This window comes from Mesorhizobium sp. WSM4840 (genome assembly GCF_055811755.1).
The window spans coordinates 255,351-483,680 of sequence record NZ_JBVVQD010000002.1 but is presented as its reverse complement, the minus strand read 5'-3'; the positions used below and the strand labels follow the sequence as shown (position 1 = coordinate 483,680).

The window sequence follows — 228,330 nt, the reverse complement described above, 5'->3', positions numbered from 1 at the left end:
GGCGACCGGCAATTCCGCGTGCTGCATCTGCCTGGCCATTCGTCCGATTCGATCGCACTGTTCGATGAGGCCGACGGCCTGCTCTTCGCCGGCGACGCCATCTACGACGCGATGCTGATCGACGACCTGCCGGACTCCGACAGGGCGCTTACCGCCGCACCATGCAGCGGCTGCTCGACCTGCCGATCCGCATCGGCCATGGCGGCCATGGCCCAAGCTTCGACGCCAAACGGATGCGCGAAATCGCCAGCGGCTATCTCAGGCGGACAGACGGGATCGGCGCATAGGAGGCTTCGATGACCGGCAGGATAGAGGCGGGAAGATATGCGAGCTCGTGATCCCTGTCAGCAATTTTGTTCTTGCTTTGTGCTGGCAGCTATGTTATCAATTTCCGCATGGTGCTTGATCGCGCCAACCCGCAAGGTGGGTTTTTTTTCAGGTCGTGCGCTACCTCCCTTCATCAGGGTTCGACTCCAGCCACGCATCAGGCGAGCGGGCGACACGGACCCGTTAGATTAAATCTTCGTAATATCATCTAGAAACCGCGATCTCCGCCCTGGATGCGGGGCTGTCGATCCGGTCGGCTGCCTGCCAGGCGAGGCAATGGAGACGAAGTGCAGACGGCATCGGTGGGCGACTCAGACACACCGTCCGCACAGCAGGGCCTTCGTGCTCCTGCGATCGGCCTCGGCCCGACGGACGTCACTCCTAATGTCCGACAAGCGATGAATCTGACGCACAACCAGCGCGGCGCGCTGGTCGAGAGCGTCAATCCTGACAAGACGGCCTCGGCTTCCGGTATGCAGCCCGGCGACATCATCGTCGCCGTCAATCAGGCGCCGCAGGCGGACCAGGCGATTGCGCTGGTCGGGAAATTCGGAAAGAAGTCCGTGCTCCTGCTCGTCGAACGCGGCGACGCGCAGATGTTCGTCGCCGTGCCCTTCGCCAGTGGCTGAAGCGGCGCATTGCCGCGAGGTTGCAGCCAAAATTATGGTTGCCCACCAGAGCATCTTCGAGAAGACTGGGGAAGGCTGGCAGACGGCCTGATTTAAACGGATTTCCCGATGGTCACCCGCGGCTTCTTTTCAGGACGAAAGCCCCCGACGGATACGGATGCGCGTATCCCGCCGGGGCAGTATCTCGAGCAAGGGTTTCCGGTGCTGTCGGCCGGGCCGACGCCGCGCGTGAGCACCGAGGACTGGTCGTTCACGCTCAAGCACGGACCGCGGCCGATCAAGAAGTGGAACTGGACAGAGTTCAACGCGCTGCCTTTGACCAAGATGACCCGCGACATCCATTGCGTGACCGCATGGACCAAGTTCGACACGGCGTGGCAGGGTGTGCTGGTCGACGATATTCTGGCGGATGCCGGCATCGAGCCACCAACGGCCTTCACGCTGGCGCTGTCCTTCGACGGCTACACCACCAACGTGCCGACGAAGGATCTCACCGCCGGCAAGGCGATGGTGGCACTGATTTACGAAGGCAAGCCGATCACGCCGGACCACGGCGGCCCGGCGCGGCTGCTGGTTCCGCATCTCTATTTCTGGAAGTCGGCCAAATGGCTGAATGGGCTGCAGTTTACCGAGCGCGACGAGCCCGGATTCTGGGAGTTGCGCGGTTATCACATCTATGGCGACCCGTGGCGCGAGCAGCGCTATACGGGCGATCCATGAGCGACGCGCCGGCGGCGCAGTCGCCTTGGCAGACGGTCACCATCAGCCGCATCGAAAAGCGCACGCCGCGCGTCACCAGCTTTTTCCTCGAGCCGTCGCGGCCGTTCGCCTATCGTGCCGGGCAGCATGTCGACGTCAGGCTGACGGCGCCGGACGGCTATCAGGCGCGCCGTTCCTACTCCATCGCCTCGGCGCCTGACGCCGGCGAGACGATCGAACTGGCGATCGAAAGGCTCGACGATGGCGAGATCTCGCCCTTCTTCCACGATATCGCGGCGGTCGGCGATGAGGTCGAGCTGCGCGGACCGCTCGGCGGCCACTTCGTCTGGTCCGACAGCGACGGCGGCCCGCTTCTGCTGGTCGGCGGTGGGTCCGGCGTGGTGCCGCTGATGGCGATGATCCGCCATCGTGCCGCGCGCAAATCGACGGTGCCCGCGGCGTTGGTGTTTTCCGCACGGATCTGGGACGAGGTGATCTTTCGCGACGAACTGATCGACTTCCATGATCGCCGGGACGGCTTCGATCTGGTGTTGGCGTTGACCCGCGAGCCGGCCCGGCGCCCGGCGGACTATTCGCGGCGGATCGACGTTGTGATGATAGAGCAATCGATGGTGCGGCTGCCCGCGCCGCCAAGGTTCGCCTTTGTCTGCGGCTCGAATGCCTTCGTGTCGGCCGCCGCCCAGGCGCTGATCGATGCCGGCGTTCCGGCAAGCCTCATCCGCACCGAACGCTACGGGGTTTAAGCGCCTCGCCGGTCAGGCCTCGATCTCGAGCGCCGTCAGTGGTTTCGAACAGCAGGCAAGGATGAAGCCATCATCGATCTCGTGATCGAGGATGCCGCCATTGTGGCTAATCTCGACTGTGCCCGAGACCTTTTTCACCTTGCAGGTTCCACACAGGCCGAACTCGCAGGCCGCCGGGATGCGCACGCCCGAAGCGCGCGCCGTCTGCAGCACGGTCTGGCCGGCAACGCATTCGGCGTCGATATCCGAAAGTGAAAAGCGGATCGGCGTTGCAGCCTCAGTAGGTATCTCGACCCCGCCCTCTGCCGGCCCACCCTCTGCCGGCGAACCGAACGGGGCCGGTATTTCCTCCACCCCTGGGGCCGCAAAGCTTTCCTGATGATAGTTGGCCATGTCGAAGCCGGCCGCCTCCAGCATCTGCCGCACGGCGCGCATGAACGGGTCGGGGCCGCAGCAGAAAATTTCGCGCTCGCGAAAATCGGGCGCCAGCAGCGGCAGCCGTATCGCGTCGATCCGGCCCATATGGCCGAACCAGCCCTCGCGGCTGGACCGCTCCTCGATCATGAAGCCGAGCGTCAGGCCCGGCATGCGGCTGCCGAGCAATTCGAGCTCCTTGCGGAAGATGATCTCCTCGGGCTTTCGCGCGCAGTTGACGAAGCCGACATCTGTCCAGGGCGCGCAATCGTTCAGCCAGCGCAGCATCGACATCATCGGAGTCACGCCGGAGCCGGCCGAAATGAACAGATATCTGGCCGCGGGATGGCTGTGCAGCGAAAAGTTGCCCGACGGCCCATAGGCCTTCACGTGAACACCGGGCTTCAGATTGTCGAACATCCAGCGTGTGCCGAGGCTGCCGGGCTGTGCTTTCACCGTCACCGCGATCGAGAACGGCCGCGACGGCGAGGACGACAGCGTATAGGTCCGCATCAACGGGCCCTCGGTGGTCGGCAGTTCCAGCGTCACGAACTGCCCCGGTCTGTAGCGGAACCAGGTCTGGTTGTCGGAGCGGAAGGTGAAGGTCTTCACGTCAGGCGCCTCGTCACTGACGCCGATGACTTCCAGCACCTGGAGCCTGTCGTTCCAGGGCGCCATCTCGTCGAGATGGCGGTAGAGGCCGAGGTCCGTCATCGTATTCATCCCCTTGGCCTCGCTCAGGCGACGCTGCGCAACGCCGGCCGCCCGCCCTCGGCAAGGCGCGGCCCGATGAAGGAGGCGTACCATTCGACGAACTGGATGACGCCGCCCTCATGCAGTTCCGAATAGGGGCCGGGCTCATAGGCCGGCGACAGGATGCCGAAGGCGTTTTCCTCAACGATGCGGCGGTCCTGGTCGTTGGTCTCGGTCCAGACATGGGTGAGATCGGCGAGGTCGTAGTCGACGCCTTCGACCGCGTCCTTGTGGACAAGCCATTTGGTGGTGACGGCCGTTTCCGTGGCACTGATCGGCAGCACGCGGAAGGTGACCGCATGATCGCCGAGGATATGGTTCCAGGTCGTCGGATAGTGATAGAGCAGCAGCGAGCCGATACCGTCGGTCGAAACGTCGTCGGAGAGGTTCTTCTTCACCGCACGTCTTCCCGTCATCGTGTAGCTGACGGCATCGCGCAGCAGCGGGGCGCGGGTGGCGCGATACTGCCCGGCCGGATCGATGCGGAACTTGCTCGGCAGGCCCGCCGCCTCGCATTTCGCCCAGTGCGCGAGCATCTCCGGATCGCTGTCGGCGCCCTGCACGCCGGTGACGGTCGGCGCTTCCGGGAATGTCTTGCACAGTTCCGGATGGTTGCCGGCGCAATGGTAGCACTCGCGGTTGTTCTCCCAGACGAGCTTCCAGTTGCCCTTCTCGACGATGGTCGATTCGAAGGCGATTTTTGCCTCGCGCAGCCGGTGCGGCAGGAGGTAAGGCTCGATCATGGCGCGCATCGGCGCGAAATCGGCGGGCTCCTTGGCCAGGCAGATGAAGATGTAGCCACTGATGCTTTCGCAAGCCACCGGCTTCAGGCTGAACTGGCTCTTGTCGAAGCCGTCCGCCATCTGCCTCGCGAACAAGAGCCTGCCGTCCAGCTCGTAGGTCCATTGGTGATAGGGGCAGACGAGCTTCGCCGCCGTACCCTTGTCGGCGTTGCAGACGCGGCTGCCGCGATGCCGGCAGGAATTGTGGAAGGCGTTGATCTTGCCTTGCTGGTCGCGGACCAGCACGACCGGATAGTCGCCGATCTGCGCGGTGATGTAGCTGCCCGGCTTCGGCAACTCGCAATCGTGGCCGATGAACAGCCAGTCGCGATACCAGATCAGCTCCATGTCGAGCTTGAAGAAATCGGGATCGGTGTAGAAGGGCTGCTCGAGCGAGTAGCCTTCCCTGCGGCCGTGCAAGAGCCTCAGCATGTCGTTGCGCGCATCCATGTCCTGTCCTCATAGCCGTCGCATCGGCCCGAAATCGGAATCGATTTCGGAAAGCACGATGCGCAATTCAAAGTCTTGGAGCGTACGTTGTGCGTCCAAATGGACGCATGTCGCTCCAAAGACTGAACTGGTGGTGATGGAGGGAGGATCGGCCGCAAGCCGGCGACAGGGCCGGGCATGCACTATCCACCTCTTGACCGCCCACCGCGATCAGTCGAGTCTAGAAATCTCGGGCTGGTTTCCGGGCTCTGGAGTGTCCTTGCGGACCATCGCGACACCTTCCCAGGCTTGGGCCCAGTGGTCTCCCGTTGCGACTTGAACTCCACCACCGTTGCGGGGGCAGCGCCGGGTTCTGACCGGCTTCCCAATTCTCCGCTTCGTCGTCACCAAGCGGCACCTGAGATGGCGTGATCTAATCATGACGGCCGGCTGACTGTCCGCATGAAAGCGACATCGTATCCATGCGGCGCGACACTGCCGGCGAAACCTGTGGGCCGGGATTTGAGGAAGGTGAAATTTGCGCCTGCTGCGAGCGCTGCCGGTCCTGAAAGCGTGCCGGATTGACCATTGCAGGGCGCCGAAATGGTTAACGATTCGACAACAACTCAGCACCGGCTTTTTAAGCCGCTTCTAAAATCGAACCGAACGGTTCGTTTCTGTTGACAATGCGTGCATGACGCTGTGAACGCAGGTCCGGCAATCCGTCAAATGGTCGATTAGCCTCTTTGTCCTAAACCTTTGAAAACAAAACAGAAAGCAATGACGATAGAAGCCCCTGGTACAATTTCAAGGTGTAGATTCTTGGTCCACACGGAACAACTTCGTGATTGGAATCTGCCGGATGGCCTTCCCACATCGGGGCTGTCCGGACGACGCGAATTCCTCCCAAGACACGCCGCTAGACGGACGGAAAACTAAAGATACTGGAGTTCCAAAAATGAAAAAGATTGCTCTTATTGCCGTCGCCGTTCTGGCCATCACCGGCAGCGCCTTTGCTGGCAGCGACCATTATGGGTCCAACGGCGCCAATCAGCCGACCGCCTCGGTCGACAGTTCGTATACGGCTTCCATTCAGAAGTCGGCTCACGCTGAAAAGCCCGTCGACCAGGGCGCCGACCGCAACCTTTTCGGCAACAATTAACAGCTGATCCCAGACCATGATCCCGAAGTGGAAACCGGTTTTCGTAAAAGATCATGGTCAAACAACAAGACAAAGCGGCCAGTCCGCCGCTCGGGATCTGAAAAATTCAGGAGTACTAGAAATGAAGAAGATCATTCTTGCCACCGCCGCCATCCTGGCTGTCTCCGGCAGCGCTTTTGCCGGCAGCGACAACTTTGGATCGAACGGCGCCAACCAGCCGGCCGCTGCGGTCGACAACGGCTCGTACACGGCTTCGATTCAGAATTCGGCTTCGGCGCAGAATCCGGTTCCGGCTGACGAGAAGCCCGTCAATGGCAGCGACCGTAACCTCTTCGGCAACAACTAATGTCGATCCCAACAGCAGCGGCGGCATTGTCTTTCACAAAGACCGCGGCCGCCGCGCTGATGGGATACGAGAATCCAGGATTACTGAAATGAAGAAGATCGTTCTCACCGCTGCGGCACTTTTGATTGCTGCCGGCAGCGCCTATGCCCGCAACGACAAAGTTGGCGGAACCGACATCAACAAGCAGGCGACCGTCAACGTCGACAACACGCAGACGTCTTCGGTAGGCAATACCGGCTCGCTGGTTTACAAGCTGATCAATTCCTCGGGCGACATACAGAAGTCCGCCCCGCAGGGCAGCGACCGGAACCTGTTCGGCCGCTAACAGCGACCTGAATGCAATGCACAAGAGCGGCGGGCCTTGCCCGCCGCTCTTGTTTTTGCCTTCGCCAAACTGCCTGATCCAGTAGTTAGGCTGCCTTTGCTTCCGCCATGTGGAGTGTGAAGGAATGTCCGTCGGCGTCGAAAATATGCAGGTCGCCGGGATCGGCATTCAACCGCAACGCAGCGCCGCGCTTGACTTCGACATTGCCTGGCAGCTTGGTCACCAGCGGCAGGTCGGCGCGGCCGATGTCGACATAGACGAGTTGGACCTCGCCGAGCTGCTCGACATAATCCACCGTTCCCTCGAAAAGATAATCGGCGCCGGTGGCGATCATCAGATCCTCCGGCCGCACGCCGAAGCTGACCGAAGCACCCTTCGCGGACGCCGGCGTGGCGATCGGCACCGTCGCCTTGCGCCCGCCGACATGACTGACGATGGTCGGGTCGCCTGATTTGTCGATCGTCGCCGGCAGGATGTTCATGGCCGGCGAGCCGATGAACTGGGCGACGAACAGATTGCCGGGTCTCTTGTAGAGCTCCATCGGCGTGCCGACCTGCTCGATGTGGCCCTCCTTGAGCACGACGATGCGGTCGGCCAGCGTCATCGCCTCGACCTGGTCGTGGGTGACGTAGATCATCGTCGTAGCAGGCATCGACTCCTTGAGCTTGGCGATCTCGATGCGGGTGGCAACCCGCAGTGCCGCGTCGAGGTTCGACAGCGGCTCGTCGAACAGGAAGACCTTAGGGTTACGCACGATGGCGCGGCCGATGGCGACGCGCTGGCGCTGGCCGCCCGACATCGCCTTGGGCAAGCGGTCGAGGTATTTGGTCAGCTGCAGGATTTCCGCCGCCTGGCGCACCCGCTTGTCGATCTCGGCCTTGCTCTCCTTGCCGATCTTCATCGAGAACGCCATGTTGTCGTAGACGGTCATGTGCGGATAGAGCGCATAGGACTGGAACACCATGGCGATGCCGCGCTTCGACGGTGGCACGTCGTTCACCACCTCGCCGTCGATCTTGAGCTCGCCGGAGGTGATTTCCTCAAGTCCGGCGATCGACCGCAGCAAGGTCGACTTGCCACAGCCCGAAGGGCCGACGAAGACGATGAACTCGCCCGACTTTATGTCGAGGTCGATGCCGTGGAGAATGTTGAGATTGCCGTATGATTTCTTCACTTGCCTTAGCGTGACATCGGCCATGATACCCTCCGGTGAATTGCAAACTCAGTCGATACGCCCGAACCAGGCGCTGTAGCCGCCGAGGCGGATAGAGCCGGCGGCAGTCTGTCCCGAAAACCCGTGCCCCGGCAAGGGCTGCAGCGAGCGTCGGCCAAGATCGATTTCGGCCGGTCGGCTGCCAAGATTGAAGGCGCAGACGATCTGCTCATTGCCCTCGCGGCGCGTGAAGGCGACCGTATCGCCCTCGCTTTCGATGAAGTCGATATCGCCCTTGGCCAGCGCCGGATGTAAACGGCGGAAGGCAAGAAAGCGCCGGTAATGTTCGAACAGCGAGCTGTCGTCGCCCTGCTGCACATCGACCGCTTGCGAAAGGTGCTTGGCGGGCACGGGCAGCCATGGCTTTGCCTTGGAGAAGCCGCCATTGCTGTCGGCGCCATTCCAGACCATCGGCGTGCGGCAGCCGTCGCGGCCCTTGAATTCCGGCCAGAAGCGGATGCCGTAGGGGTCCTGCAGATCCTCGAATTGCAATTCCGCTTCGCCAAGACCGAGTTCCTCGCCCTGGTAGATACAGACCGAGCCGCGCAGCGACATCAGCAGCGCCGAGATTACCTTGAGATAAGCCGTCTGGTCGGCCTCGCCGGCCGCCCAGCGCGAGGCAGTGCGCATCACGTCGTGGTTGGAAAAGGCCCAGCACGACCAGCCGTCGCTGGCGACCTTGCCAAAGGCTTCCAGCACCGAACGCACCTTTGCCGCGCTGATCTTTTCGGGCGCCAGGAAGTCGAACGAATAGCACATATGCACGCGCTTGCTGCCGGCGGTATAGGCCGCCACCACCTCCAGTCCGCGCTGCGAATCGCCGACTTCGCCGACCGCCGCCGTCGCCGGATATTCGTCGAGCAAGGCGCGGAAGCGCTCGAGGAAGCCGAGGTTTTCGGGGCGGCTCTTGTCGTAGAGATGGTCCTGGTAGTTGTAGGGGTTTACGGAAGGAGCAGTCTGGTCGTTGCGCTGTTCGGGCGGCAGCGGCGGATTGTCCTCCAGGCCCTGGCTGTGGAAGTAGAAATTGATGGTGTCGAGGCGGAAGCCGTCGACGCCGCGCTCCAGCCAGAAGCGGGTGACATCGAGCAGCGCATCCTGGACCGCGCGGCTGTGGAAGTTGAGATCGGGCTGCTCGGCCAGGAAATTATGCAGGTAATATTGCTGGCGGCTGGTGTCCCACTGCCAGGCCGAACCGCCGAAGATCGACAGCCAGTTGTTGGGTGGCGTGCCGTCGGGCTTGGCGTCGGCCCAGACATACCAGTCCGCCTTCGGGTTGGTGCGGCTCGAGCGGCTTTCCCTAAACCACGGATGGATGTCGGCAGTATGCGACAGCACCTCGTCGATCATCACCTTGAGCCCGAGCCTGTGCGCCTCGGCAGTCAAGGCATCGAAATCGGCCAGCGTGCCGAACATCGGATCGACGTCGCAATAGTCTGATACGTCGTAGCCGAAATCCTTCATCGGCGACCTGAAGAACGGCGAGATCCAGATGGCATCGACGCCGAGCGCCGCGATATAGGGCAGCCTGCGGATGATGCCCCTGAGGTCGCCGATGCCGTCGCCGTTGGAGTCCTGGTAGCTGCGCGGATAGATCTGGTAGATCACGGCACCTCGCCACCAGTCGCGGTCGACGGCGACGTCGGGGCTCAATGTCGCTTTCACAGCGGATTGCATAAGCTCAACCTCCTTTCACCGAGCCGGCGAGCAGCCCGCGGACGAAATAGCGCTGCAGCGAGAAGAACACGATCAGCGGCACGACAATGGTGATGAAAGCCGATGTCGTCAGGATCTCCCAGTCGCCGCCGCGCGAGCCGAGCAACGCGTTGAGCTTGGCAGTCAGCACGATCTGGTCGCCCTCGGTACCGAGGAAAACCATCGCGACCAGCAGGTCGTTCCACACCCAGAGGAACTGGAAGATGGCGAAGGAGGCCAGCACCGGGAATGACAGCGGCAGCACGATCTTGACGAAGATCTCGAAATCGCTGGCGCCGTCGATGCGCGCCGATTCCATGATTTCGCGCGGCAGGCCGGCAATGTAGCTTCTGAGGAGATAGATGGCGAAGGGCAGGCCGAAGCCGGTATGCGCCAGCCAGATGCCGAGATAGGTTTTCGACGGCACGCCGAAGAAGCTGCCGACGCCGTTGTAGAGCTTCAGCAGCGGGATCAGCGACATCTGCAGCGGCACGACCAAGAGCCCGATGATGACCGCTATGAGCAATGCGCGGCCGGGAAAGCGCATCCAGGCCAGCGCATAGGCCGCGAATGCCGCGATCAGGATCGGGATGACCGTCGCCGGAATGGTGACGGTCAGCGAATTCATGAAGGAGCGGCCGATGCCTTCCGAAAACAGCACCGTGTCGTAATTGTCGGTGGTGAATTTCGGCGGCGCCGACGAGGCGTAGTAGACGCGCTGGCCGCGCTCGCCCTCGAAGGCCTTCGTTGAGGTCATGACGAAACTGCCGTCGGCGTTGAGCTGCAAGGTCTCGCCGTCGCCGAGATCGGCTGTGGTGCCGGCGGGATATTGCGTCGGCGCCGACGACTTGACGCCGAAGGCGCTGATGTCGCGGGCCGGATCGTCGCCGAAGATGTTGCCCTCGAGGACGAACTTGCCGTCCTTCTCGACTTGCGCCGAGGCGGGTGGCAGCCGGCCCGCTTCCGTCTGGGTGGAACTGGCGAACGAGTTCCACCAGCCCGAGGCGATGATCTGATCCTTGTCGCGCAGCGACGAGACGAGAATGCCGAGCGTCGGGATAGTCCAGATCGCGACGAAGATGAAGACCGCGATATGGACGCCGAAACGGCTGGCAAAGGACTTTCCGGTCGCCGCGGCCATCTCAATGCCCTCCCGTCTCTTTGTTGGCCTGGCGGATGTTCCAGACCATGATCGGAATGACCGCGATCATGATGATGATGGCGATGGTGGCGCCGCGGCCGAAATCGCCGCCGCCGCGGAACATCCAGTCGAACATCAGATTGGCCAGAACCTGGCTGTTCCATTGGCCGTTGGTCATGGTCAGCACGATGTCGAAAACCTTCAGCACCAGGATGGTGATCGTGGTCCAGACGACGGCGATCGTGCCCCAGATCTGCGGCACCATGATCTTCCAGAAGATCTGGAACGGATTGGCGCCGTCGATGACGGCCGCCTCCAGCGTCTCTTCGGGAATACCCCGCAAGGCAGAGGACAGGATGACCATGGCAAAGCCGGTTTGGATCCAGATCAGGATGATCATCAGGAAGAAATTGTTCCAGAACGGCAGCGAGATCCAGACCTGAGGCTGGCCGCCGAAATACTGGATGATGGCGTTGAGCAGGCCGATCTGCGTCTGGCCCGCGCCGCGATACTCGTAGATGAATTTCCAGATGACGCTGGCGCCGACGAAGGAGATGGCCAGCGGCAGGAAAATCAGGCTCTTGGCGATGGTGCCCCACCAGATCTTGTCGGTGAGGACGGCGATGATCAGCCCGAGGAAGGTGCAGGCGGCAGGCACGACCGCCAGCCAGATGATGTTGTTGAAGATGGCGTTGCGGAACTCGCGGTCGCCGAACGCCCATTCATAATTGGCGAAGCCGACGAAATTGGCGCCACCGCGATCGAGCAACGACAGCCTCAGAGTCTCCACGACCGGGTAGATCAGGTAGATGGTGAGGATGATCATGGCCGGGCCGACGAACAGCCACGGCCGGATCATCCCCTGCCGGCGCAGATTGTCGATGGCCGCAGCACCTGCAACGCCGCGCGACGGGAAGATGATGTCCACCAGTTTGTTGGCGCCCCAGAAATAGGCGACGCAGCCGCCGACGCCGACGATGATGACTGTTATGGCCGAGAAAATCTGAGCCGCCACGGGTCCCTCCCTCTGCGCATGATCCGCCAGTCGAGAATGGCCTTGGCGACGGAATCATGGCCGATTCAGTTGTTTGGAATGCGACCGGATGCGAGGCGGGTTCTGCTCTTGCGGGTCGCGCGTCATGCCGGAATGTGCTCACAAACAAAGATTACTGCGCCGCGGGCCGCCGGTCGGATCCGGGCCACTGAGGCCCGGATCCATTCAGGATCGGCAGTCCGAACGTTCAGCCGGGCCGCCTACTTGATCGCGTCCCAGCTCTTCTGGATGTCGGTGGCGACATCCTGGGCGGACTTGCCGCCGACGAGATCGATCATGCCGGTCCAGAAGGCGCCGGCGCCGATCTTGCCCGGCATCAGATCGGACCCGTCGAAGCGGAACGTCGAGGCTTCGGCAAGGATTTCGCCCTGCTTCTTCAGCGCGTCGCTGGCATAGGCGTCCTTGTTGGCCGACTTGAACGGCGTCACGAAGCCGCCCTGCGCCATCCAGATCTCATGGGCGAGCGGCATCTTCAGGAATTCGATGAACGCGCGGGCACTCTTGCTATCCTTGGTGATCATGGCCAGCGTGCCGGCGCCGAGCACCGGGGTGCCGAGGTCGGGCTTGGAGGCGTAAGGTGGGAAGTAGAAGAAGTCGACGTCCTGGCCGACCTCAGTGCCTTCCGGGAAGAAGGTCGGGATGAACGAAGCCTGATGATGCAAGTAGCATTTAGGCGGCACCGAGAAGAGGCCTTTCGGGCTGTCGCGGAAGTCGGTCGCCGCCACCGCCTTGGCGCCGCCGTCGACCATCTTGTCGTCGGTCGCGATCTTGCCGAACATGTCGATGGCGTTGACCACCGCGGGGTCGTTGAACGGAATCTCGTTCTTCACCCATTTGTCGTAAGTCTCGGGCGTCTGGGTGCGCAGCATGATGTCCTCGACCCAGTCGGTCGCCGGCCAGCCGGTGGCGCCGCCCGAACCGAGCCCGATGCACCATGGCGTGCCGCCGTCGGCGATGATCTTCTTTTCAAGCTCGGCGAGCTCTTCCTGCGTCTTCGGCACCTCGTAGTCGGCTTCCTCGAAATTGTCCGGCGAGTACCAGACCAGCGATTTCACGTCGGCCTTGTACGGGAAGGCGAAGAAGCCCGGCTTGCCGTCCTTGTCGTTGAAGGTGCCGAGATCGACCCATGACTGGCCGGCGCCGTAATTGTCCTTGATCCAGTTGGCGGTGTCGTCGCCGAGCGGCGTCAGCAGGCCCTTGGACGCCAGATCCTGGATCAGGCCCGGCTGCGGCAGCACGGCGATGTTGGGCGGGCTGCCGGCCTGCGTGTCGATGACGATCTGCTGTTCGTAATTTTCCGACGAGGAGTATTTGATCTCGGCGCCGGTGGCCTCCGAGAAATAGTCGAGAACGGTGCGGATGAGGGCTTCGTCCTCGCCGCGCCATGGTCCGAAGATCGACAGCGTCTCGCCCTTGAGGTCGACCTTCTTGAGCTCTTCGTAGTTCGCCCAGTTGAAGCGGGGGTCTTCACCCGGCTTGAACTTCAGTTCGGCTTGCGCCGGCGCGCCTAGGGCGAGCGTGACAAACGCGGCGCCCAGCAGAAGCATTTTCTTCATCGGTATTCCTCCCAGTGGTCACAAGCACTCGGACGAAACCTCCATTCCGTCCGCCGACGCTGCAGGACTGTGACTCAGTCGGAAAGGAACCGCAACCTTTCGAAGAGTCTTCCAAAGCGCTTTGGTCGTTTCGATCACGCCACCGAATCGACCAGAAGTCAAGAGGACGGTAGCGTGATCGATTTAATCTCTCGACATAGATAGCGAACAAATGGCGCTGCAGCACGCTTTTCGGCGCTGCAACAGCAAATTTTGCTTCAAACCGGTTAAAAAGGGTGCTTATGGTCTTTGCATTCGGCAGCGCTGCCCGCGGCGGGGGCAGGCGATCCATAGTTAAAGCGCTTTGAGGCTTGGAGGCCTCCGGTGAACCTCAAACAGCTTTCCCACATGCTGGCGCTTTCGCAGACAACGGTAAGCCGTGCGCTGAACGGCTACCCGGAAGTCAACGAGGAAACGCGCCGGCGGGTGATCGACGCCGCCAAGCGCCACGGCTACCGCCCCAACCCGAGCGCGCGCCGGCTGGCTACCGGCAAGACCGGGATGATCGGTTATGTCTTGCCGACCGGGGCGGCCGTCGACATCGACCCGCATTTCGTCGAATTCCTGTCCGGTCTCGGCGACTACGCCCGTTCTCACGAACTCGACCTGGTGCTGTCCCCGGCCGATGCCGACGACCAGGAGACCACCTATCGGCGCATCGTCGCCAACCGGCAGGTCGACGCCGTCTACATCTCGTCGCCGAGGCCGGCCGACCGGCGGGTGGCGCTGGTCAACACGCTCGGCATCCCCTTCATCGTCCACGGCCGCAGCGAAGGCCTCGATTTCGACTATCCTTTCACCGATATCGACAATGAGGGCGCCTTCCATGAGGCGGCACGGCTGCTCGTCCAGCTCGGTCACCGGCGGCTGGCGCTGATCAACGGCGACGACCGCGAGACCTTCGCCATTCACCGCGAGCGTGGCGTGCGCCGGGCGCTGGCGGCGAGCGGTCTGGCGCTTGGCGAAGGCCATGTCTGTTCCCTCGCCATGACCGAGGAGAACGGCTACCGCGCCGCCAGGCGCCTACTTGAGCAAAGCGATGCGCCGACCGCGATCGCCTGCTCCAGCCTGATCATGGCGCTCGGCGTCGTGCGCGCGGTGCGCGATCTCGGCCTGACCATTCCGGGCGACCTTTCGCTGATCGCCCATGACGACGTCTTCCCCTGGCTCAAGCCGGAGAATTTTTCGGTGCCGTTGTCGACGACGCGTTCGTCGATCCGCTTGGCCGGCGCGCGCATTGCCGAGCGGCTGGCGGCGCGGATTTCCGGATTGGAAGAGGGCGCCCGCGGCGAAGTCTGGCCGGTCGATCTGGTGATCAGGGGATCGGTCGCCGGTGCGCAGGCCTAATGGTCAAACTCAACCACTCTGAGCGACCGAGTTCGATCCTTCTCGGCCTTTCGTTCGGAGAACTTCTACGGCAAGCCCTGACCCCAAAGCGGACATGCGGCCTTGAGTCAATGTTTACTAGCCACCTGTGCGCCGGGTGCTAAGCTACGACGATTGCGCATCCTTTATTCGAGGCAGAATATGTCTTCAACCTTCATTTCAAAAGGCGCTGATGGCTACGATCAATACATGGGCAGATGGAGCAGGCGTCTAGCCCCATTGTTTTTGGATTTCGCCGGCGCTGCGGATGGAGAGCGGATCATAGACGTTGGATGTGGAACGGGCAGCTTGACGTTCTTGATCCCAGCCCGAGCAAATATCTCAACCATCGAGGCTATAGATTACGAGGAACAATTCATTGAGGCCATTCGGCGAAAATCAATTCGATCGCGCTCTGTCTATGCTCGTTCTACATTTTGTGTCGGACCCGCATCTGGCGGTAAGTGAGATGCTTCGCGTGGTGCGACCCGGTGGCATCGTTGCTGCGACCGTTTGGGACACCTTTGGGGGAATGCCCAGCCAGCGCATTTTCTGGGATACCATCGCCGCAATCGAGCCTAGTACATTCGCCCGGCGTCGCCTCGCTTTAGTGAGACCCATGACGTTCCCCGGCGAGATGACGCGCGCATTCGTTGGTGCTGGCCTTCAACAAATCACAGAAGCGACGCTAACCATTCGAATGGAATTTGCGAAGTTTGACGACTATTGGCTTCCACTTATCAACGGCCAAGGCACGTTGGCAGCATTCTTGGCCACGCTGCCTGATGGCGTTCCGGAGAAAGTTCAAGCCAGTGTTAGACAAGCCTACCTATGTGATCAACCAGACGGCCCACGCAGTTTTGCGAGCGTAGCTTGGGCCGTCAAAGGAATAGTGCCAAGTCGAGCAGCATAGGGAACGCCGGCAGGGCTTACCCGCGACAATCGGGGACGTCTGCTGTTGGCGCTGCCTGCTCGTTCCGATTGGCGAGGCGGAGGGCAGAAAACCACTCATCTCGGGCATCTTCGGCAACGAGTTTTGAGCCTATCGCATGTCGCTTAAAAAGTGCTGCCGTTTGGGATAATGCACAAACAGAAGCTTGAAGCGCAAAACCTACTCCTTGGCTGCCTCGGCCGCTTTGATATCCAGCAGCCCATAGCCGAAATCATTGTCCCTGCCCTTGGGCCCGAGATCCCTTGCCGTGGCGGCCAGCGCTTTCTCGACCCAGTCGGCGGAACGGTCGGGCGCGGCATGAAAGAGATTGGCGATCGCGCCGGTCACGATGGCTGCGGCAAACGAGGTGCCGGTGACCACATCCGAACCGGCCCCGCTCGGCGCCACCATCTCGACGCCGGGAGCGGAGAGGAAGACGTAGGCGCCGCGATTGGCATGCTGCATCAGCCCGTCCTTGGCATCGGTAGCAGTCACCGCGATGACGCCGTCGAAGGCGGCCGGGTAGCCGTAGGGCGCCTTGGGTCCGTTGTTGCCGGCGGCGGCGACCAGCACGATGCCCAAGGCGCGAGCATTGCGGCAGGCGATGCCGAGCAGGTCGTTCTTCGGGCCGACGAAGCTCATATTGATGATGCGGACATCCTGCTCCGCCGCCCAGTCGAGCGCCGCCAGGATGACATCCATGGTCGACTTGCCGCCCTCGAAGGCGCGGGCGTGATAGATCTTGGCGCCCGGCGCCATGCCCTTAAGCGCGCCGACGCCGGCGATCAGGCCGTCGATCGAGGTGCCGTGATCGCGCGCCTCGATCGGCACGTCGGGCATGGCGTCGAACTGATCGGCGATGACGCCGGAGAGCGCCGGATTGGTATCGTCGATGGCGGTGTCGATGACGGCGACGCGTACATTCTCGCCGCTCGCCGCTCTCGAATCGAGCGCGATGCGCTCGAAGGCATAGTTGACGATGGTGGCTGCCTGCTGCAGCGAGTAGATATGGTTGGGCTCGCGCCGCAGGGTGCGGCCGTCGGCGGCAAGCTGCGCCAGCACGACACCGACCGGGCGGCCGTCGGGAATGCCGAAGCGCACCAGCGTGGTGCCGAGCAGCTGAGACTGGCGCTGCGAGCGCACCTCGAGGCCAAAGGAAGCGGCGATCTGCTGGACGGCGTCGCCATCCACCGTCACCAGCACCTCGTCGGGCACGAAATCACCGATGACGGCGCGCCGCGGCTCGGCCGCGATGAGATTGGTGGGCGAAACGATCGGACCGCCCGGCGCGGCGGTCTGTATCGCTGCCGCACCGGCAGGCGGGACCGGCGGCGGCAACGCACCGCTGGCCGGATCGCGGCGCGGATCGGGCGTCGGCAGCGGCGCCTGGCCGCCGCCGACCGGATTGGGGAACAGGTCGACGATCAGCGCGGGGAGAAAGACAGCACCTGTCGCGGCGGAACCTGTGCCGGGCCTTTCGCCGCTACCATCCTCTGTGTCGCCCTTGACGCAGTCGGCCGCCGCCGTCCCTCGGTTCAGGCAGTCGATTTCTGCCTGGGTGAGGTTCGGATCATTGGTCTGCGCCAAGGCAGGCGCGGCGGCGATCGTCATCGCCGCCACAACGAGCGCCGCAAATCGAATGACCGCTCTAGCCGCCATCGACCGGCTTCCTTCCCTCGACCACAGCCTCCGCGAAAGGCTGGGCGGCAATAAGCCCAAGCACTTTTTCATAGTCGGCGGCAGTCGTGGCCGGGATGCCAAGGCGGAAGACACCGTCGGCGGTCGGCCCGCCGGCAATCTTCAGCTGGTGTTCGCCAAGAAAAGCGACAATGTCGGCCATCTTCGCGTCCGGCTTGAACTTCACCAGCGCGAACGGCATTTTCGCCAGATCGCCTTGCTGGCCGGCAATTTCGAAATCGCTGTCCAAGCCGCCGGGCTGCTCAAACGACTGCACGACAACAAGCGCCAGCAGAGCCGCGGCCGCAGCCCAGGCGACGGCGGCGGGAACCGCCGTGAAGCGGCCCCACGCTTGTGCCAGCCAGGACGACGACGCCGGCGCGCGCACCGGGCCGGCCTCGGCGTCGAGCGCCCGGGCGAAGCGGCTGAGCGCATCGGCCGGCGGACGGATCGCCTCATTGGATGCAGCGGTGCTGGAGAATTCTGCTTCGGCCTCGCCGAGTGCGGCAAGCGCTGCCGGGTCAGTCGCCAGCCATTCCTCGACGGCTTCGAGCTCCGCACCTTCAAGCGAGCCGTTCAGATAGAACGGCAGCAGCGTTTCCATTTCATCGCGACGCGACATCTTTTCAGCGGCGCTCATGGCCACCCCCTGTCGTAACCGGCGGTCTTGAGGGCCTCGCCGAGTTTCTTGCGGGCGTAGAACATCCTGGTCTTGACGGTGGCAACCGGAATGCCGAGCACCTCGCCGATCTCGGTCACCGACTGTCCGTGGTAATAGGCAAGGTCGATCACCGTTCGGTGTTCTTCCGGCAAGGCATCGACGAAGCGCCGCAACGCGGCGCCCTTGTCTTCCTTCATGGTGACGACTTCCGGCGTATCGGCGCCGTCGGCGATCTGGGCCGCGTCATCGTCGTCGATCCAGTCTTCCTTTTTCTTGCGCAGCGACGACAGCGCCTTGAAGCGGGCGATGCCGAGCAGCCATGTCGAGACTTCCGAGCGGCCCTCGAAGCCGGGCGCCTGGCGCCAGAGTTCGAGAAACACCTCGTTGGCGATATCGTCGGCCATCATTTCCGATCCGGTCTGGCGCACCACGAAACGGTAGACCCGCGCGTGGTGGCGCATGAACAGGAGCCGCACGGCGGCGCGGTCGCCCTTCGCGACCCGGCCGACAAGCGCGCGATCGGTTTCCGTCGCTGCCGTCATGGCCGATCGAGCCGCCTGGCTCCTGTCTGCTCTGTCGCTGATCGGCCCAAAAAGGTTCACCGCTTTCCGCCCGGATTTTCGAAAGCTAACCGAAGAGCGGAGAGGTTGCCAGAGTATACCGTTCCCCCGTTCTTAGGGGTCCAGTCTCAGTCAGGGGCGCCAAGCAAAAGGCGGCCGTCAGGCTCGCAATGACGACGGCCACAAGGCGGCTCATGCGCGTCGGGCAAGGTGCAGTCCTTCAGCCTCGGACGGAGCGCCATTGGACGACACCGCCGCGCAGGATTCCCGACAGTTTTGTAACTCACCGGTCCGCTGCCGGGCGACTAAGGTCCCGATCGCAACCACTAACCCAGCTGAAGAAGCGAATGTCATGACCAACTACAGCTTTGCGGCCGCGACTCGCGGATCGATCGCCGATGCCGGTGTTGGATGCGCTCAATCGTCCATGCGACTGGTGGGGCGCATGAAGCCTTGCGCGGTCGGAAGGAGCTATCCATGAGACAGATTAGGCTGAAAGCGCCGGGAGGCTTGGAAAATCTCAAGCTGGTCGAGACGGATTGCCCGGAACCAGGGCCGGGTGAGTTGCTTGTCAGGATACGGGCGTGTTCGTTGAATTTCCACGACAGCATGGTGGCGCTGGGAAAGAAACCGTGCGCCGATGGCCGTATCCCGCTGTCCGATGGCGCTGGAGAAGTGGTTGCGGTCTCAGATGATGTCCAAGAATTCAAGGCCGGAGATGCCGTCGTCAGCACCTATTGGCCCCATTGGCTGGCCGGCGAACCGACGCCAGCCAATAAGACGGGCGAATTGGGAGATGATGTTGACGGCTATGCCCGCGAATATGTGTGCATGCCGTGGCACGCCTTCACAAGGGCACCGGCAGACTTCACGCATATGGAGGCGGCAACGCTTACCTGTGCCGGCGTTACCGCCTGGAAAGCCCTGATGGTGTGCGGGCAGGTAAAGCCCGGTGATACGGTGCTGGTCCTTGGCACGGGAAGTGTATCGCTGTTCGCGCTGCAATTCGCAAAAATTGCGGGCGCTCGCGTTATTGCAACCTCCTCATCGGAGGAGAAGCTGGAAAAGCTGAAGCGGTTTGGAGCCGACATTGTCGTCAATTACAAGGCAGTGCCGGATTGGGGCCAGAAGGTAAGGATTTTGACGGACGGACGCGGCGTCGATCATGTGATCGAGGTTGGCGGGCCCGGCACGTTGGAGCAGTCGATAACAGCTTGCAGGATGGGCGGCCACATCGCACTAATCGGTGTCTTGACTGGTTTTGCCGGACAAGTTTCGATCCCGGCCCTGTTTTCCAATCAGATTAGGGTAAGCGGAATCTCGATTGGCAGCAGGGCAGACCAAGAAGACATGATTCGTGCCATAGAGGCCAACCGTTTGAAGCCTGCTATCGACCGCGGTTTTCCGCTGCAGGAGATCGCCAATGCCTTCAAGCACTACGAGTCCCAAAAGCATTTTGGCAAGGTGTGTCTCGAACTTTGACTGCTGTATCTGGCCTCCATTTGGCGTTGCGCATTTCGGCCCCAGCTTCATGTTCTCCGTAAGCAAGCAGGCTAGGCACCCCACCCCATTCAGTCGAGAAACGACTTGGCCTTCATGGTGGCGGGCACCGGCACGCCGAGGCGCGCTAGCACAGTCGGCGCAAGCTGCAGCTGGTTGAGCAGTGTATCGGCCTCCGGACCCTTGCCCAGTCCGAAATAATACAGAGCAAAATCCTGCATCTCGTCGTCATGGCCGCCATGATGGCCGCGATCGGTCTGGCCGTGATCGGCGGTGACGATGACCTCGTAGCCGGCTTCCCGCCACCTCGGCAGGAAGGTGGCGAGCATGCCGTCCATCGCATAGACGGCATGGTCCATCTCGTGGCAGTCGTGGCCGAAGCGGTGGCCCATCGAATCCAGCGTGCAGGTGTGCAGGATGCCGTAGTCGATGCCGTGGCGTCTGGTCAGCATGGTCAGCGTCGCGAACAGGTCGACGTCGCTCGGCGTCATCTGGTTCCTGGCATTGTAGCCGGTCATGGTGTGGAACCGGCCATGGGTGATCGGCCCGCCCGGCTCGTCGAACTCCATGTCCTCGACCAGATCGAACGGAGAGGCCCGGAAGAATTCTGACCAGTAGGAATGGGTGACCGCGCCGGTCTTGCCGCCGGCCTTGCTGACTTCGGAGAAGATATCAGGTTGCTCGACGCGGAACCGGTTCTCGTTGGTCAAGATGCCATGCACCTGCGGCGCCACGCCGGTGTGGATCGAGGCATAGCAGCAGGCCGAAGTCGATGGCAGCACGGAGCGCATCTTCCAGATCCGCGCTTCGCCCGATTGCACCCAGCCTTCGAGATTGCCCATCAGCCGGCGCCAGTTGCGGTAAGGCACGCCGTCGAGGATGATCAGCAGAAGTTTTGTCGTCAGCGCCACCGGGATGTTTAATTCCCCGCGCTGGCCATGCGCCGTCCCTTGATCGCCTTTTCCAGCCAGCCAATCTCCATTTCAGGGACTGAGGACAAGAGAAGGTCGGTATAGGCATCGAAGGGCGGCGCCAGCACCTGGCTCTTGGCGCCGTAGCGCACCACCTCGCCGCGATACATCACCGCGATCGAATCGGCGATCGACTTCACCGTCGCGAGGTCGTGGGTGATGAACAGATAGGCGACGTTTTCCTCCTTCTGCAGCTCGAGCAGCAGCTTCAGGATGCCGTTGGCCACCAGCGGGTCGAGCGCCGAGGTCACCTCGTCGCAGATGATCAGCTTCGGCTTGGCCGCCAGCGAGCGGGCGATGCAGACGCGCTGCTTCTGGCCGCCGGAAAGCTCGGCCGGGTAGCGGTCGACGAAGCCCTTGCCCATCTCGATCTTGTCGAGCAGTTCGGCGACGCGGGCGTCACGTTGCCTTCCACGCAGACCGAAATAGAATTCGAGCGGCCGGCCGATGATGGTGCCGACGGTCTGGCGCGGATTCATCGCCACGTCGGCCATCTGGTAGATCATCTGCAACTGGCGCAGATCTTCCTTGGGCCGGTCGGCAAGTCGGTTGGCGAGCGGACGCCCGTCGAAGGTGACGGTGCCTTGTTCTGGTGGCAAGAGGCCGGTGATGGCGCGCGCCAGTGTCGACTTGCCCGACCCGGACTCGCCGACCACGGCCAGCGTCTGGCCCGGATAGATGTCGACCGAGACGTTCTTCAGCACCTTGATGTGGCTGCGGCCATAGGCGGCGGTGATGTTCTTGACCGACAGGAACGGCGTCGTGCCGGGCTTCTGCTCCTGGTGCTCGATCTCATGCACCGAGACCAGCGCATTGGTGTATTCCTGGCGCGGTTCCTTGATGATCTGGCGGGTGCCGCCCCATTCGACCAGCCGGCCATGGCGCAGCACCATGATCTCGTCCGAGACCTGGGCGACGACGGCAAGGTCATGAGTGATGTACAGCGCTGCGACATGGGTGTCGCGGATGGCGTCCTTGATCGCCGCCAGCACGTCGATCTGCGTCGTCACGTCGAGTGCAGTGGTTGGCTCGTCGAAGACGATCAGGTCGGGCTCGGAGCACAGCGCCATCGCCGTCATCACACGCTGCAGCTGGCCGCCGGACACCTGGTGCGGAAAGCGCTCACCGATGCTTTCGGGGTTCGGCAGGCTGAGCTTCTTGAACAGCGCGATGGCGCGTTTTTCGGCGGCGGCCCGTGTCGCCGTGCCATGCAGCAGCGTCGCCTCGACCACCTGGTCCATCAGTCTGTGCGCCGGGTTGAAGGCGGCGGCAGCCGATTGCGCGACATAGCAGACCTCGCGGCCGCGCAGCTTGCGAAAGCCTTCCTTGCCGCCCTTGAGGATGTCGCGGCCGTTCAGGATGACCTCACCGCCGGTGATGCGCACGCCGCCGCGGCCATAGCCCATCGACGCCAGGCCGATGGTCGACTTGCCGGCGCCGGACTCGCCGATCAGGCCGAGCACCTTGCCCTTCTCGAGTGTCAGCGAGACGTCGTGGACCAGCACGATGTTCTTCGGCGCCTCGCCCGGCGGGAACACGGTGGCCTCGATGCGCAGATTGCGGATGTCGAGCAGCAGGGATTTTGGTCGCTGGTCAGCCATTATCCGCGCCCTCCCTTCAGGCTTGTCGTGCGGTTGAGCACCCAGTCGGCGACAAGGTTGACGGAAATCGCCAGCATGGCGATCGCCGCAGCAGGGATGAGCGCTGCCGCGATGCCGAAGACGATACCGTCCTTGTTTTCCTTGACCATGCCGCCCCAGTCGGCGCTAGGCGGCTGCACGCCGAGGCCGAGGAAGGACAGCGTCGACAGGAACAGCACCGCATAGATGAAGCGCAGGCCGAGTTCCGAAACCAGCGGCGACAACGCGTTGGGCAGGATCTCGCGGAAGATGATCCACACGCTGCCTTCGCCGCGCAGCTTGGCCGCCTCGACGAAATCCATGACGTTGATGTCGACGGCGACCGCCCGCGACAGGCGGTAGACGCGGGTCGAGTCGAGAACGCCCATGACCAGGATCAGCGTCACCAGGTTGGTTGGCAGCACCGAGAGCACGACCAGGCCCATGATCAGCGTCGGGATCGACATCAGGAGATCGACGAGGCGCGACATAAGCGTATCGAACCATCCGCCGAAAACCGCCGCCGAGAAGCCAAGGATGGCGCCGAGCGAGAAGGACAGCGCGGTGGCCAGCACCGCGATGAACAGCGTGACGCGGGCGCCGTAGATCATGCGCGAAAGGAGGTCGCGGCCGAGATTGTCGGTGCCCAGCCAATGTGTCGCCGACATCGGTCCCCAGACATCGCCGACGATCTCGCCATTGCCATACGGCGCGATCCAGGGTGCGAAGATCGCCGCCAGCACGAACAGCGCAGTCAGCACCAGGCCGATCAGCGCAGGGACGGGGATGCGTTTTATGTCGAGCATGCTCGCTCCCCTTATTTCGGGTGTCTAAGACGCGGATTGGCGACGATCGCCGCTATGTCCGCAATGATGTTGAGGCTGATATAAACGGCGGCGAAGATCAGGCCGACCGCCTGCACCACCGGCACGTCGCGCTTGGTGACGTGGTCGACGAGATATTGCCCCATCCCCGGATAGACGAAGATCACCTCGACCACGACGACGCCGACGATGAGATAGGCGAGGTTGAGCATGACGACGTTGATGATCGGCGCAATCGCATTGGGAAAGGCATGCCGGCGGATGACGGCGAATGCCGAAAGCCCCTTGAGCTCGGCGGTTTCCACATAAGCGGATTGCATGACGTTGAGGATCGCGGCGCGCGTCATGCGCATCATGTGGGCGAGCACCACCAGCGTCAGCGCCGCCGCCGGCAGCATGATCGCCTGCATGCGTTCGCCAAAAGGCATTCCGTCATAGACCGTCGAGATGCCGGGGAAGATCTGGTATTTCACGGCAAAGAAATAGACGAGCACGTAGCCGATAAAAAATTCGGGAAACGACGTCGAGGCGAGCGCCAGTCCGGAGATCAGTTTGTCGACCCAGCCATTGCGGTAGCGCACCGCAATCAGGCCGAGGATGATCGCCAGCGGCACGGCCACGACTGCCGCCCAGAAGGCGAGGAACAGCGTATTCCACAACCGCCCCTTGATCGACGTCGCAATATCCTGCCCGCTCGACATGGCGGTGCCGAGATCGCCGGTCACGACGCCGCCGAGCCAGCGGAAATAGCGGATAAAGGCCGGATCGTTGAGGCCGAGCTGCTCGCGCAGATTGGCGAGCGATTCCGGTGTCGCCGACTGTCCGAGGATGGCTTGCGCGACATCGCCGGGCAGGATTTGGGTGCCGGCGAAGATCAGGACCGATACGGCCAACAGCAGGAGGATACCCAGCGCAATGCGCTGGGCCACCAGTTTCACGAGGGGTGAGGACATATCCGCAAAGCCGGGCTCAGGCTTCGAGCCAGCACTTTGCCAGAGCGTACCCGTTCATCAGCTCCTGATGCGGATCGTCGACCCAGCCGGCGACCTTGGCGCCCGTCGCGTCGATAAACTGGTTGAACATCGGCAGGATGAGACCGCCCTCGTCGCGAACGAGCATCGCCATGTCGCGATACATCGCCTTGCGCTTGGCCTCGTCGAGCTCGGCGCGGGCCGCCAACACCATCTTGTCGAAATCCGGACGCAGGAAACGCGTGTCGTTCCAGTCGGCGGTCGACAGATAAGCGGTCGAATACATCTGGTCCTGCGTCGAGCGGCCGCCCCAGTAGGAAGCGGAGAAGGGCTGCTTGTTCCAGACTTCCGACCAGTAGCCGTCGCCCGGTTCACGCTTGATTTCCAGCGTGATGCCGGCCTTGGCCGCGCTCTGCTGATAGAGCTGCGCGGCATCGACCGCGCCGGGGAAGGCGACATCCGACGTCCTGAGCAGGACGGCGCCGTCATGGCCTGACTTCTTGTAGTGGAATTTGGCCTTGTCGGGATCGAATTTGCGCTGCTCGATGTCGTCGGAGAACAATGGGTAGGACGCATTGATCGGAAAGTCGTTGCCGAGCGAGCCATAGCCCCTGAGGATCTTGTCGAGCATCTCCTCGCGGTCGATCGCCAGCTTCAGCGCCATGCGCAGATCGTTGTTGTCGAACGGCGCCGTGTTGCAATGCATGATGAAGACGTAGTGGCCGGGTCCCGAATGGTTGCGGATGGTGACGCCCGGCAGACGCTTGATCAGGTCGACGATCTTCGGCTCGACGCGGTTGATCATGTTGACCTGGCCGCCCTGCAAGGCCGCCGTGCGCGCCGTGGCGTCGTTGATGACGATGACCTCGATCTGGTCGGCATGGCCCATCTTGTCGCCCTGCCAGTAGTTGGCGAAGCGCTCGCCGCCATGGCGAACGCCGGGCTCGTTGGTGGTGATCTTGTAGGGGCCGGCCGAGATGCCGGCGTCGGGCTTGTCCTTGCCGCCATTGGGCTGGACGATGAGGTGATAGTCGCTGAGCAGATAGGGAAGGTCGGCATTGGCCTCCTTCAGCGTCAGCACGACTTCCTTACCGCTGGCCTTGATGCTCTCGATGCCCTTCATGTAGCCGAGCGCGCCCGACTTCGCCTTCTCGTCCGAATGGCGTTCGAGCGTGGCAGCCACGTCCTCGGCGGTCACCGTCTTGCCATTGTGGAATTCGACGCCGTCGCGAATCTTCAGGGTCCAGGTCTTGGCGTCGTCCGACGCGCCGATCTCCTCGGCGATGCGGTTCTCGAGAGTGCCTTCCGGAGACAACTCGACGATCAGTTCGCCCCACATCTTGCCGAAGGCGAACGGCACCTGGGTCATGAACAGGGCCGGATCGAGGCTGTTGGTGGACTCGCCGCCGACCAGGCCGGCCTTCAGCGTGCCGCCCTTGACCGGACCCGCGGCGCGCGCCGCACTTGAAAGCAGCGAGTTGGCGAAGGTCGCGGTGACGCCGAGCGCTGCCGCCCGGCCGAGAAAATCACGACGGCTCAGTTTGCCGGATGCGACGCGCCGGCTAAGGAATTCCAGTTCGTTCGACATGTTGAGTTCCTCACTCTGTTGGTTCGACCTTGTGGTCGTTTTTTATCATTTCTTGTGAGGAGAATAATGACCGCAAGGGAACGCCGTAAGCAAGACCGAATGCGACATGCCGTGGCGTAAATCGTACGTCGCAATTGGACCAATCCGCATAAGCGCTCAAAGCAGTGCGCGCGGGATTTTCTCTTCGAAATTGCGCTCGAAAACCAGATTTTCGCCTTCATAGGCTTCGATTCTGGCGCTAACCATGAAGCTTTGCGCGTCGGACCGCATTTCGGCGGATGTTTCGGTGCGCACCGACCATCCATTTCGCGACAGCGTTTGCGTCCAATGCGTCTTGCCCGACGCCGACAGCGGATTGTCGGGATGGATCGCCCATGTCTCTCGCGCGATGCTGCCATTGGCGAGGCCATGCTCCAGATCGCGCACCTCGCCGAAATCGTCGACGATGGAAAGCGTGACGATTCCGGTCTTTTCGTCGCGATCAACGTGACGTTCGGAATTGGTGGCGCGGATCGTTTCGGTTGCCCAGGGCGCGGCTGCCTCGGGTGAGGGGAAACCGACTTCGTCGCCTTGCGCCAGCGGGCGCAACGGCAGCATCAGCGTTGCCGCCGACAGGCCAAGCCGGACCCGCTCCGGCGATGGCCAGATCATCGGCCAGTAGGCGTTCGACACGGCAATACGCAGGCGGTGGCCTGATGGTACGCGATAGGCACATTGGTCGAGCACCACCCGGGCGCCGACAGTTTCGCCCGGCACCAGCGCTTGCGGGAATTCGTGCGAGTTGCGGTGCGTCAGGTTGAGCACGCCGTAGGAGATCAGCTCCGACGCGCCGTCGGGATGCACGTCGCAGAGCCGGATGGCGATGTTCGCCTGGCGCCGGTCCGACGAGACCCTGACCAGCACCTCCGGCGCGCCGACAATGTCGATCGCTTCGGTGAGCACCGGCTGGTCGAAACACACCGACAGCGCATCGTCGGGGCGCTGGTCACCAGGCAGTTCCGGGCCGAAAGTGAAGGGAAAATATTCGCCACCGGCAAGGCCGCAGCTTTGCGGCGAAGCGACGATGATCGGCTTGCGGCCTTCTGGGATCAACTCGATGTCCTGCGTTTTGATCTCAGGCGACGGCCACACCGGTTCCGCGACCCAGCGCCCCGGCCGCTCGGGATGCCAGCGCGCGGGGCTGACGCTATCCATGACATAGGCGCGGTAGGCAGGATCGGCCTCGACGCCGGTGTCGGTGCCCTTTAGCCAGCGGTCCCACCAGCGCAACGCCTCCTGCAGGAAACCGATGCGCGGTTCGGGCGCGGCATAATGCGGGTATTTGTGGATCCACGGGCCGACGATGCCTTTGACCGGCGCCTCGATATTGGCGGCGAGATGAGAAATGGTGTTGCGATAGCCGTCATGCCAGCCGCCGATCGACAGCACGGCGGCTTGGATTGCGGAATAGTCCTCGCAGATCGAGCCGCGCTTCCAGTAGGCATCGCGGTGCTGGTGCTGCAGCCACAGCGGCGCCAGGAAGGGCTGGTTCTCCAGCCGGGTCAGCCACTGGTCGCGCCAGCGGTTGTCGCCGGCCAGCAGCGGATCCGGCGGCCGCGAGGAATAGGACAGCATGGTCGAGGCCCAGCCGAAATTCTCGATCAGCAGGCAGCCGCCCTTGTAGTGGATGTCGTCGGCATAGCGGTCGACGGTCGAACAGAGACTGATCACCGCCTTCAGCGCCGGGGGCTGCTTGGCTGCCACCTGCAGGCAGTTGAAGCCGCCCCAGGAGATGCCCATCATGCCGACATTGCCGTTGCACCAGGGCTGGGCCGCCGCCCAGGCGATCACATTGCAAGCATCTTGCAATTCCTGCTCGGAATATTCGTCGTCCATAAGCCCTTCGGAATCGCCATTGCCGCGCATGTCGACGCGGATCGAGGCGTAGCCGTGGCCGGCGAAATAGGGATGCGTCAGCTGATCGCGAATGATCGTGCCGTCGCGCTTGCGGTAGGGCAGGTGCTCGAGGATCGCCGGCACCGGATCGTCGCCAGCGTCGACTGGCATCCACACCCGCGCCGACAGCCTGCAGCCATCCGGCATGACGATCCCCATATCCGGAAACTCGACGACCTTACGGGGAAATTCAGTGACGGTTTTCATGCGGCCACATGATGGAGCCGCTGCCGATGCGTCGTGGGCCAGCCAACGAAATCGGCTGGTCAATCCGCGTCAACTCAGCGGAATGTCGTTTTCGGCCTTGCTCGCCTGGTAGGCGTCGGAAAGTTCGTCGTAGCGTGCGGCGATCGTGCCGATCCGCGTTTCCAGCCGCCGGCGCTCGGCCTCGGGCAACGACCGCACCAGTCTGCGGATCGAAAAGCTCTTCCAATAGGCGTTCTCGGCATTGTAGCCACCTGGGTCGAGGGTGAAGACCTCCTTCAGGATCTTCAGATCGTGCGGGATGGCGAAGCTGTCGCGCGAATCCTCGTGCGAAAACAGATAGTAGAAATTGTCGAAGCCGGTCCAGGTGATTGCCGACAGGCAGAGCGAGCAAGGTTCGTGGGTGGCGAGGAAGATCGCGTCCTTGGTGTCGACGCGCTCGGCTCTCGGCATTTCGTAGAACCGCTTCAGGCAGTGCACTTCGCCATGCCAGAGCGGGTTCTCCGTCTCGTTGTTGGTTTCGGCGAGCACCAGCGAGCGGTCGTCCTTGCGCAGGATCGCCGCGCCGAACAGCTTGTTGCCATGCGCGACGCCTTCGGCCGTCTTCGGCACGATGTCATGCTCGATAACGTCGAGCAGGCGGTCGATCAGCGAGACGTCGGCCATCATGCGGTCCCGTCGGGAAGATGGATCTTGTAAGCGTGTGAGAAATGGCACTCCTCGAGATTGGAGCCGTCGCCGCCGCGATCGACAACGAGAAAATCCTGGACCTCGCCGATCGGCGTCAGCACGCCGTGCCACCGATTGCGCGGATAGTTGACGCCTTGCCCGGGCGCGGTGAGGAAGGCTTGCGGCTCGCCCGGACCTGTGTCGCCATCATGGCAGACGACGACCAGGAACGGGCGTGGCGACAGTGGTATGAAAGCTTGGCTGCCGAACGGGTGACGCTCGACCATCGTCAGCTTCAGCGGAAAATCGTAGGGCGTGCCACGCACTATGGAGATCAGAACGCGCGCATTCGGCCCCTGCGCTTCGACGATGGCGAGGTCGTGGTAGCGCTCGGCCTGGCCGCCATTGATCGGGTAGTGATTGTCGCCGCCCATATCGATGACGTCGCCGAACTCGGCAAAATTTTCGCGGGTCAGCGGCCGCGCGATGATGCGGGTCATGGCGCGCGTCTCGCGACGCCGGCGCCGCCAAGCTTGGCATGCCGGTTGACGTCCTTGTAGAGCAGATAGCGGAACTGGCCCGGACCGCCGGCATAGCAGGCCTGCGGGCAGAAGGCGCGCAGCCACATATAGTCGCCGGCCTCGACCTCGACCCAGTCCTGGTTGAGGCGATAGACCGCCTTGCCCTCCAGCACATAGAGGCCGTGCTCCATGACATGGGTCTCGGCGAAGGGAATGACCGCGCCCGGTTCGAGCGTGACGATGGTGACATGCATGTCGTGGCGCATGTCTTCAGGATCGACGAAGCGGGTCGTCGCCCACCGACCGTCGGTGCCGGGCATCGGGCTCGGTGCGACATCTTGCTCGTTGGTGAAGAAGGCCTGCGGCGGATCGATGCCTTCGACGGCGTCGTAGGCCTTGCGGATCCAGTGGAAGCGGACAGCAGCACCGCTCTCGTTGCGAACGGTCCATCCGCTGGCGGGCGGCAGGAAAGCAAAGCCACCCGGCTGCAGGACATGCGTCTTGCCGGCAAGCGAGACGCTTAGCTCGCCCTCGACCACGAACAAGGCGCCCTCGGCGCCGGCATCCGGTTCCGGCCGGTTGCTGCCGCCGCCGGGCGCCACCTCGACGATGTACTGCGAAAACGTCTCGGCAAAGCCGGACAGCGGCCGCGACAGCACCCAGACGCGGGTCTTGTCCCAGAACGGCAAGGCGCTGGTGACGATGTCCTGCATCACGCCCCTTGGAATGACGGCATAGGCCTCGGTGAAGACGGCGCGGCCGGTCAGCAGCTCACTCTGGCCGGGGTGGCCGCCATGCGGCGCGTAATAGGTTCGATCGGCCATTTTCATCGTATCCATCAGTTCAAAGCCTATTGCAGAACCCAAAGCTTATTACGAAAGCCAAAGCTTATTACGGAAGAATGTCCTTGAGGCGAAGCAGCGCGATGCACTCGACCTGTTTGCAGGCGGTTTCGAATTCGACGTCGTGGCCGTTGCCGATGCGCGCCTCGAACTCAGCCAGGATTTCCGCCTTGGTCTTGCCTTTCACCGCGATAATGAAGGGAAAGCCAAAGGAAGTGACGTAGGCGGCATTGAGTTTTGAGAACAGCTCGCGCTCCTTGTCGGTCAGCGCATCAAGCCCGACGGAGGCCTGTTCCCTCGCCGATTCCGCCGTCAGCCGCTTGGCACGCGCCAGTTTTCCGGCAAGGTCGGGATGGGCGTTGAGCACGGAGAGCCGCTCGGCCTCGCTGGCGCCGCGAAAGATACGGCACAGCGCATTATGGAGGCCGCCGGCGCTGTCATGCGCCGGGCCGAGTTCCAGTTCGTAGGCGCGCTCGGCGATCCACGGCGAATGCTCGAACACGCCGCCGAAAGCCTGGACGAAAGCCTCGAACTCCATCTTCGACGGGCGCAGCGCCGGCGGCCGGAACGGATGGGTTTCCTGCCAGTGCCTGGCGATGTCGATGCGCCGCGCCAGCCAGACCCTGTCGTGCGATTTGACGTAGTCGACGAAGCGCTTGAGCGCCGCGGCCCGACCCGGCCGCCCAACGAGACGGCAGTGCAGGCCGATGTTCATCATGCGCGGCCGTCCTGCCTTGCCCTCGGCATAGAGCGTCTCGAAACTGTCTCTGAGATAGGCGAAGAACTGGTCACCCGAGTTGAAGCCCTGCGGCGTGGCGAAGCGCATGTCGTTGGCGTCGAGCGTATAGGGGATGATGAGCTGCGGCTTCGCCGATCCGTCAGGCCCGTCATGCTCGAACCAGTAGGGCAACTCGTCGTCATAAGTGTCCGACACATAGTCGAAGCCACCTTCTTCCGCCGCCAGCCGCACGGTGTTGATCGAGGTGCGGCCGGTGTACCAGCCGGTCGGCCGTGCCCCGGTCACCTCGTAGTGCAGTTCGATCGCCTCTTCCATGTCGCGGCGCTCGTCCTCTGGCGCATGGTCGCGGTAGTCGATCCATTTCAGGCCGTGCGAGGCGATTTCCCAGCCGGCCTCCTGCATCGCCGCGACCTGATCGGGCGAACGCGCCAGCGCCGTGGCGACGCCGTAGCAGGTGACCGGCACCTCAGCCTCGGTGAACAGACGCAGCAATCGCCAGAAGCCGGCACGCGCGCCATATTCGTAGATCGATTCCATATTCCAGTGGCGCTGGCCGGGCCAGGGCGCGGCGCCGACGATCTCGGACAGGAAGGCCTCCGAAGCCTTGTCGCCGTGCAGGACGCAGTTCTCGCCGCCCTCTTCGTAATTAACGACGAACTGCACCGCTACATGCGCCCCGCCAGGCCATTTCGGATCCGGCGGATTTGCGCCGTAGCCACGCATGTCTCGTTCGTAACGCATTGTCACTCCTGCCGGATAGTGTGATCAGGATAGTCGAAAGGGCCGCTTGCGCATTCCCCCGAAAATTTTTGAAAGTGTTTTTGCAGCACTTCACTCGACCGGGACTTATGCATCGCCTTTAATTGGCGCACAATTCGTCAAGCACGTTTTGAGTGTACCGGAATGGGAGCAGCCAGTGGCGGAAACGTCGAAAGCCGAAGGCGGACGTCTGACGACCCATGTCCTCGACACCGCGACCGGCAGGCCGGCGGCAGGTTTGTCGATCGAGCTTTACCGCATCAACGACGACATGCGGACGCATCTGAAGACAGCGGTCACCAATGCCGACGGCCGCTGTGACGCGCCGCTGCTTGCCGATGCGGAATTCCGCACCGGCGAATACGAGCTGGTCTTCGCTGCCGGCGACTATCTGCGCCGGCAGGGGTTGAGACTGCCGGAACCAGCCTTCCTCGACAGCGTGCCGATCCGCTTCGGCATGGCCGAGCCGGTGCACTATCATGTGCCGCTGCTTATATCCCCCTACGGCTATTCGACCTATCGGGGGAGCTGAGACATGACGAGGCTCAAAACACGCAGCGAGATACGCTTCATCCTCAATGGCGAGAAGGTTGCGTTGACCAAGGTTGCGCCCGACGAGACCTTGCTCGACTGGCTGCGGCTCGAGCGCTCGCTGCGCGGCACCAAGGAAGGTTGCGCCGAGGGCGATTGCGGCGCCTGCACCGTTCTGGTCGGAAGGCTCTCTGCCGGCCGGCTGGTCTATGAAAGCGTCAATGCCTGCATCCGCTTCCTTGGCTCGCTCGATGGCACGCATGTCGTGACCGTCGAGCATCTGCGTGGCGACGGCGATAGGCTGCATCCGGTGCAGCAGGCGATGGTCGACTTTCACGGCTCGCAATGCGGTTTCTGCACGCCGGGCATCGTCATGTCGCTTTACGCTCTGTGGATGCGGTCGCCGGAGCCGTCGGATGCGGCCATCGAAAAGGCGCTGCAGGGCAATCTCTGCCGTTGCACCGGCTACGAAGCGATCATCCGCGCCGCGCGCGCCATCTCCAGCTACGGCAAGACGGCGAAAGACCCGCTGGCGGCGGAGCGCGAGGCCATCACGGCCAAGCTTGCGGCCGTGAAAGACGGGTCGCGTATCGAGATCGGCGCCGGCAAGCAGCGGCTGATCGTGCCGGCGAATACCGACGATCTCGCCGCTGTGCTCGATAAGGAGCCCGGCGCTACCATCGTTGCCGGTTCGACTGATGTCGGCCTATGGGTGACCAAACATATGCGCGAGATTTCGCCGGCGATCTTCATCGGCAATCTCGACGGGCTCTGCGCGGTTTCCGAGGACAAGGGCATCATCTCGATCGGCGCTGGTGTCACCTATACCGAAGCTTTCTCAATATTGGCGAAGCGCATACCCGCGCTCGGGCCGCTGTTCGATCGCATCGGCGGAGACCAGGTGCGCAATATGGGCACGATCGGCGGCAACATCGCCAATGGCTCGCCGATCGGCGACACGCCGCCGCCGCTGATCGCACTCGGCGCGCGGCTGACGCTGCGCCGGGGCAACAAGCGGCGGACGATCCCGCTCGAAGATTTCTTCATCGCCTATGGCAAGCAGGATCGGCAGCCGGGCGAGTTCGTCGAGGCCGTGCATGTCCCAGTGCCGGGCAGGGACACCAAATTCGCCGTCTACAAGATCACCAAGCGCCGTGACGAGGACATCACCGCAGCGCTTGGCGCATTCCTGCTGACCCTGGCCGGCGACGGCACGGTGGCGGATATCCGGATCGCCTATGGCGGCATGGCGGCAACGCCGAAGCGGGCGGCCGCAGTTGAAGAGGCGCTGCTTGGCAGGCCCTGGACGGAGGCGACGGTCGAGGCGGCCATGGCCGAGTACGCCAAAGACTTTACCCCGCTGACCGACATGCGAGCGAGCGCCGAATACCGGGCGCTGGCGGCGCGCAACCTGCTGTTGCGGTTCTTCGCCGAGACCAGCGGCACCAAGGCGCCGATCCAGATATCGCGCCACGAGGTGGCGTGATGAGCTTGTATATTACCTCAGGCAAACAGACAGCCGAACGATCACGAGTAGCGTCCTTTTCCCCGTTTACGGGGAGAGGATGCCGGCAGGCAGATGAGGGGCGGCGCCGTCCTCGATCGATATTCGCAAGCTCGTCAACGTCAACGCTGCCCCTCATTCGGCCCTTCGGGCCACCTTCTCCCCGTGGACGGGGAGAAGGGAGGAGAGGCGCGCCATGACCCGCCACGCTCCCAACCTCAGGGCACAGAAAATCGCTGGTGGCGTTGCCACCGACCAGCGCCATGATTCCGCCCACAAGCATGTCCGCGGCACCGCCGTCTACATCGACGACATGCCGGAACCATCAGGCACGCTGCATGGCTGCCTCGGGCTTTCGAGGGCCACGCACGCCACCATCACCAGCATGGACCTGTCGGCGGTGCGCGCAGCACCCGGTGTCGTCGACGTGCTGACGGCCAGTGACGTGCCGGGCGAAAACGACATTTCGCCGACCGGCCGTCACGACGAACCGGTGCTGGCCGACGGCAAGGTGCAGTTCTTCGGCCAGCCGATCTTCTGCGTTATCGCCGAAACCCGCGAGCAGGCGCGCCGTGCAACGAGGCTGGCCAAGGTCGAATACAAGGAATTGCCTTTCGTCACCGACATCGGCGTCCTCGATCCCAGGAAGGACAAGCTTGTCACGCCGCCGCTGACCCTGAGGCGCGGCGATGCCGCGGCTGCGATCAACGCGGCGCCGCGCCGGCTGAAGGGAAAAATGCGCATCGGGGGCCAGGACCATTTTTATCTCGAAGGCCAGATCGCCATGGCCATTCCGGGCGAGGATCAGGACGTCACGATTTATTCCTCGACCCAGCATCCGAGCGAAATCCAGCACATGGTCAGCCATGCGCTCGGCGTGCCGAGCCATGCCGTCACGGTCGAGATCCGCCGGATGGGCGGCGCTTTCGGCGGCAAGGAAACGCAGGGCAACCAGTTTGCAGTATTGGCCGCTATTGCCGCGAAGAAACATCATCGCGCCGTCAAAATCCGGCCCGACCGTGACGACGACATGATCGCCACCGGCAAGCGCCACGACTTTCTGGTCGACTACGAGGTCGGCTTCGACGACGAGGGCAATATTCTCGGTGTCGATTTCATGTTCGCGACGCGCTGCGGCTTCTCGGCGGACCTCTCAGGACCAGTGACCGACCGAGCGCTGTTCCACTGTGACAACACCTATTTCTGGCCGGCGGTGCACGCGCAATCGGCGCCGCTCTACACCAACACCGTGTCGAACACCGCCTTCCGCGGCTTCGGCGGTCCGCAAGGCATGGTCGGGGCCGAGCGCGTCATCGAAGAGGTCGCCTTTGCCGTCGGCAAGGACCCGCTCGAAATCCGCAAGAAGAACTTTTATGGCACCAGCGACCGCAATGTCACGCCCTATCACCAGACGATCGAGGACAACATCATCCACCGCATCGTCGCCGAACTGGAGGCGAGTTGCGACTATGCGAGGCGCCGCCGCACCATTGAAGCGTTCAACGCCAACAGCCGCTTCATCAAACGTGGATTGGCGCTGACGCCGGTCAAGTTCGGCATCTCGTTCACCGCCACCCACTACAACCAGGCCGGCGCGCTGGTGCATGTCTACACCGACGGTTCGGTGCATCTGAACCATGGCGGCACCGAGATGGGGCAGGGCCTCTACGTCAAGGTGGCGCAGGTGGTGGCGGAAGAATTCCAGATCGACCTCGACCAGGTCAAGATCACCGCGACGACGACCGGCAAGGTGCCGAACACCTCGGCGACCGCCGCATCGTCCGGTTCCGACCTCAATGGTATGGCGGCGCAGAACGCGGCCCGGCAGATCAAGGAGCGGTTGACCAACTTCGCAGCCGAAAAATACCAGGTGCCGCGCGATCAGGTATTGTTCCTGCCCAACCGGGTGCGTATCGGCAACCAGGAGATCGCCTTCGCCGATCTCGTCAGGCAGGCCTACATGGCGCGCATCCAGCTTTCGGCGGCGGGCTTCTACAAGACGCCGAAAATCCATTGGGATCGCGACAAGGGCGAGGGCCGCCCCTTCTATTATTTCGCCTATGGCGCCGCGTGCTCGGAAGTCTCGGTCGATACGCTGACAGGCGAATACATGGTCGAGCGCACAGACATCCTGCACGAGACCGGCCGCTCGCTGAACCGCGCCATAGACCTCGGCCAGGTCGAGGGCGGATTCATCCAGGGCATGGGCTGGCTGACGACGGAGGAACTGTGGTGGGACGACAAGGGCCGGCTACGCACCCATGCGCCGTCGACCTACAAGATTCCGCTCGCCTCGGACCGGCCGAAGATCTTCAATGTGACGCTGGCCGACTGGCCTGAGGCACACGAGCCGACGGTGCACCGCTCCAAGGCGGTCGGCGAGCCGCCGCTCCCGCTCGGCATGTCGGTGCTGCATGCCCTGTCGGATGCGGTGGCAAGCGTTGCCGACCACCGGATCTGCCCGCGCCTCGACCCACCGGCGACGCCGGAGCGGGTGCTGATGGCGATCGAACGGCTGAAGAGGGAAGCCAAGACCAGCACGTGAACCAGCCTTGGAATCCCAGAAAGCGTGCAATTCAGGCCGAAAAACTCTATATTTCCCGACAGGGAAAGCGAATGATGAACGCGAAAGTGCAAAGCCTAAAAGCCTTTCTTGCCGGCGCCGGCCGGGTCGCCCTGGTCGAAGTGGCCGGGACAAAGGGCTCGACCCCACGCGAGAAGGGCGCCTTTATGCTCGTCTCGGGCTCGGCGATTTTTGGCACGATCGGCGGCGGCCAACTCGAATACATGGCAATCGACAAGGCACGGCAGATGCTTTTCTCCCCCCTTGAGGGGGAGATGGCCGCGGAGCGGCCAGAGGGGGTCGTCTCAGAAGGCACCGCCAGAGCGTCGAGCACTGCCGCGGCGACCCCACCCGACGGCTTCGCCGCCACCCTCCCCTCGAGGGGGAGGGATATCCGCGCCACGCTCGACATCCCGCTCGGGCCGGAGATCGGGCAGTGCTGCGGCGGCAGGGTCGAGGTGCTGATCCGGCTGGTCGACGCGGCGCTGGCGCGAGAGCTGGTTGCTGCGGCGGAAGCCGAGGAAGCGCATCTGCCGCACGTCTACATCTTCGGCGGTGGCCATGTCGGCCATGCGCTGGCTTCGGCAGTGGCCTTGCTGCCGGTACGTGTCGTCGTTGTCGAGACGCGGGCCGAGGCACTGGAGGGCATGCCGGGCGCGGTCGAAACAGGGCTGACGCCAATGCCCGAGGCGATGGTGCGCAAGGCCCCGGCCGGGGCTGCCTTCGTCGTCCTCACCCACGACCACGCGTTGGATTTCCTGATCGTCGCCGAGGCGCTGAAACGCCGGGATGCCGCCTATGTCGGGATGATCGGCTCGAAAACCAAAAGGGCGACCTTCAGGAGCTGGTTCCTGAAGTCGGCGGATGGCAGCGAGGCGGAATTTGCCCGCCTCGTCTCGCCGATCGGCGGCGATGCGGTCAAGGACAAGCGCCCGCAGGTGATCGCGGCACTCGCCGCAGCCGAGATCATGACGGCGTTGGCCGCCCATGCCACGGCATCAGCCGCGCCGCGCCCAGCCTCTCACAGCAAGGCGATGGCCGGCTGACGGCTAATATCCCGCCGAGTTGCATTTTCGCGCAGGCGCGCTTCCGTAGCGTGCTGCTCACATCGGCCGCTTCAAACCCAGATGGTCGCGCAGCGTGGTGCCTTTATAGTCCTTGCGGAACAGGCCGCGCCGCTGCAGTTCCGGCACGACAAGCGTGGCAAAGGCATCGAACTCACCAGGGAAATAAGATGGCATGACGTTGAAGCCGTCAGCTGCGCCGCCCTCGAACCGTGCTTCGAGCTCGTCGGCGATCTGAGCCGGTGTGCCGACGACGCGCCAATGGCCGCGCGCGCCGGCGAAATGGCGCGCAAGCTGCCGAATGGACAGGTTATCGCGGCGTGACTGCTCGATGACCAGCGCCTGCCGGCTCTGCATGCCTTCGCTGGGCGGCAGCTCCGGCAAGGGCCCATCGATGGGATAGCGCGCGAGATCGGAGATACTGAGATAGCTGGACAGCAGCGCGACGCCGACATCGTCAGGGATCAGCTCCTGCAACTCCTCATGTTTTGCCCGGGCTTCCGCTTCAGTTGCCGCCACGATCGGCGCGACGCCCGGCATGATCTTGATGTCGTCCGGCTCGCGCCCATAAGCCGCCAGCCGTCCCTTGAGATCATCATAAAAGGCCTTTGCCTCCTCGAACGTTTGCGCCGCCGTGAACACTACGTCAGCGGTCCGGGCGGCGAGATCCCTGCCCTCGTCCGATGCTCCGGCCTGAACCATGACCGGCGCGCCTTGGGGCGAGCGTGGCAGGTCGAGTGGGTCGCGCACCGAAAAGCTTCTGCCGTCGTGACCAGGTCCGGAAACCCCGTCGAGCTTGCCTCGCCAGAGTGCGGTCACCACGCCAGCGAATTCACGCGCGCGCTCATAACGGTCGGCATGCGGGCGCAGGCCGGTCGAGCCGAAATTGGCGGCTTCGATGTGGCTGGCGGACGTGACGAGATTCCAGCCGGCACGGCCGCTGCTCAGATGGTCGAGCGACAAAAAAGTCCGCGCCAGCCCGTAAGGCTCGTTGTAGCTTGTTGACGCCGTGGAGACGAGACCGATGTGGCTGGTCTGGACCGCGAGAGTTGCAAGCAGGCTGATGGGTTCGAAGCCGATCGAGCGTGACGTCTGGCTGGCAATATTAACATTGGCCTCGCGCACGCCGGCGGCGTCCTCGCAGAACAACAGGTCGAATTTCGCCGCCTCCGCCGTCCGCGCCAGCTGGACGTAATGGTCGATGTCGACCCCCGCCGTCGCATGCGCCTGCGGATGGCGCCAGGCGGCAATGTGGTGGCCTGTTGCCCACAGGAAGGCGCCGAGCTTCATCTGACGGGCGGTCATTGTCCCTCCTCCCCGGCCAGTCCGAGATGGGAGCGCAGCGTCGCGCCGGGATAATCCGACCGGAGAAGGCCGCGGCGACGAAGCTCCGGCAGTACGAGGTCGACGAAATTGTCGAGCACAGACTCGAGCGGCGGCATGAGTATATTGAAACCGTCGCAGCTTTTCGACCGGAAGGACTCTTCGAGCCTGTCCGCGATAACGTCCGGCCTGGCGGCCATTTCAGCACCCGGCGCGACGTTCATCAGCACCTTTATCGCGCCGGGGCTACGCCCGAACGCAAGCGCGCGGCGCTTCAGATCGTGAGCCTTGGCGCCCGCGATCGATGGCTCGTCCAGCAGGATGACATCGGCGACGCGGGCACCGATGTCCATGTCGGGCTCCGACAGGCCTGACATGACGAGCACCGGCATATCCTGCGGCGAGCGTGCAACGTTCAGCGGCCCGCGCACAGAGAAAAACTCGCCCTTGTGGTCGAGCAGGTGCATCTTTTCGGGATCGAAGAAGCGGCCTTCGCTTTTGTCGAACAGCAGGGCATCCGCATCCCAGCCTCGCCACAAGCCTTGCACGATACCGATGAATTCCTCGGCGCGTCGGCGAAAATCGTCGCCGGAAAACCCTTCTGGCCGGCTGAAATTGGCCGCCTCGGTCGGATCCTGCATCATCGTCGCGTTCCAGCCGCCACGACCATGGCTGATGATGTCGAGCGATGCGAAACGGCGCGCCAGATTGTAGGGCTGGTGGGCGACCGTCGATGCCGCGGCGACGAGGCCGATCCTGCTGGTCACCGTCGCCAGCGCCGCCAGCAGGGTCGTCGCTTCGAAGGGCAGTTGCCGGTTCGGTGCGTCGCCGCCTGCAGCTGGCGCGGAATCGGCAAGAAGCACCATGTCCAGCCCGGCTGCTTCGGCTTTTTGCAAGAACTGCGCCAGAAGGCTGAAATCCGCGCCGCCGGCTGGCGGCTCGCTGGAAGGAGCATTTCCCGGCAACAAGGAAACGGCGAGATGCATTGTGGGGCCGTTGCCCATCGATAGTCCTTGCAAGGCGAAAGTTCTACCAGAACTATGTTCGCCACCTCCAGGGATGGCAACCGGTTGCGCTGGTCCAGCAAGCCGTCACTTGCCTGCCAGAATATCCTTGATCAGCCGTTGGCAGCGCTCGGCCATGAAGTCGAGCAGCAGCCGCACCTTCGGGTCCTGCAGCTTCTTGTGCGGGTAGACGGCGGCGAACTGCACCGGTGTCGGCGGGGTGTCTGGCAGGATCACCTTCAGCCGCCGATCGCGGATGAACGGCTCGACCTCGAAGCGCGGCTTGTTGATGATGCCGCGGCCGGACAGCGCCCAGCCGGTCAGCACGTCGCCATCGTCGGTGTCATAGGGCCCGTGCACTTCGAATTTCCGCGGGCCGTCGGCCATCTGCAGCGTCCACACATATTCGCGCGCGCCGGCGTAGCGCAGCATCAGGCAGTCGTGCTTCTTGCCGATCAGTTCCTGCGGTTCGTTCGGTTCGCCGCGCGCCTCCAGATATTTCGGTGCCGCCACCAGCACCCGTTCGCACTCCATGATGCCGCGCATCCTGAGGCTGGAATCCTCGATGATGCCGAGCCGGAAGGCAACGTCGATGCCTTCCTTCATGATGTCGACATTGTGGTCGGAAAGCCTCAACCGAACCTCGATGTCAGGATATTTGTCGTGGAAATCCGGGATGCCGGATGCCACCAGCCGGCGGCCGAGGCCGAGCGGCGCTGTCACCTTGATGGTGCCGCGCGGCTGGCCGGAAAGCGCCGAGACGGCGGCTTCGGCCTCGGTGATCGCCTCCAGTACCTGCTTGGCGCCGGAATAGAACACGGTGCCGTGCTCGGTCGGCATCAATTGCCGCGTCGTGCGATTGAACAGCCTGACACCAAGGTGCTTTTCGAGCTCCTTGATGCGGTTGGAGGCGACCGCCGGCGAGATGCGCATGTCGCGGCCCGCCGCCGACAGGTTGCCAAGCTCGACGACGCGGACGAAGACGGCGATGTTGTCGAGATAGGCCATGCGGCTTTAGGGCTCTCATGCGGCTGCGTAGGGATAACCCTAGTATTTTCCAATTTTTTTTGAAAGTCATCGTGCAGCTCGGCCCTTTCCGTTTGCGCTCCAGTCCGTAAAGTCACCCGATCGGCAGGGACGACTTTTCAATGATGGATTTCGCGATTTTCTGGGACTGGCTGAGTTTCGCCGTGCGCTGGCTGCATGTCGTCACCAGCATAGCCTGGATCGGCTCGTCCTTCTATTTCGTCGCGCTCGATCTTGGCTTGCGCCAGCGTCCGGGCATGCCTGTCGGCGCCTTCGGCGAGGAATGGCAGGTGCATGGCGGCGGCTTCTACCACATCCAGAAATATCTGGTGGCGCCGGCCGAAATGCCCGAGCACCTGACCTGGTTCAAATGGGAATCCTACGCCACCTGGCTGTCGGGCTTTGCCATGCTGTGCGTCGTCTACTATGCCGGGGCGGACCTCTTCCTGATCGATCCCAATGTGCTCGCCATGTCGGTGCCTACAGGCATCTTGCTGTCGCTGGCGACGATCGGCGTCGGCTGGGTGGTCTACGATCTCCTATGCCGTTCGCCGCTTGGCAACAGCGACACCGGCCTGATGCTGGTGCTCTATGGCGTGCTGGTGTTCATCGCCTGGGGTCTTACCCATCTGTTCACCGGCCGCGCCGCCTTCCTGCACCTTGGCGCCATCACCGCGACGATCATGTCGGCCAATGTCTTCATGGTCATCATTCCGAACCAGAAGATCGTTGTCGCCGACCTGATTGCCGGCCGCAAGCCCGACCCGAAATACGGCAAGATCGCCAAGCAGCGCTCGCTGCACAACAATTACCTGACGCTGCCCGTTCTGTTCCTCATGCTGTCGAACCACTACCCGCTGGCGTTCGGCACCGAGTTCAACTGGGTGATCGCCTCGCTGGTTTTCATCATCGGCGTGCTGATCCGGCACTATTTCAACACCATGCATGCGCGCAAAGGCAACCCGACCTGGACCTGGTTGGCGGCGGCCGTCCTGTTCGTCGTCATCATGTGGCTGTCAACGGTGCCGAAAGTGCTGACCGGCGAAGTCAAGGCGTCCTCGGCGGCACAGGTCTATTCCGCCTCGGCGCACTTTCCCGCAGTGCGCGACACGGTGCTTGGCCGCTGCTCGATGTGTCATGCGCAGGAGCCATCCTACGAGGGCATCTATCACGCACCGAAAGGTGTGATGCTCGACACGGACGCCGGTATCGCCGAGCAAGCCCGCGAGATCTACCTGCAGGCCGGCCGCAGCCACGCGATGCCGCCCGCCAACGTCACCCATATCACCGACAATGAGCGGGCGCTGCTGGTAGCGTGGTTCGAGGAGGCGGGGAAATAAGCATGACCAGCACGCTCCTGCGCGGCCGCACGCTGTCCTTCCTGCGCTGGCCAGAGACCGTCGACGACCATTCCGCCTGGCGTTACGAGGATGACGGCGGCCTGCTGCTCCGCGACGGCAGGATCGTTGCCGCGGGCGCCTATGCCGACGTCGAGAAAAAAGCTGATGAAGGCGTAAAAAAGTTCGACCACCGCCCACACCTGCTGCTGCCGGGCTTCATTGACGCGCATGCGCATTTTCCGCAGATGCAGGTTATCGCTTCCTACGGCGCCGAGCTGCTCGACTGGCTGAACACTTACACCTTTCCCGAGGAAACCAAATTCCAGAACGCCCAGCATGGCCGCCGCATCGCCAGGCTGTTCCTCGACGAGATGGTGCGCCACGGCACGACGACAGTCGCCGCCTATTGCTCGGTCCACAGGGAATCGGCCGAAGCGTTCTTCGCCGAGTCGCATGACCGCAACATGCTCAACATCGCCGGCAAGGTGATGATGGATCGCAACGCGCCGGAGGGCGTGCTCGACACGCCGCAATCGGCCTATGACGACAGCAAGGCGCTGATCGCCGAGTGGCACGGCAAGGGGCGCCAGCACTATGCCATCACACCGCGCTTCGCCATCACCTCCTCACCCGAGCAATTAGAGATGGCGGGTGCGCTCTGCCGCGAACATCCTGATCTGCACATGCAGACGCATCTGTCGGAAAACCACGCCGAGATTGCCTTTACGCTGCAACTCTACCCGCAGGCACACGACTATACCGATGTCTACGAGCAATACGGGCTGCTCGGGCGCAAAAGCCTGTTCGGCCACTGCATCCATCTGTCGGAACGCGAGGCGGATGCGATTTCGGACGCGGGCTCGGTGGCCGTGTTCTGCCCGACCTCGAACCTGTTCCTCGGTTCGGGCCTGTTCGATTATCAGCGCTACCGCACGCGTGACAAAGCTCTTCGGATCGCGGCCGCCACCGATGTCGGCGGCGGCACTAACTATTCGATGCTGCGCACCATGGACGAGGGCTACAAGGCGATCGCCCTGAACGGAGAAAAACTCAACCCGTTCCAGTCGTTCTGGCAGCTCACCCGCGGCAATGCCGAGGCGCTGTCAATCGTGGAAAGGATCGGCACGCTCGACCAAGGCAGCGATGCCGACATCGTCGTCCTCGATGCCCGCGCCACGCCGGCCATGCGGCTGCGGATGGAGACGGCGGACACGCTGGCGGAGGAGCTGTTTCTGCTGCAGACGCTGGGCGACGACCGCGCCGTGCGCGAGGTCTACGTCGCCGGGCGGGCTGCGAAGACCGATATGGCGGTTTAGCTATCCGACACGTCCCGGCTTGACCCGGCGGCAGCCATCGGTCAAAGCCTGCAGCGAAGTTGACAGGGGAACGACATGGCCGTTGCGGACGACATCGCTCTGATCAAGAAACAGGAAGCCGCGCTTGTCTTCCCCGTCTTCGACGAGGCTGTCGCCTTCAAGATCGGCTCGGCGATCCGCGACCGGGCGCTAGCCGAAGACCTGCCGATCATCGTCGACATCAGGACCTTCGACCGGCCGCTGTTCTATGCAGCGATGCCAGGCTCGAATGCCTCCAATCCGGACTGGGCGCGGCGCAAGACCAACGTCGTGCGGCGGTTTTTGAGAAGCACCTACCGCCTGGTGCTGGAGCAACAGCGCCCCGACCGCAGCTTCAAACCCGGTGAGGGGCTCGACATATCAGACTATGTGCTGGCCGGTGGTGGCTTTCCCATAACGGTCAAAGGTGCCGGCGTGATCGGTGTGATCGCGGTCTCGGGCCTGCCGGAGCGTGAGGATCACGGCATCGTCGTCGACGCGCTGTGCAGCCATCTCGGCGTCGACGGGCGTGAGCTGGCACTGCCGCCGGAATGACCGCGCTCGATCCCAGGCCCTTCCTCACCGCCATCTTCAATGCCGCCGTCGCCGCCGCCGATCCCCAGAGGACCATCAGGGATCATCTGCCGGCAACGCCGAAAGGGCGCACCATCGTCATTGGCGCAGGCAAGGGCTCGGCGCAAATGGCGGCGGCCTTCGAAAGGGTGTGGGACGGGCCGATAGAAGGGCTGGTCGTCACCCGTTACGGCTATGGCGCGACCTGCCAGCGCATCGAGATCATCGAGGCGGCGCATCCGGTGCCGGATGCCGCCGGTCTCGAAGCCTCGCGCCGGCTGCTCGAAAAGGTGCAGGGCCTGACCGCGGACGATCTGGTCGTGGCGCTCATCTCAGGCGGCGGCTCGTCGCTGCTGCCGTCGCCTGCCGAAAGTCTGACGCTGGCCGACGAGATCGCCGTCAACGAGGCGCTGCTTGCCTCCGGCGCACCGATCGCCGCCATGAACACCATCCGCAAGCATGTTTCCACGATCAAGGGCGGCAGGCTGGCGGCAGCTGCCTATCCGGCAAAGGTGGTGTCGCTGGTGGTCTCCGACATTCCCGGCGACAATCCGGCGCTGGTTGCTTCCGGTCCGACCGTTCCCAATTCCGGCGACCGCCAAGAGGCGCTGGCATCGATCGCCGCCTATGGCATGAAACTGCCGGCTGCGGTGATGGCGCATATCAATTCGCCGGCCGCAGATGCGCCGCGCGCCGCCGACCCGCGTTTTTCGCGCAACGAGGTGCATCTGATCGCCTCGGCCGGCGTGTCGCTGGAAGCGGCTGCGGCCGAAGCCAGGCGCCAAGGTATCGAGGCGGTCATCCTCTCCGATTCTATTGAGGGCGAGGCGCGCGAGGTCGGCGGTGTCCACGCCGCGATCGCGCGCGAGGTGGCGACGCGCAACCGGCCTTTCCCGAAGCCTGTGCTGATCCTGTCGGGCGGCGAGACGACCGTGACCTTGCGGTCAAAAGGCCGGGGCGGCCGTAACTCGGAATTCCTGCTCGCCTTCGCCATCGGCATCAGCGGCATGGAGGGCGTCCATGCACTGGCCGCTGACACCGATGGCATCGACGGTTCGGAGGACAATGCCGGCGCCTTTGCCGACGGTTCGACGGTTTCGCGGATGCGGGCGGCAGGCGTCGATGCCAAGGCGATGCTTGCCGGCAACAATGCCTGGACGGCATTCAATGCCATTGGCGATCTTTTCGTGCCCGGCCCGACCGGGACGAACGTCAATGATCTCCGGGCCATATTGATCAGATAGGCTCAGGCAGCCATCAGCGTCTTCACCGCCTTCATGTCCTTCAGGAACCGCTCGCGTTCGGCCTGTTTGTCCGCCGGCTCGCGGATGCGCAGGATAAAGGACGGGTGGATTGTGACGAAGACACGCAAGCCATCCTCGCGCTCCACGACCGCGCCGCGCATCTTCATGATCGGCACAACTTTGCCGAGCAGAGACTGCGCAGCCGTTGCGCCGAGCGCCACAGCCAGATTGGGCTTGATCAGATCGAGCTCCTTGTCGAGCCACCAGCGGCAGGCCTGCACCTCGCCGGCATTCGGCTTGGAGTGGATGCGCCGCTTGCCGCGCGGCTCGAATTTGAAATGCTTGACCGCATTGGTGACATAGACTTTCAGCCGATCGACGCCCGCGTCGTCCAGGATGGCGTCGAAGACCTTACCGGCCGGCCCGACGAAAGGTTTGCCCGCCAGATCCTCCTGGTCGCCGGGCTGTTCACCGACGAAGATCACCTTGGCTCTATCAGGCCCTTCGCCGAACACGGTCTGCGTCGCGTTGCGCCACAACGGACAGCGACGGCAGGCTTTCGCCACTTCGCTGAGTTCGGGAATGGTGCTTGCGCCATCGTCTTCCGCCGTCTCAGGCAATTCATGGTTGGGCCAGCGTCTTGCCTGCACCTTGGCGTGGTGCGGCGCGGGAGTTGTCTGCATCCTGGCAATCATGGCTGATGCGGCCTTGTGCTGCTGCGATCAGATGCGGAATGAGCGAAACCCCGGAAAGGTTCCTTCAAATAGCCCGGACCCCCAGGCTTTCGCTGGGAGAATGACCGGCGATGCGATCGCCTCACACCTCGTGCAGATAGAGGTGATAATCCAGTTCGCTGACCGTGCGCGCCACCCGCAGATATTCGGATTGCTTGATTGCCACGAATGTCCGGTGCAGGTCTTCCCCCAGTGCCCCTTTGAGGAATGTCGAGGCCCTTGCCGCCTCGATCGCCGCGCGCCAGTCCACCGGCATTGTCGTCCGTGTCACGGCTGATTCGTAGCCATTGCCGGTGGTTTCGGGGCCGGGATCGAGGCCTTCGTCGAGGCCCTTAGTGATGCCGGCCAGCACAGTTGCCGCCACCAGATAAGGGTTGGCGTCGACGCCCGACGGCCGGTGCTCGATGCGCCGGTTTTTGGCATCGCCTGCCGGCACACGCAATGCCACCGAGCGGTTGTTGACACCCCAGGTCGGCGCCACCGGCGCATAGGATTGCGAAACAAAACGCCGCCACGAATTGGCATGCGGTGCAAACACCAGCATCGATTCGGCCATGGTCTGGATGAGGCCACCCAATCCGCGCAGTAGCGGCAAGGACCAAGACTCGCCGCTGGCCTCAGTGAAGACGTTCTTGCCGGCCTTGTCCTGCAGCGAGACATGGAAATGCATGCCGGAGCCGGCATATTTCTCGATCGGCTTGGCCATGAAGCAAGCGGTGACGCCGTGGCGGCGCGCCTGTGCCCGCACCAGCCGCTTCAGCATGACAAGGTCGTCGGCCGCGCGGATCACATCCTGGCGATAATTCAGCGTCAGCTCGTACTGGCCGGGCGCATATTCGGAAATGACCGTCTCGGCTGGGATGCCTTGCACCTTGGCCGCGGCATAGATGTCGGAAAACAGTGGCTCCATACCGTGCAGATGGTCGACGGAATAGACCTCGGTCTTGGCCGAGCGTCGGCCGTCGAGCACCGCGTGCGCCGGTTGCACCTTGCCATCGGCGTCGCGCTCGTTGGCGAGCAGGAAGAATTCGAGTTCGAAGGCGCCGGCCGGACGCAGGCCCTTGGCCGCCAGTATCTCCACCTGACGGCCCAGCGCCAGGCGCGGGTCGGAGGACATGGGCTGACCGTCGAGATGGTACATCGCCATCAGCACCTGGCCGCGCGGCGGCTGTGTGCCGAACAGCGGTACCAGCGTACCGGGAATCGGCCATGCTGTGAGATCACCGTCGCCGGTCGTCCAGATCAGCCCGGTCTCGTGCACGTCCTCGCCGGTAATGTCGAGGCCGAGGATCGAGATCGGCATGTGCCGGCCGCCCTCGAAGATGCTCATCAGTTCGTGCCGGCGCACGATCTTGCCACGCCCGACGCCATTGGCGTCGGTCAGCACGATGTCGAACGCTTCGATCTCGGGATAGGCGTCGAGAAAGGTTTGCGCCTCGGCCGGCGTCGAACCCGAAGGGGAGGCGATGATGGCGTTCAAAGTTTGCTTGTGCGCTTCTCTCATGTGAAAGCTTGTCTCATGCCGCGAGCCTTGCCGCAACCGCGCCGAAGGCGGTGATCAGGCGGTTGACCTGGGTGGCGCTGGTCGCCGGCGAGATCAGCATCATGTTGTGGAACGGCGCGATCAGCACGCCGCGATTGACCAGCGCAACATGGATCGCCGCTTCGAGGTCGGGCGCGTGCGCAGTTTCCGCCTCGCCGCCATTCCTAAGCGGGCCGGGTGCGCAGATGAACTCGACGCGGGCGCCGACTCGGGCAACATGCCAAGGCAGGCAGTAACGGTCGATGACGGCGGTCAGCCCTGCGTCGAGCCGCCGCGCCAGATGGTCCATATGGGCATAATTCCCGTCGGTCATCACTTCTTCGAGCGTGGCGCGCATCACCGCGAACTGCAGCGGATTGGCCGACAGCGTCGTGCCCATGCCGGAATAGCCTGGTTCCTTGGTGCTGTTATAGGCGGCATAGCGGGTGGCGACGTCTTCGCTCATCCCCCATACACTGGCCGGCACACCGCCGGCGATCGGCTTGCCGAGCACGAACAGGTCCGGCTCCAAGCCGTGTTTCCTCGTATAGCCGCCCGGACCGGTCGAAATCGTGTGCGTCTCGTCGATCAGCAGCAGGGTGCCGGCCGCGCGGGTGAGACGCCGCAGCGCCTCGTGGAAGCCAGGGTCGGGTAGCACCATGCAGGAATTGGTCAGCACTGGCTCGGTGATGACGCAGGCGATATCCTTGTCCCGGAGCACGGCCTCGAGTGCCGGCACATCGTTGAACTCGATGATATCGGTCGTCCGGGTCAGGTCGCGGAATTCGCCGGCCAGTCCCGGCCGGTTGGCCGGTCTGCCGTCGACCAGCCGCACCATCGTCTCGTCGACCGAGCCGTGATAGCAGCCGTTGAAGATCAGGATCTTTTCCCGGCCGGTGATGGTGCGGGCGACGCGCAGCGCAAAGCGATTGGCATCGGTCGCCGTCGTCGCGATCTGCCAGAACGGCAGGCCGAAGCGCTGTTGCAGTAGCGGGCCGATGGCGCGCGCATCCTCGGAAGGCAGCATGTAAGTCAGGCCGCGCCCGGCCTGCCGGCGGATGGCGCGCGCGACCGGCGGCGGCGAATGGCCGAACATCGAGCCGGTGTCGCCGAGGCAGAAATCGTCGAGCCGGTTGCCGTCGATATCGGTGATGGTGGCGCCTCTGGCGCTGTCGACCAGGATCGGGAACGGCGTCGGCCAGTCGTTCATCCAGTGCATCGGCACGCCGCCGAAGAAGCCCGGCAGGCCGTTGCCGACCTTGGCTGCCGATTTCGGCCTTGCCTCGCGGAAGGCTTCGGCCTCGGTCTCGCGCAGATCGGCGATGCAGGCGGCGCTGATGCCGCCGATGGAAGTCTTTAAATGGTCGATTGTATGCATGAAGGTCCCTCTCATACGTCACTTTGCCAATCGGCGTCCGGAACCGCAATTGGCCGGACAGCTGCGCTGCATTGGTTCAGTGGCCAAGGTGAAGAGGACGGGCGCTTGACCTGAGGGCATCCTCCAGCATCTATGCGGATAAGGTTTGTGGCTGGGGGAAGAAAGATGCGGACGATCTTCTGTGCAACAACGCTGCTGTTATCGGCCGGCTCGGCCTTCGCCACCGGCGGCATCTGGTGCTCGGCCGAGGATGCAGCGGTGAGATTCCAGGTGGAAGCCGGCGTCACCAGAGGCATGGGCGGTCCAACGTTCAATTTCCGGGGCGATCTCGAAATTCTCGGCAGACCCGTCGGCGACGATTTGCGCAAGACAGTGTTCGAGAATTCCAACCTCACACAATACTGGCTCGACGGCAAGGAATTGCGGCTGCTCGTCTATCGCGAGCACGAGGTCGCAAACACCTACAGCTCTGTCGAACTGACGATCGTGACCAAGTCCAGTGAAGAAGGCACCTATGACGGGCGCTATTCGCTCGCCATCTATGAGGGCACGGCTGACACGGGTGGCGATGGCATGCCTGCCGCGTTGACCGGCAAAGTCTCCTGCGGGGCCGAGTAGAGAACTCCCGGTTATGCGGAAATATCGATGACGCCGCAGTCGCCGGCGGCACTGCCGAAGGCGACGCGGCGTTCCTCCCTATCCCACATCATCGAGGTGATCGCGCCCTTGCCCGGTCGGCGCAGAAGCACCTCTTTGGCGTCAGCGAAACGCACCGCCATCACCATGCCGTCGTCATAGCCGACGGCGACGACATCCTGGCTGGGATGGCAGGCGACCGAGGTCACCATGGCGTTGCCGCGCGTACCGAGCTCCAGCGGCGCCTTGCCCATCGGCCCGTCCTTGCCCGAAAAAGGCCAGACGATCGCCGCCGGCGCGCCGGAACTGGCCAGCCATTTTCCCTTGGCGCTCCACGACAGGCTTTTGACTTTGCCGGGATAGCCGCTCATGCGCATGTGCTTGCCGTCGGCCAGCTTCCAGCCATGCAGCGCGTTCTCCTGCATGGTGGTGACGAGGAAGGCGCCATCGGGCGAGAAGGTGATGCCGGTATGGGCGCCGGCCCACTCCAGCTCGACCGGTTTGCCGTTCGCCGCCGGGAAATGCAGCGTCGCGCCATTGTAGCGGGCGACACCAAAGCGCATGCCCTTGGGCGAGAACGCCAGCCCCTCGACCGAACGCGGATGCATGAATTCCTTAGTCTTGCCGTCGGCAAAGCGCACAAAAGCGAACTTGCCGGAGGCATAGGCGACGGCGCCTTGTGGTCCAGCCGCGACGCTGGTGATCCATTTTTTCCCGGCGCTTGCCAATTCTGCCGCATTGCCGCCAGCGGTGACGGAAAAAATCTTGCCGTCCTCGCCGCCGGTGATCAGCCGGTCGTTGGCCGCATCGTGGAAGGCGGCGAGCAGCCCGTCATTAGCCTGCGCCGTCTTGTGGCCATGGTCCAGCCGATGGATTGTGCCGTCGGCCAGTGCGAAATGCGGCGCGTCGCCAAGGAAGACGGCGGCAACGCAATGGCCATCGAGATCAAGCGGGGCGACTGTGGGCATGTGAGATTATTCCATTCGAGATTGGTGTGGTCGCCCTGCCGCTGCGGAGGAATCGTTAGCGCGGCCAGTTGCGACGCGACCTTCTCCCCTTGTGGGAGAAGGTGGATTGGCGCGCAGCGCCAAGACGGTTGAGGGATGTTGGACGAAGCGCGGTTGGCGCCAAGCTGGAACACCCCTCATCCGACCGAGCTTCGCTCGGCCACCTTCTCCCACAAGGGGAGAAGGAAAGAAGGTGCAGCGCTAGCGTTATAAGGCCTGGAAATCAAGCGGCCTGGCAGGCCTCAAAACTCATCTTCAGCCGCTCGGCGTCGAGCTCGCGGCCGATGAAGACCAGCCGGCTCTCGTGCTTCTCCCCGTCCTTCCAGGCGCGCTGGTGGTCGCCCTCGATGATCATGTGGACGCCCTGGATGACATAGCGCTCATCATCCCCCTTGAGGGCGATGATGCCCTTCAGCCGCAGGATGTTCGGGCCTTCCATCTGGGTGACCTTCTCGATCCACGGGAAGAATTTCTTCGGGTCCATCTCGCCGCCGCGCAGCGACACCGACTGCACCGTCACGTCATGGATATCGGAAGGGTGTGCGTGATGGTCGTGCCCGTCATGGTGATGATGCCCGTCATGATCGTGATGGTCGTGATGATGATGATCGTGGTCGTCATGCGCCTCGAGGAAATGCGGATCGTTCTCCAGCGCCCGCGAAAGATCGAAGGCGCCGCGGTCGAGCACCTCCGACAGCGCCAAGCCGGCGCGAGTGGTGCGATGGATCCTGGCCGCCGGGTTGATCGCGCGGATCGTCGCCTCGACCTTGCTCAGTTCCTCCGGCGTGACGAGGTCGGTCTTGTTGAGCACGACGACATCGGCAAAGGCGATCTGGTCCTCGGCTTCGCGGGAATCCTTCAGCCGCAATGGCAGGTGCTTGGCGTCGACCAGCACCACCACCGCGTCGAGCCTGGTCTTGGAGCGCACGTCTTCGTCCATGAAGAAGGTCTGCGCCACCGGCACCGGATCGGCGAGGCCGGTCGTCTCGACCACGATGGCGTCGAAGCGGCCTGGCCGGCGCATCAGGCCCTCGACGACGCGGATCAGGTCGCCGCGCACCGTGCAGCAGACGCAGCCATTGTTCATCTCATAGATTTCCTCGTCGGATTCCACGATCAGTTCGTTGTCGATGCCGATCTCGCCGAATTCATTGACGATGACGGCGTAGCGCTTGCCGTGGTTTTCCGAAAGGATGCGGTTGAGCAGTGTCGTCTTGCCGGCGCCGAGATAGCCGGTGAGAACGGTTACGGGGATCTGCGTCGTCTGTGCATCGCTCATGTTGGGCCTCGAAAAGGGATTGTTGGATCCATATAGGATGTGCGCCGTGCTTTTGCACGCGGCAAACCGATGGGCCAAACAGGTCGCCAACATTGCCGGACTTTCCCAACATCGCTGGACTTCATTGGCGCTGGCGGGTCTCACTGCCTAGATTAAGAACAAGGTCGCTTGCTCAGAAGAACCAGAAGAGGTGCCGGATGTCCGACAAACCGTCCTCCTTGCCTTTGAGCCGGCGTCAGGCGCTCGGCCTCATTGCCGTCAGCGCGGGCGGCGGCGTCTTTCTGCCGGGCATCGCGATGGCTCAGCAGGCCTCGCCCTATGCCGGGCTTGCCCTGTTCGATAGCGGTGCCGGCGTCTGCGCGATCACGCCGGAAGCGACCGAGGGGCCGTTCTATTTCGACCCGAAGCTCGAACGCGCCGATATCACCGAAGGCAAAGCGGGCATTGGCCTCAATGTGCGGCTGCAGGTCGTCGACGCGGCCTGCCGGCCGCTTGCCGGCGCGCGCGTCGACATCTGGCATTGCGACGCGCAAGGCCATTATTCGGGCTATCCGGGACAAGGCGACGGCCAGGATGTCGATACGTCAGGCCAGAGTTTTCTACGCGGCTGGCAGAAGGCGGATGACACCGGCATCGTCTCCTTCACCACCATCTATCCCGGCTGGTATCGCGGCCGCACCACCCACATCCACTTCAAGGTCTTTCCCGATGACAATTCGGTGATGACCGGCCAGCTGTTTTTCCCCGACAGCCTGAGCGAGCAGATATTCACCACTGTCGCGCCCTACACCGATCGGTCCGGCAGGCGGGATACGCCGAATGCCAGGGACGGTATCGCGCGGCGCGCCGGGCCGCTGTCGCAGGCGGCGCTGCGCGAGGTGGCGGACGCCTATCAGGCCCTGATTATCGTCGCAGTAAAGGCTGCATGAGTCCCGTTTCGCGTGTGCGTCGCTCCTGCGGAAAGCTTCCACCTGCACTGAAAAGTCGTTTGTCATCTAACTGAAATAAACTTCTGGCATTAGCCACGGCGGGCATCGCATTGCTTGCCGGCAAAGCTATTTTGCAAAGCCGGATCTGTTTGATCGTCGATTGCCAACCGGGCGGCTGCCGCTATGCTGTCCGCACCGGTTCGGCCCGAAGAGGGATGACCATGGCCAAGGCGGACAAGACTGCGACAATGAGCCGGCTGCATTCGGCGGCGCGGCTGGCGCGTACGGCACTCGCCGCGCGGCTTCTGACCCACGGCTTCTACGCCGGCCAGGACCAGATCATGCTGGCGCTCGACCGTGAGGACGGGCAGACGCCCGGCAATCTCGCCGGCCGCCTCGGTGTGCGCCCGCCGACCATCACCAAGACGATCAACCGGCTGCAGGCCCAGGGCTTTCTGGAAAAGCGCGCTTCTTCCGCCGATGCCCGACAGGCCCACATCTTCCTGACCGACACCGGCCGCGAAATCATCCACGCCATCGAGAAATCGGTGAAAAAGACCGAGAAGCAGGCGCTGAAGGGTCTCGATAAAAGGGACCAGAAGGCGTTGTTCAAGCTGCTCGCCCGCGTCGAGGCGAACCTCTCGAACGGCGAGATGGTTCTCGTCGATGATGAGATCGACGCCGACGAATGATCCGCGGCTGACGCCATCAGGCTGCGGCTGCCGACGATCCATGGACCAATGCCGACCAGCGGCCCGGCGTGACACCGAACGCCTTCTTGAAGTGCCTGTTAAAATGACTTTGGTCGCTGAAACCGGCCGCTATCGCGATCTGCGCCAATGGCTCGCTCGCCTCGATCATGCGGCGTGCTCGTTGAAGCCGGCGCATCAAGTGAAAGCGATGCGGGCTGGTGGAGAAGGCGGCACGGAAATGCCGCGATAGTGCATAGCGATCCAGCCCGGTAATCGCCTCCAGCTCTTCGGAACGGACGATACGGAAAACATTTTCTTCCAGATAGTCGCGTGCCAGGCTGGCAGCCCGCCATGCTGTCCTTGGGATCGGTTTCGCCTGCAGCCCTGCATGCCGTGCCAAGCTTTGCATCAATTGCGCAATGAAGTCGGCGACAAAGAGGTCGTCCAGCTTCTGGTCCAACGGCCCCAGCGCCGAAAGCAGCCTCGTGCGGAAAACAGGATCCGTCACCACGGCATTCCTGACGAAGGGCAGCGATGCGCCTATCGTATCGAGGCAGTCCAGCACGATGGACGGCTCCAGATAAAGCATCCTGTAACGCAAACCGTCTTCGGTGCCGGCGCCGCCGTCGTGCAATTCGTCGGGATGGAGCACGATAATCTGGCCGGGCAGGCTGTGATGCGTCGCGCCGCGATAACGGAAGGTCTGGACGCCATGCAGCGTCACGCCGATGGCGTAGGTATCATGACGATGGAGATCGAACGCGCTGCCGTGGAACCGGGCCTCGATACGCTCCATTCCGACGCAATCGGGGGCCGAGATGACACAGTTCTCAGCCGCGTCAACGCACAAACGTCCAAGACCCTGAAAGGCCTCGCCATCTAGACCGTGTGACATCGCTTCATTTCACAAACTTGAATGGTAAATGTCTCATGTTCGACACGAAATTTGCAATCGTGCTGCAGGACGACCTTCCCGTCTGGCAAAAGCTCAATGTCACCGCCTTCCTGACCAGCGGCATTGTCGCGCAGTATAGCGACATCATCGGCGAACCCTATCGCGACCGCGCCGGCAATATCTACAATCCGCTCTCGATCCAGCCGGTCATCGTGCTTTCGGCCGATCGCCCGACGCTCAGTGCGATCCATCGGCGGGCGCTGGAGCGCGGTGTGACGACCTCGCTCTACGTCGACGAGATGTTTTCGACCGGCCACGACGCGGCGAACCGCGCCGTCTTTGCCGAATTCGCACCCGACGACGCCAAGGTCGTCGGTATCGCGCTGCGCGCCGAAAAGAAGCTTGTCGACAAGATCACCAAGGGCGCCCGCATGCATCCCTAGTGCATGTCGCCCAAAAGTGCGTAGCGGTTTTGGGATGACGACATGCAGAAAGACCAAGCCTGTGGCGGCTGATTCATCCTTCTGATGCTTAGCGTGTTCGGCGCCGTCTGCCATTGGCACCTGGTGCGGGCTATCGTCTCGGTATTCGCAAATCATTGGGATGATCATTGCCGGCTGGATTGTCTTCAACCAGTTCCCGACCGCTGGACGCTCGTCGGCGCTGCCGTCATCGTCGCCAGCGGCCTTTATAACGTTCATCGCGAGCACCGGCTTCGTGTACAAAAAAACTTTGATTTGTTCCGGAAGGGTGGCATAAGGCCGCGTTTAAACTGTTTAGATCATGATCCCGAAAAGTGGGAATCCGGTTTTCGCTGGAGATCATGGATCGGCTCTAGATCGTCGGGGGAGCGCAAGGCGCTGGCACAGAAGATTAAGCTTTCGACGATCGCGGATGCGCTCGGCGTGTCCACGGCCACGGTCTCGCTGGCCCTGCGTGACAGTCCGCTGGTTGCCGGCGGCACCCGCGACCGCATCAAGGAACATGCCCGCGCCATCGGCTATATCTACAATCGCCGCGCCGCCAGCCTGCGCACCTCGCGTTCGGGCATCGTCGGCGTCGTCGTTCACGACATCATGAACCCGTTCTTCGCCGAGATACTGCGCTCGATCGAAAGCGAGCTCGATCGCAGCCGGCAGACCTTCATCCTGTCGAACCACTACGACCAGCTCGAAAAGCAGCGCACCTTCATCGACACGCTTTTGCAGCTCGGCGCCGACGGCGTCATCATGTCGCCGGCCATCGGCACGCCGCCCGAAGACATCTTGATGGCCGAGGAAAACGGCCTGCCGGCGGTGCTGATCGCACGCACCGTCGAAGGCGCCGACGTGCCGGTGTTTCGCGGCGACGATGCCTACGGCACCGGGCTTGCCACCAACCATCTGATCTCGCTCGGCCACAAGCGCATCGCCATGGTCGGCGGCACCGACCAGACCTCGACCGGCCGTGACCGCTACCAGGGCTATGTCAACGCGATGGAGGCGGCCGGGCTGGAGGTCAGGCCATCCTGGCGCATTGCCGGCCCGCGCACCAAACAGGCCGGTTTCGAAGCGGCGGGGCAGTTCTTGGCATTGAAGGACAAGCCGACCGCGGCCTGCTGCTGGAATGACCTCGTCGCCATCGGCCTGATGAACGGCATCGCGCGCGCCGGGCTGGTGCCGGGCATTGACATCTCCGTCACCGGCTATGACGATCTCGAGGAGGCGGCGATCGCAACGCCGGCGCTGACCACCGTGTGGAACGGCCAGCGTGAAGTCGGCCGCCGCGCCGCCAGCGCACTGCTCGACAAGCTCAACGGGCAGATGGTGCGGCCGTCGCAGGAACTGATCAAGCCGGAACTGCATGTGCGTCAGTCGACCGGCAAACCGGTGGAACGTGCATGACAAGAGCCGAACAGCAGCAAGCAGTCGCCATTCTGGTGCCGGGCCAATTCAACGACCATGCGGTCGGCCGCATCGACAGGACGTTCAATCGCGTGTGGATCGAACGGCCCGATGCGTCGCTGGTCACCGACGAGTTGCGCCGGTCGGTGCGCGGCATTGCCGCCTTTGGCGGGATCAATGCAGCTCTCATCGACGCACTGCCGAATCTCGAGATCATCGCCAATTTCGGCGTCGGCTATGATTCGGTCGACGCCCGTCACGCCGCACAGCGCGGTGTCATGGTCACCAACACGCCTGACGTGCTGACCGAGGAGGTCGCGGACACGGCTCTCGGCCTGCTGATCAACACCATCCGCGAGTTGCCGCGCGCCGAGACCTGGCTGCGCGACGGCAGTTGGGCGCGCGACGGCAACTATCGCTTGAGCCGGCTGACCTTGCGCGGCCGTCGTGTCGGTATTTTCGGCATGGGCCGCATCGGCCTTGCCATTGCGCGCCGGCTGGAGGCCTTCGGGCTGCCGATCGCCTATCACAACCGGCGCCAGGTCGAAGGCCTGTCCTATGAATACCACGGCACGCTGAAAGGCCTCGCCGAGGCGGTAGATACGCTGATCTCGGTGGCGCCCGGCGGCGCCTCGACGGAAAAGGCGGTCAATGCCGAGATACTGTCGGCGCTCGGCCCGAATGGCGTCTTCGTCAATATCGGCCGCGGCAGCACGGTGGACGAGGCAGCACTTGCGGCAGCTCTGGCCAATGGCACCATCGCCGCTGCCGGGCTCGACGTCTTCGCCGACGAGCCGAACGTGCCGCCAGCGCTGCTCGCCGCTCCCAACACATCGCTTTTGCCGCATGTCGGCTCGGCTTCGGAACATACCCGCCGCGCCATGGCCGATCTGTGCGTCGACAATCTGGTTTCCTGGTTTTCGGAAGGGAGGGCGCTGACGCCGGTGCCGGAAACGGAAAAGGTCAAGGCGCGCAGCTGAGCGGCAAGCTTTCCTATTTGTTAACGTCGGCTTAACGCTTTGAAATCATTTTTTATCTATCGCCAAACACGCGGAGAACGCAGATGAAAGCACTTGCTGCATTGATATCGGTGGCGGCGCTGTTCGGCAGCGTTCACCTGTTTCACGGCGGCAGCGGCGAAGGCCGCACAGCCGATCACTCAACGCAGTCGCCCGGCGATTACAGGCTGGTGGCCAATGGCGACGAAGCGTCCTGCGCGGTCAAGCGCGGCACTGAGGTTGCGCAAGGCCTGTCGCTGTTGACGGTCACTGCGAATTGCCGCCGGGTTTTGCCTGGCATCGAGCGCGCGAAATTCTGGCGTGAGCAGGATGACGGCACGGTCATCTTCAGCGTGAACGGCATCGACCCGATCGTCACGTTCGGCGTCGCCGACGGCGACGGTTATGAATCCTACGCACCAACTCTGCCGCTGCTGTCGCTGGCGGCCAGCAGCGATCGACGTTGACGCCCGACGGCTGAATTATTCCGCGGCAGTGCGCGCGCCGGATTTCGCCGTGGCGTGCAGGCGCACCGCGTCGCCGAAGGCGCGGAAGATCTTTGCCGAGACGCTGTCCGAATTGACCCAGTATTCGGGATGCCATTGGACGCCCACGGCGAAGGCACGGGCGTCCCGCACCGAAACCGCCTCGACCGTGCCGTCGGTGGCGACGGCCTCTATCTGCAACTTCGGGCCGAGCCGGTCGATCGCCTGGCGATGCACCGAGTTGACCATGATGTCGCCCGCCCCGAACACGCCGGCGAGGCAGCTTGCGGGCTTGATCGAAATGGTCTGGCGGATGGCGAAGCGTTCGTCCTGATTGTCGCTCGCCGGTGCGCGATGGTCCAGCGATCCCTCGCGCTCCTGGATTTCTGTGGCCAGCGTGCCGCCCAGCGCCACATTCATCTCCTGGATGCCGCGGCAGATGGCGAGCAGCGGCACGCCGCGCTCCACTGCCTTGCGGATCAGCGGCAGCGTCGTGGCGTCGCGGGCCGGATCGTAGGGGCCGTTGGCCTCGCTGGCATCGCCGCCATAGAGCGTGGGATGCACGTTGGACTTCGAGCCGGTGATCATGACGCCGTCGACCGATGACAGGAGTTCATCGAAATCGAGCCGGTCGCCGAAGGACGGCACCAGCACCGGGAACACGCCGGCGGCCGAAAGCGCCGCCTCCAGATATTGCTGCGGAGCGGCATGCCAGGTGTAGTTGTCGAACTGGCGGACATCGGTCGATATGGCGACTAGCGGCTGCTGCATTTTTGATCCGGGTCCATTCAGTGCAAGGATATGTTCTGCCTTTAAAATAGGCGATCCGACGGCGCTTTGCCATGACAAGTTCGGCATGTCGCATGGGCCACGGAAGGGGCGTTAGACTTAAGTTGCAGGGAGGTGCGTTCGCGCCGCGTTTTTCGCGAAAACGCCGCCGGCAAAACCGGCTCCCATGGCTAGACTCGACTTCTTGCCCGTGTATTGTTTGCCGCGAAGCCGATCCGGGGCACAGAGCATCTCCCGAACGTCGGTCTGTTGATCCAATAGGGAGGACTTCATGGATCGTCGATCATTCATCCGCAAGGCCGGTGTGACCGGTGTCGGCGCTGCGGCGGCTACGGCGGCGCTTGCCGCGCCGGCTATCGCCCAAACCAATCCGAAAGTGACATGGCGCCTGGCGTCGTCCTTCCCGAAATCCCTCGATACGATCTATGGTGGCGCCGAGGTCTTTTCCAAGATGCTTTCGGAGGCGACCGACGGCAACTTCCAGGTCCAGGTCTTCGCTGCCGGTGAACTGGTGCCCGGCCTGCAGGTCGCGGATGCCACCACCGCCGGCACCGTCGAGGCCTGCCATACGGTGGCATATTATTATTGGGGCAAGGACCCGACATGGGCTTTGGGTGCCGCGGTTCCGTTCTCGCTCAACGCGCGCGGCATCAATGCCTGGCATTACCACGGCGGCGGCATCGACCTGTTCAACGAGTTTCTGGCCACGCAGGGCCTTTTTGGCCTGCCCGGTGGCAATACCGGCGTGCAGATGGGCGGCTGGTTCCGCAAGGAAATCAACACCGTCGCCGACCTTTCGGGCCTCAAGATGCGCATCGGTGGCTTTGCCGGCAAAGTGGTGCAAAGGCTCGGCGTCGTGCCGCAGCAGATCGCCGGCGGCGATATCTATCCAGCGCTGGAAAAAGGCACCATCGACGCCGCCGAATGGGTCGGCCCTTATGACGATGAGAAGCTCGGCTTCTACAAGGTCGCGCCCAATTATTATTATCCTGGCTGGTGGGAAGGCGGGCCGACCGTCCATCTGATGTTCAACAAGGCAAAATACGAGGAGCTTTCGCCGGCCTACAAGGCGCTGGTGCGCACCGCGGCGCAGGCCGCCGACGCCAACATGCTGCAGAAATACGACTTTCTGAATCCGGCGGCCGTGAGGCGGCTGGTGTCCGCGGGCGCCAAATTGCGCCCGTTCAGCCCGGAAATCTTGGCAGCCTGCTCCGAAAAGGCGAACGAGGTCTATGCCGAGATGGAAGCTTCGAACGCGCCGTTCAAGAAGATATGGGACTCGATCAAGGCCTTCCGCAAGGAGCACTATCTCTGGGCGCAGGTGGCCGAGTACAATTACGACACCTTCATGATGGTCCAGCAGCGCACCGGCAAGCTCTGACAACAGTTACGGCGCCACGCGCTCTTCGGACACGTGGCGCCGTCACATTTCGATTTGCCTGATCAGCGCGGCACCACCAGCACCTTGACTTCGCCTGGCGCAGGCGGATTGGCGATCACCGCAGCCGCCTCCTCCAGCGTCACCTGCCGTGAGATGAGCTTGTCGATCTCGATCGCACCCGAGGCGATGAGATCGGCGGCCCGGCGATGCGTAAACGGATTGAGGAACGAGCCGAGCACCTTCAATTCCCGGAACAACAGGTTGAAAGGCTCGAACTCGGCCTTCATGCCTTGAGGTGTCACGCCGACGACGACCACCGTACCGCCGGCTTTGGCCAGCCGCATCGATTGTTCGACCGTCTCTCTTACGCCGGCACATTCGAACACCACATCGACGCCGCCCGGCATGAGGCCCGACGGACCGAAGACCGTGTCGATGATATCGCAAGCGCTGGGGTCGACCGTCACCGTTGCGCCCAATTCTCCTGCAAGGGCGCGCCGCGAGGCCTGGCGCGTCGACAGGATGATTGTCGTCGCGCCGGCAAGCCTCGCCAGTTGCACGGTGAGCAGGCCGATCACCCCGCCGCCAAGCACGGCGACCGAGGAGCCGGGTCTGATCTGCGCCAGGTCCACGCCATGCAGGCAGCAGCCAAGCGGCTCGCAGAACGCGCCATGCGTCGGCCTCAGGTCTTTCGGAAGGAGAATGGCCTGCTTCTGAGGCAGCACGACATATTCGGCGAAGCCGCCGTCGCGGCGGATGCCGATGGCAACTAGATTATGGCAGAGATTGATGCGACCCGCGTGGCAGTGCGGGCAGTGCCCGCAGGCGATGTTGGGATCGCCGGTAACGCGATCGCCGACCGAAAAGCCGGACACAGCGGTTCCAGTCGCCTCGACGATCCCGGAGAATTCATGTCCGAGCGTCACCGGCGGCGTACAGGGAAATTCGCCATGGAAAAGATGCCGGTCGGTGCCGCAGACGCCGCATGCCTCGATCCGCACCAGGAGATCGTCCGGTCCGGCGGACGGTTTGCCGACCTCGCGCAGGGCAATGCTGCCCACGCCCTCCAGCCGCACCGCTTTCATCTTTGTTACGCCTCCGGCATCAATTGAAACTCGGTGGTTGGGACAGATCGGTTGCTGGCGCTGCTGGCTTGGCAGGCGGCGTTTCGCCGAAATTCGGCGGTTGCGACAGGTCTGGTGCGGGCGCGGTCGGCGCCGTGCCGCCATCCGCCGGAGGTGCGCCGAGTGGCGACAGGCTCGGCGTTTCCGGCACCTGATAATCGATCGTGCCTGGGTCCACTCCCGTGCCCTTGTAGTGCATCACCATCTGCGGGAAGGCGATGGTCAGGCCGATCATGATGACCTGGATGCAAACGAAGGGAACCGCGCCCCAATAGATCTGGCCGGTGGTCACCGGCGCGATCTTCTTGCCGGTGAGGCGATCGAGATAGGGCACGCGGGCGGCGACCGAACGCAGATAGAACAGTGCGAAGCCGAAGGGTGGATGCATGAAGCTGGTCTGCATGTTGACGCCGAGCAGCACGCCGAACCAGATCAGGTCGATCCCGAGCTTGTCGGCGGCCGGCGCCAAAAGCGGCACGATGATGAAGGCGAGCTCGAAAAAATCGAGGAAGAAGGCGAGCAAGAAGACGAGGATGTTGACGCCGATCAGGAACCCGACTTCGCCGCCCGGCAACGATGTCAGGAGGTGTTCAACCCAGATATGGCCGTTGACGCCGTAGAAGGTGAGCGAGAACACCCGCGCCCCGATCAGGATGAACAGCACGAAGGACGACAGCCGCGTCGTCGACGCCAGTGCCTGCTTGATCACGTCCAGCGACAGCCGCCCCTTCATCGCCGCCATGATCAGCGCGCCGACAGCGCCCATGGCGCCGCCCTCGGTCGGTGTGGCGATGCCCAGGAAGATGGTGCCCAACACCAGGAAGATCAGCGCCAGCGGCGGGATCAGCACGATGATCACCTGCTGCGCCAGCCGCGACATCATGTTGATCTTCAGGCGCTGGTCGGCGATTGCCACGACGTAGATGAGGATCACGCCGATGGTGGCACCGAGAATGTCGGCGTTTTGGCCCTGCGATGGCGCAAGATAGCGATACGCCGCGTAGGAAACCACGACTGCCGCCAACACTGCGAACAGCAGCGACAGGACACCGTGGCCGAGCGTGCGGGCCTCCAGCGGCAGCGCCGGCATCGACTTCGGCCGGACGATCGACATGATCACGATGTACGTCGTGTAAAGGCCGGTCAGAACCAGCCCCGGGATCAGCGCGCCCGCATACATGTCGCCGACCGAGCGGCCGAGCTGGTCGGCCAGAACGATAAGCACCAGCGAGGGCGGAATGATCTGGGCGAGCGTGCCCGATGCGGCGATGACGCCGGACGCTACACGGCGGTCATAGCCGTAGCGCAGCATGATCGGCAGCGAGATCAGGCCCATGGCGATGACGGAGGCAGCCACCACCCCCGTGGTTGCGGCAAGCAGCGCGCCGACGAAGATCACAGCATAGGCGAGACCGCCGCGGATCGGCCCGAACAATTGGCCGATCGTGTCGAGCAGGTCTTCGGCCATGCCCGATCGCTCGAGCACGATGCCCATGAAGGTGAAGAACGGGATGGCCAGCAGCGTGTCGTTCGACATCACCCGGCTGCCGTAGAAATTGTCCGGCAGCGCGTGCAGCAGCGGCCAGGCGAGATTGATCGAGCCGCCCGAATAGGGTGACAGCACAACCCCGATGAAGAAGAACAGCAGGCCGTTGGCGGCGAGTGAGAAGGCGACCGGGTAGCCGATCAGCAGGAAGATGACCAGCGAGGCGAACATGATCGGCGCCATGTTCTGGGCGATGAACTCGATCACGAGCGCACCTCTTCGGCGAGCGCCTTCGCTTCGAGCTCGGCCTGCTCATGCACCGATATGAACGGCGTCGGATCGTCCATGTCGCCGCGCATGATGGCGATCTTCTTGATGATCTCGGAGATGCCCTGGAGCGCGAGCAGGAAAAAGCCGGCCAGCAGGATTGCCTTTGCAGGCCAGATGATCAGCCCACCGGAATTGTTCGACATTTCGCCACTGCGAAACGACAGCGACACATAGGGAACGAAATAGATCACCATCAGCGTCACGAACGGCATCAGGAAAAAAAGGTGACCGAGAAGGTCTATCCAGTGCTGCACGCGGCGCGAGAACATGCCGTAGACAATGTCGATACGGATATGGTCGTTCTGCTTCAGCGTGTAGGCGGCGGCCAGCATGAATGCGGCGCCGAACAGATACCACTGCAGTTCCAGCCAGGCGTTCGACGACATGTCGAACGTCTTGCGGATGACGGCATTGGCGGCGCTGACCAGGATTGCCAGCAGGATCAGCCACGACACCCATTTGCCGATGAATTCGTTCACCCGGTCAATGGTTCTGGATAGAGCGAGCAGCCCTGCCATGCATTCCTCCCTTTACGCATCGGCCCGAAAATCGGTGTCGATTTTCGGAAAGCACGATGCATGACTCAAAGTATCAGCGGCGCGCCGATTCCCGCTTGTTTTTCCGCCGCCTCGATGTGGCCCAACGGTATGCCGTGCGTGGCCCGGCGGGTCAACACAGGGCAGACCGACTAAAACAATCTTGTGAGGTGAGGAAGGGGCTTTTGAGATGAGGAAGGGAGCGAAACAGCCGGCTGACCCGGCGCATGACCCCGAAAATCGGAATCGATTTTCGCTGGGGATCATGCGCAAAATCAAAGTGCTACAACGCCTTTTCGCGTCCGAGAGGACGCGCGCGCTGTAGACGTCTTGCAACCAAAGTCTACCCAGGCTTGGTACAGTCAGGCGATCTTGCCCTGATCGCGCCCGGTGCCGATCAGCACCAGCATGGCGACGAGGAACAGATACATCCAGCCATCGCGCCATTCGAGCGGAAAATAGCCGGCCCACAGCGATTCGGCCATGCCGAAAGCGGCGGCGCCAAGTGCTGCCCGCAACGGCGAGAGATAGCCGCCCACCGCCGTCACAAACAGGATTTTCAGCCCGTAGACCAACCCTGTGCCGAAGCTGATGTTGCCGTAGTAGAAGGCGGCGAGCACGCCGGCCAGTGCCGCGCAAAGGCCGCCGAAAAGCACCGCACGCCGAAGCACCGCGCGAACATCGACGCCGCACATCGCTGCCGCCCTGGGATCGTCGGACACGGCGCGCCAGCGCCGACCGAAGCTTGATTGGGCGAACGCCCAGGCGGCGAGCCCGATAGTTGCCGCGACGACAGCGCAGTCGAGCAACTGGATGAGCGTCAGCGTGGCATTGAAATTGGCCCCCCGCGCAAAAATGATGGGCTGGGCCAGCATTGGCGGCAGCCACAGATCATGGGTTTCGGCGGCGATACGGCTGGCTTCCGACAGGGCCAGCAATATGCCGAGCGTCGTCACCACGATGGCGTTGGGCGAGCGGTCGGCCAACGGTTCGAAGATGCTTCGCGACAAGACACGGCTGAGCAGCGCCGCATAAAGGAACGCCGCAGCTACGCCGAGCGCGATGGATGCAAACAGCGTCAGCCACAGCGCCTGATAGCCGAACGCCGCGGTGAGGATCATCGTATGCCCGCAAAAGGCGAACAGCGCCCCATAGGCAAGATTGGTGCGGTGCAGGATGCCGTTGGTCAGCACGTAGCCGAACGCAAGCAATGCGTAGAGCGCGCCCGAATGCAGCCCGTTCAGAACCTGCTGGAAGAAATAGAGCATGCAATGTCCTCGATGCATGCCCCGCAATCGGGGCGCAGCGGTTTGGGACGAACGACATTCTCAAGACAAGGCAATGGCGATCGCCTCCGTGACGAGCGTTGCACCCGGAATCTAACTTGTCAAATGCGTTTTATCGGTTAGATTCGCCATATGGCAGTATCCTGGACTCCGCACCGCTTCACCGGTGGCATGCTTGCGCTCGACACGGCGAACACCGTCGTTTTGCGGAACGATCCGGAGAAAACCTTCGACCGGCTCAAAGATCCGGCCGAGATCGCCCGCTTTGCCGAAGCGGCGAGCGGCTTTCGCGCCGCCGAGCTCGGCGGCAGGCCGCTCGCAGCGCCGGCGCCTGGAAAGATCGCGCCGGTGGTGCTGTCGATCAGGGAGACGACCGATCGGCTGTTTCGCCGTGCGGTTTCGGAAGGTGCGATCTCCACCGGAGACATGCCTGAATTCCTTGCAGCCTGCGCCGACGGACTCGCCCAAAGCCGCACCGAAATCGGGAGGCCCGGAAAACCGTTCGGCAATCCGGCGACGCCGATTGCCTTCGAGGCGGCGCTTGCGGTCTCGGCGCTATCGCTGCTGCGCGGCGACACAATCGCCAGGCTGAGGATATGTCCGAACTGCAGCTGGCTGTTTGTCGACAAAAGCCGCAATTCCAGCCGCCTCTGGTGCGACATGGCGGTGTGCGGCAACCGACAGAAGGCAAACCGATACTATCGCCGCCGGACCGCGGCGAGGGAGGTCACCAATGTCTAAGAGATTCTCGCGCGCGATGATTGTCGTCGCGGCGTTGTTCGCGGCGGCCGCGCTCGGCGCCTGCCGTGACTCCGGCAAGGACCAGCTGTTCGCCATTTCCGGGAAGCTGTTCGAGTTCAACTACCGGCTGGGCATCGCCACCTATGTCATCACCCTCAATCCGCTGCGGCCGGTGGGTGAGGGACAGGTCGCCGTGGTCTCCTTCCAGAACCCGGCCGGTGGTGATCCGATCATCGTCACCCAGAGAATATGGCCGAAGCTGCCGCATGTGACCCTGACCAGCCCGCCGCTCACCTGCGTCGTCAAGGACAAGCCCTATGCGGTGTCGATCCGCATCGAGGATTCCAGCGGCAATTTGCTGCAGAGTTTCGAGACGACACTGACGTCCTCGCTCGACCAATCGCTCCTCCCCGACCGGCCTCTCGTGGTCGGGCCAGTCTACGAGCTCAACAAGGACCTGGCCGGCCATGTCGACGGCAAGCTGCCCGGCGAACCGAAGCCCAGTTGCCCAAAGGCTGCATGATGCGTCACCAGCGGCACTGACCGCCGCCGGAATTTTCGTGCTCGACCATCCTCACCGACAGGCGGTTCGTGGCGCCACACGGCCGCGCACGGATCATTTGTTGCGCGCCGTCTGGCACCTTCGATTTTGTTTGACCTCCCCGGCAAGGGAAGAAAGACTGTAGGCACTCGACTCCGACGTTGGCTGCGCTCGAACTGCGGCCTCCGCACAGGAAATGCCTGATGACGCTGCATGATGTCGCGCTCGACGACAAGTTCGACCTGGGAAAGGAGCGCATCTTCCTTTCCGGCGCGCAGGCGGTCATCCGCATGCTGCTGATGCAGCGCGAGCGCGACCGCCGGGCTGGCCTGAACACTGCCGGCTTCGTCTCCGGCTATCGCGGCTCGCCGCTCGGCGGCCTCGACATGCAGCTTTGGAAGGCCAGGAAGCAGCTCGCCCGGTCGGACATCGTCTTTCAGCCCGGCCTCAACGAAGAACTCGCGGCCACGGCATGCTGGGGGTCGCAGCAGGCCGAATTGCTGGGCGAGGGCACGCATGATGGCGTCTTTTCTGTCTGGTACGGCAAGGGACCGGGCGTCGATCGCTCCGGCGACGTGTTCCGCCATGCCAACCTCGCCGGCTCGTCCAGATATGGCGGCGTGCTTGCCCTGATGGGCGACGACCACATGGCCGAATCCTCGACCAACGCGCACGCGACCGAGTTCCTGTTCGTCGACACCATGGTGCCGATCCTCAATCCGGCCGGGGTCCAGGAGATCATCGACTATGGGCTTTACGGCTTTGCCATGTCGCGTTTCGCCGGCACGTGGGCGGCGATCAAATGCGTCAAGGACAACATCGAATCGACGGCTTCGGTCGATGCCGCGCTCGAACGGCTTGATATCGTCACCCCGGACTTCGAGATGCCGCCCGGTGGCCTCAACATCCGCAACGAGATCGACATGCTCGGCCAGGAGGAGCGGCTGCATGAATACAAGCGCGCCGCCGCTTCGGCCTTCATCCATGCCAACGGGCTGAACCGGATCGTTTATTCCGGTGGACGTGCCCCGAAGCTTGGCATCGTCACCATCGGCAAGAGCTATCTCGACGTCCGCCAGGCGCTGGAAGACATCGGCGTGGACGAAGCCGCCGCCAACCGCATCGGGATCAGGCTGTTCAAGGTCGGCTGCCCGTGGCCGCTCGACCTGCAGCACATAGCGGATTTCGCTCGCGGTCTCGACACCATCGTCGTCGTCGAGGAGAAACGCTCGCTGATCGAGGTGCAACTGCGCGAGAACCTTTACGGCACCGCCATGCAGCCGGTCATCGTCGGCAAGAAGGACGAGCGCGGCGACGGGCTGTTCCCGGCCAAGGGCGCGCTCGATCCCAACGATATCGCCATAGCGCTCGGCGAGAGAATCTTGCGGACAATCGGTCCGTCGGACGAAATCGCCGCGCGGGTGGCGAGTCTTCGCCAGTTCCAGGCGATGCTCGCCGACACGTCAGACATCGCCTCGCGCACCCCCTTCTTCTGCTCCGGCTGCCCGCACAATTCCTCGACCAAGGTGCCCGACGGCTCGCTCGCCGCCGCCGGCATCGGCTGCCATTTCATGGCGCTGTGGATGGATCGCAACACCGTTGGTTTCACCGCGATGGGCGGTGAGGGCGCGCAATGGGTCGGCCAGGCACCGTTCTCCAAGCGCGATCACATCTTCCAGAATCTCGGCGACGGCACCTATAACCACTCTGGTGCGCTGGCGATCCGCTTCGCGCTGTCGACCGACGCCAACATCACCTACAAGATCCTCTACAACGACGCCGTCGCCATGACCGGCGGCCAGCCGCACGAGGGTGGCCTGACCGTGGACATGATCGCCAGGCAGGTGCGGGCCGAGGGCGTCGAGCGGATCGCCATCGTCACCGACGAGCCGGACAAATATACCGGCAAGGTCGAATTCCCCGCCGGCGCCACCATCCATCACCGCGACGATCTCGACCTCGTCCAGCGCGAATTGCGCGAGGTCAGCGGCATATCCGTGCTGATCTACGACCAGACCTGCGCCGCCGAAAAGCGCCGCCGCCGCAAGCGCGGCACCTTCCCGGATCCCGACAAGCGCGTCTTCATTAACGAACTGGTCTGCGAAGGCTGCGGCGATTGCGGGGTGCAGTCGAATTGCGTGTCGATCCAGCCGGTCGAGACCGAGTTCGGCCGCAAGCGCAGGATCGACCAGTCGAGCTGCAACAAGGATTTCTCCTGCATCAACGGCTTCTGCCCGTCCTTCGTTACCGTGCATGGCGCCAAGATCAGGAAGGCCGAGGGTATTGCCGGCACGACCGATCCGCTCGACGGCGTGCCCGCGCCCGCTGAATTCCCGCTCGGCGAACAAGGCTGGGCGGCGATCATCGACGGCGTCGGCGGCACCGGCGTCGTCACCATCGGCGCGGTGCTCGGCATGGCGGCCCATCTCGAAGACAAGGGCTGCGGCATGATCGACATGGCCGGCCTTGCCCAGAAGGGCGGCTCGGTGTTCACCCATGTCCGCATCGCGCGCAGCCCGGACGATATCCATGCCATCCGCGTTTCGGCGGGCAAGGCAGACCTTGTGCTCGGCTGCGATCTCGTCGTATCGGGCGCCCAAAAGGTGCTCGCCGCGGTGCGCGAAGGCCACACGATCTTCCTCGCCAACACCGCCGAGATCATGCCCGGCGAGTTTACCCGGTCGGCGGATTTCTCGCTGCCTGTCGAGCGGCTGAAAAAGGCGATCCGCACTGCCGCAGGCGATAACAAGGCGCATTTCTTCGATGCCACCCGCACCGCCACCGCGCTGTTCGGCAGTTCGCTCGGCGCCAACATGTTCATGCTCGGCTTCGCCTTCCAGCATGACGGCTTGCCGCTGTCAGCCGAGGCAGTCGAAAAGGCGATCGAGCTCAACGGCCAGGCCGTGGCGATGAACGTCTCAGCCTTCCGCTGGGGCCGCCGCGCCGCCCACCAGCCGGAGTTCGTGCGCGGCCTCGTTGACCAGCCGGGAATGACTGCACAGAACGCCGCTGTCGCCGAGACGCTGGACGACATCATCGCCCGCCGCGTCGCCTTCCTCACCGGCTATCAGAACGCCGCCTATGCCAAGCGCTACGCCGACAGACTGGCCGCGCTGCGCAGGGCCGAAGCCCGTGCGGTGCCCGGTTCGACTGCTGTGACCGAGGCCGCCGCGAGGAACCTGTTCAAGCTGATGGCGATCAAGGACGAATACGAGGTGGCAAGGCTCTACACCGATGGCTCCTTCGCCGCCGAGCTGGGGAAGCAGTTCCAGAGCTACGACAAACTCGAATTCCATCTCGCGCCGCCGATCATGGGGCGCGGCAAGGACGGCAAACCGAGGAAGTCGAGTTTCGGTCCCTGGATGATGAAGGGATTCCGCCTGCTGGCAGCGATGAAAGGCTTGCGCGGCACGGTCTTCGACGTGTTCTGCTACAGCACCGAAAGGCGTATGGAACGGCAGCTTCTTGCGCAATACGAGGCCGACCTGGAGCTTGTCGCCGGCGCGCTGGCGCCGGGCAAGGTCGAGGCCGCGGCCGCCCTTGCCTCGGTGCCGGCGCTCATTCGCGGCTATGGTCACGTCAGGCAGGCCAGTGCCGAGAGGGCGGCTGGCGAGCGCCAGAGGTTGCTCGATCGCCTGGCGAAGGCGCCGGTGCGGCCGGAACTCCATGCCGCCGAATGATCGATGCGCCTTGTCTGAAGAAGCTCAACAGGCTTGACGCAGGCCCCGAGATGGCCCCTCTAAACCTTTCTTAAGGCGGTTATGACATGACTGCGGTTCGCGCGACACCCGCAAGGTCATGAACATAGATCGACCCGACGACATATCCGAGGACGTATACGTTGGCTTCGTTCGCTCGCTGTTTCGCGACGCAGGCATCTTGCTCGTTGGCGCCTTCACGCAAGGCGCTATGGGCCTGCTCGTGTATTGGAAAACGTCTGCGGCAATCTATCTCGCGCTCGCCATCCTGATGGTTGCCGCTAGTATCGGCCGTTATCTTGCGATCCGGAGGGTCAGTCCCGACACCATCGTCACCTACGAATCCGCGCTTTCCTGGGAACGCTACTACATTGTTGCCGGGACGATTCATGGGTCGGCGGTCGGACTTTTCGCGTTCGTATGCCTCTACGTGGTTCCGGACCTGTTTGGCGAGATTGCAGCGGTGTCGCTGGTGTTGGCAAGCACCATCACCATCGCCGGCCGCAATTTCGGCTCCCGCAGGATGGTCGCCATCCTGTCCGTGTCCGTGGTCGCGCCGATTGCGGTCGGCCTGATGCTGAAGGGCGACGTCTACAACGTCATTCTGGGCCTCTTTGTCATCCCGTTCATGTTCACCATCAACAAGATGGCGCATCTTGTGCGAAAGGTGCTGTTTACAGCAATCAGCGAAGAAAAGAAGGCGAACCGCATCGCCCAGCGCTTCAATCGCGCCCTGAACACCATGTCGCATGGCCTTGTCATGCTCGGCCCCGACGGCCGGGTAGCGGTGGCCAATGCCGAAGCCGCGCATCTGATGTCGCTCAAGTCGCCCGACGCGCTGCTCGGGCGATCGATCCACGGTCTGCTGATGCGCGGCGTTGCCGGCGGCATGCTGGCGCCGAAGGACTGCCGCTACATCGAAGCCCAGCTTACGCGCGCCCTGCGCGAGGGCCGCGATCGCAAGGTTCTCGTCTCGCTTGCGAACGGTCAGCACTATGAGTTCTCGGCGCGCGAAGGCAGCCAGGAACTGGGTGTCATCACCTTCGAGGATGTGACGGCCCGCGTCGAGGCGGAAGACAAGATCCGCTTCATGGCGCGTTATGACAGCCTCACCGGCCTGCCCAACCGCGCCTATTTCCAAGAGCTGATCGGAGAGGCGATGGCATCCGGCGACCTCGAGCGTCTCTGCGGGCTCGCCGTGCTCGACCTCGACGATTTCAAGAGCGTCAACGACACGCTTGGCCACCCGGTCGGCGATGGATTGATCTACGCCGTCGCTGAACGGCTGGCGGCGGTCGCCGTACCAGGCATCACCGTCAGCCGTTTCGGTGGCGACGAGTTCATGATCTTCTTCGACCGCGTCGAGGACGAGACCCATCTGATCAGCCAAATCGACGAGATTTTCATTGACCTGCAGGGCGAGGTCGACGTCGCCGGTCATGGACTGCGCATCCAGGCCAGCGGTGGCGCGGTGCTGTCGCGGGTCAGGGACACCGATGTCGCCGCCATGATCGTCAAGGCGGACCTCGCGCTATACAAGGCCAAGGAACTCGGCAAGAACACTTGGCGGTTATTCCAGGCATCGATGGATGCGGCATTTCGCGACCGTCAGCTGATGAAGGCGGATCTGCGCACTGCGGTGGAAAGCAAGGGGTTGCGGGTGGTCTATCAGCCGATCGTCGCGATGAGCACGATGCGGATCGCCAGTTGCGAGGCGCTGTGTCGTTGGGATCACCCCGATCTCGGACCGATCTCGCCCAGCATCTTCATTCCGCTGGCCGAAGAAATGGGCATCATTTCCGAGATCAGCACCTTTGTCCTGCAGGCGGCATGCGCCGAATGCGTCAAATGGCCCGACCCGACCAGCGTCTCGGTCAACCTTTCGGCCAAGGATTTCCGCAGCAGTGGCATCGTCCAGAAAGTCCGTGAGGCGCTCGCCGGTTCCGGCCTCGCCGCCGGCCGCCTGGAAATCGAAGTCACCGAGACCGCGCTTCTCGACGACAAATCGCTGACGCGTGAGTATATCGAGGAGTTGAAACGGCTTGGCGTGCGCATTGCGCTAGACGACTTCGGCACAGGCTATTCGAGCTTGAGCTATCTCCACAAGCTGCCGCTCGACAAGGTCAAGATTGACCGCTCGTTCCTGATGGACGTCACCCAGAACCCGAGTTCGCTCGCGCTGTTGAAGGGCGTGGTCGAACTGATCAGGGTTCTCGGTCTCAACGTAACTATCGAGGGCGTTGAGACTTACGAGCAGCTCAAGATTCTGACGCATTCTATCAAACCGGATATGGTCCAGGGCTTTTTGTTTGGTTCAGCGCTGACAGCGTCCGGCATCGGAACGATGGCTACCACGGTCTGGCCATTCGCCATCGATAAAAAGCCTGCGGGCAAACGTGCGCTTAGCTGATTCCGCGCTTCATTTTCGACCAACTCGACCAGACCTGCCGCGCGGCGGCAAGTTAAGGTTAATATTAGGTAAACGACGTCGATTGGATTTTCACCTTTTATGCCGCGACCGCACACGATAGGTTTGCAGTGAAGATGGCAGAAGGGAATTGTATTGTGGCGGTATCCGAAGGCGTTGTTCATGTGGATGACCGACCGACCGACCTCAGCGGGATGTCTTCCTTCTCGCGCAATGTTTCGACCCTTCTTGAGCGCGTGGAATACAGACGTTGCGAAAGCGGTGAAGACATGGAGGCGATTTACCGGCTTCGCTACAAGGCTTACCGGCTGAACGGCTTTCTGCCTGAATCCAGCGACCAGATGATGACGGATGCGCTCGACTACACGCCGAACTGTTATCGCTTTGGTGTCTTCGTCGACAATTCCCTTGTGTGTACGCTCCGTATTCATCATCTGACACCGAGCGAACCTTACGCGCCCGCAATGACCAGATTCGGCGATCTGCTTCATCCGCGCCTGCTTCGCGGCGAAACCTTCATCAATCCGACGCTTCTGGCAGCCGACCCGGACTTCATATCGATGCATCGTGCCCTGCCTTACGTTACGTTGCGGCTAGCACTTATTGCCAGCATCCGCTTCCACGTGACTGCCTGTCTCGGCGTGATCCGCAAGGAACACACGGCTTTCTACCAGCGGATTTTCGGTGCCGTGCAAGTGGGGCAACCGAGAGACTATCCTCCATTCACCGTTCCCGTGGTACTCTATGACGCGAACTACGAGATCAATTTGGAGCGGGTACTCCAGCGTTTCCCCTTCTTTCGGTCGACGCCGATGGAGCAACGCATGCTGTTTGAGACACCTAGTGCTGGTGAACTCGCGCCGCTGACCATCCTGCCGACCGCCAAATATTTTCGCGAAGCCGCCTGACATTGGCAATTGTGCATCGCGGCCTTGGAGCTTTCAGGTCGCTTCGGCGTTCTGGAAGACGCGCCGGTGGCGCGCGGACGACGTCAATCTGCATCGCTTCGGCGGCAATTTCTATCGAGAGGAACCTGACATGACCATTTCCACGCTCGCACTCACTCCGCTGATCTCGCTGATTGCCGGCGTGCTGATCCTGGTGATGCCGCGGCTCCTCAACTACATCGTCGCGCTCTATCTGATCGTCGTCGGCCTGCTTGGGCTGTTCCCGCAGCTCGCCGGCTGATGTGACAAGCCTCAGCCGCAAGGAAGCGCAAGGCGGCAGCCACGCTCGCCTCCGGAATATCCTCCTGCATCAGGCGGCTTCAACTTTCCTTTGAGGCTGTCGTTTCCGGCGATGCGGCAATAGCGCCATTGCCCTCGGCTCGGCTTTTCGCTATGTGCCTGAAAGATGTCTTCGAAGGGGTATTCCTATGGCTGATCACTCGCCGACCGGTCCTGTCGAACTGGGCGCGAAGATGGACTATGCCGAGCACGACCGCACCTATGCCGGATTCCTCAGGCTGGCGAAATACGGATCGCTCTTTTGCCTCGCCGTGCTTCTGGCAATGGCTTTCGGCTTCTTTGCGGGCGGCTTCTTCTCGGGATTTGTCCTGTTCGCACTGATCCTCGCCGTCGGCGCTTTCATTCTCCGGTAAATTCTTCAAAACCCCTTGCCCGTGACATCGCCGGAAATCCGGCCGGCGTCCTGCGCAGACAGGTTCCAGCCGAAAGGATCATGCGGTGGGACAGACGGTTTTCATCCCTCGTGAGCTCGATGCGAACGAGCCGCGCGTTGCTGCCTCGCCCGACACGGTGAAGCGGCTGGCGGGGCTGGGGTTCGCCGTGATCATCGAAAGCGGCGCTGGCACGGCATCGCGCATTCCCGACGAGGAGTTCGCCAAGACCGGCGCTGTGATCGGTAAGGTCGGCGATGTCGCCAAGGCCGATGTGGTGCTGAAGGTTCGCCGGCCTGATGAGGCGGAGCTGAAGGCCTATCGCCCGGGCACTGCCGTCATCGCCATCATGGATCCCTATGGCAACGATGCTGCCGTCGATGCTCTGGCAACGGCCGGCGTCACCGCCTTCTCGATGGAGTTCATGCCGCGCATCACGCGCGCCCAATCCATGGATGTCCTGTCCAGCCAGGCGAACCTCGCCGGCTATCAGGCAGTGATCGACGCGGCTGCCGAATATGACCGAGCGCTGCCGATGATGATGACGGCCGCGGGCACGGTGCCGGCGGCGAAAGCCTTCATCATGGGCGTCGGCGTCGCCGGCCTGCAGGCAATTGCGACGGCAAGACGTCTTGGCGCTGTAGTCACTGCCACCGATGTGCGCCCCGCTGCCAAGGAACAGGTTGCCTCGCTGGGCGCAAAGTTCCTGGCGGTCGAGGATGAGGAGTTCAAGGCGGCCGAGACGGCTGGCGGCTACGCCAAGGAAATGTCTAGGGAATACCAGGCCAAGCAAGCTGCTCTGACCGCCGAGCACATCGCCAAGCAGGACATTGTCATCACCACGGCGCTGATTCCTGGCCGTCCGGCGCCGAAGCTGGTTTCGGCCGCGATGGTCGCCTCGATGAAGCCGGGCTCGGTGATCGTCGATCTCGCGGTCGAACGCGGCGGCAATGTCGAAGGCGCTGTGCCCGGGCAGGTGGTGACCACGGCCAACGGGGTAAAAATCGTCGGCCATCTCAACGTGCCGGGCCGCGTCGCGGCCTCCGCCTCGCTGCTCTATGCCAGGAACCTCTTTGCGTTCCTCGAGACGCTGGTCGACAAGACCACGAAGACGCTGGCCATCAACCGCGATGACGATCTGGTCAAGGCGACGATGCTGACCGATGGCGGCCAGGTCGTGCATCCGGCCTTCGCCGGCAAGCCGGCGGTGATGATCGCCTCGGCTGAACTTGCGAAGCCCGTTGCCGCGAAGAAACCGACTGCGCCAAAGAAAGCTGCCGCACTCAAGAGACCTGCCGCTGCCAAGCCGAAAGGGATCGCGTGATGGACCAGACCTTGCAGAAAGCCCTCGACCAGCTCGACCAGGCGACCGCCGCCGTCCGGCTCGCGGTGCAGGATCTGGCCACCGCTCCAGGCGGCACCGATGCGGCAGCCGACGCCGCGCACGCGCTGTCCGGCGGGGCGATCGATCCGTTTGTCTTCCGCTTCGCTATTTTCGTCTTGGCGATCTTCGTTGGCTATTACGTCGTCTGGTCGGTGACGCCGGCGCTGCATACGCCGCTGATGGCCGTCACCAACGCCATTTCCTCGGTCATTGTCGTCGGCGCGCTGCTTGCCGTCGGCATCTCGGCGTCCGGCATCGCCACCGGCTTCGGTTTCGTCGCGCTGATGCTGGTCTCGGTCAATATCTTCGGCGGCTTTCTCGTCACCCAGCGCATGCTGGCCATGTACAAGAAGAAGGACAGGTAGAGCGACATGAACGCCAACTTCGCCTCCTTCCTCTATCTGGTCTCCGGCATCCTGTTCATCCTGGCGTTGCGCGGCCTGTCGCACCCGACCACCAGCCGCCAGGGCAACATGTACGGCATGATCGGCATGGGCATCGCCATTGTCACCACGCTGGCGCTGGCGACCCCTTCGGCGGGAGGCTTTGGCCTCATCGTGCTCGGTCTGCTGATCGGCGGCTCGGTGGGCGCGGTCACCGCACGGCGCATCGCCATGACCTCGATGCCGCAGCTGGTCGCCGCCTTCCACTCGCTCGTCGGCCTTGCCGCCGTCATGGTGGCGGCTGCCGCCGTCTATGCGCCGGAAAGTTTCGGCATCGGCACGGCAGCCGACATCCACGCCCAGGCGCTGATCGAGATGAGCCTCGGCGTCGCCATCGGCGCCATCACCTTCACCGGCTCGGTCGTCGCCTTCCTCAAGCTCGATGGCCGCATGTCGGGCAAGCCGATCATGATCGGCGGCCGTCACTTCATCAACGCGGCCCTCGGCATCGCGCTGATCGTGCTGATCGTGCTGCTGGTCACCACCGAGTCCAAGCTGGTGTTCTGGCTGATCGTTGCGGCATCGCTTGTCCTTGGCGTCCTGCTCATCATCCCGATCGGCGGGGCCGACATGCCGGTGGTCGTCTCGATGTTGAATTCCTATTCGGGTTGGGCGGCTGCGGCACTCGGCTTCACGCTCGGCAATCTGGCGTTGATCATCACCGGCGCGCTGGTCGGCTCGTCCGGCGCGATCCTGTCCTACATCATGTGCAAGGGCATGAACCGGTCATTCATCTCGGTCATCCTCGGCGGCTTCGGCGGCGAGACTTTCGCCACCGCCGACGACGGCATCGAGCGCACGGTCAAGCAGGGTTCGGCCGACGATGCCGCCTATCTGATGATGAACGCGCAGAAAGTCATCATCGTGCCAGGCTACGGCATGGCGGTCGCCCAGGCACAGCACGCGCTGCGCGAGATGGCCGACAAGCTCAAGGCCGCCGGCGTCGACGTCAAATACGCCATTCATCCGGTCGCCGGCCGCATGCCCGGCCACATGAACGTGCTCTTGGCCGAAGCCAACGTGCCTTACGACGAAGTGTTCGAGCTCGAGGACATCAACTCCGAATTCGCGCAGGCCGACGTCGCCTATGTCATCGGTGCCAACGACGTCACCAACCCGTCCGCGCGGGACGACAAGAGCTCCCCTATTTTCGGCATGCCGATCCTCGATGTCGACAAGGCCCGCACCTGCCTGTTCGTCAAGCGCTCGCTCGGCTCCGGCTATGCCGGCATCGACAACACGCTGTTCTACAAGGACGGTACCATGATGCTGCTCGGCGACGCCAAGAAGATGACCGAAGAGATCGTCAAAGCCTTGGACCACTGATCCGGGTTAGCGGCGCCGGTACACCGCCAGTTGCTCGAAACCAAAAGTCTGGCTCCGCGCCGGGCTTTTTCTTGGCCCTGAGCATCCGGCCTGGAGCGTCTTTGCTCTCACCCCGGGTTCAGAGCTACGATGGGCAAATTCTGTTCCGGGATTTGTCACCAACGGAGGCACTGGTGTCCGACCCTCATCCTGTTGCGTCGCCGGCCAGGACCAGTCCGCCGGCCTCCGGAAAGGCGCCGCGCAAGCTCAGCCAGGCCGTGGTGATCGTGCATGGCATGGGCGAACAGCGGCCCATGGGCACGCTGAGGGAATTTGTTCAGGCTGTCTGGAGTCATGATCCCGCCCGCGCGCCGTTTTATGCCCGTGTCACTGATCCGGCCGACCCCGACGGCGAGAAGATCAACCAGAGCTGGATCACGCCTGACAGCCGGACGAACTCGCACGAGCTTCGCCGGATCACCACCCCTTACGATATCGATGGCCGCCGCACCGACTTCTACGAGCTTTACTGGGCCGACATTACGCAGGGCACAACGCGGGGCCGGCTTGCGGCCTGGGTAACGAATCTGCTTTGGCGCAAGCCCGCCGACATCCCGCGCGATGCCCGGGGGCTTTATGTCGTCACGCTTCTGGCCGTCACAATAGTCTTGTGCGCAGCGCTCCTGCTCGCGACGTCGGCATGGCAAGGGTATATTTCCTGGACCACGGGTACGCTCGTCACGATCCTGGCCTCGTTCGTCATCTGGTCAGTGGACCGGTTTGGCCTGCCTTATTTCGGCGACGTGGCCGCCTATGTACGTGCTGAAGCGGCAACGGTCGAGAAGCGCGCGCTTGTCCGCGAGCGCGGCCTGACGCTGCTGAGGCGTCTCATGATGGATGATGGCTATGATCGGATCGTGCTGGTCTCACACAGCCTGGGATCAATCATCGCCTACGATCTGCTGCAGATATTGTGGGCCGATTTCAGGCCTCGAAAGCTGGAAGCCGTCCGCGACAAGGCGAGACTGAAAGCGATCCGCGCCGTCGACGAGGCCACGCTCCACGCCGATGGTTCTGCGTGGCCCGACGGCTTGGATGATTTTTCCGGATTCCGCCGCGCCCAATGGGAGCTCTATCGGCAGCTTCGCACCAGGGACGCCGATCATCCATTGCCATGGAAGATCAGCGATTTCGTCACGCTCGGCAGTCCGCTGACCCACAGCGAATTTCTGGTGACCTACAACCTCGCCGAATTCAGGCGCGGCATCGCTGAGCGGCTGTTCTCGGCATGTCCGCCGATTGCCGAGACGGCGGCCGGTGGAACCGTCCTCTATCAGGAAGGGCGCAGCCGTTCGGGCAAGCCACAGCGAGCGGTGCATCATGGTGCAGTGTTTGCCGCGACGCGTTGGACCAACATCTTCGACAGGGGCAATGGCTGGCTGACGGGCGACCCGATCTCCGGGCCGATGGCGGAAAATTTCGGCCCCGGCGTGGACAACATCCAGGTCGAGCTGCGCGGTTCGCTTGGCCGCATCTTCACGCACACGCTCTACTGGTCGCTGAAGACGACCGGCGTCGAGGTCGCCGCAGCCGCCGGCACGCCGCCGCGTTCGCATATTGGCGTGCTGCGCGACGCCGTCGACCTCGGTCGCAAACTGGAGTCAAGTCAGGCGGTGCCGACGATAGGCCGCACAGAAACTGCCTGAAGCATAAAAAACGCGCGCCGGGAGCACGCCAACACCTCAAATACCCTGATTGATTGGGCCTCAGATATCCAGATTGGCGACCGACAGCGCATTGTCCTGGATGAACTCGCGTCTAGGCTCAACTTCGTCGCCCATCAGCCGTGAGAATAGACTGTCCGCATCGGTGGCATCGGTGACCTTGACCTGCAGCAGCGAGCGCACATTCGGGTCGAGCGTGGTTTCCCAGAGCTGTTCGGCGTTCATCTCGCCGAGGCCCTTGTAGCGCTGCATGGTCAGGCCCTTGCGACCGGTGGCAAACACAGCGTTGAGCAGCGCCAGCGGTCCCGAGATGGTTTCCGACACATCCTTGCGGCGCAGCAGCGGCGGCTCGCCATAGACTTCCGCGAGGCGCGGCGCATAGCGGTCGAGCTGGCGGGCGTCGGCCGAATTGATCAGCGCGAGATCGAGATGCGCGAACTCCTTGACGCTGCGCACTGTGCGCTCGAACACATAGCCGCCGATGCCTTCGTTCGAGGTCGACATGCGGCCGGTCCAGCCGCGTTCGGTGTCCTCGGCAATGATGTCGAGGCGCCGGGCGACACGCTCAGCCATGGCGTTGGCCCGGCCGAGATCGGCGAACAACTCAGGGTTGAGTGCGCCGGCGATCGCCGCCTGCTCGACCACGCCCCGGTTATAGCGCGTGTGCAGCCCGTTGATGAGCTGGCGCACCGCCAGCGCATCGTCGATGGCGCTGCGCAGGTCCTGTCCGGCCCGCACCTCGCCGGTGCTGAGCGCAAGCGACGCCTCCTCCAGCCCCGAGCCGATCAGGAATTCCTCGAAGGCGCTTTCGTCCTTGAGGTATTGCGAACTCTTGCCGCGCGTCACCTTGTAGAGCGGCGGCTGGGCGATATAGAGATGGCCGCGCTCGATCAGTTCCGGCATCTGCCGGAAGAAGAAGGTGAGCAGCAAGGTGCGGATGTGGGCGCCATCGACGTCGGCGTCGGTCATCAGGATGATCTTGTGATAGCGCAATTTGTCGGCGTTGAACTCGTCCTTGCCGATCGAGGTGCCGAGCGCGGTGATCAGCGTACCTATCATGTCGGAGCCGAGCATGCGATCGAAGCGGGCCCGCTCGACATTGAGGATCTTGCCGCGCAGCGGAAGTATGGCCTGGTTCTGGCGCGAACGGCCGCCCTTGGCCGAGCCGCCGGCGCTGTCGCCCTCGACGATGAAGATTTCGGACTTCGCCGGATCGCGTTCCTGACAGTCGGCCAGCTTGCCGGGCAGCGAGGTGACGCCGAGCGAGCTCTTGCGGGTGATGTCGCGCGCCTTGCGCGCGGCTTCGCGCGCCGCTGCCGCCTGGATGACCTTGTCGATGACCACCTTGCCCTCGGTCGGGTGCTCTTCGAGCCAGGTGCCGAGCGCTTCGTTGACGAGCCCTTCCACCACCGGGCGAACTTCGGACGAGACCAGCTTGTCCTTGGTCTGCGACGAGAATTTCGGATCGGGAACCTTGACCGACAACACCGCCGTCAGCCCCTCGCGGCAATCGTCGCCGATCAGCGCCACCTTCTCCTTCTTGGTGAGGCCCGAGGATTCGCCATAGCCGGTTATCTGGCGCGTCAGCGCGCCGCGGAAACCGGCAAGATGCGTGCCGCCGTCGCGCTGCGGAATGTTGTTGGTGAAGGCCAGCACGTTCTCGTGGTAGCTGTCGTTCCACCACATGGCGACTTCGACGGTGATGCCGTCGCGCTCGGCTTTGATCGCAATCGGCTTGTCGATCAGCGGTTTCTTGACGCGGTCGAGATATTTGACGAACTCCTCCAGTCCGCCATCATAGTGCAACTCATGACGCACGACGTCGGCATGGCGGGCATCGGTCAGAATGATGCGCACTCCGGAATTCAGGAAGGCGAGTTCGCGCAGCCGGTGCTCCAGCGTGCCGAAGTCGAATTCGACCATTGTGAACGTTTCGGCCGACGGAAAGAACGTGATCTCGCTGCCGCTGCGTCCGTCATAGGTGCCGGCAACCTTGCGCTGTTCGTAGGTGCCGGTGACCCTTAGCGGCGCGTCGGCATTGCCGTGCGTGAAGCTCATCTCGTAGATCTGGCCGTTACGGCGGATCTTCAGCTTCAGCCAGGCCGAAAGCGCATTGACCACCGAGACGCCGACGCCGTGCAGGCCGCCAGACACCTTGTAGGAATTCTGGTCGAACTTGCCGCCGGCATGCAGCTGCGTCATGATCACTTCGGCCGCCGAGATGCCTTCGCCGGTGTGGATATCGGTCGGAATGCCGCGGCCATTGTCGATGACCGTCACCGAACCGTCGGGGTTGAGCGTCACGGTGACGAGGTCGGCATGGCCGGCCAGCGCCTCGTCGATGGCGTTGTCGACGACCTCGTAGACCATGTGATGCAGGCCCGAGCCGTCGTCGGTATCGCCGATATACATGCCAGGCCGCTTGCGGACGGCGTCCAACCCCTTCAAAACTTTGATGGAATCGGCGCCGTACTCGGCCTCAGCGCCGTTGGCGTTGTCGATCTGATCGCTCATGAAAACCTGTCTGATTGATGCCGCACATCCAGCGCAAAAAACCGGCTCCGAATCGCGCGTCCTTGATGTCCAAGATATAGGTGCAAAAGGCGGTTTTTCCAAGATTTGCAAGCATTTCCGAATGGAAGAAGAGCGCGCCTGACCGGCCAGGGCATCGGACCCAAAAAGTGGAGCCGGACTTGGAACAGAGCGGCGGCAACAACAGAGGGCCGACCTGTTCCGACGATCAGGCACTTTCCAGTGCCCGGTCACATTCCGGAGAGCCGGCGACATGGACGCTTGCCTTGCCAGCCACTACATTGAGGTGACCAGCGGAGCACGCCATGGACAGTCAGCCCGCCCCCTTCGTCCCGCCGGCGCCGAAGCCGCGTACGTCGCCGCCGTCGACGCTCGAGATGATCCGCATCGTCTATCGCAACCCGCTCGAACTGTGGGGCGAGCCGACCTACAACCAGCCCTGGATATCGGTGACCGGCATCGGCGGGCCGCTGGTCATCGCCAACGACCCCGGCCTCATTCGCCACGTGCTGGTCGACAATGCCAAAAATTACAAGATGGCGACGGTGCGCCAGATGATCCTGCGGCCGATCCTGCGCGACGGCCTGCTGACCGCCGAGGGTGAGGTCTGGAGGCGCTCGCGCAAGGCGATGGCGCCGGTGTTCACGCCGCGCCACATATTTGGTTTTGCCGAGCCGATGCTGAGGCGCACGCGGGAGTTCGTCACGCGCTATGAGGGCGGCGGCACGTCGGACATCGCCCACGACATGACGCTGCTTACTTTTGATATCTTGGCCGAGACGCTGTTTTCCGGCGAGATATCAGGCGAGCCGGGCAGCTTCGCCAAGGAGATCGACCGACTGTTCGAGACCATGGGCCGGGTTGATCCGCTCGACCTGTTGCGGGCGCCCGACTGGCTGCCGCGCCTGACCCGCATCCGCGGCCGCAAGACCATGGCTTATTTCCGCAAGATCGTAACCGACACAGTCAAGATGCGCGAAGAGCGGCTCAAGCGCGATCCGGACAAGGTGCCGCAGGATTTTCTCACGCTTTTGCTCAAGGCGGAGGGACCGGACGGGCTGACACGCGCCGAGGTCGAGGACAACATCATCACCTTCATCGGCGCCGGTCACGAGACCACGGCGCGGGCACTTGGCTGGACGCTCTACTGCCTGGCCGAAGCGCCTTGGGAGCGCGAAAAGATCGAGCGCGAGATCGACGCCGTGCTGGCGCGAGAACCCGACCCGACAAAGTGGCTCGACGCCATGCCGTTCACCCGCGCCGCCTTCGACGAGGCGCTTAGGCTCTACCCGCCGGCGCCGTCGATCAACCGCGAGCCGATCGAGCCCGAAACCTGGAACGGCCTCTATATACCGAGGCGCGCCGCGGTGCTGGTCATGCCCTGGGTTGTCCATCGCCACCGCAAGCTGTGGGACCGGCCTGACGCCTTCATGCCGGAACGCTTTCATCCGGGAAATCGCGAAAAAATCGACCGCTTCCAGTATTTGCCGTTCGGCGCCGGCCCTCGCGTCTGCATCGGCGCCAGCTTTGCCATGCAGGAGGCGATCATCGCGCTGGCCATCATGCTGTCACGTTTCCGCTTCGACACCACCGCCGAGACCAAACCGTGGCCGGTGCAGAAACTGACGACGCAACCGCGGGGCGGCCTGCCGATGCAGGTTACGCGACGCCTTCAGTGAGCGTCTGATTGGCTAGGCCGCCGTCTTTCGCTGGAACTGGCCCGCGGCGCGGTAGCGCCAGAGATAGCTCGGCAGGATGCTGCCGATCGACTGCGGTTGGATGCCGAGGCCGGCGAGCGTCCTATTTTCCCTGATGGCCGCTTCCGATACGATGTTGTGCTCGCGCAGCTGCAGGACCTGATCCTTGGTCAGCAGCGGATTGGGCAAAAGCCCGAGAATCGATGCCTGCATGTTGGCCACCCACCACGGTACCGACACCAGAAGCCGCTCGCGGTCGATCATGGCAAGCATTTCCTGCATGCATTCCTTGAAGGTCAGCACCTGCGGTCCGCCAAGCTCGTAGATCCGACCGCCCTGGACTTTGCCGTCGACCGAGCGCGCCACCGCCTCGGCGACGTCGCCGACGTAGACCGGCTGGAATTTGGTCTGCCCGCCGCCGATCAGCGGCAGGACCGGCGAATAGCGCGCCATGCTGGCGAAGCGGTTGAAGAAGCTGTCCTCCGGCCCGAAATTGATCGATGGCCGCAAGATGACGGTACCGCTAATCGTTTCCAGGACCGCTTTTTCACCGAGCGCCTTGGTGCGTGCATAGTCCGATTGCGCGTTCAGATCGGCGCCCAGCGCCGAGATATGGGTGAGGCCGGCGCCGACGGCGCGCGCCGCTTCGGCGACCGCGCGTGCGCCGAACTCGTGGACGGAGGTGAATTTCTGCCGACCGCTCTCATGCAGGATGGCCACCAGGTTGACGACATGGTCGGCGCCCTGCACGGCGCGGTCGACCGACCAACGCACGCGAACATTGGCCTGCACCGGCTGAATCTGGCCGACATTGCCCAGCGGCTGCAGATGGCCGGCGAGATCGGGCCGGCGGCAGGCGACCCTGATGCGATAGCCGCGCCTGGCCAGCGCCCGCACAACGTGGCGGCCGACAAAGCCGGAGCCGCCGAACACGACGACGAGCTTTGGGGTCTGCAGGATTTCGGTCATTGCTGGCTCCGGCGCAGTTTCCAGATTTACTGGTGCTTGGCTGAAGCAGTTTCATAGTCGGTTTCGCGCCAAAGGCAAAGGGCGACGATAAGTCGCCAACGCCCTTGTTTGACCGCGTCAGAAGGCCCTGCCGATGCGTGCGTCGACCGATTGGCGGTTGCCGCCGCGAATGACGAAGAAGAATAGGATCGCCGCCCACAGCAGCGATTTTTCGGCGCCCGAAAAGCCCTCGCCCATGGTGACCCAGTGGAACCAGACCGTGACCAGAAGCACGAACATTCCGGCGAAGGCCGCCGGGCGGGTCAAAAGGCCGATGGCGATGAAAATGCCGCCGAAGAACTCGGTGCATGCCAAGAGCAGGGACCAAAATGCGCCCGGATAGAAGCCGAGGCCTTCGACCATCTCGGCGGCGCCGAAAGGTTCGGTGATCTTATGCGAGCCATGGATAGTGAGGAAGATGCCGGCCACGGCACGCAGGATGGTTTCGGAGGCGGTGTGCAACGCCTCATAGAGGCCGCCAAGGGCTGGGACGAAAAGGCTTCTGCTGGAATTGTCGGTGCTTGCGGACATTGGGGCTCCTTTTTTGCTGCTCTGCGCAAACACCCGACCACCTCGCTCAAAGTCAAATGAACAAAAGTTGACCAAAACAGGCATGTTAACTGACCAGATGCGAGAGAACGCAGAAAACCCCGCCGAAGCGGGGTTTTCTGGGTGACTTCCATGGTCGGAGTCAGGGTCCGACGAGGCGGCCTGACCTGAGACGGTATCAGGACGGCGTGAGACGCCCGCCCCAGCCCTGGCGACCGGATGTCACCGCCCGGGCAAACCCCACCCCGGACAGGCATTGGTCGCGGCACCACGCAAAAAGGTTCAACGACGGCGAAAAAAATCGCAGACAAACTTTTTAGGAAGAATACCGGGCCGCGAATTCGGAAATGCGCTGCACCACGGCCTTGGGCGCCGTTATGCCCCGCGCCGCCGCTTTCTCCGCCGCTTCGGCTCGGGCACGGCCGGGCACATGCACGCCGTAGCGGCGGCGCAACCGGTCGAGCTGGTCCTTCATGCGTTTCTCGAAATCCGGATCGAGCAGCTTGGGCTCGACGGCCAGAACGAAGAGGCCGGTTCCGGGACTGTCCGGTCCGCCGCTAAACCATGGCGCATCGAGCGACCAGTTGGCGCCCGACAGGCCCGCCGCCAGCACTTCGACCATCAGTGCGATGTTGGCACCGCGCTGGCCGCCGAAGGCAAGCATCGCGCCTTTCATGGCAGCGGCGGGATCGGTGGTCGGGTTGCCGCTCGCGTCCAGTGCCCAGCCTTCTGGAATTTTCTTGCCGTCCTCGGCCGCCTTGCGGATGTTGACGAAGGCAGTGGCGCTCGACGACTGGTCGATCACCAGCGGCGCTCCGTCAGCGGCGGGCGCGGCGAAGGACATTGGGTTGGTACAGTAGACCGGCTTGACCGAGCCCGAGCCGGCAAGCACGGCCGGTCCATTGGTCGCGGCGAAGGACACCAGTCCCTGCGCGGCCAGCCGCCCGGTGAAATAGCCGAGCGCGCCGCATGTATAGGCGTTCTTCTGCGAAAAGATGGCAACGCCGAACAGGCGCGCCGCCTTGGCGAGATCGTCGATCGTGCGGTCGAAACCGGTATGCGCCAGACCGCCGCGCGCATCGGAGAGATAGATCGCCAAAGCCGGCCTGGTGATGACCGGCTCGGCTTTGCCGTCGATGCGGCCGGCCTCCAGCGCTTCGAGATAGTCGATGAAATGCGACAGTCCGACCGTCGACAGACCTTCCGCCTCGGCCGCTACGATGGAAGCTGCGAGCGACCGCGCCGCTTCTTCATTGGCGCCGGCGCCGAGCGCCGCCATCCTGCACAGCCCTGTCGCCTGGTCGAGACTGAGTTGCATTGTAGCGATCCTAGGGGAGTAGGGGAGTAAGGGAGTAAGGGAGTAAGGGAATAGGGGAATAGTGAGCAGTGAATGCGAATAGGATGGAAATGTGTATGTGAATAGTGGCTGGCCCTACTCCCCTACTCCCCTATCAACCAATCTTGTTCGGAATCCGCGCCTCGATCTTGCCGAGGGCGAAGACCAGGATGCCGGTGATCGCCATATAGATCAACGCCAGGAGCAGCAAGGGTTCATAGGTGAGGAAAGTGCTCTGCCTCACCTTGGAAGAGACGGCGAATATGTCGATCACGCTGATAGTCGCCACCAGCGGCGTCGATTTGAGTTGCAGCACGGTTTCGCCGGTCAGCGTCGGCAGCGCCCGGTAGAAGGCTTGCGGCAGCCAGATCCGCCGCAGAATCTTCCAGCGGCTCATGCCGAAGGCACGCGCCGCTTCCAACTGTCCTTTCGGCACCCCGGCGAAGGCACCCCGCATGACTTCCCCCTCGTAGCCGGCGAAGGACAAGGTCAGCGCCAGGACGCCATAGGGCCACGCTTGCCTGAGATACGGCCACATCCAGGACTCGCGTACCCATGGGTACTGCGGAAACAGCGAGCCGAGCCCATAGTAGAGCAGCCAGAGCTGCAGCAGCAGTGGCGTTCCCCTGATGACGGTGCAGAAGGCCTTTGCAGGCGCCGCGAGCCAGAAGGGGCCGGCAGCCTGCGCCAATCCGAGCGGCACGGCGAGCAGGAAGCCGAGTGTGCAGGTGACGGCGAGGATCCAAAGCGTGCGCCAGATGCCGACAAGCGCCATCTCGTAATATTGCGGCAGCCAGTCCCAGCGCATGAAGAAGGCGGCCGCGAGAACCAGCGCCAGCGCGGTCAGGATCAGCACGATGCGATGCGGCTGCAGCCAAAGCGACGCGCGGGCAACATTGATGATGATCGCTTCGCCAGCCATCAACGCGCCTCCTTGAGGGAGGGCATGCCGCGCCGAGCCCGGAGTTCGATGCGGCCGATGATCAAATTGGAGACCAGCGTCAACAGAAGATAGATCACGCCTGCGGCGAGGAAGAACGTAAGATAGGCTTTGGTTACGCCCGCCGCTTGCCGCGTGGCCAATGTCAGCTCGAAGAAGCCGACGACCGCCAGCAGGGCGGTGTCCTTGGTGGCGATCAGCCAGAGATTGGCAAGGCCGGGTATGGCGAAGGGCAGCATCGCCGGCAGCGTGATGCGTCGCAGAAGGAGGCCGGGAGACATGCCATAGGCGCGCGCGGCTTCGATCTGGCCTTGCGGAATGGCAAGGATCGCGCCACGCATCACCTCGGTCGAATAGGCGCCCTGGACGAATCCGAGCACGGCAATGCCGGCCACCAGCCCACTGATATCGATGCGCTGATATCCCATTGCCGTCAGCAACTGGTTGATCAGATCGGTGCCGGCATAATAGAGCAGCAGGATCAGCACCAGCTCCGGCACGGCGCGGACGATCGTCGTATAGACCGCCAGCAGATCGCGCACCACGGGCCCGCCGTAGAGCTTGCCATACGCACCGCAAATGCCGATCACGAGGCCGAGACCGAAAGCACCGGCAGCGATCTCGACCGAGTGGAGCAGTCCGACCAGAAGCGTTCCGCCCCAGCCAGGCGGCGTCGGCGAAAGTAGTTCGATGATGCGGGCCACAGAGGCCGGAAGAAATGCGTCGATCAGCGTCGCCCCCGAATTGCTGGCGCCAAAACCGCCGGCGATGCCGTCAGCGGAAAGCTTGCATGGGTGGATATCGACGAAAGCCACACGGCACGCTGTCCGCGCCGCGTGGTTATTCGCTCAGGGATGCCGTCAGTTCGCCTGCGGATCGTCGCCGTAGATGTCGAAATCGAAATATTTCTTGCTGATTTCGTCATATTTGCCGTTGGCGCGGATAGCCTTGATGCCGGCGTTGATCTTCTCCTTCAACTCGGTGTCTTCCTTGCGGATGCCGGCGCCGATGCCGGGCCCGAGAACGGCCAGATCCGGCGCGACCATCCCCTTCAGGTCGCAGCATTGCTTGCCCTGATCCGATTTCAGGAACGCATCGAGCGCGATGGAATCGGCCTGCACCGCATCGAGGCGACCGGCGGCAAGATCCTGATTGGCTTCGTCCTGGGTCTGGTATTCCTTGATTTCCGCTGCTTCGGTGAAGTGCTTCTTGACGTAGTCGGCATGCACGGTCGAAACTTGGACGCCGATGATCTTGCCCTTGAGATCTTCCGGGGTAGCGCCGAACTTCTGGTCCTTCGGCCCGATAATGGCAGTCGGGGTGTTGTAATATTTGTCGGAGAAATCGATCGTCTTCTTGCGTTCGTCGGTGATCGTCATCGAGCTGGCGATGACATCGATCTTCTTGGTCGTCAGCGCCGGGATGATGCCGTCCCAGGCAACGGGGGTGATGACGCAATCGAGCTTTTGCTCGGCGCAAACCGCGTCGATGAATTCGATTTCCCAGCCGACCCATTTGCCCGAGGCATCCGGCGAGGTGAACGGCGGATAGGGTTCGGCAGCGACACCGATCTTGACCGGCTCGGCCTTGGCGACGCCCATCGCGGCAACGCCCAGCAGAAGCGCTGCGGCAAACGTCTTCAGGACGGTCTTCATTTCAATAACTCCCAGTTTGTTGTTGTTCCCGTTTTCCATCCGCCTCGGCTTAACCGATGTTGCGGATGAATTGCTTGAGTCTTTCGGATTTGGGCGCACCGAAGATCTGCTCCGGCGGCCCTTCTTCCTCGACCAGCCCGTTGTAGAGGTAGACGACATGCGTCGCGACTTCGCGGGCGAACTTCATCTCGTGGGTCACCAGCACCATGGTGCGGCCCTCGCGCGCCAGGTCGCCGATCACCTTCAGCACCTCGCCGATCAGTTCCGGGTCGAGCGCCGAGGTCGGCTCGTCGAACAGCATGACGCGTGGGTTGATGGCCAGCGCCCGGGCGATAGCCGCGCGCTGCTGCTGGCCGCCCGACAGATAGGCCGGATAGACATCGCGCTTTTCGGCAAGGCCGACGCGGGCGAGCAGCTTTTCCGCCTCGGCGATGGCCACGTCGCGCTTGACGCCCAGAACATGCACCGGAACCTCGATGACGTTCTCGATCAGCGTCATGTGGCTCCACAAATTGAAATTCTGGAAGACCATGCCGAGCTTGGAACGAATGCGCTCGATCTGCTTGCGGTCGGCGGGAACGGTGTGGCCGTGACTGTCGGCCTTCATCCGGATCTCCTCGCCATTGACGCGGACGATTCCACTGGTCGGGTTCTCCAGGCAATTGATGCAGCGCAGCAGCGTCGACTTGCCCGAGCCGCTGCCGCCGATGATGGCGATGACCTCACCGTCGCGCGCCGACAGCGAAACGCCTTTCAGCACATGCAGTTCGCCGAATCTTTTATGCAGGTTCTCGACATGGATGGCTTCGGCGGCGTCGTTCTGCGCCGTATACTTCAGGGCGGGAGCCGTGCCTTGGGCTATCACCTTTGGGGTGCCTCACGAAGCGGCTGGACCCGTCGCTGCTGGAATTTATTACCCATTACCATCACTGGACAGACTTCTCATTCTCAAGATGGACCGTTCCGCTTGCCTCCGTCAACCATGCTTTTTGGACCATTGATCACGGCATGCCGAGTGGCTATTGGCTGGATGGGATATTTCAGGAGCACTTGGTGGGTAAAGCATACGGGTCGCAGTCCATGGCAGGGCCCCTGCAGCGCGTGCTGATGCGGTCCGCCGCAAGCGCCATGCCCCGCGCCAGAGCATCGGAATGGCACTATGGCCCCGGCTTCGATCCGCAAAAGGCCGCTGCCCAGTATGAGGCGCTGACGACGCTGGTTTTGGCATCCGGCGCCGAGATCGAATGGCTGACCGACGCCGATGACGGGCTTGCCGATTCCGTCTTCACCCACGATCCTTCGTTGATGACCGACCACGGCGCTATCATCCTTGCCATGGGCAAGGCCCTGCGCCGGGCCGAGCCCGGCCTGCACGAGGCGGCCTACAGGCGCATGGGCGTGCCTATCCTCGGCCGCATCGAACATCCCGGACAGGTCGAGGGCGGCGACTGCGTTTGGGTGGACGCACGGACGCTGGCCGTCGGCCGCGGCATGCGCACCAACCAGGACGGCATCCAGCAACTCGCCAACCTGCTCATCCCCAAGGGTATCCAGGTCTATGGCTACGACCTGCCGCTCTGGCATGGCGAGGAGGCCTGCCTGCATCTGATGTCGGTGATCAGTCCGCTCGCCGACGATCTGGCGCTGGTCTATGCACCGCTTTTACCGGCTGCCTTCTACCAGATGCTGCGGGCGCGAGGCATTCGCCTGGTCGAAGGCGACGCTGAGGAGTTCTTCGCCTCCAACGGCCTCAGCCTCAATGTGCTGCCGACCGCGCCGCGCGAGGTGATCGCCGTTGCCGGTTTCCCGAAGACGGCGGCGGCCATGGCGGCCGCCGGCTGCAGGGTTTCGACCTTCGAGGCGGACGCGCTGTGCATCGCCTGCGAGGGCGGACCGACTTGCCTCACACGTCCAGTGCTCAGACAATGACGACAGTCGGCGAAGCGCTCATCACTTTGCTCGAAGCCCATGATGTCAACACGGTCTTCGGCATTCCGGGTGTGCATACGGTCGAACTCTATCGCGGGCTGGCGCGCTCGAAGATCCGCCACGTCACCCCGCGTCACGAGCAGGGCGCCGGCTTCATGGCCGACGGTTATGCGCGCGCCAGCGGCAAGCCTGGCGTCGCCTTCGTCATCACCGGACCGGGACTGACCAACACCATCACCGCCATGGGCCAGGCCCGTGCCGATTCGGTCCCGATGCTGGTGATCTCGGGCGTCAACGCCACGCCGACGCTGGGCAAGGGTCTTGGCCACCTGCACGAACTGCCCGACCAGCGCGGCATGATGGAAAAGGTCGCGCTGTTCTCGCACCGCGTCGCCGACGCCAACGAACTACCGGGCGTTCTTGCCCGCGCCTTCGCCCTGTTTTCGTCATCGCGCCCCGGCCCGGTCCATATCGAGATCCCGACCGATATCATGGTCAAGCCGGCCGACGGCATCGCGGCTTTGCTGGCCAATGTCGCGCCGCCCGAGCCGGATGCGGCGGCGATAGCAGAGGCGGCAAAACTTTGCGCGGCTGCCCGCCGCCCGCTGATCCTTGCCGGCGGCGGCGCCAAGAGAGCCGAAGCACCGTTACAGCGCCTTGCCGAAAGGCTGGGAGCGCCGGTTGTCCAGACGGCCAATGCCCGCGGCCTGCTGCATCGCCATCCGCTTGCCGTGCCGGCGAGCCCCAGTCTGAAGGCGGTGCGTGCATTGATGGCCGACGCCGATCTGGTCATTGCCGCCGGCACCGAATTCGGCCCAACCGACTATGATGGGTATAGCGACGGTGGCTTTGTCCTGCCGCCCAATCTGATCCGCATCGACATCGGCGCCGACCAGCTTGCCCGCTGGCCGGCCCGGATTTCGATCCACGCCGATTGCGGCGCAGCACTCGAGGCGCTGCTTGCCGAAATCGGCCAAGGCCAACCGCCATCGGGCGACGGCCCGGCTCGCGCCGCTGCAACAAGGCAAGCGGCCTTCGCCGAAATCAGCCCGGCCCTCCAGGCGCAAACACAAGCCGTCGATGCGATCCGCGATGCGTTGCCGGGCTCGATTATCGTCGGCGATTCGACCCAGCCGGTCTATGCCGCCAACCTCTATTACGATCACGATCGACCGGGCGGCTGGTTCAACGCCGCCACCGGCTTCGGCGCGCTGGGCTATGGTCCGCCGGCGGCGATCGGTGCGGCCCTTGCCGTGCCTGATGCGTCGGTCGTCTGTCTCACCGGCGACGGTGGCTTCCAATTTACGCTGCCCGAACTGGGCGCCGCGCTCGACGCCTCGGCGCCGGTGATCTTCGTCGTCTGGAACAATCGCGGCTATCGCGAAATCGAAACCTCGATGCTCGATGTTGGCGTCGAGCCGGTCGGCGTCTCGCCGGCGCCGCCTGATTTCTGCAAGCTGGCCGAGGCCTATGGCATTGCCGCGGAGCGGATTGTTGGTATCGACGATCTGGCGGACGCACTCAAGCGTGCGCGTGCGACCGGACTGCCGTATGTCATCGAAATCACTGTCGATTGAGTGCTGTGGCAGCGTCTGCCTGGGGATGCGATCCTCGTCGGATGGCCGCCGGCTTGAGGCGCGCAAACGACGCTGCGTTATCGAGATTTCGGTTGAGTGATCGCGCGAAAGGCGCGACCCTTCGGCGGCGGCGCGGCATAAGAGAGTGACTGGAGCGGTCGAAGATGACGGATACACTGGACGGCAGGCAGGTTGTGGTGACCGGCGGCACCGGGGCGCTCGGTGGTGCGGTTGTCGGCAAACTGCTGGAGCAGGGCGCGATCTGCCATGTGCCCAATGCCCATGCCGTCGCGCCCGCGCATTTTCCCTTCCCGGCACATGAGCGCGTCAGGCTGGCGCACAATGTCGATCTCGCCGACCCCGCCAAGGTCGATGCGTTCTACGCCAGTGTTACGGATTTGTGGGCATCCATCCACCTGGCCGGCGGCTTCACCGCCGCGCCGGTCGAGAAGATCGAGCCCGCGTCCTTTGCCGAAATGATGGACACCAACGCCCGCACCACCTTCCTGTGCTGCCGCGCGGCGATACGCTCGATGCTGGAATCTTCCGTGTCGGGCCGCATCGTCAATGTCACGGCGCGCGCCGGGCTCGACCTGCGGCGCGGTTCCGGCATGGTCGCCTATGCCGCCAGCAAGGCGGCAGTCGCGGCAATGACGGTGGCGATGGCGGAAGAACTCAAGGGCAAGGGCATTCTGGTCAACGCGGTCGCGCCTTCGACCCTCGACACGCCGGCCAACCGGGCTGACATGCCGGCCGCCGATTTCGGCAAATGGGTCAGCCTCGAAGCGGCCGCTGAGGCCATTGCCTATCTCGCTTCGCCGGCCAACCTGGCGATGAGCGGCACGCTGGTGCCGCTTTACGGCAGGGCCTGATCTCTCTCTTTGTTTGAGCGCGATTTCCCAAAATCGGTTTGCCACGTTTGGGTTACGATGCTCTGACCATAGTCAAACAAAAACCCCGCCGGATCGCTCCGGCGGGGTTTTTTAACAGGCGGCGCGAGGCGCGGCGTTAGTGGACTTAGCTGCCCTGCTTCTTCAGCGCGGCACCCAGGATGTCGCCCAGCGAAGCGCCGGAGTCGGTCGAGCCGTACTGGGCGACCGCTTCCTTCTCTTCGGCGATTTCCAGCGCCTTGATCGAGACCTGCAGCTTGCGGGTCTTTTTGTCGAAGGCGATGACGCGGGCGTCGACCTTCTGGCCGACCGTGAAGCGCTCGGGGCGCTGCTCGTCGCGGTCACGGCTGAGGTCGGAGCGCTTGATGAAGGTCTCGATGCCGCTGTCGACCAGCCGCACTTCCAGACCGCCATCCTTGACGCCGGTAACCTCGCAGGTGACGACCGCGTTCTTGCGCAGTTCGCCTGAAGTCGCTGCCTCGCCGGCCGTATCCTTGGCCAGCTGCTTGATGCCGAGCGAGATGCGCTCCTTGTCGATGTCGACGTCGAGCACCTGCGCCTTGACCATGTCGCCGCGATTGTACTCCTCGATCACCTGCTCGCCCGGACGGGTCCAGTCGAGGTCGGAAAGATGGACCATGCCGTCGACATCGCCTTCGAGGCCGATGAACAGGCCGAACTCGGTCTTGTTCTTGACCTCGCCCTCGACCTGGCTGCCGACCGGATGGCTGCTGGCGAAAGCCTGCCACGGGTTCTCGAGCGTCTGCTTGAGGCCGAGCGAAATGCGGCGCTTGGCCGGATCGACCTCGAGCACCACCACGTCGACTTCCTGCGTCGTCGACAGGATCTTGCCGGGATGCACGTTCTTCTTCGTCCACGACATTTCCGAAACGTGGATGAGGCCCTCGATGCCCGGCTCCAACTCGACGAACGCGCCGTAGTCGGTGATGTTGGTGACGGTGCCCTTGATCTTCTTGCCGATCGGGAATTTCGTTCCGATCTCGGACCACGGATCGCTCTCGAGCTGCTTCATGCCGAGCGAGATGCGGTGGGTTTCCTGGTTGATGCGGATGATCTGGACCTTGACCGTCTGGCCGATGTTGAGGATTTCGGTCGGATGGTTGACGCGGCGCCATGCCATGTCGGTGACATGCAGCAGGCCGTCGATGCCGCCGAGGTCGACGAACGCACCATAGTCGGTGATGTTCTTGACGACGCCTTCGACCACCTGGCCCTCTTCGAGGTTCTGCACGATTTCCGAACGCTGTTCGGCGCGGCTTTCCTCGAGCACGGTGCGGCGCGACACCACGATGTTGCCGCGGCGGCGATCCATCTTGAGGATCTCGAAAGGCTGCGGATTGTGCATCAGCGGGGAGACGTCGCGGATCGGGCGAATGTCGACCTGGCTGCGCGGCAGGAAGGCCACGGCGCCGTCGAGATCGACGGTGAAGCCGCCCTTGACCTGGTTGAAGATGACGCCTTCGACGCGCTCGCCCTTGGTGAACTTCTCTTCGAGACGGACCCAGCTCTCTTCGCGGCGGGCCTTCTCACGGGAAAGCATCGCTTCGCCAAGCGCGTTCTCGATGCGCTCGACATAGACTTCGACCGTGTCGCCGACCTTGAGCGTCGACTCCTTACCCTTGACGCCGAATTCCTTCAGCGGCACGCGGCCTTCGACCTTGAGGCCGACGTCGATGATTGCCATGTCCTTTTCGATCGCGGTGATCGTGCCCTTGACGACTTGGCCTTCGCCGGAATGGCCGGCGGAAAAAGATTCTTCGAGCAGGCTCGCGAAATCATCGCGAGTGGGATTTGCAACTGACATAGTTTCTCCTGGAATGCCCCGCATCTCAGGCGGGGCGGGCGCCGTGGGTTAGCGTTGCGTTGGCCTGCCGGCGTTCCGGGCTTCAAAAAAGCCCTTGGCCGCCTAAGCGGCAATTCCGGCGCATGAAAAATGCTGGCAGGCTGGTTCGTGCCCGATATGGGTATCTTTTCGCCGCCGGCAATCGGCAACGGAGGAAAACCCGGCTCAGGCTTTGTTTCTCTTGGCCAGAACGTCGTCGATGATCGCCTTGGCCGCCAGGAACGCGGCTTCTATAGCCATTTCCGACGTGTCGAGCAAGTGCGCGTCGGCGGCAGGCTTCAGCGGCGAGTCGGCGCGACCCATGTCGCGCTCGTCGCGGCGCAGGATATCGGCGAGGATTTCGCTGAAATTGGCGGTGCCGCCGATGCTCTCGATCTCGGCCAGCCGTCGCTGTGCCCTTACCTCGGCGCTCGCCGTCACATAGAGTTTTATGTCGGCGTCGGGGCAGACCACGGTGCCAATGTCGCGGCCGTCGAGCACGGCGCCCGGCGGCGCCTTGGCGAATTCCCGCTGCTTTTCGACCAGTATGCGCCGCACCGACGGGAACACAGCGACTTTCGAAGCCGCCTCGCCGACCGCATGCGCCGACAGCACCGACCGGTCGAGTTTTGCGAGGTCGACCTGGCGGGCAGCGGTTTCGGCGGCCGAGACATTGTCGAGCGGCAGGCCGAGCCGAAGCAGCGCATGGGCGACCGCGCGATAGGTGAGGCCGGTGTCGAGCAGGTTCAGGCGGTAATGGTCAGCCAGCCGCCGCGCCAGCGTGCCTTTGCCGGCGCCGGCGGGTCCGTCGATGGCGATGGTGAAGGTCAAGGGCGTAGCTTTCGGACACGATAAAATAGGTAGGATAGGAGGCCAAAGAAGGCGAATACATAGCCGCTGGCCAGCGGACTTATCTCCTGCCCGCCAAGACCCAGATGAAATATGTCGTCTACCAAGGCTACCGCGCCAGCTCCGGTAAACAATATCGACATCACAAGACAAAAATTACCGGAGCGAGCAGAAACCTTCTTTGCGATCTCAATAGCTATCCCATCGATCGAGGCTTTTGGAAAAACGAACTCATCGGAAGACAGTTGGGTAGTAGAAAGAATAGCTCCAGTCTGTGCTCTCAACTTGCGATGCATGTGATGGTTCAAGGCAATCCATATCGCTGCAGCAAGGAGAACCCAGATACTATCCATCCGGTCGGAAAGCCAAAGCACGATGAACACGAGCATGGGAATGAGAGTGAACAAAACAAACGCCCATTCGCGATTCTGGATCTCGATGAGGCTGGTAAGTTCATTGGCATTGACGATCCGGGTTTTGGCGGACCTGTCCAAGCGGAACAGAAAAGTACCGTCTGCTTGCCTTTGCCAATGAGAGCCCCTGGCCCCCGGCCTCTGAAAATCAGGACTTGCCATCCACTCACCCCCCCTGCGCGGTTGCTTACAAAGAAATCGAAAGTCGCTCACAAGACCGCTGGCGCGGCTAGTTTGGCGCTGAACGTGGAAATCCTGCTCGCAGTACCGCTACTCGATCTTCGCGCCCAGCCCCTTCATCAGGCCCATGAATTCAGGAAAACTCGTCGCGATCATCGCCTGGTCGTCGATGGTCACCGGCTTTTCCGTTGCCAGTCCCATGACCAGAAAGCTCATGGCAATGCGGTGGTCGAGATGAGTCTGGACGATGGTGCTCTGTCCATTTGGGTGTTGACCGAGCCCCTTGCCGCCCGGTCTTCCGCGCACCGCCAGCGAGGCCTCGCCTTCGGTGCAGTCGACGCCATTGACCTTCAGCCCGTTCGCGACTGCCGACAGCCGGTCGGATTCCTTCACCCGCAGCTCTTCCAGCCCCTGCATCAGCGTTTCGCCCTCGGCAAAGCTGGCCGCGACGGCAAGCACCGGATATTCGTCGATCATCGTCGGCGCCCGCTCGGGCGGCACGGCGACGCCCTTCAGCTCGGAATAGCGTACGCGCAGATCGGCGACATCCTCGCCGCCTTCATTGCGAGGGTCGAGAACATCGATCCGGGCGCCCATTTCCTGCAGCGTCAACAAAAGGCCGGTGCGGGTCGGGTTCATCAGCACGTTTTCGATCGTGATGTCCGAGCCCGGCACGATCAGCGCCGCCACCAGCGGGAAGCCGGCCGAGGACGGGTCGCCCGGCACAGCGATCGTCTGGCCGGTGAGCTTGCCCTGGCCCTCGATGAAGATGTGACGCACGCCGCGCTCGTCGGTCTCGACCGACAGATTGGCGCCGAATCCCTTCAGCATCTTTTCGGTGTGGTCGCGCGTCATCACCGGCTCGATGACGGTGGTGACGCCGGGCGTGTTCAGCCCGGCGAGCAGCACCGCCGACTTCACCTGCGCCGAGGCCATCGGCACGCGGTAGGTGATGGGCGCGGTGTGCTTGGGCCCGTGCAGCGTGATCGGCATGCGGTCGCCGGGAGTCGCCTTCAGCACCTGCACGCCCATCTGGCGCAGCGGCTCGAGCACGCGGCCCATCGGCCGGCCGGACAGCGAGGCGTCGCCGATGAAGGTCGTCTCCATGTCGTAGGTGCCGACCAAGCCCATGGTGAGGCGCGAGCCGGTGCCGGCATTGCCGAAATCGAGCGGGCCTTCCGGCTGCAGCAGCGCGCCGTTGCCGGTGCCGCGGATCACCCACTCGGCGCCGCGCTTCTCTATATGCGCGCCCATTGCCTTCATCGCGGCGCCGGTGCGCATCACATCCTCGCCTTCCAGCAGGCCGGTGATGCGGGTCTCGCCGGAGGCGAGGCCGCCGAACATGAACGAGCGGTGCGAGATCGACTTGTCGCCGGGTACCCGCGCCGCGCCGGAAAGCGCTGACGATTTGCGAGCGGTGGCCGGTTTCGGGGCGGCAGTATGCGACATGACTTTTTCCTGGCTGAAAACGCCGGTGGCCGGCCTTTTTCCTCTTGTTTGGGCGGTCTCGTATCACGGCGGGCGGAAATGGTCATCCCCTTGCAAGAGGTCGCTCAACACGGCGATTTATCAGGCTGGCTTTAGGCTTTGACAGCGCCGCAAACTGTGGTTATGGGGACCAAACTTTCATCGACGAGGCTTGCTGTGGCAAAACCCGAACTTGGCACCAAACGCATCGACCCCGAAACGGGTCAAAAATTCTACGACCTGAACAAGGATCCGATCGTCTCGCCCTATACCGGCAAGAGCTATCCACGTTCCTATTTCGAGGAAGGCAAGATCACCGCCCTTGAGGAGGAAGAGGAAGTTGCCGAGAAGGAAGTGGACGCCGAGGAGGAAGAGGGCGTCGAGGTCGTCTCGCTCGAAGAGGCGGATGAGGATGCGAAACCCGACGATCTTCCCGATCTCGGCGATGACGAGGACGATGTGGACCTCGGCGATGACGACGACGATACTTTCCTCGCCGACGAGGAGGAAGAAGACGACGATGTCGCCGACATGATCGGCGTCGGGGACGACGACGACGAAGTCTGATCCGGCCTCTGGCGCAAGCGCCTGCCGACTTTCGCGGCGTCTTAATAAAAAGCGGCTCTTGAAGGCTTGATATTGACGGAAGGCGGGGTTAGAAGCCGCTGCACTAACGGCGCGGTCTCAACCCGCGCCGGATCTCTTCGCCGGCAACGGCGCCGGTAGACTGCCGGAGTGGGGCCATAGCTCAGTTGGGAGAGCGCTTGAATGGCATTCAAGAGGTCGTCGGTTCGATTCCGATTGGCTCCACCAGTTTTCTCTCGGGAAAATCAGTCTCTTTAGACCTGTCTATCACTGGCAGGCCCGACAAAACCGGGCGGGTCCCCTGAAATAATTTCGCTGTATTTCGGCTAGTCTGAAGCTGAAACCCCGGCAACCACCGGGGTTTCAGCACACTAGCTGCTAATAATACCAATCCCAGACCCAAACACGCCTGCGACGGCACCGGACGCGCCGATAGCCATTTCGCCAGTAACGACGGCAGATCCTTCTCAAGCGCGCCGCCTGCGGTGCCAGTGCCGATGGCGGACCGGCTCCGCTTGAGTATCTTCATCCTCGAAGGCTTCCGTATCCGGCGCGTCGAGTTCATCGAGAATGCCGCTTCTGGCGCCCGGTACGTCGGCGACCGCGTTGATTGGCCGAACTGCGCTCGCAAGGGCTGCTGCCCCAGCAATGCCAAACATTCCTGTCAGAAATGATCGCCGATCCATGGAAACATCCAATCTTCTAGCCAGCGAGACAAGGTTCGCAAACTGAAAAATAGCGCAGGCGATACCAAAGCAAAGTAGACCCTATGAATGGTATTTAAAGAAGCTTAACGGGGTCGGCTCCGCAAACATGTGGCAGTCCCCGAAGCGATAACTGCGTCAATTCTCTCATATGCCGCATTGCACATTCACGCAGCCTGCGCAAAATGCGGCATGATCCGGAAATCCCTCACCGTCCTGGTGATCGACGAAAACCACATCCGCGCCTCCATCATTGAGGCGGGATTGCGGGAGGCCGGGCATGAGCAGGTCACGGTCGTTCACGATGTTGCGGGAATAGCGCGGCGCATTGCCGAGATCGAACCGGACGTGATCGTCATCGACCTCGAAAATCCCAACCGCGACATGCTTGAAAACATGTTCCAGCTTTCGCGCGTGGTGAAGCGGCCGATCGCCATGTTCGTGGACCGGTCCGACCAAGCTTCGATCGAAGCTGCGGTGGAAGCGGGGGTCTCCGCCTACGTCGTCGACGGGCTGCGCCAGGAGCGCGTCAAGCCGATCCTCGACATGGCGATCAGCCGCTTCAACGCGTTTTCGCGGATGGCGCGCGAACTGGAAGAGGCCCGAAGTGAATTGGAGGACCGCAAGGTCATCGACCGCGCCAAGGGCATCCTTATGAGGTCGCGCGGCCTGTCGGAGGACGCGGCCTATACGCTTTTGCGCAAGACCGCCATGAACCAGAACCGCAAGATCAGCGAAATCGCGCAGAGCCTGGTGACGGCGGCAGGCCTTCTGGATCCCGGAGAGAGTTGAGCATGGCGGCCGAACACCAGATCAATGCCGGTTTCATACCGCTCTTCGACAGTGCCGTTCTTGTCGCAGCGAGGGAGATCGGCTTTGCCGCGCGCGAAGGCGTCGACCTGACGCTCAGTCGCGAAACGTCCTGGGCCAACATCCGCGATCGCATTGCGATCGGACATTTCGACCTGGCGCATATGCTGGGACCGATGCCGATCGCCTGCAATCTGGGGCTCACCCCGCTCGCCTCCGATACGATCGTGCCGTTCTCGCTTGGGCTGGGCGGCAACTGCGTAACGGTTTCGAATATGCTCTGGGCGGGCATGGCCGCGCACGGTGCGTTGCCCGACCTCGATCCGGCGCGGGCCGGCAAGGCCTTGGGAGCGCTGATCCGTGAACGGGCAAATGCTGGTCGCGAGCCGATGCGCTTTGCGGTCGTGCATCCGCACTCGGGGCATAATTACGAACTGCGCTACTGGCTCGCGGCCTGCGGCATCGATCCGTCGCGCGAAATAGAAATCGTCATCGTGCCGCCGCCCTTCATGGCCGACGCACTCGCCGCCGGCAGGATCGACGGCTACTGCGTCGGCGAACCCTGGAACAGCGCCTCGGTCGTCGCCGGCACCGGCCATATCGCCACGGTCAAGGCCGCTATCTGGAAGACCAGCCCCGAGAAAGTCGTCGGCGTGCGCAAGGCCTGGGCCGAAAAACACCCGGAGGCCCTTTCGGCCCTGCTGCGCGCGCTGCATCATGCTGCGCGCTGGTGCCAGGATCCGGCAAACCGCGGTGAACTGGCCGCCCTGATGGCGCAGCCTTCCTTCCTCGGCGTTTCGCCGGCGCTGCTGATGCCGATCCTGACCGGACATCTTGCGCTGGGCGGGGTCGCGGAATTGAGCGTCGAGGACTTCTTTCTTCCTTTCGGCAAGGCGGCGAATTTTCCGTGGAAGAGCCATGCGCTGTGGTTCTACACGCAGATGGTCCGTTGGGGGCAGGTCAAGCACAGCGCTGCCCACATGGCGCTCGCGCGCGACACCTACCGGCCCGACCTCTATCGCGCAGCGCTGAAGCCGCTCGGCGTCGCTCTGCCGGGAGCCAATGCCAAGGTCGAGGGGGCCCTGACCGCTGCCACGCCGGTCGGCTCGGCGGGCGCCAGCCTCGTCCTTGGTCCGGATGGTTTCTTCGACGGCCGCATCTTCGATCCGGACAGGATCGACGACTATCTCGCCATCCGCGACTGGGCAATGCCGACGGGTTGAGCATTCCTTGCGCACTATCATGCACTGCACAATTTTTGTGCCGCTGCACAATGAACGTGACTGTCGCATGAGCATCGACAATCCGGCGCTCCAGCCTTTACGCCCGCTCTCTCGGTTGTTTTCATTGCTGAATCTACCGTTTCTTCAAACTGGCACGGTTCCTGCATCATAATCCATGGGCCTTCAGGGCCATTGAATACGGCGTCCAATGGCGGGCGCCACAGGCAAAGCTGCCGCTCAGGTCAACACGCGATCCGGATCAACGGATGCGGCGGCCTGGCCGGCGGCTTTTTTGTTTTGGTCGAACACGCAATCGACGGCGCAGATCCCAAGCCGCGCCCAATGGAGATGACGATGACGAAACGCATCAAAACCCAATCCGCCCTCACGGGCGTAACGCGCCGCGATTTCCTGATGATGAGCGCGGCCACCGCGGCAACGCTGGCGGCGGCACGCGCGCTGTTGCCGTCCGGCGCCTATGCGGCAACGGCGGCGCCGGAAGTCACTGGCGCCAAGCTCGGCTTCATCGCGCTGACCGATGCGGCGCCGCTGATGATCGCCAAGGAGAAGGGCCTGTTCGAAAAATTCGGCATGCCCGATGTCGAGGTGCTCAAGCAGGCCTCCTGGGGCGCGACACGCGACAATCTGATGCTCGGCGGCGAAGCCAACGGCATCGACGGCGCCCATATCCTGACGCCGATGCCTTACCTGATGCACACCGGCAAGGTGACGCAGAACAATCAGCCGATGCCGATGGCGATCGTGGCGCGGCTCAACTACGACTGCCAGGCGATTTCCGTCGCGCAGGAATATGCCGGCACCGGCGTCGGCCTCGATGCCTCCAAGCTGAAGGACGCCTTTGCGGCCAAGAAGGCCGAAGGCAAGGAGGTGAAAGCCGCCATGACCTTCCCGGGCGGCACCCATGATCTCTGGTTGCGCTACTGGCTGGCTGCCGGCGGCATCGATCCCGACAAGGATGTCTCGACCATCGTTGTGCCGCCGCCGCAGATGGTCGCCAACATGAAGGTCGGCAATATGGACGTGTTCTGCGTCGGCGAGCCATGGAACGAGCAACTCGTCCATCAGGGCGTCGGCTTCACCGCCGCCACGACGGGCGAGTTGTGGAAAGGCCATCCGGAAAAGGCGCTCGGCCTGCGCGCCGCCTTCATCGACAAGAACCCGAACGCCACCAAGGCGATCCTGATGGCCGTCATGGAAGCCCAGCAATGGTGCGAAGCCATGGAGAACAAGGACGAGATGGCGGCCATCATCGGCAAGCGGCAGTGGATGAACGTGCCGACCGCCGACATCATCGGTCGCCTTAAGGGCGACATCAATTACGGCAATGACCGCGTCGCCACCGGCACCGACCTCTACATGAAGTTCTGGAAGGGCGGTGTGTCCTATCCGTTCAAGAGCCACGACAGCTGGTTCCTCGCCGAAAACATCCGCTGGGGCAAATTCGCGGCGACCACCGACATCAAGGCGCTGGTCGATCAGGTCAACCGGGAAGATCTGTGGCGCGAGGCGGCGAAGGATCTCGGCGTCGCTGCGGCCGACATCCCGGCGTCTTCATCGCGCGGCGTCGAGACCTTCTTCGACGGCAAGATCTTCGATCCGGCCAATCCGTCCGCCTATCTCGACAGCCTGAAGATCAAGGCATCGGCCTGACGTCGCCGGCAAGCGGCGCCAGTGGCGCCGCCTGTCACGCCAATGCTCAAGGAGCTTTTTGCGAAATGTCTATCCAAGCCATCGAGGACACCAAGGTGAAGGCGTTCCCCACGCCTGCCAAGCCTGCAGAGGTCATAGCTTTCACCGCCAAGGTGAGGCGCCGCTTCGATCCCGCCGCGATCGCCGGCAAACTGGCGAGCACGCTGGTGCCGCCGGCAGTCGTCATCGTCGTCATGCTCGTCATCTGGCAGATCGCCTGCTCGTCGCCCAACGCCAGCTTGCCGCCACCTAGCCAGGTATGGAACGAGGCCTACGATCTGATCGCCCATCCGTTCTTCGATTATGGTCCGCAGGACATCGGACTGGCCTGGCGGGTGCTGATCTCGCTGCAGCGCGTCGCCATCGGCTTTGGCCTGGCTGCCATCGTCGGCGTCGCGCTCGGTGCTCTGGTCGGCCAGTCGATCTGGGCGATGCGCGGCCTCGACCCTGTGTTCCAGATCCTGCGCACCGTGCCGCCGCTCGCCTGGCTGCCGCTGTCGCTGGCCGCCTTCCGCGATTCCAGCCCATCGGCGATCTTCGTCATCTTCATCACCTCGATCTGGCCGGTGATCATCAACACCGCCGTCGGCGTCCGCAACATTCCGGAGGACTACCGCAACGTCTCCCGCATCCTCAGGCTCAACCAGCTCGAATTCTTCGTGAAGATCATGGTGCCGGCCGCGGCACCTTACATCTTCACCGGCCTGCGCATCGGCATCGGCCTGTCCTGGCTTGCCATCGTCGCCGCCGAAATGCTGACAGGCGGCGTCGGCATCGGCTTCTTCATCTGGGACGCCTGGAACTCGTCGCGGCTGCCCGACATCATCGTTGCGCTCGCCTATATCGGCGTCACCGGCTTTTGCCTCGATCGCTTGGTCGCGGCGGTCGGCGCCTTTGTCACCCGCGGCACAACGGCAAAGTGAGGAGAGGGCAATGACGGCCTATCTGAAGCTCGACCATATCGACAAGTCGTTCGCCCGGGGCGGCCAGGTCAGCGAGGTGCTGAAGGACATCCGGCTGACGATCGACAAGGGCGAATTCGTCTCGATCATCGGCCATTCCGGCTGCGGCAAGTCGACCTTGCTCAACCTGATCGCCGGGCTGACGAAAGTGACCGCCGGCGCGGTCCTGCTCGAAGACAAGGAGGTCGACAGCCCTGGTCCTGAACGCGCCGTGGTGTTCCAGAACCACAGCCTGCTGCCATGGCTCACCGTCTACGAAAACATCAACCTAGCGGTGTCTAAGGTCTTCGGCCGCACCAGGAGCCGGGCCGAACGGCACGACTGGATCATGCGCAATCTCGACCTCGTGCAGATGGCACATGCCAGGGACAAGCGGCCCGCTGAGATATCAGGCGGCATGAAGCAGCGCGTCGGCATCGCCCGCGCGCTGGCCATGGAGCCGAAGATCCTGCTGCTCGACGAACCGTTCGGTGCGCTCGACGCTCTGACGCGCGCCCATCTGCAGGATGCGGTGATGGATATCCATTCGAGGCTTGGCTCGACGACGATCATGATCACCCACGATGTCGACGAGGCGGTGCTGTTGTCCGATCGCATCGTCATGATGACCAACGGTCCAGCGGCGACCATCGGCGAGGTGCTTCCCGTGCCGCTGGCCCGACCACGCCGGCGCATCGAGCTTTCCTCCGACCGGACCTTCCTGCGCTGCCGCGAGGCGGTGCTGAAGTTCCTCTACGAACGCCACCGCTTCGTCGAAGCCGCGGAGTAGCTCAATGACCGAAAAACTCGTCATCATCGGCAACGGCATGGCGCCCGGGCGGATGCTGGAGCACCTATTCGAACAGGCGCCCGGTCGCTACCAGGTCACCATCTTCAACGCCGAGCCGCGGGTCAATTACGACCGCATCATGCTGTCGCCGGTTCTGTCCGGCGAGAAGGCCTTTGAGGAAATCATCATCCATGGCGACGGCTGGTACATCGCCAACGGCATCACGCTCTACAAGGGCCACAAGATTGTCGCTATCGACCGGGCGGCAAAGACCGTTACTTCCGACCACGGTGTCACTGAGCCCTATGACAAGCTCGTCATCGCCACCGGCTCGGTGCCGTTCATCATTCCGGTGCCCGGCCACGATCTGCCGGGCGTGCTCACCTATCGCGATCTTGACGACGTTCAGGCCATGCTGCTTGCCGCCCAGTCGCGGGCCAAGGCCGTGGTCATCGGCGGCGGTCTGCTCGGGCTGGAAGCGGCAGCGGGCTTGAACTCGCAAGGCATGGACGTCACCGTGCTGCATGTCATGCCGACGCTGATGGAGCGTCAGCTCGATCCGGCCGCCGGCTATCTCTTGCAGCGCGCCGTCGAGCAGCGCGGCATCAAGGTCATCACCAAGGCCAACACCCAGGCGATCACAGGCAAGGGCAAGGTCGAGCAGGTGGAACTCGCCGACGGAACCATCATCCCGGCGACGCTCGTCGTCATGGCGGTGGGCATCAGGCCGAATGCGGCCCTCGCGAAGGAAGCCGGCATTGCCGTCAATCGTGGCATCGTCGTCGACGCCGGCATGCGCAGCAACGATCCCGATATCTACGCGCTCGGCGAATGCGCCGAGGTCAACGGGCAGGTCTACGGGCTGGTCGCGCCGCTCTACGAGATGGCGCGCGTCGCCGCCAGCCAGCTTGCCGGCAACGAGGCGGCGGCTTTCGTCCATATGGACACGCCGACCAAGCTCAAGGTCACCGGCATCGAACTGTTCTCGCTCGGCGACTTCGCCGAGGGCGAGGACCGCCAGGAGATCGTGCTGCGCGATGCCGCCGCCGGCGTCTACAAGCGGCTGGTGCTTAGGGATGACCGCATCATCGGCACCGTGCTCTACGGCGAGACGGCGGACGGCGCCTGGTTCAACGACCTCAAAAAGAAGCAGACCGACATATCGCAAATGCGCGACACGCTTATCTTCGGCCAGTCATACCAGGGAGGCGCCTCCCTGGACCCTATGGCGGCCGTTGCAGCCTTGCCGGATGATGCGGAAATCTGCGGCTGCAACGGCGTTTGCAAGGGAAAGATATCAGGCGCAATCACAGCCAAGGGCCTGACCTCGCTCGACGACGTGCGTGCCCACACCAAGGCGTCCGCTTCCTGCGGCTCCTGCACAGGCCTGGTCGAAAAGCTGATGGTGCTGACCATCGGCGACAAATACAATCCGGCGGCAGTGCAACCGATGTGCGGCTGCACCACGCTCGGCCATGATGAGGTTCGCCGGCTGATCAAGGCCAAGGGCCTGAAAACCATTCCCGCCGTCATGCAGGAACTGGAATGGACCACCTCCTGCGGCTGCGCCAAATGCCGGCCGGCGCTCAACTACTATCTCGTCTGCGACTGGCCGGACGAGTATGCCGACGACTACCAGTCGCGTTTCATCAACGAGCGCGTCCACGCCAACATTCAGAAGGACGGTACCTATTCGGTGGTGCCGCGCATGTGGGGCGGCGTCACCAATGCCGCCGAACTGCGCGCCATCGCCGATGTCGTCGACAAATTCGAGATCCCGATGGTCAAGGTCACCGGCGGCCAGCGCATCGACATGCTCGGTATCCGCAAGGAAGACCTGCCGGCGGTGTGGGCCGACCTCGGTCAGGCCGGCTTCGTCTCCGGCCATGCCTATGCCAAAGGCCTACGCACCGTGAAGACCTGCGTCGGTTCGGACTGGTGCCGCTTCGGCACGCAGGATTCGACGGGGTTCGGGGTCCGCATCGAGAAATTTATGTGGGGCTCGTGGACGCCCGCCAAGGTCAAGATGGCGGTGTCGGGCTGCCCTAGGAACTGTGCTGAAGCAACCTGCAAGGATGTCGGCGTGATCTGCGTCGATTCAGGCTACGAGATCCATTTCGCCGGGGCCGCCGGCCTCGATATCAAGGGCACCGAGGTGCTCGGCCTAGTCAAAACCGAGGACGAGGCGCTGGAACATATCGTGGCGCTGACGCAGATGTATCGCGAACAGGGCCGGTATCTCGAGCGCATCTACAAATGGGCCAAGCGCATCGGAATCGCCGAGATCAAGCGCCAGATCATGGACGATGGCGAGAAACGCAGGACCTATTTCGACCGCTTCGTCTTTTCGCAGAAATTCGCGCAGGTCGACCCTTGGTCGGAACGCGTTTCCGGCAAAGACAAGCACGAGTTCCGGCCGATGGCTTCGGTCGGTTTCGCGCAGGCGGCGGAGTGACCGTGATGAACTGGGTATCTATCGGCACGCTCTCAGACATTCCGCGCCGCGGCGCGCGCTGCGTAGCCACGCCTCAAGGCAAGATTGCTGTCTTCCGCACCGCTGACGATCAGGTCTTTGCCATCGAGGACCATTGCCCGCACAAGGGCGGACCGCTCTCGCAGGGGATCGTCCATGGCGCGGCGGTGACCTGTCCCCTGCACAATTGGGTGATCTCGCTGGAGACCGGCAAGGCGCTTGGCGCCGACGAAGGTGCGGTGCGCACTATTCCGGTGCGGATCGAGGGCGAGCGTCTATTCATTGCGCTGGAAGCGCTGGCCAGTCGCGCGGCGTGAGCATGAAGATCGACGAAGCGCGCGAGGTGAGGACCACCTGCCCTTATTGCGGGGTGGGTTGCGGCGTGCTGGCGAAGGTCGCCGCGAACGGTGAGGTAACCGTTCGCGGCGACCCTGACCATCCGGCGAATTTCGGCCGGCTCTGTTCCAAGGGCTCGGCGCTGGCCGAGACGATCGACCTCGACGGACGGCTGCTCCATCCGGAGATCCACGGTCGCCGCACCGACTGGGACGAAGCGCTCGACCTCGTCGCCTCGACCTTTTCGCGGAGCATCGCCGAGCACGGTCCCGATTCGGTCGCCTTCTACGTCTCCGGCCAGTTGCTGACCGAAGACTATTACGTCGCCAACAAGCTGATGAAGGGGTTTATCGGCTCGGCCAATATCGACACCAATTCGCGCCTGTGCATGGCCTCGTCGGTTGCCGGCCACCGTCGCGCCTTCGGCTCCGATACGGTACCGGGCAGTTACGAGGATCTGGAGTTCGCCGACCTCATCGTGCTGGTAGGCTCCAATCTCGCCTGGTGCCACCCGGTGCTTTACCAGCGCATCGCTGCTGCCCGGGAAAAGCGGCCGGAGATGAAGGTGGTGCTGATCGACCCGCGCCGCACCATGACTGCAGATATCGCCGACATGCATCTGGCGATCGCGCCGGATGGCGACGTCGCGCTGTTCACAGGGCTGCTCGCCTATCTCGGCCAGCACAACGCGCTGGACCGCACCTATATCACGGCGCACACGACCGGCTTCGGGCAAGCCCTTTTTGCCGCCTCCGCGCTCGACCTTGCCGGCGTTGCCGCAGCCACGGGCCTCGGCGAGGACGAGCTTCTCAGCTTCTATAGCCTGTTCGCCGCGACGGCGAAGACGGTGACCGTCTACAGCCAGGGGGTGAACCAGTCGTCCTCGGGCACCGACAAGGTCAACGCCATCATCAACTGTCATCTTGCGACCGGCCGCATCGGCAAGCCCGGCGCCGGGCCGTTTTCGGTGACCGGCCAGCCCAACGCCATGGGCGGCCGCGAGGTCGGCGGCCTGGCCAACATGCTGGCCGCCCATATGGAGATCGAAAACCCCGAGCACCGCGACCGCGTGCAGCGTTTCTGGAGTGCGCCGACCGTCGCCGAAAAGCCCGGCCTAAAGGCGGTCGAAATGTTCCAGGCGGTGGCCGACGGGCGCGTCAAGGCGCTGTGGATCATGGCGACCAACCCGGTCGATTCGATGCCGGATGCCGATGCCGTCGAGGCGGCGATCAAGGCCTGCCCGTTTGTCGTGGTGTCGGACGTGCTGGCCAAGACCGACACGGTCCGCCACGCCCATGTCCGCCTGCCCGCCGCCGCATGGGGTGAAAAGGACGGCACCGTCACCAATTCGGAGCGCCTCATCTCGCGCCAGCGCACCTTTTTGGCCACGCCCGGCGAGGCAAGAGCCGACTGGTGGATTATCGCCGAAGTGGCCAAGCGGATGGGTTTTGGCGAAGCGTTTTCGCATGCGTCGCCGGCCGATGTCTTCGCCGAACACGCAGCGCTGTCGGCATTCGAGAATGACGGCGCGCGCGATTTTGACATCGGCGCGTACGCAGGGGCCGATGGAGAAGACTACGACGCGCTGGTGCCTTTCCAGTGGCCAGCGCCGGCCTCACCCTCCCCCTTGAGGGGAGGGTCGGCGCGCGCGTTGAGCGAAGCGAGACAAGCGAGCCGGGGTGGGGTCGGTGGTGAAGTCTCGACCTCTCCGGGCCGCCTCAACGAGGTGGAGGCCGTCGCGGACGACCCCCTCTGGCCTGCCGGCCATCTCCCCCGCAAGGGGGGAGATCGGCTATCACCACGGCCTTCGCCAATCTCCAATACTGCAAGGGGAGAGCAGGCGCCCAAGCTGCTAATCTCCCCCCTTGCGGGGGAGATGGCCGGCAGGCCAGAGGGGGGTGCTCAGGCTGAAAGTGAGAAAGACTTGGGCGTTCAGGCAAGACGTGCCTCACCCAGCACCCGCTTTTTCGCCAACGGCAGCTTCTACACACCCGATGGCAAAGCGCGCTTCATCCCGATCCGTCCAGTTCCGCAAACCCGCACGAACGAAAAATTCCCGCTGATCCTCAACACCGGGCGGGTTCGCGATCACTGGCACACGATGACGCGGACCGGCAAAAGCCAGCGCCTGTCCCAGCACATGGCCGAGCCCTTCGTCGAAATCCACCCGGCGGATGCACTGCACTTCGGCATCGGCGACGCCGACATCGTGCGCGTCTCGACTGTGCACGGCGAGGTGCTGGTTCGCGCGCTGGTGACAGCGCGGCAGCGCCCGGGATCGGTCTTCGTGCCGATGCACTGGACGGACCAGTTCTCCGCGCGCGCCCGCGTCGATGCGCTGGTGGCGCCCATAACCGATGCGATTTCAGGCCAGCCGGCCTCGAAGAACGTTGCCACCCGCGTAGAGCGCTTCGCTGCTGTCGCCTTTGGCTTCGCGGTGCTTGGCGAACGGCCGGCCGCGATCGACGCCGACTATTGGAGTCTCGCCCGCTGCGCCGCTGGCTGGCGCCTCGAATTTGCGTTGAAGGCAGGCCGGGACTGGCCGGTTTTCGCGACTTCGCTTCTCGAGGCGGACGTGCAAGGTGAGACGCTCGCCTATCATGATGTCGCCGGCGGGCACTATCGCTTCGCCCGCTTCGCCGGCAGCCGGCTGGCTGGTGCGCTCTATCTTGCGCCTAAGCCTGTCGCGGTGTCGCGCAGCTGGGCGGTGGAGCAGTTGAGTGCAGATCACGCCGATCGGCGCGGGCGGCTGGCGATCGTGGCTGGGCGGCCCGGCGGCAATCGCGTCGACCGTGGTGCCATCGTCTGCTCCTGTTTCGGGGTTGGCGCCAATCAGATCGCCGAAGCGGTGCGCGGCGGCTGCACCAGCGTCGAAGCGATCGGCGCCACCTTGCATGCCGGCACCAATTGCGGCTCCTGCCGCGCCGAGATCAGGACCATCATCGACGCGCGAAATCTTCAAGCGGCAGAGTGAATGCTCGACTGCTGTTGAATTTCCTGTGGCCGGAACGGTTCTGCCGTAAAGGCCGTCCCACAAAGCTGTCACCGCGCTGCTTTGCCGCTTACCAGCCATTTACAACCGTGGTCTACCAACGTCCTTGTTCGATTCGCCAAGCACGTTGAACGGTGGGACAAGGAACAGCATGAGCAAAGCCCTCACTTCATTCGCATTGGTCGCCATTTTGACGGCTCTGCTGATGGCTCTCAGCCTGGCAGTGGCCAGGCATGGCTATCCCTATGGTGCGATCGGCGCAAAACGCCTGGACGACGTCGCCGATGCCGGGACGTTCATCCCGCTTGCTTCAGTGTATTTCTTCAGCGCGCTGCTGATGATGATCCTGCCGATTCGGGCCGCCGGCGTCGTCCTGACGAACGCAGCAGATGCGATCTTCTGGACAGTCATCGTGTTGTTCGCGGCTATCATTGGCGGCCTCGCCGCCAGATGGGCTTTCGATCGAAGCAATATCTTGCCGGCACTGCTGAATTGGCGCTTCCTGTTTGTCGCCGCCGTAGTCGGATGCCATCTCTTCATGAACGAGTTGCGCCGCAATATCCTGCTGAGAAGCCTGTTCTTTGTCGTCTTCACCGCTGCGACTCTGGCCTGCCTGTTGTGGTCGTTCACCATCTGAGAACCCGCGCAGGCGCTGGCTTTGACGGCTTAATTCTTGTCGACAGGCTTCGAACGCATGCGCGAAACGGTTTCGCGTTCCGCCCGCTTCGAACGCATAGGCGGCAGGCCGCGATCGATGAGGTCCATGTCTTCCAGCACCATGTCGCCCATGCGCCTGAAGGCGATGTCGAGCGCGCCGGCCCGGTGGGCGGAGCGCAGGAAGCCAGTCAGCGAGCGCACGGGATGATCCTGCGCCAGCGGCTCTTCCGGAAACACGTCGCTGGCGGCGACGATGTGACCACTGCGAACGGCGTCCATCAGCGCCGGAAATTCGACCACTCCTGCGCGGCTGAGCAGGATGAACGCGGATCCTTTGCGCATCCTGGCAAAGGCCTCAGTGCCGAGAAAACCCTGGTTTTCGCTGGTCACCGAAGCGACGACGAAGACGAAATCGCTGGCGGACAAAACCGTGTCGAGCGAAGCGGGCTCGACGCCGTTCTCGATAAGGATCGACGGCGGCAGCCACGGATCGAAAACCTTTGTCCGCGTGCGAAAGCCTGACAGCAGCCGGTTGAGCGCGCGGCCGAGATCGCCGAAGCCGATGATGCCGACGTCCGCACCGGAGAGAAGCCGTGCCGTCTGGTTGCCGTCGCGGCCCCACAGCTCCTTGCCTTGACGAAACGCGAGATCGGCGTCGACGATGTCGCGGGCGAGGTTGAGCGCCATGGCAAGGCCGAGTTCGGCCACCGGCTCGGCGAAGACCAGGCCTGTGGTGACGACATGGATGCCGCGCGTAAACAGCGTCTCATACGGCATGTTGTTGATGAGGTTGCTCTCGACGTTGAAGACGCAGCGCAGCGTTTGCATCTTGTCGAGCGTCTCCGGCGCGATCGGCGGCTGGCCGACAATGTAGCGCGCCTCGGCGAGCAAATCGGCCGGCAGAGCCGCGACGCCTTCGGGCGACGTCTCGACGATACGGTATCTGGCGCGGAATCTCGCCAGTGCCTCGGGCGTGAAAATCAGGTCGAGCGTGCGTGGCTCGGGCGCGCTGATCACCAGCGGCAACGCGCTGTCGGACATGGCAGTTTCCTCCTGGTGCGATCCGCGTCGCACCATACTAGAATCATGGTTTACCACCTCGACACCTAAGCAGGCTTGCCGGGCTTCGCCTGCATAGGTTTTTTTGTTTTGTCGCAGGTTTCTATCGGAAAACCGTAGGACACTTTTTCGAAACCTGCTTAGCACATGCCTGTCGAGGAGGAGAACTTTGCCGCCGGCGGCCTTGCGGTATGGCGGCCGGTGGTCCAGATAGACGCCAATCGAAGGACGACAAGGAAGACAGCGACATGATCCCGTTTCGAAAGAACCTCATCGATGGCGAGTGGGTGGGCGATGCCGGCTCCCGCAACATCAACCCGTCCAATCTCGACGACGTGGTCGGCGAATATGCGTCGGGGGGCGCCGAGCAGGCCCGGCAGGCCATCGCGGCGGCGAAAGCGGCATTTCCGTCATGGTCCCGATCGGGCCTGCTGGCACGCCATGCGGTGCTGAGGAAGGCGTCGGACGAGATCACAGCGCGGAAAGATGAAATCGGCCGGGCGTTGGCGCGCGAGGAAGGCAAGACGCTGGTCGAGGGCATCGGCGAGACCGTGCGGGCCGCCCAGATCTTCGATTTCTTCGCTGGTGAGACGCTGCGCCTGTCTGGCGAGCTGGTTCCGAGTGTGCGGCCCGGCGTCGGTGTCGAGATCACGCGGGAGGCGGTCGGCGTCGTCGGCATCATAACGCCGTGGAATTTCCCGATCGCCATCCCGGCGTGGAAAATCGCTCCTGCCCTGGCCTATGGCAACACCATTGTCTTCAAGCCGGCCGAGCTGGTTCCGGAGAGCGCCTGGACCATTGTCGACATATTGCACCGCGCCGGCCTGCCGAAGGGTGTGCTCAATCTCGTGATGGGCAAGGGTTCGGTGGTCGGCCAGGCCATGCTCGACAGCCCTGACCTCAATGCCATCACCTTCACCGGCTCGGTCGGCACCGGCAAGCGCGTCGCTGCTGCCAGCGTCGAGCACATGCGCAAGTTCCAGCTCGAAATGGGTGGCAAGAACCCGCTAGTTGTGCTCGACGATGCAGATCTTGCCGTCGCCGTCGACTGCGCGATCAACGGCGCATACTTCTCTACCGGCCAGCGCTGCACGGCATCGTCCCGCCTGGTGGTGACGGACGGCATCCATGACCGTTTCGTCGACGCGATGAAGGATCGCCTGGGCAAGCTGGTCGTCGGCGACGCGCTCGATACCAAAACCCAGATCGGACCCGTGGTCGACCAGAGCCAGCTGAAGCAGGACGAAGACTATATCGCCATCGGCCGCCAGGAGGGCGCCGATCTCGCTTTCGGCGGCGAGCGGCTCGATCGCGAAACCCGCGGCTTCTACCTGCAGCCGGCGCTGTTTACGCAAGCCACCAACGCCATGCGCATCTCACGCGAGGAGATCTTCGGCCCGGTCGCCAACGTGATCCGCGTCAAGGACTATGACGAGGCGCTGGCGGTGGCCAACGACACGCCGTTCGGGCTGACGTCGGGCATCTGCACGTCGAGCCTCAAGCACGCCACGCATTTCAAGCGCAACTCGGAGGCCGGCATGGTGATGGTCAATCTGCCGACGGCGGGCGTCGACTTCCATGTGCCTTTCGGCGGACGCAAGGGATCGAGCTACGGCCCGCGCGAGCAAGGCCGCTACGCGGCGGAATTCTACACCACGGTGAAGACCGCTTATACGTTCGCCGGCTAATCAAATCGGTGACTTGCCAAGCGAGACGAACATGCGAGCCGGCCGATGACGCCCCTCCTAGCAAGCGCGAGTTGCTGGGAAGGGCGAACATCTTCGTGCCCGACACGACAGCGACAGCTGGGCAGTAGCCGTCATTCAGCACGGGTCCTTGGGAGGAGGCTCGCCGGCTGCGACAGCCAGCCGCCGCTGAACCCAGCCTTGCACAGGCCGCGACGGATATGCGGGCTCAACCGCATCAGGTCCCAGATTAGGCGCGAGCGGTGATTTTCGATCATCAGCACGACAATGCCCTGGTCCAGTCCGTAATGCGCATCCGATATCCAGCCACTCGGCCCGAACTTCCGCCGGTTCGCCAGCGTCGGGTTGAAGCCGCTCGGCATCCTGAAACTGTCGATCACCTCAGGGTGGCGTTCTCTGAGGTGGCGCAGCGCCGGCAGGCAGATTTCCGGCGCGAAGGGCAGCGATGCGAGATACGACCACGGCGCTATCGTTCCGTCGTCGGGGCCGAACGGTGCGCCGCGCGCCGCGTAGCCGGAAAATTTGCGCGGTCGCCGCTCGATCTGCGCGCGGAAGTTGCCGGGTCCGTCACCCGCCGAAAGGCCCCAAAGTCCTTCGCCGTAGCCGTCGTAGCCAGAGGGGTTGTGCCGCGCATAGTCCCGGTGAAGGTAGGTCGCGCGGCGGCTGTTTTCGAAATAGTCCGAGTTCTTCTCCCGCATGAACGCATCCCGGATGCCGTCGAAGTCAATCCAGGCATGCGAGAACTGGTGCATGAACAGCGGGCCGCCATAGAGCACGTCGTAGCCGTAGATGTTTTCCCACTGATATGTCGCCGTCCAGCCGGCATAGCTGTCGTCCGAGGCTGGCTTGTCCGGGGCGGCCATTGCCAGAACGTAGAGCATCGTCGCTTCGTTGTAGCCTTCCCAGCCATAACGCAGAAAGCCGCTCTTCGGCCTCCAGCCCTGCCGCAAGGTCGAGTTGCTGCCTTGCGCCCATCGCCAGTCGACGCGCCGGTAGAGCACTTCCGCCAGCTCGCGGATTTCGGTTTCTTCGTCATTGTCGCCTGTGAAATAGGCGCCAGCCACGAGCACGCCGGCCATCAAAAGCGCAGTGTCCACCATCGACAATTCGCATCGCCAGGCGCGCAGGCCGGTCTGCATGTCGAGGAAATGGTAATAGAAGCCTTTGTGCCCGGTGACGTTGTCGCCATTGCCTTGCCGGCTGTTCCAGAAGAAGCGCAGTGCGGCAAGCGTCAGCTTCGCGGCTGTGTCTCGCGTCATCCAGCCGCGCTCGACCCCGACCGGATAGCAGGACAGGGCGAAGCCGACGACCGCGATGCTTGCCGGCCAATTTGGCCGCGAGGTGTCGGCGACCAGCCCGTTCTCGGGATTCACGGTTTCCAGAAAATAGCCGAAGGCCGCGCACTGGAAGCGGTCGAGCAGATCTTCGTCGGACAGTGGAGGTTCGACCCTAAGCAAACGACGTAAACTCCAGTCCGGCGGCCCTGGTGGTAGATCGCCCGATTTGCTTCAATAGGTGGCCCGGCCGCCGGAAATGTCGAAAACGGCGGCCGTCGTGAAGGAACATTCCTCGGAAGCGATCCACGAGATCAGCGCCGCCACCTCCTCGACCTCGCCGAACCGCGCCATCGGTATCTTCGACAGCATGAAATCGATGTGCTGCTGGCTCATCTGCTGGAAGATCGCGGTGCGCACGGCCGCCGGCGTGACACAGTTCACCGTCACCTTGGTCTTGGCCAGTTCCTTGCCCAGCGACTTGGTCAGGCCGATCACCGCCGCCTTGGAGGTGCTGTAGGCAGAGGCATTCGGGTTTCCCTCCTTGCCGGCGATCGAAGCGATGTTGACGATCCTGCCGTAATTGCGCTTGAGCATGTGCGGAACCAGTGCCTTGTTGCAGTAGAAGGCGCCATTGATGTTGATGTCGATGACCCGGCGCCAATCCTCCACCGAATAGTCCCAGGTCGTCGTGTTCGGTCCGGTGATGGCCGCACTGGTGACCAGGATATCGACCGCGCCAAGGGTATCGAATGTCTGCTGAGCGGCCTGTTCGACCGCTAAGGGATCGGCGACGTCGACTGTCACGCTGTGCAGGTTGGCAATGACAGCCTTCGCCTGCTCGATTTGGGCGGGGTCACGATCCCAGACGCAAACGCGCCCGCCCTCCCCAGCGATTCTTTGCGCGACGGCCAGGCCAATTCCCGACGCGCCACCGGTGATCACGGCCGACCGCCCGGCAAACCGTCCCGCAAAACTCATCGTCATGTGCTCGTCCTCCCAATCGGCGGCGAATGTGAAGTCAACGACAGAGAAGTTCAAGCCGGAGTCTGGAGCCTCCGAACAGCTTCGTGGTGGGCCAGTAGCAGGCGGTTGAGAAGCCCCTCCTGGCTGTTACCTCTCCATATGATACTGGGGCTGCGGTCGCGGCGAGACGGCAGGGCCGTCCGAGCGACTCCCATGGGCGCAGTTCAGACGTTCTTGATCGACTTCCAATGGCTCAGCCGCTCTGCGATCAACTCCACGCGCCGCTGATTGTCGCGTCCGTCCAGGATGCTTAAGTCCTCCGGATCGGCGCGCAGGTAGACCCCGGACGTGCGCGCATTCACCTCGGGGTTCGTGTCCGCGCGCGTCGTGAAATACCCGGATGCGCGATCGGCGGACTCCAGCCGGATCTCTCCCGTCCCGTACAACTGCGACGCGTTCGCATCCAAGGGCCGTTCTCCATTCCAAAAGTAGAAGATGCCGGGAGGCTCCTTTCTCTCCTTTACCGCCTCGCTCCAGTATCTGGCTGACAGACTACCATTCTCTTGCCATGAGCGGCCGGCCAACTCCAGCGCACCATCGCGGCCTCGCGAGATACGCAAGAGGCTCACGGCGGACGGCTCCCTGGCGGAGCGCTCCGTCAGGGAAAACTGCCACCAGAAGCCCTCTATGCGGGCGACGCGACTTTCGTTCTCGATCGCATTCCGAAGCTTTTGGTTGATCGCCCTCATCTCCGCGCCGGTCGTCGCCTCGCCATACCTTACGGAGGTGAGGCCGAGGAGATCGCTTGGAAGCTTGGAGCCGTTGGCATGGAGGATGAACGTCCGGCGCATTCCAAGGACTCCGCCGAAAAGCCCGGCCTCGAAAACCACATTGTCTCGTGGAGAAGCTTGAGCGGATGCCGCCGCAGACGATGCCGGCTGGCTCACACTGGTCCAATCGTCCTGAGCGAACACGAAAGCGGCGAAGTCGACTTCACGCGTAAGCTCGAGGAGGCGCCCCAGGGTGGTTGTCCCCGGATTGAAGGACGTCGTCCAAGGTTCCACATGCGCGATGTCTTCAAGACCGCGTGTCAGCGCCTGCAGCAGTTTTTTCTGCTTCCCCGAAGAGCCCAGGAAGATTCGAGGTTTGTCCATCCGTTTGCTCCAACCCAGCAGATCGGGGACGACCAGCGCCTGCCAATTGTTCGTGTGGCCATCGTCTGGTTGTCCCGGAGATAGCGTACGCGGAGGGCCTCATTCATTGCAACGGATGCAACGAATGCCGGCTGCTATTTTTCGGTCCGGTGCTGAAAGAACTGCAAAAACAGTTCCGCGCGGTGGTGATGCCGAGCCTCTCATAAATGCGGCGGCGATGGTTTTTGACGGCGCCGACAGCGATGCCCAGCCGTGCGCCGGGATGCTCGGGTTCTTGCCGCACGGCCTGTCGTGGCCTTTTACCGCCGTCCCGGGGGCGCCTTATGGCTGTTTTTGCCTCATTTGGGTGACAGGCTGCGGGGGATGGGTTATATTGCACTGCACAATGGAAGCGTTCGCGCATGGTGGCGCGGCGGCGAATCGGCATTGAACTGCATGGACGGGAATTCGCTACCGAGATGAAGATTCCAAAATCTCTGTTGGTCGACCCGGAGAAGAGCACGGTCTACGGCACATTTGGTGTTGCCATCTCCGTTTGGGCGTTCTCCTACTCTTCCGTTTTCGGCCAGATCCTGATCCTGGCCTACTATGCGGTCTGGCTTCCGCTGATCCTGGTCGACTACCGGCGGCTGTTGCGACATGCCTCCACCGCGTGGCTCCCGCTGGCGTTTGCATTCTACGTCTGCCTCTCGGTGTTCTGGTCGGATGCCCCCGGCATCACGTTGAGGACGGCAATCCAGTATTGCTCCCATATCGCCTGCGCCTACATTGCAGCACGCACCGTCAGCGTCCGAACGTTGACGATAGGCTCACTGATTGGGATTTTTGTCGTTCTGCTCTATTCGCTGAAGGTCGGGGGTTATTCCTATGATATGCTCGACGGGACGTACAATTTCGTCGGCGCATTCAGCTCCAAAAACCAGATCGGCTTTGTCGCATCGCTCGGCATCTATTTTTGCATTGTCTTCCTGGTCTTCCTCAGACGCGGCCGGACAAGCCTTTTCCTGACGGCGCCGGTCCTCGTCCTGTCGGCCTATCTGCTGGTCATGGCGCATTCCGCCACCTCGACGGCTTCGATACCGGCAGCTCTCGCTCTGGTGGCTCTGCTTACCATGGCCAAGAAGCTTTCGCTCCGCTACCGACGGGTGATTTTCCTAGTCGGCGCATTCGGGCTGGTCGTGGTCACCGTGATTGCCTTTGCGGGACTTCTGGATTTCATCCTTGGCGCCTTCGGAAAGGATTCCACGCTCACCGGACGGACCTATCTCTGGGAGCAGGGCTGGGATGCGGCGCAGCAAGCACCGATCCTCGGCGTCGGCTACGCGGCTTATTGGGTGCAGGGTTTCGCCGAGGCCGAGCGGCTTTGGAACGAATTCTACATCACGACCCGAAGCGGCTTCCACTTCCACAACACCTATATCGAAGCCCTCGTCGAGCTTGGCTATGTCGGGGCGACGCTGATGTCGCTGATTATTGTGCGCACGCTGTGGGGCCATATATCGGCGTTGATATTCAGGACATGGCAAGCCGAGTCCGTGATTCTTGCCGGCGTGATGGTGCTTCTGTTCATCCGATCCTTCGTCGAGATCGATACCTTCAACCCCTATATCATGGGCTCTTTCCTCCTGTACTACAGCTACTTCAAGCTGGTGAGGGTGCCTGTCGCCCGTCCCCGGTGGGCCGCAGCCAACCTCGCGGAACCAGAAACCGCAAGGGGCTAAGCAAAGCGCCAAATATCGTCTTGATGTTCGTTTGCTAAGATTAGTATCAAAATAAATGTAATCCTGGGACGCCACAAATTCGCGAATTATTCGGGCAGGATTTCCCGCAGCCATGCTTCGTGGGGGCGACCACGGACCCAGATCCAATTACGCGATGATCCCCGATTTCGACGCCAGGCAGGATTATTGTATTGAACTTCGGACGAAGACGCCGCCTAACAACGCTCAGGCCAACAATCATCACGCAGGCAGCTTCTGAAGCGGCGGCGAGAGGCACTTGCTCCTTCCACCCTCGCCCCAGTTGGGCTTGCCACCTATTGATCAGGCCCTAAGGGTTAGGAGCGCATACCATGCGAACCGCTTCACGAAGGGAAGCGTCAGAACCACCGAATCGACAGCTTTGCCAACGGTGTAGACGGTTTCCGAGATGCTTCGCGGCATCAGCGCGCTTCCTACGGAGCACAGGCCGAAATAGTCCACCTGGACATTGCTGAAATAGCGGCGGGCCAACGCGAAGTCCGAAATTAACAAAGGATGTTCATCGGCGGTGCGGATAAGGGGTGTCCGCCTTCTGAAGGCATTCAGGAGAGGATTGTGTCCCATCGGCTCGTAGAAGGACGCCACGCCGTTCGGCTTCAAGACACGGACCACATCGGAAAAACACCGGTCCAGGTCCAGGTGATGGATGATCCCGCGTCCATACACCAGGTCGAACTTGTTGTCCTCGAAGGACATGGCTTCCGCATTCATCGCCAGGAATGTAGCGTTCGTGCTTCCAAGCGTGCTCGCCCGTTCGTTCGCCTTGTTTACTGCTACATCCGAAATATCGATCCCCGTCAGAGATCGGCAAAGATCGGGCAGGTGCAGGGAATGCAGGGACCACCCGCCATCGGAGCAACCGTACTCGAGCACGTCTGCGTTCTTCGACAGGCGTTTTATTTGCTCGTCTTGACGTTCAGCGCCGTGACGAATTGTTCGATACCACTTGTCCAGGCTTCCTCTTGGATCCTCCTCCTGACTGAATCTGAGATTGTGAAATTCTCTTTCTCGACTGACGATTTCGTCCCTTTCACTGTGCACGACAAAGTCCTCCTCGGATTTAAGTTGCAACTAAAGCACAACATCTCCTTGCGCTGCAATTACTCCACGTCCCGAGGTTGGCGGTAGGCCGGTTTGTCGGGGCGGCGAGCACAGTGTTGGCGAGTTCAAGGTCGAACTCGTCCGAGTCGAACTCTTCGCCGATCCAGTCGATCTGTTCGGCGTGATCTGATCAGCCGATCGCTCGAAGGCCTATTGGCTAGCCATCGGTACCAGCTTCACCTTGATCACGTCCCCGGGCAGTACGGGCGTGTCTTCGCTGGCGGTGATTGCGCTGGTCTTGCCGTCGACCATCCGAACCAGGCTAAACGTCATTGCCGGCTCTTCGCCGTCGCGATAGCGTTGCAGTGCCGGGTTCCCCGACATGGCTTCGGCCATCAGGCCTGTTTGCATGTTCATCTTGAGCATCGTTGCACTGAGATCGGCTTCTACCTGTTGCCGGTCGGCGGCCAGGTCCGCATTCTGGGTGTTTTCCAGGTCGATGGCATCTTGGGTGGCTTTGCTGATCGCCTGCTTGGCGGTGAGGATGGCCGTGTCGTAATCCAGGATCTGGCCTTCCAGGTCGGCGATCGTCTGTTGCGAACCCAGAACCCGCGTGTTGACGACAAGGCCTTTCTGCGCCAGCGAACCGATGCCGCTGAGCTGTTCTTTTGCCAGGTCGACCTGCCGCTGCTGGTTGACGATCTTTTTCTGCAACGATTCGATCTCGCTCTGCAGCAGCTTCTTCAAGTCGTCGAGCGCCTGAAGGCGCAGTTTGAGCTTCTTTTGGTCGGCTGTCAGGATCGCCATCTCGTCGGCAACGATACTTGCCAGCTTCGGATCGTCGCCCAACTCCTTCGGTACGTCGAATATCGGCTTGTCCGCGATCTCCGCTTCGATGCGGGCGCGCCTGACGATCAGTCGGACCCGTTGGTCTTGGAGAACGTCAAAATCGCCCTTGGCGTTGATCATGTCGCGGTCGTACCGCTGTCCTTCTGGGCTCCGCCGGACACCGCCGGCGATGCTCATCGCCCTCAGCACGGTCAGGTCCGGCACGTAAGGATACTGGCCCGGCGTCTGGACCTCCCCGGAAATGTAGAACGGCCTGTACTGCGCCATTTCGACGGAGGCTTCCGGCCGGTCCGCCAGGGCGAGCTTGCGCTGGAGCGCCTGGCCAATCGCTGCCGCGATCTCGGATGTCGTCTTGCCGGATGCCGGCATCTCGCCGACGAACGGCACGGACAATGTTCCGGCCGGGCCGACTGTGTACTCTCCGTTGACGGCCGTCCAGTCGCGGAACGTGCCTTCAACGGTCTGCCATTCGGCCACGCGGACGGTCAGCTTGTCCTGCGATCCAAGGCGGTACTCATCGGCGGCGGCGAGTTGGGGAATGGTGAGCGCCAGCGCGAGGCAAGTGGTCAAAAGCCGCATCCGCCGCATGCGATTGCTAACAATGCCAGCGCTGGAGATTTCGAAGATGTCTGTTTTCAACTGAACGTTTCCGATCCGCTTAGCCTCGCCCGATGAAACTTGCTGCAGAATGTCTGGCGTCTCGACAGTCACTCATCCACACAGAGACCGGGTCCCGGCCGGTCAGTAGCAGCCCCGCGACATCCAGACGGCAGGCACGGTCTTGATGATAATGCGAATGTCCTCGAATAGCGACCAGTTCTCGACATAGTGGCGATCGAATGCGACGCGGCTGTCATAGGAAACGTCGTTGCGGCCGCTGACCTGCCAGAGCCCGGTCAGGCCGGGGCGCGATTTCAGGTAATAAACAGCCGAACTGCCGTAGATTTCGAGCTCGTCGCGCACGACGGGGCGAGGACCGACAAGGCTCATGTCGCCCTGAAGGATGTTGATGATCTGCGGCAATTCGTCGAGGCTGAGCTTCCTCAGCACGGCCCCGACGCGCGTGACGCGCGGATCGTTCTTGAGCTTGCGGGTCGCTATCCATTCGGCGTTGGCATCCGGGTTGGCGGCAAGATATGCCGCCAGCACCTGTTCGCCATTCTGTACCATAGTCCGAAATTTGAGGCACGGGAAAATCCGTCCTCCCCGACCGATCCGGCTGTGACCGTAGAAAATCGGTCCGCCGTCAGAAAACTTGACAAGCAGCGCGACCATCACAAACAGCGGACTGAGAGCAACCAGGCCAATCAGTGAACCGGCAATATCGAAGCTGCGTTTGAGCAGGCCGCCGATTGGTTGAAAATCGATACCGGCCTGCGAAAATTCCGCGTCGGCCGGCTTGGCTACGTCCCTCATGCGTAAACTCCATACGTTGAACGGATGGTTTGCCGCACGATATCAAAAAAATGCTGCATCGCAACACACAATTTCTTGAGCGCCTGAAATAATCACGTCATGAATTGACTAAATAATAAACCGATCCTGCACAAATTCTGAACTTTATGGCGAGTTTGTGACAAATTATGGGCAATCGTGAAAAATCTAGTGCCTTTTTGGGGTTGATTTTGGGCGAATCGCTCTTTGTGTCGCTTCTTCGAGTGTTTATCGTGCTTCATATTTGTAAATATAGGAAATATTTAAGGTAAAATACTGGTTAATATTGCGGCTCTTACGGGAGTGAGTCCATACCGGGTGATTGGCTGTGATGCCGATGTGTGCATTGCAACATGGCAGACTCGATCCCGCGAACTTATCCAAAATAATTTGCCGTTGGCCTTGCCCGCTATTGCACACCTTAATAGAGTTGCAGTTTGTTTCTGTCAGAGTATGGACAGCGTGGGAAGGCCGGAAGCAACCGGCCAAAAAGCGAGCGGCCTCAACAGCTCGCATGGCGAAGGGAGGCTCGGGGTGGGTCAATCATCGATTTTTGCCCGAGCAGGTTGACGGGCTGTCGGGTATGTCGCTACCAAAATTCATTGTCGGCATGATTTTCGCCCTGGCGATCGTGGCCGCCTGGTCTTATCTCGACGGCGCTTCGCTAGGCACAACGCTGTTTCGCACTATAGCCTGCGCCATTGTCATCCAGCTGGGCTACTTTCTGTTGGTTTTCGTCATGGTTGTCAGAAATCCCCCGACGTCGGCTGATAAGATTCGCGATGCCGAACGAAAGCTGAGTTCGGCCGAAACGGCCGATGGCGAGAAGTTCAGTGCCAGGAGAAGCCTCCACTGACCTGACGACAGGTAGCGTCAATCGGATTCCTAGCGGACTGCTCGCCCGACAACATCCTGGACAACCGGCTTCCGGATTTTCCTTCAGCCTCGGATCCTCTGATTCAGCCCCTAATATTGCCTAAACCCTGTCGATCGACCTGATGATCGCCGATTCGAGTGCGCTGACGGCTCCATCCAGAATGAGCAGGGACGGTGTGCGAAGCGGCCCGTCTATCCGCTGGCATTTCATCGCCCATAGATTTGCGCCGAGGCGACACCGAAAGGAAAGACTGGACGGGGCGAATGATTTTGACGATGCTTTGCTTCGCACCTGCAGCATAAGCGCCGGCTGACGCTTTTTCAAACAGCCGGCAGTCGTTGAGAACGAGAGCTGCATTGGACATTCAACGGGGAAGGGCGAGGAATCGGAGCTACCGTGCAGTCGAGAGGCGAATTGATGACAGAACCCCAGGTCTGCGTGATCATCGCTGCCCGCAACGCGGCGCGGACAATCCCGGTTGCCATCGCATCGGCACTGCGCGAGCCGGAGGTGGCGGAAGTCGTCGTCGTCGACGACGCCTCTACCGACGATACCGCGAAAGTCGCTCGGGCGGCCGACGATGGCAGCGGCAGGCTTTCCGTAATCCGGCTTGACGTCAACGGCGGTCCTTCCTTCGCCCGCAACGCCGCGATCGCCAGCTCCAAATCGCCGTTCATCAGCATTCTGGACGCCGACGATTTTTTTCTTGCGGGCAGATTTCGCGAATTGTTCGCCAGCGCCGATTGGGATTTCGCTGCCGACAATATCATGATGATCAGGGACGACGCGGCCACCGACGTCTCGAAAATCGCCCCTCCGCGGTTCTCGCCCGATCCGGAGTTCCTCGATTTCGAGCGTTTCATCGAAGGCAACATCTCCAGTCGTCGTGTGCAGAGAGGTGAGTTGGGTTTCCTCAAGCCGGTGATCAGCCGTGCTTTTCTCGACCGGCATGGGCTGAACTATGACGAAAACCTGCGACTGGGCGAAGACTATGAACTCTACGCGCGCGCGGTGGCTTGCGGTGCGCGCTTCAAGGTCATCAGGTCCTGCGGCTATGGCGCGATCGTCCGCGCGGATTCCCTGAGCGGCCGGCACAAGACGCAGGATCTCAAGCGTCTGGCCGACGCGGATCTGGCGCTGCTGGCGATCGACAGTTTGCCGGAAGGTTCTAAGGCCGTGCTCAGAAGGCACGAACGGCAGGTACGCGACAAGTACCGGTTGCGAAACTTCCTCGACATGAAGAATGAGCAGGGGCTGACATCGGCTGCGGCCTACGCCCTGGCCAGCCAATCCAACCTTATCCCCATCGTCCGCGGCGTGGCCGCCGACAAGCTGGATGCGCTGTTTCGCCGCGCTGGCTTTGGCTCAAAGCAGCCTGTGCCGCCGTTGCGCTTTCTCATGGCCGCAACCAGCCCGGCCGGCGAGACTTAAGCTTGTCCGCAGCCCGTGCCATGCCGATCCTGTCAACAGGCCCTTACCCCGCCCCATTGTGATGCGAATTTCCGATTCGCCACACTAGGTGGTTGCCTACTCGCCTTGGGGATGGCATGTATGTTGCGGTGCAGCAATTTTGGTTGGCTGTTTGAATCGGCCCGAAAATGTCCCCCTGTCAGAGGAGCTGGACGATGCGACAAGGTTTTGTTGGCCCGGATGGGCACGGGGGTGGCCTCAGGCCGACCATGAGTGCCAGGCCGACCATGACAGGAAACTGAGCGGATGGTCTCGATATTCGGCTTTAGATCAAGGGATCCGGCCCGAGACAGGCAGACCGACATCTCGCGCCTTGACCGCCTGGCAAAGCTGCTTGACCAGATCGCAGCCGAGGTCGAGGCGGAGAAAAACGGCCTTGAGAATCGCTATCGGACCAAGGCCACCAACGCGGCCTTCCTGGTCGAGGCGATGGAGAATGGGGCGGTCTCCTCCAGTAGATCCGCCGAGGTCAGCGAACTGACGAAGTCGATCCTGAATTGCGAGCGGCGCATCGCGGCGCTCGCGCGCCAGAACGAATTAATGAAGGATCTCCGTCATTCGCTGGATGCAATCTTCGACGAAAGCGTCGAGCGTAGCTCCACAACCAAGGCTGATTTCGCCAAGCCGGCTGCCGGCACGGGGTGAACTTCAAGGATCCTGGGTGGCGCCACAGGCAAGGGGTTTGGTGCCACAGCAAAAGGCTGCACAGGACAAAAAAAGCAACACAAGGAAGGTATTGGCAGACGGTCAAGATCATCTCGTTTCGTCATGGTTTGAACGTCGACTTTGGGTTGGGGGCGCACAGCACAAAGGTGAGTTTGGTATGAATGCGGATCCGAAAAGCACGTCCACCCCAGCAACCGGCGACAGGCCGTTCACGCGCACGATCAGGCAAGGGAACCTGAGGCAGCTATGTTCGGACGGCGCGTTTCTGCTGGTCGCACTCGGCAGCCTGATTGCAGGCCCGACCCCTTCCCGTTCGCAGGACATCCCGACTGCGCCATCGTTCGTCGATGATTTCACCAGCTTCGACCGTGCGCGCTGGTACATTGCCGACGGCTGGACAAACGGCAAATTTCAGAACTGCACCTGGTCCAAAAGCCAGGTCAAGCTTTCCGACGGCAAGCTGACGCTCGGTTTCGAAAAGCGGAAGCTGAAGGATCGCGACTTTGCCTGTGGCGAGATCCAGACCAAGAAGCGCTTCGGCTATGGCACCTATGAGGCGCGGCTGAAAACCGATGCGGGCTCCGGCATCAACGCCGCCTTCTTCACATATATCGGCCCCACCGATAAGCAGCCGTGGGATGAAATCGACTTCGAGGTGCTGACCAAGGACACGTCCAAGGTGCAGGTCAACGCCTACATAGCCGGCAAGGGCAACAATGAGAAAGTAGTGGATGTAGCTGGCGGCACCGACAAGGCTTTCAACGACTATGCCTTCGTCTGGGAGAAAGACCGGCTGCGCTGGTACGTCAATGGCCAACTGGTGAACACGATCACCGATCCGGCAAAGCTGCCCAGCCATGCGCAAAAGATTTTCTTCAGCCACTGGGGCAGCGACACGATGAAGGAATGGCTGGGGCCGTTTTCGGATCCGGGCCGCAAGCTCACCATGCAAGTTGACCGCGTCGCATTCACGGCACTGGGCCAGCCATGCCAGTTTCCGGAATCGCTGGCATGCAGCATAAAGTAAAGACTAATCTGAACCGGCCGGACCGAAAGCGCTCCGAAGTCTTGAACAGGAATGACACCAAATGAATTTGACGGTCTTTGGAATTGGTTATGTCGGTCTCGTGCAGGCGGCGGTGCTTGCCGAAGTTGGACACCAGGTGGTGTGCGTCGACATCGACGTGAAAAAGGTCGAGCGGCTCAATCAGGGCCTCATCCCGATTTTCGAGCCCGGGCTCGAAAACCTCGTCAAGGAGAACCATGCGGCCGGCCGCATCAAGTTCACCACCGATGCCGCGGCCGCCGTCAAGCATGGCCAAATCCAGATGATCGCCGTCGGCACGCCTCCGGGCGAGGATGGTTCGGCCGACCTCAAATATGTGCTGGCCGTTGCCGAGGCCATCGGCCGGGAGATGGACGCGCCCAAGATCGTCGTGGGTAAGTCGACCGTGCCGGTCGGCACCTGCGAAAAGATAAAGGCCAAGATCGCCGCGACGCTGAAGGCGCGGGGCCGCGAGGATCTGACTTTCGACGTCGCCTCCAATCCGGAATTCCTCAAGGAGGGCTCCGCGGTGGCCGACTGCATGAAGCCCGACCGCATTATCGTCGGCACCGGCAGTGAGGATACCGAGACGGTGATGCGTGAGCTTTACGCTCCATTCAACCGCAACCACGAGAAGATGATCGTGATGGATGTGCGCAGCGCCGAGTTCACCAAATACGCGGCTAATTGCATGCTGGCGACCAAGATCAGCTTTATGAACGAAATGGCGAATCTGGCCGAGGAGCTGGGTGCCGACATCGAGGAGGTCCGCAGGGGCATCGGCAGCGATCCGCGCATCGGCTATCACTTCATCTATCCGGGCCTCGGCTATGGCGGCTCATGCTTCCCCAAGGACGTGCGCGCCCTGATCAAGACCGCGGAAGGCGTCAAGTTCGATGCCAAGCTGCTGCGCGCGGTCGAGGAACGCAACAATGAACAGAAGTCGGTCCTGTTCGACAAGGTGAACCGCTATTTCGAGGGCAATCTGAAGGGCAAGACCTTTGCGCTGTGGGGCCTGGCTTTCAAGCCCAATACCGACGACATGCGCGAGGCGCCGGCGCGTGTGTTGATGGAAGCGCTGTGGAAGGCCGGTGCCAAAGTGCAGGCTTACGATCCCGAGGCGATGCAGGAATGCCAGGCCATCTACGGACTGCGCGAGGATCTGCTCTTGTGCGGCACCAAGGAGGCAGCGCTGCGCGGCGCCGATGCTCTCATGATCGCCACCGAGTGGAAGAACTTCCAGGCGCCGTCGTTCGATGCGATGAAGGATGCGCTGATCACGCCGATCATCTTCGACGGCCGAAATCTCTACGACCCGAAGGTCATCGCTCGCTACGGCATCGAATATCACAGCATCGGCAGGATGGCGGCGTGAGACCATGCGGGAAAGGCCGGTGACAAGGCCGGCTCGGACATCAAGGACGATCACGAGGGCGCCGATGAACGCGCTCGTGTCAGCAAGGGGTCTTATCTGATGGTGTTGGGCATCAGGCCGGAACAGATCGCCAACGAACATTTTGATCTTGTCGCTGTCGGTTCCGGTTTCGGTTCGGCCTTCTTCCTGCATGCGTTCGCCAAGCAGCGAAAGGCGCGCATTCTGGTTCTGGAATGGGGCCGGCACAACACGCATGAATGGCAGCTCGAGCAGAACGTCAACACCGACATCGAGGACGAGACCACCTACAAGACCAACTCCGACAAGCCGTGGAACTACACCATCGGATTGGGTGGCGGGACGAATTGCTGGTTCGCGCAGACGCCGCGCTTTCATCCGAACGACTTCAGGCTGAAAAGCCTCTACGGGGTCGGCAACGACTGGCCGATCAGCTATGACGAGCTCGAGCCGTTCTACTGCGATGCAGAGGACGTCATGTCGATCTCAGGCGACCCCGACATGGCGGCGATGATGCCGCGTTCCAGGCCGTTTCCCCAACCACCGCATCGCATGTCGACGCCGGACCGGATGATGAAAGCGGCGCAGCCGGACCAGCATTTTGTCGTGCCGACAGCCAGGGCGCGGGTGCCGACCGCGCAGCGGTCTTCGTGCTGCGCCAATTTGCGATGCGGGTTATGCCCGGTCGACGCGAAGTTCACCGCCAACAACAGCCTGATGCACGTCTTCGAGCATCCCGACGTTTCGGTCTGCCTTGGCGCTGAAGTGCGCCGGCTCGACCATGTCGGCGGATCGGTCCGTTCGGTCGCATTCGTTCATGAGGGCAAGGAGTATTCGGTCAGGGGCGATCTTTTCATTCTGGGCGCCAATGCCATCCAGAGCCCGGCGATAATGTTGCGGTCGGGCCTATCGGGCGAATTCGTCGGGCGCGGCCTGCACGAATCCTACGGATGGAACTTCGAAGCCTATCTCGACGGTGTCGACAATTTCGACGGAAGCACCATCACCACCGGCTTGAATTTCGGCCTTTATGACGGCCCTCACAGATCAGACCATGCGGCGGCGCTGGTCTATTTCGAAAACCGCTGGCAACACGGGATGCGCCCCGAAAAGGGACGTGTCCGTCAGACGCTTCCCCTCATCATTGTCACCGAAGACCTGCTCGACCCGGAGAATCTCGTGGTCCTCGACGAGGATGAAAACGCCTTCGTCAGTTTCAATGGGGCATCCGACTACGCGGTCAAGGGCATGGCGCGGGCAAAGGAGAAATTGCCGGCGCTTCTGGCTCCGCTGCCGGTCGAAGAGATTTTCGATCGCGGCATCCGGCGGACCGAGTCGCACGTCCAGGGCACGTTGAGGATGGGCGTGAGCCCGGCGGATTCGGTTGTCGACCGCGACATGATCCACCATCGGCTCAGGAACCTTGTTGTCGTCGGCTCGAGCACATATCCAAGCTGCTCCTGTGCGAACCCGAGCCTGACCGCGGCAGCCCTCTCCTTGCGGGCGGCGAGCCGGATAGCGGGAAAGGAAATGGCCGGATGATCAAGCTTTCGCGACGCGCGGCACTGGCCATCATGGCTGGCGGAGTTGCTTCGACCGGCATCGCCTACGCCGCCGTTTCCTCGCTTTCGGATGAGGACCTGGTGCGCGTCACGCTCGAAAGATATTTCGGCAGGCTGAACATGCGCATCGAGCATATGCAGCAGTTCGTTTTGGAGTTCCAAAAGCGGAATCCCTGGATATTTCCAAACGAAAAGCTGGGCGATGCGGTCACTCTGCTTGAGGCGCTGAAATTGGGCGCCGCCCGCCGGTTGCTGCCCGAACGGAAAAAAGAGGATCTGGGGCATTTCGACCGCTGGGTCATTGCCGAGTTCCATATGCTGACCGACTACGCCCGGCGCAGTTCGCCAACCGACCCGATCCGATTCACCGGATGGCAGCCATGCACCAATCCGTTCGCCAATTTAGAGATGCAGCAGGGTGCCTGAAGGCGGGTTGCAGTCACCATCCGTAAACAAGCGATCCGTCATCGTCCGTAAACTTGAGAATGCGACAGGAGCCGAAACCATGAAAGTGCTTTTTGCAGGCGGCAACGGTTACACGCCCCAGTTCAGCGGCGGTGTCCAGTCCAGCACTCATCATCTTGCCGAGCAGCTGCTCGAGCGCGGACATGAGGCGTCGGTGCTCGCCGCGCTGTTCGGCCAGGGCGTCTTCGGCTACAAGGCGCGCGCCAAGATGAAGCTTCTGAGGCAGCGAGCGGTCATCGACAGCTATCCGGGCTATCCGGTCGTGCGGGCTTGGTTTCCCTGGGAGGCGGCGGGTTTTGCCGTCGAAAAGCTGAGGCCGGACGTCGCCGTGGTCCAGTGCCACAAGTCGGTTCCGATCGGCAAGGCGCTGCAGGCCGAAGGCGTACCGCTGGTCGTGTATCTGAGGAATGTCGAGTTTCATGAATTGGGCGGCGATCTGCGCGAGCTGCATTCGGCGCTTTACATCGCCAATTCCGAGTTCACGGCGCGCTCCTACAAGGCAAAATTCGATATCGATTCGACGGTTATACCGCCGACCATCAATCCCGCACTCTACAGCACGCCGACGACGGGTGCGTTTGTCACGCTGATCAACCCCTATGAGGAAAAAGGTTTCGAGCTTGCGGTGCGCATCGCCGCCGCCTGCTCCGAAATCCCGTTCCTGTTCGTCGAAAGCTGGAAGCTCGATGACGATCATCGGGCCCGGATCGAGCAGACGATCGCGCCGCTCGGCAACGTCACGCTGGAGAGCCGGACCAGCGATATGAAGACGGTCTATGGCCGCACGAAAATCCTGCTCGCACCCAGCAAATGGGAAGAGGCCTGGGGCCGAGTGGCGTCGGAAGCGCATTGCAGCGGCATTCCTGTCGTCGGCTCGCGTCGTGGTGGCCTGCCCGAAGCGGTCGGCTCCGGTGGCGTGGTGCTGGACTACGACGCCCCACTCGCCGACTGGGTGGCAGTGGTCAGGCGTCTGTGGACCGACAGCCAGGAATATCGGCGGCTTTCCGCGGCGGCGCGTGCATTCTCCGAGCGCCCGGAACTCGATCCGGCGGGTCAGTTCGCGACCTTCTTCTCGATGCTAGAGAGGGCGACACGACACCCATCGCGGCAAGCCGCCTAATGCATGTCGCCCAAAAGTGCGTAGCGGTTTTGGGACAATGACTGCATAAAACAAACCTTCAAGCGCGTCGCGTGACGCGCTTGAAGTCCCGAAACCAGGTTCAGGCCGGTCGTTTGACCCGGCTCTTGAGCGTCTCGTAGCCGCGTTTGCCAAGCAGCGTGCGCGCGACGGTCTTGATCGCCGTCTTGCGCCCGTCGGGCGAACTGATCTCCTGCAATCTGTCCGGAAGGTTGCGTGCCGTCTGTCGAAGTGCCGGAAGCGACAACGTGTCGGGATAATTTATCACATGCGTTTCCACGCACAGCACCGGTTTGCCGGAAAGCTTGGCGATTTTTAGCGCCTGCTGGTGCTCGCTTTCGATGAACAGGATGGCATCGGATTTGCGGTAGAAATCGGCCTTGAAACTGCCATGCACGCCAAGCCGTTGCCGTTCCGCCTTGCTCGGCAGGTCAAGCATGATCAGCTTGTCGTATTCGATGCCGTGCTTTGCGAGCCATGCTTCGGTAAGCGCGCGGTATCTCTCGAGCCGGCTGGTGACGAGCCAGCCGATCTTGCGGGTCGGGCCAAAGAGAGGCAGTGCTTCGCTCAGAAATTTCTCATAGGCCGGGCCGTCGTCGTTCTCTGCTTCGGTCGGATCCAGGCAGAGCACACCGTCGATGTCGACGCAGCATTGCGCGAGGAATTTGTGGTGCATGAAATTCCACTGGAACATCCTTGGATGCGGCACGACTTCCAAGACGATGTCGGTTTCCTCGTGCTGTGGCAGCAGGCCGAACACAGCGGCAAAGGTGAAATCCGCCTTGATGCCGGCGGCCTCTACGCGGCTGCGTGCCTCGCGCATGGCGGCGCCGCCGCTGACGCTGTCGTCGATCACCAGAACCTTGCGCATGTCGGAAGCCTGCCGGTCGAGTGCGGCCCGGCGTTTGGTGACCCCCGAAGTATAGATCTTTCCGGCAAGGAAACTGTCCAGATCGGTCATCGGGATGTTCGCCGTCAGGCTGAGCAGCGTGGCGGCGAGAATGCCGCTTCGGGGAACACCGACCACCAGGTCGATATCGCGCGGCAACCGGTGAAGGTTCCTGACAATGGCATCGTTCATGTCGGAGATCGATCGGTAGTGCATGGGATCAGGCCTGGTCCTCGTATGGATGTCCGTGCAAGTTACTTCGCCTCGCTTGGTGCCGCCGTGGGCGCCCGTGCCGGCAGGAGCTTCAGTGCCTCCCGAAACGCCTCGCGGCCGGAAGCAAACGCTAGGGCGACCACGATGGTGATCATGTAGGATAGCACCACCGCGCTTGCCATGGCGAGGATGTGCTGTAGCGGCAGCAGCGGCTTGGCGAACCAGATAGCGGCAAGCGCCAGATGTGCACCAAGCACGAAGGGCGTTGCCGCGCGAAGAATATGGCTTGCCCGCAGCGGCCCGGTCTTGCCGATATAGAGCCACAGGAAAGGCGTTCTGAGATACTCGCTGACTGCATAGGCGATCGCCACGCCCAGCGCGCCATAGGGCAGGCCGACGATGAAGGCCAGCACCGAGGTCAAGGCTGTTATGATGCCCCAGCGCATAAAATCGCCCGAGCGGCCCTGGCTGATGAAAAGCCATCCCGCCGGGTTGTTGAGCGGCTGCAGCAGCCCGGCAAAACCGAGTGCCAGGAAGATGCTGGAACTCTGCCGCCACTGCTCGCCGAGCACGAACGGTATCAGCACGTCGGCCATGGCGGTGGCGAAGGCGACACCTGGAAGTGCAACCAGCAAGATCAGCGGCATGACGCGAAGATAGGCGCTGCGGTAGCGGTCCGGCTCGTCCTTCAGCCTGGAAAGAGCCGGCACCATGACCTTCGACAGCGGGTTGGTGATCTGGCTCAGCGGAAACAGAAGCAGCTTGTAGGCGCGGTCATAGAGCCCAAGCTGCGCTTCGCCCCAGTATTTTCCGATCAGCACATTGTCGAGATTTCGGGCAAAGAAGTTGGCGAAGTTGAATCCGGTGATGCCGGCGCCGAAATTGATCAGCTCGCTGATGCCGCCAACCTTGCGCGGCAGGCTGGGGCGCCATCGCGAGCTTGCCCAGAAGCAAATCGTGGGCAGTACGGCTGCTGTCAGCGTGCCAGCAAAAAGCGCCCAGTAGGAACGGTCGATGAAAGTCCAGGCGATCGACACGACGAGGCCGGCGATGGCACTTGCGACGTCGATGATGGCCAGGCGGGCGAACTGCATGCGGCGTGTCAGCAGCGCCAGATGCTGGGCGCCGAGCCCATAGGCTATGATCTGCAGCCCGAGCGCGGCCACCAGATCTGCCACCCGCGGCTCGCCGTAGAAGGCGGCGACCAGAGGCGCCGCGCCGACGAGCACGCAAGCGAGTAACACGCTGACCGCGACATTGATCCAGAAAAGGTAATTGATCTCTTCATGCTTGATTCCGCTTTTCTGGATCGTCGCCTGGGTTAGGCCAAAGTCCTGGAACAGCGCGATGAAGGCAAGCACCGGCGCACACATTGCCACCACACCGAAGTCGTGCGGCGACAGCAGGCGCGACAGCACGATGACGGACGCGACCTGCGTCGCGACCCGCACCGATTGCGCCAAAGCCGTGACGATAGCGCCGCGTCCGACCGATCTTCGGAGAGAGCCCTCTGGCGGATCGAATGCATTGGCTTGCAAATTCAGGATCCCTGATTTTTGTGCCGGTCCCAATATCCGACCCATGGCCGATGCCACCATCAAACTACGGCATTAATTTTGCAGTGCAACAAAAAACATGGATTCCTGCCTAGCTGCACCAAAAATGTTGCGATGCAGCAAAAGCTGTACTAGGGTTTTTCCGGGCGGGCCAACAGCGGTCGAGTTTTCATGCTGCATGTCTTGTACTTGGTACACGACGTCTCCGATCCGGCAGTGCGCCGGCGGATCATAATGCTCAAGGCAGGCGGCGCCCAGGTCACACTGGCGGGCTTCCGTCGGACTGTAAGCCCGATCGCCGATGTCGAGGGCTTGCGGCCGATCGATCTTGGCGCGACGCGCGACGGTCGATTCGCCCAGCGTCTGGCAGCAGTCACAAAGGCGGCGGTCTCGATCGGTTCGAAACTAGGTTCGATGCCAAGACCCGACCTCATCGTCGCACGCAATCTGGAAATGCTGGCGCTTGCCCGGCGTGCCAGATCGGCGTTCCAGGCAACGGTGCCGATCGTCTATGAGTGTCTCGACATCCATCGTCTGATGCTTCGCGACGACTTTCTGGGCAGGGCCATGCGCGGCGCGGAACGCTATCTGGCCAGGGATGTAAAGCTGCTGGTCACCAGTTCGCCGGCCTTCATCGCCAATTATTTCAAGCCATTCGGGCAGATTGCTGCGCCGGTCGAACTGCTCGAAAACAAATATTTCGAGATTGCCGCGGTTTCGCTGGATGATCGCACAGCGGTGGAGGCCCCCATCCCTCCGCCCTGGCGGATCGGCTGGTTCGGCGCACTCCGATGCCGCCGCTCCCTAGAGCTTCTGGCCGAATTTTCCCGACGGCTCGAGGGCCGCTTCGAAATCATCCTCAGAGGCCGTCCGGCGCTTTCCGAATTTCCGGATTTTCACGGTTTCGTTGAATCCGAGCCCTGGCTCTCGTTCGGCGGGCCCTATCGGAATCCCGAGGATATGGCTACGATCTACCGTGAGGTCCATTTTTCCTGGGCCATCGATTTTTTCGAGCAGGGGCTGAATTCCGAATGGCTGCTGCCCAACCGCCTCTACGAGGGCTGCCGCTTCGGCGCCGTGCCGATCTCGATGGGCAACACCGAAACTGGCCGGTTCCTCGACCGGCAGGGGATCGGCGTTCTTTTGCCTCAAGCCACTCCCGAGGCACTCGAAGCCGCCCTGGGCGAACTGGAGGAGCATCGTTTCGGGAAATTGCGGGCGCGTGTTCTTGCCCGCAATCCGCGAACCTGGAGCCACGACCGCAGCGATTGCCGGGCGCTCGTCGAGAAGCTTCGCAGGTTGACGGCCGTGCCCGATTCATATGCTGCCAAGGCACTGGCTTAGGATGGCGTTGGATGGACATGGGCCAATGATGCAGACCAAAATTCTTCCGTCCGGCCTGATCGTGATTCCGTGCCTGAACGAAGCGTCTCACATCGGCGCGCTTGTTCACGAGCTTCGCCCGGCGGCCGAGAGGCTCGGTGCCCGGATCATCGTTGCCGATGGCGGCAGCAGGGACGGCACAAGGGCGATCGTCGAGGAGATCGCCGGCAAGGATCCGCGGATCATCCTTCTTCACAACGAAAAGCGCCTCCAGAGTGCGGCGATCAATCTCGCCGTGGCCAGTTATGGCGAAGGGGCTGAATATGTCATTCGCATCGACGCGCATGGCGGCTATTCCCCGGATTATTGCGATCGGCTGGTCGAGGAGGCGCGGATCACCGGCGCGGATTCGGTCGTCGTCTCCATGCTGACCAGCGGCAGCGGTATGGTGCAGAAAGCGGTGGCGGCTGCACAGAATTCCAAGCTCGGCACTGGCGGCTCCAAGCACCGGCATCTCTCAGTGGGAGAGTGGGTCGATCACGGCCACCATGCGCTGATGCGAATATCGGCCTTCAAGGCGGTGGGCGGCTATGACGAGACGTTCAGCCACAACGAGGATGCGGAACTCGACTACCGGCTGCGCAAGGCCGGTTACCGGATCTGGATGAGCGGCAAGACGCAAATGATCTATTACCCGCGCTCGTCGCTCGCCGACCTCTATTTCCAGTATCTCGGCTATGGCCGCGGCCGGGCAAAGAACATTCTCAAGCACCGCATGATACCGAAGGTCCGGCAGATGGTACCGCTTCTGGTGTTCCCAGTCGTCCTTCTCGCTGCTTTTTCCTTCGTGCATTGGCTGGCAATCACGCCGCTGCTGGTGTGGGCGTCGGTCTGCCTCGGCTATGGCGCGTGGACCGCGATCAGCCAGCGCACTCCGGACAGTGCGCTTGCCGGGATTTCGGCGATGGTCATGCATTTCGGCTGGTCCGTCGGCTTCTGGCTGCAACTGCTTGGACCCCGATCACAGCGTAGAGTGGCGTGATGGGTGTGGCCGAAAAAAACCGCAGCATTGACATCTGCGTCTGCACCTTTCGGCGGCCGGAGCTTGCTGACACGCTTCGCTCGATAGCCGCCCTTGACGTGCCTTCGGGATACGACATCCGCGTCATCGTGGCCGATAATGATGACGGCCCGACGGCAGAGCTGCTGGTGGCGACGTTGGCGGAGACGTTGAAGTTGCCGATCAGCTACCATCATTGCCCGGCGCGCAACATCTCGATCGCCCGCAACACCTGCCTCGACGCCAGCACGTCGGATTTCGTCGCCTTCCTCGACGACGACGAAACGGCATCGTCCAGATGGCTCGCCGAACTGGTGGCGACGGCGGAGGTGAGTGGCGCCGCCGCAGTGCTCGGGCCGGTGCGGGCGCGCTATCGGCCGGACGCGCCCGACTGGATGCGCCGCGGCGATTTCCACTCGACCCTGCCCGTCTGGGTGCGCGGCGAGATCCGTACCGGCTACACCTGCAACGTCCTGCTCAGGATGGGCGCCGACTGCCTCCGCGGCCGACGGTTCAGCCTGGCGCGTGGCCAGACCGGCGGCGAGGACACCGAATTCTTCGATCATATGGTCAAGGAAGGCGGCCGCATCGCCTTTTCGCCGCAGGCCTGGGTCGATGAAGTGGTGCCGCGCGCCAGGGCCGCATTCGACTGGCTCCGCCGCCGCCGGTTCCGCGCCGGGCAAACGCATGGGCACCTTCTGGGGCGCGACGCGAATGGGCTCGCGCTGGTGAGGCAAGTTGGTCTTGCCTCGGCAAAGGCGGTCTTTTGTTTCGCATCGGCAATCCCGGTCGCCATCAATCCCGTGCGCAGGAACCGCAGCGTGCTGCGCGGCGTCATGCATGTCGGCGTCGTGAGCGGTCTCGTCGGTGTGCGTGAAATCCGCCAGTACGGCCTGCCCTCGCCGCAGGAAGGGGGCAAGCATGCAGCCTGACGTCACCTTTGTCATTGCCGCCTACAATGCGGAACTGACCATCGAGCGGGCGATCGCCAGCGCCATCGCCCAGCGCGATGTCAGCGTCGAAATCATCGTCGTCGACGACCAGTCGCGCGACCGGACGCTCGCTCTGGCGCGATCCTACCCCCAAGACATCGTACGCGTTGTCGCACTTGAGCAAAACCGTGGTCCCGGCGGCGCCAGGAATGCCGGCCTTGAGCTTGCCCGCGGCAGGTGGGTCGCGGTCCTCGATTCCGATGACGCGGTCTATCCCGGGCGAGTCTGCACCATGATTGACCGTGCGGAGAAAGCGGGCGCCGAGATCGCGGTCGACAATCTCCAGGTCGTTCGCGAGGACGGCGTTGCCGAAGAGACGATGTTCCCGGCCGACTACCTGGAGGGGCTCGGTGAAATCTCGCTGGCGGACTATATCGCCGGCAACGTGGTCTTCGAATCCAGGTTCAATCTCGGCTATCTCAAACCGATTTTCCAGCGACGCTTCCTGAGCGAAAACGGGCTTCGCTATGACGAAGGCCTGATCATCGGAGAAGATTACATCCTGCTGGCCAGTGCTCTGGCCAAGGGCGGCAAATGCGTGGTCGAGCCGACGACCGGCTATGTCTACCACATCCGGACCGGCTCCATTTCCCGCGTGCTTGAACTTCATCACGTCGAGGCGATGCGCAAGGCCGACCTCGTTTTCGCCAGGACCCATTCGATGGACGCAGCCGCCGAGGCCGCTTTCGCGAGGCGCACGCGCAGCCTGCGCAAGGCGGCGTCTTTCCTTTCGTTGGTCCAGCACATCAAGGCCCGATCCCCCCTCAAGGCGGTGTGGACGGTGCTCAGCGATCCGGCGGCGGTTCGGCATATGGGAATGCCGATCGCCGTTCGGCTGCGAAGGGTGGCGGCGCAATTTGCCGCGGGTGCGGGGGAGGTGAAGAGTGCAGGCAGCTGAAAAACAGTTTGGCGGCCTGCGACAGGTTGAAGTGATCTCCTCAGAAGGAATATGCAATGAAGAAAGTCAGGAAGGCAGTCATACCGGTAGCGGGGCTTGGAACGCGATTCCTGCCGGCGACCAAATCGATGCCGAAGGAAATGCTGCCGGTCGTCGACAGGCCTGTCGTGCAATACGCGGTGGACGAGGCGTTCGAAGCCGGCATCGAGCACATTGTCTTCGTGACGGGCCGCAACAAGGCGGTCATTGAGGATTATTTCGATCTGCATCCCGAACTGGTCGGGACCTTGGAGCAGACCGGCAAGACGGCTCAGCTTCAGGCGCTCGAAAGCCTGCTTCCCGTGGCTGGCGCGACGAGCTTCATCCGGCAGCAGTCGCCGCAAGGTCTCGGCCATGCGGTATGGTGCGCCCGGGAGGTCATCGGCGATGAGCCTTTTGCGTTGCTGTTGCCGGACATGGTGTCCTTCGGCGGGCGCGGATGTCTCGCCGAAATTGCCGACCTCTATGCGCAGACCGGTGGAAACGTTATCGCTGTCGAGCGCTGTGATCCGACCGAGACCAGCAAATATGGCATTGTCGGCTGCGGCGCGGATGTCGGCTCGGGTTTCGAGGTCACCGCCATGGTCGAAAAGCCGGCTCCGGCCAATGCGCCGTCGAACTACTACATCAACGGCCGCTACATCCTGCAGCCCGAGATCTTCGCGCTGCTCGGCAATCAGCAGCGCGGCGCCGGCAACGAGATTCAGCTGACCGACGCCATGGTCCGCCTTGCGCAGAGCCAGGCTTTCTTCGCCCAGCCCTTCAACGGTCGAATGTTCGACTGCGGCTCGAAGGAGGGGTTCATCCAGGCCAATGTCGCATTCGCGCTGGCGCGTGACGACATGAAGGGGTCGATCTTCGAGATGCTTCAGGAGTTCGTCCGGTCGCATGAGCGCCGGGTGGAAGCCGCATAAAGCCCATTATTTGGGAGCATTAGCAAATGGATGATGACGCAAGACACGCCGGTATGTTTTGCTGCCCAGGTCTCGCGGTGTCTGGCATGAAGCTTGCATCGTAGATATGCTGATGCTCTCGATTTTGCTCTAGCGTCTGCAACTTGAGCATCGGACCCAAAGTGGAGACCGGTTTTGGGAAAATCCGATGTTCGACAAAAATAGAGCGGCGGCACAGTTCGACTTGAGAGACCGCCGCTCTAGGTACAAACTAGAATTGGACCGAAGATGAATTATGCCAATTTTCCTCTCGACAAGAGGAAGCCATTGCCGAGTTCGGACGCAGTCAGCGCCGAAGACTTTATCGATGTCGAGCGCTTGCTCGGCATGGCAGCAAGGCAGGCAAAGGTTGTTGCGGCATGCGCCGCCATCGGACTTTTTCTGGGCGTGCTCTATTTGCAGACCACGCCTCCCACCTATATGGCAATGAGCCGCGTGCTGATCGACGAAGGCTTGAACAAGGTCGTTGATGAGGTCTCGGCGGCGTCGGTGAGCATGCAGACCGACTCCGCCATTTTGAGCCAGATTGAAATTCTCCACTCGGCGAGGCTGGCGGCGGTGGTCGTCGACAAGCAGAAGCTCGATCAGAACGACGCTTTCATGGACCCTCCGACGTCGGCCGTGTCGAAAGCTGCCGATTTTGTGCGCGGCGTGGTCCGGTATTTCCGTCCCAGTCCCGCCGTGGGTACTACCGACGTTACTCAGCTTGATCCGACGACGCGTGACGCGATGATTGCGTCGTCACGCCGCGATTACGCTATCCTCAAACTGCAAAACGAGGTGCAAGCCGAGCGCATCGGTCGAAGCTATGTGATCTCCATCGCCTACCAGGCGACGGACCCCGCTCTTGCGACCGCGGTCACCAAAGCCTATGCCGACGCCTATCTCGCGGATCAGCTCGATGCGAGCTTCGATGCGACCGAGCGGGCGGCGGTCTGGCTGCAAGGCCGGCTGACGGAGCTTCGCGAAAGTTCCCAGGCAGCGGCGCTCGCCGTCGAGAAGTTCAGGGCCGAACATGGGCTGGCCGTCGATGACGGCCAGTTGATCAGTGACAAGCAACTGTCGGACCTCAATGGCCAGCTCATTGAGGCGCAGGCCGATACCGCCCGCGCCAGCGCCCGTTACCAGCAATACAAGTCGATCGTCGAAAGCGGTTCGGACAACGCATTCAGGGACGCCGCCATATCCGCCGACCAGCCGAGCAACTCGGTCATTTCAACGCTCAAGACCCGCTATCTCACTGTCGCCAAGCGGCAGCAGGATATCGAAGCCAATTTCGGGGCTGAGCATCCCCAGGCGGTCGCACTTGCCAAGGAAAAGGCCGACATTTCGGCGCAGATTTTCGGCGAGCTGAAGCAATTGACCGAAAGCTACCGCAACGAATACGAAGTCGCTCTCGCACGCGAGACGGCGCTCCGCGCAAATGTCGCGCTAGCGGCTGGCAAGAGTTCCATCGACAACCAGTCGAAGGTCAAGCTGCGCGAATTGGAGCAGAAGGCAACCGCGCTGTCGACGCTCTATCAGACGTTCCTTGGCCGCTACGAGGAAGCGTCCCAGCAGCAATCCTTCCCGGTCGGCAAGATCCGCGTCATCTCCGACGCGACGCTGCCGAAGTCCGCGGCAACCCCGCGCATGTCCATAGTGCTGGGACTTTCGCTTGTTCTTGGCATGATGATGGGAGCCGGGGTTGGCGGCCTGAATGAATTCAGGGAACGGTTCTTCAGGACCGGCGAAGACGTTCGCGATCGCGTCGGCCTCAAATTCCTCGGCTACCTGCCGATCATCGGCAGCAAGGTCGTCAAGGATGACAGGCGCGATGACGGTCAGGCGGACCTCAAAACCGCTCACTCACCGTCGGTCGCTGAAAGGCGCGCGCGCATGCGGGTGAGCATCGACGCTCCAGCATCGATGTTTTCCGAAACGCTCCGCAGCGCCAAGATTGCCTTCGACGTCGTGATGGAAGGGCAAGGCAGCCGGGTCATTGGCGTAGTCTCGGTCCTTCCCGGCGAGGGCAAGTCGACCGTGGCGGCGAATCTGGCCGGATTGCTTGCCGCCAACGGGTCGAAAACCCTGCTGGTGGACGGCGACCTGCGCAACCCCGGCCTCAGTCGCAGCCTTGGCATGGAGGCCGAGCAAGGCCTTATGGAAGCGGTGGTGAGTGGGCAGACCTGGCAGTCCGTCGGCAAGATCGACCGGCAGACGAAGCTGGCGATCGTCCCGGCCGTCCCGCGCGGTCATTTCTCGCACACTAGCGAGCTTCTGTCGTCGGCCGGAATGCGGCGTTTCATCGACAACGCCAAGGAAACCTTCGAATACATCATCGTCGACCTGCCGCCGCTCGGACCGGTGGTCGATGCCAAGGCCTTTGCCCCGCTTGCCGACGGCTTCGTGCTCGTGACCGAGTGGGGGCGCACGCCGCGTGCGATGGTGCAATCCATACTGAGCTCGGAATCCTATATCGCCAACAAGATCGTCGGCGTCGTCTTGAACAAAGTCGATTTGAAGAAGCTGGCGAAGTATGGATCGATCGGCGCCTCGGAAAAATTCTTCGACAGATATTCGAGCTACTATCTGGAAAAATCGGAAGCGCGGACGAAGGCAAACACCTGAGGCGGTATACAAGAACGAATGTTGAGCACGGCGTCGTCGTCCTGCGCGGCGAGACCGATACCGAGCCTGATGCTGGCGCATGAATGCCCTCGAACAGAGCATGATCGGCAGCCTTGCGCATGAAGCTGACTTGGTCGGCGGGAATGTCGCTTCTGGTGCTGGTCGATCTCCTCGCTTGACCCGAGAGGTCGCCGAACCGCGCCGGGTCGACACGGTTGGAAAAAGGGCTCACCACTGCAGAAGATGATCCACGATAGAAAATAATTCTCGCTTGGGAAGTCGCGTCGTCATGCCGCAAAAGCGTGGACACCAATTTTCGCGCCGCACGTTCACAGCAGGACTTTGCAGCCAGGAACCGGCGTGACACGCCGGCGCGGTTACGCGGCCTTGAGCCGATAGCGGAAGATGGTGTGGTCGAGCAGAAGCCGGATTCGCGGTTCGGCCTCGATCGCAATCAGCCAGCTCGCGGCGATCATGGTCGCGCCGACGATGACCACCGAAAGCAGGTATGGCACTCCCGCGCGCATCAAGGCCCCGAGAATAGCCGCGCCGACGACATTATGGATCAGATAGAGAGGGTAGGTCATCAGCCCGATCCGACGCCAGCCGCGCCAGGACAGGTCGAGCCGTAACGACCACGCCATCAGCGCCATGGCAGCGAGAAACAGGACGATCGGCGGCGCGTAGGGCATCGCGGCTTCGACCTTGATGCTGCGGACGTCGACAGCACTGACGATCTGCAGCACGCCGCCGGCCACGAACAAGGCGCAGAAAACAAGGCGGGCGGGCGTCACTGCCTTGAAACGCATCAGCCAGAGCAGCACACCTGTCGCGAAAAAACATCCGTGATGCACCAGGAGCAGGTCGAGCCAGCGCGCCTCGGCAAGGTCCGACCAGTCGAATGGATAATACAGGCACCAAAAAAGCGTGCTGATCGCGCCGAGCGCAACTGCCACCGCTTCCATCAGATCGAAGCGGCCGAGCCGCAGCAGGATCCAGACGACGGCATAAAAGGCGATCTCGATGCCGAGCGTCCAGTAGACGCTGTCGACCCAGGGGTTGAACGGAACGAACAAGGCGGTGCGCAAGAGCCTGGTGACAGCGTCCGTCGGCCAACTGAGATCGACGAAAAGCAGCACCATCACGGTGACTGGCGCGCAGATCCAGACGGCCGGCGCCAATCGTTTCACCCTTGCCTCGAAAAACCGCAGCGGTGTCGAATGCTCGGCGCTGAAGGCGATGACGAAGCCGCTGATGACGAAGAATATCTGGACGCCGACCCATCCGAATTGGACCAGCCCGCCTATTTCCGGATGGGTCGGGATGCCGCCCGTCGCGCGCGCCGAAACGCCCTCCGGGAACGCCCACACCCAGAAGCCGTAGTGGTAGAACATCACGAGGACGGCGGCGAGAAAACGCAGGATGTCGATGCCGCCGAATGTGGTTTTTTGCTGAGCCATGCCGTGCCTTCGGAATGGCCCCCCACGCAAAGTTTAAGGGCTATTGCTGCATTGCACAACAGACGATTGCAGTGCAGGATGAATTCGTGAATTCGTCCCACGCCGCGATCCGCCTGCCGCGCTCCGAAAGCAACTAAAGCCCGATGCCGCGCCCTTTGAGCGCCGCAGTGATCTCGTCGAGAATGGCCGGGTCGTCGATGGTCGCCGGCATCGTCCATCCTTCCTTGTCGGCAATCTTCTGCATGGTGCCGCGCAGGATTTTGCCGGAGCGCGTCTTTGGCAGGCGCTTGATCGTCACCACCGTCTTGAGGGCGGCGACCGGGCCGATCCGCTCGCGCACCAGGGTGACCACCTCGGCCTCGATGGCGCCGCTGTCACGCGCGACACCCGCATTCAGCACCACGAAGCCGAGCGGAACCTGGCCCTTCATCGCATCGGCGATGCCGATGACGGCGCATTCGGCAACGTCGGGATGCGCGGCCAGCACCTCCTCCATGGCGCCGGTCGACAGCCGGTGGCCGGCGACATTGATGATGTCGTCGGTCCGGGCCATGACGAACAAATAACCGTCCTCGTCCATCATGCCGGCATCCGCCGTTTTGTAGAAGCCGGGGAATTCGTCGAGATAGGCTTGGCGAAACCGGTCATCGGCATTCCACAGCGTCGGCAGGCAGCCGGCCGGCAGCGGCAGCTTGACGACGACATTGCCCAACGTGCCGCGCGGGACTTCGTGCCCGGCATCGTCGAGCACGCGAATGTCGTAGCCGGGCATCGGCACGCCGGGCGAGCCATATTTCATCGGCAGCAGGCCCAATCCGGCTGGGTTGATCGTCATCGGCGAGCCGGTCTCGGTCTGCCACCAATGGTCGATCACCGGCACGTTCAGTTTCTGCTCCGCCCATTTGATGGTTTCCGGATCGGCGCGCTCGCCGGCGAGGAACAGCGTGCGGAACTTCGACAGGTCGTATTTCGGAACGAATTCGCCCTTGGGGTCCTGTCCCTTGATGGCGCGGAAGGCGGTCGGCGCGGTGAACAGCGCGACGACTCCATGCTCGGCGATCACCCGCCAGTAGGTGCCGGCGTCCGGCGTGCCGACCGGCTTGCCCTCGAACAGGACGGTTGTGCAGCCATGCAGCAGCGGGCCGTAGACGATGTAGGAATGGCCGACCACCCAGCCGACGTCGGAAGCCGCCCAGAACACCTCGCCCGGCTTGACGCCGAACTCGTTCTCCATCGACCATTTCAGCGCAACCATGTGGCCGCCATTGTCGCGCACGATGCCCTTGGGCTGGCCGGTCGTTCCGGACGTGTAGATGATGTAGAGCGGATCAGTGGCGAGCACCGGAACGCAGTCGACATTGGCGCCCGCGGCCCGCTCGCGGGCGACGGCGTCGGCATAGTCGATGTCATGGTTTTCCCTGAGCTCGCAGCGCAGTTGGTCGCGCTGCAGGATGAGGCAGGCCTCGGGCTTATGCCGCGACATCTCGATCGCCGTGTCGAGCAGCGGCTTGTAGGCAACGACGCGCCCCGGCTCCAGGCCGCAAGAGGCGGAAATGATCAGCTTCGGCCTGGCGTCGTCGATGCGCGTGGCGAGCTCGTGCGAGGCAAAGCCGCCGAAAACGACCGAATGCACGGCGCCGATCCGGGCGCAGGCAAGCATGGCGAAGGCCGCTTCCGGCACCATCGGCATGTAGATGATGACTCGATCGCCTTTTTGGACGCCGCGGTTCTTCAGCACCGACGTCAGCGCGATCACCTCGCGTTTCAGTTCGGTATAGGTGAATTTCCTGATCGTGCCTGAAATCGCGCTGTCATGGATCAGCGCGGTCTGATCGGCGCGGCCACCCGCCACATGGCGGTCGACGGCGTTGAAGCAGGTGTTGCAGGAGGCGCCGCCAAACCAGCGCCCATAGACGCCGGCATTCGGATCGAAGACCGTGTCGAACGGTGAGAACCAGTCGATGGCTTTGGCCGCATCCGCCCAGAATTTTTCCGGGTCGCGTTTCCAGCCGTCATAGACCTCGTGGTAGCGTGACGCCATCCGGCTTACTCCCCAGGAATGTTTGCTGCCTTTGAAATAGCGTATGCTGTTTTTGCAAGCATGTGCAATTTCGTCGTTTGGCGTTCTCGCCTTGGTCGCAAATACCCGGCATGATGGTCTCGGGTCATAATTGCAGTCTGGGTCATAATTGGGGGCAAGTCGCAATGAAGTTGCGGTGCAAGGTTGGATCTGCCGTTTTGGCGGCGATGCTGTTGGTGGTCGCTTCCGCCGCTCAGGCCGGCGATGCGGCGGCACGGCGCATTATCGGCTTTTCGCCGGACGGTAAACAATACGGCACGCTCGATGCCGGCGCTTCGGATTCGGGCTGGTCGGAGATCGACATCATCGACACGCGCACCGATGAATTCGTCGGCGGCAAGCCGATCCGCATCGTCGACGAAACCGAGGAGGCGACGCTCACTCTCGATCAGGCGAGGGCACAGGCTGCCGCGCAGGCGGCGCCGATCCTCGCCCGATATGCCATAGCGCCGCGCGGCGAGCGGACGGCTGTGGACAGGTTCACGTTTCCCGACGACATGGTCGCTTACCAAGATATTGCGCGCCTCGAGCAGGTTTCGCAGAAATCGCTTTCGCCGAGCTATGACGTGCTTGGCATCTCTAGCATACAGCTCGACCAGTTCCTGGCCGACAGCACGACGGATTGCTCGTCAAGCTTCGACGAGACGCAGCAAGGCGCCGCGACCGGCAAGGGGCTCGGTTTCCGCCTGACGCTCCAGGGACAGGATGGCAAGCCGTTCAAACTGCTGCATCAGGACAAGGCTGTGCCCGGCTCGAGGAATTGTCCGACTTCCTACAGCCTGTCGGAATCCTATGCATTCACCCCGGACGGCAAACCGGCTGTGCTTGCCGTGCTCGTGCAACGCTTCAGTCAGGGATTTGAAGGACGGGACCGCCGCTTTATCGCAGTGACTGGCCAGGTGCGTTGAAAAGCGCCTGCTTGCGCTCAAATGCGGTTCTAAAGCGGCAGCGCCGCGAGCATGAGGCCGACACCGCCGGCGATCAGCAAGGCGGCGACCAGCGCCTTTCTGTGACGTTCGAAACCGGTCGGCGCCCGATCCCAATTGTAACGCATGTTCTGCCTCCAAAAACCCGCCGGATTTTCTTACCTTACCAAAGGTAAAGGAAAAGCAACATTGTGCCTAACTCCACCACACTGGCCTGACAATGCTCGGCATAGCGCATGACAGTGTTGTCACCGACTGTCTTTGGGATTCCTTGCAAAGGCCCGCTTCGCAGACCGAAGCGGGCTTTGCTTGACGGCCACTTCTTGTCGTGAGCCGCAGCGCGGCCTTGGCCGTGCTACATCCCCCGGCGTAGCGCAGCCGTATGTACCGGCGCGTCCCACAATGCGGTCGTCTCGTCGTCGAGCATGGTCAGCGTGATCGAACAGCCGGCCATGTCGAGCGATGTCACATAGGACCCGACCAGTGAGCGAGTGACCGTCACGCCGTTTCTCTCGAAGATTTTCCGGGCACTGTTGTACATCAGGTAGAGCTCCATCAGCGGCGTGCCGCCAAAGCCGTTGACGAAAAGCAGCGCCGGGCCTTTTGCCCTGTCACCGAGATCGCCTGATATCGCCGCGCAGATCTCCTCGGCGATGGCGTCGGCGCTCTTCAACGCGTCGCGGCGGCGGCCGGGTTCGCCATGGATGCCGACGCCGAATTCCATCTCGCCGTCGCCGATATCGAAGGTCGGCTTGCCGGCGGCCGGTACGGTGCAACTGGTCAGCGCAACGCCCATAGAGCGCGTTGCGCCATTGACGCGCTCGCCGAGCGCCTTCAACGGCTTCAGTGCCATGCCTTGCTCGGCTGCGGCACCGAGGATCTTCTCGACCACCAGCGTGCCGGCAACGCCGCGCCGGCCAGTGGTGTAGGAGGAGTTCTCGACCGCGACGTCGTCATTGGTCACCACTTGCATCACGCCCTCCGACATTTCGGCGGCCATCTCGAAATTCATTACATCGCCCTCGTAGTTCTTGACGATGAACAGGCAGCCGGCGCCGGTGTTGACCGCTTCCGCGGCCGCCAGCATCTGGTCCGGCGTCGGCGAGGTGAACACCTGGCCGGGGCAGGCGGCATCCAGCATGCCATGCCCGACCAGCCCGCCATGCAGCGGTTCGTGGCCAGAGCCGCCGCCGGAGATCAGCGCCACCTTGCCGGGCTTGAGTGTCCTGCGGCGCACGAATTTATGCTCGTCGCCAAGCGCCAGTATGTCGGCATGGGCGGCAACGAAGCCATCGAGGCTTTCGGTCAGCACCGTGTCAACAGAATTTAGAAACTTCTTCATGGCCGTCTCCTCCCGAAATAGCTGAACTTGGCGCGACTATGTCCCGCCCTTGCCGGCGATGCTGGTGATCTTCTGGATGAAATCGTTGACCGCCCGATCGAGCGCCGCATTCTGCTTGTCGTCGCCGAAATCGGGAACGATCAACGAGACATGCCGCGTCTTGCGCATGCCTGATGCCACCGACATTTTCCCGGGATGCGCCTGATGGTAGGCGGCTAGAAAATGATCGCGTTCGGCCGGGCTGAAATGGCAGACGGAGAAAATAGCCGGCAAATGTTTTGACGGGATCGGGATCGAGTAGGTCGGGCTGGAAATCTGGGTGACGAAGCTGCGATGCTTGCCCAACGCGTCGGCGAGGCGCTGGCGCATCCCGGACGGGCGCTGGTCGAGGACCTGCGACAGGATCGTCTTATAGGCGCGGATCGCCTCTTCGGAGCCGGCTTCAGGTGTCTTGTCGGCCATGCCGGTGCCTAGATGGAAACGTCCGCAATGGCCGCCTTGGCCATTGCGAGCTGGGCGGGAACCACGGAAAGGTCGCGCAGGCCGGCCTCAATCAGCGCCGGGATTGCCGCCGGATCGCCGCCGGCGTCGCCGCATAGGCTGACCGGAATCCTTTGCACGCGGCCGAACGCCGCAACCGAGGCGATCAGCCGAAGCACGGCCGGATGCCTGATCGAATTGAGATGCGCAACCAACGCGTTGTCGCGCGCGGCCGCCATCACATACTGCGTCAGGTCGTTCGAGCCGATCGAGAAGAAGGCGACCTCGGTAAAAGCCTCAGGAGCGATCGCCACCGACGGCACCTCGACCATGATGCCGAGCGGCGGCATTTTTTGCGCGACGCCGCGCGCGGTAAGCGCGGCCTGCTCTTCCGCGAAGAGCGCGGCGGCACGTTCATACTCGTCCCTAACGGCGACCATCGGGAACATCACCTTCAGATTGCCATGCACGGCGGCGCGCAGCAGCGCCCTGATCTGCAGCCGAAAAACCTCCGGTCTTGCCAGCGACAGCCTGATGCCGCGCAGGCCAAGGAACGGATTAGCTTCCGCCACGGTGAAGCCCGGCACCGGCTTGTCGCCGCCGGCGTCGACGGTGCGAATGGTCACCGGTCTGCCTTCAGCCCATTCGAGCACCTTGCGGTAGGCGCGATACTGCGTTTCCTCGTCCGGCAGCGTTTTGCCGAACAGGAACTCGGTTCGCATCAGCCCGACGCCGTCGCAGGTCGAGACATCGATGTTGTCGACATCGGACGGATCGACGATGTTGACCTGCACCCGCACCGCCGTGCCGGCTTTCGTCACCGCCGGCCGGGCCAAAAAAGTTTCCGCCCTGTCGCGACGCGCCGCGAAAGACGACGATGATCGCCGGAACGCCTCGACCTCTGCCCTTGATGGCGCCAATATGATGCCGCCATGCTCGGCATCAAGCAGGGCGACGCCGGCAAGATGAGCCGGCGAAGTACCGAGCCCGACTGCCCCAAGCCCCACGACCATCGGCACGCCGCGCGAGCGCGCCAGCATGGCGACATGGCTGGCGGCACTGCCCGCTTTCAGTGCGATGCCGCCGCCGGAACTCCAGTCGGTTTCGAGAAAGCGCGTCGGCGCGATGTCCTCGCCGTAGAAGATAGCTCCTGCCGGCGCCGCAGGGTCGCTGTCCTCGGTCAGCGCGCGCAGCACCTGGTCTCTGATGTCGCGCATGTCGGCGGCGCGCGCCCGGAAATAATCCTGGTCTGACGTTTCGTAGCCTACAATTTCGGCGTCGAGCGCCTGCCGCCAGGCCGCATCGGCCGGCTGGCCGGCGGCAATCGCGGCAAAGGCCGGGCCGGTCAGCGCATCGTCATCCAGCATGGCGAGCTGGAATTCGAGAATGTCGGCGGCGTCGCCCTTGGTCGCTTCGATCAGCGTCGCAAGCCGGCCTGTCGCTGCCGTGATTGCCGTTTCGAGCGCGAGCCTCTCGTCCGCGGCGGTCGCCTTACGGCCATAGCGCGCGACAACCGGATCGAGGTTGAATAGCGGCCCTTCGGCATAGCCGGCCGAAGCCGAAATCCCCTGCAGCCTAAGCGGTTCGGGCATGGTCCACGCCCTCGTCGAAATCGCGCCGCACCAGCTCGACCAGCGCGCCGACCGCCTCGCCGGCGCCGTCACCCCTCGCTCGGATATGCAGCACCGTCCCTTTCGGCGCCTTGGCGGCCATCACCTTGACGATGCTCTTGGCATCGAACCAGGGCCCGTTGGCGGCGAGCGCCACTTCGACTTCGGCCGAAAATGTTTTGGCGAGCTTGGTGAACTTCACCGAAGGGCGCGCATGCAGGCCCACCTCATGGCTGATCAGGACGGTGGCTTCTGCGGATGCCGACATGCTGTCAAAATTCCTGTTATTCACGATGGCGACAATTCGTGTGCCGTCGCCACCACTTCCCTGAGCGAAGCGCCGCCGGAAGCCTCCGTCGCCGCCATCACCGCGCCCTCGACGATCGGCGCATTGCAGACGATGATCTTGTGCGCACGCGGCTCGCCGATCATCTCGACCGCCATCTCGCTGTTGGTCTCGGCGCCGCCGAGATCCACGAGTATGGCGACACCCGCCTCCGACCAGGCCTTGTTGATGGCGCCCATGATCGCCTCGACATTGGTTCCCAGCCCGCCATGGCCGTTTCCGCCGCACCATGCAAGCGGCACTTCGTCGCCGACCATCTGGCGCACCATGTCGGCCGTGCCCTCGGCGACCAGCGGTGAATGCGATACGATAACGATGCCGACATTGCTCATGCGTGCCCCTCGATGGTCTCAGTGACAGCCCGCACCAGAAGCGCGACCGAGCGCCCGCCGGCATCCATATGGCCGATCGAGCGTTCGCCGAGAAACGAAGCGCGTCCGCGCAACGCCTTCATTGGCACGGTGGCATCGGCCGCACTGTCCGCGACATCGGCGATTTCCGCCTCGGTTTTTCCCTGCAGCAGGGCGTCATGCACTGGCTGCAGCACGTCGAGCATGGTCTTTTGCCCGACCTGCGACTTGCCCCTGGCTGCCACCGCCTCGATTGCCTTGCCGAAAGCCATAGCCAGATTGGCGCGATCCGGCTCTGCGGAAATCTCCTTGCCGAGCGCCATGAACAGCGTCCCGAACAGCGGGCCCGAGGCTCCGCCGACGGTCATCACCAGCTTGGTGCCGATCGCCTTTAGCGCCTCCGGCAATGGCTTTGCCGCAAACGCCTCGGCCTCCGCCCGCACTGCCTCGAAGCCGCGCTTCATGTTCAGCCCATGGTCGCCGTCGCCGATCGCCTGGTCGAGCGCGGTCAGTTCGTCCGCGTGGGCGGCAATCGTGTCGGCGGTGACGGATATCAGTGTCTTCAGGTCAACCTTGACCATCGTCCCAGTCTTGACCATCGTCCCAGCGCTCATCGGTTTGCAATCCTATTGCCGGCCTGGTCGAAGAACAGCGGCGCCCGGTAACGGATAATCACCCTGTCGCCCTTTTCCAATTGGATGTCGGGGTCGGTCAGCGTCACCAGCTTTTTGCTTCCCACCGTCACATGCAGGTGGTTCTGGTCGCCCAAATGTTCGACCCAGTTAACAACGCCGTCGGCGGGGCCGTTCGATGCCTTGCCGATCGACAGATGTTCTGTACGCGCGCCGATCGTTTTGGTTCCCGCCGGCATATCGCCATCCGGCAGCAGGCCGGTCGGCAACAGATTGATCGCCGGTTGGCCGAGCCTTGCGGCGACATGAAGGTTTGCCGGCTCCGAGTAGATGGTGCGTGGCGTGCCGATCTGCACCAGCACGCCGTCGGCGAGAATTCCGATGCGATCGGCCATCGTCATCGCTTCGATCTGGTCGTGCGTAACATAAAGCATGGTGGCGCCGAGCTCGGCCTGGATGCGCTTGAGCTCGAGCCGGAGGTCGGCGCGCAGCTTGGCATCGAGCGACGACAGCGGCTCGTCCATCAGATAGATCGAGGGCTTGCGCACCAGGGCGCGCCCGATAGCGACGCGCTGCATCTCGCCGCCGGAAAGCTTGGTGGAGCGGTTGTTCAGCTTGTGGTGGATACGCACCATCTTGGCCACATCCTCGACGCGGCGGCGCACCGCGTCCTCGCCCAGCCGCCGCGCAGGCGAGCGCAGTGGAAAGGCCAGGTTGTCGTAGACCGACAGATGCGGATAGAGCGAATATTGCTGGAAGACGAAGGCCGTGTCGCGCTCGGCCGGCGACAACATTGTCGCATCGCGGCCGCCGATATGGATCGAGCCCATATCCGGCCGTTCCAATCCGGCGATCAGCCGCAGCGTGGTCGTCTTGCCGGCGCCGGTCGGGCCGAGCAGCACGACGAATTCGCCATCGGCGACGTGCAGATCGAGAGTATCAACGGCGACATGTTCGCCGAAGCTCTTGGTCACGCCTTTGATCTGCACGTCAGCCATGATGCGCTCTTCCCTGGGAAGCCCCGTCATGGATTGCGGTTCGCACCGCGCGGCCGGAGCCCTTCTCGAACAGCGACAGCCGTGCGCTGCTCAGCGCTAGGCCGACATGGTCGCCCGCATTGAGCCGGATTTCGGCCGGCACCCGCGCCTTGATGATGCCGCCGGATGTCTCCACCGCAACGATCTGCGTGGTGCCGAGATATTCGGTGCCATAGATGGTGCCGCGCAGCTTCGACGCGTCGTCGAAGCGGATATGTTCCGGTCGGATGCCGAGCGCCATCTCGGCCGGCGCGATGTCCTCGCGCACCTCCGGCACCGCCACTTTGGCGCCTTGCACCACGATCTCCCTGGCGCCCTTTGAAAGCCCGCCGCCGAAGCCGAGAAAATTCATCGGCGGCGAGCCGATGAAATCGGCGACGAAAATGGTCGCCGGCCGGTCGTAGATTTCGCGTGGCGTGCCGAACTGCTCGATGACGCCGTGGTTCATCACCGCGATCTTGTCGGCCATCGACATCGCTTCCATCTGGTCATGCGTGACGTAGACAGTGGTGGCGTGGATGCGGTTGTGCAGTTCGCGCAGCTCGTGGACCATGAGATCGCGGAATTCGGTATCGAGCGTGCCGAGCGGCTCGTCCATCAGGAAGCATTTTGGCCGCCGCACGATGGCGCGGCCGAGCGCGACGCGCTGGCGATCACCGCCGGCAAGGCCGGAGACCGATTTGTTGAGCAGATGGTCGATGCGCAACAGCTTCGCCGTCTCTTCGACGCGCTGGCGGATTTCGATGCCGGGCATGCCTTGTGCCAACAGCGGGAAACCGATGTTCTTGCGCACATTCATATGCGGATAGAGCGCGAACAGCTGGAAGACGAAGGCGATGTCGCGCTCACGGGCACGCCGCATGGTGACGTCCTCGCCACCGAGCAGGATCTTGCCGCCGGTCGGCAGTTCGAGCCCGGCAATCATGCGCAACGTCGTCGTCTTGCCGCAACCCGACGGTCCCAGCATGACGAAGAACTCGCCATCCCCGACGACGAAGTTGGAATCCTGCACGGCGACGAAATCGCCGAATGCCTTTCTCAGATGCTCGACGCGAATCTCGGCCATCGTCTACTCCGGAAACTTCGAGACGATGATGAACATCGCCGTGCCGGCAAGCATGGTGATGAACGAATAGGTGTAGAGCGCGAGCGCGAAGGGCTGGAACAGCATCAGGAAGCCGATGGCGATGATCGCGGTAGCGATATTCTCCATCAGTCCGCGCCTGGCCCATGCCGGCCAGCGCGACTTGCGTTTTGCGGGTTGGGTCAGGCTCATTTGCGCACCGCGCCGAAGGTGATGCCGCGCAGCAACTGCTTGCGAAGCAGGATGGTGAACACCAGGATCGGCACCAGGAAGATCGTCGTGCCCGCGGCGACCGCCGGCCAGTCCTGGCCGCCTTCGCCGATGATGGTGGGGATGAAGGGCGGTGCGGTCTGCGCCGTGCCCGAGGTCAGCAGTGCTGCGAACGCATACTCGTTCCAGGCGAAGATCAGGCAGAAGATGGCTGTCGCGGCAATCCCGGTGGTCGCCTGCGGCAGAACGGTGCGCCAGAAGGCTTGCAGCCGCGTATAGCCGTCGATCATCGCCGCTTCCTCGTACTCGCGCGGGATCTCGTCAATGAAGCCCTTCAGCAGCCACACCGCCAGCGACACATTGACCGCCGTGTAGAGCAGGATCATGCCGAGTGCGGTGTCCGACAGGCCAAGCTCGCGGTACATCAGGTAGATGGGAATAGCGACCGCGATCGGCGGCATCATCCGTGTCGACAGGATGAAGAACAGGAGGTCGTCGGCCAGCGGCACCTTGAAGCGCGAGAAGCCATAGGCCGACAACGTGCCGAGGAACACCGCGCAGAAGGTCGAGCCGAAGGCGATGATCAGCGAATTGACGAAGCGCGGCATGAAGTTGGACGGGCCGGCGATCACCATGTTGCGCTTGCGCACGGTCTCGTCGCAGACGCCCGTCGCCGGTCCCAGCGAGTTGATGTATTCCGGTGTCTGCCGGGTGCGGGTCGAGAACAAATTGCAGTAGCCCTCGAGGCTCGGCTGGAACAGGATCTTTGGCGGATAGGCGATCGAGTCCGGCGGTGTCTTGAAGCTGGTTGCGAAGATCCACAGCAGCGGCACGATCGAGATCAGCGCGTAAAGCACGATGATCGTGCCGGCGACGCGCTTCGACGTGGCCGAGGGTGCGACGACCGAATGGGCTGACGTCAGGCTCATCTCTGCTTCACCTTGTTGAGCGCCTTGACGTAGATGTTGGCCAGCCCAAATACCGCAACGAACAGGATGATGGCGAAGGCTGAGGAATAGCCCGTCCGCCAGCTTTCGAAGGCCTGCCGCTTCAGCGTGATCGAGGCGACCTCGGTGGTCGATCCCGGTCCGCCGCCGGTGAGCAGGTTGACCATGTCGAACATCTTGAAGTTCTCGATGCCGCGGAACAGCACCGCCAGCATGATGAACGGCAGCGCCATCGGCAGCGTGATCGACCAGAACTGCCGCCAGTTGGAGGCACGGTCGACCTCGGCCGCCTCGTAGATGTATTCGGGGATCGAACGCAGCCCGGCGAGGCAGATCAGCATCACGTATGGCGTCCACATCCAGGTGTCGACGATGACGATCGACCACGGCGCAAGCGAGACGTTGGAGAGCATGCCGATCTGCGTCGCCGGAATGCCGGTGACGAACGAGATGGCATAGGCGAACAGGCCGATCTGCGGCTCGTAGAGGAAGCGCCAGAAATTGCCGACAACTGCCGGCGACAGCATCATCGGCACCAGAATGATCGTCGTCCAGAAGGCGTGGCCGCGAAACTTCCGGTCAATCAGCCAGGCGAGGGTAAAACCGATCAGCGTCTGCAGGAGAATGGTCCAGAACACGAAATGCGCCGTCGTCTGCATGGCGATCCAGATGTCCTGGTCGCCGAGGATGCGTTTGTAATTGGCAAGGCCGACATTCCTGACGACCTCATTGGGGCGATTGGCGCGGTAGTTGGTGAAGGACAGATAGATCGCCCAGAACAGCGGGAAGATGTTGATGGCGAGAAGCAAGAGGATCGTCGGCGAGATGAACAGCCAGGCGAGGCCCTTGTCGCTGATGCCCCGGACCTTGCGGGCCAACGGCTCAGGCGTAGCCCGGGCAACGCTGTCCGCAGTCCGATTGAGCATGGTCAGTCCCGCTTCGGTCACTTGGGTTCGTCTCGACAATGGAATTTATCTGAACTGTGTCCCGTGCCAAGGGTGGCACGGGACACGCGGTCGTGGCTCGGGAGGAGCCGGTTAGGTCTTGCCCCAATTACATTTTGCCATCGTCCTGGAAGACCTCGGTCCAGTCCTTGACCAGGCCATCGAGCGCATCCTTGGCCGACCCCTGGCCGGCGACGACGTAATCATGGAAGCGCTTCTGCGACGCCTGCAGCAGCGGCGCATAGCTGGGCTCTGCCCAAAAATCCTTCACGATGGCCATGGAGTCGAGGAAGGTCTGCGCGTAAGGCTGGCTGGCCGGGAAGCCTGGATCTTTGACGACTGCGTTGAGGCAGGAAAAGCCGCCGAGCGACCACCATTTGGCCTGAACATCCTTGTTGGCGAACCACTTGATGTATTTGAGCGCAGCCTCCTGCTTGTCGGAGTAAGAGACCACCGAGATGCCCTGGCCGCCAAGCTGGGCGAATTGATCGCCATCGGGCCCCTTGGGATTGGCGAAATAACCAATCTTGTCGCCGCCGACATTTTCGTCCTTCTGCAGGCCTGGCCAGGTAAAGGCGAAGTTCATGTGCATCGCCACCTGGCCGGATTTGAAGGCGTCGACGCCTTCGCCCATGTAGCTGTTCGAGGCCCCGGGAGGCGTGCAGCAGTCATAGAGCGCCTTGTAGAACTCCAGACCCTTCACCGATTTCTCGGAATTGACGAAACCGTCCATCTCGTAGGGCTTGTCGGGGTTCTCATATTTGAAGCCGAAGCTGTAGAGCACGTCCATGGCGCCCATGGTGATGCCTTCGGAGCCGCGCTCGGTATAGATCGACGCGCCATAGACCGTCTTGCCGTCGATCTCGCGCTTCTGGAAGAACTCGGCGATCTGCTTCAGCTGGTCGAAGGTCGTCGGCGCGGCGAGATCCCAGTCGTACTTTTCCTTGAATTCCTTCTGCAGTTCCGGCTTGGAGAACCAGTCCTTGCGGTAGGTCCAGCCGACGACGTCGCCCATTGCAGGCAGCGCCCAGTAGCTCGGCGTGTTCTTCGGCCATTCGGAATAGCCGACGACGGTCGCCGGCACGAAGTCGTCCATGCTGATCTTCTCCTTGTCGAAGAAGTCGTTCAGCTTGACGTAGTGGCCGTTCTCGGCGGCGCCGCCGATCCACTGGCTGTCGCCGATGATCAGGTCGCACAGCTTGCCCTTGGAATTCAGTTCGTTGAGAAAGCGGTCGGCATAGTTGGTCCACGGCACGAATTCGAATTTCATGCCGATGCCGGTTTCCTTGGTGAAATCCTTTGATAATTCGACAAGCGCGTTGGCCGGGTCCCAGGCTGCCCAGCAAAGCGTCAGATCTTCAGCCTGCGCGACATTCGAAACGGCGGTCGACGCAAACATCGCCGATGTCAGTCCCAACGTCAGTTTCAAGGTCGATTTCATGCCTTCCTCCCATTTGCGAAACACGCCCGGATGACGGTTTCAAAAACCTCAACCCCTCCTCAGGGGTCTAAACATATCGACGCGGTTGAGCGGCGGATGTTTAGTAATTTGTTTAGTGATGCAATTTTTACTAAACAAGGCAAGCGAATTCGTCGCTGCGCTGCAGCATAGCGCATCGGTCGCTGGTTCAGGAAAGGCGCGTGTCAGATCGTTCGGCGCGCGGGTGCGCTCATTTGACCGTTTTGGTGCTCACCGTCACCGGCCGGATCACTGGGGCGGGCGGCAGCAGGGCGCGGATATCGGCGAAGGGGAAGATCGGTTCGAAGCGGAAGGCCTCAGCGAAGGAACCGGCCGCGCCATTGCACTGGCCGGCGCGAAACGCGTTCTGCGTGCGCGCCGCATCGACGAAACGTTCGGGATCCTGCGACTGATGCGCCCGGATCGCCATCGCCTTGAGCTCGAAATGCCCGGAGATATCGACATAGTGCGTCGGCGAAAAACCGGTGCCGCCGAGCGTATCGGCGTGCAGCACCGGGACAGCGAAGGACGCCGCGATGCGCACGCCGTCCGACAGCGCACGGTGGTCGCCATGATAGTCGTTCGGCGCATGGGTGATCGCCAGATCCGGCCTGATATCACCGATCAGCGTCTTCAGCGCCGCGATCAGCGCGGCATCGGCAACCAGCGCGCCGTCCGGAAAATCGAGGAAGTGCGATGTTGCGCCAAGCAGGTCCGCCGCCACAGCCGCTTCCTCGCGGCGGGCGCGGGCGAGTGATCCCGGATCGCCCTTCCCGCCCTTGGCGCCATCCGTGGCTATCGCAAAAACCAGTTCTGCGCCTTGTGCGGCATAGGCCGCCATCGTACCGAACATGAAGATCTCGATATCGTCCGGATGCGCACCGAGTGCCAGTATCTTCACTCTGCTCTCTCCCTGGAATCGGAATAACGGGACGAACGGAATTCTGCTCGCTCTGCTCGCCTACGCAAGCTGTTCATGCAACGATGCCGTTGTCAAAAGCCTGGGCAGATCGCGCCGACGCAATACTTGCAGATCCTCTGGCGGTGATCCTGCGCGCTTTCTCCAGGAATATCCGGATCTTCTGTCGCCAGATCTTCTGTCGCCAGATCTTCTGTCGCTTGTCGGTCTCGCCGTCGTCGGCGGCTCGGGCCTTGTGACGATGGTGCGCGAGGAGGTGAGGCTCGACACGGTGCGCTGGAACCCGTTCTCACGGACCCGGTTTTGAGTTGGCCCGTTGCCGGTTGCGCGGCGATCGCCACGGCTGATATGCGGGCGCTGCGGATCCGCCGCAATTGGATGGATGCATCCTTGGAACAATGACCAGAAAACCCTTGCCGGAGCTTCCGGTCTCCGCCGTGATGCCGGCGCTCAGTGAAGCGCTCGGTCATGGCAACAGCGCCGTGCTGGTGGCGCCGCCCGGCGCCGGCAAGACGACGCTGGTGCCGCTGGCGCTGCTCGAAGCGGCGTGGCTCGGCACGGGAAAGATCATTCTGCTCGAGCCGCGCCGGCTCGCTGCCCGCGCCGCTGCCCGCCGTATGGCCGAACTGCTCGGGGAGGAACCCGGCGAGACGGTCGGCTATGCCATGCGTATGGAAAACCGCACTTCTGCGAGGACAAGGATCCTCGTCGTCACAGAAGGCGTGCTGTCGCGGATGATCCTCGACCATCCGGAGCTGCCCGGCGTCTCGGCTGTTTTCTTCGACGAGTTCCACGAGCGCTCGCTCGACGGTGATTTTGGTCTGGCGCTGGCGCTTGACGTGCAAGGTGCGCTGAGGCCCGATCTGCGATTGCTGGTAATGTCGGCGACGCTCGATGGCGCGCGCGTCGCGCGGCTGCTTTCCGGCGCCACGGTGATCGAGAGCGAGGGCCGCGCCTTTCCCGTCGACATCCGCTATGACGAGCGGCCGGCCGGCGCGGCAATAGAGGACGCCATGGCCAAGGCGATCCGCGCCGCCCTTGCCGATGAGAGCGGCAGCGTGCTCGCCTTCCTGCCCGGCCAGCGCGAGATCGAGCGCACGGCCGAGCGGCTGCAAGACCGCGTCAGTGCCGACACCGACATCGTGCCGCTCTACGGCATGCTCGATAACAAGGCACAGGACGCCGCGATCAAGCCAGCGCCGTCCAGCCGCCGCAAGGTGGTGCTGGCGACGTCGATCGCCGAAACTTCGATCACCATCGACGGCGTGCGCGTCGTCATCGATTCCGGCCTGTCGCGGCTGCCGCGCTACGAGCCAGCCAGCGGCCTGACGCGGCTGGAGACGGTGCGGGTTAGCAAAGCCTCCGCCGACCAGCGCGCCGGCCGCGCCGGCCGCACGCAGCCGGGCGTCGCCATCCGGCTATGGCGGGCCGAGCAGACGGCGGCACTTCCCGCCTTCACCCCGCCGGAAATCCTCGAGGCGGACCTTTCCGGCCTTCTGCTCGACTGCGCCGCCTTCGGTGTCGCCGACCCGGTGAGCCTTTCGTTCCTTGATCCGCCACCGGCCCCGGCGCTCAATGAGGCAAGGGCGCTGCTGCGTGCGCTCGACGCCATCGACGAGGCAGGGCGCCTGACGGAATCGGGTGCTGCGATGCGCAGGCTGGCACTGCCGGTGCGGCTCGCTCACATGGTCGCCGAGGCGGCAAAAACCGGCCAGGCGTTCGAGGCGGCCATGCTCGCCGTGCTGCTCACCGAGCGTGGCCTTGGAGGCGACGGCGCCGACCTCGAACGGCGGCTGATGCGGTTTCGATCCGAAAGATCGCCGCGCGCCACGGCTGCGCGGCAGCTCGCCGAGCGGCTAGCGAAACAGGCCTCACCCTCCCCCTCGAGGGGAGGGTCGATCCGCGAAGCGGAGCGGGGTGGGGTGGGGTCGGGCACGCCATCGCCGCGCCCCCCCCCCCCGCCCCCCCCCGGGGGGGGCGGGGGCCCCCCCCCCCCCCCCCCCCCCCCGCGCGCGGTCGCCGCCCCCCCCCCGCGCCCATGCCCCCCCCCCCCGGCCGGGGCGGCGCCCCCCGCCCCCGCCCGCCCCGGGGGTGGGGTGGGGTCGGGCACGCCATCGCCGACCCCACCCCGTCTCCCTCGCCTTGCTGGGCAAGGCTCACTCGCCGACCCTCCCCGCAAGGGGGAGGGTAGCAGCGCCGGCGCGCTCCTCATCCATGCCTGGCCGGACCGCGTCGCCAAGGCGCGCGGCGAGCGCGGCCGTTTCGTGCTGGCCAACGGTTCGGGCGCCATGCTCGACGCCGCCGATCCGCTGGCGGGGGCGGCCTGGCTCGTCGTCGCCGATCTGCAGGGCAAGGCGCAGAACGCCCGCATCACGGCAGCGGCGGCGATAGACGAGGCCGACATTCGCGATTCGCTTGCCGACGAGATCGAGACCAGCCGCGAAACCGGTTTCGACCGCGACAGGCGCGCAGTGCGCGTGCGTGAAACCGTTCGCCTCGGCGCCATCACCCTGTCCGAACGCATGCTGCCGGCGCCGGCCGGCGTCGACGCGGATCGCGCGATCCTTGACGCCTTGCGCGAACACGGCCTGTCGCTTTTGCCGTGGGGCAAGGAAGCGGAAACGTTGCGCCAACGGCTCGGCTGGCTGCATCGCGGCCTCGGCGCGCCCTGGCCCGATGTTTCCGACGCGGCGCTCGTCGACCGCCTCGACGATTGGCTGCTGCCCTTCCTCTCCGGCGCAGCGTCCTTTGCCGCGATCGATCCGGGCGTGCTCTCGGCCGGCCTCATGGCATTGGTGCCGCACGATCTCCAGCGCAGGATCGAGGCACTGGCGCCGACCCATTTCGACGCTCCCTCGGGCAGCCGCGTGCCGATCCGCTATGACGGTGAATGGCCGGTGCTGGCGATCCGCGTCCAGGAGCTGTTTGGTCTCGACCGGCATCCCGCAATCGCCAACGGCACCGTACCGCTGACGCTCGAGCTTTTGTCGCCGGCGCACCGGCCGATCCAGACGACCCGCGACCTGCCCGGCTTCTGGCGCGGCTCCTGGGTCGATGTGCGGGCCGACATGCGTGGCCGCTACCCCCGGCACGTCTGGCCGGAGAACCCGCTTCTCGCCACCGCCACCAGCCGCGCCAAACCGCGGGGGACCTAGCCTTTATCCTTTTCCGGCTATAAATCCTTGGCCATGATAAACATCCTGCGGGCGCCCGACTTCCAGCAAAGCCAGCGGCTGCGCCTCAACACGCTGATCAGACTGCGCTGGCTTGCCATCGTCGGCCAGAGCCTGGCGGTTATCGTCGTTGCCTATGGGCTGAAGTTCCCGCTGCCCGTCAGCCCCTGCTTCGCGCTGATCGCCTGTTCGGCCTGGATGAACCTGTTGCTGACCTTCCGTTATCCGGCGGCGCATCGGCTGACCCCGCTCCCGGCTTTTGCCATCCTGACCATCGACAGCCTGCAGCTTGCCGGCCTGCTCTATCTGACCGGCGGCCTCACCAATCCGTTTTCAGTGCTGGTGACCGTGCCCGTCGTCATCTCGGCGACGTCGCTGCCGCTGCGCCTGACCGCCATCCTCGGCGCGCTGGTGATGGTGGCGGCGAGCCTGCTGGTCTTCTTCCATCTGCCGCTGCCCTGGTACGAGGGCGCGCCGCTGGAGATGCCGTTCATCTATGTCGCCGGCATCTGGATGGCGGTGTTTTCCTCGATCGCCTTCACCGCGATCTACGCCTTCCGCGTGGCCGAGGAAGCCCGGCTGCTCGCCAACGCGCTGACCGCCACCGAGCTGGTGCTGCAGCGTGAGCAGCATTTGTCGGCGCTGGACGGCCTTGCCGCCGCCGCCGCGCATGAGCTCGGCACGCCGCTTGCCACCATCACGCTTGTCGCCAAGGAGATGGAGAAGGCGCTCCGCAACGATCCGAAATACGGCGAGGACGTGACGCTGCTGCGCTCGCAGAGCGAGCGTTGCCGCGAAATCCTCAAGCGCCTGACCAGCCTGTCTTCCGAGGGCGAGGCGCATCTCTCCCGCATGCCGCTAACTTCGCTGGTCGAGGAGATGACGGCCCCGCACCGCGATTTCGGCATCTCGATCAAGCTTCGCCCCGGCGAGCGCATCGGCCCCGAACCGGTCGGACGGCGCAATCCCGGCGTCATCTACGGCCTCGGCAATCTGGTCGAGAACGCCGTCGATTTTGCCCGCAAGGCCGTCACCGTGCGCTGGAGCTGGAACGAGGCTGCCGTCACCTTCTCGATCACCGACGACGGGCCGGGTTTCCCTCCCGAAATCATCGACCGCATCGGCGAGCCCTATATGTCGACGCGCCAGGGCACCGAGGCCGGCGGCGGCCTGGGACTGGGGCTTTTCATAGCCAAGACCTTGCTTGAACGCTCGGGGGCTACGCTCGATTTCCGCAATTCAAACGAACCGGGCGAGGGCGCCGTCGTGCAGATATCGTGGCCGCGCAGCGTCTTCCTCAATCCTGAATCGGCTTCGGCCACCATGTTTGACACGGCTTGAATTGGACAATAGCGCTCCAAAACTATATTTGCGTAAAAATCAGGTAGCAGGAACTTCAAGACGATGAACGGCGACGAACCGATTGGCGCAATGGTTGAAGGCGAGGACACCTCGCTGTTGATCGTCGACGACGACAAGCCGTTCCTCACGCGCCTTGCCCGCGCCATGGAAACCAGGGGTTTCGTGGTCGAGACGGCCGAGAGCGTCGAGGAGGCGGTGGCCAAGGCGCGCGCCAACCCGCCCGCCTATGCCGTGGTCGACATGCGGCTCGCCGACGGCAACGGCCTCGACGTCGTCGCCGCCATCCGCGAGAAGCGCGACGACGCCCGCGCCATCATCCTCACCGGCTACGGCAACATCGCCACCGCGGTGACGGCGGTGAAGCTGGGAGCCATCGACTATCTGTCGAAGCCGGCCGATGCCGACGACATTTTCGCGGCCCTTACCCGCACGGCGGGTGAACGCGCCGCACCGCCTGAAAACCCGATGTCGGCCGACCGGGTGCGCTGGGAGCACATCCAGCGCGTCTACGAAATGTGCGATCGCAACGTCTCCGAGACCGCCCGCCGGCTCAACATGCATCGCCGTACGCTGCAGCGGATACTCGCCAAGCGCGCGCCGCGCTGACGCCTGACCGAGCCGAAGGTTCGCGTCGGCGTTTCGCTGGGGATCATGCGCAAAATCAAAGTGCTACAGCGTCCTTTGCCCGCCCTAAAGGATACGCGCTGTAGAGACTTGCCCTGCCATTGGTGTTTGCGCATCATCGCACGAGGCGACACCGGCCCCGCCGGCCGATAGGACGGAGACGACATGCAGGACCAGAAGCCGCGGCCGATCTCCATTTTTCGCGAATTCCTAGCCAGCGAGGCGGCAGGCGGCATCGTCCTGATGGCAGCCGCGGCATTGGCCCTGGTCGTCGCCAATTCGCCGCTGGCCGAAACCTATTTCGATGCCCTTCACGCCTATCTGGGACCCCTCAGCGTATCGCACTGGATCAATGACGGCCTGATGGCCGTGTTCTTCCTGCTGGTCGGCCTGGAGATCAAGCGCGAGATGCTGGACGGCCAGCTCTCGACCTGGCCACGCCGCGCCCTGCCCGGCATCGCCGCTGCCGGCGGCATGCTGGTGCCAGCACTTGTCTATGTCGCCGTCAACCGGGACAACCCAGCCGCTCTGTCCGGCTGGGCGATCCCGACCGCCACCGACATCGCGTTTGCGCTTGGCGTGCTGTCGCTGCTCGGCAGCCGCGTGCCGGGGTCGCTGAAGGTATTCCTCACCGCGCTCGCCATCATCGACGACCTTGGCGCCGTGATGATCATCGCGGTGTTCTACACGAGCGGCCTGTCGCTCGCCTATCTCGGCGCTGCCTTCGCCGTCATCGCTCTACTCGTCGTTCTCAACCGCATGAAGGTGCTGACGCTGCTGCCCTATCTGTTGCTTGGTGTCGTCCTGTGGGTGCTGGTGCTGAAATCGGGCGTCCATGCCACGCTCGCCGGCGTGGCGCTGGCCCTGACCATACCTTTGAAAATCACCCCGGGCATCAGCCAAGACTCAGACCATTCACCACTGCACCGGCTTGAGCACGGTCTGCACAGGATAGTGCCGTTCGTCGTCGTCCCGATCTTCGGCTTCGCCAATGCCGGCGTCTCGCTCGCCGGCCTGAGCGCAGCCACCCTGATCGAGCCGCTGACGCTGGGCGTCGCCGCCGGCCTCGTCGCCGGCAAGCTGGTCGGCGTGTTCGGTTCTTCCGCGCTTGCCATCCGGCTCGGCCTTGCCGATCTGCCGGTCAATGCCGGCTGGCTGCACATGGTCGGCATTTCGCTGCTCTGCGGCATCGGCTTCACCATGAGCCTGTTCATCGGCCTGCTCGCCTTTGCCAGCAACGTCGAGCTGCAGGACGCAGTCAAGGTCGGCATCCTGGCCGGCTCCTTCATCGCCGCGATCCTCGGCGCCGCCGTGCTGCTGATCGCGCCGGCGGCGGGCGAGGCGGAACCGGACTAGACCGGCGGCAGGCCGAAGGCTGCAAACAGTTCGGGCCCGAGCGGCGGTACATAGATCGTCAGGGAAACGATTTTGCGGTCGGCGGGCTCAATGACATGCAGCGAGTGGGGTCGCCATACACGGTCACGATGGTCCAGTGCATAGACCCCGACAGCGGGCTGGCCGTTGGCTCGGGTGGCCACCGTGCGATAGCCGGCAAAATTGCCCCACACGGTCTCGATGAAATCGCGGATCGCCTTGCGCCCTTGGTACCATTCCCGCCATGGCGGCATGTGGTAGGTGGCGTCCTCCCTCAAGAGTTCGATGAAGCCGTCGAGGTTGGCGGTCTGCCAGGCACGCATGTAGCGTTCGAGCAGCAGGCCCTCCTCCGGACTGGACCGTGACCGCTGCACGGGGCGTCCCTGAGGGTATCGCTCGCCAAGCGTTGCGCGGGCCCGCTGCAAGGCGCTGTTGATCGAAGCGGCCGATCCACCCAGCAATTGCGCCGTCTCGACCGCAGACCACCCCAGCACGTCGCAAAGCAACAGGGCGGCCCGCTGCCTGGGCGGCAGAAGCTGGATCGCAGCGACGAAGGCAAGTTGCACCGCTTCACGGGTCTCGTAGCGCGCTTCCGGGCCGGGCTCGCCGTCAACGAGGTCCGGAAGCTCGGCGTCCGGATAGGGCTCCAGCCAGGTGAGCTCGGCAGGCCCGCCGACGGCCCGCCCGTTGGAGGGCGGCCGTTCGGGTTGCTGGAGAATGCGATGCGCCGTCGACCTCGCCTTGATGGCGTTGAGGCAGCTATTGGTGGCGATTGTGTAGAGCCAGCCGCGAACCGAGCCTCGTCCGTCGAACTGCGACCGTGCGCGCCACGCCCGCAGGAAAGTGTCCTGCACGAGGTCGTCCGCCTCGTGCAACGAGCCCATCATCCGGTAGCAGTGGAGCTTGAGCTCGCGGCGATGAGCCACTGTCAAGCGCTCGAAGGCCAGCCGATCGAGGACCGGCAGGCCCAATGGCTCAACAGGGCCAGGAGCGTCTGTCATAGGAAGCCCGCGGTGCTGAAGTCGGCTGGCATCCTGCGCGCCTCATGCCGCCGCCGCAAGTCCGCTGCCGCTCACCACGAAGGAGCAGCCCTGCGCTTGGCCGGTGGCGAGCGCGACTACAGCCCGTGCGACATCGGCCGGCGTCTGCATGTCGGTCATGCCCGCCAGGAAGTCCGCCGGGCTAATGCCCATATAGGCCGAAATGCCGTCGATGCCGCGATCGCCGACGCCGGTGCCCGGCATGATGCGCGCCGGCGAAAGCGCCATGAAACGCAGGCCGAAACCAAGTCGGTCCGATTCCTTCTGGCTATGACCGGCGAGGAACAGCTGCATGCGTTTTGCGCCGGCATAGCCGCCAGAGTTCGGCGGCCCGCCGCTGAATGCCGCGCCGCTGGAGATCAGAACCACCCGGCTCCCCGGCTTGAGCCGACCCTGGAGTGCCGCCTTGCAGAACAGGAACGATGCCTTGACGTCCATTTCCCAGTTTGCCGAGAAGTCCTCCCAGCTCTGTTCCTGGACGGGCGCGGACGGAGCGAGGGCGCCGGCGCAGATCACTAGGACGTCTGGTTCAAGCGCGGCGAAAACCGCATCGGGTGCGGTCTCTTTGGTGGCGTCGACCGCCAGCGTCTTCACACGTGACGTCTCCCGGGAGAGCTGTTTCAGGGCTTCTGTGCCACGAGCAACTGCAAGCACTGTTGCCCCTTCGCCAAGCGCGGCTTCCACGATCGAGCGGCCGACACCCCGGCTTCCTCCGATGACGACGACATTCTGACCTTGTAACGATCCCATGGATCACCTCTCTTTCCGCCACCGGACCATTCCAGCGCCTATTGATCAGGACAGCGCAGGCAGGCGGAAATCATCGGTGCAAGATCAAAAATCATCTCGAGGGGATCGGCAGGCCCGCAGAAAGGCACGGTCCGATGCCAACGCTGGGTGGCGACGTGCGAGGCTTGTCGCCGACCGGCGCACTCCTATTCGCTTTCACCGTCCAGCGCTGGCACCGCCACACCGGCGAGTTCCGCCGCGAGCAGCCGCGATGCACCCGCTCGCGCGATCCTCAGCATCAGCGCCTTGCGCGTTGCCGCGGCCATGCGGTGCTCGGGCGCATCGCGCAGGATTTCGGCGCCGTAGCCGTCGGAGAGGATAAAGCCGCATTCCTGCGGAAAGATCTCCGAGGGCACGCCGGGATGCGTGGCAAAGAAGAAGCGGTCGGAGTGCAGCCGGTAATCCGGCCATTTGCGGTCGACCCTGAAATCCTCGATCGAGGATTTGATCTCGATGATCCAGATGTCACCCTGGCGGGTCAGCGCGACGAGGTCGGCACGGCGCCCGGTCGCCAGCGACAGCTCGGGCAGCACATGCGCGCCCATCTCCTTGAGCAGCCGCTGCACGCCGCGCCTGACCAGCATGGCGCGTTCCGACTGGCGGCCGTCGATGAGAGGGTTGAGAGGAATCGGTGAGATGATTGGCATGGCGGCATCATGCCAGACTTTGTTCACGGTTTGCACCGCCTTTTTGATGCACCCAAGGCGCGCATGCGTGTGTGGATTTTTACGTGAAATCTCGGTTGGTTTCCAAACGGACGTTCCCACACATTAGGAATATGAGATACTGTGCGAATGCGGGTGACTCTAAGGAGTTTGGATGATGAACGCGGACGAGATGCAGGCGATAGCCGACACCCTGATGCGGGTCGTGACGCCTGACATGGCTCCCAAGCAATTGATCAAAGCGGCTAGGTAGGAACACCCGAACGCCTCAAAGAAGGACATCGCCCGTGCGGCCTTCTTCTCGATTATCGCCAACGCCGGAGAAGACCACGGCAAGGCAAGGAACCTACAGGCATTCGCCATAGCCGAGCGTGTCGACGGTATCTCTTGATCGGCACTGTAGCTTCATCAAGCATTGACCCTGCCGCCAATAGCGATTTGCATAGACGAACCAACCTGGAAAACGGCTGGCGTTCCGGGGCTCGCCACGGCATGTCGATTCAATGAATAAACGTCGTGGCCTTGGTGCATTTGCAGTTGGAGCTGGTGTTGGTTCGCTTGGCGGGTTGATCGGCCTTGGCGGTGCAGAGTTTCGTCTGCCGTTCCTGATCGGTCTGTTTCGATTTGCCGCCCTTGAAGCCGTAATCTTGAACAAGGCCGCCAGCTTGGTTGTCGTCGCTACGGCGCTGCCATTCCGGGCCACCGCGGTGCCGCTAGCGTCGGTAGCCGCACAATGGCCGATCATACTCAATCTCTTGGCTGGCAGCCTTCTAGGCGCTTGGTTTGGGGCAGGATGGGCAACGCGCCTCCAGTCCGCAACGCTCTACAAGGTGATTGCCGCGCTGCTGATCCTTATCGCGATTGTCCTGGTTTTGGGCCATGATCCTAGTGCTGCAGGATTGCAATTTGTCACCGGAGCCGCATTGATCGTTGCCGGGATCATTGCTGGGTTTGCCATCGGCATCGTGGCATCCCTGCTCGGCGTGGCAGGCGGTGAACTGCTCATCCCGACACTTGTCCTTCTGTTCGGTGCCGACATCAAGCTGGCGGGCTCTTTATCGCTGGCGGTAAGCCTGCCGACGATGCTGGTCGGCTTCACGCGCTACAGCCGCGACCAAAGCTTTTCGGTCATCGGCAGGAACAGGGCGTTCTTGCTGGCCATGGCTGCCGGATCGATTGTCGGGACATATATCGGTGGGCAGTTGCTTGGAGTGGTCCCCGAGCAAATCCTGCTCCCGCTGCTGGCGGCAATTCTGGTGATCTCGGCCTGCAAGGTCTGGCGGCAAGAATAGCACCACCGCAGCTAGCGCTTGGTCTCGTCGCGCTGACGGCGCACCGGCTCATCCATCTGCGGCGATTATCCCTTAGACGGGTCAGGCCCTTTCGTCCGCGTCCGCCATCTCGATCGCAACCGGCACGCCTTGGCGCAGCGAGTTGCTGACCGCGGTAATCGCCTTGGCCTTGTCGATGATCTTCCGGGGATCGGAACCGTCCAGTGCCTCGCAGGAAACCGTCATGGTTGCCGAGGTTGCCAGCAAAGGCTTGCCTTCGAGGTTCACTGTAACGCTGACAGTGATTTTTCCGAGTTCAACCTCCATTTCCTCAGCGACATAGCGAAGATCGTTGCAGAAGCATCCTCCAATCGCCAGCGCCAGCAACTGGGCGCCATTGAAGCCGAGCCCCAATCCTCCGGCCCTGCCTTCAGGCCGGTCGACGACGATCGTGTGCCCGCCGGCCCAGCCCATGGCCGCCTGAGTGCCCTCGACAGTGCGCAGTTCGACGGTTGTTGAAATCACCGATGCCCTCCTCGCGAAACTTCAAAGACGGCATCGACGCCGCGCAACTTTCACACCTGTGCGGATACGACTTTGTCCGGCGACAAGGCAACGCCAGCCATATCGTCCAGGATCGGGCAGTCCGGTCTGTCGTCGCCGTGGCAGGCATGGATCAGCTTCTGCAGGGTCGAGCGCATCGACTGCAGCTCGCGCACCTTCTCCTCGATTGCACTCACATGCGCGGCAGCGATCTCGCGCACGTCATGGCTGGCGCGGCTGCGGTCCTGATAGAGCGCCATCAGCTGGCGGCAGTCGTCGATGGAAAAGCCGAGATTGCGCGCGCGGCGCAGAAAAGTCAGCCGGTGGATGTCGGCGCCCGAATAGTCGCGGTAGCCGTTGCCGGCGCGCTGCGGTCGGATCAGGCCGATCTCCTCATAGTAGCGGATGGTCTTGGCCGGCAGGCCGGAACGGCGGGCGGCATCTCCGACATTCATGATAGTTCCTCGACTTCTGGCGGGCTGGCGGACCGCCCCATTGAATTTCCTACATAATCTTATGAAGGCCGTTGCCGGAAAGCCACAGTTGCGGACTTACCCGCATGTAAGCCCCTGCATATAGGCATCGCGCGCTTGGCAAGCAAAGCAAATGCCAGCATGAATGATGGCGACAAGGCGGCCGTCTCGTGCCGCTATCTCTTGGGCGGGGCATCGGACCTTTTCATGCGCATGAAGTCATTCGCAATCGTCGCCGCACTTGCGCTGTCGACGGCTATTGCTGGTTGCAGCACCATCGGCTCGCGGATATTCACCAACAACTACGGCCCGATGACCGATGCGGGCTATCAACTGCCGCGCATTCCGATCGAAAAGGTGCCGTTCAAGTACCGCCGGCAGGTCGTTAGCTACGACACCGATGAAAGGCCGGGCACCATCGTCGTCGATACGCAGAACAAGTTTCTCTATTACGTCATGGGCGGCGGCGAGGCGATGCGTTACGGCATCGGCGTCGGCCGCGAGGGTTTTGAATGGCGCGGCACCGCCCGTATCGCGGCGAAGCGCGAATGGCCGACCTGGACGCCGCCTTCGGCGATGATCAGGCGCCAGCCGGAGCTCGCCAAGTTTGCCGGCGGCATGGAGCCGGGATTGACGAACCCACTCGGCGCGCGCGCCCTGTATCTGTTCAACAAGGGCGGCGATTCGGGCTACCGCCTGCATGGCAGCCCGGAGTGGAACTCGATCGGCAAGGCGATGTCGTCGGGCTGCATCCGGCTGATGAACCAGGATATCATCGATCTTTACGACCGCACCTCGGTCGGCGCCAAGGTCATCGTCCTGTAAAAACTTTCATATGCGGACCGTCTAGGCAACAACAGACGTCCAGAACAGAAAACCGGGCACTTTGGCCCGGTTTTTTGTTTTGTTATCGCGTGAAGGTGAATTAGCGTATTTTTGAGCGGAGTCTCTAAGAGACTTGCTCGACCTGCTGAACCTCGGGCACAAAATGCCGGAGCAGGTTCTGGATGCCGTGCTTCAGCGTCGCCGTCGATGACGGGCAGCCGGCGCAGGCGCCCTTCATGTGCAGGAACACGGTGCCGTTCTCGAAACCGCGGAAGGTGATGTCGCCGCCGTCCTGGGCAACGGCCGGGCGCACCCGTGTGTCGAGCAGTTCCTTGATGGTGATGACCAGTTCCTCGTCGGCCTTGTCGTAGAATTCGCCGGTCTGACTGGTCTCGGCGGCGGGGCCGGCCTTGGCCATCACCGGCGCGCCGGACATGAAATGTTCCATGATGGCGCCGAGGATCGCCGGCTTCAGATGCTGCCAATCGGGGCCGTCCTTGGTCACGGTGACGAAATCATAGCCGAAGAAGACGCCGGTGACGCCGGGGATCTCGAACAGCCGGCCGGCCAGCGGCGAAGCCGTAGCGGCGCTGTCGGCATCGCGGAAATCGGCGGTGCCTTCGACAAGCACTTCCTTGCCGGGCAGGAACTTCAATGTCGCCGGATTTGGCGTCGATTCGGTCTGGATGAACATGGACGTCTCCGTGCCCATTCGGGCAGATAGTTTGGAATAATTCTAAATAGGCCTTATCGGCAGGACATTCAAGCGAAAGGCTTCGCCGGAACGGCTGGCTGGGAGAATGTTTTTGCGGTCTTCTGCAACATACTTTGAGGTGTGTTGAGATTCAGGTCAGGCCGAGCCGAAAAATCACGCTTTCCGAGAACCGGAGCGGAGCGTACTTTTGGGTACGGAAGCGCAGGAAACCGCCGTTCGCAGGCCGACCTCACCTGAATATCAGCACACTTCACGCCAGGCTGTCGATTTCTTCGTCGGACAGGTTCTGCGGCACCACCGTCACCGGGATCGGGAAGGCGGCGCCCTTGCCGGCAACCGCACCGACCAGCGGCCCCGGCCCCTCCTTGCCGGCGCCGGCCGCCAGCACGAGGATGGCGATATCCTGGTCTTCCTCGATCAATTTGTGGATCTCTTCCGTCGGCTTGCCCTCGCGCACCACCAGTTCCGGCTCGATGCCGAGTTTCTGGCGCACCTTGTTGGCGTACGCATCAAGCGCCGCCCGCGCGGTGGCGGTGGCCTCCTCGCGCATGATCTTCTCGACACCCAGCCAATGCTGGAAATCGTCGGGCTCGATCACATAGAGCAGCACCAGCACGCCGTTGGTGCTCTGCGCGCGTTTCGAGGCGTAGACGACGGCCCGCTCGCATTCGGGCGTGTCGTCGATGATCGCCAGGAACTTGCGGCGATGGCCGGCTTCTCGGCTGAGGCGTTTGGAGACCATATTCACCCTGTTCGATGGTTTCGGTCGCAATCTGCCACCGCCACAGCCCGGCCGCAAGCGACCGGCGGATGTAGCGATGTCGGGTGCGTCAGTGCGTCTTTTGCGCGTCCAAATGGACGTGCGGCGCTTTAAGGTTCAGCTTTGCAGCAGGCCGATGATGTCGCGCACGGTCTTCATCGTCGCCTCGGCCAAGGCGCCGGCCCGCTCGCCGCCATCCCTGAGCACCGCGTCGACATAGGCGCGGTCATCGGAAATGCGGCGCATTTCGCCGGCAACGGGCGCCAGCTTTTCCACGGCGAGGTCGGCCAGTGCCGGCTTGAACACCGAAAATTGCTGGCCGCCGAACTCTTTCAGCACCGCCTCCTTCGATATCTCGGCGAGACCTGCATAGATGCCGACGAGGTTTTCGGCTTCGGGCCGGCTGGCCAGGCCGTCCAATTCCCCGGGCAGCGCCTCGGGGTCGGTCTTGGCCCTGCGGATCTTCTTGGAGATGGTGTCGGCATCGTCGGTCAGATTGATGCGCGACAGGTCCGACGGATCCGACTTCGACATCTTCTTCGAGCCGTCGCGCAGCGACATGATGCGCGCCGCCGGTCCGCCGATGATCGGTTCGGTCAGCGGGAAATAGCCGTTCACCGTCTCCTCGCCGACCTTCATCTCGACGCCGACGCCGAGGCCGGCGATGCGGTCCGAAAAGTCGTTGTTGAATTTTTGCGCGATGTCGCGTGTCAGCTCCAGATGCTGCTTCTGGTCATCGCCGACCGGCACATGGGTGGCGCGATAGACGAGGATGTCGGCCGCCATCAGGCTCGGATAAGCGAGCAGCCCAAGCGAGGCGTTCTCGCGGTCCTTGCCGGCCTTATCCTTGAACTGCGTCATCCGATTCATCCAGCCGATGCGGGCCACGCAGTTGAAGATCCAGGCGAGCTCGGCGTGCTGCATGACCCGCGACTGGTTGAAGACGATGTGCTTGTTCGGGTCGATGCCGGAGGCGAGGAACGCCGCGGTGATCGAGCGCGTCTGGTCCCTGAGATCGTCATGGACGAGCTGCGCGGTCAGCGAATGCAGGTCGACGACGCAATAGATGCAATCGGAGGTGTCCTGCAGGGCGACGAATTTCTTGATGGCGCCGAGATAGTTGCCGAGATGCAGATTGCCGGTCGGCTGGACGCCGGAAAAGACGAGTGGCTTGAAGGCAGGCTGATTGAAGACGGGCTGATTGGAGTCAGTCATGGGATTTTCCTGGCTTGTGGAGGGCCGTTTCGCGCGCGGCGAAAGTCTTTCGACGGCGCGCTTATGGACGAGAGCGGGGAGCGGATCAAGGGGCTGTAGGCGATCGCGGCAAAGCAATTGCTTCAGGTCGGATTGCTTGTTCGATGTTGTTGGCGCCGCGCCTATAGCGCCTGTCTCGGCTTGACAGGTCGGCGCCGCCCCTCATTGTCCTGCCGGACATTTCTCCCCGTATAGAGACGGGGAGAAAGACGCGTCATCGACGGTTTCGCCAACGACAAGCGTTGCAGGAAGGGCGCCGAGGGGCGGTCAGCTTCTTTCTCCCCGTTTACGAGGAGAAATGCCCGGCAGGGCAATGAGGGGCAGCGCCGACATCGATACGTATGATAGGGTGGAATATATTCTGCAAACGATCTGACGAGAAATGGATGACCATCTCCAACGAGAAAGCTGTGGAGCGCCGACATGGCCGCGAGACGCTGTTGGAGACAGCGGCGCGACTTCGGGCCGAATTCGGGATCGAACTTAGCAAGCAGGCACGTAAGCCGCTGCCGCGCCCGGTCTATGACGAATTGTCCGGCGAAGACTGATGCTTGTCGACCGGATCGCTACGGTTAGGCTTACGAATCTGGAGACTATTCCCTAGTCGAAGGGGAGCCCTTCCGCCTGATATTGCGCCGGATCATGCCGAAATCGGCGCCGCCGATGGCGAAGGCGGTGACGAAATAAAGCAACGCCCCGCCGGCTACCAGCGCGAGAAGCGTCGTAGCCTTGATGACCAGCGGTGAGGCCGAGGCAAGTTGGGCGGCAAACCAGTGCTCGGCGGCATAGAGCGCCGCCCCCATCGCCGCCGCCGACAGCACCAGCCGTGGGATGCGTCTCATGAGCGGTACGTCGCGGCCCCAATGGCCGCGCCGGATCAGCACGCCGAGCAGCATCAGCGCATTGACCCAGCCGGCGATGGCCGAGGCGACGGCGATGCCGGGCGCGCCCATCTGCGGAAACAGCGTCAGCGCGGTGGTGATGTTCACGGCCACCGAGATGGCGGCGAAGATCATCGGCGTGCGCGTGTCCTCGCGGGCGAAATAGCCGGGGGTGAACGCCTTGATCAGCACGAAGGCCGGCAAGCCCAAGCCGAAGATCGCCAGGATTGCCGCCACGATCGGCGTCGAGTTGTTGGCGGCAAATGCCCCGCGTTCGTAGACCAGCCCCACGATCGGCTCCGACATGACCAGCAGTGCCGCCGCCGCTGGCAAGGTAAGGAACAAGGTGAACTCCACCGACCGGTTCTGCAGATTGGCCGCCTCGATGAGATTGCCTGACTTCAGCGTCCGCGACAGTTCGGGCAGAAGCACGATGGCGACGGCGACGCCGACGACGCCGAGCGGCAGCTGGTAGATGCGGTCGGCATAGGCGAGCGACGACACCGCACTGTCCTGCGCCGAGGCGATCGCCGTGCCGATCAGCTGGTTGATCTGGGTAATGCCGCCGGTGATCGCCGCCGGCAGCGCCAGGATCAGCAGCCGCTTGACGCTGGGCGTCATCTTTGGCCGGCGAAAGCCGATCGAGATGCCGGCGTGGCGCACCGCCACCCAGACGATCGCCAATTGGACCAGCCCCGCCGCCAGCACGCCCCAGGCCAATGCGAAGCCGACGGTGCGCGCGTCCGATCCCTTGTGCCAGGCGTAGGCGAGCACGCCGATCAGGATGATGTTGAGAAATACCGGTGCCACTGCGGCGGCGAAATAGCGGCGCAGCGAATTCAGCATGCCGGCCATCATGGCGCCGAGCGACATGCAGATCAGGTAGGGAAACATGATGGTCGCAAGCCGGACCGTCATCTCGAACTTTCCCGGCGTGTCGGCAAAGCCCGGCGCCACCAGGTAGCGCACGATCAGCGGCATCGCCAGTTCCATGGCGATGGTCAGTGCCAGCAGCGCCGTGAACAGCACGCCGAACACCTCTTCCGAAAAGCGCTTGGCGCCATCGATGCCGTGGGTCTCGATCTCCTTGGCGAAGAGCGGCACGAAGGCGGCATTGAACGCGCCTTCCGCAAACAGCCGGCGAAAGGTGTTGGGGAACTGGAAGGCGGCGTTGAAGGCGTCGGCGATCGGCCCGGTGCCGAGTGCGGCCGCCATCAGCATCTCACGGCCGAAGCCGAGAGCGCGGCTCATCAGCGTGCCGGAAGCGACCGTCGCGAACTTTTTGACAAGGCTCATGTGTGTGCAGATTGCCTGGGTGATCGGGAAAAATCGAGGACGGCGTTCACTCGGCGGCGGCCTTGGCCTTGCCGCCGCGCTCGGGCACGGCGCCTTCGAGGACCGAAATCAGCCTGTTTTGGATGGCGGCCATGCGCGTCGGGCTGTCGATCTTCTGGCCGGTGAGATCGGTGACATAGAAGGTATCGATGACCTTTTCGCCGAAAGTGGTGATGTGTGCCGAGGCGATGTCGAGCGACAGGTCGGACAGCGCCCCGGTGATCTCGGACAGCAGGCCCGGCCGATCCAGCCCCTCGACCTCGATCACCGAAAACCGGTTCGACAGGGTGTTGCGGATTTCAGCGCGCGGTTGGATGCGGAAGACCTTGGCGCCACGCCGCGGTTTGGTCCGCTTTTCGATCATCTCCGGCAGCCAGCTCTTGCCCGACAGCACGTCCTCGATCAGCCGGCCGACGCGCTCGGCGCGGCGGCGCTCGTCCTCGTCGCGGTCGAATTCCCTTGAGATCAGGATGGTGTCCAGCGCGCGGCCGTCGGAGGTGGTGAAGATCTGCGCGTCGACGATGTTGCCGCCGGCCGCCACACAGGCGCCGGCAATGACCGATAGCAGGCGCGGATGGTCCTGCGCCAGCACGGTAACCTCGGTCACCGCCTCGAACTGGTGGGTCTTGATCATGGTGGCGAGCTTCTTGCCCGCCCCATCCGCCTCGCGGATGAATTCGGCATGGCGAAGCTGGTCGGCGAGATCGACCGCCAGCAGATAATTCTCGTAGTGCTTGGCGACATAGCGCTTGCGGGCCTTTTCCGGCCAATCGGCGAGCGCCTCGGCCAGCTTTTCGCGGGCAGCCGCGGTGCGCATCGCACGCGACACTTCCGAAAACCCGCCGGTCAACAGCAATTCGGTCTCGTAGTAGAGCGTGCGCAGCAACTGACCCTTCCAGCCGTTCCAGACGCCGGGCCCGACGCCTCTGATATCGCAGACGGTTAGGACGAGCAGCAGCTTCAGCCGTTCGACCGACTGCACGGTCGCGGCAAAATCCTCGATCGTCTTGCGGTCGTTGAGATCGCGCGTTTGCGCCGTCATCGACATGATCAGATGGTTCTCGACCAGCCAGGCGACTGTTTCGGTATCGGCCGCCGACAGCCCCATATGCGGGCAGGTGCGCCGCGCGATCCGGGCGCCCGCTTCGGAATGGTCCTCGGGCCGGCCCTTGGCGATATCGTGCAGCAGCACCGCGACGTAGAGCGCCTCGCGGCTTTTCTTCAGCCCCGGCATCAGCGTGTGGGCAAGCGGGTGGATCTTTTCACCGTCGCCACGCTCGATCTCGGCCAGCACGCCGATGCAGCGGATCAGGTGCTCGTCCACCGTATAGTGGTGATACATCGAGAACTGCATCATGGCGACGATCTTGCCGAAATCCGGGATCAGCTTTGCCAGCAGTCCCGCCTCGTTCATGCGCCTGAGATTGAGTTCGGCGTTGCGGTCCGACGTCAATATGTCGAGGAACAGCCGGTTGGCTTCCTCGTCGCGCCTGAGCGCCTTGCCGACGAGGCCGAGCGAACGGGTCAGCAGCTTCAGCGCATCGGGGTGAAATTCCAGCCCGTGCTTGTCGGCGAACCAGAACAGCCTCAAGAGATTGACCGGATCGCGCTCGAACACCAGGTCGTCGGCGATGTTGATGCGATGGTTGTCGATAATGAAATCGGACGTGCCGGCAAGCTTGCGCTTGCGGCGCGAGAAGGTGAGAAAGATACGGTTGAAGCCCGGCACATGTTTGGCCTGCTCTTCCTCGAGCGCAGCGCAGAAGATGCGGGTCAGATCCCCGACATCCTTGGCGACGAGGAAGTAGTGCTTCATGAAGCGTTCGACCGCCGACAGGCCCGGATGTGTGGTGTAGCCCAGCCGTTCGGCGATCTCGCGCTGGATGTCGAAATGCAGCCGTTCCTCGGCCTTGCCGGTGAGGAAATGCATGTGGCAGCGCACCGCCCACAGGAAGTCCTCGGCCTTCTGGAATTCCCGGTATTCGGTGCCGGTGAAGACGCCCTTGTCGACCAGTTCCTCGCCGGTGCGCACCCGGTAGAAATACTTACCGATCCAGAACAGCGTCTGCAGGTCGCGCAGGCCGCCCTTGCCGTCCTTGACGTTGGGTTCGACCAGATAGCGGCTTTCGCCGGCTTTGGCGTGGCGTTCGTCGCGTTCGGCAAGCTTGGCCTGCACATATTCGGGACCGGTCGTGCGCACCACCTCGCGGTCGAAACGCTGCAGGAGTTCGTCGTAAAGCTTCTGCTCGCCCCACAGGAAACGCGCTTCCAGGATCGAGGTGCGGATGGTGATGTCGGTGCGCGACAGCCGCAGGCATTCGTCGATGTTGCGGGTGGCGTGACCGACCTTCAGCCCCAGATCCCACAGTATGTAGAGCATGTATTCGACGATCTGCTCGCCCCATGGCGTCTGCTTGTAGGGCAGCAGGAAGAGGAGATCGATGTCGGATCCCGGCGCCAGCGTGCCGCGGCCGTAGCCGCCGACCGCGACGACGGCCATGCGTTCGGCCGAAGACGGGTTTTTGACGCGATAGACATGGGTGGCGGCGAAGTCGTAGAGCGCGCGGATGATCTCGTCCATGAGATGCGACAGCCGGGCGGCGCAGGCGGTGCCGCTGCCGTCCTCCATCAGCATGCGTTCGGCGATGCTGCGGCCGGCGGCCAGCCTGCCCTTGAGAAGCTGGAGAACACCGGCGCGCTCAGCCTTGCCGGAGCCGTCGCCTGCCGTGGCCGCGGTCAGCGCGGTCATCTCGCGGCGCAAGGCTTCGCCGTCGATCAGTTCATCGAGCTTTAGAGAGATTCTTGCCATAAGTGCCGTTCGGCCTCGCCGTTTTGGCGGCGTCTATAGCGCGTTTTCGCAGCGCTGGGTATGGGGCGGACGGACACGCTCTCCACGGTAGTCCAACGCGATGATCGCCTCCTGGCGCCGCCGGCAGATGCCGTCTTCTTGTGTCTTTTGACCATGCGATTGCAACCCACCGGTCGCTCCGCTCCGAGTTGAGCAGGCTTGGCAAATCCGATCGCCTTGCCGCCTAGGAACTGGTCCTGGACGCACAGCGCCGGAACAGGCTGATAGATGGTCTTGCTCGACGATGTTGCCAAGCCCAAAGTGGCGGGCGTCGATGGCAGCAGTTGCGTGCGTTTTTTTTTCTCCCAGGCCGTCCGGTATGCATCGCGGCACGAAAGGGTCGAAATTGGCCCTTGACCTTCCAGTCACTGGAAGCACTACCTCCGTTTTCACGATCGAGACAGAGGCCTTTCCGCATGACGCATTCCGACCATAACCATCACGCCCATAGCGGCTGCTGCGCGGCAAAAGCTGTTCCGTCCGTCGCCGAAGCCGTCATTCGCGACCCGGTCTGCGGCATGACCGTCGATCCGACCGCCGGCAAGCCGACAGCCGAGCATGGCGGCCATCGCTATCATTTCTGCAGCGAGCGCTGCCGTTCGAAATTCACGGCCGAGCCGGAAAACTACCTGACCGCCACCGACCCGGTCTGCGGCATGCGTGTCGACCGTGCCACCGCGAAGCACTTTTCCCGGCATGAAGGCCAGGGCTTCTATTTCTGCTCGGCCGGTTGCAAGGTGAAATTCGAGGCGGAGCCGGCAAAGTATCTTGGCGACAGGCCAGAGCCGCAGGCGATGCCGAAAGGCACGCAATACACCTGTCCGATGCATCCGGAAATCGTCCGCGACAAGCCCGGCGCCTGCCCGATCTGCGGCATGGCGCTGGAACCGATGGGCGTGCCGACCGGCGATGAGGGGCCGAACCCGGAACTGGTCGATTTTACCAGGCGCTTCTGGGTGAGTGCAGTGTTGTCCGTGCCATTGCTGATCTTCGCCATGGCGCCGATGCTCGGTGTGACGTTTAGCACCTTCATCGAGGATTCGACCAAGATCTGGGTGGAATTGGCGCTGGCCACCCCGGTTGTGCTGTGGGCCGCATTCCCCTTCTTCCATCGCGGCTGGGATTCGGTTCTCAAGCGTAGCCCCAACATGTGGACGCTGATCTCGCTCGGCGTTGGCGTCGCCTATCTCTACAGCGTCGTCGCCACGCTGTTCCCGGATATATTTCCGCACCAGTTTCGCGGTCATGAGGGCACGGTGCCGGTCTATTTCGAGGCGGCCGCCGTCATCGTGGCGCTGGTTTTCCTCGGCCAGGTGCTGGAATTGCGCGCCCGTGAAAAAACCGGCTCGGCGATCCGCGCGCTGCTCGACCTCGCGCCGAAGACCGCGCGGCTGATCGGCGAGGACGGTTCCGAAAACGACGTGCCGCTCGACACGGTCAAGGCCGGCGACCGCCTGCGCATCCGCCCTGGCGACGCCGTGCCGGTCGACGGCATCGTGCTGGAAGGCCGCTCTTCCATCGACGAATCGATGCTGTCAGGCGAGCCGCTGCCGGTCGAAAAGACTGAAGGCGACCCGCTCACTGGCGGCACGCTCAACAAGAACGGTTCGCTGATCATGCGCGCCGAGAGGATCGGCGCCGAAACTACGCTGGCGCGGATCGTCGAGCTCGTCGCCAAGGCGCAGCGTTCGCGCGCGCCGATCCAGGGCCTGGCCGACCGCGTCTCCTTCTATTTCGTCCCGGCCGTCGTGGTGGTTGCGATCGTTGCGTTCATCGCCTGGGCGATCTTCGGGCCGCAACCCAGCCTGATCTTTGCCATCGTCTCGGCGGTCTCGGTGCTGATCATCGCCTGTCCCTGCGCGCTGGGCCTTGCCACGCCGATGTCGATCATGACCGCCACAGGGCGCGGCGCGCATGCCGGCGTGCTGATCAAGGACGCCGAGGCGCTCGAACGCTTTGCCTCGGTCGACACGCTGATCGTCGACAAGACCGGCACTTTGACCGAAGGCCGGCCGAGATTGACCGACGTTGTCGCTGCCGAGGGTATGGCGCAAGACGATTTGCTGGCACTTGCCGCAGGCCTCGAAAAAGGCTCGGAGCATCCGCTGGCCGAGGCGATCGTCGAAGGTGCCCGTGAACGCGGAGTAAAGATTCCCGACGCCAGCGGTTTCGAGGCGGTCACCGGCAAGGGCGTTTCCGGCGCGGTATCGGGACAGAAGGTCGCGCTCGGCAACGCCGCGATGATGGCCGATCTCGGCATCGATATCGCATCCGTCTCGACCAGCGCCGAAGCGCTGCAGGCAGAGGCCAAGACCGTGATGTTCGTCGCCGTCGGCAACAAACTGGCCGGCATCGTCGCCGTCGCCGATCCGATCAAGACGACGACATCAGAGGCGATCAAGGCGCTGCACGAGCGCGGCCTGAAGATCATCATGGCGACCGGCGACAACGAACGCACGGCGAAGGCCATCGCAAGCAAACTCGGCATCGACGAGGTGCGTGCCGGCCTGCTGCCGGAACAGAAGAGCGCGCTGGTCGAGGAGTTGCGCGCCAGGGGCGCCGGCGTCGCCATGGCCGGCGACGGCGTCAACGACGCGCCGGCGCTGGCCGCCGCCGATGTTGGCATCGCCATGGGCACCGGCGCCGATGTAGCGGTCGAAAGCGCTGGGATCACGCTGGTCAAGGGCGATCTCAACGGCATCGTCCGGGCCCGCACACTCGCCCAGGCAACGATCCGCAACATCCGCCAGAACCTGTTCTTCGCCTTCCTCTACAACGTGCTTGGCGTGCCGGTCGCCGCCGGCGTGCTCTATCCTCTCACCGGCACGCTTTTGTCGCCGATGCTGGCGGCGGCGGCGATGAGCCTGTCCTCGGTTTCTGTCATCTCCAACGCGTTGCGGCTCAGGACGTTGAAACTCTGAGCCAAGCCCCCAGATAGAAATTCGTTCAAAAAGGAGACAATGAATGACCTTGGCCAAGAAGATCGTGCTGCTGCTGATGGCGGCGGGAATGCTGCTTGCCGTTTCGGCGCAGGCCGAGGAGATGAAACACGACATGGGCGCGATGAGCGCGCAAAGCCCCTCGACCGATGGCTACAAGGCGGCGATGGACAAGATGCACACCGACATGATGGCGATAGAATATTCCGGCAATGCCGATGTCGATTTCGCCCGCGGCATGATCCCGCATCACCAGGCGGCGATCGACATGGCCAAGATCGAGCTTGCCAATGGCAAGGATCCGGAAATGCGCAAATTGGCCGAAGAAGTGATCGCGGCGCAGGAAGCAGAGATCAAGCAGATGCAGGCCTGGCTCGCCGCCCATCCGGTGAAGTAGACATCAGGCAGTTCGCGGGGAATCCAGGGAAGGACTTTTCATCTGGATTTCTCCGGAAGGGTGTGGTGCCATCCGGTCTCGACTGGAGCGCATCATGCCGTCAACAATAAGAACCACCACATTGCCCTCGGGCGAAGCCGTTCCCGTGCTGGGTCAAGGCACCTGGAAAATGGGTGAGGACGCCCGCCGCCGCGCCGATGAGGTCAACGCGCTCAAGCTCGGGCTCGATCTCGGCATGATGCTGATCGACACCGCCGAAATGTATGCCAGCGGCGGGGCCGAGGAGGTGGTGGCGGATGCCATTGCCGCGCGCCGCGACGAGGTGTTCCTGGTCTCCAAGGTGCTGCCGTCCAACGCCTCGCGCACCGGCGTGCCGGCGGCCTGCGACAGAAGCCTCAGGCATCTGCGCACCGACCGGATCGATCTCTATCTGCTGCACTGGCCCGGCAGCGTGCCGCTGGCGGAAACGGTCGAGGCCTTCGAGGCGTTGAAAAAGGCCGGCAAGATCCGCCACTGGGGCGTCAGCAATTTCGACACCCATGAGATGGAGGAACTGGTCAGCCTGCCTGCCGGCGACAGCGTCCAGACCAACCAGATCCTCTACAATCTGTCCCAGCGCGGCCCCGAATTCGACCTTGCGCCCTGGAGCCGGCAGCGCGGCATTCCGCTGATGGCCTATTCGCCGGTCGATCAGGGCGTATTGGCACGCAACGCCAGGCTCGAAGCAATCGCCGCCCGCCACAATGCGACGGCGGCTCAGCTGGCGCTGGCCTGGGTGATGGCACAGGACGGCGTCATCGCCATTCCAAAGGCCGGCAGGCAAGAGCATGTCCGCCAGAATGTCGCTGCGCTCGACATCGAGCTTACGCGTGAGGATTTCGCCGACATCGACCGTGCCTTCCCGCCGCCGACCAGCAAGCGCGGGCTGCAGATGATTTGAGGATAGTAGCGGGGATCAGGCTAAGGTCGCATTCCTTCGCGCCCCCCTCTGTCCTGCCGGACATCTCCCCCACAGGTGGGGAGATTGGCTATCACCATCGCTTTCGCCAAGCTCCAACGCTGGTGAAAAGATGCTGTCTGCGAAGCTGCCAACCTCCCCCCAAGTGGGGGAGATGTACGGCAGGACAGAGGGGGGCGCCGTAGAGCGCTATCGTACGAAGCCTGACTACTTCCCCGCCATTCCCTTTAATCTGTACAGCGCCTCCAGCGCCTCCCGTGGCGTCATCTCGTCGGGATTCATCTCCCCTAGCGCCGCGCTCAGTCCATCGCTCTTTGCCGGCTTTTGCGCCTCTCGCTTCACCGCCACCGAAAACAGCGGCAGATCGTCGACCAGCCGGTTTGCCTTGCCCGACACCTCGCCCGCTTCCAGCTGGTGCAGCACTTCCCTGGCCCGCCCGACCGCCGCTTCCGGCAGGCCGGCCAGACGCGCCACCTGCACGCCATAGGAGCGGTCGGCGGCACCCTTGCCGACCTCGTGCAGGAAGACCACGTCGCCCTCCCATTCCTTGACCCGCATGGTGAAATTGTGCAGTCGAGCGAGTTTGCTGGCCAGCGCCGTCATCTCGTGAAAGTGGGTGGCGAAGATTGCCCGGCAGCGGTTCTTCTCGTGTAGATACTCGACGGCCGCCCAGGCGATCGACAGGCCGTCGAAGGTAGCGGTGCCGCGGCCGATCTCGTCGAGGATCACCAGCGCGCGCTCGCCGGCCTGGTTGAGGATCGCCGCCGTTTCGACCATCTCGACCATGAAGGTCGAGCGGCCGCGCGCCAGATCGTCGGAAGCGCCGACACGTGAAAACAGCCGGTCGACGACGCCGATATGAGCTGATGCCGCCGGCACGAAGGAGCCGGTCTGGGCGAGGATGGCGATCAGCGCGTTCTGCCTGAGGAAGGTCGATTTGCCGCCCATATTGGGGCCGGTCAGCAGCCAGATCGCGCCGTTTTTGGCGTCGCCTTCCGGCGACAAATCGCAATCATTGGCGACGAACGGTCCTTCGCCCGAACGCCGCAGCGACTGTTCGACCACCGGATGCCGCCCGCCCGAAATTGCGAAGGCGAGGCTCGCGTCCACGATGGGCCGGCACCAGGCCTCGCTTTCGGAAAGCAAGGCAAGTGCCGACGACACGTCGAGCACGGCAAGCGCATCGGCGCCGGCGCGGATCTTGTCCACCTGGCCGACCGCTTCCGCCGTCAGCCTGTCGAAGGCGGCAAGCTCGATCGCCAGCGCCCGGTCGGCGGCATTGGCGATCTTCGATTCCAGCTCGGCCAGTTCCGTCGTGGTGAAGCGCATGGCGTTGGCCATGGTCTGGCGATGGATGAAGCGCGCCTTCGCCCCATCGCTGCTCGTCATGATCGCATGGTGGTTGGCGGTGACTTCGATGTAGTAGCCAAGCACATTGTTGTGCCGGATTTTCAGGGAGCGGATGCCGGTTTCGTCGATCAGCGAGCGCTCCAGCCCGGCGATCACCTTGCGCGATTCATCGCGCAGCGCCCGCAACTCGTCGAGCTCACCATGATAGCTGGAACGGACGAAGCCGCCGTCGCGCTTGAGCAGCGGCAGCTCGTCACTAAGCGCCTGCGTCAGATGCTCGGCCAGCGGGCGTGGCAGCGCCTCGATCGCCGCCAGCGCCGCCGCCAGTTCTTGCGGCAGGGCGGTCGCCCCAAACAGTTCGGCAATAGCGCCGGCTGCCTCGAACCCGGCACGCAGCGCGCCGAGGTCGCGCGGGCCACCGCGGTTGAGCGCCAGCCGCGACAGGGCGCGGGGCATGTCGGCGACACTCTTCAGGCCCGCCCGCACCGCCTGGCACAGTCGCGTCTCGGAGCGGAAGAACGATACCGAATCCAGCCTCGCACCAATTGCCGCCGGGTCGGTCAGTGGCGCCATCAGCCGGTCGGCGAGCAGCCGCGCGCCGCCGCCGGTCACCGTGCGGTCGATCGCCTTGAACAGCGAACCCTCGCGGCTGCCGGACAGGGTGCGCAGCAGTTCCAGATTGGCGCGTGTCGCCGGATCGATGAACAGCGTCGAACCCTGCTCCTCGCGCTCGGGCCGCGACAGCGGCGGCCGCTCGGCCTTCTGCGTCTTTTCGACATAGGCGATGGCGCCTGAGATCGCCGATAGTTCGGCGCGGGAAAACGTGCCGAAACTGTCCGGCGTCGCCACCTCGAAGAAGCGGGCGATGCGCCCGGCGGCCGACGCTGAATCGAACAGGCTCGGTGGCTGCGGATTGGCGACCCGGCCGAGCACATCGAACACCGGTTTCAGCTCGGCGTCGTAAAACACCTGCTCGGCGACGATCAACTCGCGTGGGTCGACGCGAAAGACATCGGCGAGCAGCCGGTCGGCGGTGGTCTCGGCAACGCGGAAGGCGCCGGTCGATATCTCGATCCAGGCCAGCGCAAAACTTCCTTGGCTCCCTGTCGCGTTGCCGCGCTCCCCGCCTCTTGGTTCCGCTCCGCCTTTGACCCGGCCAAGTGCCATCAAGAAACTCGATTCCGACGGCGCCAGCAACTTGTCCTCGGTGATCGTGCCTGGCGTCACCAGCCGCACCACGTCGCGTCGCACCACCGATTTGCCGCCGCGTTTCTTCGCCTCGGCCGGATCCTCGATCTGCTCGCAGACGGCGACGCGGAACCCTTGTCCGATCAGCTTCTGCAGATAGTCGTCGGCGGCAAGCACCGGCACACCGCACATCGGGATGTCGAGGCCCTGGTGCTTGCCGCGCTTGGTCAGGACGATGCCGAGCGCCCGGCTCGCCTTCTCAGCGTCGTCGAAGAACAGCTCGTAGAAATCGCCCATGCGGTAGAACAGCAGCGAATCCGGGTTCGCCGCCTTGATCTCGATATACTGCTCCATCATCGGCGTCGCCGGCGCAAAGGCCGTCGTAGCGCTGTCGCTGCGAATGGGCGTTTCGTCGTTCAAGAAGCTGCTTCCAAAATTTGCCAAGCCATCTGCTTGGCGGTTTACAGCGGCGAAGTGTAGCCTTAATCCCGAACGTTCCACAAAAGAAAGCATTGCACCCGTCTCAAGCGGTGCCGCACGGGTGAGGAAATCGAAAGCATCATGGCCAGGAAAACCGAAAACCCCGGACCCTCCGTCAGTGCGCAGGAGGCGCTGGAATTCCACGCCATGGGCCGCCCCGGCAAGCTGGAGATCGTCGCCACCAAGCCGATGGCGACGCAGCGCGATCTCAGCCTCGCCTATTCGCCGGGCGTCGCGGTTCCCGTCCTTGCCATCGCCGAGGATCCCAGCCGCGCCTTCGACTACACGGCGCGCGGCAACATGGTCGCCGTCATTTCCAACGGCACCGCCATCCTCGGCCTCGGCAATCTCGGCGCACTGGCCGCCAAGCCGGTGATGGAAGGCAAGGCGGTGTTGTTCAAGCGCTTCGCCGACGTCGATTCCATCGATCTCGAGGTCGACACCGAGGATGCCGACGAGTTCATCAATTGCGTGCGTTTCCTCGGTCCATCCTTCGGCGGCATCAATCTGGAAGACATCAAGGCGCCGGAGTGCTTTATCATCGAGCAGCGGCTGCGCGAACTGATGGACATACCGGTCTTTCATGACGACCAGCACGGCACCGCCATCATCTCGGCCGCCGGCCTGATCAACGCGCTGGAAATCACTGGCCGCGACATGAAGACCACGAAAATGGTCTGCAATGGCGCAGGCGCGGCCGGCGTCGCCTGCATCGAACTGATGAAGGCGATGGGCTTTGCGCCCGAGAACATCATCCTGTGCGACACCAAAGGCGTCGTCTTCCAGGGCCGCACCGAAGGCATGAACCAGTGGAAGTCGGCGCATGCCGTCAAGACCGACGCGCGTTCGCTGGCCGAGGCGCTGGACGGTGCCGACGTGTTCCTCGGCCTGTCCGCCAAGGGCGCGCTGACCACCAAGATGGTGAAGTCGATGGCCGAGAAGCCGATCATCTTCGCCATGGCCAATCCCGATCCCGAGATCACGCCGGAGGAAGTCGCCGAAATCCGCACCGATGCCATCATGGCCACAGGGCGTTCGGACTATCCGAATCAGGTCAACAACGTGCTCGGCTTCCCCTACATCTTCCGCGGCGCACTGGACGTGCGGGCCACCACCATCAATGACGACATGAAGATCGCCGCGGCGCGTGCGCTCGCCGAACTGGCGCGCCAGGATGTGCCCGACGACGTCGCCGCCGCCTACCAGGGCATGCGGCCGAAATTCGGCCCCAACTACATCATCCCGGTGCCGTTCGATCCGCGCCTGATCTCGGCCATTCCGATCGCGGTCGCCAAGGCAGCGATGGAGTCCGGCGTCGCGCGCAAGCCGATCCTCGACCTCGACCGCTACGCGCAGGAGCTTTCCGCCCGCCGCGATCCGATCGCCTCGACGCTGCAGCGCATCTACGACCGCGTGCGCCGCCAGCCCAAGCGCATCGTCTTCGCCGAGGGCGAGGAGGAGCAGGTGATGCGCGCCGCCGTCTCCTATGTGAATCAGCGGCTCGGCACCGCCATCCTGCTCGGCCGCGACGACATCATCAAGGAGAATGCCAGGAACGCCGGCATCGAGCTTGGCAAGCAAGGCATCGAGATCATCAACGCGCGGCTGTCGCGCCGCAATGGCGTCTACACCGACTATTTGTACGAGCGCATGCAGCGCAAGGGCTTCCTGTTCCGCGATTGCCAGCGCCTGATCAACAACGACCGCAACCATTTCGCCGCCTGCATGGTGGCGCTGGGCGACGCCGACGGCATCGTCACCGGCGTCACCCGCAACTATTCCACGGCGCTCGACGACATCCGCCGTGCCATCGACGCCAAGCCCGGCCACCGCGTCATCGGCGCCTCGATCGTGCTGGCGCGGGGCCGAACCGTGATTGTCGCCGACACCGCCGTGCACGACATGCCCAATGCCGAACAGATCGCCGACATCGCCGAGGAAGCCGCCGGCTTTGCCCGCCGCATGGGTTATGAACCAAGGCTCGCCATGCTTGCCTATTCCACCTTCGGCCATCCGCAGGGGGAGCGCTCCGAGCGCGTCCAGGAAGCGGTGCGCATCCTCGACAAGCGGCGCGTCGATTTCGAGTATGACGGCGAGATGGCCGCCGACGTGGCGCTCAACGCGCGTGCCATGGCGCAATACCCGTTCATTCGGCTCACCGGTCCGGCCAATGTGCTGATCATGCCGGCCTTCCACTCGGCCTCGATCTCGACCAAAATGCTGCAGGAACTCGGCGGCTCGACCGTCATCGGCCCGCTGCTGGTCGGCTTGGACAAGCCGGTTCAGATCGTCTCGCTCAACGCCAAGGACAGCGATATCGTCAACATGGCGGCCATCGCCGCGTACACGGCGGGGGCGTGAGGAGCGAGCGCCTCTTCCTTCTCCCCTTGTGGGAGAAGGTGGCCGAGCGAAGCTCGGTCGGATGAGGGGTGCTCCAGAGCCCACAAGGGGAGAAGGAAGAGGTGCCGCCTCCCTACAGCAGCCCCGCCTGCTCAGCCTCGTGGCGCAAGTTCTGCCGAGGCCTTGGCCCGATCTGCTGGATGACCAGCCCGGCCGCCAGCGAGCCGAGGTCGCCGCAATGCTTCAGGCTGCGCCCTTGCGTGTAGCCGTAGAGGAAGCCGGCGGCATAGAGGTCGCCGGCGCCGGTGGTGTCGACCAGCTCCCGGATTTTGGTCGCGTCGACGGTGACGGTCTCGTCGCCGCGCACGATGACCGAGCCCATTTCCGAGCGCGTGACGGCCGCGATCTTGCAGTCCTTGCGGATCTGGGCCAGCGCCTCGTCGAACGAGGCGGTCTGGTAGAGCGATTTGATCTCGTGGCTGTTGGCAAAGACGATGTCGACGGTGCCCGAGCGCATTAGGTCCAGAAACTCCTCGCGGTAGCGGTCGACGCAGAACGAATCCGACAATGTCATCGACACTTCGCGCCCGGCGGCATGCGCGAGCTTGGCCGTCTGCCGGATCGCTTCCTTGGCACGCGGCGGGTCCCACAGATACCCTTCGAAATAGGTGACCGCCGCACCCGACGCCTTGTCGGCCTCGACATCTTCCGGCCCGAGCTCGATGCAGGCGCCGAGATAGGTGTTCATCGAGCGCTCGCCGTCTGGGGTAACGAAGATCATCGAGCGCGCCGTCGGTGGCTCGCCATTGAGCGGCTTGGTGTCAAAGGCGACGCCCTGCGCATGGATGTCATGGGCGTAGATTTCGCCGAGCGCATCGTTCGAGACCTTGCCGAAGAAGGCGGCGCGTCCGCCGAAGCTGGCGACGCCCGCCGCCGTGTTGCCGGCGCTGCCGCCGGAGGCTTCGATCGCCGGGCCCATGCGGCTGTAGAGCAACTCGGCGCGCCTCGTATCGATCAAATTCATCGCGCCCTTGATGATGCCGTTCGTTTCCAGAAATGCCTCGTCGCACTGCGCGATGATGTCGACGATGGCATTACCGATACAAAGCACGTCATAGTTCGGCATCAATGATGTCTCCGCGAAAAATCGCCGGCTTTCTGGCACGCCGGCCGCGGGCGGGTCTAGCGATTTGATACGGCTTTGCCTAGGGTCGAGATCTATTAATCTGGTCGAACGGCAGATGCACCGCTCGCGCCGTGCGCCTGTCTCCGCCTACCTCGGAGACACCCAGCCATGGAATTGGAAACGCCGTGATCTCTAGCGCCGTCCGCGCCGCCGCCAGCCGGTTGTTCTCGCCCGAATTCCGCTCGGTGTTCGTGAAGACGCTGGGCCTGACCTTGCTGGCGCTCGCCGCGCTGTGGTTCGCAATCGAGGGCCTGTTCGAATGGCTGGCCTGGCCATGGATCGACGCATGGCTGCCCAGCCTGCCGTCCTGGGCCGGATGGCTGGGCGTCATCGTCGCCGGGATCGGTCTCGCGCTGGGTCTGGCGCTGCTGATCGCGCCGGTGACGGCGATCATCGCCGGCCTGTTTCTCGACGACGTCGCCGAAGTGGTCGAGCGCACCGACTATCCCAACGACCCGCCCGGCCGCGCCATGCCGGCACTGCGCTCGATGGTGCTGGCGATAAGATTCTTCGGTGTCGTCATCCTCGGCAACATCGTCGCCTTGCTGCTTCTGCTGGTGCCGGGCATCAACATCGCCGCCTTCTTCATCGTCAACGGCTATCTGCTGGGACGCGAATTCTTCGAATTCGCCGCTATGCGCTTTCGCCCGGAGGCCGAGGCACGGGCGTTGCGCAAAAAACATGCCGTCACCGTGTTCCTCGCCGGGCTGGTTGTCGCTGGCTTCCTCGCCGTGCCGCTGCTCAACCTTCTGACGCCGCTGTTCGCCGCCGCCATGATGGTGCACCTGCACAAGGCGATCTCGGCGCGGGAAGCGGCTTAGGAGTGCTGATGCTCAGGTGATGCCGGGGTGCGAATGGCGGTGTCCGGTGCTTCCGGTACGCACCCAAACGTTACGCTCCGTTTCGTTTGTGGGCCCGGCGCTAGCGTAAGAGAAAACCGCGTCCCAGTTCGTCGTCGGGTTCGACGATGAATTCGGCCCGGCCGCAGTAGAAGGCGCGGCCGCCGACACGGGCGATGATGGCGTCATGCGGCCCGGCTTTCGCGATCCTCGCCACGCTGCCGGAAAAGCGCGAGCCGGCGATACTCTCGAACAGCCGCGTCTGGCCGGCGATTTCGCCCTTGGCATGCATTGCCGCCAGCCGCGCTGTGACGCCGGATCCGGTCGGCGAGCGGTCGACCTCGGCCTCGGCGAAGACGCAGATGTTCTTGGTCGGGCTATCGGAGAATACGTCCTGTCCGTCGGTCAGGATGGTGCCGTAGAGAAAGGCAAGGTCGGCATGGTCGGGATGCGACAGCGGGAATTCCTTCTTCAGCTTCTCCGTCAGCGCCGTCGCCGCATCGACGAAGTCGCGCACGCGGTTTTTGCCGAATTCCAGCCCGAACTGGCGGCAATCGGCGAGCGCATAGAAGGCGCCGCCATAGGCGATGTCGAAGCCGATCGCCCCGAAGCCCGGCAATTCGACCTCCTGATCGCGGGCGAACAGAAAGGCCGGCACGCTTTCGAACGACACCGCACCGGCCTTGCCGTCCTGCACCTCGACCGAGGCGACGACCAGCCCGCACGGCGCTTCGATGTTGACTGTAGTCAGCGGCTCCTGCCGCGCCACCAGCCCTTCGTCGACGGCGTAGCGGCCGAGCGCGACGATGGCGTGGCCGCACATCGTCGAATAGCCCTCATTGTGCATGAACAGCACCGCGAGGTCGGCGCCGGGCAGGTCGGGTTCCACCAGCAGCGCGCCATACATGTCGTAATGGCCGCGCGGCTCGAACATCAGGATCTTCCTGAGATGATCGAGGTGGTCGCGCACATAGGCACGCTTTTCGAGAATGGTGCCTGCGGGGATCTTGGGATAACCGCCGGTGACGATCCGCAGCGGCTCGCCGCCGGTGTGCATGTCGACGACGGTGAGCGTCATGCTTTGGGTTCGGCAAACAGCGCCTGCAGCTTGCCGAATGGCATGGCGGTGCGGGTGAAGCCGAAGGTGCCGTCCTGCTGGATCTCGCGCGCCGCCGTCTCCAGCATGCCGAAGGCGAAATTGGTGAGCCAGGGCCCGAGCGAAATGCGCTTGACCCCCGCCAGGGCAAGATCGGCGATAGTGAAGCCGGGCCTCACCATGACGTTGACCGGCTTGGTCAGCGCCGAGCAGACGGTCTGCACCGTCTCGATGTCACTGATGCCCGGCGCATAGAGCACGTCGGCGCCGGCCTTCTCGAAGGCCTGCAGCCGCTTGATCGTGTCGTCGATGTCGGGCCTGCCCCACAGGAAATTCTCGGCCCGCGCGGTGAAGACGAAGTCGTGCTTCAGCGCCCGTGCCGCCTCCGCTGCAGCGGCGACGCGCTCGACAGCATGCGAAAAATCGTAGATCGGCTTGTCGGGCTCGCCGGTGTGGTCCTCGATCGAGCAGCCGGCGAGGCCTGCCGCCTCGGCTGCAAAGACGGTCTCGGCGGCGCTCGTCGCGCTGTCGCCCTTGCCCTTCTCGAGATCGGCCGAGACCGGCAGGCCGGTCGCCGCCGTCACGTCGCGGCAGTGGTGGATCATCGCCTCGAAGGTCACCGCGCCGTCGGGCAGCCCGCGCGAAAAGGCAAAGCCGGCGCTGGTCGTCGCCAACGCCTTGAAACCGAAGGAGGCCAGCAGTTTCGTCGTGCCGACGTCCCAGGGGTTGGGCATGACGAAGATCGAGCTGTGCAGGTCGCGAAAGATTTTGCCCTTGTCCATGGATGCTCCCCAGAGTGCGAAGCGCATTTTATCCCGCCACTGCCCGACGGGCAAACGAATGCGATTGGTTCAGAAGCGATTGGCGTTCTCTCCTGCCAATTTGTCCAATGCGTCGGACCCCTTGACGTATGCGGTCCCGTCCCAATGGTAGGTGGCGGAGATGTCGCGCGAGGAAGCCTCGGGCGCCGGATCGTCGCAGCTTTCGCCATTCGGCACGGTGGCATCGGTCACCGTCGCCTTGATGGCCGCATAGGGCTGGCCGTCCGCAACGGTCTGAAAGGTCAATTCTTGCGTGCGCTTGTAGGCGCACAGCGACTCGTCGAACGTATAGATCATGTCGATCAGTTCGAACCTGTCGTCGCGGACCAGGATCAGGGGCGTGCTCATATAGCCCTGGCTCGAATTGAAATGCGTGCTCAGGGTGATGATCGCGTCATCACCGGGCCCGATCGGCAGCTTGCCCGGATCGCGGAAAGAGTTGCTTCGGTCGACGGCGACATTGACAGCGTCGAGCAGTCTCGGCTTGCCGGCAAGATCGTAGAGCGCCAGCACCGCGAAACCCTCGGCGCTGTCGGAGGAGCTGCCGAGGTCGAACAGCATGGCCAGCCGATCCTTGCCGCCGGCCTTGATGTCCAGCGCGGCGGCGTTGGAAAGGCCCGACGTTTCGGGCGGCGAGCCACCGCTATCCGGACCCTCGATATGGCGCATCTCGATCGGCATAGAACCCCGGTAGAAGCCGTCCTTGTCCGCCGCCAGATCGGGAATGACCATCCTGGCGAGGTCGAAATAGGTCGTGTCCTGGTGGCCGGGAACGGCGCTGCCAAGGTCCGGGAAGCTGCCGTCTTGCGCGCCGGCCGTCGTCCACAGGCACGGCAGCAGCAAACAGGCGAGGACGAAGCGAAGCAGGATGGAATTCATACGCTGGCGCCTCCCACGGTCGAGCGTCCGCAAGCTAGCACGGACGACCGAGGCGTACAGCCGGATAACAAGCCTGAAGATTAGATCAGTGGATCGGCACCAGCCCGGCAAGTTCGCGCATGTCGTCGAACAAGATGCCGCCGGCCTCGGTCAGGCCGTCGCGGTCGGAATGCGGGTCGCCGTGATAGGAATAAACGCGCATGCCGGCGGTAATGCCGGCTAATGTCCCGGCGACGCTGTCCTCGATGACGATGCAGTCGGCGGGCGCGAAGCCCATCGTGCCTGCGGCATGCAGGAACAGGTCGGGAAACGGCTTGCCGCGCGAGACCATGGTCGAGCTGAACAGCGCATGCTCGAACAGCGGCAGCAGCCCGGTCTGGCCGAGCGTGATGTGCATTTTAGACACCCGTGCCGATGAAGCGACGCAAGTTGCGATGCCGGCCGCGTGCACGGCTTCGATGAACTCCCTGACATAGGGGACGGCTTCGACGCCATGCGCGAACAGGTCCGGCAGGCCGGCGTTCCAGCGTTCGACGAAATCGGCGCCGAGGCTGACGCCGGTCGCCTCGACTTCCTTCTGCACCGAGACCATGCTGCGGCCAGAGAAATTCTTGCGGCAATATTCGAAGCTCGCCGGATAGCCGGCAGCGCTGAGCCATTCGGCAAGGCGCCGATTGGCCAGGTTCTCGGTGTCGACCAGAACCCCGTCGCAATCGAAGATGACGAGCTTGGGTAGGGACATCAGGCCGTGCCGGTCGATCCGAAGCCGCCGGAGCCACGTGCCGTGCCGCCGGCCAAGGTGCGCTCCTCGACCGTCGCCTGCGTCACCGGGGCGAAGACGATCTGGGCGATCCGCATGCCACGCGTCACCGCGAAATCCTCGTCGCCGAGATTGATCAACAGCACCTTGACCTCGCCGCGATAGTCGCTGTCGATGGTGCCCGGTGTGTTGAGACAGGTGAGGCCGTGCTTGAAGGCGAGGCCTGAACGCGGCCGGACTTGGCCTTCCACGCCCTCCGGGATCTCCAGGATCAGCCCGGTCGGTACCAGCGCGCGTTTTCCCGGCAGGATCAGCAGCGGCCGGTCGTCCGGCACCGCGGCGCGCAGATCCATGCCGGCGGCGCCCGTGCTTTCGTAGGCGGGAAGCGGCAGGCCTTCACCATGCGGCAACCTGACGAAGCCGACGGCCGGACCGATGACAGAGGAAGTGTAGAGTGCTGCGCGCATGAGGCTGATCCTATCGCTGTCAACGCCGATTCGGTCAACTCGGCGGCTAGGCTATCAACGGCTTTCTTTCAGCGCAGTTCCGCTTCAGCGCAGTTCGATGGGAACGACCGTCGTCTCCTTGATCTCCTCCATGACGAAGGAGGCCGAAACGTCTGACAGCGCCACCTTGGCGATCAGCCGTTGATAGAGCCGGTCATAAGCCTTCACATCGGCGACGCGGGCACGCAAGACATAATCGAGGTCGCCGGACATGCGGTAGACGCCGGTGATCTCGGGAAAGCCGCTCACTGCCGCCCGGAATTTTTGCAGCCAGTCCGGATCGTGGTTGGAGGTCCGGACCAGGATGAACACCGAGAGGCCGAGTCCAAGTTTGTCGGCATCGACCAGCGCCACCCGGCCGGTGATGACGCCGTCTTCTTCCAGCCGCTTCACCCGGCGCCAGCAGGCGTTGCGCGACAGCGACACTCTTTCCGACAATTGGTCGACCGACAATGTGCCGTCGCGTTGCAACTCGGCCAGCAATCTTCGGTCGATCTCATCGATTTCCAGCGGCATGTGGGATGTTTGTCCCAATAATTGGCCAAACACAAGGATGATTTGGGACCAATGAACCAAAAGCTCGTGCCAGAATACTCAGCATCGGGGCTTGTCCCGGTAGGAGGGATCACCATGACGACACGGCTTGCAAGGCTCTTTACCTCTCACCCGGCCAAGGTGGGCGAGACCTATTTCAGCCATATGGCCTTCGCGGCGTGGTTCTGCTCGCGCCTGTTCATGGCGGCGTTCGCCGCGCTCATTCACGCTTTCTTGCCGTTTGTGTTTGAGACTACGGCCAGCCGAATCGTTCGCGAGCTCTATGAGCGCACGCACAGCAGAGGCACACACCCAATCAAGGAGCCTGCGGCTCGCATGGATCGCGCCTGAGGGAAGATTAAGCGATGTGCCGGTGGGCGGCCTATCTTGGCGAAGCGGTCTTTCTCGAAGACATCGTCACGGCACCCTGCCATTCGCTGATCGCCCAGAGCCATTGCGCCCAGGAAGCCAAGTCGCCGACCAATGGCGATGGCTTTGGTCTCGCCTGGTACGGTGATCGGCGCGAACCGGGTCTCTATCGCGACATTCTGCCGGCCTGGTCCGATCCCAATCTGAAGAGCCTGTGCCGGCAGATCAAATCCGGCCTGTTTCTCGCCCATGTGCGCGCCTCGACCGGCGGCGCCACCAGCCGCATGAACTGTCATCCCTTCACTGCCGGCCGCTGGTCGTTCATGCACAACGGCCAGATCGGCGGCTTCGAAAGAATCCGCCGCGCGCTGGAAAATTCGCTCTCTGACGCTGGCTTCGCCCAGCGCGAAGGCACCACCGATTCCGAACTCTTCTTTCTCCTGATGATCGACGAAGGGCTGTCGAGTGATCCGGAGGGCGCTGTTCTCCGCGCCACCAGCCGCGTTATGGACGCCTCGCGCCGCGCCGGCTTCGAACCGGCGCTGAGACTTACCGCCGCCTTGTCGGACGGCGAATCGCTCCATGCGGTGCGCTATGCGACCGATGCCCACGCGCCGACGCTCTACACCTCCGTCTTCCGCAATGGCGGCGGGCGATGCCTTATGTCGGAGCCTTTCGATCGTGATGGCGGCGACTGGCAGCCGATCCCGCCCTCTAGCTTCGTCACCATCACCAGAGACGGCATGACCATTCGTCCGTTTGCGCCCGAGCCGGTAAGACTGGCGCTGGCCGTGTAGATTCCTCGCTATCGCGGCAACATCGCGGGACAGCGCCGACCTCAGCAGACCCTCGCAGCGCAATTCCGATCAAGCACCGCCTGTCCTCGAATGCTGAATTCGGCTTGAAGACGCGCCATAGCCCGCCATTTGGTGAGGCTGGCGCCGCTAGCAAGCCGGAGCATTGGTCATGGACGTCTTTTCCTCCACCAGAGAATTGGCTGCCGCGATCCGCGACCGCAAGATTTCCGCCGTGGAAGCGCTGGACGCGCATTTGGCTGAGATCGACAGGCAAAATGAGGCGGTCAACGCGGTCGTCACGCTCGACAGGGAAGGGGCTCGCGCTCGAGCGAAGAAAGCCGACGAAGCCCAGGCGCGCGGCGACGCTCTCGGGCCGCTGCACGGTGTGCCGTTCACGCTGAAGGACACGCACGAAACACTTGCGATGAAGACCACGGTCGGCTTCCCGCCCTTTGCCGACTATGTGGCGAGAAAGGACAGCCCGGTCGTTCTCAGGTTGAAGGTGGCCGGCGGAGTGCTGGTCGGCAAGACAAATGTCGCAACGATGCTGGGCGACTGGCAATCGAACAATCCGCTGTTCGGCCGCACCAATAATCCATGGGATCTCTCGCGCACCGCCGGCGGCTCCAGCGGCGGCGCCGCGGCAGCGCTCAGCACCGGCATGACACCATTCGAGGTCGGCACCGACATGCAGGATTCGATCCGCCTGCCTGCAGCCTTTTGCGGCGTCTACGGCCTCAAGCCGACCGAGCATCGCGTCTCCCTGGCCGGCGCCTTTCCCGATCCCGCCGGTGCGCCGCGCAGCGTGCGGCTGATGTCCTGTATCGGTCCGCTGGCCCGCAACGTCGACGATCTAGCGCTGATCCTGGGGATCATAGCAGGGCCGGATGGCAGCGACACCGATCTTGCGCCGGTGCCTGTCGAGGGCACGCCGGATGTTGATCCCAAGACCCTGCGCATCGCTTTCGCGCCGGCCTTTCCGGGTTTTCCGGTAGCCGGCGAGATCAGGGCCGCGGTCGAAAGTTTGGCCGAGCAACTCAAGTCTGCGGGGGTCGCCGTCGAGGAAGCAAGACTGCCGACGCTCGACCTGCATGACGATCTGACGCAAGGCAGCGCGCTGATCGGCATGATGCTGGAGGCTGTGCAGCCGGAGCCGTTAGAAGAACCGACACCGGTCTCGCGCTGGTTCGAGGCGCTCACCCGCCGCGACCAGTCAATTCTTGCCTGGGACCGCTTTTTCGAAGGTTGCGATGTCTTGCTTTGCCCCGTCGCCATGACCACGGCCTTCCCGCATTGCGAGCCGGGAACACCGATCAAGGTCGATGACAGGGAGCAGAGCTACTGGCTGCTGCCGGCCTACGGCGCGGTGTTCAACTATAGCGGCCATCCGGCACTGTCGCTGCCCTGCGGGCAGGACCGCGACGGCCTGCCCATCGGCCTGCAACTGGTCGGCCGCCGCTGGTCCGAATCGCGGCTGCTTGGCATCGCCAAGGCGATGGCGCCGCTGACCGGCGGCTTTCGCCGGCCGCCAGTTATTGAGCAAACCGCGTCAGCCCATAAGGCTCAAGCAGCGGGTCGCGCGCGTCGTCGAGGATTTCCCGGGCGGCGAACAGGCCGACCGCAGGCGCCAGCGTGATGCCGGAATGCATGACCGCGACATAGAGGCCGCCCACGCCTTGAGCCCGCCCGATGATCGGAAAGCCGTCGATCGGCGTCGGCCGGTAGCCGACGGTGCGGAAATCCAGTTCCAGCCCGCCGGCGTCGCGCAGCATGCTCTTCATCGCCGCATACAGCTCGCGGGCGGTGGCTTCGGCATCCAAGCCCGGATCGGCGCCGCCGAAATCCGAACCGGCGATGATGCGGCCCTCGGCAGTCTGGCGCATATGCAGCCGATCGCCGATCACCAGGCCGTTGAGCAGCCTTTCGTAGGGGCGTGAGTGGACGATCAGGCCGGGCGGCGTCTCGATCGGCAGTTTTATCCCGGCCGTCGCAGCGATTGCCGGAGAGCCGGCGCCGGCCGCGATCACCACCTCGTCGGCGGCAATCCGTCCGCCTGACGTATCCACGCCGGTAATCCTACCATTGGTCTGTATCAGCGCGGTGACTGTCGTGCCGGTCATCACCCGCGCGCCAAGCCGCTCGGCGTCGGCCAGCAGCGTCTGCGTGGCCGCGACCGGCTCGGCCACGCCCTCCTCAGCGACGTGAAGGGCGAAATCGGGAAGCTCGGTCAAATTGGGTTCTATACGTGCGGCTCCCACGCGGTCGACGCGCTCGATGCCGTAGCCCCAGGCAGAATGCTCGACGGCATAGGCCTCCAACTTGGCCGGCGGCAGGTCCCAGCACAGGCCGCCGCACCATTCCAACGGAATGTCGGGCACGTCATGCGCAAGCCGCGTCCATTCGGCCATCGAACGGGTGCGCAGCCGGAAATACGCTTCTGGATTGCCCCAACTGGCATTGATCCAGGCAAAGGAATTCGGCGTCGCGACGCCGCCGGCGCCGCTGTCGGCAATGACCGTCACCTTCGCGCCGGCCTTCGCCAGATGCCAGGCGATGGACGCGCCGATGATGCCGGCGCCGACGACGATGACTTGCTTGGCTGCGCTCATCGATGGTCCTTTGTCGAATCGGGTCTTCTGATGTCGTTGCGGCAACCCTATCTCAAGACCGGGCAACTGCCCAAAACTGTTCGACAGGCCACAAAAGCGCTGCTAGAAGCCCGCGCACCACATGGGATTCCATAAATTGGCTGAAGACATCACGAACGCGGTGGCGCGCCGCCGCACTTTCGCGATCATCGCGCATCCGGACGCCGGCAAGACGACCCTGACCGAAAAGCTGCTGCTGTTCGGCGGCGCCATCCAGCTTGCCGGCGAGGTCAAGGCCAAGAAGGATCGCATCCAGACCCGGTCGGACTGGATGAAGATCGAGCGCGAGCGCGGCATCTCGGTCGTCACCTCGGTGATGACCTTCGAGTATGAGGACAATGTCTTCAATTTGCTCGACACGCCCGGCCACGAGGATTTCGCCGACGATACCTATCGCACGCTGTCGGCGGTCGACGCGGCGGTCATGGTCATCGACGCCGCCAAGGGCATCGAGCCGCGCACGCTAAAACTGTTCGAGGTCTGCCGGCTGCGCGATATCCCGATCATCACCTTCGTCAACAAGATGGACCGCGAAAGCCGCGACCCGTTCGAGATCCTCGACGAGATCGAGCAGAAGCTGGCGTTGGACACCGCGCCGATCACCTGGCCGATCGGCCGCGGCAAAACCTTTTCCGGCACCTACCACCTGGCGCTGAACGCCGTGCGAAAGGGCGACGCGGAGAAGGAACGCACGCCGGTCAATGGTCCCGATTCCAACCGCGTCGCCGGGCTGTTGCCGGAGAACGAGCGCGAAGCCTTCATCGAGGAGCTCGAGCTGGCGCGCGAAGCCTGCCGTCCGCTCGACATCGACTCGTTTCGCGAGGGCCATCTGACGCCGGTCTATTTCGGCTCGGCGCTGCGCAATTACGGCGTGCGCGACCTGATCGAAGCGCTTGGCGCCTACGGGCCGCCGCCGCGCGCGCAGGACGCCGACACCCGCAAGGTCGAGGCGACCGAGGACAAGATGACCTCCTTCGTCTTCAAGATCCAGGCCAACATGGATCCCAACCACCGCGACCGTATCGCCTTCGTCCGCGTCTGCTCGGGCAAGCTCGAGCGCGGCATGAAAGCCAAACTGGTGCGCACGGGAAAGCCGATGAGCCTGTCGGCGCCGCAATTCTTCTTCGCCCGCACCCGCGTCACTGCCGACGAGGCCTTTGCCGGCGACGTCGTCGGCATCCCCAACCACGGCACGCTGCGCATCGGCGACACACTGACCGAGGGCGAGGAGATACTTTTCCGCGGCGTGCCGAATTTCGCGCCGGAAATCCTGCGCCGCGTCCGCCTCGGCGACGCGATGAAGGCCAAGAAGCTGAAGGAAGCGCTGCACCAGATGGCCGAGGAAGGCGTCGTGCAATTGTTTTCGCCGGAGGACGGTTCACCGGCCATCGTCGGCGTCGTCGGCGCGCTGCAACTCGACGTGCTGAAGGAACGGCTGAGCATCGAGTACACGCTGCCCGTCGATTTCGAGATGTCGCGCTTTTCGGTCTGTCGCTGGATATCGGCTGACGACAAGGCCGAGATGCATCGCTTCATCGAGGCGCATCGCGGCGACATTGCCCGCGACCTCGACCACGATCCGGTGTTCCTGGCCCAGCACGCCTTTTCGCTCAACTACGAGGCCGAACGCTGGAAGGCGATCCGCTTCGCCGCGGTCAAGGATTATCAGGTCCGCGACAAGGCGGCTTGAGCTGCGGCCCTCCCTTCCCCCCTTGTGGGGGAAGGTGGATCGGCGCGCAGCGCCGAGACGGAAGAGGGGTGTTGGAAGAAACTCGGCGTGAAACGTCGAAGGGTTCTAGGCGTTTACCTCTTCAAGGTAGCGATCCTTCCAGCACCCCTCATCCGACCGAGCTTCGCTCGGCCACCTTCTTCCACAAGGGGAGAAGGGGAGGTCGCCTTCCCTCAGCCCTTGGCTGCCTCTTCGATCTTGGCGATGTCGATCTTGGTCATTTGCATCATCGCCTGCATGACACGGCCGGCCTTTTCTGTGTCGGGGTCCTGCAGCAGCCTCGGCAATTGCTCCGGCACGACCTGCCAGGAGACGCCGAATTTGTCCTTCAGCCAGCTGCACTGGCTGGGCTCGCCACCGCCCTCGATGAGCCTGTCCCAGAAATAGTCGACCTCCTCCTGCGTCTTGCAGTCGATGGAGAGCGAGACTGCCTCGGTGAACTTGAATTGCGGCCCGCCGTTGAGCGCCTGGAACTGCACGCCGTCGAGCTCGAAATAGGTCACCAGCACCTTGCCCTCATTATCGCCGCTGCCCTTGGGCCAGCGCATCACGCTCAGCACCTTCGAGTTCTTGAAGATGGAGATGTAGTGGTTCATGGCCTCCTCGGCCTGGGCGTCGAACCACAGGCAGGGGGTGATCTTTTGCATTTGCTTGCTCCTCGGGCTGTTTTCGGTTGCTATCACGGTGAAACGGCTGGCTCCGAGAATGCTGCCATCCTCTTGCCGTTTGCCCAAGGACGGCTGCTCGGCACGCAATCCGACAGTGGCATCGAAATTTTCGAAAGAATCTGGCGCGGCGCAAAATTGTGGCCAGACCAGGCGTCGGCGTCTATAACGCCTGCGGTCGAATTCAGCGCCGCCGCGCTCCCATCGAGCGCCGCCGGCCAGTCAAGGAAAATTCATGCCTGCCTATCGCTCCCGCACCACCACCCATGGCCGCAACATGGCCGGCGCCCGCGGCCTGTGGCGCGCCACCGGCATGAAGGATTCCGATTTCGGCAAGCCGATCATCGCTGTGGTCAATTCCTTCACCCAGTTCGTGCCGGGCCACGTCCATCTCAAGGATCTCGGCCAGCTGGTCGCCCGCGAGATCGAAAAGGCTGGCGGCGTGGCCAAGGAGTTCAACACCATCGCTGTCGACGACGGCATCGCCATGGGCCATGACGGCATGCTCTATTCGCTGCCTTCGCGCGAGCTGATCGCCGACTCGGTCGAGTATATGGTCAACGCCCACTGCGCCGACGCCATGGTCTGCATCTCCAATTGCGACAAGATCACGCCGGGCATGCTGATGGCGTCGCTGCGCCTCAATATCCCGACAGTCTTCGTCTCCGGCGGGCCGATGGAAGCCGGCAAAGTGGTGCTCGCCGGCAAGACGCAGGCGCTCGATCTCGTCGATGCCATGGTCGCTGCCGCCGACGACAAGATCTCCGACGAGGACGTCAAGACCATCGAGCGCTCGGCCTGCCCGACCTGCGGCTCCTGCTCAGGTATGTTCACCGCCAATTCGATGAACTGCCTGACCGAGGCGCTCGGCCTTTCGCTGCCCGGCAACGGCTCGACGCTGGCAACGCACGCCGACCGCAAGCGGCTGTTCGTCGAGGCCGGCCATCTGATCGTCGATCTCGCCCAGCGCTACTACGAGCAGGACGACGACACGGCGCTGCCGCGCAGCATCGCCTCGAAGGGCGCCTTCGAGAACGCCATGACGCTCGACATTGCCATGGGAGGCTCGACCAACACCGTGCTGCACATCCTGGCTGCCGCGCATGAGGGCGAGGTCGACTTCACCATGGAGGACATCGACCGGCTGTCGCGGCGGGTTCCGGTGTTGTGCAAGGTGGCTCCGGCCAAGGCCGACGTCCACATGGAGGACGTCCACCGCGCTGGCGGCATCATGGCGATCCTCGGCCAGCTCGATAGCGCCGGACTGATCAACCGCGACCTGCCGACCGTACATACGCGGACCCTCGGCGAAGCGCTCGACCATTGGGATATATCGCGCACGTCAAGCCAGAATGTTCGCGATTTTTTCCTCGCCGCACCGGGCGGCGTGCCGACGCAAGTCGCCTTCAGCCAAGACCGGCGCTGGGACGATCTCGACACGAACCGCGAAACCGGCGTTATCCGCTCGGCGGAGCATCCCTTTTCCAGGGACGGTGGCCTTGCCGTGCTCAAGGGCAACCTGGCGCTCGACGGCTGCATCGTTAAGACCGCGGGCGTCGATGAATCGATCCTGAAATTCACCGGCCCGGCCAGGGTGTTCGAAAGCCAGGACGCCAGCGTCAAGGCGATCCTGTCCAACGAGATCAAGGCCGGCGATGTCGTCGTCATCCGCTACGAAGGGCCGCGCGGCGGCCCCGGCATGCAGGAAATGCTCTACCCGACCAGCTATTTGAAATCGAAGGGCCTCGGCAAAGCCTGCGCGCTGGTCACCGACGGCCGCTTTTCCGGCGGCACCTCCGGCCTGTCGATCGGCCATGCCTCTCCCGAGGCGGCGGAAGGCGGGCTGATCGGGCTGGTGCATGAGGGCGACACGATCGAGATCGATATCCCGAACCGCACCATCCGGCTTGCCGTCGACGATGCCGAACTGGCCGCCCGGCGCGCCGCGATGGAGGCAAAGGGAGCTGCCGCCTGGAAGCCAGAGGAAAAGCGCAAGCGCAAGGTGACGATGGCCTTGCGCGCCTACGCCTCGATGGCGACCAGTGCTGCAAAGGGTGCGGTAAGGTATGTGCCGGAATAGGTTCGCTTCTTCAAAGGGATGACGGTGGATGGATTTTGACCTTATCGTCCGCGGCGGCATGCTGCCCGACGGCACGATCGCCGATATCGGCATCATCGGCGAGACGATCGCGGCCATCGAGCCGCAGCTGAACGTTAGCGCGGGCACGGCGATCGACGCCCATGGCAATCTGATCTCGCCGCCTTTCGTGGATCCGCATTTTCACATGGACGCCACGCTCTCCCTGGGCATCCCGCGCATCAACGCGTCGGGCACGCTGCTGGAAGGCATTTCGCTGTGGGGCGAACTGAAGCCGCTGTTGACGCACGAAGCGGTGCGCGAGCGCGCGCTCGCCTATTGCGACTGGGCGGTGTCCATGGGCCTGCTCGCCATCCGCACCCATGTCGATGTCTGCGATACGAGGCTGCTGGCGGTCGAAGCCCTGCTCGATGTGAAGAAGACGGTCGCGCCCTATATCGACCTGCAATTGGTCGCCTTCCCGCAGGATGGGCTTTATCGCTCGCCGACGGCGCGCGATAACACCGTTCGAGCGCTCGACATGGGGGTCGATATCGTCGGCGGCATTCCGCACTTTGAGCGCACCATGGCCGATGGCACGCGTTCGGTGACGGAACTGTGCGAAATCGCGGCAGAACGCGGCCTGATGGTCGACCTGCATTGCGACGAGACCGACGATCCGCTGTCGCGCCATATCGAGCAACTGGCCTATGAGACGCAGCGCCTCGGCCTGAAGGGTAGGGTCGCCGGCTCGCATCTTACTTCGATGCACTCGATGGACAATTACTACATCTCGAAGCTGTTGCCGCTGATCGCCGAGGCAGGCGTCTCGGCGATCCCCAATCCGCTGATTAACATCATGCTGCAGGGCCGCCACGACACATTCCCCAAACGCCGCGGCCTGACGCGCGTCAAGGAAATGCTTGCCCACGGCATCCGCGTCGGCTGGGGACAGGATTGCGTGCTCGACCCCTGGTATTCGCTGGGCACCGCCGACATGCTCGATGTCGCCTTCATGGGCCTTCACGTCGCCCAGATGTCGAGCCCGGCCGACATGGCACGCTGCTTCGACATGGTCACTAACGTCAACGCCGCCATCATGGGCCTCGACCATCTCGGCCTGGCGGTCGGCAAGCGCGCCAGTCTCGTCGTCCTTGATGCCGGCGACCCGGTCGAGGCCTTGCGCCTGCGCCCCGAGCGCCTCTGCGTCATCGCCAGAGGCAAGGTGGTGGCCGAGCGGGCCAGGCAGGAAACGCGGCTTTCGATCGCTGGGCGGCCGGGAACAGTGAGCCGCAGACATCGCCCGCCACTTCATGACCAATAATTGGCAGGCCCGATAAGATGTTGAGCCTGCATCAGGCCGCACACGTCGATCAGATTGATAGGTCCTGATCTTAAGTCTACAGTCAGTCTCCACTTTTATGGCGAGAGGACACGATGTGGCACAAGACGGCGATGGTGGTCGCGTTGGCGGCGACCTGTGCAGGCTGCATGACGACCGAAGACCGTCGTGCCGCGGACGAGGCGAAATGCCGATCCTACGGCTTCGTCAGGAAGAATGACGCCTTCGCCGAATGTCTGCAGCGCATCGATCTTGCGCGGCGCGCTGACCTGAGAAGTGCGTCGGCTTTCGATCCTTGGGACCGGCCGGTGATCTATCGTCCCGTCATCATTCGGCCACGGCCAAAGTAGGCGCAACCCTTAGCTTAGCCGCAGAGCGGCCATTCAAGCTGCGATCTGCGCCATAGGCCCAGCCGATTTCCGGCTCTGGTCTGGCCGGTCTCCCGATTTCCGCTCGTCAAAGCGGCTGCTTGCGTCTACGACGCTGCTCACCGAGCTTTCATGCGGGAGGAAGCGACATCGGCATGGCACAGCCAACAGCCCAGAATTCGACGATCAGGAACGTGCTGCTCGCTGGCATTCTGCTGATGCTGGCCGGTGATTTTCTGTTTGCGTTGAACGATGCGATGGGCAAGTGGCTGGTCGCCAGCTTTTCCGTCGGCCAGGTCGTGCTGATCCGTTCCATCGGCGCCTTTTTCGTGCTCGGTCCGATGATCGCGCGTCAAGGCACGGCCAAGCTGTTCCGCATGGAGCGCCTGGAACTGCAGGTCTTGCGCGTCGTCATGACCACCCTCGACACGGCGCTGTTCTATGCCGCCGTCGTCTATCTGCCGCTCGCCGACGTCATGAGCTTCTACATGGCCGGACCGATCTACGTGGCGGCCCTGTCGCACCTGTTGCTCGGTGAAAAGGTCGGCTGGCGCCGCTGGATGGCGATCCTGGTCGGCTTCTGCGGCGTGCTGATCATGCTCAAGCCGTCCTCGGCCGCGTTTTCGCTGTCGTCGACCTTCGCGCTGGCCGGAAGCATTTCATTCGCCTTCGCCATCATCCTCAACCGGCGGTTGCGTGGCACCAGCGACACCTCGTTGGTTACCTGGCAAACCATCGGCACGCTGCTGGTCGGCGGATTTCTCACCATCGGCAACTGGCAGACACCGTCCTCGCTCGATTTCGGCGCGATGCTGCTTCTTGGCATCGTCTCCTGCGGCGCGCATCTGATGATCACCAGGGCGCTGAAGCTGGTGCCTGCCTCGACGCTGGCGCCGCTGCATTACAGCCTGCTGCTGTGGGCCGTCATCTTCGGGCTGGCCTTCTTCGGCGACATGCCCGGCCCGCGCATCCTGATCGGCTCGGGCATCATCGTGCTGGCCGGCCTGTTCATCTTCCATCGCCAGAAGGTGGTCGACGCGGTGCCGCCGGAAAACGTGCCGAAAGGTGTCAACTAAGGTTCAGAATTCCAGACCTAACCGCGCACTGCCGCCAGATGCCTTGAGAAGTCGGCCGTCTCCATCAGCGCCTTGCAGCGCGCGAAGCGGCGGTCGGCATAGGCGCGGAAATCGTCGACCGGATTGCTGTTGGCAAGCTGGATCAGCCCCCACAGCGTCCACAAGAGATCGCACATCGCCTTGTAGATGACGACGCGGCCGCGCTCCGCCGGTGTCGGCTCGCCAGCGAAATAGGCGAGCATCATCTCTTCCTCCTGTGCGATGTCGAATTGTCCTTCGACGCTGAGGTCGCCGAGATCCCAGAGCGGATCGTTCATGCCGGAATATTCCCAGTCGACGATCCACATCCTGTCGCCCGCATCGAGGAAGTTTTCGCACAGCGGGTCACAGTGGCAGGCGACAAGGGGCACGGGATGCGCGGCAAGGGCCGAGCGCACGGTTTCCGCCTCGAGCACGACGTCGTGGTAACCGGCAGGCAGGGCGACGTCCTTGGTCGACAACACCTTCAGATAATCGTCGATCATCGCAAAAAGCTCGAAGCGGAAGGGAAACGCCGCGCCGGATGTATGCAGCCTGCGGAAGGCCTTGCCGGCGCGCGCCGGACTACCCGGCCGGGTCTTGAATTTTTCCGGCGACATCGTCTCGGCGCCGACGACGAAACGCGTCACCATCACGCCTGTCTCGCCGTCGACATGCAGCAGCTCGGGGCTGACGCCGGCCTTGGCGGCTTCCCGCGCCGCCACCGCCTCGTTGGCGCGATTGATATACTCCTCGGTGCCTTTGCCGGGAATCCGCAGGCAGACATCTCCAGCCCTGAAGACGAGGTTGGTGAGGCCGCCAAGCCGCTCCAAGGGTCCCTCGTAACCGGCCAGCCCCGGAATGGCTGCAAGCGCCGCACGTGCTTCCTCGTCCACCATCGCTTCCGCCCTCTTTGCGTCTTTATTTGTGGCCACGACGGTTCCACAAATTTCGCCGTTTGGCTATCATCGGCGGCATGCGATTCACTCCAGCGTCGCACGGTCCTGTCGGACGCGGAAGGACGCTGCTGCACTTTGATTTTGCGGACGGGACTGCGATGGCGGACTGGAAAAATGAAGGCGCGCTCGCCGCGGCCTATGCAGCGAAGCGGCCTGAAGAAGTGGCGGCGCTCTACGACCGCTGGTCCGACACCTACGACGCCGACATGTCGGCGGCCGGTTATCGCCATCCGACCATCTGCCTCGCCCTGCTTGCCCGCCACCTGCCGCGCGGCGCGGCACCGCTCCTTGATGCCGGTGCCGGCACCGGGCTCATCGGCGAGTGGCTGAAGATCGCGGGCTATCCGCAGGTCGAGGCACTCGACATCTCGGCGGGCATGCTGGCCAAAGCGGAGCGCAAGGGTGTCTATTCGGCGCTTCACTGCCTGGCGCTCGGCGGCCCGCTGCCTTTCGCCGATAATGCCTATGCCGGGATCATATCGGCCGGCGTCTTCACCTCGGGCCATGTCGGTGCCGAGGGGCTCGACGAACTGATCCGCATTTGCCGGCCGGGCGGGATAATCGTGCTGACGGTCAAGAACACGCTGTGGGACGCCGGTTTTGCCGCGCGGATCGCCGACCTCGAGGCGAAGGGCGTCATCACACGTGCCGAGGAGACGTCGCCCTATGTCTCCATGCCGGGCGAGGCGGACACCGTGCCCAGCCGCGGCCTCGTTCTGCGCGTGAACTGATCACTCTTCCATTCCCCTCGTTAAGGTTCCCGTGCGCTCGATGTCACCAAAAGTGGTACTGCTGGCGAAGCCAATTTGGCCGCGGCTAGACAATTGACAGCCCGAGTTTACAAGCAACATGTTGCCCCCGAACTGGGCTTATTTCCGACTTCGCCAGCAGTATCAAAAGTGCCCAAGAGCCGACCTCCTTTACGCCTCCGGGGAAGTCAGGCGGCTTGCAGCCGTCGGTGAAGGTGCGTCAACGCCGCCGTCTGTCCGACATTTCATTGGATTATCCTCCTTAGCACTGCCTTCACAGGGCCGGGCAGGAACCTGCTCAATCGCGACCGCAGACCTCTCGACCTTCTGCGCGACACTCCGGGAATGCACGGGAGCTGCTCGATATACTCTGGCCTTTCGGGGCGATCGATCTCGGGCGATGCGTCCGTAATGGGCGAGGAGAGCAGTGGCTGACTCCGCCCTTTGATAGCAACCAGGGTGATGCGATCCCTCCAGACGACATGCCTGTCCCCTTCTGCAGCCAGCGGCCAGTTGGGATTATGATACTCGTAGGGGTTCAAGCACTCGTAGACGGACGTGAAGCCCACGTGTCGGAGTAGGTTGCAGAGCGATGCACGCGTGAAGAGGAAGGCCTTCGGGTTGTCGAGCGAGTTCCAGAGCTCTGCCAGCTTCTCCTCGGAGGTCGCATCAGTATCGTGTTCCTTGCCATACCTGCCCCAGTAGGTCTTCCCCTTCCAAGTGTACGACGCTTCGTCGCTGAGGCTGATATGGGTATCGATTATTGATATCTTTCCGCAAACCTTCGAGATTCTCTCCGCGAAGTCCATGACATCCGGAGCATCCAAGTGATAAAGGATCCCCAAACATAGAACAACATCGAAACGACCATGGCGCTCCTCGTCGAGGTTGCGCACGTCATTTAGGGCGAGTTCGAGGTTGTCCAGGGAGAGTACCTCCTTAGCGAAGTGCACCTTCTCAAGGTTCGCCTCCCGACCCTCGATGGCGAGCACGTCGGCCCCATGGAGCGCGAACTCGATCCCGTATTGCCCCTCGAGACACGCCAGGTCCAGAACGCGAAGCTTCTCCAACGGCTTCCCCGCAAGATCTGCAGCGATCTGCACGAAGCGCCTCAATCGGGCGTCCCAGTGCGGCTCATCGAACGTGTCAATTTGATCGGCCAGATGGATGGAACCTGCCGTCCAGGGGCCGAACCTTTCGATAATCTTCTGCTTTTTCTCCTTGATTTCGTTTATTTGCATATTGTGCCCTCGTCATAGAAAAACAGTCTCGAACGTGTAGACTCCAGGGGAAATGCTAGACCAGTTTCTGGAAAAGTGAATAGGATGTTATCCTCAGTAACCCTAGAGCGGTTCTCGACCTGACGTACGGACTCAAGCTCAATGCTTATAGGCGCCGGCTTTTCCGCACGGATCGCCGACCTCGAGGTGAAGTGCGTCGTTACGCGCACCGAGGAGACTTCGCCCTATGTCTCCATGCCGGGCGAGGCGGACACCGTGCCCAGCCGCGGGCTCGTTCTGCGCGTGAACTGATCTAGGCTCTGATTCTTTCTCCCGCCGGATCGTAAAGCGGCTCGAGCTGGATCTTTGCCGGCGTCCGCTCCATCGCCACCACCAGCTCGTAGTCGCCGCAGGCGAGGAAATCGTCGCTGACGCCATCGGCGTTGCGCACATAGCCGTAGCCGATGTTCTTGCCGACCGTGTAGCCGTAGCCGCCGCTGGTCAGGTAGCCGACCGGCTCGTTGTTGCGCAAGATCGTCTCGCGCCCGAGCAGCACGATCTCGCAATCATCGACGGTAAAGCCGGCAAAGCGCTTTTTCGGTGCGCCGCCGCTGATCTCTTCCAGCGCCCGCCGCCCGAGAAAATCGGTATTCTTGCGAAGCTTCACCGCCCAGCCGAGGCCGGCCTCCTGCGGCGTGTCGTTGGGCGTGATGTCGGAGCCCCAGGCGCGGTAGCCTTTTTCCAGCCGCAGCGATTCCAGCGCCCGGTACCCGACCGGGCGAATGCTGTGCTCCTCGCCCGCCGCCATCAGCGCGTCGAAGATTTCGCCCGCCGCCGCGATCGGCACATGCAGCTCCCAGCCGAGCTCGCCGACATAGGTGACGCGCAGCGCCCGAACTGTGTGGCCGGCGATGAAGATTTCCCGCACATGTCCGAACGGGAAAGCGGTGTTCGACACGTCCGCACCGGTCACCGCAGCCAGCACGTCGCGGGCGCGCGGCCCCATCAGCGACAGCGTGCCGAAATCCTCGGTGACATCGGTGAGCGTCACGTTGAGCTCCTTGCCGACATGGTCGCTGATCCACGAGAAGTCATGCGTCCTAAAACCGGTGCCGGTGACGACGTAGAATCGTTCTTCGCCGAGCCGAGCCACGGTCAGATCGGCCTCGATGCCGCCGCGCGTGTTGAGAAGCTGCGTATAGGTCAGCCGGCCGACCGGCTTGGCGACATCGTTGGCGCAGATCCAGTCGAGCGCCTTCAGCGCGTCGGCGCCGCTCAGTTCGAATTTGGCGAAGGACGACTGGTCGAAGATACCGACGTTCTCACGAACGTGACGGTGCTCGTCGCCGACCGGCGAAAACCAGCTCTGCCGGCCCATCGAATAGATGTCCTTCGGCTCGACGCCTTCCGGCGCAAACCAGTTCGGCCGCTCCCAACCGAGTTTGGAGCCGAACACGGCGCGCTGCTTTTGTAGCCGTTCATAGAGCGGTGACACGATCCGTGGCCGGCCCGTGACATACTCCTCATGCGGGAAGCCGATCGTATAGTGCTTGCCATAGGCTTCCAGCGTGCGGTCGCGGACCCATGGCCGGTCGCGGTGCAGGTCGGAAAAGCGTCTGATATCGACCACCCACAGATCGAGTGGCGCCTCGCCGTCGACCGCCCACTGCGCCAGCACCCAGCCGGCACCGCCGCCCGCCGCGATGCCGAAGGCGTTGAAGCCGGCGCCGACGAACATGTTGGCGCATTCGGGTGCCACGCCGAGAATGAAATTGCCGTCCGGCGTGAAACTCTCCGGCCCATTGATCATCTGCTTGACGCCGACGGTTTCGAGCGCCGGAACCCGCGCGATCGCCTGGTTCATATGCTGCTCGAAATGATCGTAATCGTCGTCGAACAGCCGGAACTCCCAGTCATCAGGGACATCGCCGCCGGGAAGATCGGTCGTCCAGGCTTGCGGGTTCGGCTCATAGCCGCCCATCGCCAGCCCGCCGACCTCCTCCTTGAAATAGATGCGCCGGTCGGGGTCGCGGATCGTCGGCGCATCGGTCCCCAACCCGTCTATTCTTTCGGTGATGATGTACTGGTGCTTGACCGGCTGCAGCGGCACGTTGATGCCGGCTAGCGTGCCCACCTGGCGCGCCCATTGCCCGGCACAGTTCACCACCTTGTCGCAGCCGATATCGCCCTTGTTGGTCTTCACCGCGGTGATGCGGCCATCCTGCATGTCGAAGCCGGTGACGCGGATATCCTCGAACAGCCTGGCACCGTGCATGCGAGCGCCTTTGGCCAGCGACTGCGTGATGTCGGAAGGGCTTGCCTGGCCGTCGGTCGGCAGCCAACTGGCGCCAACGAGATCGCCGGTTTCCAGCAGCGGCCACATTGCCTTGACCTCGGCCGATGACAGCAACTGCATATCCATGCCGAAGCTTTTCGCCGTCGTCGCCAGCCTCTTGTACTCGATCCAGCGGTCGGCATTGGTGGCGAGCCTGAGGCACCCGGTCATCTTCCAGCCGGTGGCCAGCCCGGTTTCGGCTTCCAGCCCCTTGTAGAGATCGACCGAATATTTGAGCACACTGGTGATCGAGGCCGACGAGCGCAACTGCCCGACCAGCCCCGCCGCATGCCAGGTGGAGCCCGACGTCAGCTTGCCCTGTTCCAAAAGTACGACATCGGCCTTGTGGTCACGCGTCAGATGATAGGCCGTCGAACAGCCGATGATGCCGCCACCGATGACGACGATCTCGGCGTGGGCAGGCAATGTCATGATCTCTGTCCGTATTTCGTTCTGTAGTTTTCCAGCGCGGCATCGAGCCGCGTCAGGTTTTCGTCGGTATAGGCGACGTAGTCGATGCCGGGCGCGTCGAGATAAAGTTCGGAAACCATGCTCCACATCGCCTCGCGCAGCAGCGATGCGCATTGCATGGCCGCATGTGAGCGGCGGATCGCCTCATCCGGCTCCTTCATGAAGTAGGCGGTCAGGAAAGCGAATGACTCCTCGTCGTTCATGCTGGCGTTCGATGCGACACCGGCAAGGTCGAACATCGCCGTGTTGAAGCCGGCATACTCAAAATCGATCAGCCACAGCCTATGGCCATCGTCGAGGATATTAGCCGGCAAAAGGTCATTGTGACCGAAGACGATCGGCAGCAGTTTCTGCGCCCGTTCGAGCTCGTCCGCAAGTGTCAGCAGCCGCGGCAGCTCGCTTCGCATGCGGCTACCGGCTTCCTCCAGCGTGCGCGCATAGTCGCGGATGACATGGAATACCCAGAACATGAAGCCGGCGCCGGAGACATGATTGGGCATCTCCCGATGGAAGCCGCGCATCAGGGCGGCAACGCGGCCGATATTGGCGCGTACGTCCTCGGCGACAAAAGTCTTGGCGCCGAGAAACTCCGTCACCAAGATGCCGGGCTCGGAATAGCGGACAGCCGGCGCGAAGCCGGCGGCATGGGCCGCGCGCGCGGTCATCACCTCGCGCTCGCGAAAGACGTGGTGGAACGGAAAGTCCTGGCCGAAGCGGACGACATGCCGTCCGACCGCGTCCTCGACCAGATAGTTGGCGTTGCTTAGGCCGCCCGGCAGCGGCGCGATCTCGATGCTGCCAGTCCAGCAGGGCAGGGCGCGGATGCGGTCCTCGGCGGTCACGGGTCCATCTCTCATTGCGCGGGGTTCAAGGCGCCACGGGGGACACAAAGCTGGCGGCCGGCAGGAGGGCGAAATGCGAAGTTCTCGTCGGTGCGGGATCCCGGGATCGGTATCCCGCACCGCACCGACGAGCCCCTGTGCCGGGTTCTTCGACTCCGGCATCCGCCCCCGCGGATTCGAAAAATTCCTTTTCCCTTGCGCCAGACGACTTTCCAGCCGTTCGGGCAGGCGAATCTTGGTGCGGCTCTGCCATCGTTCTCCCGTGGCAGTTCCGAGCCTGTCACCAAGCCAGTGTCACGCCATGTGATCTGGCTTGTCAACGAAAACTTGTGGCTTTTTGCCCGAAACCACAAGGATTTCTTGTAAGCTGTGGCCGATTTGCCTTAGAAGCGGTCAGTAGCGCAACAAACCGATTGGGTGAGACCGATGCACTCGAAGCGGCATGGCGAAATCCTGCGTCTCCTCCATGAGGAGGGCACCGTCACCATCGCCAGCCTGGCCGACCGGCTGGGCGTCTCGCTGGAGACCGTGCGCCGCGACGTCAAGCCGCTGACCAGTGACGGTTCGATCTTGAAGATGCATGGCGCCGTCGGCCTGCCGTCGATGGCCGGCGAGGCGCCGTTCGAGCGGCGCATGCGCGAAAATGCCGATGCCAAGCGTGCCATTGCCCGCATGGTTGCCGCGACCATCCGTGACGGCGAATCGATCATGCTCGACACCGGCACCACCACCTCTTTCCTGGCCCGCGAGCTGCTAGGCCACCGGCGGCTGACGGTGGTCACCAACTCCTCCGATATCGCCCGCACGCTGGCCACCGTCAACGGCAACAAGGTCTACATGGCCGGCGGCGAATTGCGCAGCGATTCGGGGGCCGCCTTCGGCGTCTCGGCGATCGAATTCGTCAGCCGCTTTTCCGTCAGCCACGCTGTGATCTCCACCGGCGCGGTCGATGCCGTCACCGGCGTCATGGATTATGATCTGGAAGAGGCGGAATTCGCCCGCATGGTGCTGTCGCGCGGCCAGCGCTCGCTCGTTATCACCGACCACACCAAGTTCGGCCGCCAGGGTCTGGTCCAGGTCTGCGGCTTCGACGGTTTTTCCGAACTTGCCACCGACCGATCGCCGCCGCGCGCCATCGCCGCCGCCCTTGCCCAGGCGGGCGCACGGCTCAGCATTGTCGGCGACGAAAGCGGGATCTGATCTGACCAGAGCAGTAAAGCGGTGGGCGGCTTTTCTTCCTTACCGTCCCGGTGTTTAGTCCGGTCATGGCCTTCACCATCCGTCAATTGCAGTTCTTCATCGCCGTCGCCGAGCAAGGCACGGTGTCTGGCGCCGCCCAGAACCTGTCCATCTCGCAATCGTCGGTCACCGAGGCGATCAAGGAGCTCGAAGGCGATCTCGGCGTCGAACTGTTCGAGCGCCATCCGCGCGGCCTCAACATCACCCACAAGGGCCATCAGTTCCTGCGCCATGCGACAAAGATCCTTGCCGACGTTTCCGATGCGCGCCGCGCCTTCTTCGGCGAGCAAGCGGCGGCGGGCGGCCGGCTGCAGCTCGGCGTCACCTCGCTGGTCGCCGGCTATGTGCTGTCCGACCTTCTCGCCCGCTATCGCCGCGCGTATCCGGGCGTCGAGATCTCGGCCATCGAGGACAATGGCGATTACCTCGAACATCTCCTGATCGGCGGCAAGCTCGACATCGCCGTTATGGTCACCTCGAACCTGCGCGACCGCACCGCCTTGCAGTCCGAAATTCTCGAAGTCTCGGCCTACCGGCTATGGCTGCCGCTCGGCCACCCGCTGGCCGGCGCCGACATCATCGGCATTGGCGACATCGCCTCGGAGCCGCTGATCATGCTGACCGTCGACGAGATCGAAGAGAATACCGGAAAACTGCTGGCGGCGATCGGCGCCAAGCCGCATGTCGCCTTCCGCACCCGCTCTGTCGAAGCGGTGCGCAGCCTCGTCGCCACCGGCGCCGGTGTGGCGTTGCTGCCCGACCTCGTCTACCGGCCATGGTCGCTCGAAGGCGACCGCATCGAATCGCGCGATATTTCGGGCTCCTTGCCGGTGGTCCAGGTCGGCATGGTCTGGCGGCGCGGCTCCGGCCTGCCGCAGGCCGCACGCGACTTCATCGGGCTTGCCCAGTCCCAGCGCATGGTCCGTCAGCGGCCGGAGAAGATTGGACGTTAATCTATCGGAAAAATCGATATCGCCTTTCTGATAAATGAATTTGCGAAACCGGAAATTTCACAGCACCTTCATGATCGGGACCAAGCCGCCACGACAGTGCGGCGCCCCTTGGAGTCGCGCATGTTCCTTTCCGAAACCGGAACCGGTTTTCGGGGTCATCCGCCAAATGGGAGATCGACGATGAATTCATTCCTGAAATCATGCACTGCATTGACGGTCGCGCTGACCTTCTCCGGCCAGGCGATCGCTCAGGTGACGGAACTCGGCAAGGGCGAAGGCCAGGTCAACATCGTCGCCTGGCCCGGCTACATCGAGCGCGGCGAAACCGACAAGGGCTACGACTGGGTCACGTCCTTCGAGAAGGACACAGGCTGCAAGGTCAACATCAAGACCGCCAACACATCCGACGAGATGGTCGCGCTGATGAACGAGGGCGGCTTCGACCTCGTTACCGCCTCGGGCGACGCTTCGCTGCGCCTCGTCGCCGGCAAGCGGGTCCAGCCGATCAACACCGATCTCATCCCGAGCTGGAACACGGTCGACGACCGGCTGAAGGATGCGCCGTGGTTCACGGTTGGCGGCGTCCACTACGGCGTCCCCTACCAGTGGGGACCGAATGTGCTGATGTACAACACCGAGGTGTTCAAGGAAGCGCCGAAGAGCTGGAACGTCGTCTTCGAGGAGATGACCTTGCCCGACGGCAAGTCGAATAAGGGCCGCGTCCAGGCCTATGACGGGGCGATCCACATCGCCGATGCCGCCAACTATCTGATGTTTCACAAGCCGGAGCTAGGCATCAAGGATCCCTACGAGCTGACCGAGGATCAGTACAAGGCCGCCCTCGATCTCTTGCGCGTCCAGCGCACGCTGGTCGGACGCTACTGGCATGACGCCGCCATCCAGGTCGACGATTTCCAGAACGAAGGCGTCATTGCTTCCGGTTCATGGCCCTACCAGGTCAACACGCTGGCTGCCGCCAAGAAGCCGGTCGCTTCGACCGTTCCCCAGGAAGGCGTCACCGGCTGGGCCGACACGACCATGCTGGCGGCCGAGGCGGCCAACCCGAACTGCGCCTATATGTGGCTGGAGCATTCGCTGTCGCCGAAAGTGCAGGGCGATGTCTCCGCCTGGTTCGGCTCGCTGCCGGTGGTGCCGGCTGCCTGCAAGGGCAACGAACTGCTCGGTGACGAAGGCTGCAAGACCAACGGCTACGACAATTTCGAAAAGATCAAGTTCTGGAAGACGCCGGTGTCGAAGTGCGCCACCCAGAACGATCAGTGCGTGCCTTACTATCGCTGGGTGTCGGACTATATCGGCGTCATTGGCGGACGGTGAGTTCCCTTACCCTCCCCCTTGTGCGGAGGGTCGACGCGCAGCGTCGGGGTGGGGGTCCGCTCGGCAGTTCTTGCCAAATAACCCCACCCGCGGCTTCGCCGCGACCTCCCCACAAGGGGGAGGTAGGGCGTCGCGCAAGTTCGCTGGCCCCGCCCGCTATCCGTGGCGGCGCCGGCGATGTCAACACATCAAACCGGCAACAGACTGACAGCCCATGACAGCAGCCGTTTCCTTCCAAAAAGTCTCGCGCCATTTCGGCAGCGTGCGCGCCGTCGATATGGTCGATCTCGACATCGTGCCGGGCGAGTTCTTTGCCATGCTTGGACCTTCGGGTTCCGGCAAGACAACCTGCCTACGTCTGATCGCCGGCTTCGAGCAGCCGACATCGGGCTCGATCTCCATCTTCGGCGAACGTGCCGAAGGCGTTCCGCCCTATCGCCGCAACGTCAACACCGTCTTCCAGGACTACGCGCTGTTTCCGCATCTGAACGTGCTCGACAATGTCGCCTACGGGCTGATGGTCAAGGGCGTCGGCAAGCTCGAGCGGAAGAAGGCGGCCAAGGAGGCATTGTCGCTGGTGCGGCTTCCTGGCTACGGTGCCCGCCGTCCCGGCCAGCTTTCCGGCGGCCAGCGCCAGCGCGTCGCGCTCGCCCGCGCCCTGGTCAACCAGCCCAAGGTGCTTTTGCTCGACGAGCCGCTTGGCGCGCTCGACCTCAAGCTGCGCGAGAACATGCAGGAGGAGCTGAAGTCGCTGCAGAAGGCGCTCGGCATCACCTTCGTCTTCGTCACCCACGACCAGGGCGAGGCCCTTTCGATGGCCGATCGCGTCGCCGTCTTCAACGACGGCAAGATCATGCAGATCGGCACGCCGGAGGACATCTACCAGCGCCCGAAGACGCGCTTCGTCGCCGATTTCGTCGGCTCGTCCAATGTGCTGCCGCCAGACTTCGTCCAGCGTTATTCCGGCCAGCATCGCTGGGGCAGCTTGCGGCCTGAATCCATTCGCATCGGCCGGGCGGCCAAGGGCGACGGCGTTGCCGCTCGTCTCGTCTCGACCAATTATCTCGGCGCCACGACAAGACTGGCGCTCGACGCCGACGGGTTGAGATTGCATGCGATCGTGCCGGCCGGTGCCACATTGCCGAAGGAAGGTGAGACGGTCGTGCTCACCTTCAACCGCGAGCACCTGCATTTGATGGACGAGCCGGCATGATGGCGCGCCTCTTCTGCAACGTTGGTGATTGGCGAAAGCAGTCGCGACAGCCAATCTCCCCCCTCGTGGGGGAGATGTCCGGCAGGACAGAGGGGGGCGCGAAGGATCGCGACCTGTCGAAGAAACCATGACTCTGACCGCGACCCAGGCAAAATCTGCCCCAGCCCTCCTTCCTCGCGCCGGCGGCCTGCGCGGCGCGCTGTCGGACCTGTTCTGGCGCAAGCCGAAGCTGCTGCTGCTCTTGATGCTGCTGCCGCCGGTGCTGTGGCTCGGCATCGTCTATATCGGCTCGCTGTTCGCGCTGCTCTTGCAGAGTTTTTTCTCAATCGACGAATTCTCCGGCCTTATCAATCGAGAACTCACGCTGAAGACCTATGGCGACCTGCTGCAGGCCGCCAATCTCGACATCATCCTGCGCACGGTGACGATGGCCGCTCTGGTCACGCTCGCCTCGGCGGTCATCGCCTTCCCCATCGCCTATTACGCGGCGCGCTATGCGCGCGGCCGCTGGAAGGCGCTGTTCTATCTCGGCATCATGCTGCCGCTATGGTCGAGCTATCTGGTCAAGATCTACGCCTGGAAGCTCATCCTCGCCAAGGAAGGCATCCTGACCTGGCTGCTCGCCAAGCTGCATTTCCTATGGCTGCTCGATGGCTGGCTGTCGCTGCCGATCGTCGGCGGCAATTCTCTGTCGGTGTCGTCCACCGGCACCTTCATCGTCTTCGTCTATGTCTGGCTGCCCTTCATGATCCTGCCGGTGCAGGCGGCACTCGAGCGCGTGCCGGGCAATCTGGTCGAGGCCTCGTCCGATCTCGGCGCCTCGCCCGGCCAGACCTTCCGCAACGTGCTGTTCCCGCTGGCGCTGCCGGGCGTCGTCGCCGGCTCGATCTTCACCTTCTCGCTGACGCTCGGCGATTACATCATCCCGCAGATCATCGGCACTTCACGGCTGTTCATCGGCCAGGCCGTCTATTTGCAGCAGGGCACCGCCGGCAACATCCCGCTCGCCGCCGCCTTCACCGTGGTGCCTATCGTCATCATGGGTTTCTACCTCTGGGGCGCCAAGCGCATGGGAGCCTTCGATGCACTCTGATGGCTCACCATCCGCTCCTCTCCGCCTGAAGGTCGCTGCTGCCGGCGGCCTGCTGTTCCTGCATCTGCCGATCTTCCTGATCTTCATCTATGCCTTCACGACCGAGGAAAGGAGCTTCGTCTGGCCGCCGCCGGGGCTGACGACGCAATGGTTCGCCGTCACCTGGAACCGACCGGACGTGTGGCAAGCGCTGTCGCTGTCGGTCCAGGTCGCCGCCATCTCGACACTCGTCGCCCTGGTCCTCGGCACGCTCTGCGCGGCCGCCGTTTCGCGAACACGGTTCTTTGGCCGCGAAACCATCTCGCTGCTGGTCATCCTGCCGATCGCACTGCCCGGCATCATCACCGGCATCGCGCTGCGTTCGGCCTTTTCGCTGGCCGAGATTCCGTTCTCGTTCTGGACGATCGTGCTCGGCCACGCCACCTTCTGCGTCGTCGTTGTCTACAACAACGCCGTCGCCCGCTTCCGCCGCACCTCCGGCTCGATGATTGAGGCGTCGATGGATCTCGGCGCCGACGGCTTCCAGACCTTTCGCCATGTCGTGCTGCCCAACATCGCCACCGCGCTGCTCGCCGGCGGCATGCTCGCTTTCGCGCTGTCGTTCGATGAGGTCATCGTCACCACCTTTACCGCCGGCCAGCAGCAGACGCTGCCGATCTGGATGCTCGAGGAACTGATCCGTCCGCGCCAGCGCCCAGTCACCAATGTCGTGGCCATGGTGGTCGTGCTGGTGACGCTGCTGCCCATCCTCCTTGCCTACTACCTGACCCGCGACGGCGACCAGATCGCCGGTTCGGGCAAATGACGTCAAGAATCCATAAGGGAGAGACTTCCATGGACACAAAGATGCTGATCGGGCCGAAATTCGAGAAGGGCACCGAAACCGAGGAGCCGATCCTCAATCCGAAGACCGGAGCGACTATCCTCAATCTGCCTGAAGCCAGCCAGGCGCAGATCGGAGCCGCGGTGCTGGCGGCCGAGAAGGCCTTCGTCACCTGGTCGCGCACCACACCGGCGCAGCGCTCGGGTTATCTGCTAAAGATCGCCGATCGCATCGAGGCCGCGGCACAAGATTTCGCCGCCCTCGAGGCGCTCAATTGCGGCAAGCCGATCAATGCCGTGCTCAACGACGAAATCCCGGCGATCGTCGACTGCTACCGCTTCTTTGCCGGCGCTGTCCGCTCTATGCCGGGTCAGGTCGCCGGTGAATACATTCCGGGCCACACTTCGATGGTCCGCCGCGATGCCATCGGTGTCGTCGCCTCGATCGCGCCATGGAACTATCCGCTGATGATGATGGCCTGGAAGCTGGCGCCGGCGATTGCCGGCGGCAACACGGTCGTCTTCAAGCCGTCCGAGCAGACGCCGCTGACCACATTGAAGCTGGCCAAGATCCTCGCCGACATCTTGCCGGAAGGCGTCGTCAACGTCGTGCTCGGCAGAGGCGACAGTGTCGGCAACACGCTGATCAACCACCCGAAAATCAACATGATCTCGATCACCGGCGACGTCGCTACCGGCAAGAAGGTGCTGCAGGCCGCCGCTAAATCGGTCAAGCGCACGCATCTGGAACTCGGCGGCAAGGCGCCGGTCATCGTCTTCGACGACGCCGATCTCGACGCGGTGGTCAGTGGCCTGCGCGCCTTCGGCTACTACAATGCCGGCCAGGACTGCACCGCCGCCTGCCGCATCTATGCCGGCAAGAAGATCTACGACAAGCTCGTCGCCGACCTTTCCTCGGCCGTCTCGACCATCAAGTACAACCGCCCCGACGATACCGAGAACGAGATCGGGCCGTTGATCTCACGCCGCCAGCGCGACCGCGTCTCGAGCTTCGTCGAACGCGCCTCGGAGCTGAAGCACATCGAGATCACCACCGGCGGCAAGCCGGGCGAAGGCTCCGGCTTCTTCTACCAGCCGACCGTTGTCGCCGGCGCGCTGCAGGAAGACGAGATCGTGCGCCGCGAAGTGTTCGGGCCGGTCGTCTCGGTCACTCGCTTTTCCGAGGTCGACGAGGCGGTGAACTGGGCCAATGACAGCGACTACGGCCTCGCCTCGTCGGTGTGGACCAAGGATGTCTCGCGCGCCATGGCGACAGCGGCACGGCTGCAATATGGCTGCACCTGGATTAACACCCACTTCATGCTGACCAACGAGATGCCGCATGGCGGGCTGAAACAGTCCGGCTACGGCAAGGACATGTCGCTCTATGCCCTGGAAGACTACACGGCCGTCCGCCATGTGATGGTGGCGCATGGCTAACGCCTTTTCCTTCTCCCCGTTGACGGGGAGAAGGTGGCCCGAAGGGCCGGATGAGGGGCAGCACAAGTCTTGCTCAGCTGGTTCCGCCCCTCATCTGCCCGCGGCGTCGATCTGCCACCTGGCGCTGACATCGCTACCGCCTCACTCGTCCCATGCCTGCACGACGGTCTGCCGCGCAATCTGGCCGTCCTTCAGCTCCAGCATCGCCGCGCAGAACACATTCGTGCCGTCCGGATAGGCGCATGCCTGGGTGAAGGCGAGGTTGTTGCCATCGGCGATGGTGGTGTCGACCTTGTGGGCCATCGCCCGGCTGCAGATGTCGTCCAGAATGTGCTGATCGCCGCGCGTCCGCGAATTTCGCGTGCTTGCTCGGCGGATTGTTGCGGTCGATCACCCGCACCAGCGCGTCATCGGCATAGAAGCTCGCGAGCTTTTTTCCGTCACGGCCAGAGGCGCGACGCTTACGGCAGATCAAACGTTAGAAGATGGGAATGCAAGCGTATGGGCCATGAGAGGCACGTTTGCTGACTACTTCTGCGAAGCGGCGATCCCGGCATTCGACTCACCGGCCCCAGGGCCTTTGCCGCCTGGAACGACGCCCCCGGCATCGGCGCGGAAGCCCACTGCTTCCGGTGCAGCCGGCCGCTTGATCCTTGCCGAGGCGGCCACGACAAGCTCGTTGAAGCCTTCGCCACCGCCGTCCAGCATTTCGAACAACTGCCGCCGCATCCTCGGTTCCCAGAACTTGTTGATATGCTCGGCGACGCCGGCAATGCCTTCCTCGCGCGGCTTGGAGTGAAAAAAGGCGGCGATCTGATTGGCCATGCGGACCAGCTTCTCGCTGGTGCTCATGATGTGGCCTTCGTCATGCGACATGCTTGGCAACTCCCGAAACCACCCGTTCGGGGTGGGTGAAGATATCGAAATCATTGCCGCGCACCAAAGCCACCAGCGTCATGCCGGCGTCCTCGGCGGTGCGGATGGCAAGTGCCGTCGGCGCCGAAACGGCGATGATGAACGCAGCGCCGATCGCCGCCGTCTTCTGCACCATCTCGACCGAAACGCGCGACGTCACCACGACGGCACCCAAGGTGCCATCGATGCCGGCTTTGGCGAGTGCGCCGGCCAGCTTGTCGAGCGCATTGTGGCGGCCGACATCCTCGCGCGCCATGACGATACCCTTGCCGGAGATATAAAAACCGGCGGCGTGGACCGCGCCGGTCTCGGCATGCAGCGGCTGCACTTTCGACAAAAGCTTGACCGAACGGACGATGTCGTCCGCCGTAAGCGTAAGTTTTGACGAACCGACCGTCTCGACCGAACGCATCGCCTCCTCGATCGACTCGATGCCGCACAACCCGCAGCCGACCGGTCCGGCCAGCCGCCGGCGCCGCGCCTCGAAGCGCGTATTGGCCTGGTCCTTTAGCCTGATCTGGATGTCGATGCCGGCGCCGTGATCTTCGACTTCGATCGCCTCAATTTCTTGCCGGTTGGCGATAATGCCCTCGGTCAGCGAGAAGCCGAGCGCGAAATCCTCGAAATCGGCGGGACTTGCCATCATCACCGCATGGGTGGTGCCGGCAAAGGAGAACGCCACCGGCGTCTCTTCCGGCACCATCCGGTTGGCGGCCGCAGTGCCGCCGGCGCGGTGCGCCAGCCGCGAGATCTGCGTCGTGGCTTTGCGGCGCGCGCTCAACGATTACTCCGCTGCTTCCAAGGTCGCGATGCGACGGCTGTTGCGGGCCTGCTCGTCATAGTCGAGCTGCCATTCCGACGGTCCGTTGGACGCGCCGACCTGCACCGCCGTCACCTTGTATTCCGGGCAGTTGGTCGCCCAGTCGGAGAAGTCGGTGGTGATGACGTTGGCCTGCGTGTCTGGATGGTGGAACGTTGTATAGACCACGCCCGGCGACACCTTGTCGGTGATCAGCGCGCGCAGCGTCGTCTCGCCGGAGCGGCTGGTCAGTCGGACCCAGTCACCGTCGCGCAGGCCGCGGTTTTCGGCGTCATGCGGGTGGATCTCGAGCCGGTCCTCGCTATGCCACATGATATTGTCGGTACGCCTGGTCTGCGCGCCGACATTGTACTGCGACAGGATGCGGCCGGTGGTCAGCAGCAGCGGGAAGCGCGGTCCCGTCCTCTCGTCGGTCGCCACATATTCGGTGCGGATGAACTTGCCCTTGCCGCGCACGAAGCCGCTGATATGCATGATCGGCGTACCTTCCGGCGCCTGCTCGTTGCACGGCCACTGCACCGAGCCCATCTTGTCCAGATAGTCAAAGGAAACCTTGGCGAAGCTCGGAGTCGTCTTGGCGATCTCGTCCATGATTTCCGACGGATGCTGGTAATTCCAGTCAAGCCCCATCGTCTGTGCGAGCTTCTGCGTCACTTCCCAGTCGGCCAGCCCGTTCTTCGGCGCCATCACCTTGCGCACGCGATTGATGCGGCGCTCGGCATTGGTGAAGGTGCCGTCCTTCTCGAGGAAAGTCGAGCCGGGCAGGAAGACATGCGCGTAGTTGGCGGTCTCGTTGAGGAAGAGGTCGTGGACGACGACACATTCCATCGCCGCGAGGCCCGCGGCGACATGCTTGGTGTCGGGGTCGGACTGCAGGATGTCCTCGCCTTGCACATAGAGGCCCTTGAACGAGCCGTCGACGGCGGCGTCCAGCATGTTGGGGATGCGCAGGCCGGGCTCATCGTCGAGCTTGACGCCCCAAAGGCTCTCATAGATATCGCGCACCGCGTCGCCGGAGACGTGACGATAGCCGGGCAGCTCATGCGGGAACGAGCCCATGTCGCAGGAGCCCTGCACATTGTTCTGGCCGCGCAGTGGGTTCACGCCGACGCCTGGCCGGCCGATATTGCCGGTCGCCATGGCGAGGTTGGCGATGGCGATGACGGTGGTCGAACCCTGGCTGTGCTCGGTCACGCCGAGGCCGTAATAGATCGCGCCATTGCCGCCGGTGGCAAACAGCCGTGCGGCGCCGCGGATCTCTTCGGGATCGACATTGGCAAGCTGGCCGACAACTTCCGGGCTGTTTTCCGGCAGCGCCACGAACGACGCCCAGTCCTGGAACTCGTCCCAGTCGCAGCGCTCGCGGATGAAGGCCTCGTCGAACAGGCCTTCGGTGACGATGACATGCGCAAGCGCGGTGACCACGGCGACATTGGTGCCGGGCTTCAGCGGCAGATGATGCTGCGCCTCGATATGGGCCGAGCGCACGATGTCGGTGCGGCGCGGGTCGAGCACGATCAGCTTCGCGCCCTTGCGCAACCGCTTCTTCATGCGCGACGCAAAGACCGGATGTGCGTCGGTCGGATTGGCACCGATGATCATCACCACGTCGGTCTGCTCGATCGAATCGAAATCCTGGGTGCCTGCCGAAGTGCCGAATGTCTGGCCAAGACCATAGCCGGTCGGCGAATGGCAGACGCGGGCGCAGGTATCGACATTGTTGTTGCGGAAACCCTGTCGGATCAGCTTTTGCACCAGATAGGTTTCCTCGTTCGTGCAGCGCGACGAGGTGATGCCGCCGATCGAGGTTCGGCCATACTGGTACTGGATGCGGCGGAACTCGTTGGCAGTGTGGGTCAGCGCTTCGTCCCACGACACTTCGCGCCATGGATCGGTGACCTTTTCGCGGATCATCGGATTGAGGATGCGCTCCTTGTGGGTCGAATAGCCGTAGGCAAAACGGCCCTTGACGCAGCTATGGCCACGGTTCGCCTTGCCGTCCTTGTAGGGCACCATGCGCACCAGCTCGTCGCCGCGCATTTCGGCCTTGAACGAGCAGCCGACGCCGCAATAGGCGCAGGTGGTGACCACCGAATGCTCCGGCTGGCCGATCTTGATCACCGACTTCTCGGAGAGCGTCGCTGTCGGACAGGCCTGCACGCAGGCGCCGCAGGACACGCATTCGCTGTCGATGAACAGCTGATGCATGCCGGCCGACACCCGGCTTTCAAAGCCGCGGCCCTCGATGGTCAGCGCGAAGGTGCCTTGCACCTCCTCGCAGGCGCGCACGCAGCGCGAGCAGACGATGCATTTCGACGGATCATAGGTGAAGTACGGGTTGGACTCGTCCTTCGCCATCCATTTGAAGTTTTCTGCGCCGTCGTTCTTCTTGAAAACGTGGTTGTCGCCCTCATAGCCGTAGCGCACGTCGCGCAGGCCGACGACTCCGGCCTGCGTCTGCAATTCGCAGTCGCCGTTGGCCGCACAAGTCAGGCAGTCGAGCGGATGGTCGGAGATGTAGAGCTCCATCACGCCGCGGCGAATGTCCTTCAGCCTTCCGGTCTGCGTGTGCACGACCATACCCGGCGCCACCGGCGTCGTGCAGGAGGAAGGCGTGCCGTTGCGGCCGTCGATCTCGACCAGGCAGAGCCGGCAGGAGCCGAAGGCATCGACCATGTCAGTGGCGCAAAGCTTCGGGATGGCAATGCCGGCCTCCATCGAGGCGCGCATGATCGAGGTGCCTTCCGGCACAGTGACGGTGAAGCCGTCGACGGTCAGCGTCACCTGCTTCTCGGAGGTCGAGGCCGGTGTGCCGTAGTCGATTTCCTGAACGAGACCCATGGCGAGACTCCTATTCTGCTGCTTCGGCGACCGGCGCCGGCTTGAAATCATCGCGGAAGTGATTGATTGCGCTCATCACCGGATAGGGCGTGAAGCCACCCAGCGCGCAGAGCGAACCGAACTTCATCGTGTTGCAGAGGTCGGTCACCAGCTCGATCTGCTTTTCCGGCTCTATACCCCTGGCGATCTTGTCGATCGTCTCGACGCCGCGCGTCGAGCCGATGCGGCACGGTGTGCACTTGCCGCAGCTTTCGATGGCGCAGAACTCCATGGCGAAGCGCGCCTGCTTCAGCATGTCGGCTGTGTCGTCGAACACGGTGATGCCGGCATGGCCGATCAGCCCGTCCTTGGCGGCGAATGCCTCGTAGTCGAAAGGCGTGTCGAACAGGGAGCGGGGAAAATAAGCTCCCAACGGACCCCCGACCTGTACCGCCTTGACCGGCCGTCCAGTCGCCGTGCCACCGCCGATGTCGTCGACGATCTCGCCAAGCGTCATGCCGAACGCCGCCTCGAACAGGCCGCCATATCTGACGTTGCCGGCGATCTGGATCGGAATGGTGCCGCGCGAGCGGCCCATACCGAAATCCTTGTAGAAGGCAGCACCCTTGTCCATGATCACAGGCACCGAGGCCAGCGAGATGACGTTGTTGATCACCGTCGGCTTGCCGAACAGGCCCTGGATGGCCGGCAGTGGCGGCTTGGCGCGAACGACGCCGCGCTTGCCTTCGAGGCTATTCAAGAGCGAGGTTTCCTCGCCGCAGACATAGGCGCCGGCGCCGACGCGGATCTCCATGTCGAAGGCGTTGGGCGAGCCCAGCACGTTGAGGCCGAGCAGGCCGGCCTGGCGGGCGACCTCGACCGCCTTCTGCATCATCGCCACCGCATGCGGATATTCCGAGCGGATATAGACAAAGCCCTTGGTCGCGCCGGTGGCGATGCCGGCGATCGCCATGCCTTCGATCAGCACGAAGGGATCGCCCTCCATGATCATGCGGTCGGCGAAGGTGGCGCTGTCGCCCTCGTCGGCATTGCAGACGATGTATTTTTTGTCGGCCGTCGTATCGAGCACCGTCTTCCATTTGATGCCGGTCGGGAAGCCGGCGCCGCCGCGGCCACGCAAGCCCGACTCTGTCACCTGTTTGACGATTTCGGCCGGCGCTAGTCCCACGGCGTTCTGCAGGCCCTTCAGCCCGCCATGCGCCTTGTAGTGATCGAGCGACAGCGGATTGATGACGCCGCAGCGCGCGAAGGTCAGCCGCGTCTGCTTCGCCAGGAACGGGATCTTGTCGGGCGCACCCAACCAGCGCTTGTGGTAGCCGCCGGTGAGAAAGCCACAGTCGAAAAGGCTTTTGATGTCGGACGGCTTTACCGGGCCATAGGCGACGCGGCCATTGGCTGTCGCCACCTCGACCATCGGCTCGAGGAAATAGGCGCCGCGCGAACCATTGCGCACGATCTTGGCCTCGATGCCGCGATCGGCCAATTCCTTTTCGATCGCCTTGGCGACCTTTTCAGCACCGAGCGCCAGCGCGCCGGAATCGCCGGGAACGTAGATGCGCGGGATCATGAGCGCACCTCGGCAACGATCTCGTCGAGCTTTTCGTCATCGAGCCGGCCGATCACCTCGCCATCCAGCATTGCCGATGGCGCGCAGGCGCAAAGGCCGAGGCAATAGACCGGCTCCAGTGTCACCGATCCGTCGCGGGCCGTCTCGTGGAAGCCGATACCCAGCAATTGCTTGAGCTTGGCGGCAATGGCGTCCGAGCCCATCGACTGGCAGGCTTCCGCCTGGCAGAGCTTCAGCACATGCCGCCCGGCCGGGTGGCTGCGGTAATCGTGGTAGAAGGTGACGACGCCGTGCACCTCCGCCTTGGAGATGTTCAGCGCCTCGGCGATCACCGGCAGCGCGTCCTGCGGCACATGGCCGAACTCTTCCTGGATGCCGTGGAGGATCGGCAACAGCGGGCCTTCGAGGCCCTTCAACTCCTGGACGATCGCCGCAGTGCGCGACGCGATCTCGGTACTTGCAGGCTGCATTGTCATGCAGCGCCCTCCCTGGTCGTAGTAATCTTCCGCTAAGTGCTTAGGAAATCAGAGGAAACCCACCAAATCAATAAAGCTGATCCGTTGCTCGATAGAAATCTTCTATCGATGCCGTCCAGCCTGCAATCTCTAGCTCAGTGGCGGGCGCGGAAATCGTCTGCCAGCGCCATCGCCTCGTCCAGCAGCGCCGAGACCAGTGGGGTGTGCGGCTCGCGCGGTGTCGCCACCAGCCCGACGGTGTGGCTGGCGTCCGGCTCGACGATCGGAATTGCCCGGATCGGCTCGGAAAAGCCGAATGTTTCCGAGAGGTTGAGCGGCATGATCGACGACCATTTGCCGGTACGGATATGGGAGAACAGCACGATCATCGAATTGGATTCGAGCGTCGGCCGCACCTGCGTGCCGGCTTCGGCAAGGTGCTGGTCGATGATGCGGCGGTTCTGCATGTCCGGCGTCAACAGGCAGAGCGGCAGCTGGCTGAGTTCCGCCCATGTCACTTTGTCGCGGTCGGAATACGGGTTTCCGACCGCAGTGATCAGCTGATAGCGCTCGTCATAGAGCGGCACGCTGGTCACCCGCCCGAGCGGCTCGTTGTCGAGATAGGTGACGCCGGCGTCGATGTCGAAATTGCCGAGCAGCGACAGCACCTCGATCGAGGTGCGCGACAGCACCGAGAAGGTGACGCCGGGATGTTTTGCCCGAAAGGGTGTCGTCAGCCGCGCCACCATGGCTAGCGCCGTCGGGATGGCGGCGATGCGGATGCGCCCCGAAAGGCCGTGACGCGCCGCCCGCATCTCCTCGCGCATGGTGCGGGTATCGCCGACGATGCGGCGCGCCCAGACCAGCACCTGTTCTCCCTCCGGCGTCAGTCCCTGGAAGCGCGAGCCGCGCAAAACGAGCATCACGCCGAGTTGGCCCTCCAGTTGCTTGATGCCGGCCGAAAGCGTCGGCTGGGTGACGCCGCAAACCTCCGCCGCCCGGCCGAAATGCTCCTCCCTGGCCAGCGTGATGAAGAATTCCAGCTTGTCGATCATGAGCGGACGCTACCCGGCCAAGTGAGGTTACGCCAGGTGCATGCTGTTTTTGCTTGGCGAATCCTCATGCGGCCGAAGCTTCGCCTCCGTCCAAGCTAACGGTCGACCAGGTTCAGAATGTTGCCGTCAGGATCCTTGAACCAGGCGACCTTCATGCCGTAGCCGACATGGATGTCGCCTTCCAGCGTCAGGCCCGGCATATCGTAATGTTCGAAGACGACGCCCTTCGACCTTAACGCGCTGACAATTTTTTCGATCTCGTCGCCGACCATCCAGGTTACCGCCGTCGCTTTGTTGGTTCCGGCGAACATCGAGCGATACACGTTGATGCTGGTGTCACCGCATTTGTAGACGATCAGTTCGCCCCCCTCGTTGTGAACCTCCGTCAGACCCAGAACGCCTTCATAGAAGGCCTTGGCCTTGGCCAGGTCCTTCACCGCGAGATTGGCCGTTGCGTTGCTGTTTGCGAGCATGATTGGTCTCCTTTCCTTGCTGGCGAGCACGTCCGAAGCCCTGCAACAAGATAGGGCTGCTTCGTTTTCCGGCGACCGCAGCTTGTGCGATTGGCGTGCCTCTTCCCTAAAGACGTTTTGTCTCCCGCAAATCCCGACAAGCAGACGCGAATTTTGAAGCCCTGCCACTGTGCGTGTCGTTCCGCCGCTTGGTTCTGTTCGGGAACTGCATTATCTCAGGCGGAAAGCAGAGGAAAAAGCTCATGTCCGTCACCAAGGAAATCGTCATCGAGCGCCTGAAGACGGTCAACGGACCGGACTTCACCGGCAACATCGTCGACCTCGGCATGGTTTCCGAGATTTTCATTGCTGATGCCAAGGTCTTCTTCTCGATCACCGTCCCTGCCGCCCGGGCTCAAGAGATGGAGCCGTTGCGCGCCGCCGCCGAACGCGTCGTCAAGGCGATCCCCGGTGTCGCCGGCGCCGTGGTTGCGCTGACGGCGGAAAGGAAAGGCGGCGGCATGGAGGCTCCGGTTCCGCAAAGGCCCGCTCCCAGGCCCGCGCCGGCCGCACCCGCTGCCGCGCCACGACCGGCCCCGCATGCTCCAGCCTCGCACAGCCAGGGCAAGCGCGGTGTTCCCGGCATCGAGGCGATCATCGCTGTTGCTTCCGGCAAGGGCGGCGTCGGCAAGTCGACCACCGCCGTCAACATCGCGCTAGGCCTCGCCGCCAACGGCCTGAGGGTCGGCGTGCTCGATGCCGACATCTACGGCCCGTCGATGCCGCGGCTGCTCAACATCCATGGCCGGCCGCAGACAGTCGACGGCAAGGTCCTGAGGCCGATGGAGAATTACGGCCTGAAGGTCATGTCGATGGGCTTCCTCGTCGATGAGGAGACGCCGATGATCTGGCGCGGGCCGATGGTGATGTCGGCATTGACGCAAATGCTGCGCGAGGTCGAGTGGGGTCCGCTCGATGTGCTCGTCGTCGACATGCCGCCCGGCACCGGCGACGCGCAGCTGACCATGGCCCAGCAGGTGCCGCTGGCCGGCGCCGTCATCGTCTCGACGCCGCAGGATCTGGCCCTGATCGATGCCCGAAAAGGCCTCAACATGTTCAGGAAGGTCGACGTGCCGGTGTTGGGCATCGTCGAGAATATGAGCTATTTCCTCGCCCCCGACACCGGCAAGCGCTACGACATCTTCGGCCATGGCGGCGCGCGCCGCGAGGCCGAGCGTCTCGGCGTCACCTTCCTCGGCGAAGTGCCGCTCGAGATGGGCATCCGCGAAAGCTCCGATGCCGGCACGCCGGTGGTGGTCTCGAAGCCCGATAGCGCCGAGGCGAAGATCTACCGCGACATCGCCTCGAACGTCTGGGGCAGGGTCAACGAAGAACGCGGCGCGGCCGAAGCCGCCGTGCCAAGCATCGTGTTCGAGTGATCCCCTCCCCCTTGAGGGGAGGGTGGCCCGAAGGGCCGGGTGGGGGGGGGGGGCGCCGCGGCCGCGACCGAGTTAGAAAAAAATTTAGGGGGGCGGGG

At 63.0% G+C, this 228,330-nt stretch carries 199 protein-coding genes, 1 tRNA gene, 4 pseudogenes and 1 riboswitch (1 of these 205 cut by a window edge); of the genes and pseudogenes, 101 read left to right on the top strand and 103 right to left on the bottom strand.

Annotated elements, in window-relative coordinates:
• From AC0L3I_RS05700 to AC0L3I_RS05685, 4 genes and pseudogenes are all read left to right on the top strand, one after another.
• Positions 1-287 (top strand): annotated as a pseudogene (locus tag AC0L3I_RS05700) (MBL fold metallo-hydrolase) (it extends 438 nt beyond the left edge of the window).
• A 438-nt stretch (positions 288-725) separates the two neighbouring features.
• The gene (locus AC0L3I_RS05695; protein ID WP_473526233.1) at positions 726-956 is read left to right on the top strand and encodes a PDZ domain-containing protein; all 231 of its coding nucleotides are present in this window, start codon (positions 726-728) and stop codon (positions 954-956) included.
• 108 nt (positions 957-1,064) lie between these two features.
• On the top strand, positions 1,065-1,676 hold the full coding sequence (locus AC0L3I_RS05690) for a molybdopterin-dependent oxidoreductase (protein WP_473526232.1): 612 nt from the start codon (positions 1,065-1,067) through the stop codon (positions 1,674-1,676).
• Positions 1,673-2,419: an FAD-binding oxidoreductase gene (locus AC0L3I_RS05685; protein WP_473526231.1), complete on the top strand. Its 747-nt coding sequence runs from the start codon at positions 1,673-1,675 to the stop codon at positions 2,417-2,419. Before AC0L3I_RS05690 ends, AC0L3I_RS05685 begins: the two co-directional genes overlap by 4 nt.
• Before the next feature lie 12 nt (positions 2,420-2,431).
• Here AC0L3I_RS05685 and AC0L3I_RS05680 read toward each other — a convergent pair whose 3' ends face one another.
• On the bottom strand, positions 2,432-3,547 hold the full coding sequence (locus tag AC0L3I_RS05680; protein ID WP_473526230.1) for an FAD-binding oxidoreductase: 1,116 nt from the start codon (positions 3,545-3,547) through the stop codon (positions 2,432-2,434).
• Positions 3,548-3,570: 23 nt separating this feature from the next.
• Positions 3,571-4,818: an aromatic ring-hydroxylating oxygenase subunit alpha gene (locus AC0L3I_RS05675; RefSeq protein ID WP_473484373.1), complete on the bottom strand. Its 1,248-nt coding sequence runs from the start codon at positions 4,816-4,818 to the stop codon at positions 3,571-3,573.
• A 215-nt stretch (positions 4,819-5,033) separates the two neighbouring features.
• A riboswitch (cobalamin riboswitch) is annotated at positions 5,034-5,234 on the bottom strand.
• Between the two features lie 521 nt (positions 5,235-5,755).
• Here AC0L3I_RS05675 and AC0L3I_RS05670 point away from each other — a divergent pair.
• From AC0L3I_RS05670 to AC0L3I_RS05660, 3 genes are all read left to right on the top strand, one after another.
• Positions 5,756-5,959, top strand: a complete 204-nt coding sequence (locus tag AC0L3I_RS05670) for a DUF680 domain-containing protein (RefSeq protein ID WP_473484371.1) — start codon at positions 5,756-5,758, stop codon at positions 5,957-5,959.
• A gap of 121 nt (positions 5,960-6,080) precedes the next feature.
• Positions 6,081-6,305, top strand: a complete 225-nt coding sequence (locus AC0L3I_RS05665) for a DUF680 domain-containing protein (protein ID WP_473484553.1) — start codon at positions 6,081-6,083, stop codon at positions 6,303-6,305.
• A complete protein-coding gene (locus AC0L3I_RS05660; protein ID WP_473484369.1) occupies positions 6,271-6,630 on the top strand; it encodes a DUF680 domain-containing protein in 360 nt (119 codons plus the stop codon). Before AC0L3I_RS05665 ends, AC0L3I_RS05660 begins: the two co-directional genes overlap by 35 nt.
• Positions 6,631-6,715: 85 nt before the next feature.
• Here the strand turns inward: AC0L3I_RS05660 and AC0L3I_RS05655 are convergent, their stop codons facing one another.
• The 5 genes from AC0L3I_RS05655 to AC0L3I_RS05635 all read right to left on the bottom strand — a co-directional run bounded on the left by AC0L3I_RS05655 (position 6,716) and on the right by AC0L3I_RS05635 (position 13,286).
• Positions 6,716-7,828 carry an ABC transporter ATP-binding protein gene (locus tag AC0L3I_RS05655; protein ID WP_473526229.1) on the bottom strand — a complete coding sequence of 371 codons (1,113 nt, stop codon included), beginning with the start codon at positions 7,826-7,828 and terminating at the stop codon, positions 6,716-6,718.
• Positions 7,829-7,852: 24 nt separating this feature from the next.
• A complete protein-coding gene (gene bglA, locus AC0L3I_RS05650) occupies positions 7,853-9,517 on the bottom strand; it encodes a beta-galactosidase BglA (RefSeq protein WP_473526228.1) in 1,665 nt (554 codons plus the stop codon).
• Between the two features lie 4 nt (positions 9,518-9,521).
• Positions 9,522-10,676 carry a carbohydrate ABC transporter permease gene (locus AC0L3I_RS05645; RefSeq protein ID WP_473526227.1) on the bottom strand — a complete coding sequence of 385 codons (1,155 nt, stop codon included), beginning with the start codon at positions 10,674-10,676 and terminating at the stop codon, positions 9,522-9,524.
• A 1-nt stretch (position 10,677) separates the two neighbouring features.
• Positions 10,678-11,691: a carbohydrate ABC transporter permease gene (locus AC0L3I_RS05640; RefSeq protein WP_473526226.1), complete on the bottom strand. Its 1,014-nt coding sequence runs from the start codon at positions 11,689-11,691 to the stop codon at positions 10,678-10,680.
• A 239-nt stretch (positions 11,692-11,930) separates the two neighbouring features.
• The gene (locus AC0L3I_RS05635; RefSeq protein ID WP_473484359.1) at positions 11,931-13,286 is read right to left on the bottom strand and encodes an ABC transporter substrate-binding protein; all 1,356 of its coding nucleotides are present in this window, start codon (positions 13,284-13,286) and stop codon (positions 11,931-11,933) included.
• 363 nt (positions 13,287-13,649) lie between these two features.
• On the opposite strand from AC0L3I_RS05635, the gene AC0L3I_RS05630 reads away from it, so the two are divergent.
• Entirely contained in the window at positions 13,650-14,672 is a 1,023-nt protein-coding gene (locus tag AC0L3I_RS05630; protein WP_473526225.1) for a substrate-binding domain-containing protein, read from the top strand.
• Between the two features lie 180 nt (positions 14,673-14,852).
• Positions 14,853-15,603: pseudogene (locus AC0L3I_RS05625) on the top strand (class I SAM-dependent methyltransferase).
• Positions 15,604-15,801: 198 nt separating this feature from the next.
• Here the strand turns inward: AC0L3I_RS05625 and AC0L3I_RS05620 are convergent.
• From AC0L3I_RS05620 to AC0L3I_RS05610, 3 genes are read right to left on the bottom strand one after another with little or no spacing between them, the layout of a single operon-like run.
• On the bottom strand, positions 15,802-17,280 hold the full coding sequence (locus AC0L3I_RS05620; RefSeq protein ID WP_473526224.1) for a S8 family serine peptidase: 1,479 nt from the start codon (positions 17,278-17,280) through the stop codon (positions 15,802-15,804).
• Positions 17,270-17,938, bottom strand: coding sequence for an anti-sigma factor (locus tag AC0L3I_RS05615; protein WP_473526223.1), 669 nt, complete (start codon positions 17,936-17,938; stop codon positions 17,270-17,272). Before AC0L3I_RS05615 ends, AC0L3I_RS05620 begins: the two co-directional genes overlap by 11 nt.
• A complete protein-coding gene (locus tag AC0L3I_RS05610; RefSeq protein ID WP_473526222.1) occupies positions 17,935-18,501 on the bottom strand; it encodes a sigma-70 family RNA polymerase sigma factor in 567 nt (188 codons plus the stop codon). The genes AC0L3I_RS05615 and AC0L3I_RS05610 overlap by 4 nt, the downstream gene beginning before the upstream one ends.
• 495 nt (positions 18,502-18,996) lie before the next feature.
• On the opposite strand from AC0L3I_RS05610, the gene AC0L3I_RS05605 reads away from it, so the two are divergent.
• Positions 18,997-20,001 carry a zinc-dependent alcohol dehydrogenase family protein gene (locus AC0L3I_RS05605; RefSeq protein WP_473526221.1) on the top strand — a complete coding sequence of 335 codons (1,005 nt, stop codon included), beginning with the start codon at positions 18,997-18,999 and terminating at the stop codon, positions 19,999-20,001.
• Between the two features lie 89 nt (positions 20,002-20,090).
• On the opposite strand, the gene AC0L3I_RS05600 is transcribed toward AC0L3I_RS05605, so the two are convergent.
• The 10 genes from AC0L3I_RS05600 to puuE all read right to left on the bottom strand — a co-directional run bounded on the left by AC0L3I_RS05600 (position 20,091) and on the right by puuE (position 31,643).
• Complete coding sequence (locus tag AC0L3I_RS05600) at positions 20,091-20,930, bottom strand: alkaline phosphatase family protein (RefSeq protein ID WP_123146303.1); 840 nt, start codon at positions 20,928-20,930, stop codon at positions 20,091-20,093.
• Between the two features lie 8 nt (positions 20,931-20,938).
• On the bottom strand, positions 20,939-22,591 hold the full coding sequence (locus tag AC0L3I_RS05595) for an ABC transporter ATP-binding protein (RefSeq protein WP_473526220.1): 1,653 nt from the start codon (positions 22,589-22,591) through the stop codon (positions 20,939-20,941).
• Positions 22,591-23,415, bottom strand: a complete 825-nt coding sequence (locus AC0L3I_RS05590; RefSeq protein ID WP_473526219.1) for an ABC transporter permease — start codon at positions 23,413-23,415, stop codon at positions 22,591-22,593. The genes AC0L3I_RS05595 and AC0L3I_RS05590 overlap by 1 nt, the downstream gene beginning before the upstream one ends.
• An 11-nt stretch (positions 23,416-23,426) precedes the next feature.
• Positions 23,427-24,386: an ABC transporter permease gene (locus AC0L3I_RS05585; protein ID WP_473526218.1), complete on the bottom strand. Its 960-nt coding sequence runs from the start codon at positions 24,384-24,386 to the stop codon at positions 23,427-23,429.
• Between the two features lie 16 nt (positions 24,387-24,402).
• Positions 24,403-25,992 (bottom strand): ABC transporter substrate-binding protein, encoded by a 1,590-nt coding sequence (locus tag AC0L3I_RS05580; protein WP_473526217.1) that lies wholly within the window; start codon positions 25,990-25,992, stop codon positions 24,403-24,405.
• 156 nt (positions 25,993-26,148) lie between these two features.
• Positions 26,149-28,134 carry a CocE/NonD family hydrolase gene (locus AC0L3I_RS05575; protein WP_473526216.1) on the bottom strand — a complete coding sequence of 662 codons (1,986 nt, stop codon included), beginning with the start codon at positions 28,132-28,134 and terminating at the stop codon, positions 26,149-26,151.
• 69 nt (positions 28,135-28,203) lie between these two features.
• Complete coding sequence (locus tag AC0L3I_RS05570; protein ID WP_473526215.1) at positions 28,204-28,797, bottom strand: nucleoside deaminase; 594 nt, start codon at positions 28,795-28,797, stop codon at positions 28,204-28,206.
• Entirely contained in the window at positions 28,797-29,300 is a 504-nt protein-coding gene (locus tag AC0L3I_RS05565) for an ureidoglycolate lyase (RefSeq protein ID WP_473526214.1), read from the bottom strand. The genes AC0L3I_RS05570 and AC0L3I_RS05565 overlap by 1 nt, the downstream gene beginning before the upstream one ends.
• Positions 29,297-30,145, bottom strand: a complete 849-nt coding sequence (locus tag AC0L3I_RS05560; RefSeq protein WP_473484332.1) for a bifunctional allantoicase/(S)-ureidoglycine aminohydrolase — start codon at positions 30,143-30,145, stop codon at positions 29,297-29,299. Before AC0L3I_RS05560 ends, AC0L3I_RS05565 begins: the two co-directional genes overlap by 4 nt.
• A gap of 67 nt (positions 30,146-30,212) precedes the next feature.
• A complete protein-coding gene (puuE, locus tag AC0L3I_RS05555) occupies positions 30,213-31,643 on the bottom strand; it encodes an allantoinase PuuE (RefSeq protein WP_473526213.1) in 1,431 nt (476 codons plus the stop codon).
• A 175-nt stretch (positions 31,644-31,818) separates the two neighbouring features.
• On the opposite strand from puuE, the gene uraH reads away from it, so the two are divergent.
• From uraH to xdhC, 4 genes are all read left to right on the top strand, one after another.
• On the top strand, positions 31,819-32,193 hold the full coding sequence (uraH, locus tag AC0L3I_RS05550; RefSeq protein WP_095493926.1) for a hydroxyisourate hydrolase: 375 nt from the start codon (positions 31,819-31,821) through the stop codon (positions 32,191-32,193).
• A 3-nt stretch (positions 32,194-32,196) separates the two neighbouring features.
• Positions 32,197-33,678 carry a xanthine dehydrogenase small subunit gene (xdhA, locus tag AC0L3I_RS05545; protein WP_473484327.1) on the top strand — a complete coding sequence of 494 codons (1,482 nt, stop codon included), beginning with the start codon at positions 32,197-32,199 and terminating at the stop codon, positions 33,676-33,678.
• A gap of 214 nt (positions 33,679-33,892) precedes the next feature.
• Positions 33,893-36,241 (top strand): xanthine dehydrogenase molybdopterin binding subunit, encoded by a 2,349-nt coding sequence (gene xdhB / locus AC0L3I_RS05540; protein ID WP_473526212.1) that lies wholly within the window; start codon positions 33,893-33,895, stop codon positions 36,239-36,241.
• Positions 36,242-36,315: 74 nt separating this feature from the next.
• Positions 36,316-37,305 carry a xanthine dehydrogenase accessory protein XdhC gene (gene xdhC, locus AC0L3I_RS05535; protein ID WP_473484552.1) on the top strand — a complete coding sequence of 330 codons (990 nt, stop codon included), beginning with the start codon at positions 36,316-36,318 and terminating at the stop codon, positions 37,303-37,305.
• A 57-nt stretch (positions 37,306-37,362) separates the two neighbouring features.
• Here xdhC and AC0L3I_RS05530 read toward each other — a convergent pair whose 3' ends face one another.
• The 3 genes from AC0L3I_RS05530 to AC0L3I_RS05520 form a co-directional block, all read right to left on the bottom strand.
• Positions 37,363-38,628 (bottom strand): LLM class flavin-dependent oxidoreductase, encoded by a 1,266-nt coding sequence (locus AC0L3I_RS05530; RefSeq protein ID WP_473484323.1) that lies wholly within the window; start codon positions 38,626-38,628, stop codon positions 37,363-37,365.
• On the bottom strand, positions 38,625-39,650 hold the full coding sequence (locus tag AC0L3I_RS05525; RefSeq protein WP_473526211.1) for an LLM class flavin-dependent oxidoreductase: 1,026 nt from the start codon (positions 39,648-39,650) through the stop codon (positions 38,625-38,627). Before AC0L3I_RS05525 ends, AC0L3I_RS05530 begins: the two co-directional genes overlap by 4 nt.
• Positions 39,651-39,737: 87 nt before the next feature.
• Positions 39,738-40,658: a LysR family transcriptional regulator gene (locus tag AC0L3I_RS05520; RefSeq protein WP_123146318.1), complete on the bottom strand. Its 921-nt coding sequence runs from the start codon at positions 40,656-40,658 to the stop codon at positions 39,738-39,740.
• 140 nt (positions 40,659-40,798) lie between these two features.
• On the opposite strand from AC0L3I_RS05520, the gene AC0L3I_RS05515 reads away from it, so the two are divergent.
• The 4 genes from AC0L3I_RS05515 to AC0L3I_RS05500 all read left to right on the top strand — a co-directional run bounded on the left by AC0L3I_RS05515 (position 40,799) and on the right by AC0L3I_RS05500 (position 45,167).
• Positions 40,799-42,016: a urate hydroxylase PuuD gene (locus tag AC0L3I_RS05515; RefSeq protein WP_473526210.1), complete on the top strand. Its 1,218-nt coding sequence runs from the start codon at positions 40,799-40,801 to the stop codon at positions 42,014-42,016.
• 2 nt (positions 42,017-42,018) lie between these two features.
• A complete protein-coding gene (gene guaD, locus AC0L3I_RS05510; protein ID WP_473526209.1) occupies positions 42,019-43,332 on the top strand; it encodes a guanine deaminase in 1,314 nt (437 codons plus the stop codon).
• Between the two features lie 75 nt (positions 43,333-43,407).
• Positions 43,408-43,905, top strand: coding sequence for a heme-degrading domain-containing protein (locus tag AC0L3I_RS05505; protein WP_473526208.1), 498 nt, complete (start codon positions 43,408-43,410; stop codon positions 43,903-43,905).
• Positions 43,902-45,167: a glycerate kinase type-2 family protein gene (locus AC0L3I_RS05500; RefSeq protein WP_473526207.1), complete on the top strand. Its 1,266-nt coding sequence runs from the start codon at positions 43,902-43,904 to the stop codon at positions 45,165-45,167. The genes AC0L3I_RS05505 and AC0L3I_RS05500 overlap by 4 nt, the downstream gene beginning before the upstream one ends.
• A gap of 2 nt (positions 45,168-45,169) precedes the next feature.
• Here the strand turns inward: AC0L3I_RS05500 and AC0L3I_RS05495 are convergent, their stop codons facing one another.
• The 3 genes from AC0L3I_RS05495 to AC0L3I_RS05485 form a co-directional block, all read right to left on the bottom strand.
• Positions 45,170-45,850, bottom strand: a complete 681-nt coding sequence (locus AC0L3I_RS05495; RefSeq protein ID WP_473526206.1) for a UdgX family uracil-DNA binding protein — start codon at positions 45,848-45,850, stop codon at positions 45,170-45,172.
• A 133-nt stretch (positions 45,851-45,983) separates the two neighbouring features.
• Complete coding sequence (locus AC0L3I_RS05490; protein ID WP_473526205.1) at positions 45,984-47,405, bottom strand: glutamine synthetase family protein; 1,422 nt, start codon at positions 47,403-47,405, stop codon at positions 45,984-45,986.
• A gap of 13 nt (positions 47,406-47,418) precedes the next feature.
• Positions 47,419-48,801 carry an aspartate aminotransferase family protein gene (locus AC0L3I_RS05485; protein ID WP_473526204.1) on the bottom strand — a complete coding sequence of 461 codons (1,383 nt, stop codon included), beginning with the start codon at positions 48,799-48,801 and terminating at the stop codon, positions 47,419-47,421.
• Positions 48,802-48,966: 165 nt separating this feature from the next.
• On the opposite strand from AC0L3I_RS05485, the gene AC0L3I_RS05480 reads away from it, so the two are divergent.
• The gene (locus tag AC0L3I_RS05480) at positions 48,967-49,419 is read left to right on the top strand and encodes a hypothetical protein (protein WP_473484302.1); all 453 of its coding nucleotides are present in this window, start codon (positions 48,967-48,969) and stop codon (positions 49,417-49,419) included.
• An 11-nt stretch (positions 49,420-49,430) separates the two neighbouring features.
• Here the strand turns inward: AC0L3I_RS05480 and AC0L3I_RS05475 are convergent, their stop codons facing one another.
• Positions 49,431-50,405 carry a WD40 repeat domain-containing protein gene (locus AC0L3I_RS05475; RefSeq protein ID WP_473484300.1) on the bottom strand — a complete coding sequence of 325 codons (975 nt, stop codon included), beginning with the start codon at positions 50,403-50,405 and terminating at the stop codon, positions 49,431-49,433.
• Between the two features lie 262 nt (positions 50,406-50,667).
• Positions 50,668-51,723 (bottom strand): CobW family GTP-binding protein, encoded by a 1,056-nt coding sequence (locus tag AC0L3I_RS05470; RefSeq protein ID WP_123146329.1) that lies wholly within the window; start codon positions 51,721-51,723, stop codon positions 50,668-50,670.
• Positions 51,724-51,920: 197 nt separating this feature from the next.
• On the opposite strand from AC0L3I_RS05470, the gene AC0L3I_RS05465 reads away from it, so the two are divergent.
• Entirely contained in the window at positions 51,921-52,652 is a 732-nt protein-coding gene (locus AC0L3I_RS05465) for an intradiol ring-cleavage dioxygenase (RefSeq protein WP_473526203.1), read from the top strand.
• A 221-nt stretch (positions 52,653-52,873) separates the two neighbouring features.
• Positions 52,874-53,344, top strand: a complete 471-nt coding sequence (locus AC0L3I_RS05460) for a MarR family winged helix-turn-helix transcriptional regulator (protein WP_473484298.1) — start codon at positions 52,874-52,876, stop codon at positions 53,342-53,344.
• 16 nt (positions 53,345-53,360) lie between these two features.
• On the opposite strand, the gene AC0L3I_RS05455 is transcribed toward AC0L3I_RS05460, so the two are convergent.
• Complete coding sequence (locus AC0L3I_RS05455) at positions 53,361-54,239, bottom strand: AraC family transcriptional regulator (protein WP_473484295.1); 879 nt, start codon at positions 54,237-54,239, stop codon at positions 53,361-53,363.
• Between the two features lie 35 nt (positions 54,240-54,274).
• Between AC0L3I_RS05455 and AC0L3I_RS05450 the strand changes: the two genes are divergently transcribed.
• The 4 genes from AC0L3I_RS05450 to AC0L3I_RS05435 all read left to right on the top strand — a co-directional run bounded on the left by AC0L3I_RS05450 (position 54,275) and on the right by AC0L3I_RS05435 (position 57,587).
• A complete protein-coding gene (locus AC0L3I_RS05450; RefSeq protein ID WP_473526202.1) occupies positions 54,275-54,682 on the top strand; it encodes a DUF2000 family protein in 408 nt (135 codons plus the stop codon).
• Between the two features lie 417 nt (positions 54,683-55,099).
• Positions 55,100-56,122 carry a LacI family DNA-binding transcriptional regulator gene (locus AC0L3I_RS05445; RefSeq protein WP_095494138.1) on the top strand — a complete coding sequence of 341 codons (1,023 nt, stop codon included), beginning with the start codon at positions 55,100-55,102 and terminating at the stop codon, positions 56,120-56,122.
• Complete coding sequence (locus AC0L3I_RS05440; protein WP_473526201.1) at positions 56,119-57,102, top strand: 2-hydroxyacid dehydrogenase; 984 nt, start codon at positions 56,119-56,121, stop codon at positions 57,100-57,102. Before AC0L3I_RS05445 ends, AC0L3I_RS05440 begins: the two co-directional genes overlap by 4 nt.
• Positions 57,103-57,185: 83 nt before the next feature.
• Complete coding sequence (locus AC0L3I_RS05435; RefSeq protein ID WP_473526200.1) at positions 57,186-57,587, top strand: hypothetical protein; 402 nt, start codon at positions 57,186-57,188, stop codon at positions 57,585-57,587.
• 15 nt (positions 57,588-57,602) lie between these two features.
• Here the strand turns inward: AC0L3I_RS05435 and AC0L3I_RS05430 are convergent, their stop codons facing one another.
• Positions 57,603-58,376: a gamma-glutamyl-gamma-aminobutyrate hydrolase family protein gene (locus AC0L3I_RS05430; protein WP_123146336.1), complete on the bottom strand. Its 774-nt coding sequence runs from the start codon at positions 58,374-58,376 to the stop codon at positions 57,603-57,605.
• 289 nt (positions 58,377-58,665) lie between these two features.
• Between AC0L3I_RS05430 and AC0L3I_RS05425 the strand changes: the two genes are divergently transcribed.
• Positions 58,666-59,775, top strand: coding sequence for a TRAP transporter substrate-binding protein (locus tag AC0L3I_RS05425; protein ID WP_123146337.1), 1,110 nt, complete (start codon positions 58,666-58,668; stop codon positions 59,773-59,775).
• A gap of 62 nt (positions 59,776-59,837) precedes the next feature.
• Here AC0L3I_RS05425 and AC0L3I_RS05420 read toward each other — a convergent pair whose 3' ends face one another.
• The 4 genes from AC0L3I_RS05420 to AC0L3I_RS05405 form a co-directional block, all read right to left on the bottom strand.
• Positions 59,838-60,860, bottom strand: a complete 1,023-nt coding sequence (locus AC0L3I_RS05420; RefSeq protein WP_123146338.1) for a zinc-dependent alcohol dehydrogenase family protein — start codon at positions 60,858-60,860, stop codon at positions 59,838-59,840.
• Between the two features lie 19 nt (positions 60,861-60,879).
• Complete coding sequence (locus AC0L3I_RS05415; RefSeq protein WP_473526199.1) at positions 60,880-62,652, bottom strand: TRAP transporter large permease; 1,773 nt, start codon at positions 62,650-62,652, stop codon at positions 60,880-60,882.
• Entirely contained in the window at positions 62,649-63,233 is a 585-nt protein-coding gene (locus tag AC0L3I_RS05410; RefSeq protein WP_095493902.1) for a TRAP transporter small permease subunit, read from the bottom strand. The genes AC0L3I_RS05415 and AC0L3I_RS05410 overlap by 4 nt, the downstream gene beginning before the upstream one ends.
• 380 nt (positions 63,234-63,613) lie before the next feature.
• Positions 63,614-64,519, bottom strand: a complete 906-nt coding sequence (locus AC0L3I_RS05405) for a branched-chain amino acid ABC transporter permease (protein ID WP_473526198.1) — start codon at positions 64,517-64,519, stop codon at positions 63,614-63,616.
• 150 nt (positions 64,520-64,669) lie between these two features.
• Between AC0L3I_RS05405 and AC0L3I_RS05400 the strand changes: the two genes are divergently transcribed.
• From AC0L3I_RS05400 to AC0L3I_RS05350, 11 genes are all read left to right on the top strand, one after another.
• Positions 64,670-65,278, top strand: coding sequence for a CGNR zinc finger domain-containing protein (locus AC0L3I_RS05400; protein WP_473526197.1), 609 nt, complete (start codon positions 64,670-64,672; stop codon positions 65,276-65,278).
• Entirely contained in the window at positions 65,271-65,801 is a 531-nt protein-coding gene (locus AC0L3I_RS05395; protein WP_473526196.1) for a hypothetical protein, read from the top strand. Before AC0L3I_RS05400 ends, AC0L3I_RS05395 begins: the two co-directional genes overlap by 8 nt.
• Positions 65,802-66,022: 221 nt before the next feature.
• A complete protein-coding gene (locus AC0L3I_RS05390; RefSeq protein WP_473526195.1) occupies positions 66,023-69,499 on the top strand; it encodes an indolepyruvate ferredoxin oxidoreductase family protein in 3,477 nt (1,158 codons plus the stop codon).
• A 118-nt stretch (positions 69,500-69,617) separates the two neighbouring features.
• Entirely contained in the window at positions 69,618-71,927 is a 2,310-nt protein-coding gene (locus tag AC0L3I_RS05385; protein ID WP_473526194.1) for a putative bifunctional diguanylate cyclase/phosphodiesterase, read from the top strand.
• Positions 71,928-72,082: 155 nt separating this feature from the next.
• Positions 72,083-72,853 carry an N-acyl amino acid synthase FeeM domain-containing protein gene (locus AC0L3I_RS05380; RefSeq protein ID WP_473484273.1) on the top strand — a complete coding sequence of 257 codons (771 nt, stop codon included), beginning with the start codon at positions 72,083-72,085 and terminating at the stop codon, positions 72,851-72,853.
• A 130-nt stretch (positions 72,854-72,983) separates the two neighbouring features.
• Positions 72,984-73,133, top strand: coding sequence for a DUF3096 domain-containing protein (locus AC0L3I_RS05375; protein ID WP_065006071.1), 150 nt, complete (start codon positions 72,984-72,986; stop codon positions 73,131-73,133).
• A 187-nt stretch (positions 73,134-73,320) separates the two neighbouring features.
• On the top strand, positions 73,321-73,545 hold the full coding sequence (locus tag AC0L3I_RS05370) for an aa3-type cytochrome c oxidase subunit IV (protein ID WP_123146345.1): 225 nt from the start codon (positions 73,321-73,323) through the stop codon (positions 73,543-73,545).
• Positions 73,546-73,630: 85 nt separating this feature from the next.
• On the top strand, positions 73,631-74,887 hold the full coding sequence (locus AC0L3I_RS05365) for a Re/Si-specific NAD(P)(+) transhydrogenase subunit alpha (RefSeq protein WP_473526193.1): 1,257 nt from the start codon (positions 73,631-73,633) through the stop codon (positions 74,885-74,887).
• The gene (locus AC0L3I_RS05360; RefSeq protein WP_123146347.1) at positions 74,887-75,312 is read left to right on the top strand and encodes a proton-translocating transhydrogenase family protein; all 426 of its coding nucleotides are present in this window, start codon (positions 74,887-74,889) and stop codon (positions 75,310-75,312) included. Before AC0L3I_RS05365 ends, AC0L3I_RS05360 begins: the two co-directional genes overlap by 1 nt.
• Positions 75,313-75,318: 6 nt before the next feature.
• Positions 75,319-76,716, top strand: coding sequence for an NAD(P)(+) transhydrogenase (Re/Si-specific) subunit beta (locus AC0L3I_RS05355; protein WP_473526192.1), 1,398 nt, complete (start codon positions 75,319-75,321; stop codon positions 76,714-76,716).
• A 173-nt stretch (positions 76,717-76,889) separates the two neighbouring features.
• A complete protein-coding gene (locus AC0L3I_RS05350) occupies positions 76,890-78,401 on the top strand; it encodes a hypothetical protein (protein WP_473526191.1) in 1,512 nt (503 codons plus the stop codon).
• 60 nt (positions 78,402-78,461) lie between these two features.
• On the opposite strand, the gene gyrB is transcribed toward AC0L3I_RS05350, so the two are convergent.
• The gene (gyrB, locus tag AC0L3I_RS05345; protein WP_473526190.1) at positions 78,462-80,933 is read right to left on the bottom strand and encodes a DNA topoisomerase (ATP-hydrolyzing) subunit B; all 2,472 of its coding nucleotides are present in this window, start codon (positions 80,931-80,933) and stop codon (positions 78,462-78,464) included.
• On the opposite strand from gyrB, the gene AC0L3I_RS05340 reads away from it, so the two are divergent.
• Entirely contained in the window at positions 80,932-81,075 is a 144-nt protein-coding gene (locus AC0L3I_RS05340) for a hypothetical protein (protein ID WP_473484260.1), read from the top strand. The genes gyrB and AC0L3I_RS05340 overlap by 2 nt on opposite strands.
• A 181-nt stretch (positions 81,076-81,256) precedes the next feature.
• A complete protein-coding gene (locus AC0L3I_RS05335) occupies positions 81,257-82,630 on the top strand; it encodes a cytochrome P450 (RefSeq protein ID WP_473484258.1) in 1,374 nt (457 codons plus the stop codon).
• A gap of 12 nt (positions 82,631-82,642) precedes the next feature.
• Here AC0L3I_RS05335 and AC0L3I_RS05330 read toward each other — a convergent pair whose 3' ends face one another.
• The 7 genes from AC0L3I_RS05330 to AC0L3I_RS05300 form a co-directional block, all read right to left on the bottom strand.
• Positions 82,643-83,617 carry a complex I NDUFA9 subunit family protein gene (locus AC0L3I_RS05330; RefSeq protein ID WP_473526189.1) on the bottom strand — a complete coding sequence of 325 codons (975 nt, stop codon included), beginning with the start codon at positions 83,615-83,617 and terminating at the stop codon, positions 82,643-82,645.
• Between the two features lie 117 nt (positions 83,618-83,734).
• Positions 83,735-84,187 carry a DoxX family protein gene (locus AC0L3I_RS05325; protein ID WP_473526188.1) on the bottom strand — a complete coding sequence of 151 codons (453 nt, stop codon included), beginning with the start codon at positions 84,185-84,187 and terminating at the stop codon, positions 83,735-83,737.
• A gap of 334 nt (positions 84,188-84,521) precedes the next feature.
• Positions 84,522-85,523, bottom strand: a complete 1,002-nt coding sequence (locus AC0L3I_RS05320) for an Ldh family oxidoreductase (RefSeq protein ID WP_473526187.1) — start codon at positions 85,521-85,523, stop codon at positions 84,522-84,524.
• Positions 85,524-85,656: 133 nt separating this feature from the next.
• Complete coding sequence (locus AC0L3I_RS05315) at positions 85,657-86,463, bottom strand: ABC transporter permease (RefSeq protein WP_292408731.1); 807 nt, start codon at positions 86,461-86,463, stop codon at positions 85,657-85,659.
• On the bottom strand, positions 86,463-87,128 hold the full coding sequence (locus tag AC0L3I_RS05310; protein ID WP_095494135.1) for an ABC transporter permease: 666 nt from the start codon (positions 87,126-87,128) through the stop codon (positions 86,463-86,465). Before AC0L3I_RS05310 ends, AC0L3I_RS05315 begins: the two co-directional genes overlap by 1 nt.
• Positions 87,129-87,341: 213 nt before the next feature.
• Positions 87,342-88,136, bottom strand: coding sequence for a transporter substrate-binding domain-containing protein (locus AC0L3I_RS05305; protein WP_473484250.1), 795 nt, complete (start codon positions 88,134-88,136; stop codon positions 87,342-87,344).
• A gap of 49 nt (positions 88,137-88,185) precedes the next feature.
• On the bottom strand, positions 88,186-88,998 hold the full coding sequence (locus tag AC0L3I_RS05300; protein WP_036261459.1) for an ABC transporter ATP-binding protein: 813 nt from the start codon (positions 88,996-88,998) through the stop codon (positions 88,186-88,188).
• A 218-nt stretch (positions 88,999-89,216) separates the two neighbouring features.
• On the opposite strand from AC0L3I_RS05300, the gene AC0L3I_RS05295 reads away from it, so the two are divergent.
• From AC0L3I_RS05295 to AC0L3I_RS05285, 3 genes are all read left to right on the top strand, one after another.
• The gene (locus AC0L3I_RS05295; RefSeq protein WP_473526186.1) at positions 89,217-90,065 is read left to right on the top strand and encodes a dimethylarginine dimethylaminohydrolase family protein; all 849 of its coding nucleotides are present in this window, start codon (positions 89,217-89,219) and stop codon (positions 90,063-90,065) included.
• The gene (locus AC0L3I_RS05290) at positions 90,062-91,642 is read left to right on the top strand and encodes a 5-guanidino-2-oxopentanoate decarboxylase (RefSeq protein WP_473484248.1); all 1,581 of its coding nucleotides are present in this window, start codon (positions 90,062-90,064) and stop codon (positions 91,640-91,642) included. Before AC0L3I_RS05295 ends, AC0L3I_RS05290 begins: the two co-directional genes overlap by 4 nt.
• 164 nt (positions 91,643-91,806) lie before the next feature.
• On the top strand, positions 91,807-92,514 hold the full coding sequence (locus tag AC0L3I_RS05285) for an SDR family NAD(P)-dependent oxidoreductase (protein WP_473484246.1): 708 nt from the start codon (positions 91,807-91,809) through the stop codon (positions 92,512-92,514).
• Positions 92,515-92,659: 145 nt separating this feature from the next.
• Here AC0L3I_RS05285 and rpsA read toward each other — a convergent pair whose 3' ends face one another.
• From rpsA to aroA, 4 genes are all read right to left on the bottom strand, one after another.
• Positions 92,660-94,357, bottom strand: a complete 1,698-nt coding sequence (rpsA, locus tag AC0L3I_RS05280) for a 30S ribosomal protein S1 (protein WP_123146359.1) — start codon at positions 94,355-94,357, stop codon at positions 92,660-92,662.
• 204 nt (positions 94,358-94,561) lie between these two features.
• Positions 94,562-95,206: a (d)CMP kinase gene (gene cmk, locus AC0L3I_RS05275; RefSeq protein ID WP_473484244.1), complete on the bottom strand. Its 645-nt coding sequence runs from the start codon at positions 95,204-95,206 to the stop codon at positions 94,562-94,564.
• A complete protein-coding gene (locus AC0L3I_RS05270; RefSeq protein WP_473484243.1) occupies positions 95,203-95,799 on the bottom strand; it encodes a hypothetical protein in 597 nt (198 codons plus the stop codon). Before AC0L3I_RS05270 ends, cmk begins: the two co-directional genes overlap by 4 nt.
• A 108-nt stretch (positions 95,800-95,907) precedes the next feature.
• The gene (aroA, locus tag AC0L3I_RS05265) at positions 95,908-97,266 is read right to left on the bottom strand and encodes a 3-phosphoshikimate 1-carboxyvinyltransferase (protein ID WP_473484241.1); all 1,359 of its coding nucleotides are present in this window, start codon (positions 97,264-97,266) and stop codon (positions 95,908-95,910) included.
• Between the two features lie 195 nt (positions 97,267-97,461).
• Between aroA and AC0L3I_RS05260 the strand changes: the two genes are divergently transcribed.
• The 12 genes from AC0L3I_RS05260 to AC0L3I_RS05205 all read left to right on the top strand — a co-directional run bounded on the left by AC0L3I_RS05260 (position 97,462) and on the right by AC0L3I_RS05205 (position 110,485).
• Entirely contained in the window at positions 97,462-97,851 is a 390-nt protein-coding gene (locus AC0L3I_RS05260) for a TIGR02300 family protein (protein ID WP_473484239.1), read from the top strand.
• A 170-nt stretch (positions 97,852-98,021) separates the two neighbouring features.
• A tRNA-Ala gene (locus AC0L3I_RS05255) sits at positions 98,022-98,097 on the top strand.
• A gap of 269 nt (positions 98,098-98,366) precedes the next feature.
• Complete coding sequence (locus AC0L3I_RS05250; protein ID WP_473526185.1) at positions 98,367-98,543, top strand: hypothetical protein; 177 nt, start codon at positions 98,367-98,369, stop codon at positions 98,541-98,543.
• 222 nt (positions 98,544-98,765) lie between these two features.
• Positions 98,766-99,365: an ANTAR domain-containing response regulator gene (locus tag AC0L3I_RS05245; RefSeq protein ID WP_023796771.1), complete on the top strand. Its 600-nt coding sequence runs from the start codon at positions 98,766-98,768 to the stop codon at positions 99,363-99,365.
• Positions 99,366-99,367: 2 nt separating this feature from the next.
• Positions 99,368-100,606 carry a CmpA/NrtA family ABC transporter substrate-binding protein gene (locus AC0L3I_RS05240; RefSeq protein ID WP_192365450.1) on the top strand — a complete coding sequence of 413 codons (1,239 nt, stop codon included), beginning with the start codon at positions 99,368-99,370 and terminating at the stop codon, positions 100,604-100,606.
• 354 nt (positions 100,607-100,960) lie between these two features.
• Positions 100,961-102,277: a CmpA/NrtA family ABC transporter substrate-binding protein gene (locus tag AC0L3I_RS05235; RefSeq protein ID WP_123147362.1), complete on the top strand. Its 1,317-nt coding sequence runs from the start codon at positions 100,961-100,963 to the stop codon at positions 102,275-102,277.
• Between the two features lie 65 nt (positions 102,278-102,342).
• Entirely contained in the window at positions 102,343-103,239 is an 897-nt protein-coding gene (gene ntrB / locus AC0L3I_RS05230; protein ID WP_123146367.1) for a nitrate ABC transporter permease, read from the top strand.
• Between the two features lie 10 nt (positions 103,240-103,249).
• A complete protein-coding gene (locus AC0L3I_RS05225; RefSeq protein WP_292206307.1) occupies positions 103,250-104,047 on the top strand; it encodes an ABC transporter ATP-binding protein in 798 nt (265 codons plus the stop codon).
• A 4-nt stretch (positions 104,048-104,051) separates the two neighbouring features.
• Positions 104,052-106,502, top strand: coding sequence for a nitrite reductase large subunit NirB (gene nirB / locus AC0L3I_RS05220; protein WP_473484236.1), 2,451 nt, complete (start codon positions 104,052-104,054; stop codon positions 106,500-106,502).
• Between the two features lie 5 nt (positions 106,503-106,507).
• A complete protein-coding gene (nirD, locus tag AC0L3I_RS05215) occupies positions 106,508-106,837 on the top strand; it encodes a nitrite reductase small subunit NirD (protein ID WP_473484234.1) in 330 nt (109 codons plus the stop codon).
• 2 nt (positions 106,838-106,839) lie between these two features.
• Positions 106,840-109,830, top strand: a complete 2,991-nt coding sequence (locus AC0L3I_RS05210) for a nitrate reductase (RefSeq protein WP_473484232.1) — start codon at positions 106,840-106,842, stop codon at positions 109,828-109,830.
• 169 nt (positions 109,831-109,999) lie between these two features.
• Positions 110,000-110,485 (top strand): hypothetical protein, encoded by a 486-nt coding sequence (locus tag AC0L3I_RS05205; RefSeq protein WP_473484229.1) that lies wholly within the window; start codon positions 110,000-110,002, stop codon positions 110,483-110,485.
• A 29-nt stretch (positions 110,486-110,514) separates the two neighbouring features.
• Here the strand turns inward: AC0L3I_RS05205 and AC0L3I_RS05200 are convergent, their stop codons facing one another.
• Positions 110,515-111,546, bottom strand: coding sequence for a hydroxyacid dehydrogenase (locus AC0L3I_RS05200; RefSeq protein WP_473484226.1), 1,032 nt, complete (start codon positions 111,544-111,546; stop codon positions 110,515-110,517).
• 269 nt (positions 111,547-111,815) lie between these two features.
• On the opposite strand from AC0L3I_RS05200, the gene AC0L3I_RS05195 reads away from it, so the two are divergent.
• The gene (locus tag AC0L3I_RS05195; RefSeq protein WP_473484544.1) at positions 111,816-113,252 is read left to right on the top strand and encodes an aldehyde dehydrogenase family protein; all 1,437 of its coding nucleotides are present in this window, start codon (positions 111,816-111,818) and stop codon (positions 113,250-113,252) included.
• Between the two features lie 131 nt (positions 113,253-113,383).
• Here the strand turns inward: AC0L3I_RS05195 and AC0L3I_RS05190 are convergent, their stop codons facing one another.
• The 3 genes from AC0L3I_RS05190 to AC0L3I_RS05180 form a co-directional block, all read right to left on the bottom strand.
• Positions 113,384-114,727: a glucoamylase family protein gene (locus AC0L3I_RS05190; protein ID WP_473484223.1), complete on the bottom strand. Its 1,344-nt coding sequence runs from the start codon at positions 114,725-114,727 to the stop codon at positions 113,384-113,386.
• A gap of 51 nt (positions 114,728-114,778) precedes the next feature.
• On the bottom strand, positions 114,779-115,531 hold the full coding sequence (locus tag AC0L3I_RS05185) for an SDR family NAD(P)-dependent oxidoreductase (protein ID WP_473484220.1): 753 nt from the start codon (positions 115,529-115,531) through the stop codon (positions 114,779-114,781).
• A 203-nt stretch (positions 115,532-115,734) separates the two neighbouring features.
• Positions 115,735-116,664 carry a TIR domain-containing protein gene (locus tag AC0L3I_RS05180; RefSeq protein ID WP_473484217.1) on the bottom strand — a complete coding sequence of 310 codons (930 nt, stop codon included), beginning with the start codon at positions 116,662-116,664 and terminating at the stop codon, positions 115,735-115,737.
• A 458-nt stretch (positions 116,665-117,122) separates the two neighbouring features.
• Between AC0L3I_RS05180 and AC0L3I_RS05175 the strand changes: the two genes are divergently transcribed.
• A complete protein-coding gene (locus AC0L3I_RS05175; RefSeq protein WP_473526184.1) occupies positions 117,123-118,385 on the top strand; it encodes an O-antigen ligase family protein in 1,263 nt (420 codons plus the stop codon).
• A gap of 81 nt (positions 118,386-118,466) precedes the next feature.
• On the opposite strand, the pseudogene AC0L3I_RS05170 reads toward AC0L3I_RS05175, so the two are convergent.
• From AC0L3I_RS05170 to AC0L3I_RS05155, 4 genes and pseudogenes are all read right to left on the bottom strand, one after another.
• Positions 118,467-118,575: pseudogene (locus AC0L3I_RS05170) on the bottom strand (acyltransferase); the annotation flags it as partial.
• 131 nt (positions 118,576-118,706) lie between these two features.
• Complete coding sequence (locus AC0L3I_RS05165) at positions 118,707-119,495, bottom strand: class I SAM-dependent methyltransferase (protein ID WP_258120744.1); 789 nt, start codon at positions 119,493-119,495, stop codon at positions 118,707-118,709.
• A gap of 180 nt (positions 119,496-119,675) precedes the next feature.
• The gene (locus tag AC0L3I_RS05160; protein WP_473484543.1) at positions 119,676-120,902 is read right to left on the bottom strand and encodes a polysaccharide biosynthesis/export family protein; all 1,227 of its coding nucleotides are present in this window, start codon (positions 120,900-120,902) and stop codon (positions 119,676-119,678) included.
• 153 nt (positions 120,903-121,055) lie between these two features.
• Positions 121,056-121,730, bottom strand: coding sequence for a sugar transferase (locus AC0L3I_RS05155; RefSeq protein WP_095493866.1), 675 nt, complete (start codon positions 121,728-121,730; stop codon positions 121,056-121,058).
• A gap of 532 nt (positions 121,731-122,262) precedes the next feature.
• On the opposite strand from AC0L3I_RS05155, the gene AC0L3I_RS05150 reads away from it, so the two are divergent.
• The 8 genes from AC0L3I_RS05150 to AC0L3I_RS05115 all read left to right on the top strand — a co-directional run bounded on the left by AC0L3I_RS05150 (position 122,263) and on the right by AC0L3I_RS05115 (position 130,346).
• Complete coding sequence (locus tag AC0L3I_RS05150) at positions 122,263-122,604, top strand: exopolysaccharide production repressor exox (RefSeq protein WP_473526183.1); 342 nt, start codon at positions 122,263-122,265, stop codon at positions 122,602-122,604.
• A 438-nt stretch (positions 122,605-123,042) separates the two neighbouring features.
• The gene (locus AC0L3I_RS05145) at positions 123,043-124,056 is read left to right on the top strand and encodes a glycosyltransferase family 2 protein (protein WP_473484208.1); all 1,014 of its coding nucleotides are present in this window, start codon (positions 123,043-123,045) and stop codon (positions 124,054-124,056) included.
• 285 nt (positions 124,057-124,341) lie between these two features.
• On the top strand, positions 124,342-124,740 hold the full coding sequence (locus tag AC0L3I_RS05140; RefSeq protein ID WP_473484205.1) for a single stranded DNA-binding domain-containing protein: 399 nt from the start codon (positions 124,342-124,344) through the stop codon (positions 124,738-124,740).
• 178 nt (positions 124,741-124,918) lie between these two features.
• Positions 124,919-125,788, top strand: coding sequence for an endo-1,3-1,4-beta-glycanase ExoK (exoK, locus tag AC0L3I_RS05135; protein ID WP_473484541.1), 870 nt, complete (start codon positions 124,919-124,921; stop codon positions 125,786-125,788).
• Between the two features lie 61 nt (positions 125,789-125,849).
• On the top strand, positions 125,850-127,181 hold the full coding sequence (locus tag AC0L3I_RS05130; protein ID WP_473484202.1) for a UDP-glucose dehydrogenase family protein: 1,332 nt from the start codon (positions 125,850-125,852) through the stop codon (positions 127,179-127,181).
• A gap of 99 nt (positions 127,182-127,280) precedes the next feature.
• Positions 127,281-128,741, top strand: coding sequence for a GMC oxidoreductase (locus AC0L3I_RS05125; protein WP_473526182.1), 1,461 nt, complete (start codon positions 127,281-127,283; stop codon positions 128,739-128,741).
• Positions 128,738-129,187, top strand: a complete 450-nt coding sequence (locus AC0L3I_RS05120) for a hypothetical protein (RefSeq protein ID WP_123146383.1) — start codon at positions 128,738-128,740, stop codon at positions 129,185-129,187. The genes AC0L3I_RS05125 and AC0L3I_RS05120 overlap by 4 nt, the downstream gene beginning before the upstream one ends.
• A gap of 79 nt (positions 129,188-129,266) precedes the next feature.
• Positions 129,267-130,346 carry a glycosyltransferase gene (locus AC0L3I_RS05115; RefSeq protein WP_473526181.1) on the top strand — a complete coding sequence of 360 codons (1,080 nt, stop codon included), beginning with the start codon at positions 129,267-129,269 and terminating at the stop codon, positions 130,344-130,346.
• A gap of 100 nt (positions 130,347-130,446) precedes the next feature.
• On the opposite strand, the gene AC0L3I_RS05110 is transcribed toward AC0L3I_RS05115, so the two are convergent.
• Both AC0L3I_RS05110 and AC0L3I_RS05105 read right to left on the bottom strand, forming a co-directional pair.
• Positions 130,447-131,469 (bottom strand): phosphoribosyltransferase, encoded by a 1,023-nt coding sequence (locus AC0L3I_RS05110; RefSeq protein ID WP_473526180.1) that lies wholly within the window; start codon positions 131,467-131,469, stop codon positions 130,447-130,449.
• Positions 131,470-131,507: 38 nt separating this feature from the next.
• Positions 131,508-133,004, bottom strand: coding sequence for a lipopolysaccharide biosynthesis protein (locus tag AC0L3I_RS05105; RefSeq protein WP_473526179.1), 1,497 nt, complete (start codon positions 133,002-133,004; stop codon positions 131,508-131,510).
• A gap of 189 nt (positions 133,005-133,193) precedes the next feature.
• On the opposite strand from AC0L3I_RS05105, the gene AC0L3I_RS05100 reads away from it, so the two are divergent.
• The 6 genes from AC0L3I_RS05100 to AC0L3I_RS05075 all read left to right on the top strand — a co-directional run bounded on the left by AC0L3I_RS05100 (position 133,194) and on the right by AC0L3I_RS05075 (position 140,897).
• Positions 133,194-134,366: a glycosyltransferase family protein gene (locus AC0L3I_RS05100; protein ID WP_473526178.1), complete on the top strand. Its 1,173-nt coding sequence runs from the start codon at positions 133,194-133,196 to the stop codon at positions 134,364-134,366.
• 25 nt (positions 134,367-134,391) lie between these two features.
• Entirely contained in the window at positions 134,392-135,387 is a 996-nt protein-coding gene (locus AC0L3I_RS05095; protein WP_473484189.1) for a glycosyltransferase family 2 protein, read from the top strand.
• Entirely contained in the window at positions 135,387-136,337 is a 951-nt protein-coding gene (locus tag AC0L3I_RS05090) for a glycosyltransferase family 2 protein (RefSeq protein WP_473484186.1), read from the top strand. The genes AC0L3I_RS05095 and AC0L3I_RS05090 overlap by 1 nt, the downstream gene beginning before the upstream one ends.
• The gene (locus tag AC0L3I_RS05085; protein ID WP_473526177.1) at positions 136,327-137,295 is read left to right on the top strand and encodes a glycosyltransferase family 2 protein; all 969 of its coding nucleotides are present in this window, start codon (positions 136,327-136,329) and stop codon (positions 137,293-137,295) included. Before AC0L3I_RS05090 ends, AC0L3I_RS05085 begins: the two co-directional genes overlap by 11 nt.
• A 56-nt stretch (positions 137,296-137,351) precedes the next feature.
• On the top strand, positions 137,352-138,248 hold the full coding sequence (locus AC0L3I_RS05080; RefSeq protein WP_473484181.1) for a UTP--glucose-1-phosphate uridylyltransferase: 897 nt from the start codon (positions 137,352-137,354) through the stop codon (positions 138,246-138,248).
• Positions 138,249-138,515: 267 nt separating this feature from the next.
• Positions 138,516-140,897, top strand: a complete 2,382-nt coding sequence (locus AC0L3I_RS05075) for a polysaccharide biosynthesis tyrosine autokinase (protein WP_473526176.1) — start codon at positions 138,516-138,518, stop codon at positions 140,895-140,897.
• 377 nt (positions 140,898-141,274) lie between these two features.
• Here AC0L3I_RS05075 and AC0L3I_RS05070 read toward each other — a convergent pair whose 3' ends face one another.
• Positions 141,275-142,357 (bottom strand): acyltransferase family protein, encoded by a 1,083-nt coding sequence (locus tag AC0L3I_RS05070; protein WP_473484175.1) that lies wholly within the window; start codon positions 142,355-142,357, stop codon positions 141,275-141,277.
• Positions 142,358-142,490: 133 nt separating this feature from the next.
• Positions 142,491-144,398: a propionyl-CoA synthetase gene (locus AC0L3I_RS05065; RefSeq protein WP_473526175.1), complete on the bottom strand. Its 1,908-nt coding sequence runs from the start codon at positions 144,396-144,398 to the stop codon at positions 142,491-142,493.
• 206 nt (positions 144,399-144,604) lie between these two features.
• On the opposite strand from AC0L3I_RS05065, the gene AC0L3I_RS05060 reads away from it, so the two are divergent.
• The gene (locus AC0L3I_RS05060; protein ID WP_473526250.1) at positions 144,605-145,345 is read left to right on the top strand and encodes a DUF2259 domain-containing protein; all 741 of its coding nucleotides are present in this window, start codon (positions 144,605-144,607) and stop codon (positions 145,343-145,345) included.
• A gap of 373 nt (positions 145,346-145,718) precedes the next feature.
• On the opposite strand, the gene dhaK is transcribed toward AC0L3I_RS05060, so the two are convergent.
• The 13 genes from dhaK to AC0L3I_RS04995 form a co-directional block, all read right to left on the bottom strand.
• On the bottom strand, positions 145,719-146,705 hold the full coding sequence (dhaK, locus tag AC0L3I_RS05055) for a dihydroxyacetone kinase subunit DhaK (RefSeq protein WP_473526174.1): 987 nt from the start codon (positions 146,703-146,705) through the stop codon (positions 145,719-145,721).
• Positions 146,706-146,741: 36 nt separating this feature from the next.
• Entirely contained in the window at positions 146,742-147,167 is a 426-nt protein-coding gene (locus AC0L3I_RS05050; protein WP_192363160.1) for a hypothetical protein, read from the bottom strand.
• A gap of 8 nt (positions 147,168-147,175) precedes the next feature.
• On the bottom strand, positions 147,176-148,777 hold the full coding sequence (gene ptsP, locus AC0L3I_RS05045; protein ID WP_473526173.1) for a phosphoenolpyruvate--protein phosphotransferase: 1,602 nt from the start codon (positions 148,775-148,777) through the stop codon (positions 147,176-147,178).
• Entirely contained in the window at positions 148,761-149,063 is a 303-nt protein-coding gene (locus AC0L3I_RS05040; RefSeq protein ID WP_473526172.1) for an HPr family phosphocarrier protein, read from the bottom strand. Before AC0L3I_RS05040 ends, ptsP begins: the two co-directional genes overlap by 17 nt.
• Before the next feature lie 20 nt (positions 149,064-149,083).
• A complete protein-coding gene (gene dhaM / locus AC0L3I_RS05035) occupies positions 149,084-149,473 on the bottom strand; it encodes a dihydroxyacetone kinase phosphoryl donor subunit DhaM (RefSeq protein ID WP_123146397.1) in 390 nt (129 codons plus the stop codon).
• The gene (dhaL, locus tag AC0L3I_RS05030) at positions 149,470-150,072 is read right to left on the bottom strand and encodes a dihydroxyacetone kinase subunit DhaL (RefSeq protein ID WP_473526249.1); all 603 of its coding nucleotides are present in this window, start codon (positions 150,070-150,072) and stop codon (positions 149,470-149,472) included. The genes dhaM and dhaL overlap by 4 nt, the downstream gene beginning before the upstream one ends.
• A 29-nt stretch (positions 150,073-150,101) precedes the next feature.
• Entirely contained in the window at positions 150,102-151,121 is a 1,020-nt protein-coding gene (locus tag AC0L3I_RS05025; RefSeq protein WP_123146398.1) for an ABC transporter ATP-binding protein, read from the bottom strand.
• On the bottom strand, positions 151,114-152,226 hold the full coding sequence (locus tag AC0L3I_RS05020) for an ABC transporter ATP-binding protein (RefSeq protein WP_473526171.1): 1,113 nt from the start codon (positions 152,224-152,226) through the stop codon (positions 151,114-151,116). Before AC0L3I_RS05020 ends, AC0L3I_RS05025 begins: the two co-directional genes overlap by 8 nt.
• A 3-nt stretch (positions 152,227-152,229) precedes the next feature.
• Positions 152,230-152,436 carry a hypothetical protein gene (locus AC0L3I_RS05015; RefSeq protein WP_473526170.1) on the bottom strand — a complete coding sequence of 69 codons (207 nt, stop codon included), beginning with the start codon at positions 152,434-152,436 and terminating at the stop codon, positions 152,230-152,232.
• Complete coding sequence (locus AC0L3I_RS05010) at positions 152,433-153,383, bottom strand: carbohydrate ABC transporter permease (RefSeq protein ID WP_123146400.1); 951 nt, start codon at positions 153,381-153,383, stop codon at positions 152,433-152,435. Before AC0L3I_RS05010 ends, AC0L3I_RS05015 begins: the two co-directional genes overlap by 4 nt.
• Complete coding sequence (locus AC0L3I_RS05005) at positions 153,380-154,327, bottom strand: carbohydrate ABC transporter permease (protein ID WP_077377482.1); 948 nt, start codon at positions 154,325-154,327, stop codon at positions 153,380-153,382. The genes AC0L3I_RS05010 and AC0L3I_RS05005 overlap by 4 nt, the downstream gene beginning before the upstream one ends.
• Positions 154,328-154,454: 127 nt before the next feature.
• Positions 154,455-155,786: an ABC transporter substrate-binding protein gene (locus tag AC0L3I_RS05000; protein WP_473484160.1), complete on the bottom strand. Its 1,332-nt coding sequence runs from the start codon at positions 155,784-155,786 to the stop codon at positions 154,455-154,457.
• A 229-nt stretch (positions 155,787-156,015) separates the two neighbouring features.
• Positions 156,016-156,705, bottom strand: a complete 690-nt coding sequence (locus AC0L3I_RS04995) for a PIG-L deacetylase family protein (RefSeq protein ID WP_473526169.1) — start codon at positions 156,703-156,705, stop codon at positions 156,016-156,018.
• A 416-nt stretch (positions 156,706-157,121) separates the two neighbouring features.
• Between AC0L3I_RS04995 and hrpB the strand changes: the two genes are divergently transcribed.
• From hrpB to nhaA, 4 genes are all read left to right on the top strand, one after another.
• Positions 157,122-159,878, top strand: a complete 2,757-nt coding sequence (gene hrpB, locus AC0L3I_RS04990) for an ATP-dependent helicase HrpB (protein WP_473526168.1) — start codon at positions 157,122-157,124, stop codon at positions 159,876-159,878.
• Positions 159,879-159,911: 33 nt separating this feature from the next.
• Entirely contained in the window at positions 159,912-161,237 is a 1,326-nt protein-coding gene (locus AC0L3I_RS04985; protein ID WP_473484535.1) for an ActS/PrrB/RegB family redox-sensitive histidine kinase, read from the top strand.
• A gap of 63 nt (positions 161,238-161,300) precedes the next feature.
• Positions 161,301-161,864 (top strand): ActR/PrrA/RegA family redox response regulator transcription factor, encoded by a 564-nt coding sequence (locus AC0L3I_RS04980; protein WP_473526167.1) that lies wholly within the window; start codon positions 161,301-161,303, stop codon positions 161,862-161,864.
• A 183-nt stretch (positions 161,865-162,047) separates the two neighbouring features.
• Positions 162,048-163,238: a Na+/H+ antiporter NhaA gene (nhaA, locus tag AC0L3I_RS04975; RefSeq protein ID WP_473526166.1), complete on the top strand. Its 1,191-nt coding sequence runs from the start codon at positions 162,048-162,050 to the stop codon at positions 163,236-163,238.
• Here the strand turns inward: nhaA and AC0L3I_RS04970 are convergent.
• The 3 genes from AC0L3I_RS04970 to AC0L3I_RS04960 all read right to left on the bottom strand — a co-directional run bounded on the left by AC0L3I_RS04970 (position 163,235) and on the right by AC0L3I_RS04960 (position 165,732).
• Positions 163,235-164,257, bottom strand: coding sequence for an RNA polymerase subunit sigma-70 (locus AC0L3I_RS04970; protein ID WP_473526165.1), 1,023 nt, complete (start codon positions 164,255-164,257; stop codon positions 163,235-163,237). The genes nhaA and AC0L3I_RS04970 overlap by 4 nt on opposite strands.
• A gap of 42 nt (positions 164,258-164,299) precedes the next feature.
• Positions 164,300-165,046: an SDR family NAD(P)-dependent oxidoreductase gene (locus AC0L3I_RS04965; RefSeq protein ID WP_473526164.1), complete on the bottom strand. Its 747-nt coding sequence runs from the start codon at positions 165,044-165,046 to the stop codon at positions 164,300-164,302.
• A gap of 185 nt (positions 165,047-165,231) precedes the next feature.
• Complete coding sequence (locus tag AC0L3I_RS04960; RefSeq protein WP_473526248.1) at positions 165,232-165,732, bottom strand: MmcB family DNA repair protein; 501 nt, start codon at positions 165,730-165,732, stop codon at positions 165,232-165,234.
• A gap of 521 nt (positions 165,733-166,253) precedes the next feature.
• Here AC0L3I_RS04960 and AC0L3I_RS04955 point away from each other — a divergent pair.
• Positions 166,254-167,042, top strand: a complete 789-nt coding sequence (locus tag AC0L3I_RS04955; protein ID WP_473526163.1) for a TSUP family transporter — start codon at positions 166,254-166,256, stop codon at positions 167,040-167,042.
• 81 nt (positions 167,043-167,123) lie between these two features.
• Here the strand turns inward: AC0L3I_RS04955 and AC0L3I_RS04950 are convergent, their stop codons facing one another.
• Positions 167,124-167,546, bottom strand: a complete 423-nt coding sequence (locus tag AC0L3I_RS04950) for an OsmC family protein (protein ID WP_473526162.1) — start codon at positions 167,544-167,546, stop codon at positions 167,124-167,126.
• A gap of 50 nt (positions 167,547-167,596) precedes the next feature.
• Positions 167,597-168,019 carry a Cu(I)-responsive transcriptional regulator gene (gene cueR / locus AC0L3I_RS04945; protein WP_473526161.1) on the bottom strand — a complete coding sequence of 141 codons (423 nt, stop codon included), beginning with the start codon at positions 168,017-168,019 and terminating at the stop codon, positions 167,597-167,599.
• A 225-nt stretch (positions 168,020-168,244) separates the two neighbouring features.
• Here cueR and AC0L3I_RS04940 point away from each other — a divergent pair, with 225 nt between their 5' ends.
• Positions 168,245-168,862 (top strand): L,D-transpeptidase, encoded by a 618-nt coding sequence (locus tag AC0L3I_RS04940; RefSeq protein WP_473526247.1) that lies wholly within the window; start codon positions 168,245-168,247, stop codon positions 168,860-168,862.
• Between the two features lie 124 nt (positions 168,863-168,986).
• On the opposite strand, the gene AC0L3I_RS04935 is transcribed toward AC0L3I_RS04940, so the two are convergent.
• From AC0L3I_RS04935 to trpS, 3 genes are all read right to left on the bottom strand, one after another.
• Positions 168,987-169,556: a NifU family protein gene (locus AC0L3I_RS04935; protein ID WP_095493837.1), complete on the bottom strand. Its 570-nt coding sequence runs from the start codon at positions 169,554-169,556 to the stop codon at positions 168,987-168,989.
• A 271-nt stretch (positions 169,557-169,827) separates the two neighbouring features.
• Entirely contained in the window at positions 169,828-170,319 is a 492-nt protein-coding gene (locus AC0L3I_RS04930) for a universal stress protein (protein WP_095493836.1), read from the bottom strand.
• 135 nt (positions 170,320-170,454) lie between these two features.
• Positions 170,455-171,552 carry a tryptophan--tRNA ligase gene (gene trpS / locus AC0L3I_RS04925; RefSeq protein ID WP_473526160.1) on the bottom strand — a complete coding sequence of 366 codons (1,098 nt, stop codon included), beginning with the start codon at positions 171,550-171,552 and terminating at the stop codon, positions 170,455-170,457.
• A gap of 425 nt (positions 171,553-171,977) precedes the next feature.
• Between trpS and AC0L3I_RS04920 the strand changes: the two genes are divergently transcribed.
• Positions 171,978-172,139 (top strand): hypothetical protein, encoded by a 162-nt coding sequence (locus AC0L3I_RS04920; protein WP_473526159.1) that lies wholly within the window; start codon positions 171,978-171,980, stop codon positions 172,137-172,139.
• Positions 172,140-172,184: 45 nt separating this feature from the next.
• On the opposite strand, the gene murJ is transcribed toward AC0L3I_RS04920, so the two are convergent.
• Positions 172,185-173,768 carry a murein biosynthesis integral membrane protein MurJ gene (gene murJ / locus AC0L3I_RS04915; protein ID WP_473526158.1) on the bottom strand — a complete coding sequence of 528 codons (1,584 nt, stop codon included), beginning with the start codon at positions 173,766-173,768 and terminating at the stop codon, positions 172,185-172,187.
• A gap of 46 nt (positions 173,769-173,814) precedes the next feature.
• Positions 173,815-176,616, bottom strand: coding sequence for a [protein-PII] uridylyltransferase (locus tag AC0L3I_RS04910; protein WP_473526157.1), 2,802 nt, complete (start codon positions 176,614-176,616; stop codon positions 173,815-173,817).
• 455 nt (positions 176,617-177,071) lie between these two features.
• Between AC0L3I_RS04910 and AC0L3I_RS04905 the strand changes: the two genes are divergently transcribed.
• From AC0L3I_RS04905 to AC0L3I_RS04895, 3 genes are all read left to right on the top strand, one after another.
• Positions 177,072-179,576 (top strand): heavy metal translocating P-type ATPase, encoded by a 2,505-nt coding sequence (locus tag AC0L3I_RS04905; protein WP_473526156.1) that lies wholly within the window; start codon positions 177,072-177,074, stop codon positions 179,574-179,576.
• 43 nt (positions 179,577-179,619) lie between these two features.
• Positions 179,620-179,991, top strand: a complete 372-nt coding sequence (copM, locus tag AC0L3I_RS04900; RefSeq protein WP_473526155.1) for a CopM family metallochaperone — start codon at positions 179,620-179,622, stop codon at positions 179,989-179,991.
• Positions 179,992-180,085: 94 nt separating this feature from the next.
• On the top strand, positions 180,086-180,931 hold the full coding sequence (locus AC0L3I_RS04895; protein WP_473526154.1) for an aldo/keto reductase: 846 nt from the start codon (positions 180,086-180,088) through the stop codon (positions 180,929-180,931).
• 225 nt (positions 180,932-181,156) lie between these two features.
• Here AC0L3I_RS04895 and mutS read toward each other — a convergent pair whose 3' ends face one another.
• Positions 181,157-183,907 carry a DNA mismatch repair protein MutS gene (gene mutS / locus AC0L3I_RS04890; RefSeq protein WP_473526153.1) on the bottom strand — a complete coding sequence of 917 codons (2,751 nt, stop codon included), beginning with the start codon at positions 183,905-183,907 and terminating at the stop codon, positions 181,157-181,159.
• 141 nt (positions 183,908-184,048) lie between these two features.
• On the opposite strand from mutS, the gene AC0L3I_RS04885 reads away from it, so the two are divergent.
• Entirely contained in the window at positions 184,049-186,328 is a 2,280-nt protein-coding gene (locus AC0L3I_RS04885; protein ID WP_473484123.1) for an NADP-dependent malic enzyme, read from the top strand.
• 112 nt (positions 186,329-186,440) lie between these two features.
• Here AC0L3I_RS04885 and AC0L3I_RS04880 read toward each other — a convergent pair whose 3' ends face one another.
• Positions 186,441-187,433 (bottom strand): adenosine kinase, encoded by a 993-nt coding sequence (locus AC0L3I_RS04880; RefSeq protein WP_473526152.1) that lies wholly within the window; start codon positions 187,431-187,433, stop codon positions 186,441-186,443.
• 185 nt (positions 187,434-187,618) lie between these two features.
• Between AC0L3I_RS04880 and AC0L3I_RS04875 the strand changes: the two genes are divergently transcribed.
• Positions 187,619-188,314 carry a sulfate transporter family protein gene (locus AC0L3I_RS04875; protein WP_473526151.1) on the top strand — a complete coding sequence of 232 codons (696 nt, stop codon included), beginning with the start codon at positions 187,619-187,621 and terminating at the stop codon, positions 188,312-188,314.
• A gap of 100 nt (positions 188,315-188,414) precedes the next feature.
• On the opposite strand, the gene AC0L3I_RS04870 is transcribed toward AC0L3I_RS04875, so the two are convergent.
• The 6 genes from AC0L3I_RS04870 to AC0L3I_RS04845 all read right to left on the bottom strand — a co-directional run bounded on the left by AC0L3I_RS04870 (position 188,415) and on the right by AC0L3I_RS04845 (position 192,910).
• Positions 188,415-189,410 (bottom strand): proline racemase family protein, encoded by a 996-nt coding sequence (locus AC0L3I_RS04870; RefSeq protein ID WP_473526150.1) that lies wholly within the window; start codon positions 189,408-189,410, stop codon positions 188,415-188,417.
• Entirely contained in the window at positions 189,407-190,210 is an 804-nt protein-coding gene (locus AC0L3I_RS04865; protein WP_473526149.1) for an isocitrate lyase/PEP mutase family protein, read from the bottom strand. Before AC0L3I_RS04865 ends, AC0L3I_RS04870 begins: the two co-directional genes overlap by 4 nt.
• Before the next feature lie 69 nt (positions 190,211-190,279).
• Positions 190,280-191,128, bottom strand: coding sequence for a hypothetical protein (locus tag AC0L3I_RS04860; RefSeq protein WP_473526148.1), 849 nt, complete (start codon positions 191,126-191,128; stop codon positions 190,280-190,282).
• 85 nt (positions 191,129-191,213) lie between these two features.
• On the bottom strand, positions 191,214-191,870 hold the full coding sequence (locus AC0L3I_RS04855) for an HAD family hydrolase (protein WP_473526147.1): 657 nt from the start codon (positions 191,868-191,870) through the stop codon (positions 191,214-191,216).
• On the bottom strand, positions 191,870-192,355 hold the full coding sequence (dut, locus tag AC0L3I_RS04850) for a dUTP diphosphatase (RefSeq protein WP_473526146.1): 486 nt from the start codon (positions 192,353-192,355) through the stop codon (positions 191,870-191,872). Before dut ends, AC0L3I_RS04855 begins: the two co-directional genes overlap by 1 nt.
• 84 nt (positions 192,356-192,439) lie before the next feature.
• Positions 192,440-192,910, bottom strand: coding sequence for an Lrp/AsnC family transcriptional regulator (locus tag AC0L3I_RS04845; protein ID WP_473526145.1), 471 nt, complete (start codon positions 192,908-192,910; stop codon positions 192,440-192,442).
• 114 nt (positions 192,911-193,024) lie between these two features.
• Between AC0L3I_RS04845 and AC0L3I_RS04840 the strand changes: the two genes are divergently transcribed.
• The 3 genes from AC0L3I_RS04840 to AC0L3I_RS04830 all read left to right on the top strand — a co-directional run bounded on the left by AC0L3I_RS04840 (position 193,025) and on the right by AC0L3I_RS04830 (position 195,730).
• On the top strand, positions 193,025-193,279 hold the full coding sequence (locus AC0L3I_RS04840) for a DUF6356 family protein (protein ID WP_473526246.1): 255 nt from the start codon (positions 193,025-193,027) through the stop codon (positions 193,277-193,279).
• Between the two features lie 14 nt (positions 193,280-193,293).
• Positions 193,294-194,094, top strand: coding sequence for a class II glutamine amidotransferase (locus tag AC0L3I_RS04835; RefSeq protein ID WP_473526144.1), 801 nt, complete (start codon positions 193,294-193,296; stop codon positions 194,092-194,094).
• Between the two features lie 169 nt (positions 194,095-194,263).
• Complete coding sequence (locus AC0L3I_RS04830) at positions 194,264-195,730, top strand: amidase (protein WP_473526143.1); 1,467 nt, start codon at positions 194,264-194,266, stop codon at positions 195,728-195,730.
• Here the strand turns inward: AC0L3I_RS04830 and AC0L3I_RS04825 are convergent.
• Positions 195,627-196,703, bottom strand: coding sequence for an NAD(P)/FAD-dependent oxidoreductase (locus AC0L3I_RS04825; protein ID WP_473526142.1), 1,077 nt, complete (start codon positions 196,701-196,703; stop codon positions 195,627-195,629). The genes AC0L3I_RS04830 and AC0L3I_RS04825 overlap by 104 nt on opposite strands.
• A 136-nt stretch (positions 196,704-196,839) precedes the next feature.
• On the opposite strand from AC0L3I_RS04825, the gene AC0L3I_RS04820 reads away from it, so the two are divergent.
• Positions 196,840-198,432, top strand: a complete 1,593-nt coding sequence (locus AC0L3I_RS04820) for a peptide chain release factor 3 (protein WP_473526141.1) — start codon at positions 196,840-196,842, stop codon at positions 198,430-198,432.
• 212 nt (positions 198,433-198,644) lie between these two features.
• On the opposite strand, the gene AC0L3I_RS04815 is transcribed toward AC0L3I_RS04820, so the two are convergent.
• A complete protein-coding gene (locus AC0L3I_RS04815; RefSeq protein ID WP_473526140.1) occupies positions 198,645-199,118 on the bottom strand; it encodes a VOC family protein in 474 nt (157 codons plus the stop codon).
• 253 nt (positions 199,119-199,371) lie between these two features.
• On the opposite strand from AC0L3I_RS04815, the gene ilvD reads away from it, so the two are divergent.
• The 4 genes from ilvD to AC0L3I_RS04795 all read left to right on the top strand — a co-directional run bounded on the left by ilvD (position 199,372) and on the right by AC0L3I_RS04795 (position 203,999).
• Positions 199,372-201,216, top strand: a complete 1,845-nt coding sequence (gene ilvD / locus AC0L3I_RS04810) for a dihydroxy-acid dehydratase (protein WP_473526139.1) — start codon at positions 199,372-199,374, stop codon at positions 201,214-201,216.
• A gap of 28 nt (positions 201,217-201,244) precedes the next feature.
• Positions 201,245-202,537, top strand: coding sequence for an amidohydrolase family protein (locus AC0L3I_RS04805; RefSeq protein ID WP_473526138.1), 1,293 nt, complete (start codon positions 201,245-201,247; stop codon positions 202,535-202,537).
• Positions 202,538-202,650: 113 nt separating this feature from the next.
• The gene (locus tag AC0L3I_RS04800; protein WP_473526137.1) at positions 202,651-202,905 is read left to right on the top strand and encodes a hypothetical protein; all 255 of its coding nucleotides are present in this window, start codon (positions 202,651-202,653) and stop codon (positions 202,903-202,905) included.
• 173 nt (positions 202,906-203,078) lie between these two features.
• Complete coding sequence (locus AC0L3I_RS04795) at positions 203,079-203,999, top strand: DMT family transporter (protein ID WP_473526136.1); 921 nt, start codon at positions 203,079-203,081, stop codon at positions 203,997-203,999.
• 17 nt (positions 204,000-204,016) lie between these two features.
• Here the strand turns inward: AC0L3I_RS04795 and AC0L3I_RS04790 are convergent, their stop codons facing one another.
• Complete coding sequence (locus AC0L3I_RS04790) at positions 204,017-204,916, bottom strand: phosphotransferase (protein ID WP_473526245.1); 900 nt, start codon at positions 204,914-204,916, stop codon at positions 204,017-204,019.
• Positions 204,917-205,074: 158 nt separating this feature from the next.
• Here AC0L3I_RS04790 and AC0L3I_RS04785 point away from each other — a divergent pair, with 158 nt between their 5' ends.
• Positions 205,075-205,707: a class I SAM-dependent DNA methyltransferase gene (locus tag AC0L3I_RS04785; RefSeq protein WP_473526135.1), complete on the top strand. Its 633-nt coding sequence runs from the start codon at positions 205,075-205,077 to the stop codon at positions 205,705-205,707.
• A gap of 263 nt (positions 205,708-205,970) precedes the next feature.
• On the opposite strand, the gene AC0L3I_RS04780 is transcribed toward AC0L3I_RS04785, so the two are convergent.
• Complete coding sequence (locus tag AC0L3I_RS04780) at positions 205,971-206,966, bottom strand: class I SAM-dependent methyltransferase (RefSeq protein WP_473526134.1); 996 nt, start codon at positions 206,964-206,966, stop codon at positions 205,971-205,973.
• A gap of 156 nt (positions 206,967-207,122) precedes the next feature.
• On the opposite strand from AC0L3I_RS04780, the pseudogene AC0L3I_RS04775 reads away from it, so the two are divergent.
• Positions 207,123-207,257, top strand: a pseudogene (locus AC0L3I_RS04775) (class I SAM-dependent DNA methyltransferase); the annotation flags it as partial.
• 1 nt (position 207,258) lies between these two features.
• Here AC0L3I_RS04775 and AC0L3I_RS04770 read toward each other — a convergent pair.
• Positions 207,259-209,712, bottom strand: coding sequence for a GcvT family protein (locus tag AC0L3I_RS04770; protein ID WP_473526133.1), 2,454 nt, complete (start codon positions 209,710-209,712; stop codon positions 207,259-207,261).
• On the bottom strand, positions 209,709-210,593 hold the full coding sequence (locus AC0L3I_RS04765; RefSeq protein ID WP_473526244.1) for a phosphotransferase: 885 nt from the start codon (positions 210,591-210,593) through the stop codon (positions 209,709-209,711). Before AC0L3I_RS04765 ends, AC0L3I_RS04770 begins: the two co-directional genes overlap by 4 nt.
• Positions 210,594-211,019: 426 nt before the next feature.
• Here AC0L3I_RS04765 and AC0L3I_RS04760 point away from each other — a divergent pair, with 426 nt between their 5' ends.
• The 7 genes from AC0L3I_RS04760 (at position 211,020) to AC0L3I_RS04730 (ending at position 218,688) form a co-directional block, all read left to right on the top strand.
• Positions 211,020-211,793, top strand: a complete 774-nt coding sequence (locus AC0L3I_RS04760) for a DeoR/GlpR family DNA-binding transcription regulator (protein WP_473526132.1) — start codon at positions 211,020-211,022, stop codon at positions 211,791-211,793.
• 65 nt (positions 211,794-211,858) lie between these two features.
• Positions 211,859-212,785, top strand: coding sequence for a LysR family transcriptional regulator (locus AC0L3I_RS04755; RefSeq protein ID WP_123146441.1), 927 nt, complete (start codon positions 211,859-211,861; stop codon positions 212,783-212,785).
• Positions 212,786-212,965: 180 nt separating this feature from the next.
• Positions 212,966-214,120 carry an ABC transporter substrate-binding protein gene (locus AC0L3I_RS04750; protein ID WP_473484068.1) on the top strand — a complete coding sequence of 385 codons (1,155 nt, stop codon included), beginning with the start codon at positions 212,966-212,968 and terminating at the stop codon, positions 214,118-214,120.
• A 214-nt stretch (positions 214,121-214,334) separates the two neighbouring features.
• Positions 214,335-215,333, top strand: coding sequence for an ABC transporter ATP-binding protein (locus tag AC0L3I_RS04745; RefSeq protein ID WP_473526131.1), 999 nt, complete (start codon positions 214,335-214,337; stop codon positions 215,331-215,333).
• A 127-nt stretch (positions 215,334-215,460) separates the two neighbouring features.
• Positions 215,461-216,426 carry an ABC transporter permease gene (locus AC0L3I_RS04740; protein WP_473526130.1) on the top strand — a complete coding sequence of 322 codons (966 nt, stop codon included), beginning with the start codon at positions 215,461-215,463 and terminating at the stop codon, positions 216,424-216,426.
• Positions 216,416-217,231: an ABC transporter permease gene (locus AC0L3I_RS04735; RefSeq protein WP_473526129.1), complete on the top strand. Its 816-nt coding sequence runs from the start codon at positions 216,416-216,418 to the stop codon at positions 217,229-217,231. The genes AC0L3I_RS04740 and AC0L3I_RS04735 overlap by 11 nt, the downstream gene beginning before the upstream one ends.
• 29 nt (positions 217,232-217,260) lie before the next feature.
• On the top strand, positions 217,261-218,688 hold the full coding sequence (locus AC0L3I_RS04730; RefSeq protein ID WP_473526128.1) for a gamma-aminobutyraldehyde dehydrogenase: 1,428 nt from the start codon (positions 217,261-217,263) through the stop codon (positions 218,686-218,688).
• Between the two features lie 141 nt (positions 218,689-218,829).
• Here AC0L3I_RS04730 and AC0L3I_RS04725 read toward each other — a convergent pair whose 3' ends face one another.
• From AC0L3I_RS04725 to AC0L3I_RS04690, 8 genes are all read right to left on the bottom strand, one after another.
• A complete protein-coding gene (locus AC0L3I_RS04725) occupies positions 218,830-218,991 on the bottom strand; it encodes a hypothetical protein (protein WP_473526127.1) in 162 nt (53 codons plus the stop codon).
• A 225-nt stretch (positions 218,992-219,216) separates the two neighbouring features.
• Positions 219,217-219,564: a formate dehydrogenase subunit delta gene (locus AC0L3I_RS04720; protein ID WP_095493685.1), complete on the bottom strand. Its 348-nt coding sequence runs from the start codon at positions 219,562-219,564 to the stop codon at positions 219,217-219,219.
• Positions 219,554-220,384, bottom strand: a complete 831-nt coding sequence (gene fdhD / locus AC0L3I_RS04715; protein ID WP_473484049.1) for a formate dehydrogenase accessory sulfurtransferase FdhD — start codon at positions 220,382-220,384, stop codon at positions 219,554-219,556. The genes AC0L3I_RS04720 and fdhD overlap by 11 nt, the downstream gene beginning before the upstream one ends.
• Positions 220,385-220,387: 3 nt before the next feature.
• On the bottom strand, positions 220,388-223,264 hold the full coding sequence (gene fdhF, locus AC0L3I_RS04710; RefSeq protein WP_473526126.1) for a formate dehydrogenase subunit alpha: 2,877 nt from the start codon (positions 223,262-223,264) through the stop codon (positions 220,388-220,390).
• 10 nt (positions 223,265-223,274) lie between these two features.
• Positions 223,275-224,831 (bottom strand): formate dehydrogenase beta subunit, encoded by a 1,557-nt coding sequence (locus tag AC0L3I_RS04705; protein ID WP_473526125.1) that lies wholly within the window; start codon positions 224,829-224,831, stop codon positions 223,275-223,277.
• Positions 224,828-225,307 (bottom strand): formate dehydrogenase subunit gamma, encoded by a 480-nt coding sequence (locus AC0L3I_RS04700; RefSeq protein WP_473526124.1) that lies wholly within the window; start codon positions 225,305-225,307, stop codon positions 224,828-224,830. Before AC0L3I_RS04700 ends, AC0L3I_RS04705 begins: the two co-directional genes overlap by 4 nt.
• A 134-nt stretch (positions 225,308-225,441) precedes the next feature.
• Positions 225,442-226,341: a LysR family transcriptional regulator gene (locus tag AC0L3I_RS04695; RefSeq protein WP_473526123.1), complete on the bottom strand. Its 900-nt coding sequence runs from the start codon at positions 226,339-226,341 to the stop codon at positions 225,442-225,444.
• A gap of 95 nt (positions 226,342-226,436) precedes the next feature.
• Positions 226,437-226,814 (bottom strand): VOC family protein, encoded by a 378-nt coding sequence (locus AC0L3I_RS04690; RefSeq protein WP_473484036.1) that lies wholly within the window; start codon positions 226,812-226,814, stop codon positions 226,437-226,439.
• 242 nt (positions 226,815-227,056) lie between these two features.
• On the opposite strand from AC0L3I_RS04690, the gene AC0L3I_RS04685 reads away from it, so the two are divergent.
• Entirely contained in the window at positions 227,057-228,232 is a 1,176-nt protein-coding gene (locus AC0L3I_RS04685; RefSeq protein WP_473484034.1) for an Mrp/NBP35 family ATP-binding protein, read from the top strand.
• Positions 228,233-228,330 lie beyond the last annotated feature (98 nt).

What these genes read in the sequence shown, in the direction of transcription:
- AC0L3I_RS05200 (WP_473484226.1), bottom strand. Translation starts at nt 111,546, where the DNA reads ATGTCCGACAGCGCGTTGCCGCTGGTGATCAGCGCGCCCGAGCCACGC.
- AC0L3I_RS04790 (WP_473526245.1), bottom strand. Translation starts at nt 204,916, where the DNA reads ATGGTGGACGAGGAAGCACGTGCGGCGCTTGCAGCCATTCCGGGGCTG.
- AC0L3I_RS04985 (WP_473484535.1), top strand. Translation starts at nt 159,912, where the DNA reads ATGATAAACATCCTGCGGGCGCCCGACTTCCAGCAAAGCCAGCGGCTG.
- AC0L3I_RS05155 (WP_095493866.1), bottom strand. Translation starts at nt 121,730, where the DNA reads ATGAGGGACGTAGCCAAGCCGGCCGACGCGGAATTTTCGCAGGCCGGT.
- AC0L3I_RS05665 (WP_473484553.1), top strand. Translation starts at nt 6,081, where the DNA reads ATGAAGAAGATCATTCTTGCCACCGCCGCCATCCTGGCTGTCTCCGGC.
- AC0L3I_RS04735 (WP_473526129.1), top strand. Translation starts at nt 216,416, where the DNA reads ATGCACTCTGATGGCTCACCATCCGCTCCTCTCCGCCTGAAGGTCGCT.
- AC0L3I_RS04700 (WP_473526124.1), bottom strand. Translation starts at nt 225,307, where the DNA reads ATGACAATGCAGCCTGCAAGTACCGAGATCGCGTCGCGCACTGCGGCG.
- AC0L3I_RS05305 (WP_473484250.1), bottom strand. Translation starts at nt 88,136, where the DNA reads ATGAAGACCGTCCTGAAGACGTTTGCCGCAGCGCTTCTGCTGGGCGTT.
- AC0L3I_RS05085 (WP_473526177.1), top strand. Translation starts at nt 136,327, where the DNA reads ATGCAGCCTGACGTCACCTTTGTCATTGCCGCCTACAATGCGGAACTG.
- AC0L3I_RS05050 (WP_192363160.1), bottom strand. Translation starts at nt 147,167, where the DNA reads ATGGCCGACAAGACACCTGAAGCCGGCTCCGAAGAGGCGATCCGCGCC.
- AC0L3I_RS05450 (WP_473526202.1), top strand. Translation starts at nt 54,275, where the DNA reads ATGTTCGACACGAAATTTGCAATCGTGCTGCAGGACGACCTTCCCGTC.
- AC0L3I_RS05040 (WP_473526172.1), bottom strand. Translation starts at nt 149,063, where the DNA reads ATGTCGGCATCCGCAGAAGCCACCGTCCTGATCAGCCATGAGGTGGGC.
- AC0L3I_RS05395 (WP_473526196.1), top strand. Translation starts at nt 65,271, where the DNA reads ATGTCTAAGAGATTCTCGCGCGCGATGATTGTCGTCGCGGCGTTGTTC.
- AC0L3I_RS05530 (WP_473484323.1), bottom strand. Translation starts at nt 38,628, where the DNA reads ATGACCGCCCGTCAGATGAAGCTCGGCGCCTTCCTGTGGGCAACAGGC.
- AC0L3I_RS04885 (WP_473484123.1), top strand. Translation starts at nt 184,049, where the DNA reads ATGGCCAGGAAAACCGAAAACCCCGGACCCTCCGTCAGTGCGCAGGAG.
- exoK (WP_473484541.1), top strand. Translation starts at nt 124,919, where the DNA reads ATGAATGCGGATCCGAAAAGCACGTCCACCCCAGCAACCGGCGACAGG.
- AC0L3I_RS04685 (WP_473484034.1), top strand. Translation starts at nt 227,057, where the DNA reads ATGTCCGTCACCAAGGAAATCGTCATCGAGCGCCTGAAGACGGTCAAC.
- AC0L3I_RS05020 (WP_473526171.1), bottom strand. Translation starts at nt 152,226, where the DNA reads ATGGCCGAGATTCGCGTCGAGCATCTGAGAAAGGCATTCGGCGATTTC.
- dhaK (WP_473526174.1), bottom strand. Translation starts at nt 146,705, where the DNA reads ATGAAGAAGTTTCTAAATTCTGTTGACACGGTGCTGACCGAAAGCCTC.
- AC0L3I_RS05435 (WP_473526200.1), top strand. Translation starts at nt 57,186, where the DNA reads ATGAAAGCACTTGCTGCATTGATATCGGTGGCGGCGCTGTTCGGCAGC.
- AC0L3I_RS05225 (WP_292206307.1), top strand. Translation starts at nt 103,250, where the DNA reads ATGACGGCCTATCTGAAGCTCGACCATATCGACAAGTCGTTCGCCCGG.
- AC0L3I_RS05385 (WP_473526194.1), top strand. Translation starts at nt 69,618, where the DNA reads ATGAACATAGATCGACCCGACGACATATCCGAGGACGTATACGTTGGC.
- AC0L3I_RS04750 (WP_473484068.1), top strand. Translation starts at nt 212,966, where the DNA reads ATGAATTCATTCCTGAAATCATGCACTGCATTGACGGTCGCGCTGACC.
- AC0L3I_RS05245 (WP_023796771.1), top strand. Translation starts at nt 98,766, where the DNA reads ATGATCCGGAAATCCCTCACCGTCCTGGTGATCGACGAAAACCACATC.
- AC0L3I_RS05500 (WP_473526207.1), top strand. Translation starts at nt 43,902, where the DNA reads ATGACCGCGCTCGATCCCAGGCCCTTCCTCACCGCCATCTTCAATGCC.
- AC0L3I_RS04845 (WP_473526145.1), bottom strand. Translation starts at nt 192,910, where the DNA reads ATGCCGCTGGAAATCGATGAGATCGACCGAAGATTGCTGGCCGAGTTG.
- AC0L3I_RS05660 (WP_473484369.1), top strand. Translation starts at nt 6,271, where the DNA reads ATGGCAGCGACCGTAACCTCTTCGGCAACAACTAATGTCGATCCCAAC.
- AC0L3I_RS05620 (WP_473526224.1), bottom strand. Translation starts at nt 17,280, where the DNA reads ATGGCGGCTAGAGCGGTCATTCGATTTGCGGCGCTCGTTGTGGCGGCG.
- AC0L3I_RS04740 (WP_473526130.1), top strand. Translation starts at nt 215,461, where the DNA reads ATGACTCTGACCGCGACCCAGGCAAAATCTGCCCCAGCCCTCCTTCCT.
- AC0L3I_RS05465 (WP_473526203.1), top strand. Translation starts at nt 51,921, where the DNA reads ATGTCCGACAAACCGTCCTCCTTGCCTTTGAGCCGGCGTCAGGCGCTC.
- AC0L3I_RS05320 (WP_473526187.1), bottom strand. Translation starts at nt 85,523, where the DNA reads ATGCAACTCAGTCTCGACCAGGCGACAGGGCTGTGCAGGATGGCGGCG.
- AC0L3I_RS05250 (WP_473526185.1), top strand. Translation starts at nt 98,367, where the DNA reads ATGGCGGACCGGCTCCGCTTGAGTATCTTCATCCTCGAAGGCTTCCGT.
- AC0L3I_RS04970 (WP_473526165.1), bottom strand. Translation starts at nt 164,257, where the DNA reads ATGACAGACGCTCCTGGCCCTGTTGAGCCATTGGGCCTGCCGGTCCTC.
- AC0L3I_RS05405 (WP_473526198.1), bottom strand. Translation starts at nt 64,519, where the DNA reads ATGCTCTATTTCTTCCAGCAGGTTCTGAACGGGCTGCATTCGGGCGCG.
- AC0L3I_RS05595 (WP_473526220.1), bottom strand. Translation starts at nt 22,591, where the DNA reads ATGGCTGACCAGCGACCAAAATCCCTGCTGCTCGACATCCGCAATCTG.
- AC0L3I_RS04785 (WP_473526135.1), top strand. Translation starts at nt 205,075, where the DNA reads ATGGCGGACTGGAAAAATGAAGGCGCGCTCGCCGCGGCCTATGCAGCG.
- AC0L3I_RS05010 (WP_123146400.1), bottom strand. Translation starts at nt 153,383, where the DNA reads ATGAGCCTGACGTCAGCCCATTCGGTCGTCGCACCCTCGGCCACGTCG.
- AC0L3I_RS05025 (WP_123146398.1), bottom strand. Translation starts at nt 151,121, where the DNA reads ATGGCTGACGTGCAGATCAAAGGCGTGACCAAGAGCTTCGGCGAACAT.
- AC0L3I_RS05360 (WP_123146347.1), top strand. Translation starts at nt 74,887, where the DNA reads ATGGACCAGACCTTGCAGAAAGCCCTCGACCAGCTCGACCAGGCGACC.
- xdhA (WP_473484327.1), top strand. Translation starts at nt 32,197, where the DNA reads ATGACGAGGCTCAAAACACGCAGCGAGATACGCTTCATCCTCAATGGC.
- AC0L3I_RS05015 (WP_473526170.1), bottom strand. Translation starts at nt 152,436, where the DNA reads ATGAGCCTGACCCAACCCGCAAAACGCAAGTCGCGCTGGCCGGCATGG.
- AC0L3I_RS05060 (WP_473526250.1), top strand. Translation starts at nt 144,605, where the DNA reads ATGCTGTTGGTGGTCGCTTCCGCCGCTCAGGCCGGCGATGCGGCGGCA.
- AC0L3I_RS05290 (WP_473484248.1), top strand. Translation starts at nt 90,062, where the DNA reads ATGACGACAGTCGGCGAAGCGCTCATCACTTTGCTCGAAGCCCATGAT.
- AC0L3I_RS05580 (WP_473526217.1), bottom strand. Translation starts at nt 25,992, where the DNA reads ATGTCGAACGAACTGGAATTCCTTAGCCGGCGCGTCGCATCCGGCAAA.
- AC0L3I_RS04920 (WP_473526159.1), top strand. Translation starts at nt 171,978, where the DNA reads ATGACCATCTCCAACGAGAAAGCTGTGGAGCGCCGACATGGCCGCGAG.
- AC0L3I_RS05525 (WP_473526211.1), bottom strand. Translation starts at nt 39,650, where the DNA reads ATGGGCAACGGCCCCACAATGCATCTCGCCGTTTCCTTGTTGCCGGGA.
- AC0L3I_RS04705 (WP_473526125.1), bottom strand. Translation starts at nt 224,831, where the DNA reads ATGATCCCGCGCATCTACGTTCCCGGCGATTCCGGCGCGCTGGCGCTC.
- hrpB (WP_473526168.1), top strand. Translation starts at nt 157,122, where the DNA reads ATGACCAGAAAACCCTTGCCGGAGCTTCCGGTCTCCGCCGTGATGCCG.
- murJ (WP_473526158.1), bottom strand. Translation starts at nt 173,768, where the DNA reads ATGAGCCTTGTCAAAAAGTTCGCGACGGTCGCTTCCGGCACGCTGATG.
- AC0L3I_RS05575 (WP_473526216.1), bottom strand. Translation starts at nt 28,134, where the DNA reads ATGAAAACCGTCACTGAATTTCCCCGTAAGGTCGTCGAGTTTCCGGAT.
- AC0L3I_RS05670 (WP_473484371.1), top strand. Translation starts at nt 5,756, where the DNA reads ATGAAAAAGATTGCTCTTATTGCCGTCGCCGTTCTGGCCATCACCGGC.
- AC0L3I_RS05645 (WP_473526227.1), bottom strand. Translation starts at nt 10,676, where the DNA reads ATGGCCGCGGCGACCGGAAAGTCCTTTGCCAGCCGTTTCGGCGTCCAT.
- AC0L3I_RS05605 (WP_473526221.1), top strand. Translation starts at nt 18,997, where the DNA reads ATGAGACAGATTAGGCTGAAAGCGCCGGGAGGCTTGGAAAATCTCAAG.
- AC0L3I_RS05675 (WP_473484373.1), bottom strand. Translation starts at nt 4,818, where the DNA reads ATGGATGCGCGCAACGACATGCTGAGGCTCTTGCACGGCCGCAGGGAA.
- ilvD (WP_473526139.1), top strand. Translation starts at nt 199,372, where the DNA reads ATGCCTGCCTATCGCTCCCGCACCACCACCCATGGCCGCAACATGGCC.
- AC0L3I_RS05340 (WP_473484260.1), top strand. Translation starts at nt 80,932, where the DNA reads ATGAAAACCTGTCTGATTGATGCCGCACATCCAGCGCAAAAAACCGGC.
- AC0L3I_RS05520 (WP_123146318.1), bottom strand. Translation starts at nt 40,658, where the DNA reads ATGGCCTATCTCGACAACATCGCCGTCTTCGTCCGCGTCGTCGAGCTT.
- AC0L3I_RS05180 (WP_473484217.1), bottom strand. Translation starts at nt 116,664, where the DNA reads ATGGACAAACCTCGAATCTTCCTGGGCTCTTCGGGGAAGCAGAAAAAA.
- AC0L3I_RS04930 (WP_095493836.1), bottom strand. Translation starts at nt 170,319, where the DNA reads ATGGTCTCCAAACGCCTCAGCCGAGAAGCCGGCCATCGCCGCAAGTTC.
- AC0L3I_RS04725 (WP_473526127.1), bottom strand. Translation starts at nt 218,991, where the DNA reads ATGGCCCACAAGGTCGACACCACCATCGCCGATGGCAACAACCTCGCC.
- AC0L3I_RS05335 (WP_473484258.1), top strand. Translation starts at nt 81,257, where the DNA reads ATGGACAGTCAGCCCGCCCCCTTCGTCCCGCCGGCGCCGAAGCCGCGT.
- AC0L3I_RS05000 (WP_473484160.1), bottom strand. Translation starts at nt 155,786, where the DNA reads ATGAAATCGACCTTGAAACTGACGTTGGGACTGACATCGGCGATGTTT.
- nirD (WP_473484234.1), top strand. Translation starts at nt 106,508, where the DNA reads ATGAACTGGGTATCTATCGGCACGCTCTCAGACATTCCGCGCCGCGGC.
- bglA (WP_473526228.1), bottom strand. Translation starts at nt 9,517, where the DNA reads ATGCAATCCGCTGTGAAAGCGACATTGAGCCCCGACGTCGCCGTCGAC.
- AC0L3I_RS05115 (WP_473526181.1), top strand. Translation starts at nt 129,267, where the DNA reads ATGAAAGTGCTTTTTGCAGGCGGCAACGGTTACACGCCCCAGTTCAGC.
- AC0L3I_RS05685 (WP_473526231.1), top strand. Translation starts at nt 1,673, where the DNA reads ATGAGCGACGCGCCGGCGGCGCAGTCGCCTTGGCAGACGGTCACCATC.
- AC0L3I_RS05110 (WP_473526180.1), bottom strand. Translation starts at nt 131,469, where the DNA reads ATGCACTACCGATCGATCTCCGACATGAACGATGCCATTGTCAGGAAC.
- rpsA (WP_123146359.1), bottom strand. Translation starts at nt 94,357, where the DNA reads ATGTCAGTTGCAAATCCCACTCGCGATGATTTCGCGAGCCTGCTCGAA.
- AC0L3I_RS05185 (WP_473484220.1), bottom strand. Translation starts at nt 115,531, where the DNA reads ATGACGATGAGTTTTGCGGGACGGTTTGCCGGGCGGTCGGCCGTGATC.
- AC0L3I_RS05505 (WP_473526208.1), top strand. Translation starts at nt 43,408, where the DNA reads ATGGCCGTTGCGGACGACATCGCTCTGATCAAGAAACAGGAAGCCGCG.
- AC0L3I_RS05140 (WP_473484205.1), top strand. Translation starts at nt 124,342, where the DNA reads ATGGTCTCGATATTCGGCTTTAGATCAAGGGATCCGGCCCGAGACAGG.
- dhaM (WP_123146397.1), bottom strand. Translation starts at nt 149,473, where the DNA reads ATGAGCAATGTCGGCATCGTTATCGTATCGCATTCACCGCTGGTCGCC.
- AC0L3I_RS04730 (WP_473526128.1), top strand. Translation starts at nt 217,261, where the DNA reads ATGGACACAAAGATGCTGATCGGGCCGAAATTCGAGAAGGGCACCGAA.
- AC0L3I_RS05655 (WP_473526229.1), bottom strand. Translation starts at nt 7,828, where the DNA reads ATGGCCGATGTCACGCTAAGGCAAGTGAAGAAATCATACGGCAATCTC.
- AC0L3I_RS05490 (WP_473526205.1), bottom strand. Translation starts at nt 47,405, where the DNA reads ATGAGAGAAGCGCACAAGCAAACTTTGAACGCCATCATCGCCTCCCCT.
- AC0L3I_RS04840 (WP_473526246.1), top strand. Translation starts at nt 193,025, where the DNA reads ATGACGACACGGCTTGCAAGGCTCTTTACCTCTCACCCGGCCAAGGTG.
- AC0L3I_RS04935 (WP_095493837.1), bottom strand. Translation starts at nt 169,556, where the DNA reads ATGTTCATCCAGACCGAATCGACGCCAAATCCGGCGACATTGAAGTTC.
- AC0L3I_RS04770 (WP_473526133.1), bottom strand. Translation starts at nt 209,712, where the DNA reads ATGACATTGCCTGCCCACGCCGAGATCGTCGTCATCGGTGGCGGCATC.
- puuE (WP_473526213.1), bottom strand. Translation starts at nt 31,643, where the DNA reads ATGCGTTACGAACGAGACATGCGTGGCTACGGCGCAAATCCGCCGGAT.
- guaD (WP_473526209.1), top strand. Translation starts at nt 42,019, where the DNA reads ATGACCAGCACGCTCCTGCGCGGCCGCACGCTGTCCTTCCTGCGCTGG.
- AC0L3I_RS04720 (WP_095493685.1), bottom strand. Translation starts at nt 219,564, where the DNA reads ATGTCGCATGACGAAGGCCACATCATGAGCACCAGCGAGAAGCTGGTC.
- AC0L3I_RS05390 (WP_473526195.1), top strand. Translation starts at nt 66,023, where the DNA reads ATGACGCTGCATGATGTCGCGCTCGACGACAAGTTCGACCTGGGAAAG.
- AC0L3I_RS05130 (WP_473484202.1), top strand. Translation starts at nt 125,850, where the DNA reads ATGAATTTGACGGTCTTTGGAATTGGTTATGTCGGTCTCGTGCAGGCG.
- AC0L3I_RS05400 (WP_473526197.1), top strand. Translation starts at nt 64,670, where the DNA reads ATGGCAGTATCCTGGACTCCGCACCGCTTCACCGGTGGCATGCTTGCG.
- AC0L3I_RS05690 (WP_473526232.1), top strand. Translation starts at nt 1,065, where the DNA reads ATGGTCACCCGCGGCTTCTTTTCAGGACGAAAGCCCCCGACGGATACG.
- AC0L3I_RS04905 (WP_473526156.1), top strand. Translation starts at nt 177,072, where the DNA reads ATGACGCATTCCGACCATAACCATCACGCCCATAGCGGCTGCTGCGCG.
- AC0L3I_RS04825 (WP_473526142.1), bottom strand. Translation starts at nt 196,703, where the DNA reads ATGAGCGCAGCCAAGCAAGTCATCGTCGTCGGCGCCGGCATCATCGGC.
- trpS (WP_473526160.1), bottom strand. Translation starts at nt 171,552, where the DNA reads ATGACTGACTCCAATCAGCCCGTCTTCAATCAGCCTGCCTTCAAGCCA.
- AC0L3I_RS05370 (WP_123146345.1), top strand. Translation starts at nt 73,321, where the DNA reads ATGGCTGATCACTCGCCGACCGGTCCTGTCGAACTGGGCGCGAAGATG.
- AC0L3I_RS05455 (WP_473484295.1), bottom strand. Translation starts at nt 54,239, where the DNA reads ATGTCACACGGTCTAGATGGCGAGGCCTTTCAGGGTCTTGGACGTTTG.
- AC0L3I_RS04815 (WP_473526140.1), bottom strand. Translation starts at nt 199,118, where the DNA reads ATGCAAAAGATCACCCCCTGCCTGTGGTTCGACGCCCAGGCCGAGGAG.
- AC0L3I_RS04895 (WP_473526154.1), top strand. Translation starts at nt 180,086, where the DNA reads ATGCCGTCAACAATAAGAACCACCACATTGCCCTCGGGCGAAGCCGTT.
- AC0L3I_RS05005 (WP_077377482.1), bottom strand. Translation starts at nt 154,327, where the DNA reads ATGCTCAATCGGACTGCGGACAGCGTTGCCCGGGCTACGCCTGAGCCG.
- AC0L3I_RS04760 (WP_473526132.1), top strand. Translation starts at nt 211,020, where the DNA reads ATGCACTCGAAGCGGCATGGCGAAATCCTGCGTCTCCTCCATGAGGAG.
- nhaA (WP_473526166.1), top strand. Translation starts at nt 162,048, where the DNA reads ATGCAGGACCAGAAGCCGCGGCCGATCTCCATTTTTCGCGAATTCCTA.
- AC0L3I_RS04780 (WP_473526134.1), bottom strand. Translation starts at nt 206,966, where the DNA reads ATGCAAATAAACGAAATCAAGGAGAAAAAGCAGAAGATTATCGAAAGG.
- AC0L3I_RS04955 (WP_473526163.1), top strand. Translation starts at nt 166,254, where the DNA reads ATGAATAAACGTCGTGGCCTTGGTGCATTTGCAGTTGGAGCTGGTGTT.
- AC0L3I_RS05375 (WP_065006071.1), top strand. Translation starts at nt 72,984, where the DNA reads ATGACCATTTCCACGCTCGCACTCACTCCGCTGATCTCGCTGATTGCC.
- AC0L3I_RS05515 (WP_473526210.1), top strand. Translation starts at nt 40,799, where the DNA reads ATGATGGATTTCGCGATTTTCTGGGACTGGCTGAGTTTCGCCGTGCGC.
- AC0L3I_RS05285 (WP_473484246.1), top strand. Translation starts at nt 91,807, where the DNA reads ATGACGGATACACTGGACGGCAGGCAGGTTGTGGTGACCGGCGGCACC.
- ptsP (WP_473526173.1), bottom strand. Translation starts at nt 148,777, where the DNA reads ATGCCCGAACCGCTTAGGCTGCAGGGGATTTCGGCTTCGGCCGGCTAT.
- AC0L3I_RS04690 (WP_473484036.1), bottom strand. Translation starts at nt 226,814, where the DNA reads ATGCTCGCAAACAGCAACGCAACGGCCAATCTCGCGGTGAAGGACCTG.
- AC0L3I_RS05635 (WP_473484359.1), bottom strand. Translation starts at nt 13,286, where the DNA reads ATGAAGAAAATGCTTCTGCTGGGCGCCGCGTTTGTCACGCTCGCCCTA.
- AC0L3I_RS05330 (WP_473526189.1), bottom strand. Translation starts at nt 83,617, where the DNA reads ATGACCGAAATCCTGCAGACCCCAAAGCTCGTCGTCGTGTTCGGCGGC.
- AC0L3I_RS05145 (WP_473484208.1), top strand. Translation starts at nt 123,043, where the DNA reads ATGACAGAACCCCAGGTCTGCGTGATCATCGCTGCCCGCAACGCGGCG.
- AC0L3I_RS05065 (WP_473526175.1), bottom strand. Translation starts at nt 144,398, where the DNA reads ATGGCGTCACGCTACCACGAGGTCTATGACGGCTGGAAACGCGACCCG.
- AC0L3I_RS05610 (WP_473526222.1), bottom strand. Translation starts at nt 18,501, where the DNA reads ATGACGGCAGCGACGGAAACCGATCGCGCGCTTGTCGGCCGGGTCGCG.
- AC0L3I_RS05475 (WP_473484300.1), bottom strand. Translation starts at nt 50,405, where the DNA reads ATGCCCACAGTCGCCCCGCTTGATCTCGATGGCCATTGCGTTGCCGCC.
- AC0L3I_RS05560 (WP_473484332.1), bottom strand. Translation starts at nt 30,145, where the DNA reads ATGGCCGATCGAACCTATTACGCGCCGCATGGCGGCCACCCCGGCCAG.
- AC0L3I_RS05695 (WP_473526233.1), top strand. Translation starts at nt 726, where the DNA reads ATGAATCTGACGCACAACCAGCGCGGCGCGCTGGTCGAGAGCGTCAAT.
- AC0L3I_RS05470 (WP_123146329.1), bottom strand. Translation starts at nt 51,723, where the DNA reads ATGAGCGATGCACAGACGACGCAGATCCCCGTAACCGTTCTCACCGGC.
- AC0L3I_RS04960 (WP_473526248.1), bottom strand. Translation starts at nt 165,732, where the DNA reads ATGCCAATCATCTCACCGATTCCTCTCAACCCTCTCATCGACGGCCGC.
- AC0L3I_RS05355 (WP_473526192.1), top strand. Translation starts at nt 75,319, where the DNA reads ATGAACGCCAACTTCGCCTCCTTCCTCTATCTGGTCTCCGGCATCCTG.
- AC0L3I_RS05680 (WP_473526230.1), bottom strand. Translation starts at nt 3,547, where the DNA reads ATGACGGACCTCGGCCTCTACCGCCATCTCGACGAGATGGCGCCCTGG.
- aroA (WP_473484241.1), bottom strand. Translation starts at nt 97,266, where the DNA reads ATGTCGCATACTGCCGCCCCGAAACCGGCCACCGCTCGCAAATCGTCA.
- AC0L3I_RS05150 (WP_473526183.1), top strand. Translation starts at nt 122,263, where the DNA reads ATGGCGAAGGGAGGCTCGGGGTGGGTCAATCATCGATTTTTGCCCGAG.
- AC0L3I_RS05495 (WP_473526206.1), bottom strand. Translation starts at nt 45,850, where the DNA reads ATGCAGACAACTCCCGCGCCGCACCACGCCAAGGTGCAGGCAAGACGC.
- gyrB (WP_473526190.1), bottom strand. Translation starts at nt 80,933, where the DNA reads ATGAGCGATCAGATCGACAACGCCAACGGCGCTGAGGCCGAGTACGGC.
- AC0L3I_RS05485 (WP_473526204.1), bottom strand. Translation starts at nt 48,801, where the DNA reads ATGCATACAATCGACCATTTAAAGACTTCCATCGGCGGCATCAGCGCC.
- AC0L3I_RS05585 (WP_473526218.1), bottom strand. Translation starts at nt 24,386, where the DNA reads ATGTCCTCACCCCTCGTGAAACTGGTGGCCCAGCGCATTGCGCTGGGT.
- AC0L3I_RS04745 (WP_473526131.1), top strand. Translation starts at nt 214,335, where the DNA reads ATGACAGCAGCCGTTTCCTTCCAAAAAGTCTCGCGCCATTTCGGCAGC.
- AC0L3I_RS04865 (WP_473526149.1), bottom strand. Translation starts at nt 190,210, where the DNA reads ATGGACAAGGGCAAAATCTTTCGCGACCTGCACAGCTCGATCTTCGTC.
- AC0L3I_RS05410 (WP_095493902.1), bottom strand. Translation starts at nt 63,233, where the DNA reads ATGGCAGGGCTGCTCGCTCTATCCAGAACCATTGACCGGGTGAACGAA.
- dut (WP_473526146.1), bottom strand. Translation starts at nt 192,355, where the DNA reads ATGCGCGCAGCACTCTACACTTCCTCTGTCATCGGTCCGGCCGTCGGC.
- AC0L3I_RS05100 (WP_473526178.1), top strand. Translation starts at nt 133,194, where the DNA reads ATGCTGCATGTCTTGTACTTGGTACACGACGTCTCCGATCCGGCAGTG.
- AC0L3I_RS05210 (WP_473484232.1), top strand. Translation starts at nt 106,840, where the DNA reads ATGAAGATCGACGAAGCGCGCGAGGTGAGGACCACCTGCCCTTATTGC.
- AC0L3I_RS04800 (WP_473526137.1), top strand. Translation starts at nt 202,651, where the DNA reads ATGTGGCACAAGACGGCGATGGTGGTCGCGTTGGCGGCGACCTGTGCA.
- AC0L3I_RS05460 (WP_473484298.1), top strand. Translation starts at nt 52,874, where the DNA reads ATGGCCAAGGCGGACAAGACTGCGACAATGAGCCGGCTGCATTCGGCG.
- AC0L3I_RS04835 (WP_473526144.1), top strand. Translation starts at nt 193,294, where the DNA reads ATGTGCCGGTGGGCGGCCTATCTTGGCGAAGCGGTCTTTCTCGAAGAC.
- AC0L3I_RS05075 (WP_473526176.1), top strand. Translation starts at nt 138,516, where the DNA reads ATGAATTATGCCAATTTTCCTCTCGACAAGAGGAAGCCATTGCCGAGT.
- AC0L3I_RS05175 (WP_473526184.1), top strand. Translation starts at nt 117,123, where the DNA reads ATGAAGATTCCAAAATCTCTGTTGGTCGACCCGGAGAAGAGCACGGTC.
- AC0L3I_RS04805 (WP_473526138.1), top strand. Translation starts at nt 201,245, where the DNA reads ATGGATTTTGACCTTATCGTCCGCGGCGGCATGCTGCCCGACGGCACG.
- AC0L3I_RS05590 (WP_473526219.1), bottom strand. Translation starts at nt 23,415, where the DNA reads ATGCTCGACATAAAACGCATCCCCGTCCCTGCGCTGATCGGCCTGGTG.
- AC0L3I_RS05425 (WP_123146337.1), top strand. Translation starts at nt 58,666, where the DNA reads ATGGATCGTCGATCATTCATCCGCAAGGCCGGTGTGACCGGTGTCGGC.
- AC0L3I_RS04855 (WP_473526147.1), bottom strand. Translation starts at nt 191,870, where the DNA reads ATGTCCCTACCCAAGCTCGTCATCTTCGATTGCGACGGGGTTCTGGTC.
- cueR (WP_473526161.1), bottom strand. Translation starts at nt 168,019, where the DNA reads ATGAATGTCGGAGATGCCGCCCGCCGTTCCGGCCTGCCGGCCAAGACC.
- AC0L3I_RS05420 (WP_123146338.1), bottom strand. Translation starts at nt 60,860, where the DNA reads ATGAAAGCGGTGCGGCTGGAGGGCGTGGGCAGCATTGCCCTGCGCGAG.
- AC0L3I_RS05615 (WP_473526223.1), bottom strand. Translation starts at nt 17,938, where the DNA reads ATGAGCGCCGCTGAAAAGATGTCGCGTCGCGATGAAATGGAAACGCTG.
- AC0L3I_RS05315 (WP_292408731.1), bottom strand. Translation starts at nt 86,463, where the DNA reads ATGGCTGGCGAAGCGATCATCATCAATGTTGCCCGCGCGTCGCTTTGG.
- AC0L3I_RS05295 (WP_473526186.1), top strand. Translation starts at nt 89,217, where the DNA reads ATGGCAGGGCCCCTGCAGCGCGTGCTGATGCGGTCCGCCGCAAGCGCC.
- xdhB (WP_473526212.1), top strand. Translation starts at nt 33,893, where the DNA reads ATGACCCGCCACGCTCCCAACCTCAGGGCACAGAAAATCGCTGGTGGC.
- AC0L3I_RS05430 (WP_123146336.1), bottom strand. Translation starts at nt 58,376, where the DNA reads ATGCAGCAGCCGCTAGTCGCCATATCGACCGATGTCCGCCAGTTCGAC.
- AC0L3I_RS04695 (WP_473526123.1), bottom strand. Translation starts at nt 226,341, where the DNA reads ATGATCGACAAGCTGGAATTCTTCATCACGCTGGCCAGGGAGGAGCAT.
- AC0L3I_RS04980 (WP_473526167.1), top strand. Translation starts at nt 161,301, where the DNA reads ATGAACGGCGACGAACCGATTGGCGCAATGGTTGAAGGCGAGGACACC.
- AC0L3I_RS04870 (WP_473526150.1), bottom strand. Translation starts at nt 189,410, where the DNA reads ATGACGCTCACCGTCGTCGACATGCACACCGGCGGCGAGCCGCTGCGG.
- AC0L3I_RS05565 (WP_473526214.1), bottom strand. Translation starts at nt 29,300, where the DNA reads ATGACCCGCATCATCGCGCGGCCGCTGACCCGCGAAAATTTTGCCGAG.
- AC0L3I_RS05325 (WP_473526188.1), bottom strand. Translation starts at nt 84,187, where the DNA reads ATGTCCGCAAGCACCGACAATTCCAGCAGAAGCCTTTTCGTCCCAGCC.
- AC0L3I_RS05570 (WP_473526215.1), bottom strand. Translation starts at nt 28,797, where the DNA reads ATGGCCGACGTCTCGCTGATCGACCGCCTGCTCGACGTTATCGAGCAT.
- AC0L3I_RS04965 (WP_473526164.1), bottom strand. Translation starts at nt 165,046, where the DNA reads ATGGGATCGTTACAAGGTCAGAATGTCGTCGTCATCGGAGGAAGCCGG.
- AC0L3I_RS05480 (WP_473484302.1), top strand. Translation starts at nt 48,967, where the DNA reads ATGCGGACGATCTTCTGTGCAACAACGCTGCTGTTATCGGCCGGCTCG.
- AC0L3I_RS05095 (WP_473484189.1), top strand. Translation starts at nt 134,392, where the DNA reads ATGATGCAGACCAAAATTCTTCCGTCCGGCCTGATCGTGATTCCGTGC.
- AC0L3I_RS05440 (WP_473526201.1), top strand. Translation starts at nt 56,119, where the DNA reads ATGACAAGAGCCGAACAGCAGCAAGCAGTCGCCATTCTGGTGCCGGGC.
- AC0L3I_RS05235 (WP_123147362.1), top strand. Translation starts at nt 100,961, where the DNA reads ATGACGAAACGCATCAAAACCCAATCCGCCCTCACGGGCGTAACGCGC.
- AC0L3I_RS05070 (WP_473484175.1), bottom strand. Translation starts at nt 142,357, where the DNA reads ATGGCTCAGCAAAAAACCACATTCGGCGGCATCGACATCCTGCGTTTT.
- AC0L3I_RS05080 (WP_473484181.1), top strand. Translation starts at nt 137,352, where the DNA reads ATGAAGAAAGTCAGGAAGGCAGTCATACCGGTAGCGGGGCTTGGAACG.
- copM (WP_473526155.1), top strand. Translation starts at nt 179,620, where the DNA reads ATGACCTTGGCCAAGAAGATCGTGCTGCTGCTGATGGCGGCGGGAATG.
- AC0L3I_RS05240 (WP_192365450.1), top strand. Translation starts at nt 99,368, where the DNA reads ATGGCGGCCGAACACCAGATCAATGCCGGTTTCATACCGCTCTTCGAC.
- AC0L3I_RS05090 (WP_473484186.1), top strand. Translation starts at nt 135,387, where the DNA reads ATGGGTGTGGCCGAAAAAAACCGCAGCATTGACATCTGCGTCTGCACC.
- fdhF (WP_473526126.1), bottom strand. Translation starts at nt 223,264, where the DNA reads ATGGGTCTCGTTCAGGAAATCGACTACGGCACACCGGCCTCGACCTCC.
- AC0L3I_RS04795 (WP_473526136.1), top strand. Translation starts at nt 203,079, where the DNA reads ATGGCACAGCCAACAGCCCAGAATTCGACGATCAGGAACGTGCTGCTC.
- AC0L3I_RS05270 (WP_473484243.1), bottom strand. Translation starts at nt 95,799, where the DNA reads ATGGCAAGTCCTGATTTTCAGAGGCCGGGGGCCAGGGGCTCTCATTGG.
- AC0L3I_RS04940 (WP_473526247.1), top strand. Translation starts at nt 168,245, where the DNA reads ATGCGCATGAAGTCATTCGCAATCGTCGCCGCACTTGCGCTGTCGACG.
- AC0L3I_RS04860 (WP_473526148.1), bottom strand. Translation starts at nt 191,128, where the DNA reads ATGAATTCCATCCTGCTTCGCTTCGTCCTCGCCTGTTTGCTGCTGCCG.
- AC0L3I_RS05120 (WP_123146383.1), top strand. Translation starts at nt 128,738, where the DNA reads ATGATCAAGCTTTCGCGACGCGCGGCACTGGCCATCATGGCTGGCGGA.
- AC0L3I_RS04755 (WP_123146441.1), top strand. Translation starts at nt 211,859, where the DNA reads ATGGCCTTCACCATCCGTCAATTGCAGTTCTTCATCGCCGTCGCCGAG.
- AC0L3I_RS05125 (WP_473526182.1), top strand. Translation starts at nt 127,281, where the DNA reads ATGGTGTTGGGCATCAGGCCGGAACAGATCGCCAACGAACATTTTGAT.
- AC0L3I_RS05205 (WP_473484229.1), top strand. Translation starts at nt 110,000, where the DNA reads ATGAGCAAAGCCCTCACTTCATTCGCATTGGTCGCCATTTTGACGGCT.
- nirB (WP_473484236.1), top strand. Translation starts at nt 104,052, where the DNA reads ATGACCGAAAAACTCGTCATCATCGGCAACGGCATGGCGCCCGGGCGG.
- ntrB (WP_123146367.1), top strand. Translation starts at nt 102,343, where the DNA reads ATGTCTATCCAAGCCATCGAGGACACCAAGGTGAAGGCGTTCCCCACG.
- dhaL (WP_473526249.1), bottom strand. Translation starts at nt 150,072, where the DNA reads ATGGTCAAGGTTGACCTGAAGACACTGATATCCGTCACCGCCGACACG.
- AC0L3I_RS04880 (WP_473526152.1), bottom strand. Translation starts at nt 187,433, where the DNA reads ATGCCGAACTATGACGTGCTTTGTATCGGTAATGCCATCGTCGACATC.
- AC0L3I_RS05160 (WP_473484543.1), bottom strand. Translation starts at nt 120,902, where the DNA reads ATGCGGCGGATGCGGCTTTTGACCACTTGCCTCGCGCTGGCGCTCACC.
- xdhC (WP_473484552.1), top strand. Translation starts at nt 36,316, where the DNA reads ATGAACGCGAAAGTGCAAAGCCTAAAAGCCTTTCTTGCCGGCGCCGGC.
- AC0L3I_RS04830 (WP_473526143.1), top strand. Translation starts at nt 194,264, where the DNA reads ATGGACGTCTTTTCCTCCACCAGAGAATTGGCTGCCGCGATCCGCGAC.
- AC0L3I_RS04910 (WP_473526157.1), bottom strand. Translation starts at nt 176,616, where the DNA reads ATGGCAAGAATCTCTCTAAAGCTCGATGAACTGATCGACGGCGAAGCC.